This window comes from Nocardia sp. FBN12 (assembly GCF_054031145.1).
Map to the genome: position 1 here is coordinate 2622245 of NZ_CM132926.1, position 228303 is coordinate 2850547.

Annotated in this window: 217 protein-coding genes and 3 pseudogenes (1 of these 220 running past the window's edge); 99 read left to right on the forward strand and 121 right to left on the reverse strand. The window is 66.8% G+C overall.

Annotated elements, in window-relative coordinates:
* The 11 genes from ACWZHB_RS12735 to ACWZHB_RS12785 all read right to left on the reverse strand — a co-directional run.
* On the reverse strand, positions 1-348 hold the 5' portion of the coding sequence (locus tag ACWZHB_RS12735; RefSeq protein WP_427908139.1) for an MFS transporter. It extends 942 nt beyond the left edge of the window; the window shows 348 of its 1290 coding nt (coding positions 1-348); the start codon lies at positions 346-348; its stop codon lies off the left edge, out of view.
* Positions 349-516: 168 nt separating this feature from the next.
* The gene (locus tag ACWZHB_RS12740) at positions 517-1971 is read right to left on the reverse strand and encodes an AMP-binding protein (RefSeq protein ID WP_427908140.1); all 1455 of its coding nucleotides are present in this window, start codon (positions 1969-1971) and stop codon (positions 517-519) included.
* Between the two features lie 46 nt (positions 1972-2017).
* On the reverse strand, positions 2018-3421 hold the full coding sequence (locus ACWZHB_RS12745) for an alpha/beta hydrolase domain-containing protein (RefSeq protein ID WP_427908141.1): 1404 nt from the start codon (positions 3419-3421) through the stop codon (positions 2018-2020).
* Positions 3418-4239: an SDR family NAD(P)-dependent oxidoreductase gene (locus ACWZHB_RS12750; protein WP_427908142.1), complete on the reverse strand. Its 822-nt coding sequence runs from the start codon at positions 4237-4239 to the stop codon at positions 3418-3420. The genes ACWZHB_RS12745 and ACWZHB_RS12750 overlap by 4 nt, the downstream gene beginning before the upstream one ends.
* Before the next feature lie 45 nt (positions 4240-4284).
* Positions 4285-5115: an enoyl-CoA hydratase gene (locus ACWZHB_RS12755; RefSeq protein WP_427908143.1), complete on the reverse strand. Its 831-nt coding sequence runs from the start codon at positions 5113-5115 to the stop codon at positions 4285-4287.
* 2 nt (positions 5116-5117) lie between these two features.
* The gene (locus ACWZHB_RS12760) at positions 5118-5975 is read right to left on the reverse strand and encodes an SDR family oxidoreductase (protein WP_427908144.1); all 858 of its coding nucleotides are present in this window, start codon (positions 5973-5975) and stop codon (positions 5118-5120) included.
* A complete protein-coding gene (locus ACWZHB_RS12765; protein WP_427908145.1) occupies positions 5972-7780 on the reverse strand; it encodes an acetyl/propionyl/methylcrotonyl-CoA carboxylase subunit alpha in 1809 nt (602 codons plus the stop codon). The genes ACWZHB_RS12760 and ACWZHB_RS12765 overlap by 4 nt, the downstream gene beginning before the upstream one ends.
* An 8-nt stretch (positions 7781-7788) precedes the next feature.
* Positions 7789-9333 carry an acyl-CoA carboxylase subunit beta gene (locus tag ACWZHB_RS12770; protein ID WP_427908146.1) on the reverse strand — a complete coding sequence of 515 codons (1545 nt, stop codon included), beginning with the start codon at positions 9331-9333 and terminating at the stop codon, positions 7789-7791.
* A 12-nt stretch (positions 9334-9345) separates the two neighbouring features.
* The gene (locus ACWZHB_RS12775) at positions 9346-10884 is read right to left on the reverse strand and encodes an AMP-binding protein (protein WP_427908147.1); all 1539 of its coding nucleotides are present in this window, start codon (positions 10882-10884) and stop codon (positions 9346-9348) included.
* Positions 10877-11764: an SDR family NAD(P)-dependent oxidoreductase gene (locus ACWZHB_RS12780; protein WP_427908148.1), complete on the reverse strand. Its 888-nt coding sequence runs from the start codon at positions 11762-11764 to the stop codon at positions 10877-10879. Before ACWZHB_RS12780 ends, ACWZHB_RS12775 begins: the two co-directional genes overlap by 8 nt.
* Positions 11761-13374 carry a class I adenylate-forming enzyme family protein gene (locus ACWZHB_RS12785; protein WP_427908149.1) on the reverse strand — a complete coding sequence of 538 codons (1614 nt, stop codon included), beginning with the start codon at positions 13372-13374 and terminating at the stop codon, positions 11761-11763. The genes ACWZHB_RS12780 and ACWZHB_RS12785 overlap by 4 nt, the downstream gene beginning before the upstream one ends.
* Before the next feature lie 224 nt (positions 13375-13598).
* Here ACWZHB_RS12785 and ACWZHB_RS12790 point away from each other — a divergent pair, with 224 nt between their 5' ends.
* Positions 13599-14555 carry a LysR family transcriptional regulator gene (locus tag ACWZHB_RS12790; protein ID WP_427908150.1) on the forward strand — a complete coding sequence of 319 codons (957 nt, stop codon included), beginning with the start codon at positions 13599-13601 and terminating at the stop codon, positions 14553-14555.
* A 232-nt stretch (positions 14556-14787) separates the two neighbouring features.
* The gene (locus ACWZHB_RS12795; protein WP_427908151.1) at positions 14788-16368 is read left to right on the forward strand and encodes a carboxylesterase/lipase family protein; all 1581 of its coding nucleotides are present in this window, start codon (positions 14788-14790) and stop codon (positions 16366-16368) included.
* Between the two features lie 23 nt (positions 16369-16391).
* Here ACWZHB_RS12795 and ACWZHB_RS12800 read toward each other — a convergent pair whose 3' ends face one another.
* The 13 genes and pseudogenes from ACWZHB_RS12800 to ACWZHB_RS12860 form a co-directional block, all read right to left on the reverse strand.
* Entirely contained in the window at positions 16392-16973 is a 582-nt protein-coding gene (locus ACWZHB_RS12800) for a TetR family transcriptional regulator (RefSeq protein ID WP_427908152.1), read from the reverse strand.
* 17 nt (positions 16974-16990) lie between these two features.
* Positions 16991-18481 carry an amidohydrolase family protein gene (locus ACWZHB_RS12805; protein ID WP_427908153.1) on the reverse strand — a complete coding sequence of 497 codons (1491 nt, stop codon included), beginning with the start codon at positions 18479-18481 and terminating at the stop codon, positions 16991-16993.
* Positions 18478-19920, reverse strand: coding sequence for a serine hydrolase domain-containing protein (locus ACWZHB_RS12810; protein WP_427908154.1), 1443 nt, complete (start codon positions 19918-19920; stop codon positions 18478-18480). Before ACWZHB_RS12810 ends, ACWZHB_RS12805 begins: the two co-directional genes overlap by 4 nt.
* 75 nt (positions 19921-19995) lie before the next feature.
* Positions 19996-21612 carry a PucR family transcriptional regulator gene (locus tag ACWZHB_RS12815; RefSeq protein ID WP_427908155.1) on the reverse strand — a complete coding sequence of 539 codons (1617 nt, stop codon included), beginning with the start codon at positions 21610-21612 and terminating at the stop codon, positions 19996-19998.
* Between the two features lie 181 nt (positions 21613-21793).
* Positions 21794-22987, reverse strand: a complete 1194-nt coding sequence (locus tag ACWZHB_RS12820) for a lipid-transfer protein (protein ID WP_427908156.1) — start codon at positions 22985-22987, stop codon at positions 21794-21796.
* A 91-nt stretch (positions 22988-23078) separates the two neighbouring features.
* A complete protein-coding gene (locus ACWZHB_RS12825) occupies positions 23079-24149 on the reverse strand; it encodes a CaiB/BaiF CoA transferase family protein (RefSeq protein WP_427908157.1) in 1071 nt (356 codons plus the stop codon).
* 17 nt (positions 24150-24166) lie between these two features.
* On the reverse strand, positions 24167-25447 hold the full coding sequence (locus ACWZHB_RS12830; RefSeq protein ID WP_427908158.1) for an MFS transporter: 1281 nt from the start codon (positions 25445-25447) through the stop codon (positions 24167-24169).
* Between the two features lie 429 nt (positions 25448-25876).
* Positions 25877-27490 (reverse strand): AMP-binding protein, encoded by a 1614-nt coding sequence (locus tag ACWZHB_RS12835; protein ID WP_427908159.1) that lies wholly within the window; start codon positions 27488-27490, stop codon positions 25877-25879.
* A 196-nt stretch (positions 27491-27686) separates the two neighbouring features.
* Positions 27687-28835 carry an acyl-CoA dehydrogenase family protein gene (locus ACWZHB_RS12840; protein ID WP_427908160.1) on the reverse strand — a complete coding sequence of 383 codons (1149 nt, stop codon included), beginning with the start codon at positions 28833-28835 and terminating at the stop codon, positions 27687-27689.
* A 265-nt stretch (positions 28836-29100) separates the two neighbouring features.
* Positions 29101-30027 (reverse strand): enoyl-CoA hydratase-related protein, encoded by a 927-nt coding sequence (locus tag ACWZHB_RS12845; RefSeq protein ID WP_427908161.1) that lies wholly within the window; start codon positions 30025-30027, stop codon positions 29101-29103.
* Positions 30024-30905 carry an SDR family oxidoreductase gene (locus ACWZHB_RS12850; protein ID WP_427908162.1) on the reverse strand — a complete coding sequence of 294 codons (882 nt, stop codon included), beginning with the start codon at positions 30903-30905 and terminating at the stop codon, positions 30024-30026. The genes ACWZHB_RS12845 and ACWZHB_RS12850 overlap by 4 nt, the downstream gene beginning before the upstream one ends.
* A 13-nt stretch (positions 30906-30918) precedes the next feature.
* Positions 30919-31101 (reverse strand): annotated as a pseudogene (locus tag ACWZHB_RS12855) (biotin/lipoyl-containing protein); the annotation flags it as partial.
* A gap of 31 nt (positions 31102-31132) precedes the next feature.
* The gene (locus ACWZHB_RS12860) at positions 31133-32002 is read right to left on the reverse strand and encodes an enoyl-CoA hydratase (RefSeq protein ID WP_427908163.1); all 870 of its coding nucleotides are present in this window, start codon (positions 32000-32002) and stop codon (positions 31133-31135) included.
* Between the two features lie 215 nt (positions 32003-32217).
* Here ACWZHB_RS12860 and ACWZHB_RS12865 point away from each other — a divergent pair, with 215 nt between their 5' ends.
* From ACWZHB_RS12865 to ACWZHB_RS12880, 4 genes are all read left to right on the forward strand, one after another.
* Positions 32218-32859 (forward strand): TetR/AcrR family transcriptional regulator, encoded by a 642-nt coding sequence (locus ACWZHB_RS12865; RefSeq protein WP_427908164.1) that lies wholly within the window; start codon positions 32218-32220, stop codon positions 32857-32859.
* A gap of 1004 nt (positions 32860-33863) precedes the next feature.
* Complete coding sequence (locus tag ACWZHB_RS12870; protein ID WP_427908165.1) at positions 33864-35114, forward strand: NAD(P)/FAD-dependent oxidoreductase; 1251 nt, start codon at positions 33864-33866, stop codon at positions 35112-35114.
* 17 nt (positions 35115-35131) lie between these two features.
* Positions 35132-35521: a RidA family protein gene (locus ACWZHB_RS12875; RefSeq protein WP_427908166.1), complete on the forward strand. Its 390-nt coding sequence runs from the start codon at positions 35132-35134 to the stop codon at positions 35519-35521.
* A gap of 215 nt (positions 35522-35736) precedes the next feature.
* Positions 35737-36888, forward strand: a complete 1152-nt coding sequence (locus ACWZHB_RS12880; protein WP_427908099.1) for a thiolase family protein — start codon at positions 35737-35739, stop codon at positions 36886-36888.
* A gap of 1198 nt (positions 36889-38086) precedes the next feature.
* Here the strand turns inward: ACWZHB_RS12880 and ACWZHB_RS12885 are convergent.
* A complete protein-coding gene (locus tag ACWZHB_RS12885) occupies positions 38087-38320 on the reverse strand; it encodes a hypothetical protein (protein ID WP_157125090.1) in 234 nt (77 codons plus the stop codon).
* 154 nt (positions 38321-38474) lie between these two features.
* Here ACWZHB_RS12885 and ACWZHB_RS12890 point away from each other — a divergent pair, with 154 nt between their 5' ends.
* Complete coding sequence (locus ACWZHB_RS12890; protein ID WP_427908167.1) at positions 38475-38636, forward strand: hypothetical protein; 162 nt, start codon at positions 38475-38477, stop codon at positions 38634-38636.
* Between the two features lie 200 nt (positions 38637-38836).
* On the opposite strand, the gene ACWZHB_RS12895 is transcribed toward ACWZHB_RS12890, so the two are convergent.
* Positions 38837-39670: a hypothetical protein gene (locus tag ACWZHB_RS12895; RefSeq protein ID WP_427908168.1), complete on the reverse strand. Its 834-nt coding sequence runs from the start codon at positions 39668-39670 to the stop codon at positions 38837-38839.
* 161 nt (positions 39671-39831) lie between these two features.
* On the opposite strand from ACWZHB_RS12895, the gene ACWZHB_RS12900 reads away from it, so the two are divergent.
* From ACWZHB_RS12900 to ACWZHB_RS12910, 3 genes are all read left to right on the forward strand, one after another.
* A complete protein-coding gene (locus ACWZHB_RS12900; RefSeq protein WP_427908169.1) occupies positions 39832-40470 on the forward strand; it encodes a hypothetical protein in 639 nt (212 codons plus the stop codon).
* 223 nt (positions 40471-40693) lie between these two features.
* On the forward strand, positions 40694-41221 hold the full coding sequence (locus ACWZHB_RS12905) for a hypothetical protein (RefSeq protein WP_427908170.1): 528 nt from the start codon (positions 40694-40696) through the stop codon (positions 41219-41221).
* Positions 41222-41913: 692 nt separating this feature from the next.
* Entirely contained in the window at positions 41914-43266 is a 1353-nt protein-coding gene (locus tag ACWZHB_RS12910) for a DUF1254 domain-containing protein (protein ID WP_427908171.1), read from the forward strand.
* 475 nt (positions 43267-43741) lie between these two features.
* Here ACWZHB_RS12910 and ACWZHB_RS12915 read toward each other — a convergent pair whose 3' ends face one another.
* Positions 43742-44392 carry a TetR/AcrR family transcriptional regulator gene (locus tag ACWZHB_RS12915; RefSeq protein ID WP_427908172.1) on the reverse strand — a complete coding sequence of 217 codons (651 nt, stop codon included), beginning with the start codon at positions 44390-44392 and terminating at the stop codon, positions 43742-43744.
* Positions 44393-44501: 109 nt separating this feature from the next.
* Here ACWZHB_RS12915 and ACWZHB_RS12920 point away from each other — a divergent pair, with 109 nt between their 5' ends.
* Together ACWZHB_RS12920 and ACWZHB_RS12925 are read left to right on the forward strand one after the other, a co-directional pair.
* Complete coding sequence (locus ACWZHB_RS12920) at positions 44502-45929, forward strand: cytochrome P450 (protein ID WP_427908173.1); 1428 nt, start codon at positions 44502-44504, stop codon at positions 45927-45929.
* Positions 45926-46117 (forward strand): ferredoxin, encoded by a 192-nt coding sequence (locus tag ACWZHB_RS12925; protein ID WP_427908174.1) that lies wholly within the window; start codon positions 45926-45928, stop codon positions 46115-46117. The genes ACWZHB_RS12920 and ACWZHB_RS12925 overlap by 4 nt, the downstream gene beginning before the upstream one ends.
* A gap of 80 nt (positions 46118-46197) precedes the next feature.
* Here ACWZHB_RS12925 and ACWZHB_RS12930 read toward each other — a convergent pair whose 3' ends face one another.
* The 3 genes from ACWZHB_RS12930 to ACWZHB_RS12940 form a co-directional block, all read right to left on the reverse strand.
* The gene (locus ACWZHB_RS12930; protein ID WP_427908175.1) at positions 46198-46668 is read right to left on the reverse strand and encodes a DUF4383 domain-containing protein; all 471 of its coding nucleotides are present in this window, start codon (positions 46666-46668) and stop codon (positions 46198-46200) included.
* 272 nt (positions 46669-46940) lie between these two features.
* Positions 46941-48041 carry a methyltransferase gene (locus ACWZHB_RS12935; RefSeq protein ID WP_427908176.1) on the reverse strand — a complete coding sequence of 367 codons (1101 nt, stop codon included), beginning with the start codon at positions 48039-48041 and terminating at the stop codon, positions 46941-46943.
* Entirely contained in the window at positions 48038-48337 is a 300-nt protein-coding gene (locus ACWZHB_RS12940) for a hypothetical protein (RefSeq protein ID WP_427908177.1), read from the reverse strand. Before ACWZHB_RS12940 ends, ACWZHB_RS12935 begins: the two co-directional genes overlap by 4 nt.
* A gap of 44 nt (positions 48338-48381) precedes the next feature.
* On the opposite strand from ACWZHB_RS12940, the gene ACWZHB_RS12945 reads away from it, so the two are divergent.
* Positions 48382-49662, forward strand: coding sequence for a cytochrome P450 (locus tag ACWZHB_RS12945; RefSeq protein WP_427908178.1), 1281 nt, complete (start codon positions 48382-48384; stop codon positions 49660-49662).
* 141 nt (positions 49663-49803) lie between these two features.
* Here the strand turns inward: ACWZHB_RS12945 and ACWZHB_RS12950 are convergent, their stop codons facing one another.
* A complete protein-coding gene (locus ACWZHB_RS12950) occupies positions 49804-51027 on the reverse strand; it encodes a cytochrome P450 family protein (protein WP_427908179.1) in 1224 nt (407 codons plus the stop codon).
* Positions 51028-51256: 229 nt separating this feature from the next.
* On the opposite strand from ACWZHB_RS12950, the gene ACWZHB_RS12955 reads away from it, so the two are divergent.
* On the forward strand, positions 51257-52738 hold the full coding sequence (locus ACWZHB_RS12955; protein ID WP_427908180.1) for an SDR family oxidoreductase: 1482 nt from the start codon (positions 51257-51259) through the stop codon (positions 52736-52738).
* 36 nt (positions 52739-52774) lie between these two features.
* On the opposite strand, the gene ACWZHB_RS12960 is transcribed toward ACWZHB_RS12955, so the two are convergent.
* From ACWZHB_RS12960 to ACWZHB_RS12970, 3 genes are read right to left on the reverse strand one after another with little or no spacing between them, the layout of a single operon-like run.
* On the reverse strand, positions 52775-53737 hold the full coding sequence (locus tag ACWZHB_RS12960; RefSeq protein ID WP_427908181.1) for a phytoene/squalene synthase family protein: 963 nt from the start codon (positions 53735-53737) through the stop codon (positions 52775-52777).
* Positions 53734-55260 carry a phytoene desaturase family protein gene (crtI, locus tag ACWZHB_RS12965; protein WP_427908182.1) on the reverse strand — a complete coding sequence of 509 codons (1527 nt, stop codon included), beginning with the start codon at positions 55258-55260 and terminating at the stop codon, positions 53734-53736. Before crtI ends, ACWZHB_RS12960 begins: the two co-directional genes overlap by 4 nt.
* A gap of 40 nt (positions 55261-55300) precedes the next feature.
* Positions 55301-56428: a polyprenyl synthetase family protein gene (locus tag ACWZHB_RS12970; RefSeq protein ID WP_427908183.1), complete on the reverse strand. Its 1128-nt coding sequence runs from the start codon at positions 56426-56428 to the stop codon at positions 55301-55303.
* A 262-nt stretch (positions 56429-56690) separates the two neighbouring features.
* Here ACWZHB_RS12970 and lpqS point away from each other — a divergent pair, with 262 nt between their 5' ends.
* The 3 genes from lpqS (at position 56691) to ACWZHB_RS12985 (ending at position 59742) form a co-directional block, all read left to right on the forward strand.
* Positions 56691-57209, forward strand: a complete 519-nt coding sequence (gene lpqS / locus ACWZHB_RS12975) for a putative copper homeostasis (lipo)protein LpqS (protein WP_457204122.1) — start codon at positions 56691-56693, stop codon at positions 57207-57209.
* 101 nt (positions 57210-57310) lie between these two features.
* The gene (locus ACWZHB_RS12980; protein ID WP_427908185.1) at positions 57311-58426 is read left to right on the forward strand and encodes a PLP-dependent cysteine synthase family protein; all 1116 of its coding nucleotides are present in this window, start codon (positions 57311-57313) and stop codon (positions 58424-58426) included.
* Complete coding sequence (locus ACWZHB_RS12985) at positions 58420-59742, forward strand: MFS transporter (protein ID WP_427909150.1); 1323 nt, start codon at positions 58420-58422, stop codon at positions 59740-59742. The genes ACWZHB_RS12980 and ACWZHB_RS12985 overlap by 7 nt, the downstream gene beginning before the upstream one ends.
* 115 nt (positions 59743-59857) lie before the next feature.
* On the opposite strand, the gene ACWZHB_RS12990 is transcribed toward ACWZHB_RS12985, so the two are convergent.
* The 4 genes from ACWZHB_RS12990 to ACWZHB_RS13005 form a co-directional block, all read right to left on the reverse strand.
* Positions 59858-60073, reverse strand: a complete 216-nt coding sequence (locus ACWZHB_RS12990) for a heavy-metal-associated domain-containing protein (protein WP_427908186.1) — start codon at positions 60071-60073, stop codon at positions 59858-59860.
* Positions 60074-60087: 14 nt separating this feature from the next.
* Positions 60088-61161 (reverse strand): sulfite exporter TauE/SafE family protein, encoded by a 1074-nt coding sequence (locus ACWZHB_RS12995; RefSeq protein WP_427908187.1) that lies wholly within the window; start codon positions 61159-61161, stop codon positions 60088-60090.
* Between the two features lie 107 nt (positions 61162-61268).
* On the reverse strand, positions 61269-61730 hold the full coding sequence (locus ACWZHB_RS13000; RefSeq protein ID WP_427908188.1) for a hypothetical protein: 462 nt from the start codon (positions 61728-61730) through the stop codon (positions 61269-61271).
* 66 nt (positions 61731-61796) lie between these two features.
* Positions 61797-62744 (reverse strand): M56 family metallopeptidase, encoded by a 948-nt coding sequence (locus ACWZHB_RS13005; RefSeq protein ID WP_427908189.1) that lies wholly within the window; start codon positions 62742-62744, stop codon positions 61797-61799.
* Between the two features lie 395 nt (positions 62745-63139).
* Between ACWZHB_RS13005 and ACWZHB_RS13010 the strand changes: the two genes are divergently transcribed.
* The 4 genes from ACWZHB_RS13010 to ACWZHB_RS13025 all read left to right on the forward strand — a co-directional run bounded on the left by ACWZHB_RS13010 (position 63140) and on the right by ACWZHB_RS13025 (position 66278).
* Positions 63140-65287 (forward strand): MMPL family transporter, encoded by a 2148-nt coding sequence (locus ACWZHB_RS13010; protein ID WP_427909151.1) that lies wholly within the window; start codon positions 63140-63142, stop codon positions 65285-65287.
* Positions 65288-65372: 85 nt separating this feature from the next.
* On the forward strand, positions 65373-65642 hold the full coding sequence (locus ACWZHB_RS13015; RefSeq protein WP_427908190.1) for a metal-sensitive transcriptional regulator: 270 nt from the start codon (positions 65373-65375) through the stop codon (positions 65640-65642).
* A gap of 46 nt (positions 65643-65688) precedes the next feature.
* Entirely contained in the window at positions 65689-65844 is a 156-nt protein-coding gene (locus ACWZHB_RS13020; protein WP_427909152.1) for a YgaP-like transmembrane domain, read from the forward strand.
* Positions 65845-65870: 26 nt separating this feature from the next.
* Entirely contained in the window at positions 65871-66278 is a 408-nt protein-coding gene (locus ACWZHB_RS13025; RefSeq protein WP_427909153.1) for a DUF302 domain-containing protein, read from the forward strand.
* A gap of 51 nt (positions 66279-66329) precedes the next feature.
* On the opposite strand, the gene ACWZHB_RS13030 is transcribed toward ACWZHB_RS13025, so the two are convergent.
* From ACWZHB_RS13030 to ACWZHB_RS13040, 3 genes are all read right to left on the reverse strand, one after another.
* Positions 66330-66806 (reverse strand): hypothetical protein, encoded by a 477-nt coding sequence (locus ACWZHB_RS13030; RefSeq protein ID WP_427908191.1) that lies wholly within the window; start codon positions 66804-66806, stop codon positions 66330-66332.
* A gap of 23 nt (positions 66807-66829) precedes the next feature.
* Positions 66830-67204 (reverse strand): BlaI/MecI/CopY family transcriptional regulator, encoded by a 375-nt coding sequence (locus ACWZHB_RS13035; protein WP_427908192.1) that lies wholly within the window; start codon positions 67202-67204, stop codon positions 66830-66832.
* A 412-nt stretch (positions 67205-67616) separates the two neighbouring features.
* The gene (locus ACWZHB_RS13040) at positions 67617-68798 is read right to left on the reverse strand and encodes an NAD(P)/FAD-dependent oxidoreductase (RefSeq protein ID WP_427908193.1); all 1182 of its coding nucleotides are present in this window, start codon (positions 68796-68798) and stop codon (positions 67617-67619) included.
* Positions 68799-68928: 130 nt separating this feature from the next.
* On the opposite strand from ACWZHB_RS13040, the gene ACWZHB_RS13045 reads away from it, so the two are divergent.
* Complete coding sequence (locus ACWZHB_RS13045; RefSeq protein ID WP_427908194.1) at positions 68929-69150, forward strand: heavy-metal-associated domain-containing protein; 222 nt, start codon at positions 68929-68931, stop codon at positions 69148-69150.
* Positions 69151-69426: 276 nt separating this feature from the next.
* Entirely contained in the window at positions 69427-70776 is a 1350-nt protein-coding gene (gdhA, locus tag ACWZHB_RS13050; protein WP_427908195.1) for an NADP-specific glutamate dehydrogenase, read from the forward strand.
* A gap of 38 nt (positions 70777-70814) precedes the next feature.
* On the opposite strand, the gene ACWZHB_RS13055 is transcribed toward gdhA, so the two are convergent.
* Genes ACWZHB_RS13055 through ACWZHB_RS13070 form a run of 4 tightly spaced genes read right to left on the reverse strand, consistent with a single transcriptional unit; the run spans position 70815 to position 75469 of the window.
* Positions 70815-71888 carry a cupin domain-containing protein gene (locus ACWZHB_RS13055; RefSeq protein ID WP_427908196.1) on the reverse strand — a complete coding sequence of 358 codons (1074 nt, stop codon included), beginning with the start codon at positions 71886-71888 and terminating at the stop codon, positions 70815-70817.
* Between the two features lie 48 nt (positions 71889-71936).
* On the reverse strand, positions 71937-73310 hold the full coding sequence (locus ACWZHB_RS13060) for an MFS transporter (protein ID WP_427908197.1): 1374 nt from the start codon (positions 73308-73310) through the stop codon (positions 71937-71939).
* An 8-nt stretch (positions 73311-73318) separates the two neighbouring features.
* Complete coding sequence (locus ACWZHB_RS13065; RefSeq protein ID WP_427908198.1) at positions 73319-74203, reverse strand: fumarylacetoacetate hydrolase family protein; 885 nt, start codon at positions 74201-74203, stop codon at positions 73319-73321.
* A 39-nt stretch (positions 74204-74242) separates the two neighbouring features.
* A complete protein-coding gene (locus ACWZHB_RS13070; RefSeq protein WP_427908199.1) occupies positions 74243-75469 on the reverse strand; it encodes an FAD-dependent monooxygenase in 1227 nt (408 codons plus the stop codon).
* 48 nt (positions 75470-75517) lie between these two features.
* On the opposite strand from ACWZHB_RS13070, the gene ACWZHB_RS13075 reads away from it, so the two are divergent.
* Positions 75518-76315, forward strand: coding sequence for an IclR family transcriptional regulator (locus ACWZHB_RS13075; RefSeq protein ID WP_427908200.1), 798 nt, complete (start codon positions 75518-75520; stop codon positions 76313-76315).
* A gap of 270 nt (positions 76316-76585) precedes the next feature.
* Positions 76586-77380 carry an alpha/beta fold hydrolase gene (locus tag ACWZHB_RS13080; protein WP_427908201.1) on the forward strand — a complete coding sequence of 265 codons (795 nt, stop codon included), beginning with the start codon at positions 76586-76588 and terminating at the stop codon, positions 77378-77380.
* 50 nt (positions 77381-77430) lie between these two features.
* Here the strand turns inward: ACWZHB_RS13080 and ACWZHB_RS13085 are convergent, their stop codons facing one another.
* From ACWZHB_RS13085 to ACWZHB_RS13140, 12 genes are all read right to left on the reverse strand, one after another.
* Positions 77431-77790, reverse strand: a complete 360-nt coding sequence (locus ACWZHB_RS13085) for a nuclear transport factor 2 family protein (protein ID WP_427908202.1) — start codon at positions 77788-77790, stop codon at positions 77431-77433.
* Positions 77791-77933: 143 nt separating this feature from the next.
* Positions 77934-78269, reverse strand: coding sequence for an LppU/SCO3897 family protein (locus ACWZHB_RS13090; protein WP_427908203.1), 336 nt, complete (start codon positions 78267-78269; stop codon positions 77934-77936).
* A 235-nt stretch (positions 78270-78504) separates the two neighbouring features.
* Positions 78505-79398: an LLM class flavin-dependent oxidoreductase gene (locus ACWZHB_RS13095; protein WP_427908204.1), complete on the reverse strand. Its 894-nt coding sequence runs from the start codon at positions 79396-79398 to the stop codon at positions 78505-78507.
* The gene (locus ACWZHB_RS13100) at positions 79395-80162 is read right to left on the reverse strand and encodes an SDR family oxidoreductase (protein ID WP_427908205.1); all 768 of its coding nucleotides are present in this window, start codon (positions 80160-80162) and stop codon (positions 79395-79397) included. The genes ACWZHB_RS13095 and ACWZHB_RS13100 overlap by 4 nt, the downstream gene beginning before the upstream one ends.
* A complete protein-coding gene (locus ACWZHB_RS13105; RefSeq protein ID WP_427908206.1) occupies positions 80159-81046 on the reverse strand; it encodes a sulfurtransferase in 888 nt (295 codons plus the stop codon). Before ACWZHB_RS13105 ends, ACWZHB_RS13100 begins: the two co-directional genes overlap by 4 nt.
* A complete protein-coding gene (locus tag ACWZHB_RS13110; protein WP_427908207.1) occupies positions 81043-82215 on the reverse strand; it encodes an MFS transporter in 1173 nt (390 codons plus the stop codon). Before ACWZHB_RS13110 ends, ACWZHB_RS13105 begins: the two co-directional genes overlap by 4 nt.
* A 51-nt stretch (positions 82216-82266) precedes the next feature.
* Entirely contained in the window at positions 82267-82785 is a 519-nt protein-coding gene (locus tag ACWZHB_RS13115; protein ID WP_427908208.1) for a cupin domain-containing protein, read from the reverse strand.
* Between the two features lies 1 nt (position 82786).
* Positions 82787-84007 carry a styrene monooxygenase/indole monooxygenase family protein gene (locus ACWZHB_RS13120; protein ID WP_427908209.1) on the reverse strand — a complete coding sequence of 407 codons (1221 nt, stop codon included), beginning with the start codon at positions 84005-84007 and terminating at the stop codon, positions 82787-82789.
* Complete coding sequence (locus tag ACWZHB_RS13125; protein ID WP_427908210.1) at positions 84004-85146, reverse strand: LLM class flavin-dependent oxidoreductase; 1143 nt, start codon at positions 85144-85146, stop codon at positions 84004-84006. The genes ACWZHB_RS13120 and ACWZHB_RS13125 overlap by 4 nt, the downstream gene beginning before the upstream one ends.
* On the reverse strand, positions 85146-86387 hold the full coding sequence (locus ACWZHB_RS13130; protein WP_427908211.1) for a styrene monooxygenase/indole monooxygenase family protein: 1242 nt from the start codon (positions 86385-86387) through the stop codon (positions 85146-85148). The genes ACWZHB_RS13125 and ACWZHB_RS13130 overlap by 1 nt, the downstream gene beginning before the upstream one ends.
* Position 86388: 1 nt before the next feature.
* Positions 86389-87171, reverse strand: a complete 783-nt coding sequence (locus tag ACWZHB_RS13135) for a TauD/TfdA dioxygenase family protein (protein WP_427908212.1) — start codon at positions 87169-87171, stop codon at positions 86389-86391.
* Positions 87168-88157, reverse strand: a complete 990-nt coding sequence (locus ACWZHB_RS13140) for an L-tyrosine/L-tryptophan isonitrile synthase family protein (protein ID WP_427908213.1) — start codon at positions 88155-88157, stop codon at positions 87168-87170. The genes ACWZHB_RS13135 and ACWZHB_RS13140 overlap by 4 nt, the downstream gene beginning before the upstream one ends.
* Positions 88158-88371: 214 nt before the next feature.
* Between ACWZHB_RS13140 and ACWZHB_RS13145 the strand changes: the two genes are divergently transcribed.
* From ACWZHB_RS13145 to ACWZHB_RS13160, 4 genes are all read left to right on the forward strand, one after another.
* Positions 88372-89364 (forward strand): LysR family transcriptional regulator, encoded by a 993-nt coding sequence (locus tag ACWZHB_RS13145; RefSeq protein ID WP_427908214.1) that lies wholly within the window; start codon positions 88372-88374, stop codon positions 89362-89364.
* Positions 89365-89400: 36 nt separating this feature from the next.
* Positions 89401-90435: an HAD-IIA family hydrolase gene (locus tag ACWZHB_RS13150; RefSeq protein ID WP_427908215.1), complete on the forward strand. Its 1035-nt coding sequence runs from the start codon at positions 89401-89403 to the stop codon at positions 90433-90435.
* Between the two features lie 268 nt (positions 90436-90703).
* Entirely contained in the window at positions 90704-91711 is a 1008-nt protein-coding gene (locus ACWZHB_RS13155; RefSeq protein ID WP_427908216.1) for an AraC family transcriptional regulator, read from the forward strand.
* Positions 91712-91827: 116 nt separating this feature from the next.
* Entirely contained in the window at positions 91828-92868 is a 1041-nt protein-coding gene (locus ACWZHB_RS13160) for an MCE family protein (RefSeq protein ID WP_427908217.1), read from the forward strand.
* Positions 92869-92877: 9 nt separating this feature from the next.
* Here the strand turns inward: ACWZHB_RS13160 and ACWZHB_RS13165 are convergent, their stop codons facing one another.
* From ACWZHB_RS13165 to ACWZHB_RS13230, 14 genes are all read right to left on the reverse strand, one after another.
* Positions 92878-93561, reverse strand: coding sequence for a TetR/AcrR family transcriptional regulator (locus ACWZHB_RS13165; protein ID WP_427908218.1), 684 nt, complete (start codon positions 93559-93561; stop codon positions 92878-92880).
* Complete coding sequence (locus ACWZHB_RS13170) at positions 93558-94091, reverse strand: gamma carbonic anhydrase family protein (RefSeq protein WP_427908219.1); 534 nt, start codon at positions 94089-94091, stop codon at positions 93558-93560. The genes ACWZHB_RS13165 and ACWZHB_RS13170 overlap by 4 nt, the downstream gene beginning before the upstream one ends.
* A 20-nt stretch (positions 94092-94111) precedes the next feature.
* Positions 94112-95614 carry an aldehyde dehydrogenase family protein gene (locus tag ACWZHB_RS13175; RefSeq protein WP_427909154.1) on the reverse strand — a complete coding sequence of 501 codons (1503 nt, stop codon included), beginning with the start codon at positions 95612-95614 and terminating at the stop codon, positions 94112-94114.
* Between the two features lie 64 nt (positions 95615-95678).
* A complete protein-coding gene (locus ACWZHB_RS13180) occupies positions 95679-97445 on the reverse strand; it encodes an AMP-dependent synthetase/ligase (RefSeq protein WP_427908220.1) in 1767 nt (588 codons plus the stop codon).
* A 64-nt stretch (positions 97446-97509) separates the two neighbouring features.
* A complete protein-coding gene (locus ACWZHB_RS13185; protein ID WP_427908221.1) occupies positions 97510-98670 on the reverse strand; it encodes a CaiB/BaiF CoA transferase family protein in 1161 nt (386 codons plus the stop codon).
* 40 nt (positions 98671-98710) lie between these two features.
* The gene (locus ACWZHB_RS13190) at positions 98711-99562 is read right to left on the reverse strand and encodes an SDR family oxidoreductase (RefSeq protein WP_427908222.1); all 852 of its coding nucleotides are present in this window, start codon (positions 99560-99562) and stop codon (positions 98711-98713) included.
* 72 nt (positions 99563-99634) lie between these two features.
* Positions 99635-100405 (reverse strand): alpha/beta fold hydrolase, encoded by a 771-nt coding sequence (locus tag ACWZHB_RS13195; protein WP_427908223.1) that lies wholly within the window; start codon positions 100403-100405, stop codon positions 99635-99637.
* Between the two features lie 204 nt (positions 100406-100609).
* The gene (locus tag ACWZHB_RS13200) at positions 100610-101866 is read right to left on the reverse strand and encodes an acyl-CoA dehydrogenase family protein (RefSeq protein WP_427908224.1); all 1257 of its coding nucleotides are present in this window, start codon (positions 101864-101866) and stop codon (positions 100610-100612) included.
* Positions 101867-101883: 17 nt separating this feature from the next.
* Positions 101884-102765 carry an SDR family oxidoreductase gene (locus ACWZHB_RS13205; protein ID WP_427908225.1) on the reverse strand — a complete coding sequence of 294 codons (882 nt, stop codon included), beginning with the start codon at positions 102763-102765 and terminating at the stop codon, positions 101884-101886.
* A gap of 102 nt (positions 102766-102867) precedes the next feature.
* Positions 102868-103737 (reverse strand): MaoC/PaaZ C-terminal domain-containing protein, encoded by an 870-nt coding sequence (locus ACWZHB_RS13210; protein WP_427908226.1) that lies wholly within the window; start codon positions 103735-103737, stop codon positions 102868-102870.
* 28 nt (positions 103738-103765) lie between these two features.
* On the reverse strand, positions 103766-104206 hold the full coding sequence (locus ACWZHB_RS13215; RefSeq protein ID WP_427908227.1) for a type II toxin-antitoxin system Rv0910 family toxin: 441 nt from the start codon (positions 104204-104206) through the stop codon (positions 103766-103768).
* Between the two features lie 42 nt (positions 104207-104248).
* A complete protein-coding gene (locus tag ACWZHB_RS13220; protein ID WP_427908228.1) occupies positions 104249-105454 on the reverse strand; it encodes a lipid-transfer protein in 1206 nt (401 codons plus the stop codon).
* Between the two features lie 226 nt (positions 105455-105680).
* A complete protein-coding gene (locus ACWZHB_RS13225; RefSeq protein ID WP_427908229.1) occupies positions 105681-106325 on the reverse strand; it encodes a TetR/AcrR family transcriptional regulator in 645 nt (214 codons plus the stop codon).
* A gap of 77 nt (positions 106326-106402) precedes the next feature.
* A complete protein-coding gene (locus tag ACWZHB_RS13230; RefSeq protein ID WP_427908230.1) occupies positions 106403-107176 on the reverse strand; it encodes an AraC family transcriptional regulator in 774 nt (257 codons plus the stop codon).
* 53 nt (positions 107177-107229) lie between these two features.
* Between ACWZHB_RS13230 and ACWZHB_RS13235 the strand changes: the two genes are divergently transcribed.
* Positions 107230-107613, forward strand: coding sequence for a hypothetical protein (locus ACWZHB_RS13235; RefSeq protein ID WP_427908231.1), 384 nt, complete (start codon positions 107230-107232; stop codon positions 107611-107613).
* A 41-nt stretch (positions 107614-107654) separates the two neighbouring features.
* Positions 107655-108548, forward strand: a complete 894-nt coding sequence (locus ACWZHB_RS13240; protein WP_427908232.1) for an alpha/beta fold hydrolase — start codon at positions 107655-107657, stop codon at positions 108546-108548.
* Between the two features lie 42 nt (positions 108549-108590).
* Here the strand turns inward: ACWZHB_RS13240 and ACWZHB_RS13245 are convergent, their stop codons facing one another.
* Complete coding sequence (locus ACWZHB_RS13245; protein WP_427908233.1) at positions 108591-109385, reverse strand: CPBP family glutamic-type intramembrane protease; 795 nt, start codon at positions 109383-109385, stop codon at positions 108591-108593.
* Positions 109386-109616: 231 nt separating this feature from the next.
* Between ACWZHB_RS13245 and ACWZHB_RS13250 the strand changes: the two genes are divergently transcribed.
* The 4 genes and pseudogenes from ACWZHB_RS13250 (at position 109617) to ACWZHB_RS13265 (ending at position 113257) form a co-directional block, all read left to right on the forward strand.
* Positions 109617-110114 (forward strand): MarR family winged helix-turn-helix transcriptional regulator, encoded by a 498-nt coding sequence (locus ACWZHB_RS13250; RefSeq protein ID WP_427908234.1) that lies wholly within the window; start codon positions 109617-109619, stop codon positions 110112-110114.
* Between the two features lie 37 nt (positions 110115-110151).
* Positions 110152-111663: pseudogene (locus ACWZHB_RS13255) on the forward strand (MDR family MFS transporter); the annotation flags it as partial.
* A 48-nt stretch (positions 111664-111711) separates the two neighbouring features.
* Positions 111712-112683 (forward strand): MSCRAMM family protein, encoded by a 972-nt coding sequence (locus ACWZHB_RS13260; RefSeq protein WP_427909155.1) that lies wholly within the window; start codon positions 111712-111714, stop codon positions 112681-112683.
* 196 nt (positions 112684-112879) lie between these two features.
* Positions 112880-113257: a VOC family protein gene (locus tag ACWZHB_RS13265; protein ID WP_427908235.1), complete on the forward strand. Its 378-nt coding sequence runs from the start codon at positions 112880-112882 to the stop codon at positions 113255-113257.
* Positions 113258-113317: 60 nt separating this feature from the next.
* Here the strand turns inward: ACWZHB_RS13265 and ACWZHB_RS13270 are convergent.
* Positions 113318-113980: pseudogene (locus ACWZHB_RS13270) on the reverse strand (SDR family oxidoreductase).
* Positions 113981-114176: 196 nt separating this feature from the next.
* Here ACWZHB_RS13270 and ACWZHB_RS13275 point away from each other — a divergent pair.
* Positions 114177-114893 (forward strand): phosphodiesterase, encoded by a 717-nt coding sequence (locus ACWZHB_RS13275; protein WP_427908236.1) that lies wholly within the window; start codon positions 114177-114179, stop codon positions 114891-114893.
* 112 nt (positions 114894-115005) lie between these two features.
* Here ACWZHB_RS13275 and ACWZHB_RS13280 read toward each other — a convergent pair whose 3' ends face one another.
* The 3 genes from ACWZHB_RS13280 to ACWZHB_RS13290 form a co-directional block, all read right to left on the reverse strand.
* Positions 115006-115281, reverse strand: coding sequence for a GlsB/YeaQ/YmgE family stress response membrane protein (locus ACWZHB_RS13280; RefSeq protein WP_427908237.1), 276 nt, complete (start codon positions 115279-115281; stop codon positions 115006-115008).
* Between the two features lie 111 nt (positions 115282-115392).
* Entirely contained in the window at positions 115393-115605 is a 213-nt protein-coding gene (locus ACWZHB_RS13285; RefSeq protein WP_427908238.1) for a hypothetical protein, read from the reverse strand.
* A gap of 196 nt (positions 115606-115801) precedes the next feature.
* Positions 115802-116884: an NAD-dependent epimerase/dehydratase family protein gene (locus tag ACWZHB_RS13290; protein WP_427908239.1), complete on the reverse strand. Its 1083-nt coding sequence runs from the start codon at positions 116882-116884 to the stop codon at positions 115802-115804.
* A gap of 155 nt (positions 116885-117039) precedes the next feature.
* Here ACWZHB_RS13290 and ACWZHB_RS13295 point away from each other — a divergent pair, with 155 nt between their 5' ends.
* From ACWZHB_RS13295 to ACWZHB_RS13310, 4 genes are all read left to right on the forward strand, one after another.
* Complete coding sequence (locus tag ACWZHB_RS13295) at positions 117040-117468, forward strand: Fur family transcriptional regulator (protein ID WP_427909156.1); 429 nt, start codon at positions 117040-117042, stop codon at positions 117466-117468.
* A 22-nt stretch (positions 117469-117490) separates the two neighbouring features.
* A complete protein-coding gene (katG, locus tag ACWZHB_RS13300) occupies positions 117491-119722 on the forward strand; it encodes a catalase/peroxidase HPI (RefSeq protein ID WP_427908240.1) in 2232 nt (743 codons plus the stop codon).
* A gap of 135 nt (positions 119723-119857) precedes the next feature.
* Positions 119858-120454 (forward strand): hypothetical protein, encoded by a 597-nt coding sequence (locus ACWZHB_RS13305; RefSeq protein ID WP_427908241.1) that lies wholly within the window; start codon positions 119858-119860, stop codon positions 120452-120454.
* Positions 120455-120550: 96 nt separating this feature from the next.
* Entirely contained in the window at positions 120551-120862 is a 312-nt protein-coding gene (locus ACWZHB_RS13310) for a hypothetical protein (RefSeq protein ID WP_427908242.1), read from the forward strand.
* Here ACWZHB_RS13310 and ACWZHB_RS13315 read toward each other — a convergent pair.
* From ACWZHB_RS13315 to ACWZHB_RS13325, 3 genes are all read right to left on the reverse strand, one after another.
* Positions 120859-121512, reverse strand: coding sequence for a TetR/AcrR family transcriptional regulator (locus ACWZHB_RS13315; RefSeq protein WP_427908243.1), 654 nt, complete (start codon positions 121510-121512; stop codon positions 120859-120861). The two genes, ACWZHB_RS13310 and ACWZHB_RS13315, sit on opposite strands and share 4 nt — an antisense overlap.
* Positions 121506-123080 carry a bifunctional 3-(3-hydroxy-phenyl)propionate/3-hydroxycinnamic acid hydroxylase gene (locus tag ACWZHB_RS13320; RefSeq protein WP_427908244.1) on the reverse strand — a complete coding sequence of 525 codons (1575 nt, stop codon included), beginning with the start codon at positions 123078-123080 and terminating at the stop codon, positions 121506-121508. Before ACWZHB_RS13320 ends, ACWZHB_RS13315 begins: the two co-directional genes overlap by 7 nt.
* An 83-nt stretch (positions 123081-123163) precedes the next feature.
* On the reverse strand, positions 123164-124744 hold the full coding sequence (locus tag ACWZHB_RS13325; protein WP_427908245.1) for an MFS transporter: 1581 nt from the start codon (positions 124742-124744) through the stop codon (positions 123164-123166).
* 70 nt (positions 124745-124814) lie between these two features.
* On the opposite strand from ACWZHB_RS13325, the gene ACWZHB_RS13330 reads away from it, so the two are divergent.
* Positions 124815-125438 carry a TetR/AcrR family transcriptional regulator gene (locus ACWZHB_RS13330; RefSeq protein WP_427908246.1) on the forward strand — a complete coding sequence of 208 codons (624 nt, stop codon included), beginning with the start codon at positions 124815-124817 and terminating at the stop codon, positions 125436-125438.
* Here the strand turns inward: ACWZHB_RS13330 and ACWZHB_RS13335 are convergent.
* On the reverse strand, positions 125418-126254 hold the full coding sequence (locus tag ACWZHB_RS13335) for an LLM class F420-dependent oxidoreductase (RefSeq protein ID WP_427908247.1): 837 nt from the start codon (positions 126252-126254) through the stop codon (positions 125418-125420). The two genes, ACWZHB_RS13330 and ACWZHB_RS13335, sit on opposite strands and share 21 nt — an antisense overlap.
* A gap of 28 nt (positions 126255-126282) precedes the next feature.
* Positions 126283-126885: a TetR/AcrR family transcriptional regulator gene (locus ACWZHB_RS13340; protein ID WP_427908248.1), complete on the reverse strand. Its 603-nt coding sequence runs from the start codon at positions 126883-126885 to the stop codon at positions 126283-126285.
* 354 nt (positions 126886-127239) lie between these two features.
* Between ACWZHB_RS13340 and ACWZHB_RS13345 the strand changes: the two genes are divergently transcribed.
* Genes ACWZHB_RS13345 through ACWZHB_RS13385 form a run of 9 tightly spaced genes read left to right on the forward strand, consistent with a single transcriptional unit; the run spans position 127240 to position 135549 of the window.
* Positions 127240-128034 (forward strand): SDR family NAD(P)-dependent oxidoreductase, encoded by a 795-nt coding sequence (locus ACWZHB_RS13345; protein ID WP_427908249.1) that lies wholly within the window; start codon positions 127240-127242, stop codon positions 128032-128034.
* Entirely contained in the window at positions 128031-128618 is a 588-nt protein-coding gene (locus ACWZHB_RS13350; protein ID WP_427908250.1) for a carboxymuconolactone decarboxylase family protein, read from the forward strand. The genes ACWZHB_RS13345 and ACWZHB_RS13350 overlap by 4 nt, the downstream gene beginning before the upstream one ends.
* Positions 128615-129922: an aromatic ring-hydroxylating oxygenase subunit alpha gene (locus ACWZHB_RS13355; RefSeq protein WP_427908251.1), complete on the forward strand. Its 1308-nt coding sequence runs from the start codon at positions 128615-128617 to the stop codon at positions 129920-129922. The genes ACWZHB_RS13350 and ACWZHB_RS13355 overlap by 4 nt, the downstream gene beginning before the upstream one ends.
* A complete protein-coding gene (locus ACWZHB_RS13360) occupies positions 129919-130248 on the forward strand; it encodes a hypothetical protein (protein WP_427908252.1) in 330 nt (109 codons plus the stop codon). The genes ACWZHB_RS13355 and ACWZHB_RS13360 overlap by 4 nt, the downstream gene beginning before the upstream one ends.
* 18 nt (positions 130249-130266) lie before the next feature.
* Positions 130267-131109 carry a TauD/TfdA dioxygenase family protein gene (locus ACWZHB_RS13365; RefSeq protein WP_427909157.1) on the forward strand — a complete coding sequence of 281 codons (843 nt, stop codon included), beginning with the start codon at positions 130267-130269 and terminating at the stop codon, positions 131107-131109.
* Positions 131110-131119: 10 nt separating this feature from the next.
* Complete coding sequence (locus ACWZHB_RS13370) at positions 131120-132391, forward strand: aromatic ring-hydroxylating oxygenase subunit alpha (RefSeq protein WP_427908253.1); 1272 nt, start codon at positions 131120-131122, stop codon at positions 132389-132391.
* Positions 132388-132723 (forward strand): hypothetical protein, encoded by a 336-nt coding sequence (locus ACWZHB_RS13375; RefSeq protein WP_427908254.1) that lies wholly within the window; start codon positions 132388-132390, stop codon positions 132721-132723. The genes ACWZHB_RS13370 and ACWZHB_RS13375 overlap by 4 nt, the downstream gene beginning before the upstream one ends.
* Positions 132720-133964 carry a metal-dependent hydrolase family protein gene (locus ACWZHB_RS13380; RefSeq protein WP_427908255.1) on the forward strand — a complete coding sequence of 415 codons (1245 nt, stop codon included), beginning with the start codon at positions 132720-132722 and terminating at the stop codon, positions 133962-133964. The genes ACWZHB_RS13375 and ACWZHB_RS13380 overlap by 4 nt, the downstream gene beginning before the upstream one ends.
* Before the next feature lie 55 nt (positions 133965-134019).
* Positions 134020-135549 (forward strand): aldehyde dehydrogenase, encoded by a 1530-nt coding sequence (locus ACWZHB_RS13385; RefSeq protein ID WP_427908256.1) that lies wholly within the window; start codon positions 134020-134022, stop codon positions 135547-135549.
* Positions 135550-135566: 17 nt separating this feature from the next.
* Here ACWZHB_RS13385 and ACWZHB_RS13390 read toward each other — a convergent pair whose 3' ends face one another.
* Positions 135567-136169, reverse strand: a complete 603-nt coding sequence (locus ACWZHB_RS13390; protein WP_427908257.1) for a TetR/AcrR family transcriptional regulator — start codon at positions 136167-136169, stop codon at positions 135567-135569.
* 169 nt (positions 136170-136338) lie between these two features.
* Between ACWZHB_RS13390 and ACWZHB_RS13395 the strand changes: the two genes are divergently transcribed.
* From ACWZHB_RS13395 to ACWZHB_RS13460, 14 genes are all read left to right on the forward strand, one after another.
* Positions 136339-137520: a spirocyclase AveC family protein gene (locus tag ACWZHB_RS13395; protein ID WP_427908258.1), complete on the forward strand. Its 1182-nt coding sequence runs from the start codon at positions 136339-136341 to the stop codon at positions 137518-137520.
* Between the two features lies 1 nt (position 137521).
* Positions 137522-138337 carry a CbbQ/NirQ/NorQ/GpvN family protein gene (locus ACWZHB_RS13400; protein WP_427908259.1) on the forward strand — a complete coding sequence of 272 codons (816 nt, stop codon included), beginning with the start codon at positions 137522-137524 and terminating at the stop codon, positions 138335-138337.
* Positions 138334-140028: a nitric oxide reductase activation protein NorD gene (locus ACWZHB_RS13405; RefSeq protein ID WP_427908260.1), complete on the forward strand. Its 1695-nt coding sequence runs from the start codon at positions 138334-138336 to the stop codon at positions 140026-140028. The genes ACWZHB_RS13400 and ACWZHB_RS13405 overlap by 4 nt, the downstream gene beginning before the upstream one ends.
* A gap of 32 nt (positions 140029-140060) precedes the next feature.
* On the forward strand, positions 140061-140900 hold the full coding sequence (locus ACWZHB_RS13410) for an MlaE family ABC transporter permease (RefSeq protein ID WP_427908261.1): 840 nt from the start codon (positions 140061-140063) through the stop codon (positions 140898-140900).
* Positions 140900-141754, forward strand: coding sequence for an ABC transporter permease (locus ACWZHB_RS13415; RefSeq protein ID WP_427908262.1), 855 nt, complete (start codon positions 140900-140902; stop codon positions 141752-141754). Before ACWZHB_RS13410 ends, ACWZHB_RS13415 begins: the two co-directional genes overlap by 1 nt.
* A 4-nt stretch (positions 141755-141758) precedes the next feature.
* The gene (locus ACWZHB_RS13420; RefSeq protein WP_427908263.1) at positions 141759-142994 is read left to right on the forward strand and encodes an MCE family protein; all 1236 of its coding nucleotides are present in this window, start codon (positions 141759-141761) and stop codon (positions 142992-142994) included.
* Positions 142991-144028 carry an MCE family protein gene (locus tag ACWZHB_RS13425; RefSeq protein ID WP_427908264.1) on the forward strand — a complete coding sequence of 346 codons (1038 nt, stop codon included), beginning with the start codon at positions 142991-142993 and terminating at the stop codon, positions 144026-144028. The genes ACWZHB_RS13420 and ACWZHB_RS13425 overlap by 4 nt, the downstream gene beginning before the upstream one ends.
* Before the next feature lie 4 nt (positions 144029-144032).
* Positions 144033-145103, forward strand: coding sequence for an MCE family protein (locus tag ACWZHB_RS13430; RefSeq protein ID WP_427908265.1), 1071 nt, complete (start codon positions 144033-144035; stop codon positions 145101-145103).
* Positions 145100-146200, forward strand: a complete 1101-nt coding sequence (locus ACWZHB_RS13435; RefSeq protein ID WP_427908266.1) for an MlaD family protein — start codon at positions 145100-145102, stop codon at positions 146198-146200. Before ACWZHB_RS13430 ends, ACWZHB_RS13435 begins: the two co-directional genes overlap by 4 nt.
* On the forward strand, positions 146197-147297 hold the full coding sequence (locus tag ACWZHB_RS13440; protein WP_427908267.1) for an MlaD family protein: 1101 nt from the start codon (positions 146197-146199) through the stop codon (positions 147295-147297). The genes ACWZHB_RS13435 and ACWZHB_RS13440 overlap by 4 nt, the downstream gene beginning before the upstream one ends.
* Positions 147294-148565, forward strand: a complete 1272-nt coding sequence (locus ACWZHB_RS13445) for an MlaD family protein (RefSeq protein WP_427908268.1) — start codon at positions 147294-147296, stop codon at positions 148563-148565. The genes ACWZHB_RS13440 and ACWZHB_RS13445 overlap by 4 nt, the downstream gene beginning before the upstream one ends.
* Positions 148566-148761: 196 nt before the next feature.
* The gene (locus ACWZHB_RS13450) at positions 148762-150303 is read left to right on the forward strand and encodes an LVIVD repeat-containing protein (protein ID WP_427908269.1); all 1542 of its coding nucleotides are present in this window, start codon (positions 148762-148764) and stop codon (positions 150301-150303) included.
* Positions 150300-150932, forward strand: coding sequence for a DUF305 domain-containing protein (locus ACWZHB_RS13455; protein WP_427908270.1), 633 nt, complete (start codon positions 150300-150302; stop codon positions 150930-150932). The genes ACWZHB_RS13450 and ACWZHB_RS13455 overlap by 4 nt, the downstream gene beginning before the upstream one ends.
* A gap of 42 nt (positions 150933-150974) precedes the next feature.
* Positions 150975-152570 carry a GMC oxidoreductase gene (locus tag ACWZHB_RS13460; protein WP_427908271.1) on the forward strand — a complete coding sequence of 532 codons (1596 nt, stop codon included), beginning with the start codon at positions 150975-150977 and terminating at the stop codon, positions 152568-152570.
* Positions 152571-152586: 16 nt separating this feature from the next.
* On the opposite strand, the gene ACWZHB_RS13465 is transcribed toward ACWZHB_RS13460, so the two are convergent.
* Positions 152587-153426 carry an HpcH/HpaI aldolase/citrate lyase family protein gene (locus ACWZHB_RS13465; protein ID WP_427908272.1) on the reverse strand — a complete coding sequence of 280 codons (840 nt, stop codon included), beginning with the start codon at positions 153424-153426 and terminating at the stop codon, positions 152587-152589.
* A 129-nt stretch (positions 153427-153555) separates the two neighbouring features.
* On the opposite strand from ACWZHB_RS13465, the gene ACWZHB_RS13470 reads away from it, so the two are divergent.
* Entirely contained in the window at positions 153556-153867 is a 312-nt protein-coding gene (locus ACWZHB_RS13470; protein ID WP_427908273.1) for a hypothetical protein, read from the forward strand.
* A gap of 40 nt (positions 153868-153907) precedes the next feature.
* Here the strand turns inward: ACWZHB_RS13470 and ACWZHB_RS13475 are convergent, their stop codons facing one another.
* Together ACWZHB_RS13475 and ACWZHB_RS13480 are read right to left on the reverse strand one after the other, a co-directional pair.
* A complete protein-coding gene (locus ACWZHB_RS13475) occupies positions 153908-154300 on the reverse strand; it encodes a DUF427 domain-containing protein (RefSeq protein ID WP_427908274.1) in 393 nt (130 codons plus the stop codon).
* A gap of 13 nt (positions 154301-154313) precedes the next feature.
* Positions 154314-155195, reverse strand: a complete 882-nt coding sequence (locus ACWZHB_RS13480) for an acyl-CoA thioesterase (protein WP_427908275.1) — start codon at positions 155193-155195, stop codon at positions 154314-154316.
* 102 nt (positions 155196-155297) lie between these two features.
* Between ACWZHB_RS13480 and ACWZHB_RS13485 the strand changes: the two genes are divergently transcribed.
* Positions 155298-156104, forward strand: coding sequence for an acyl-CoA thioesterase (locus ACWZHB_RS13485; RefSeq protein ID WP_427908276.1), 807 nt, complete (start codon positions 155298-155300; stop codon positions 156102-156104).
* A 58-nt stretch (positions 156105-156162) separates the two neighbouring features.
* Here ACWZHB_RS13485 and ACWZHB_RS13490 read toward each other — a convergent pair whose 3' ends face one another.
* Positions 156163-156462: a hypothetical protein gene (locus ACWZHB_RS13490; RefSeq protein ID WP_427908277.1), complete on the reverse strand. Its 300-nt coding sequence runs from the start codon at positions 156460-156462 to the stop codon at positions 156163-156165.
* 23 nt (positions 156463-156485) lie between these two features.
* Positions 156486-158000 (reverse strand): class I adenylate-forming enzyme family protein, encoded by a 1515-nt coding sequence (locus tag ACWZHB_RS13495; protein ID WP_427908278.1) that lies wholly within the window; start codon positions 157998-158000, stop codon positions 156486-156488.
* Between the two features lie 140 nt (positions 158001-158140).
* On the opposite strand from ACWZHB_RS13495, the gene ACWZHB_RS13500 reads away from it, so the two are divergent.
* Positions 158141-159139: an enoyl-CoA hydratase/isomerase family protein gene (locus ACWZHB_RS13500; RefSeq protein ID WP_427908279.1), complete on the forward strand. Its 999-nt coding sequence runs from the start codon at positions 158141-158143 to the stop codon at positions 159137-159139.
* Positions 159136-160302, forward strand: a complete 1167-nt coding sequence (locus ACWZHB_RS13505; RefSeq protein ID WP_427908280.1) for a CoA transferase — start codon at positions 159136-159138, stop codon at positions 160300-160302. The genes ACWZHB_RS13500 and ACWZHB_RS13505 overlap by 4 nt, the downstream gene beginning before the upstream one ends.
* A 15-nt stretch (positions 160303-160317) precedes the next feature.
* Here ACWZHB_RS13505 and ACWZHB_RS13510 read toward each other — a convergent pair whose 3' ends face one another.
* Positions 160318-160911, reverse strand: a complete 594-nt coding sequence (locus ACWZHB_RS13510; RefSeq protein WP_427908281.1) for a DUF3558 family protein — start codon at positions 160909-160911, stop codon at positions 160318-160320.
* Between the two features lie 176 nt (positions 160912-161087).
* Here ACWZHB_RS13510 and ACWZHB_RS13515 point away from each other — a divergent pair, with 176 nt between their 5' ends.
* Together ACWZHB_RS13515 and ACWZHB_RS13520 are read left to right on the forward strand one after the other, a co-directional pair.
* A complete protein-coding gene (locus ACWZHB_RS13515) occupies positions 161088-161636 on the forward strand; it encodes a carboxymuconolactone decarboxylase family protein (protein WP_427908282.1) in 549 nt (182 codons plus the stop codon).
* A gap of 332 nt (positions 161637-161968) precedes the next feature.
* Positions 161969-162502, forward strand: a complete 534-nt coding sequence (locus ACWZHB_RS13520; protein WP_427908283.1) for an NUDIX hydrolase — start codon at positions 161969-161971, stop codon at positions 162500-162502.
* Here the strand turns inward: ACWZHB_RS13520 and ACWZHB_RS13525 are convergent.
* Positions 162489-163346 (reverse strand): hypothetical protein, encoded by an 858-nt coding sequence (locus ACWZHB_RS13525; RefSeq protein WP_427908284.1) that lies wholly within the window; start codon positions 163344-163346, stop codon positions 162489-162491. The genes ACWZHB_RS13520 and ACWZHB_RS13525 overlap by 14 nt on opposite strands.
* A gap of 744 nt (positions 163347-164090) precedes the next feature.
* Here ACWZHB_RS13525 and ACWZHB_RS13530 point away from each other — a divergent pair.
* The 4 genes from ACWZHB_RS13530 to ACWZHB_RS13545 all read left to right on the forward strand — a co-directional run bounded on the left by ACWZHB_RS13530 (position 164091) and on the right by ACWZHB_RS13545 (position 166985).
* Entirely contained in the window at positions 164091-164306 is a 216-nt protein-coding gene (locus tag ACWZHB_RS13530; protein WP_427908285.1) for a hypothetical protein, read from the forward strand.
* Between the two features lie 175 nt (positions 164307-164481).
* The gene (locus tag ACWZHB_RS13535) at positions 164482-164961 is read left to right on the forward strand and encodes a DNA-directed RNA polymerase subunit beta (protein WP_427908286.1); all 480 of its coding nucleotides are present in this window, start codon (positions 164482-164484) and stop codon (positions 164959-164961) included.
* A gap of 377 nt (positions 164962-165338) precedes the next feature.
* A complete protein-coding gene (locus ACWZHB_RS13540) occupies positions 165339-166421 on the forward strand; it encodes a radical SAM protein (RefSeq protein ID WP_427908287.1) in 1083 nt (360 codons plus the stop codon).
* Between the two features lie 33 nt (positions 166422-166454).
* The gene (locus ACWZHB_RS13545) at positions 166455-166985 is read left to right on the forward strand and encodes a class IV adenylate cyclase (protein ID WP_427908288.1); all 531 of its coding nucleotides are present in this window, start codon (positions 166455-166457) and stop codon (positions 166983-166985) included.
* Between the two features lie 265 nt (positions 166986-167250).
* On the opposite strand, the gene ACWZHB_RS13550 is transcribed toward ACWZHB_RS13545, so the two are convergent.
* From ACWZHB_RS13550 to ACWZHB_RS13615, 14 genes are all read right to left on the reverse strand, one after another.
* Entirely contained in the window at positions 167251-168426 is a 1176-nt protein-coding gene (locus tag ACWZHB_RS13550) for an acyl-CoA dehydrogenase family protein (RefSeq protein ID WP_427908289.1), read from the reverse strand.
* Positions 168410-169408 carry an acyl-CoA dehydrogenase family protein gene (locus ACWZHB_RS13555; RefSeq protein ID WP_427908290.1) on the reverse strand — a complete coding sequence of 333 codons (999 nt, stop codon included), beginning with the start codon at positions 169406-169408 and terminating at the stop codon, positions 168410-168412. The genes ACWZHB_RS13550 and ACWZHB_RS13555 overlap by 17 nt, the downstream gene beginning before the upstream one ends.
* A 13-nt stretch (positions 169409-169421) precedes the next feature.
* A complete protein-coding gene (locus ACWZHB_RS13560; protein ID WP_427908291.1) occupies positions 169422-170255 on the reverse strand; it encodes a mycofactocin-coupled SDR family oxidoreductase in 834 nt (277 codons plus the stop codon).
* A 27-nt stretch (positions 170256-170282) separates the two neighbouring features.
* Positions 170283-171560 (reverse strand): cytochrome P450, encoded by a 1278-nt coding sequence (locus ACWZHB_RS13565; RefSeq protein ID WP_427908292.1) that lies wholly within the window; start codon positions 171558-171560, stop codon positions 170283-170285.
* Between the two features lie 93 nt (positions 171561-171653).
* Positions 171654-172325 carry a hypothetical protein gene (locus ACWZHB_RS13570; protein WP_427908293.1) on the reverse strand — a complete coding sequence of 224 codons (672 nt, stop codon included), beginning with the start codon at positions 172323-172325 and terminating at the stop codon, positions 171654-171656.
* A 50-nt stretch (positions 172326-172375) separates the two neighbouring features.
* The gene (locus ACWZHB_RS13575; RefSeq protein ID WP_427908294.1) at positions 172376-173656 is read right to left on the reverse strand and encodes an MlaD family protein; all 1281 of its coding nucleotides are present in this window, start codon (positions 173654-173656) and stop codon (positions 172376-172378) included.
* On the reverse strand, positions 173653-174753 hold the full coding sequence (locus ACWZHB_RS13580; RefSeq protein WP_427908295.1) for an MlaD family protein: 1101 nt from the start codon (positions 174751-174753) through the stop codon (positions 173653-173655). Before ACWZHB_RS13580 ends, ACWZHB_RS13575 begins: the two co-directional genes overlap by 4 nt.
* Positions 174750-175853, reverse strand: coding sequence for an MCE family protein (locus ACWZHB_RS13585; RefSeq protein ID WP_427908296.1), 1104 nt, complete (start codon positions 175851-175853; stop codon positions 174750-174752). The genes ACWZHB_RS13580 and ACWZHB_RS13585 overlap by 4 nt, the downstream gene beginning before the upstream one ends.
* Positions 175850-176899, reverse strand: a complete 1050-nt coding sequence (locus ACWZHB_RS13590) for an MCE family protein (RefSeq protein WP_427908297.1) — start codon at positions 176897-176899, stop codon at positions 175850-175852. Before ACWZHB_RS13590 ends, ACWZHB_RS13585 begins: the two co-directional genes overlap by 4 nt.
* Positions 176900-176906: 7 nt before the next feature.
* On the reverse strand, positions 176907-177944 hold the full coding sequence (locus ACWZHB_RS13595) for an MlaD family protein (protein WP_427908298.1): 1038 nt from the start codon (positions 177942-177944) through the stop codon (positions 176907-176909).
* On the reverse strand, positions 177941-179215 hold the full coding sequence (locus tag ACWZHB_RS13600; RefSeq protein WP_427908299.1) for an MlaD family protein: 1275 nt from the start codon (positions 179213-179215) through the stop codon (positions 177941-177943). The genes ACWZHB_RS13595 and ACWZHB_RS13600 overlap by 4 nt, the downstream gene beginning before the upstream one ends.
* 4 nt (positions 179216-179219) lie before the next feature.
* Positions 179220-180074, reverse strand: coding sequence for an ABC transporter permease (locus ACWZHB_RS13605; RefSeq protein WP_427908300.1), 855 nt, complete (start codon positions 180072-180074; stop codon positions 179220-179222).
* Complete coding sequence (locus ACWZHB_RS13610; protein WP_427908301.1) at positions 180074-180967, reverse strand: MlaE family ABC transporter permease; 894 nt, start codon at positions 180965-180967, stop codon at positions 180074-180076. The genes ACWZHB_RS13605 and ACWZHB_RS13610 overlap by 1 nt, the downstream gene beginning before the upstream one ends.
* Positions 180968-181302: 335 nt before the next feature.
* Complete coding sequence (locus tag ACWZHB_RS13615) at positions 181303-181878, reverse strand: hypothetical protein (RefSeq protein ID WP_427908302.1); 576 nt, start codon at positions 181876-181878, stop codon at positions 181303-181305.
* A gap of 318 nt (positions 181879-182196) precedes the next feature.
* Between ACWZHB_RS13615 and ACWZHB_RS13620 the strand changes: the two genes are divergently transcribed.
* The 4 genes from ACWZHB_RS13620 to ACWZHB_RS13635 are packed head-to-tail and all read left to right on the forward strand — an operon-like array spanning position 182197 to position 187872.
* Positions 182197-183795 (forward strand): AMP-binding protein, encoded by a 1599-nt coding sequence (locus ACWZHB_RS13620; RefSeq protein WP_427908303.1) that lies wholly within the window; start codon positions 182197-182199, stop codon positions 183793-183795.
* Complete coding sequence (locus ACWZHB_RS13625; RefSeq protein WP_379218582.1) at positions 183792-184988, forward strand: amidohydrolase family protein; 1197 nt, start codon at positions 183792-183794, stop codon at positions 184986-184988. Before ACWZHB_RS13620 ends, ACWZHB_RS13625 begins: the two co-directional genes overlap by 4 nt.
* Complete coding sequence (locus tag ACWZHB_RS13630) at positions 184985-186412, forward strand: FadD3 family acyl-CoA ligase (protein ID WP_427908304.1); 1428 nt, start codon at positions 184985-184987, stop codon at positions 186410-186412. Before ACWZHB_RS13625 ends, ACWZHB_RS13630 begins: the two co-directional genes overlap by 4 nt.
* A complete protein-coding gene (locus ACWZHB_RS13635) occupies positions 186409-187872 on the forward strand; it encodes an amidohydrolase family protein (RefSeq protein ID WP_427908305.1) in 1464 nt (487 codons plus the stop codon). The genes ACWZHB_RS13630 and ACWZHB_RS13635 overlap by 4 nt, the downstream gene beginning before the upstream one ends.
* On the opposite strand, the gene ACWZHB_RS13640 is transcribed toward ACWZHB_RS13635, so the two are convergent.
* The gene (locus ACWZHB_RS13640; RefSeq protein WP_427908306.1) at positions 187820-188398 is read right to left on the reverse strand and encodes a GNAT family N-acetyltransferase; all 579 of its coding nucleotides are present in this window, start codon (positions 188396-188398) and stop codon (positions 187820-187822) included. The two genes, ACWZHB_RS13635 and ACWZHB_RS13640, sit on opposite strands and share 53 nt — an antisense overlap.
* A gap of 111 nt (positions 188399-188509) precedes the next feature.
* Here ACWZHB_RS13640 and ACWZHB_RS13645 point away from each other — a divergent pair, with 111 nt between their 5' ends.
* Positions 188510-189076 carry a TetR/AcrR family transcriptional regulator gene (locus ACWZHB_RS13645; RefSeq protein ID WP_427908307.1) on the forward strand — a complete coding sequence of 189 codons (567 nt, stop codon included), beginning with the start codon at positions 188510-188512 and terminating at the stop codon, positions 189074-189076.
* Here the strand turns inward: ACWZHB_RS13645 and ACWZHB_RS13650 are convergent.
* From ACWZHB_RS13650 to ACWZHB_RS13660, 3 genes are all read right to left on the reverse strand, one after another.
* On the reverse strand, positions 189069-189992 hold the full coding sequence (locus ACWZHB_RS13650; RefSeq protein ID WP_427908308.1) for a hypothetical protein: 924 nt from the start codon (positions 189990-189992) through the stop codon (positions 189069-189071). The genes ACWZHB_RS13645 and ACWZHB_RS13650 overlap by 8 nt on opposite strands.
* Positions 189993-190076: 84 nt before the next feature.
* A complete protein-coding gene (locus ACWZHB_RS13655) occupies positions 190077-190238 on the reverse strand; it encodes a hypothetical protein (protein WP_427908309.1) in 162 nt (53 codons plus the stop codon).
* Between the two features lie 559 nt (positions 190239-190797).
* On the reverse strand, positions 190798-191667 hold the full coding sequence (locus ACWZHB_RS13660) for a radical SAM protein (protein ID WP_427908310.1): 870 nt from the start codon (positions 191665-191667) through the stop codon (positions 190798-190800).
* Between the two features lie 215 nt (positions 191668-191882).
* On the opposite strand from ACWZHB_RS13660, the gene ACWZHB_RS13665 reads away from it, so the two are divergent.
* Complete coding sequence (locus ACWZHB_RS13665; RefSeq protein WP_427908311.1) at positions 191883-193139, forward strand: amidohydrolase family protein; 1257 nt, start codon at positions 191883-191885, stop codon at positions 193137-193139.
* A 6-nt stretch (positions 193140-193145) separates the two neighbouring features.
* Positions 193146-193448 (forward strand): DUF4286 family protein, encoded by a 303-nt coding sequence (locus tag ACWZHB_RS13670; protein ID WP_427908312.1) that lies wholly within the window; start codon positions 193146-193148, stop codon positions 193446-193448.
* Between the two features lie 49 nt (positions 193449-193497).
* Here the strand turns inward: ACWZHB_RS13670 and ACWZHB_RS13675 are convergent, their stop codons facing one another.
* The 4 genes from ACWZHB_RS13675 to ACWZHB_RS13690 are packed head-to-tail and all read right to left on the reverse strand — an operon-like array spanning position 193498 to position 198539.
* Positions 193498-194658, reverse strand: coding sequence for a thiolase C-terminal domain-containing protein (locus ACWZHB_RS13675; RefSeq protein ID WP_427908313.1), 1161 nt, complete (start codon positions 194656-194658; stop codon positions 193498-193500).
* Positions 194655-195848, reverse strand: a complete 1194-nt coding sequence (locus ACWZHB_RS13680; RefSeq protein WP_427908314.1) for a Zn-ribbon domain-containing OB-fold protein — start codon at positions 195846-195848, stop codon at positions 194655-194657. The genes ACWZHB_RS13675 and ACWZHB_RS13680 overlap by 4 nt, the downstream gene beginning before the upstream one ends.
* A 19-nt stretch (positions 195849-195867) precedes the next feature.
* Complete coding sequence (locus tag ACWZHB_RS13685; RefSeq protein ID WP_427908315.1) at positions 195868-197076, reverse strand: CaiB/BaiF CoA transferase family protein; 1209 nt, start codon at positions 197074-197076, stop codon at positions 195868-195870.
* Complete coding sequence (locus ACWZHB_RS13690; protein WP_427908316.1) at positions 197073-198539, reverse strand: aldehyde dehydrogenase family protein; 1467 nt, start codon at positions 198537-198539, stop codon at positions 197073-197075. Before ACWZHB_RS13690 ends, ACWZHB_RS13685 begins: the two co-directional genes overlap by 4 nt.
* A gap of 261 nt (positions 198540-198800) precedes the next feature.
* On the opposite strand from ACWZHB_RS13690, the gene ACWZHB_RS13695 reads away from it, so the two are divergent.
* Genes ACWZHB_RS13695 through ACWZHB_RS13735 form a run of 9 tightly spaced genes read left to right on the forward strand, consistent with a single transcriptional unit; the run spans position 198801 to position 206873 of the window.
* Positions 198801-199508, forward strand: a complete 708-nt coding sequence (locus tag ACWZHB_RS13695; RefSeq protein WP_427908317.1) for an SDR family NAD(P)-dependent oxidoreductase — start codon at positions 198801-198803, stop codon at positions 199506-199508.
* A 31-nt stretch (positions 199509-199539) separates the two neighbouring features.
* Positions 199540-200400, forward strand: coding sequence for a mycofactocin-coupled SDR family oxidoreductase (locus ACWZHB_RS13700; protein ID WP_427908318.1), 861 nt, complete (start codon positions 199540-199542; stop codon positions 200398-200400).
* Between the two features lie 11 nt (positions 200401-200411).
* Positions 200412-200606, forward strand: a complete 195-nt coding sequence (locus ACWZHB_RS13705) for a ferredoxin (RefSeq protein WP_427908319.1) — start codon at positions 200412-200414, stop codon at positions 200604-200606.
* Between the two features lie 11 nt (positions 200607-200617).
* A complete protein-coding gene (locus ACWZHB_RS13710) occupies positions 200618-201979 on the forward strand; it encodes a cytochrome P450 (RefSeq protein WP_427908320.1) in 1362 nt (453 codons plus the stop codon).
* Between the two features lie 36 nt (positions 201980-202015).
* Positions 202016-203713 carry a thiolase C-terminal domain-containing protein gene (locus ACWZHB_RS13715; protein WP_427908321.1) on the forward strand — a complete coding sequence of 566 codons (1698 nt, stop codon included), beginning with the start codon at positions 202016-202018 and terminating at the stop codon, positions 203711-203713.
* Between the two features lie 20 nt (positions 203714-203733).
* Entirely contained in the window at positions 203734-204690 is a 957-nt protein-coding gene (locus ACWZHB_RS13720) for an alpha/beta hydrolase (protein ID WP_427908322.1), read from the forward strand.
* A 5-nt stretch (positions 204691-204695) separates the two neighbouring features.
* A complete protein-coding gene (locus tag ACWZHB_RS13725; protein WP_427908323.1) occupies positions 204696-205205 on the forward strand; it encodes a DoxX family protein in 510 nt (169 codons plus the stop codon).
* 1 nt (position 205206) lies between these two features.
* Complete coding sequence (locus ACWZHB_RS13730) at positions 205207-206043, forward strand: NAD(P)-dependent oxidoreductase (protein WP_427908324.1); 837 nt, start codon at positions 205207-205209, stop codon at positions 206041-206043.
* A gap of 8 nt (positions 206044-206051) precedes the next feature.
* A complete protein-coding gene (locus ACWZHB_RS13735; RefSeq protein ID WP_427908325.1) occupies positions 206052-206873 on the forward strand; it encodes an NAD(P)-dependent oxidoreductase in 822 nt (273 codons plus the stop codon).
* Between the two features lie 234 nt (positions 206874-207107).
* On the opposite strand, the gene ACWZHB_RS13740 is transcribed toward ACWZHB_RS13735, so the two are convergent.
* Together ACWZHB_RS13740 and ACWZHB_RS13745 are read right to left on the reverse strand one after the other, a co-directional pair.
* Entirely contained in the window at positions 207108-207296 is a 189-nt protein-coding gene (locus tag ACWZHB_RS13740; RefSeq protein WP_410872847.1) for a ferredoxin, read from the reverse strand.
* Positions 207293-208588, reverse strand: a complete 1296-nt coding sequence (locus ACWZHB_RS13745; RefSeq protein WP_427908326.1) for a cytochrome P450 — start codon at positions 208586-208588, stop codon at positions 207293-207295. Before ACWZHB_RS13745 ends, ACWZHB_RS13740 begins: the two co-directional genes overlap by 4 nt.
* 142 nt (positions 208589-208730) lie before the next feature.
* Here ACWZHB_RS13745 and ACWZHB_RS13750 point away from each other — a divergent pair, with 142 nt between their 5' ends.
* The 3 genes from ACWZHB_RS13750 (at position 208731) to ACWZHB_RS13760 (ending at position 212089) form a co-directional block, all read left to right on the forward strand.
* Entirely contained in the window at positions 208731-209867 is a 1137-nt protein-coding gene (locus ACWZHB_RS13750; RefSeq protein WP_427908327.1) for an acyl-CoA dehydrogenase family protein, read from the forward strand.
* 32 nt (positions 209868-209899) lie between these two features.
* Positions 209900-211129, forward strand: a complete 1230-nt coding sequence (locus ACWZHB_RS13755) for an acyl-CoA dehydrogenase family protein (RefSeq protein WP_427909158.1) — start codon at positions 209900-209902, stop codon at positions 211127-211129.
* A gap of 642 nt (positions 211130-211771) precedes the next feature.
* Positions 211772-212089, forward strand: coding sequence for a hypothetical protein (locus ACWZHB_RS13760; RefSeq protein ID WP_427908328.1), 318 nt, complete (start codon positions 211772-211774; stop codon positions 212087-212089).
* A gap of 66 nt (positions 212090-212155) precedes the next feature.
* Here ACWZHB_RS13760 and ACWZHB_RS13765 read toward each other — a convergent pair whose 3' ends face one another.
* From ACWZHB_RS13765 to ACWZHB_RS13775, 3 genes are read right to left on the reverse strand one after another with little or no spacing between them, the layout of a single operon-like run.
* Entirely contained in the window at positions 212156-212923 is a 768-nt protein-coding gene (locus ACWZHB_RS13765; RefSeq protein WP_427908329.1) for an enoyl-CoA hydratase/isomerase family protein, read from the reverse strand.
* A complete protein-coding gene (locus ACWZHB_RS13770) occupies positions 212923-214194 on the reverse strand; it encodes an acetyl-CoA hydrolase/transferase family protein (RefSeq protein ID WP_427908330.1) in 1272 nt (423 codons plus the stop codon). Before ACWZHB_RS13770 ends, ACWZHB_RS13765 begins: the two co-directional genes overlap by 1 nt.
* Positions 214191-215408, reverse strand: a complete 1218-nt coding sequence (locus ACWZHB_RS13775) for a CaiB/BaiF CoA transferase family protein (RefSeq protein WP_427908331.1) — start codon at positions 215406-215408, stop codon at positions 214191-214193. The genes ACWZHB_RS13770 and ACWZHB_RS13775 overlap by 4 nt, the downstream gene beginning before the upstream one ends.
* Before the next feature lie 63 nt (positions 215409-215471).
* On the opposite strand from ACWZHB_RS13775, the gene ACWZHB_RS13780 reads away from it, so the two are divergent.
* From ACWZHB_RS13780 to ACWZHB_RS13800, 5 genes are all read left to right on the forward strand, one after another.
* Positions 215472-216992: a class I adenylate-forming enzyme family protein gene (locus ACWZHB_RS13780; protein ID WP_427908332.1), complete on the forward strand. Its 1521-nt coding sequence runs from the start codon at positions 215472-215474 to the stop codon at positions 216990-216992.
* The gene (locus ACWZHB_RS13785) at positions 216989-217759 is read left to right on the forward strand and encodes an SDR family NAD(P)-dependent oxidoreductase (protein WP_427908333.1); all 771 of its coding nucleotides are present in this window, start codon (positions 216989-216991) and stop codon (positions 217757-217759) included. Before ACWZHB_RS13780 ends, ACWZHB_RS13785 begins: the two co-directional genes overlap by 4 nt.
* A 95-nt stretch (positions 217760-217854) precedes the next feature.
* Positions 217855-218838, forward strand: coding sequence for an acrylyl-CoA reductase (NADPH) (acuI, locus tag ACWZHB_RS13790; RefSeq protein ID WP_427908334.1), 984 nt, complete (start codon positions 217855-217857; stop codon positions 218836-218838).
* Positions 218839-218851: 13 nt separating this feature from the next.
* A complete protein-coding gene (locus ACWZHB_RS13795; protein WP_427908335.1) occupies positions 218852-220045 on the forward strand; it encodes a MaoC family dehydratase in 1194 nt (397 codons plus the stop codon).
* On the forward strand, positions 220039-221730 hold the full coding sequence (locus ACWZHB_RS13800) for a class I adenylate-forming enzyme family protein (protein WP_427908336.1): 1692 nt from the start codon (positions 220039-220041) through the stop codon (positions 221728-221730). The genes ACWZHB_RS13795 and ACWZHB_RS13800 overlap by 7 nt, the downstream gene beginning before the upstream one ends.
* 153 nt (positions 221731-221883) lie before the next feature.
* On the opposite strand, the gene ACWZHB_RS13805 is transcribed toward ACWZHB_RS13800, so the two are convergent.
* The 5 genes from ACWZHB_RS13805 to ACWZHB_RS13825 all read right to left on the reverse strand — a co-directional run bounded on the left by ACWZHB_RS13805 (position 221884) and on the right by ACWZHB_RS13825 (position 227302).
* Complete coding sequence (locus ACWZHB_RS13805; RefSeq protein ID WP_427908337.1) at positions 221884-222933, reverse strand: acyl-CoA dehydrogenase family protein; 1050 nt, start codon at positions 222931-222933, stop codon at positions 221884-221886.
* On the reverse strand, positions 222930-224156 hold the full coding sequence (locus ACWZHB_RS13810) for an acyl-CoA dehydrogenase family protein (RefSeq protein WP_427908338.1): 1227 nt from the start codon (positions 224154-224156) through the stop codon (positions 222930-222932). The genes ACWZHB_RS13805 and ACWZHB_RS13810 overlap by 4 nt, the downstream gene beginning before the upstream one ends.
* The gene (locus ACWZHB_RS13815; protein WP_427908339.1) at positions 224153-224929 is read right to left on the reverse strand and encodes an enoyl-CoA hydratase/isomerase family protein; all 777 of its coding nucleotides are present in this window, start codon (positions 224927-224929) and stop codon (positions 224153-224155) included. The genes ACWZHB_RS13810 and ACWZHB_RS13815 overlap by 4 nt, the downstream gene beginning before the upstream one ends.
* Before the next feature lie 4 nt (positions 224930-224933).
* Complete coding sequence (locus ACWZHB_RS13820; RefSeq protein WP_427908340.1) at positions 224934-225872, reverse strand: acyl-CoA dehydrogenase family protein; 939 nt, start codon at positions 225870-225872, stop codon at positions 224934-224936.
* 260 nt (positions 225873-226132) lie between these two features.
* The gene (locus tag ACWZHB_RS13825) at positions 226133-227302 is read right to left on the reverse strand and encodes an acyl-CoA dehydrogenase family protein (RefSeq protein ID WP_427908341.1); all 1170 of its coding nucleotides are present in this window, start codon (positions 227300-227302) and stop codon (positions 226133-226135) included.
* A 76-nt stretch (positions 227303-227378) separates the two neighbouring features.
* On the opposite strand from ACWZHB_RS13825, the gene ACWZHB_RS13830 reads away from it, so the two are divergent.
* Positions 227379-228212: a FadR/GntR family transcriptional regulator gene (locus ACWZHB_RS13830; RefSeq protein ID WP_427908342.1), complete on the forward strand. Its 834-nt coding sequence runs from the start codon at positions 227379-227381 to the stop codon at positions 228210-228212.
* The last annotated feature ends 91 nt before the right edge of the window (positions 228213-228303 follow it).

Below are 228303 nucleotides of genomic sequence, written 5' to 3' on the forward strand. Positions count from 1 at the left end.
CAGGTAGAAGGTTGCGATGTTCGGTGCGAATGCCATACACACCATCGAGGCGGTGGCGAGCAGTCCGGAACAGACGACCACGATCTTGGTGCCGTGTGCGGCCATCAGCTTCCCCAAGGGGACCGACGAGAGGCCCATGGACACGGTGCTGATGCTGAACCAGACGAGGAACTGTGCGGCCGATACGTTGAAGTGCGCCGATCCGGGAACAACGAGGAACCCGAAGGCGAAGTTCAGGGAAACCGCGAGCATCAGTGAGAACGCGCCGATGGTTGACAGGGCACGACGTCGTCGATAACTCGGTGGTGGTCGATCGTCGACGAGATCATTGGTAATCGCGGTTGTCATACATTACTCCAGGAGGGGACCGAGTAGGACGAATGGGTATGGACAGGCCGAACCCGCGAGGTGTCGCGGGTAGCGACCGCTTCGCGACACCTCGCGCAGGATCAGCAAGTCCTCTGCGCCGAACTGGCGGAACCCATCTCGAGACACCCGCCCGGGACGCAGAGTTGGTTACGGTGCGGACCCGAGTCGGCCGGCTTCGGAGTCACGGATGGCGGTGCGTCTGACCTTCCCGGCGTCGTCACGAAGGCTCTCGCGCACGAGACGGTAGGAACGGGGTTGCTTGTATCGGACGAGCCGCTCGGCCACGTGCTGACGCAGCTCGTTTTCGGTCACCGGTCCGGTTATCTCGACGACAGCGTGCGCGATGTGGCCCAGATCGTGGTGAGGAATGCCGACGACCACGGCGGAAAGGACCTGCGGGTGCTCGAGGATCACGCCCTCGACCTCGGCAGGGAATATATTGGCACCGCCGGTGACGATCATGTCCGTGCGGCGGTCGCTGATGAAGAGATAGCCCTCCACATCGATCGAACCGAGGTCCCCGAAGGTGGTCCAATCGCCGACGGTCTTCGCCGTGGCACCGATGTAGCGGAACATCTTCGCGCCGTGCGGTGGCCGCATGTAGATCTCACCCACCTCACCGTGCGGTACCGGCTCCCCGGAGGCGTCGAGGACGCATATCTCTCCGAAGGCCGGCTTTCCGACCGAGCCGGGGTGCTCGAGCCATTCGGTGCCGCCGATGACCGTGGCAGCGACGTACTCGGTGCCGCCGTACATCTCCCATAGGCGATCGGGCCCCACGAGATCGATCCACGCCCGTTTGAGCCAGGAGGGGCACTGAGATGCCATGTGCCACACCGAACGTACTGAGCTCAGATCGGGCTCGTAGCCGCTCTCCTCGATGAAGCGCACGATCCGCTGCATCATCGTCGGAACGAGACTGACCACCTCCACGCGATGCGCTGCGATCGCCCCGAGTGTGGCCTTGGCGTCGAAGCGCTCCAGCATGATCACGTGGTTGCCCATCTGGAGCGCGACCATTGTCAGATGGAACGGCGTGTTGTGGTAGAGCGGTCCGGGTACGAGGACGACGCCCCCGTCGCGCAGGTGTGTCACCTTGCCCGTCTCCGGGTCGAGCGCCGAGTCCGGCCCGGCGACGATCAGTTTCGGCCGCCCCGTGCTACCGCCGGACGTCATTGCCTTCCACGCCGGTGCGACACGATCCGGGTGCGGCGCGTCCAGCAGCACGGGATCCGGATCGAAGCCCGCCGGTACGGAAACCGCTCCGGGGATCTCCTCCGCCACGCCGACGACGAGCGACGGGTTCGCGAGCTCGATGATGGCGGTGCGCTCGCGTGCCGGGAGCAGCGGAGACACCGGCTGCGGTATCGCACCGAGCTTCCATACAGCGAAGGCTGCGGTGACGAACTCGATCCCGTTCGGGAGGCCCGATGTGACGAGGTCGCCTGGGCGTACACCGAGTTTCGAGTACGCCCGGGCGAGCCGGTTCGCCCGCCGCTCGAGCTCGGCGTAGGTGATCGTCACTCCGGCGCAGGTAATTGCGTGCGCGTCCGGGTGTTTCGTGGCGCGCGCCGTCAGCTGGGTTCCGAGGGAAGCGAACATGGGACATCCTGGAAATAAAGGGATAATGAAGGCCGTTCCAGCCAGGTCAGGCCGGACGCGTCTCGGTGCTGGTCCAGCGTCGGTAATCGCTTCGTGCCTCCGCCACCAGAGCGGGCACATCACGCTCGAGCAGCACGCCCGTGGCGCACGCGTCACGAGCCGCCACCTCGAACCGCGCCAGATACGCTGCCTCGTCGCCGTACATCAGGGTGATGGCTGCCGGAGTGAAGGGGGTACTCGATCCGATGAGCCAGCTCAACAGGTCCGCTCCCAGCGGGACGGCATCATGGCGGGCCAGCGGCACCTGGATCTGCGGGAGCTGGATGCCACCTCTGGCCACGCCGAGGCGGTCACGCGAAACGGCGGATTCCACGAATTCGATCCGTGGCTGCACGGGCGGAGGCGGACCACCGTTCACCCAGGTCACCATGTGCCGGTACGCAGCTTCCAAGACGGGTAGGAACGGCACTCGGTTCATGCCGCGGCCGAGCAGCATGCGGTTGGGCGTGCCGAATTCCTTCTCACTGCGTTTCATGGCCCCGAGGACGTACTGCTCGGAGACATGAGTCGCCCCGGCCACCTCCCAGGTTCGGAACAGGTCGGTATCCGGCTGCCGAGCCGGCTGGTACACGGTGGCCTCGAGTTCGGTGTTGACGATCATCACCGGCACGTCCAGGTCGTCCCGCAACACGTTGGTGGCAGCGTGGTCCTCCGGCCCCGGAACCGTGTCCGGGTCGGTGAGGCTCAGGGTCGTGTCCCCGACGGTGAGCGACGGCCCGAAGCCGAAGTACAGCTCCAAGACGAATCCGTCATACGCACGCACCAACGGGTGTACAGCGTTGATGTAGGTTGCGACCCGGCCGGCGGATTGTGACTGCCCGTGCGCGATCAGTTTCCTGACCGGCAACCCTCCCATCGGATCCACGGACCGATCTCGAGCGGGACGAAGAGCACGGGCCGCCTGGGTGAAGATATCGAAGGAGTAGTCGTCCCCCGGGTGGAACAGCGACCCGTACCGCTCGGAATCCCGGTCGACGAGTCCACGATCATCTCCTGGTATTCCGTGAACACCCGTCCGTTGCACCGTGACTCCGACAGCAGCACTTCCGCTCTCCAGCATCTCGACGGTCAGTCCGGTCATGTTGTCGATGCCACCGGAGACGTTGTTCCAGCAGACGAAAGCCGTGCCGTTGAACCGCTGCGGGTCGGCCGGCCGGTAGACGACGATCCTGGTCTTGAACGCGGCACTCTCGACCGGCTCGGCGAGCCAGTGGCCGTCCCACCCGAACTCGGCGCCCGCGCCCGGCGTGTACCGCACGGCTTCTCCCTCGAGGAAGAATTCCTCTTCGACATAGCCGTATGAAGCCAGGTCGACCAGCGGAGGGTAGAAGACTCGCCCCGTCCCCCCGGTGACCGGGCCACTGACGACTGTCGTCTCGACACCATTCATGACTGCAACATCCTTTCGCTTTCGGTTGCCGGTACCGGGAGATCGGCGAGGTAGCCGGCACTCAACCCACCATCGACGGGGAGGACCGCTCCGGTGACGTTCGAGGCGTAATCCGACAGCAGGTACGTGATGGCGCGAGCCTGGTCCACCGGACGCGTGAGGCGTCCGAGCGGTGTCCGCGGCAGATAAAGCTTCTCCGGCACGATGCCCGTCGCGGCGGTAGCCGACCGCAGCATCGGCGTGTCGACCGGGCCGGGGCAGACCACGTTCACCCGGATTCCGCGCGGCCCCCAGTCGTATGCGAGCGATTTGGCCAGCCCGACAACCGCATGTTTGCTCGCGGCATAATTCGCGCGACCGTCCTGACCGCCGAGCGAATCGGTCGACCCGATCAGTACCATCGCGCCCTCGCCACGCGGCAGCATGCGTCGCGCCGCGAGCCTGGTCGTCAGGAACGTTCCGGTGACATTCACCGAGAGGACGGCTTCCCAATCCTGCACGGGCATCGACTCCGCGGGGGCCGGCTTGGCCAGACCCGCGCAGGTCACCACGCCGTAGACCGGCCCGAGCGATGATTCGGCACCGTCGATCGCCGCATCGACCGATTCTTCGTCACAGACGTCGGCGACGAACGCGCACGCGGTGCCGCCGGCGGCCTCGATCGCCGCGACCGCCGCCTTGCCGGAGTCCTGCCGCGACTCGACAATCGCGACCGCCGCGCCGTGCCGGGCCAGCTCGAGCGCTGCGGCGTGACCGATGCCGCCGCCGCCGCCGGTCACCAAGATGACGCGGCCTTTCAGACCGAAATCAACAGCCATGATCTTTACCTTGCTTCGGATGAGAACGGGTGGACAGATTCGGACCTATGGCCGCGCGAATCTCGGGTCGATGAGGTCGCCGAAGCGCACGCGATTGTGGGTGTGCGCTAGCTGATGCAGCGCGAACGACGTCTGCAGAGCCTGGGGTCGGCCCTGGGCATCCTGTGCGGCGTTGATCGATTCCTTGGTGAGCTTGAGGGCGAACAACGGCATCCGGGCGATCCGCTCCGCGAGCTCCAGCGCGGTATCCTCGAGTTCGGCACGGGGGACCACACGGTTGATCATGCCGAGGCGGAACGCGTCAGCTGCGGTGACCACGTCGGAGGTGAAGAGCATTTCCTTGGCCCGGCGGACACCCAGCTCCCACGGGTGGTGGAAGAACTCGACGCCGTTCACGCCCATAGCGACGGTGTTGTCGATGAATTGTGTGTCGTCGGCGGCGATGATGAGGTCGCACGGCCAAGCCAGCATCAGGCCGCCCGCGATGACCTTGCCGTGGACCGCGGCGATGGTGGGCTTGGGGATGTTGCGCCATCGCTCGGAGAACCCGAGGTATATCTCCTTCTCGCGGGCCATATGCCCTTCGGCACCCGCGCAGCCGAACCCGCACCAGGTGCCGACCGTCTCGTGCGCCGCCATCGCCGCTGGGTAGTCCTGCTCGCGCAGGTCGTGCCCGGAGGAGAAGTGCGGCCCCTCGGCGGCGAGCACGATCACCGAGACGTCGTCGTCTTGCGCGGCGCGGTCGAAGGCTGCGTTCAGGTCGTACAGGAGTTCGGTGTCCTGTGCATTGCGGGTTTCGGGCTTCGCGAGCGTGATCTGTGCGACGCGGGGCCGGACGATGTCGTACCGGATGACGTCAGAGATGCTGTCCGACATGGTCACTGGTTCTCCTCTTGCGGGGCGAGCGACGCCGGCATCGCTGCGAGCAATGCGTCGGCGCGGTCGCGGATGGGCCCTGCCGAGACGTTCTCGGTAAGGATGTATGGACGGTCTCCGATGATTGCCGCGGTCACCATTTCGCCCACCTCCGACGGGGGAATTCCCTGCTCGTTCAGCGATTCGTGCGCGGTGTCGAGGATCGAAGCGATCCTGCGGGAGTGCGCGGGGGCGTTCTCGGGTCGCCGTCGGCGGGTGTTGTCGACGATGCCGGTCGCTACCGGCCCCGGACACAGCACGCTCACACCGATGCCGTGGTGCGCCAACTCCAGGCGGAGCGAGTCGCTGAGCCCGACGACCGCGAACTTCGATGCGTGGTAGAGGAATCCGGACCTGTACAGCAGTCCGGGCCCACCGACGTACAGGCCGGCGACCGACGAGGTGTTCACGATATGGCCCGTGTGCTTGCGCTGGATCATCCGCGGCACGAACGCCTGGATACCGTTGTAGACACCGCCCGCGTTGACGCCCATCACGTAGTCCCACATGGTGTGATCCATCTGCGAGGGCGATATCGAGTCGAGCACTCCGGCGTTGTTCACCACTATGGTCACGGAGCCGAGCGCGGCTTCGGCGGCGTCGGCGACCTCGGCGTAGGCGCCACGGTCGCGAACGTCGAGCCGGTACGCCCGCACCTCGGTGATCTGTGCCAGCTCGTCCGCCGCCCGGTCGAGTGCGTCCCGGTCGACGTCGGCGATCGCGACGGCGACGTTGCGCTCGGCCAATGCGCGGGCGATGCCGAAGCCGATGCCGCGGGCACCGCCGGTGATGAAGGCGGTACGGCCCGATAGCGTGATCACTGAACACTCTCGTGTGGCTCGATATGCTCGGGTGCGTGGGCATCCACCACCAGCAGGGGTTCGCCGTGGTTGACGGTGTCGCCGACACTCGCGTGGACCTCGGTGATCCGTCCGGTGATCGGCGACGGGACCGGGACGAGCATCTTCATCGCCTCGAGGACGACGAGCTGGTCGCCCTCTTCCACCAGCGCGCCGACCTTCGCATGCACCGTTGTCACCGAACCGGTGGTCGGGCTGGTGACGACGCGACGGGATACGCTGTCCGCCTCGTCGTCCGCCGAGATCCCAGCGAGCCATGGGTTGGCGCCGGCGAGGGCGACGCGCGCTTCCTCCACGTCGACAGCGGCCGTGGAGCCGGGGGCGAACGGCACCCGGACGGCACGCCCGTCGATGGTGACGGTGTGTGTGTCCACGAGCCCGACCGACGTCGGGGGCCGCACCGCGGCGACTGCCGGGGTGCGGGGAGTGAGGTCGAGGTCGCCGCGCTCCAGATGCTCGGTCAGCCACCGTGTCGTGACCGGCGCGCTCGCGAAGTCCGGGTGGGCGACGATCGCGCGGGCGAGCCGGACCGTGGTGTCGACCCCGGCAATCTGCACGGAGTCCAGCGCTGCGACCGTGCGCTGCAGACATGCCGCCCGATCCGGTCCCCAGACGATGAGCTTGCCGAGGAGTGAGTCGTACCCGCCGGTCACCGTGTCGGTCGCGCGGTAGCCGGCGTCGAAGCGGACGCCGGGTGCGTGCGGCACCGAGAACGCGTCCAGTTGTCCGAGGGACGGAAGGAATCCGTGCTCGACGTCCTCGGCATTGATTCGCACCTCGAGGGCGTGACCGCGTGGTTCGCCCTCGGCCACCGATAAAGGCTCACCGGCGGCGATGCGCAGCTGCTCGCGGACGATATCGACACCGAAGACTTCTTCGGTCACCGGATGCTCGACCTGGATACGCGCGTTGATCTCCATGAAGTAGTAGCGGTCGCAGGTGACGAGGAACTCGACGGTGCCCGCGCCGGTGTATCCGATCGAGCGCAGCAAGGTGCGCGACGACATGTGCAGCCCGTCGCGGACGGCGTCGGCCAGTCCGGGAGCCGGGGCCTCCTCGAGGAGTTTCTGGTTGCGGCGCTGCACGGAGCAGTCGCGGTCGCCGAGAATCGCGATCCCGCCGTGGGTGTCGGCGAGCACCTGGACCTCGACGTGCCGCGTCGTATCGAGATACTGCTCGCAGAAGACCGCGTCGGACCCGAAGGCGAGCACAGCCTCCTCGCGGCATTCCCCGAGTGCGGCGGCGGCGTGCTCGGCGTCGGCGACCAGGCGCTGACCTCGCCCGCCGCCGCCGTTCGCGGCCTTGAGCAGGAGGGGCCAGCCGTGGGCCGCGCCGAACCGGACGATCTCGTCCTCGTCCTCGATGTAGCCCTCGCTCGCGGCGACCACCGGGACGCCGCAGGCGGTCGCGGCGCTGCGGGCCCGGACCTTGTCGCCCGCCAGCGCGATCGCTTCCGGCGACGGTCCGACGAAGGTCATCCCGGCCTCGGTCACCAGACGCGCGAACTCCGCGTCCTCGGCGAGGTAGCCGTACCCGGGATGAACGGCGTCGCAGCCGGTCTCCCGGGCCAGGCGAACGAGTTCGCCTGCATCGAGGTAGGTCCGTGGTCCGGCGCTCAGCTCGACGGTATCGTCGCACAGCGTGAGGTGGTACGGCGCCTCGCCGGCCGCGTGCAGGCCGACGCTCTCGATGGAGGCGTCCCGGCAGGCCCGGGCGATGCGCACCGCGATCTCGCCACGGTTGGCGATCAGCACTCGCTTCAGCATGGCGTCTCCTAGATGGGTGAGATGGATCGGAACCGGGCAACCCGGCCGTTCGTGCGACGGTCCGAGATCGCCAGGGTGTGCATGATGCGAGCGCGGGTCTCCGACGGTTCGATCACGTCGTCCAGGCCGAATCCCTCTGCCCCACGCAACGCGCCCACGCGGTCGCGGACCTCGGCGATGAGCTGCGCGCGCCGGGCCTGCGGGTCTTCGGCCGCGGCGTAGTCGCGTCGGTACGCCACGTCGATGGCGCCCTCGATCGACATCGCACAGATCTCCGCGGTCGGCCACGCCACCGCGAGGTCCGCATCGAAGCTACGACCACCGCACATCGCGACATACCCGCCGCCATAACCCTTGCGCATGATGACGCTGATCCGCGGGACGGTCGCGACGCCCAGCTCATAGAGGAGCCGGCCGCTGCGGCGCGGTAGCTGGCTGGTCGTCGATCCGGTGCCCACCAGGAAACCGGGGACATCGACGAGGAACACCAGCGGCAGGCCGAACGCGTCGCACCAGGCCACGAAATGTGCAGCCTTCTCACAGGCGGGGCTGTCCATCGCACCGCTCAGGTGGAGGGGCTGGTTGGCGATGATGCCGACCGGACGACCGTCGACGCGAGCCAGGGCCGTGACGATATTGGGTGCGAACGCCGGCTTGATCTCGAACACCGACTCCGCGTCGGCGACACCGCGGACGGCCGTCCTCATGTCGTATGCCTCGGACATATTGAGCGGAACGAGCGTGTCGAGCGTCCCCGAGGCGGGGTCGGGGCGGATATCCGACCGGATTCGCGGAGGTGCCTGCTCGCAGTTGGTCGGCAGGTATCCGAGCACAGCGCGCAGCGAGTCGAGCGCCTCACGCTCCGATGCCGCAACGTAGTCGACGACACCGAGTGAGCCCTGGAGGTCGGCGCCACCGAGCGTCTCCTTGTCGATCTTCTCGCCGGTCGCCGCCTCGACGAGGGCCGGGCCCCCCATTCCCATGGACGAGGTCCCGCGGACCGCGACCACATAGTCGGACAGCGCCGCGAAGTTCGTCGGCCCCCCGAAGCTCGGCCCGAGGATCGCCGTCACCATCGGGACGTATCCCGAGAGGTCGGCGAAACCCTGGAAGAACCCGTGGCCGCCCCAGGCGTAGTCGCGGCTGTCGAGCCCTTCACTGATCCGGTGTCCCCCGCCTTCCATCAGCAGGACGAGCGGAATGCCGTACCGCAGGGACGTCTGTATCGCGTGCTGCACTTTCAGCCCTCCGACTGCCGCCTGGCTGCCGCCGGAGACCATGTAGTCGAAGCTCACGACCGACACGGGCCGGCCGTCGACGATACCGGTGCCGGTCACGACACCATCCGCGAGCGACGTCGCATCCGGTCCCGTTTCCTCCACCGGTAGGCCGAAACCGCCGTATTCGGCGAAGGTGCCCGCGTCCAGGAGATAGTCGATCCGCTCGCGCGCGGTTGCCTTGCCGAGGTCGTGCTGCCGGTCTACCGACGCCGTGCGCGCCGCGTCGCTGATAATGAGTCGGCGCGTCTGTAGCGCGCCCGGGTGATCTGCCATCGTCGTATCCCTTCAGCCCGCCGACGCCTCGGCCTCGGCCGAGGCGGGCCAGTAGCGTTCGCGCAGGCGCCGTTTGAATATTTTCCCGGTCTCCTCGCGTGGGAGATCGTCGTCGAGCACGACGAGCGACGGGACCTTGTACTTCGCGAGGTTGGCGCGCACATGGCCGGTGATATCGGACGCGGTCAGTGGCGATCCCGGCCGCAGCTCGACATGAGCGGCAAGGTGCTCCCCCAGGTCTTCGTTCGGAACGCCGATAACGGCGACATCGACGACGTCGTCGAGGCCGAGGATGACGTTCTCGATCTCCTTGGGGTAGATGTTGACTCCGCCGGAGATCACCATGTCGGTCGCCCGATCGGTGAGGTAGAGATAGCCGTCGGCGTCCTCGTACCCGATATCGCCGAGCGTGATGTAGCCGTCCACCTCCACCGAACGGCGCTTCTGTGCGTCGCGGTGGTAGGTGAAGTCGGGCCACGGCGCCATCGACTTGAGGTAGATCCGACCCGGCTCGCCGATCTCCGCCGGCGTTCCGTCGTCGCGAAGGATGCGGAAATCACCGTCCTCGAAGCGACGGCCCACAGAGCCGGGGTGGCGCAGCCACTCCTCGCTCGAGCAGGCGACCACCGGTCCCGTCTCGGTGCCACCGTAGAAGTCGTGGAAGACCGGGCCGAGCCACTCGATCGCGGCTTTCTTCAATTCCGCGGGGAACGGCGCGGCACTGTGCGGGACCGACTTCAGTGTGGATACGTCGTAGGACTCCCGAATCGCCGGATCCAGGCTCATCAGTCGCCGGATCATGGTCGGGACGACCTGGGCGTGGTGGATCGGCTCGTCGGCGACCGACCGGAGGAACTCGACCGCGTCGAACTTGGGCATCACCACGATGTTCATGCCCAGGGCGGCGGCGAATGTCGCCTGATAGAGCGGCGAGGCGTGGTAGAGCGGAGCCGTCACCAGCGTCGTCCACGACGGGTCGTCCATCCGGTACGCCTTGCCCATGTTCCGGGCCAGCCCCTCGGGATCCTCGACTCGGTTACGCACGACCCCTTTGGAGAACCCGGTCGTGCCCGAGGTGTAGATGAGGCCGAGCGAGGGGGTGATCACCGTGTCCGGCACCGGTTCCGTCGCTTCGATCAGCGTCTCGAGGACCTCGTACCTGCCGGTAGGTCCGGGCTTGTCCACGCCGTACGCACGAGCGACGAACTCGGGGACCTCGACTTCGACAATCGTCGACGACTCCGGCTTGTGGACCTCGACCGCGTCGAGGAGATCGCTGTGGACGAGGATGACCTTGCTCTCGCTGTCGCGCAGGATGTGTTCGAGGTCGGCACCGGTCCAGTGCCAGTTGACGGGGACCGGAATAGCGCCGATCGACGTGGCCGCCAGAGCGGCCTCGACGTACGTGAGTTCATTGCGCATGACGATCGCGTACCGGTCACCGGTCCGCAATCCGCGCTCGCGCAGGACGGCGGCGATCCGCAGCGACCGTTCCTTGGCCTGTGCGGCCGTGCGGAACTGATCGCCGGATCGCAGGTACTGCTCAGCCATGATGTGGCCCTTCCTCATGCTGTTTGCGCGGTTTTTCCGCTGATTCGGGGGCGGGCATTGCCGCGTCGGTGGCGCCACTGTCGGTGATCGACAGGGCGATCGCCGACGAGTACGACGAGGCGCCGGCATCGACCGGCAGGACCGTTCCGGTGACCCAGCGCGATGCCGGGCTCGCCAGCCACACCACGGCCTCGGCAACGTCCCAGCCGGTGCCCTCGGTCCCCAGCAGGTTGAGCGACGCGCGAGTCTCCCGGAATGCGGCGCCGGCACCGGACTTCGTCGCCACCATCGGGGTGTGGACCAGACCGGGGGCAACGGCATTGACGCGGACGCCCTGTCTCCCGTGGTGCGCGGCCATCGCCCGGGTCAGACTCAGCACGGCACCTTTGGTCGTCGCGTAGGCGATCCCGGCGTGGCCGCCGCGGATACCGGCGAGCGACGACATATTGATGACCGAGCCGCCGGCGCCCGCGGCCATCACGGGCACGACATGCCGGGAAACGAGGAGCATCGAGGTCAGGTTGACGTCGATGCACCGGTTCCAGGCATCGAGATCGACGTCGACAACGGTGCCCGCCGGGCCTGCGACACCCACGTTGTTGAACAGGACATCGATGCGGCCCCAGCGGTCGACGACGTCGGCGACGGCAGCCGCAACGCCCGCGTCTTCGGTGACGTCGCAGCGGTAGGCCGCCGCGGTGCCTCCGCGTTCGGTGATCATCTCCTCGGTGCGTACCACCGAGTCGCCGACGTCGACCAGGGCGACCTTCGCCCCCGCTGCCGCGAGTCGGATGGCCGCCGCACGACCGTTGCCGATGCCGTCGCCGGCTGCTCCGGCACCAGTGACGATCGCGACCATCCCTTCGCACGTCGTGTTCACAGGTGTACTCCTCGGGCTGTCGGGTGAAGGTCGGTCGAGGTGTCCGGGCCGGCCGCTCGATCCGCGTCGGGAGGTGCCGCCGCGGAAGCGATCTGGAAGCGACGGATCTTGCCGACACTTGTCCGGGGAAGCGCGTCGACCAACACCCAGTCGTGGGGTCGAGCGGACGGCGCGAGGTTCTCCGCGGCCCACGCGGCGAGCTGCGCCGGCTGCGGTGGATCGCTCGGGTCGCGGGCGACGATGTAGGCGACCGGGACGACATCGCGTACGGGATCCGGCCGGGCCACGACCGCGGCCTCGAGTACACCGGGCGCCTGGGCGACCGTCGCCTCGACTGCGGTCAGGCTGACGTTCTCGCCGGCTACCTTGACGACATCGTCGGCACGACCGATGAAACGCACTACTCCCTCGGTGTCGGTCGCGACCACATCACCGGTCGAGAACCAGGTGTCGCCGTCAGCGGTGTGCAAGGCGCCAGCAGTCGCCTCCGGATCGTCGAGGTATTCGAGGAACAAATCGATACCCGGTGTACCGCACACGGAGAGCATCCCGGGCTCGTCGATGTCAGCCGGTCGATCGGTGCCGGGGCTCTCGACGCGGATACGTCGCCCCAGCGGGCGGCCTATGACATCGGCGCGTGGCGTATCGCTCGTGTCCGCGCATACCACCGCGACCGATTCGGTCAGGCCGTAGAGCTGGCGGGGCCGGGTCCCCACCAGCTCGGCGAACCGCTCGTAATGTTCGGCACCGAGATTCTGCGCGAACCACACGTGTTCGAGCGTCAACGGCTCGATATCACCGGGACAGCGGGCAAGAATCATTCGAATCGGGGCGGCGAACAGGCTCGCGTGGGTGACCTCGAGTTCGCGCGCCTGAGCTACCCAGCCCGAGGCGCTGAACGTGGCCGCGAGTGCGACGCTCGCGCCGATCGCGATCGCCGGCGCGAAACAGTAGTACTGGGCGTTGGCATGGAACAGCGGGAGCGTGACGAACCAGCGGTGGTGCGGCCGGAGATCGACGGCCTGCGCCATTGTGGCGGCCACGTGCGCGTAGTTTCCCTGCGTGAGCACAACGCCCTTGGGCTCGGACGTGGTGCCCGAAGTGAACATCACCGAGAGCCGGTCCGACGGGGTGGCGTCTGCCCCAGGCGCTGCACCGTCCCCGCGCACAAGGCAGGCACCGGAGTCGAGGTCGGAGGCGTCCTCAGCCAGCACGAACAACAGCGGGACCGCGTCGCCTGCACCCGCACGGTAGATATCGGCGCGCGGCACGCCGCAGACCCCGACCACCGGGCGCACACGATCGACCTGGCGGGCGACGTCGCGCGCTGACGAAGCCGGGTCGACCGGCACCAGGCACGCGCGCAGCCGGGCGGCCGCGAGCCAGAGCGCGACGAACGCCGGGCAGTTACGTAGCACTACGTGCACCGATGTGCCCGGACGGACTCCCGCGTCCGTGAGAGACCTCGCCACCTTGCCGACGATCGCGTCGAACTCGCGATACGACCACTGCGTCACCCCGCTCGTCTCGGAGCAAAAGACAAGAAACGGACGCTCACCGTGCTCGTGCACCGTGGTCGCCCATGTCCGGGCGAAGACCTCGCATGACACTGTTTCCCTCCATTGGGTCAGGACATGCAGATCCGCGAGTGCACACGAAGGTGCGAAAAGTAAGAGGCCTGCAAGCCGGCGAAACGATTCCGTCGAGTGCGGATTGCCGATCCACCAACCGAATGGTGTGATCCGCGCTACTCCCGACGAGATCGAGTTTCTATGCCCACAAGAGTGCAGTCAATGGACGAATCGCCACTGTGGCTGTGCGTTAATGTGCACTCATGACTCCAGCGCAACCCAGTGCCGACCACTTGCTGATGTTCCTCGAGGTGGCCAGGGAAGGCAGGTACACCCGGGCGGCAGAGAAACTCGGGTTGAGCCACGTAACGATCTCGCGACGCATTGCCGCCCTCGAACGCACCGTCGGCGGCAAGCTGCTGCTGCGGGTGCCGGGCGGATGGGAGATGACCCCGCTCGGCACACGTGTGCTCGCCGCTGCCGAACGGCTCGACGACGTGATGAAAAGCCTGGCGCGCGAGACGCTGTCCGCGCCGGGAATCGAGGACGTGGTCCGGATCTCGAACCCGACCGTCTTCGGCGTGTACGTCGCGGCGCCCGCCGCGGCCAGGGTTCACAAGCGCCACCCGGGCGTCCGCGTCGAGATCCTGTCGGCGCTCAAGCGGCCGGCGCAACACCGGTCCGGTGTCGACCTCGAAGTCGTTCTCGGCCGGCCCGAAACCATCCAGGCCGAGGCATATCGGATGACCGGCTACACGGTCGGGCTCTACGCCTCCCGCGACTACCTCCGACGGCACGGAACGCCGACAACGCTCGAAGACCTCGTCGAACACCGCCTGGTCTACTACGTTTCCTCGTTGCTTCAGGTCGAGGGCGTCGATGTCGGCCGTCGATACCTCCCCACGGTCCGCGAGTCCGTCACGTCCACCGATCCGATCGCCCACCTCGCCGCGACACGAGAAGGCGCCGGAATCGGACCTCTCGCCAACTTTGTGGTCGCCGACTACGACGACCTCGTGCGGATTCTGCCCGACGAGTTCGCCCTTCCGATGGAGTACTGGCTCGTCGCCCATCCCGATGCCCTGCGCCGGCCGGCGGTCGCGGCGCTCGTGAGCGAAATGGCACGAATCGCGGCTCCCCTCGAACACGCTGGGTCGACGGCCGCAGCCGGGTCAGAGCAAGAAGTCGAATCCTCCGGGCGGGCAACAACCTTCATGTGAGCCGACGGCACGCAACCGGGGCTCGGAACGATTCGCCATTCCTAGCTGCTGTCAGCTGTGCCCGTAGCGGGCGAATACCCGAACAGTCCAGTTCGGTCAATGTCCGAGAAAATACTGTCGGTCTGCAGGATTGTGCATGCCTGTTCGACGTTTCGGACCTTGCGGTTTGCCGTACCGTCGGGCGACGATCTCGCCGTTGAGCGAGGCAGATCACACGCAGGAGCAGAGCCGCATGAGCGCAGTTATCGAGACCACGTACGGCAGAGTCGAGGGCAGCCGAGAACACGGGACGTACGCCTTCAAAGGCCTGCCGTTCGCGGCACCGCCCATCGGCGCGCGACGCTGGATGCCGCCCGTCCCGCCCGAGCGCTGGGACGGCGTGCGACCGGCCACGGCGTTCAGCCCGGCGTGCCCGCAGGAGTCGCTCACCGTCTCTGCCGCCGACCTCTTCGCCGTCGAGGGCCCACGAGACGAGGACTGCCTGTACCTCAATGTCTGGTCACCGAGCACCGATGACGCCCGCCGACCGGTCATGGTGTGGATCCACGGCGGCGGATACAACATGGGTTCGGCATCCCAGCCTATCTTCGACGGCGGGCAACTCGCCCGGCGCGGCGATGTCGTCGTCGTCACGATCAACTACCGGCTAGGCCCGCTCGGTTTCATGAAGCTCGATGAGGTGACCGACGGCGCGATCCCGGCGACGGGCAATGAAGGTCTCCTCGACATAGTGGCCGCACTGGAGTGGGTCCGAGACAACATCGCCGCCTTTGGTGGCGACCAGGACAACGTCACCGTCTTCGGCGAATCGGCCGGCGGATGGGCCGTCGGCGCCCTGCTCTCCATGCCCCGAGCCGCGGGACTTTTCCACAAAGCCATCGCCCAGAGCGGCGTCGGGCATCCCGGCCTCGACCTCGACCACGCGAACCATCTGGCGCGGCTGTTCGCCGACCGGATCGGGCTAAAGGCCAGCAACGCCGCAGAGCTCAGGGCAGCCCCGCCGGAGAAGATCCTCGCGGCCGCACCCAGCCTGTTCAAGAGCTTCTTCGAACCCGACCCGTCGAACTCCGATCGCTACCTCCGGCACGTCATCGACGGCGATATCCTCCCGATGCCGATCGTCGACGCCGTCGACGCCGGAGCGGCCGCGAGTATCCCGCTCATCGTGGGCACCACCCGTGATGAAGTCGCCAAGATATTCGTGGTGTCCGCGTTCACCGAGGGAGAGCCACCGTTCGAGAAGGTCAGGCGGCTCGTGCACCGAGACATCGACGTTCGACAGCTGGCATCCATCTACGGGCGGGCCCGTCGCGACCGCTTCGGCCGCGACAGCGAGGTTGATATCGCCGCAGCCATCGCGACAGATACCGTGCGCATCCCCTCGCTGCGACTACTGGATGCCCAACGCCGCCACCAACCGAACTCCTACGGCTACCTCTTCAACTGGACCTCCCCCGGCGGCGACGCCGCCTACGGCTCGCCGCATGGCATCGACATCGGTTTCGTATTCGGCACCTACGATCTCGCCGAGGACTACGCCGCGGAGTGGGGGCAGGGGCCGGCGGCAGCCGCGCTCTCACACGCCGTAATGGACGCGTGGGCTGCCTTCGCACGCACGGGCAACCCGTCGACCCCGAACCTCGGTGAGTGGCCTCGGTACGGAGACGCCCGCCGCACGATGATGATCGGAGAACGGACATACGTGGCCGACGCCCCCTACGAGGACGAGCGCCGCGCGTGGGAGGCATACAGCAACACCGATCTCGCCAAGCCGTTGTTCCGAATTCCGGGCCGGGAAACCGCAACTGCCTGACGCACGGATACAAGCCGGCGTTCTCAGCGAACCGCAGCGCACTCCTTCGCAGTCGCGTGGAGTTCAGTGGTGATGGCGCGCAGGCCGTCTGTGAGGAGGGTGCAGACGTGGTGGAATGCAGTGTCGACGCCCGCGACCTGCCAGGAAGCAGCATGCGCAGGGTGGTGGAAGCCCAGCGTGGCATCGAAGACGGCCTGCGCCGATGTGGCCGGGTCCTCGACGCCGAAGTCACCGGATGAGATGGCGGCGGTGACGATGGAACGTATCTGTCCGACGAGGACAGCGACATGCTCGGCGACCACACTGTTGTGCTCGGCTGCCAGAACCGCGTAGGTGGCGGTGAGCGCGGAGGCGTCGCGCGCCTTGGCGCGTTTCGCGGCGAACAGCTCGGCCAGCCAGGCCCGAAGTCGTTCGGGCGGAGCGAGAGCCGTATCGCCAGCCAGGCCCGAAGCCCTTCGTAGGCGCGGTCGATCCAGCGGCGGGCGGACCGCCTCACGGAGTGCGGCTTTGGAAGGAAAGTACCGATAAACGGCAGCGTGGCTCACCCCGAGAGCGCGAGCCACGTCCACCACCGTGGCCTTGGCCGGTCTGTGGCGGCGCAGCACGAATCGCGTACGTTTCTTTACTGCCCGCCTCGAATCGGCTTTCCCGCGCGGGATTCGGTGTCGAGTTCACCGTCTCTCACCACGAACTGTCCGCCGACCAGCAGGTGCCGGACACCGGTCGAGGGTGCGACGAAGTTGTAGCCACCCTGCTCGGAGAAAGTCTGCGGGTCGAAGACGATCAGGTCTGCATCCGCACCCGGTTGGACGCGCGCCTTCCGGCGCATCGCGGGAACCGCCTCCTCGATGATCCGCGCCGGCACCAAGGTGCACCGCCTGACCGCCTCGGGCAGCGAGAGCACGCCGAGTTCGCGGACCAGCCAGCCGAATGTCCGCGCGTAGCATCCGCTGCTGCGCGGATGAGTCAGGGCGTGGGGCGGCACCGGCCAGTCGTGCAACACCATCGCGCCGCCCGGACTGACGACCGGCGAGGCGTCCGACGCGATGGCGGAGTCCGTGAACAGCAACGACCTCAACAGCATCTTCCGGTCGGCTTCCTGCGCCTCATCAGCCCAGTGGACGAATGCGAGGCCGGCGGGATCGTTGGATCGCAGCTCGGTCAGCCGCTCCGTGTCAGCGACGAACTCCCCTGTCGGCAGGTAGCGCAGCCGGTTCGGCGAGATGCCCATCCGCGGCAGCTTCTCCGGTGCCACGAAGTCGGCACTGATTGCGGTCATTCCGGAGCCGTAGGGATATGCCTCGGTGGTGACGCTAAGGCCGTTCGTCTGGGCGGTGGCGAACGCATCGGCGATCTCGTCGATCATCCGGTTGGATGTGCTGTTGAGATGGCACAGATGCATGTGCGCCCCGGTACCCGCCGCGGCCGCGAGGACCTCCAGCACCGCTTCCAGGGAGCTGTGCGGTTCCAGCGCGGAGGTGTAGCGGGCGTGAGTGAACGTCGGCACGCCCAGTTTGGCGGCGCGCCGCGCGAGTCGGAAGTACTCGGTGATCCCAGTTTCGGGGGCGTAACCGACGGGGACGCCGATGCCGATCCCGCCGGCGTGCACCTCAGCTTCCACATGATCGAGCAGACGACCCACGTCCCGGTCGCTCGCCGGCGCGCTCCATTTGGAACCTCCCCAGTTCGCCGTGACCATCAACATCGGATCATCGGGTGGCGCGCCGTCGAACAGCATCATCCGAGACAGCAGCCAGGACGCCGAATACCCGAAGTTCACCGGCCGCCCCTCCAGCTCGGCGGCGGCGATGGCTGCGTTCACCGATGCGGCTCCCGTTTCCAGCTCCAGCGCGGTGGTCACCCCGTCGAGCGCCTGCAGGAGCAGGCCGGTCCGGGACTGCGCGTGACTGTGCAGGTCGATGAAGCCCGGGGCGAGCACCAGCCCCCTGACGTCGACAGTCCGCCGACCGATCAGGGGAGCCTCGGACACATCGGTGATGCGGTCGCCGGTGACTGCGACATTGCGGATGCCGTCCAGACCGGTCTCCGGGTCGATCACCCGGGCCCCGGCGAAGACGACGTCGCACGGCGAAGTGCCGCTCTCGGTGCTCACGCTACGCGCCGTGCCGCGAAGACGCCGCCCACGAAGTGGGTGGCCTTTTGGCCGTCGCCGACGATGAAGGCGGCATCCCACAGCGGATCCCCGCCGAGCACGTCATCGGCGAGAATGAACCGGTGATCGTCCAGCGGGTACAGTTCCGTCGTGACCGGCTCCGAGGCCACCCCGAGCGAACCTTCCGGATCTTTGGCCATCAGGCTCACGAACAGTGCTCCGTCCTTGGCGGTCACGCCATACCTGCGGTCAGCGGTCTCGTAGGTGCCGACGTAGGGCTCGGTGTCAATCGCGCTGCCGGGACGCTTGGCCGGACGAGTCGGTCGCTGGACGCCGAGCAGCTCCGCGAACACGTAGTCGAAGACCCGGTCAGCGAAGTGGGCGCCGCGAATGGCGACGTTGACGGTCACCGCGACGGCGGTGTGCAACTCAGGGACCCAGAGCAGAGTCGACGAGCCGCATGGGCTGAAGCCGAAATGGCCGAAGATTTGCTTGCCGCCCCAGTTCTTGGTGTACGGGCCGACGCACCAACCGTCCGCCATCCCCTGGGTGGGCAGGTCCACTTGGCGGGTCTGCATCTCGGCGACGGAGTGCTCCGAGAGCACCCTCGTGCCGTCGGCCGCGAGGCCGCCGCGCAGGAACAGCTGCCCGAACCGGACGAGATCTCCGGCGCTGCATGCCAGGATCGAACCGGCCGGACCGTGTCCGCGACCGACAGTCCACTGCTTGACGTGGTCGAACCCGCCCTCGGTGGGGGTATGGCCGACAGCAATCGGATGGTAGATCTGCTCCTCGGGCAGACTTGCCGAGTGCTGCAGCCCGGCGGGCGCGAGCAGCCGGTCCCGGAGCGCCGCATCCCAGGTCGTGCCAGTCAGCGTTTCCACCAGGAGCCCCGAGATATCAGCGGAGGCGTTGTTGTATCCGAAGATCTCACCGGGTTGGGCGATCACTGGGATATGCGCCAGCAGCTGCACGAGCGCGCGGACGGCGTCATCGCCCCGACCGGTGTCGATGTAGGGCCCGTTGTCGATTCCGCTGGTCATCGACATGAGGTGCCGAGGCGTCACGGTCGCGGTCGCATCCTCGTCGCCGAGCCGGAATCCCGGCAGGAACTGGGCCACTGGCTTGTCGATATCCAGCATGCCGGCATCGGCCAGCTGCATGACCAGCGCGGCCGTGAAGACCTTCGTAGTCGACCCGATCTGAAACAACGTGTCCGCGGTGACCGCGCGGCCAGTGGTGACGTTCTCGATGCCCACCGGACATTCGACGAATTCGCCGTCGATGGCCAGCGCGACCTGGGCGCCGACGATGCCCAGCTCAGCAGCGGTCGTTTCCGCCACTGACGTGAGTGCTGTTGTGTCGATGGTCATCGACAGTCTCCCTTGACTAGCTCCATAAGATGATTTGAGCGAGAGTAGGCGGATTGTGTGCCCCATCACATCGTGAGCACGAACGAAATCAGGTTGCCTGGTTCGTTGATCTCACCGAGTGCACCCCGACGTTCGCCCGTACTACGACGGCCGCGTTCGGAGTCGGCGGAGCCGCAGGTCGATCAACGCCTCGACGCGGGCGTCGGGATCGGCGAGCTCCAATCCGCTGATCTCGCACAGCCGTTTGAGCCGATAGCGGAAGGTGTTCGGGTGGATCCGCACCGCAGCGGAAGCTTTCGCGATGTCACCGAATGCCTCGAGGTAGGCGGCGAGCGTATTGGTGAAGTCCGCGCGATGTTCGGCGTCGTACGCCAGCAGGAGGGCGACCGGGCACGAGTCGTCACGTTCGTCCTGGTCGAGGATGTCGGCCAGGCGCACAAGCATCAGATCCAAGCGTACGGACCCGACCGTGGCACAGCGTTCGGTTCGCGTCGATTCGCGCAGGACCCTGAGCACGGCGTCGGCGTCGGCGCGAGATCTCACGATCCGGTCGGCCATCTCCACGACGCGTCCGACCCCTGCTCTCAGCGTGACCGGTGATCCCATGCGCTTCACGAAATCCTCCGCTACCCGCAACGCCGCCTGCTCGCTCGATGCCGGGAACAAGGCGTAAACGGCATCCCCGAGGGTTGTCACCGCAGCAGATCGGCACAGTGCGCTCAGGTAGACATCGAGCGCACCGGCGACTCGGCGGATTTCCGTGGTCCGCTTCACGGCGTCGTTCTCATCAGCGCTGTCGGCGAGCTCGACAGCCAAGACGGACACCGGTTCCTTCGCCAGGCCGAGCTGCCTGGCTGTCTCGTGCGCGTCACCGGATCCGCGGAGCAACCGGGCAAGAAGTTCCGCGCGTAACCGGGCATCGACGGACGCACCTGCGCGTTCTCGCAGCAAGTGCAGCGCAACGATCTTGGCGGCGTCGACCAATGCCTGCCTGCGGTGTTCGAGCAGGGGTTCGGATACCACCGCCCAGACGAAACCCAGCACCTCATCGCCAGCGCGTATGGAGATCGCCGTACGCGGCTTGATGTCGTCACAGAGCGACGGGACATACACCGGGTCCGTGCTCCAATACAACTCCCGGAAGATTCCGAGCTCAGTCAGCTGGCGCTCGTATCGACCGGGGACCTGACGGCCCAGCACGGTCTGGACCCTGCCTTCGTCGGTGTCCGCCTGCCCGCCGGAGAACGCGAGTACTCGGGATGAACGGTCTTCGATCGTGATCGGTGCGTCCACCAACGAACTGATGGCGTTGGCCAATTGGAACAAATCCCCGCTCGGGTACCCTGCGATCTCCTGGCCGGGCTCACCGAACTCGGGCGGATCGAGCATGGCGCGCAACAATATGATCAGCTGCGCCCACGATGCGGCCCTGCTGACCTCGAGCACACAAACGTTGCGGCTCACCGCATCCCTGCGAATAGCGTCGTCGAGCGGAACCGGTGACTTCAACAGCAAGGCTGTACCGCCACATCGCTCGAGTTCGATGAGCAGCGCCTTGACCGTCGCGGCCTCCGTGACGCCGACGCCCAGTAGGATTCCCTCCGGAGAGACGTCGACGCCGTCCGCGGGGTCGTAGATCGACACCGAACCCGCCCGTAGATCCGCAGTGGACGGCCCGGCAACCGCGGTTACCAGCGTGCTCCCGAGGTCGTCCACGATCCGGCCCAGGCTCGGCAGCGGCCCACTGATCACGATCATCACCCTCTCCTCGGTAGTCTAATCGGCGAACACGCAGGTCCAATGCTCGGCCGCCGTCCAGATCGATGAACACCCGGTCGGTCCCACCGGTAGCCTTGGCGAACACCCGCAGTGGGCGGCGGGTGACCAGCAGCGAACCACCGGCAGGCGATATCTCTACGAGGTCCGGATTCGGCCCAGGTCAGACCCCGACCTTCTGGTACATCGTCACGACGCAGGCGCCACCGAGCCCGAGATTGTGCTGCAGGGCCGCATCGATCCGGCCTTCGACCTGGCGTCCCTCGGCCTGGCCCCGCAGCTGCCAGACCAGCTCGGCGCACTGCGCCAGCCCCGTCGCGCCCAGCGGGTGTCCTTTGGATATCAGCCCGCCGGAGGGGTTGGTCACCACTCGGCCGCCGTAGGTGTTCTCGCCGTCGAGGATGAACTTGTCCGCAGTACCCACTGGGGTCAGCCCGAGCGCCTCGTAGGTGAGCAGCTCGTTGGTTGTGAAGCAGTCATGCAGCTCGACGACACGCACGTCCTCGGGGCCGATCCCGCTCGTCTCGTAGACTCGGGCGGCCGCCTCTTTCGACATGTCATAGCCGACGAGCCGAGTCATGTCTTCGCCGAAGGTGCTCGCGTAGTCCGTCGTCATGGCCTGAGCGGCGATGACGACGTCGTCCCGCAGGCCGTGGCGTCTGGCGTACCGCGGGGACACGACCACTGCTGCCGCGGCCCCACACGTGGGGGGGCAGCACTGGAACAGGGTCAGCGGACCGTAGATGTGCCTCGAGGCCATGACCTGCTCGACCGAGAGCGGGTCGCGGAACACCGCGTAGGGGTTGTTGGCGGCGTGCCGCCGGGACTTGACCGTGATGTGGGCGAGCACCGACGGATCCATACCGGTTTCCTCGATGTACTGCTGGCCGGCCGCGCCGAAGAACGTCGCGGCATTCGGCACACCTTCATCGGGGATACCCCGGACCTGGTCGCGGACCTGGTCGAACCTCTCCAGAGCACCGGGTCGGTCCGTGAACTGGTGTTGGATGGCCCCGGGGATCATCTGCTCGAACCCGAGCGCCAACACCACGTCGGCCGCGCCCGATTCAACGGCCTGGCGAGCCAGGAACAGCGCCGAGGAGCCGGTCGAGCAGTTGTTGTTGACATTGATCACGGGAATGCCGGTCTGACCCAGGTGGTAGAGCGCCTTTTGCCCGGACGTGGAGTCGCCGTACACATATCCGACATAGGCCTGTTGCACGGCGTCGTACCCGACCCCCGCATCCGTCAGTGCTCGACGGGCGGCCTCGGCTCCCATCAAGTCGTAGTTCTCGCTCCGGCCAGGCTTGCTGAACGGGATCATGCCGACCCCTGCCACCACGGCGTTGTCAGTCATTGTCTTCTCCTTTGTGACCACTTCGGTGGATGCTGTCGGGACTACTCGTTTTCGGGGACACGGATCGGCCGGACTGGAGCAGCGGCTGGGCTCAGACCGGGAGCCAGGCCGCGTCCGCGACCTGGACAGCGGCGGTGGGTTCACTCCAAGTGGTGCGGGAGAACCGCGGTGCAGGCCTCGGCTGGTCGATGCCGTTGATTCGCGTGTGCACCTCTCGGCCGCGCATATGTGGGTGCACGAGGGCCTCGGAATAGGTCAGTACCGGTGTCACACAGGCATCACTGCCGTCGAAGATCTTCGCCCACTCCGACATGGTCCGGGATCTGAACGCCGTGGCGAACGCCTCGCGCAGCTCCTCCGCACGGGCCTCATCGTGCTGGTCGGGCAGGGCGGTGGCGTCGAGCCCGAGCAACCGCACGGCCTCTGCGAAGAACTGGGGTTCGACGCAGCCAACGGCCACGCTGCGCCCATCGCCGCATTCGTAGGTGTCGTAGTACGGTTTCGAGCCGTCGAGAAGGTTGTGCCCGCGATGCTCCGACCACTGACCGGCACCACGCAGCGACCACATCGGCTGCGATAGGACGCTGGCTCCGTCACACATGGCGGCGTCGACGACTTGACCCCGGCCCGAGGTCTGTCGCTCGAACAGGGCGGCCAGGACACCAGTGATCAGGAACATCGAGCCGCCGCCGTAGTCGCCCACCAAGTTCAGGGGCGGCACCGGGCGCTCGCCCGGTCTGCCGATGTTCTCCAGGATGCCGGTCAGCGAGATGTAGTTGATATCGTGGCCGGCGGATGCCGCCAGCGCACCATCCTGTCCCCAACCGGTCATCCGGCCGTACACCAGACGGGGGTTGCGGGCTAGGCATTCCTGTGGCCCTAGTCCCAGGCGCTCGGTGACGCCCGGGCGAAAGCCCTCTACAAGCACATCCGCATCGGCGATGAGGTCAAGGATCCGCGCGACCCCGGAGGGGTCCTTCAGGTCAGCGGTGATGATGCGGCGGTTGCGCAGCGTGTGGTCGCCCGCGCCGCCGACTGTGCCGTGCCGCTCGACACGGATCACGTCCGCTCCCAAGTCGGCCAGGATCATGCAGGCGAGCGGCCCAGGGCCGATGCTTGCGAGCTCGAGGACCCGAAGGCCTGCCAGGGGGCCGTATCGCATGCTTGTCTCCTGCGTGATCACAGCACTGGGCTCCGGTCGGCAGGACCGAGCACCGGGGGTATCCGGTCGTCGTCGGCCTTGCGACGGTCGCGCAATGCCAGCGTGATCGCCGCCGCGCACGCCAAGGCCACCGGGACCGCAGCGAGCACGATGATGGTGCTGGCTCCCATTCCCTGGGCGATGAGCGCCCCCGCGACGGCAGGACCGACGATCGTGCCGATCCGGCCGATTGCCACGGCCATACCCACGCCTGTAGTGCGCGTGCCGACGGGATAGAGCGCTACCGCCATGGTGAGCACGCCCATTTGGCTGGCCATGGTTCCGGCGCCTGCACAGCCCAGCAGCAGCAGGACACCCCAAGACCCGAACGAAGTCAGGCCGAAGAGGCCCATGGCGACGACTCCGAGGGCGGTCGTCACTGCCATAACAGCGGAGATCCCCACCCGTGCGGTCAACGGAATCGCCAGCAGAATTCCCAATACGCCGCCGAAACTGATAACCGACAATCCGATCGGCGCTTCATTAGCGCTGAATCCATAGTCCAGCAGCAGCGTCGGCACCCACGCAGAAAGCGTATAGGCGCCGATGAACGCCAGGAACGCGAACACCCACAGCAGACCGGTGTTCACACGAAGTCCGGGGTCGAAGAGCCGGGCCACACCGGCCGCCTTTTTGGCCTCGGCCTTTGTGCCGACAGTGGGAGGTTCCTCCAAGACTACGGCCATTGCGACGAGGAGAGGAATAGCAGCAATGCCCCCTGCCCAGAAGATGCCGCCGCTGCCGAACAGGTCCAGCAGCGGACCGCCGACAAAGCCCCCGACGATCAGCCCGACAGGCAAACCGAGCGTGACACCCACCGAGACACGTTGCCGGTAACGTTCCGGCACCATGTCACTACTGACCGACACCGCTACCGGCAGCAACATACCGATCGAGACTCCAGCCGCCAGGCGGACCACCGAGAACAGCGCAATCGACTCGAGCGGCAGGACGACGGCGCTGAGGACCGTCAGGATCGAGCAGGCGGCCACACTGCCGATCAACAGTCGTTTTCGTCCGAGTGCGACTCCCATCCAGCCGGCCGTCACATACCCCACAACGACGCCCAGGTTGCTCAGCGCCAACGGAAAGGTGAAATCGCCCACCGGAACACCCCAGTCGCGCGCCATCGCCGGCACTGACGCTGCAAGCGCTGCGGTATCGAAGCCATCACACAACACCGCCAAGAACACGACGGCGAGAATTCCCCACTTGATCCCGGTTGAACCGTCGGTAACTCTTTGTTCTCCATTACTCATGACTGTCCTAGCTGTCCTATCGAATATGTCGTGTCATCACGGCGGGTCAAGCTCCTCCGCACGAATTCTCTCGATGCAGGAATCGAGGAAAAACCTGGAGATTGTGTGCAGTTATGGCCGCCTCGGCGAGCACGAAATCGCTGTTCAGGTTCTTCACCAGCTGCCTCGTCTGCCGACCGAAACCCTCGGCCGAGCTCGCCACCGAGGATGTTGTCGCGGGGCACGCGGGCACAGTCGAAGAACAGCTCCAGAGGTGTCGGCGCCGCGCTGACCGACCTCGCCAGGATCCGTCCGCGCATGAAACCCGTTCTCGGCCAACACGATCACCAGATCCGCGCTATGCCCCGTTGGAGATGAACGTCTCGGACGCGGCGGGCGAGGAGAGCAGCGATCCTGTCAAGGTCTCCGCCTAGCGAGGCCTACCACTATCTACTGGACAGCAGTCGTCGAGTCAGCAGCGGCAGCGGCGATCCATCGCCTTTCTGCGTCGAGGAGTGATTCGTGACCGGCGACAACCGCGGCACGCAACTCGACCTTGTGGATCTTGTTGAGCGTCGCGTGTGGCAAAGCGCCGACGACGTAGACCTCGCGTGGAACCTTGAAGTCGGCCAGCCTGTTTCGGCAGGCGTCCATGACCCGATCGGCCAGGCCCGAGTCTGGATTCTCGACACAGACGAAGGCCACTGGTACCTCGTCGAGCTTCTCGTCAGGCCTGCCGACGACCGCGGCCTCGCCGAGCCCTAGGACATCGAGGATGACTCGCTCGATCTCGGAGGCTGCGACGTTCTCGCCGCCGACTCGCAGCATGTCCTTGGCCCGGTCCATGAAGGAGAAGGTGCCGTCGGCATTGAGCCTGACCAGATCTCCGGTCGCGAACCAGCCCTCGTCGTCGAAACTGTCGCTCGTGGCTTCGGGGTTATTCCAGTACTCGGCGAATATCGACAGCCCACGAACACCTCGGATGAACAGGGCACCGGTCTGACCCGCGCCGATGGGCGTTCCGTCCCCGTCCACGACCTTGATGTCGTACTCGGGGGCAACCCGACCGATACTGCTCGGCGCATCGTCGTGCCCGGCGGAGACGGTGCCGTGACTGACAGTCTCGGTCATCCCCCACCAGCCTATCGACTCGACCCCGAACCTTTCCTTGAAGACAGGGCCGGTGGGTCCCGCCATGACACGCAGGGAGTGTTCATCGGGGGGCTGGCTCGCCAGGACTGCGCGCGTGGACAGTGGCATCAGGGACAGCCAGGTGCACCCATGTTGCACCGCGATGTCCCAGAACCGGGAGGTGGACCACTTGGGGGCGAGGACGAACCGGGCGCCGACCCACAGGCTCGGCAGGACCGAGTAGCCCAAGGCATTGACGTGGAACAACGGCATATAGGCCAGGTGGACGTCGTCCGATCGAAGTCCCTCGTGGACGGCGTTGGTCCGGGCGGCCCACAATCCATTCGCATGCGTCCAGAGCACGCCTTTGGGCCGGGCGGTCGTGCCAGAGGTGTACTGGATGCTCAGCGCGGCTGCAGGGTCCGCGGACGGTAGGCGCACCGCCTCGAGGTCAGCGGATCCGCCGAAAATGGGCGCGTGCGGCGAGCCCGGGTCGATGACGGTAACCCAGGAGAGGCTGGTTCCGGCCGCAGTGACGAGCTGCTCGAACGACGGCTGCGTGATCGCGCCCACTGCACCGCTGTCTGCGATGTAGTACGCCAGCTCGTCTTGCGACGACCGCGCGTTCGTGGTGACCGCAACGGCATGCAGCGCGGCGCAACCGAACCAGGCCAGAAGGAACTGTGGGCAGTTCTCCAGGTGGATCAGGACGCGGTCTCCTGAGTGAACTCCAGCCTGCACGAGTCCTGCCGCGACCCTCAGGGACTCGTCATGGAACTCCGCATAGGTCCACGAGTCCGGCTCGCCGTCGAAGGGATGCCAGGTGAGGAAGGTGCGATCGGGATGCGCGGTGGCTCGATCGGAGAGCAGGCGCCACATATCGAAGCCCAGAAACGGATGGAACGACGGCAGACAGATTTCTTTCGAACCCATGCTCACGCCTCCGTCCATGTGGCGTCCAGCGGGACCACCGCCGAACGAACCAAGGCACGGAACGGAAAATTGCCACGCGGGCCGAAAACTTCGAGCGAGACTTCATGTGATCTCTGCAAAGGGTGCCTCCTAGATAGGCGCTTCAACTAGCTGAACTCGGTACGAGTTCTTGTGTTATTCACTTAATTTGTCGCGATCACAACGACCGAGCGATGATCTCTCGCATGATCTCGTTTGCGCCGCCGGCGATTCGGGTGACACGGGAATCGGTGTACAGCTGCGCGATCGGATACTCCCGCATGTAGCCGTAGCCGCCGAACAGCTGGAGTATCCGGTCGATGACGCGCCCTTGGGTGTCGGTGCTCCAGTACTTCGCCATCGCCGCGCGGCTGTCATCGAGCTCACCGCGCTGGAGTCGAACGATGCAGTCGTCGACGAACGTGCGGTTGACGGTCGCCTGGGTGGCGCAATCGGCGAGTTCGAATCGGACGTGTTGCAGTGCGCGCAGCGGTGCACCGAACGCGTGGCGTTGTTTCGTGTAGTCGATTCCGAGAGCCACAGCACGTTCGGTCTGAACGGTCGCTTCGACCGCCATGAGCAGCCGCTCCTGGCGCAGGTTGGCCATCAGGTGCGCGAACCCCTGGTTCTCTCGGCCGAGCAGCTGATCGGCCGGAACGCGGACCTCGTCGAAGAACAGCTCTGCGGTGTCCTGCCCCTTCAGACCGATCTTGTCGAGGACACGGCCGCGCCGGAACCCGGGCGAGTCGGCATCGACCAGCAGCAGCGATATTCCCTTCGATCCGGCGGACGGATCGGTCTTCGCGGCGACAATGACCAAGCCGCAGGTTCCGCCGTTGGTGATGAAAGTCTTCGACCCGGAAAGGACGAACTCGTCGCCGTCGCGAACAGCCCGCGCCTGCATGGCGGCCACGTCCGATCCGGCACCGGGCTCCGACATCGCCAGCGAACCGATGGTGGTGCCTGCGGCTAAACGGGGCAGCCACTGACGCTTCTGCTGCTCGGTGCCCAACGAGAGCAGATAATGGGCCACGATCCCGCTGTGCACGATGTTGCCGAAGCACTGCGCCCCGGCACGGCCGATCTCCTCCAGCACGACGATGTCGTGAGCGATCGATCCGCCTCCCCCGCCGTACTCCTGGGGGATGGAGGCGCACAACAGGCCCAGCTCACCGGCTCGCGCCCAGAACTCCAGGTCGACATGCCCCTGCCCGGCCCACTTCTCCAGCTGTGGGACGGCTTCTCGGCGCAAGAACTCCGCAGCGACCTCGCGCAGCAGTTCGCCTTCGTCGTCCGACCAAGCCGGCCGGGTGGCTACGCCGCTCATGACGCCTCAGTCCCAGCAACGGCACTGTTCCTGGCCCCGGTGCGAATCCGATCGAGGACCTCGGCACGTATCGCCGAGCGACGGACCGTGTCGGCGTCCTCACGCAGCGGCTCGTCGCGGTCCGCCGAACACCTCGGCCCAGTCACTCGCCTCCGCGTCGCAGGTCCGAGACTGAGCGACCGGCCGGCCACCTCCCGGACGAAGGTCCGCTCCGGCTCGTACTGGGCGCACAGGGGCACAGTTTCGTTGAGGGAAAGCATTTCGGTCACGTGGCATCCATCTCTCTACGGTGCGGCCCCGCCCGAAGCGCGGGGTCGTGGACGGCGCAGTCGTCGGGCCAATGCAGCGGCGGTAGCTCGTCGAGGGTCTGCGGGAAGTGTGGGACTCGCTTCTGCAAGAAGGAGTCGATGCCCTCGGCGGCGTCGGGGCTGCGGCCGCGTTCGAACGTGGCGCGGGAGTCGGCCTCATGGACCTGGCGGGGGTGGTCGGCGACGAGGCCCTTCCAGAGCAGCTCGCGGGAGATCGCCAGGGAGACCGGCGCGCTGTTGCGGGTAATCTCTCCAGCCAGGTCGATCGCGGCCGTGACGACGTCGGCGGCCGGGTGGATGGCGTTGACCAAGCCGGCGTCGCGCGCCTCGGCGGCGCCGACGAGCCGGCCGGTCAGCGTCCACTCCAGGGCTCGACCGGGCCCGACCAGGCGGGGCAGGAACCATCCCGAGGCTCCCTCGGGGACCATGCCGCGGCGGGCGAAGGCGAACCCGAACGTCGCGGTGTCGGCAGCGAGGCGGATGTCCATGGCGCAGGCCAGGCTCGCCCCGAATCCGACGGCGGCACCGTTGATGGCCCCGATCACGGGTTTGGTGCACTCGAACAGGCGCAGGGTGGCCTGGCCCGCGAAGTCCCGGAAGTCCTCCGCGGTGGCGTCGGGCAGGTCGTCGGCGAAGGTTCGAACACCGGCCGAGAGGTCGGCACCGGCGCAGAAGCTCTGGCCGGCTCCGGTGATGACGATCGCGCCGAGTTCCGCGTCGGCTTCGGCCCGGTCGATGGCGGCGATCAGCGCATGCACCATTGCGCGGTCCACGGCGTTGCGCCGCTCCGGGCGGTCGAGCGTCACGACCGCGACGCCGTCGATGCCCTCGAGAGCGATGCCGGTGCTGCTCGCGGCCCCGAAACCAGGGCGGCCGGTGGTCATCGGCGCGTTCCGCCCGTGCCGAACATATCGGCCGATCCCTCGACGAGCGGATCGGACGGAACGGCCGCGAGCAGGGACTCGGTGCGTTCGCGGATCTGTTGGCCCATCTCAGGGGCGGTCAAGATGTAGGGGCGGTCGTGGACGATCGCGTCCACGACCAGATCGCCGACGACGCCGGGGGCGACGCCCCGCTCGCGGAGCGAGTCGTGGGCCGCGTCGAGTATGGACGCGATCTTCGTCGAGTGCTGCGGTGCCTCCGTGGGGTGCGCCCGTTGCGCGTTCTTCACGATGTCGGTGGCCACCGGACCGGGGCAGAGCACACTCACACCGATGCCGTGGTGCGCGAGCTCGACCCGCAGCGATTCGCTCAGCCCGACAACGGCGTACTTCGAGGCGTGGTAAAGGAAGCCGGACATGTACAGCGGCGAGCTGCCGACGAACAGGCCTGCCGCCGAGGCGGTGTTGACGACATGACCGCCGGTGCGGCGTCGGATCATCCGGGGCACGAACGCCTGAATGCCGTTGTATACCCCGCCCGCGTTGATTCCCATGACGTGGTCCCACATGGTGTGGTCCATCCGCGAGGGTGAGACCGAGTCGATGATCCCAGCGTTGTTGACCAGGATCGACACCGGACCGAGCGACTCCTCGACGGCGTCGGCCACGGTCGCGTAGGCGGCCCGGTCACGAACGTCGAGCACGAACGGGCGAGCGCTCGTCATCGTCGACAACTCGTCGGCGGCCTGGCACACCGCGGTCTCGTCGATGTCGGCCACCGCCACAGACACCCCACGGCGGGCCAAAGATGCCGCGACCGCCCGTCCGATGCCGTGCGCACCTCCGGTGATAAATGCGGTGCGGCCTTCGAGTGAATCCACGTTGTCCTCCTGATCAGATGTCTGCCGCGTCGGGCGCCGGCGGGGCCTCGACGTTGATGGCGAGCACGGAGTCGGTGAACCGGAGGGCGGACCCTTCGGTCACCTTCAGCTCCCGGACCTGTCCGGCCGCCGGTGCGGGAGTCGGTACCAGCATCTTCATCGCCTCGAAGACGAGGAACTGCTCGGCCTTCTCGACGTACGCCCCGACGCTGGAGCCGCCTCCGTTGTCACGGCGACGGCATCCGCTTCGCCAGGTCCCGGATAACCGCTGCGCCGTCCGGGTCGAGCAAGCTCCCGTCGTGGATCAGTCGCGCATGGGAGTGACCGATCTGGTGGAGCGCGAACGCTGACTGCAGCGCGTTCCACTGGCCCTGGGCGTCCAGGCTGTTGTTCACGGCCTGCTTGGCGAGCTTCAACCCCATCGTGGGGCGCTGGGCGATCTCCTCGGCGATGCCGCGTGTGAAACTTTCCAGGTCGTCGCGCGGCACGACGTGATTCACCATGCCGACGTCAGCGGCCTCCTGGGCGGTGATGTAGCTGCTCCGGAACAGCATCTCCTTTGCCTTGCGGGCCCCGAGTTCCCATGCGTGGACGAAGAACTCGTGTCCGTTGACCCCGAAGGCGACAGTCGGGTCGGAGAATGACGCGTCCTCGCTGGCCACGATCAGGTCGAACGGCCAGACCAGCATCAGGCCGCCTGCGATGACGCGGCCCTGGACCTGGACGATTGTCGGCTTCGGGAGGTTGCGCCACCGCCAGCACAGACCGAGATAGGCGTCTTCCTCAGTCGCCATGTGACCGTGCGCGCCGGGTTGCTCGAATCCTCCCGTCGCCGTGACGGTATCGAAATCCGTGATCGACGCGCAGCTCGCGAGATCGTGCCCGGACGAGAAGTCCGGCCCGTCGGCGGCCACGATGACGACCTTGACGGCGTCGTCCAGCATGGCCGCCTTGAGCGCGGAATCGAGCTCGTAGAGCATTTGGAAATCCTGCGCGTTGCGCTTTTCCTCACGCGCCAGCGTCACCCGCGCCACCCCAGTAGCGGCCATCTCGTACCGGATACGCTCATAATCGGGTTTCGTCTTTCGACTCGACATCGGCCCTCCGACCTGTGGTTGCCATCTTCTAGAACGGTAAGCTTTGCCTCAGTTTCTTACCCGAATAACGGTAAGATTCACCGCCTTTGATTACCGTTGTAGCGATAAGATATACCTTTGTTGCGTACCACTGTCAAGCGTCCCCGGGCCCGACCGGGACGACGCACGGACCCGAGGACCTGGCGCACGGGCAGCAGCCACCACAGGAGAACGACATGACGAAAGCGGCACCGACCGGAGCATTGACGCAGCTGCCTCCCAGCCCACCCCCACGGCTGGGACCACCCGCCGAGGCGCTGACCACCCGTTCCCGGACGTTGCTCGACGATCTCGAGAAGTTGATCGTCACCGAGGGCTTCGCGGCCTTCACTCTCGCCGACCTGGCGCGACAGTTGAGGTGTTCGCTGCGCGCGTTTTACGCGATCGCCCCCACCCGGTACGACTTGCTGCTGGTCGTCGTCGACCGGCGCATGCGACGGCTGGGGAGGCGCGTGCGCGAGGAGCTGGCCGACCATGACGACCCGCTGGCCCGCCTGCACCTCGTACTGACGTTGGAGGCGACCGCGATGCAGGCCACCAGCGCACAGTTCCGGCACGACGCACGGGCCCTGCCGGAGATGATCGAACTCATTCTCGCGCACAGGCGCTACGGCGCGTCCATGATCCACCAGATCCTGGTCGAGGGGATGCGTCAGGGACGTTTCCGGCAGGTCGACCCGGGTTTGGTCGTGGAGTTCATCGACGCCGCCGTCTCCCGGCTCGAACAGCCCCGGTTCGCCGACGGCGCCGATCACCGGTGGAGCGAGTACGTGGAGGAGCTCAGCCGGTTCGTCGAGGCCGGAGTCCTCGGCAGATGACGCGAGCGCTGCCGGAGATCGCTTGTCGTAGCGACCTGGCCGGCACGCCTGTGCGAGGCGACATACGATCAGGTCGGGCCCGAGTGCATATCTGCGCGCATCGGCCGCGCCGCCGCGCTCGAGCTGGCCGAAGCGGGCGCGGCAGTCAAGACTGCGCCCACCGACGAATCGACCAATGAGCGATTACAAGGCGTGCTGGACGCTCCGGGCCAGCACGGGCGGCCGGGGTGCGCTGGAAATCACCCGCGCCACACGGCCGTTCGAGCGGCGCTGCTGATCGAGAACCGGACCTTGGGCGCCGGGTGGCTCAACGTAGAACTTGCACCCGCGCTGAGTACGAGATGACTGCGCTCGCACGCCGCCTTCCGTTCCTATGCCGAGTACTGCGTGGGCACCACGCATATCGCATCTCGATCATCGTAAACGACTTGCACGAGCCGTCCTCCCACAAGTGCACGCTTACGGTCGTGGCCATTGAGGTTACCCGAACCCAACGCTATCTGGATGCGATGACAGTTTTGTACTGCAGGACGAAGTCTTGCTTGAGAATTCTCGCTCACCGACAAACAACGAAGGTCATGTCGCGCCTAGAGTTCACGGCCATGGGCGAGCGGTGGAACGGACCAGCGCGATGGCACCTGAACGGATGTGGTGGTGGGTGTGGGCATGGTGGGACTGTCGTGCGCCTTGTCATGCAGGAGTATGGCGTCGAGGTGGAAGTGCGCGGACGAGAATCGGCCGGCACGGAGCGTCGTTGGGTAACGCGGATTCATCGCGCCCTCGTCGTCGGAGCCATCGATCCTGCGCTACGGCCCGAGCGCGGTGCTCGCTCGGCGATCACGCGGGTTCGGATATTCGCCAGAGATTCGTCTTTCCTGACAAACACCTGACCTATTCCGCATTTAGCTCCGGTTTCAGGACGATGAGCGGTGCATTAGATCCAGCCAGCGCCGAAAGGTCCTTCGGTCGGCTCTGGTTAGAACTCAGATGAGGAGAACCTTCACATGTCCACTACTGTCTCGCCGCGTACCGCGGTCGTGGTCGGAGCCGGGGTAGCCGGCCTATCGACCGCGTGGTTCTTGCTGCAGGAGGGTGTGAAGGTCACGGTCGTGGACCGTCGTCACGTCGCCGCCGGCGCCTCGTGGGGGAATGCTGGGTGGCTCTCTCCGGCCCTTGCGGTGCCGCTGCCCGAGCCGTCGGCATTGCACGTCGGCCTGAAAGCCTTCTCCTCGACCTCTCCTGTCCGAGTGCCTCTTTCCGCCGATCCAGCTCTCGCACGGTTTCTCGGACGTTTTATCAGGAACTGCACTCACCGCCGATGGCAGGTAGCCCTGCAGGCGTTGACGGTCCTCAATCAGCAGGCTCTGGAAGTGTATGACCTGATGGCGCACGGCGGGGTGGCCAATACGACATGGCAGGACGATCCGTTCCTCATCGCATTCGCCGGTGAAAGCCAGCGTGAGTCGATGCTCTCCGAGATCGACCACATCCGCAGCGGCGGAATGACAGTCGATTTCGACCTGCTGGATGGTGAGGCAACACGTACTCGGGAGCCGGCGCTGAGCGGGCGTGTCGGCGCGGGAATTCTTCTTCGCGGGCAGCGTTCGATCGATCCCCCGCGCTTCCTGGCATCGCTACACAAGGCTGTGGTGGAGGCAGGCGGGAGGGTGATCGAAGGCCAGGCCGTGACCGGCATCGACGACACCAGTGACGGCGTGCGGGTCGACTTCGCCGACGGCACCACCGAGACCGCCGACGTCGCGGTCCTTGCTGCCGGTGGTTGGATCTCCCCGCTGGCCCGCAAATTCGGTGTCCGGACTCCGGTGCAGGCCGGGCGCGGGTACAGCTTCAGCATGCCCACCGAGGGGTTGCCCTCCGCCCCGACCTACCTGCCGGGTCAGAAGGTAGTGCTCACGCCACTCGACGGCCGAGTGAGGGTCTCCGGGATCATGGAGTTCGCAGCACCGGATCGGCCGTTGAATCGCCGGAGTATTGACGCGCTCGTCGCCGCGGCCACTCCGATGCTCGACGAGGTCGACTGGTCGCGCCGCAGCGACGAGTGGGTTGGTTCCCGGCCGTGCACAGTGGACGGGTTGCCGCTGGTAGGACGAACCGAATCCGAGCGTGTGTTCGTCTGCGGCGGACACGGGATGTGGGGGATCGCGCACGGGCCTCTGACCGGCAAGCTGCTGACCCAGCAGATCGTTTCGGGCCGTGCGCCAGCCGAGCTCGCGGCACTGAGTCCGCTTCGTTGAAGATGGGAAACTAGGCAATGACGACCAATCACTACACGACAATCGATACGCCGACCGCTCCGCAGATGGCATCGTTTTCCCAGGCCACGATGGTGGCAGGAATGATCTACACCTCTGGTCAGGTAGGCATGAACGTCGCGACCTCCGAGCGGGATGAGACGTTTCGGGACGAGGTCAATCGCGCGATCGACAACCTCGAAGCCGTACTGAGCGCGGGCGGCTCCGCGCTGTCCGCGGTAGTCAAAACCACCTGCTACCTCTCCAGCATGGACCTGTACGCCGAGTTCGACGCCCTCTACCGGGAGCGTTTCGCCCCGCCGCTGCCAAGTCGCAGCACGGTGCAATCCGGGCTCGCGCGTAACTTCCGGATCGAGATCGAGGCGATCGCCCGCGTGATCGAGGCATAGCCGCTGATCTCACCTACACGGGGCCCCGTCACGGGGTGGAGACGGCGAGGGCACCCACTAGCATCCGCCGCCACACCGGGCCGCTACTACGCGCCCGTCGGCGGCTCGCCCGAAGTGACAACAGTGGTCGACATACAAGTCCAGTCACCTCCGCTCGTCGGCCGCAGCCACCGCGAATAGCGCAATCGTTCCCAGCACCCGAGGAGACTCTTCCCATGACCGGCAGCACTACACGCGTAGCTATCGTCAGCGGCGCCCGCACCCCGATCGGCCGTGCAGGCAAAGCATACGCAAATATCCACCCCGCGGATCTGCTCGGCGCCTCGCTCAACGCCGCCGCCCTCAGATCAGGACTCGACGACCCCGGACGCATCGACCAAGCCCTGGTGGGCTGCGTCTACCAAGCCGGCGACCAATCGATGAACATCGGCCGCAACGGCTGGCTGGCAGCCGGACTGCCCTACACCGTGCCCGCCAGCACCATCGACACACAATGCGGATCCTCCCAACAGGCAGCCAACCTGGGCGCGGCTCTGATCATGGCGGGACAAGCCGACCTCGTCATGGCCGCCGGAGTCGAATCACTGGGCCGGGTAAAACCCGATCTGAGCAGCCACGGCGGTCACCCATACCCGCAATCGCTTCTCACACGATACAAAATGCCACACCAGAGCACCGCCGGTGAAGCTGTGGCCAAACACTACGGCGTGACCCGTGCGCAGTCCGACGCAGTCGGGCTACGCAGCCACCTACGAGCGGATCAAGCATGGAACACCGGGCGCCTCAAACCCCAATCGGTCGAAATCGAGATCGACGGCACCTCGTTGCTCGAACGCGACGAAGGAATCCGCGCCGACTCCACCGACGAGAAGATGGCCGCGCTCACACCCGCCTTCGACAAGAACGGGATCATCACCGCCGGGTCGGCCAGCCAGTTCTCCGACGGGTCCGCAGCGCTACTGCTGGCCTCCGAGCGAGCTGTCGAGCAGTACGGACTCGAACCGATCGCCTGGATTCGTCGAGTGGTCTCGGTCGGCGTGGACCCTGACCTGATGCTGGAAGGACCGATCGTGGCCACCCATCGCCTGCTCGATACGCACCGGATCTCGATCGACGACATCGACCTCGTCGAAGTACACGAAGCCTTCGCCGCGGTGGTCTGCGCGTGGCAGAGCGTCTACAACGTCGACATCGAGCGACTCAACGTCAACGGCGGCGCCATCGGAATGGGCCACCCGTTCGGCGCCTCGGGTATCCGGCAACTGGTGGACCTGGCCCACCAACTACGCACGACCCGAGGCACCGCGCTGTCGGTCATGTGCTGCGCGGGAGGAATCGGAACGGGCACACTGCTCGAATCCGCCTGACCAGCCACCCAAACAAGGCACCACCGACCCAACCAAAACGCTGATCGTGTGGACCGGCTTCTCTTGCCGTTCACCACCGCCGGGGTGATTGTGGCCGAGGCGTTTTCGCGATGCCGTTCCGGTCGAGGATCCGCTCGGCGTACGCGCTGAGCGTGGTGCCGAACCGGTCGCGCAGCCCGTGCTCTCCCGTCCAGCCCGCCGGCCGCCAACGGTTTGTACCGGAGCTCGCCCTCCTGGCCGCCGGTAAGGAGTACATATCGGGCGCCATGTCGACCGCCGACACTCGTACACATTCGAACTACCGATGCGCTTCCTGGCCCGGTCTGTCCCAGCACAACGACGGAAGCTCTTTGCTCATCTCGAGTTCGGGGGACGGCCGACACGGAGACGAGCCGCTGCGTCAACCTCTGACGCAACAGGCTCGATACTCAGCGCTTCCGCAGGTCTACCACTGTGGATAGCGAATGTATCCCCCTCCGGACACGCAAAGAGGGCCCCGATCATCTGATCGGGGCCCTCTTCGTCTGCAAGATGTACCGGCGAGAGGCCACGCAGATCTCGATTTTGCGAGACACCCAACCAGCTGGCCGTCGACAAGGACCGGATCGCCCGGGGCCGCAGCCAGCGAGTCCCCGCTTCTCGTTGCCGGTGCACTGCCCGCAACCGCACAGATCTTCGTCGCCACCCCGCGCGAGGCATCGCCGACCTCATACCAGCGGGTTCGGACTGATGTCGATCAGCAGCGTTGCGGTACAGCACATTGGTGGACAACAGCCCTGACCCGGACGGAAGTGTTGGCCTATCAGACTGACAGGATTTGAACCTGCGACCACTGGCAAGGGCGACCGATAGTCGCCGTCCGGGCACCGTTGGCGATCAGCTTCTCGTTCTTGGCTACGCGAGCGCGACCGACCAGGTCGCCGAGCACCGGATCAGCGCGGTGTGCCCTCGAGCCGCGCGCCTCGACCGGCTCCAGCCGGCGAACATCGCCGTCGACCGGCTCGTCCCGGTCACGACAGACTGCGCGCCGAACGACCGAACGACTTCACGCTGCCCGCCCGGGGAATATGGACGCAACGTCTACACGCAAGCGCAGCCCCCTTGCTGTAGTCGGCGACGATCGCACGCTCATGGAGCCATGAGCGTGCGTTCAGTGGAGCGGGCCCGCGGATCGTCCGACGGGCCCGCCTGGTCGATGTCAGACGCAGTGTGCGGGCGGGGCCGGGCTCCAGCTGCCGATGCAGCCCGCAGCGATGTACGCGAGTAGATCGATTACGGCCGAGCCGGTCTGTAGGACGACCGGTTCGGCTGCGGCGGTGTGGCTGATGGTGGGCTGCGTCGGTGTTTCGGGCACGGCGATGGCGAGTCCGGTGGAGGCGGCGCCGAACGCGGCGACCGCGATGGCAAGGGCAGCAAAGCGTTTCACGAGCATACGAGCGATCCTAGTGTGAAACACGGGTATTTAGACATGGATCGAAACCCCCTGATTTCGGGGGCTGATGCACGGATAGGTGATATCTCGACCTGCCCAACCAGTTACTGCAGCCGTCCCCTCCGCGTTCCCTGCGCAGAGCTTCCGTCACTCTATGGCCACGATCCTCGACGACGTCGGCCTGTCTGCCCGTATCACCGCCGACGTCGTTCGCCAGGCCGACGTATCCACGGCTCAGACGTACTACCTGGAGCGAGGTCGTCTACACAAGGTCGCCGCCGATATCGTCGACAACACGCTGACCGGTCAGAATTGATGTCCCTCCGGTCTAAGCAGGAACCGGTGGAGAGTAGTTATCGGATGCCGAGCGTCCGACGGCATCAATGGGTGGCCTGGCGAGCCCCAGCGTGTAGCGCACAGCATGAGCGCCCACGTCTAGCGGCCGGAAGACGCTCGGCGCGTGCGCCTTCACGTGTCGGCTCGGGGCGCGCCGATCGCGCACTACCGGACGCTCGCCTACTTGGGGAGGAAGATCGCGGCGCTTGCGATGAGCGGGCTGAGAACGGGAAGGGCGGTGCTCAGCTCGGCGTAAGCGGTGCGATCGACTCCCATGAGTTGCTCGAGTTTCGACCGTTGCTCGAGTCGCTCGACCAACTCCGTGGTCGTCGTGGGCGCAGCGGACACGAAGATCGCCGCCGACAGTCGCTCGCCACGTCCGCGGAGCGCGGCGGCGGCGGGCACGTAGAAGGCCCCGACCAGTATCGACCCGCCTGCCCCGAACACCACAACCAGCTCCTTGGCCGGGTTCTTTGTCATGAGGACACTCGCTCCGAGCGCCAGTGTGGACAGCGCGACAAGGGATCCGAGCGCGGTCGTCAGACGTTGGAGTAAACGTCGAAGTGACACCAGCGCGACTACGGCTTGCTCGCGTTGTTCGAAAGTTCCTTGCGGCAGTGGCAGATTCGCGGTGTGTCGAATACCGAACATGGTTGCCCCGGCGAGTCCCCCGCCGAGGCAGGCGATGGCGACGAGGAGGTCACCGCGCCATCCGCTGCCGGGGCGCGCAGCGCTCAACTCGCCCACCGAGAGCACCAGCAGGACACCGATACCGAGCAGCGCCGTCGGGACTGCTGTGTTGCGTAACGGTATCTGCTGCCCATGCGACACCGAGCGCCATGCATCCAACCCGTAGCCGCCCACCAAACCGGCTGCCGAACAGAGGCTTACGGCCAGCGAAGCCCACACGGGCCAGATCGCATCAGATCGATAGCGTGAGGAGAGCGCAATGCCGAGCCCGGCAACTCCCAGCAGCACCGCGAACAGACAGTTGCGCCAGTAAGAACTCGACACGCCACTCCTGGTTCGTCACCGGCACTCTCGATCGGCCGAACCTATTCGATCACGTACCGCTCGAGTGTGAGCGTCGATGCACGAAACCGACGTTTGGTTCAGGAGCTGGACTGTGCCGCGTTGAAGAGGCAACCTTGAAGTGAGCCCCGAACTATGTTCTGGTGCAGCGAGTTCCCTGCGAGGTCGAGTACCGCGCGGGCGACAGAACGGCAGGTCCCTGGATGTTCAACGACCGTCGTCGCACCTACCCTGGCGGGTCTTCCACGTGGACTTCCTGGCGCAAGCGGTTGGAATCGTTCGCGCACTTCGTCGGGTGGGCGCTGGCCGTCGGTGCCGGGATCACCCTTGTTGTGCTCGCGGTCCCGAAGTTTGGCGATTCCTACAACCTGAACGAAGAGTTCAGCCACGCCAAGAACTGCGGTGACGACCTGGACTGCGGTGACGACCTGGACAGCTTCGAACCCCTCGAAGTGCTGGTCGTCGGGCGAGACATCGAACGTACGACCAGTACGAACAGCGATTCCACCACCTCCACCACCACGACCCACTACATGCTCACCTGGCAGCGGCCCGACGGATCCCGACGCACCCACGAGGTCTCTGCCGAGCTGTTCCGAAACTCCCAGGAGGGACAAGCGGCGACACTGAGGATGTGGCACGGTCACGTCATCGCTATCACCGCGGGCACCGAGACATATTGGTTCCCGAGCCCAGGCGCCGAAGGCATCGCATTCTGGCTGGTTACCGGAGCCGTCGGCCTGGCACTGGTGGCATGGGGATCGGTACGGATGGTGGGCTGATCGCCCCAGCCGGATCCCTGCCCGCAGACCTGCGCCGCCCCACGCGCGCAACCGGATCGCATCGGCGGTGCGTCTGCGAACAGAACCTCGTTCGGCAAACAAGATCCCAATTCCACTGGTGCGGTTATGGTCTGGGTGCCGTCGCCGCGAAAGGACGCCCATGGACACCACCGAACGTACAACACCCGAACAACACTCCTGGGTACGTCGAAATCGGTGGCTGATGATCGCGAGCGCAGTCGGCGCGGTCATCGGGTTGACGCTGGCCGGCGGCGGCCTCCAGCACCTCAAACCGCTGTTCGGTATCGAGAGTGACTCGGTGCGATTGTCCGAACCTGCTGTTCTGCAGGGACTCCCGCGTCTCACCGATCCCGAAGTTCAGCGCGAGGCCGCGACCGCCAAGAGCACCTACGGGACGGACGTCGACTCGGTAGTCGCCGTCTATGGCGCCTCGAGCGAACAGCCCGAACTCATGGTCCATGTGGTGGCGGCGTCCTTGAAGAACCCCGAGATCAACCTCGACCGGCTACTGACGGACACGCTCGGCACAACGCCTCGAGACGTGTCGAAGGTCGACGCGGGCCCGTTGGGCGGGATCGCCCAGTGCGCTACCGCCGAGACCGCTCAGGGCTCGACGGCCCTGTGTTCGTGGGTTGCCGACAATAGTTTCGGCAAGATCGTGTGGGTGGGCGCCTCGCTGGCTGACATCACACGCGAATTCGTGCACATTCGGGGGCAGCTCGAGAGCTGATGTCGGCTCAGGTATCACGCCGGGCGAACCGGCTCTTATCGCCCACTTTGACGGTTGCCTCCCATGAGGACAGTGTCTGGGTTCGATACCGCGGAACGGATGTCCTGGCCTGCGGAACCGTGGGCGGAGTCCATCACGCCGAGTATCTCGAGGGCGCAGATCTACTGACAGCGGGATCGTGTCGGCGCGGCAGCCACCCCGGTCCGGGCGAGGCACCGTGAAGAAATTGAGGTCCTGCCCGCACGGAAAGGGCCACACCCGTTGCGTCGGGGCCGTGCCTACCCGACCGTTCGCGCGCATCAACCGCTCGACGGTGCAGCGGCAACTCCGCTGCCATCTCCTCCGAGACTGGTTCTGGAGCAGCGGGACTCGCTGTTGCAGCTTGTGTTTTGCGGACCTGGTTTCCGGGACAGTTTCGGGTTCACGCCGATCCGTTCGGCGACGGTCTTGATCGCGGCCCATTCTGCTGGGAGTCGACGATTGAGCGCACGGCCTTCTCGCGGATCTCTCGTCGGGGTAGAAATTCGGCATAGAACTCACCTTCCCTAGCAAGAAGGTGCGCATGTTGGCTGCTGGGATCACCCGCAACGGGTGAGGTGGTGACGCGGCGCCGGGATCACAGTGAACCTGGGACCCAGGCCGAGCACAGAAGTCGGCCTGGAGCCGACGATTCCTACGTGCAGGAGGCATTGATGGTTGAGCCGGTTGATCAGGAGTTGATCCGGGATGCGTTCCTCTATGTGCAACCGCTGGTCGAGACCCGACGTCAGCATGGGATCCACAACGCCAGATTCGGCCCGGACAACGCGCTGACCGCCTTCCGGCGCCTCCTCGACGACACGGTGCGCACCGTCCCCAGCCCCAACAGCGACACCCTCTACACCGTCTTCGGTTACACCCTCGCCGACGGCCCACTGGTAGTGGTGTTCCCGGAGGTCGAACGCGACCGTTACTACGTGCTGCCGTTCTACGACGCTTTCACCAACGTCTACGCCTCCTACGGAACTCGAACCGGCAGGTTCGAGCCCGGACCGCATCTGCTCGTCGGCCCAGGCTATGACGGCGAGGCACCGGACGGGATGCCGGTGATCCAGTCGCCGACCGAGCGGGGTGCCATGCTGGGCCGGTTCCTGGTCTATGGTCCGGACGACCTGCCCACCATCCACGCCATCCAGGACTCCATGTCGGTCACCACCCTGACCGACTGGAAGGCAGGCAAACGGGGAATCACCTACACCGAGACCGGCGATCAGCCGTGGCCGGAACGAGGATCAGCAGTGCCTGACGTCAAAAACGACCCTGCCGAGTTCTGGAGAGCCGTCGACGAGATGATGCCCGGCACCCCGGTCCCCGACCGCGACCGCGACCATTTCGACCGGTTCATCCCGCTCGGCCTCACCCGTGACGGGTTCACCGAGCCGACGGACCCGGCCGTGCGCGACGCGCTCTACCAGGCCACTCTCGACGGTTGGCAGTTCCTCACCGATATGGGTGCCGACCAGTCCAAGGCGGAAGCACTCGGCGTGCACTTCCTGCACAAGAACGGCTGGGACTGGTCCGCAGTCGGCGGCGACCCGGACAATACCGGCGTCCGCGACTACGGCACCGACTACATTCTGCGCGCCTGGGTCAATCTGCTGTACTACGGGATGCTCCCGCCCGAGGAAGCGCTGTACCCGACCTCGTTCTACGACGAGCAGCGGGTGCGGATGGATGGGGCCGCCCACAGCTATTCCCTCACGATCGACACTTCGGACCTGCCCAACCACTCCAACGGATTCTGGTCGGTCACAATGTATGACCTCGACGGCTACCTGGTTCCCAACAAGCAGGATCGGTTCAAGCTGAGCAGCCACAGCGAGCTCACGCCCGACCAGGACGGGAACATCACCATCACCGTCAGCCACGACGAACCAGCTGACAAGAAGGTCAACTGGCTGCCCGCCCCGGCCACCCAGTTCTATCTGATGTTCCGCGCCTACCTGCCGGTGGCCGCCGTTGTCGACGGCACCTACCCCTTCCCGATCATCCGGCGCTCGGCGTGAAAACTGCCTTGCCGAGCGGACTTCCGCTGACGATGGCTGGCTCCATTGCATCCGTAAAACGTGGGATCCTCAGGCCCTCTGGTGCGGATCGGTGATTGTCATAGGAGACCGGTGGCGCTGCCCGAGCGCCTGGCAACGGTGACTTCTTCCGCGCAGGGTCCGAAATGAAGCACACGCATCCTTGCACCGCAACCAAGATCACGACGTCATCATTCGCCGATACGAACATCTCCCGATCCATACCGACGCTGAGTTCCACCGATCAGCGACGTCACAGATCACCGAAAAGGCACGTGTCAGGCTTCCCCCCACCGCATGCGTCAAACCCACCACGAATGACGTCTGCGGGTCAGTTGATGGGAAACACCCCTCGGTGCAGGGCGTTGAGCAGTCCGCCCAAGGGAGCTGACTAAGTTTCTGATCTCGTCCTGCTCACCGGCGAGTTTCCAGCTGCCTGCTGATCCAGTGCGCGCATTCAATGCGCCAATCGGGCGGCCATCGTGGTCAGGTTGTCGGCAAAGGTCAGCACGAATTCGACGCACAGGTTGATCAGTTCGTCGCGGCTGATGTCCATGCCGCCGTCGAGCCAGGCCAAGACCAATTCGGCGGCGCCGCCGGTGATCATCAGCGAAACCGCACGGACCAGGGTTTCGCTGCCGGCGGGCGGGTCGAACAGCGCGCGTTCCTGTTCGGCGACGACGTCGGCGATAGTGCGCATGGCGGCGGCGCGGCGGCGCATCAGGATTTCGCTGCCGTGCGCCTCGGCGAAAGCGATTCGGGCGCGGCGGGGGTCGTCGACGACGGAATTGAGGATGGCGGTGACGGCTGCCCGCGTTTTGGCTGCGATGTCGTCTGGCGCGGCGGCGAGTGCGTCCAATGAGCTGCGGATCGCGGTTTCGATGATCTCGTCGTGTACGGCGGCGGCGAGTGCGTCGAGGTCGTCGAAGCTCTCGTAGAAGAACCGCGGACCGACCTTGGCCTGTTCGCAGACTCCGCGCACGGTGGTCGCGGCCCAGCCCTGGGTGCCGATGATGTCGAGGGCAGCGTCCATCAGCCGCTGGCGGCGTTCGTCGCGTCGCTGTTCGGCCGAGGTGCCGCGATAGATGCCGGTCGCTGCCCGTGTCACAACCCTCAGTATGCCGCACCAAAAACAGGAATCAATCGTTTACGGAAACGACTGATTCCTGTATGTTCCAAGTCACACCACATCGCCACGGTGCGAGAGGACAACGAACATGATGTCGACCCTGGGCCGGCGGGCCAAATCCGCCGTATCCGCTATTGCCGAGCGATATCCTTCGCAGACCCGCGCGCTGGCAGACCCGCTGCCCGGCAGCGGATTACGTCCGATCATGGGCGATTACGGTGTCCCGCTCATCGGGCACGCAATACCCGCGATGAGCGACAGCCTCGATTTCGCCCGCCGCCGTTTCGACAAGTATGGGCCGGTGCACTGGGCCGGACTTGTCGGGCGACGCGTTGTCATGGTCGCCGGACCGGAGGCCACCGAAGAGGTACTCGCCGACCGCGACAAGGTGTATTCCGCGCAGCGCGGCTACACCTTCTTCATCGGCCCGTTCTTCCACGGCGGCATCCTGCTGCGCGACTTCGAGGAACACCGCTACCACCGTCGGATTCTGCAGCAGGCCTTCACCCGGCCGCGGTTGGTCGGCTATCTCGATATCACCAGCCCGGCCATCGAGCGCGGTATGCGCGATTGGACACCGAATCGCGATTTCCAGCTCTATCCGGCGGCCAAACGCCTGCTGCTCGGTTTGTCGTCGGAAGTGTTCATGGGGGCGAATCTCGGGTCGGAGGCCGCCGGGCTGGAGCGGGCGTTCATCGATGCGGTGCGTGGCGGCCAGGCGCTGGTGCGCACGAATCTGCCCGGCGGTCTGTGGGCACGCGGACTGCGCGGGCGCGCGGTGCTGGAAGATCACTGTCGTCGCGAGCTGCCTGCCAAACGCGCGGGAAATGGCGATGATCTGTTCAGCGTGTTGTGCCGCACCGCATCCGAGGAGGGCCATACGTTCACCGACCAGGATATCGTCGACCATCTGATCTTCGTCCTGCTCGGCGCGCACGACACCAGCACGATCGCGGTGTCGATGATGGGGTATCAGCTCGGATTGCATCCCGAATGGCAGGACCGGCTGCGCGCCGAATCGCAGGCGTTGGGCAAGGAGTCACTCGACTATGCCGACCTGGACCGGCTGCCGACCCTGGATCTGGTCTTCAAAGAGATTCTGCGGATGTACTCCCCTGTCGGGCAGCAGATCCGCGAAACCGTGCGGGATACCGCGATTCAGGGTCAGTTCGTCCCCGCTGACACCTTGGTGATCGTCGGCTCGTACTCGGCCATGCGTCAGGCCCGCTGGTGGAACGACCCCGACGTGTTCGATCCCGAACGGTTCACGAACGAACGGCACGAGGACAAGGCGCACCGCTATACCTGGGCCCCTTTCGGTGGTGGCGCACACAAATGCATCGGACTCTATTTCGGCGGTATGACAGTCAAGGCGATCATGCACCGCATGCTGTTGCACTACCGCTGGACGGTGCCCGCCGACTACACGCCGCCGATGGGATGGGCGACCGGTCCTGTCCCCCTCGATGGCCTACCCATCCGACTCGAACGCCTCGGCGCCTCGGTGTCGGCATGAAGATCGCCGCCGACCGCACCCGTTGCGAGGGCCACGGCATGTGCGAAGCATTGCTGCCCGACATATTTCGGGTCGGCGACGAAGGCAACGTGACGGTGCTGACGGACCAGGTTGCCGAAGCCGAACTCGACGACGTGCGGCTGGCGGTCGACAGCTGCCCGGTGGAGGCTCTGCGCCTGGTCGACTGAAGCTCTTCGACAGCCGGGCAATATCCGCTCGATTGCCCTGTTTGAACCACGGGGCTATTCCTCGCCGGCGTGGAGGTCGGTCATCGTCGCCGCCCTTGCCCTGCGTTCGGGCGCGTGGTCGCTACGACGCGAGGCAGGGCGATACCGAGGGCGATCATGCCGAGACCAAGGCCGAGGTGTAGCCAGTCATCAGCGGTGTTGAGCGGCACGAAGTTGGCGGCGGTGTCCTTGTCGACCAGCAGTCCGTACACCCACAGGACCAGATAGATCAGGCCGCCGCCGAGCAGATAGGTCCGCGCAAGTCCCGCGGTGGCCGCGGCGAGAACGCCCAGGACACCGAATGCCAGGTGAACGATATTGTGCAGCACCGAGACCGTGAAGATCCCGAACAACTGAGCATGGGAATGATGGCCCGCCCATTCGAGGCTGGCGTAGTCAGTGGTGACGCCCGGGACGAATCCGAGGACGCCCACCAGCAGGAAGGTCGCACCGACGACCAGCGCGGCGAGCTGGACCGGCGAGCGCGCGGTGCTGCGCACGGGAGTGGACATGGCGTTGTCCTTTCGTTTTGGTGGGCGAACGCCGACGACGATGCGATGATGCGGCGTGGCGAGCCCGGTTCCTGGATATCGACCGCATGCCCGGTGAATGCCGGGGCAAACGGGTGCGTCTGCCTGCACGGTCGCGGCCTCGGAATCGCCCGCGCGGCCTCGCCCACAACGCCTGGTTCGCGGCGATTCGCGGCTTCGCCACGACGTCGACTGGGTCGACGGCGCACCACAGAAATGGGGAGACGGTCCGCCGGCGATCGAGTCGGGCGCGATCAGCGCGGGCGGGCGTCCAGCACACAGTCCGGCGCGGCGGTGGGCACCGTCCGCAGCAGCGTGAAACCGCCGCGGGCGAGCAGCTCGCGGAACTGTGCCTCGGTGCGTTCGTGGCCGCCGTCGGTGTTGACCAGCATCTCGAGGTCGATGAATTTGCCCGCGTGCGGACGCTGATGATCGGGCAGCACCAGTTCGATCACCAGCAGCCGGGCGGAGGGGTCCATCGCGGCGTGGATCGTGCGCAGGATCTGCTCGGCTTTGGCGTCGGACCAGTCGTGCAGGATGTGCTTGAGCAGGTAGGCGTCACCACCTGACGGGACTTCGTCGAAGAACGACCCGTCCCGCGCCGCGCACCGCCCCGCCAGCCCGTGCGCCGCGAGTTCGCTGTCCAGGTTCGCGACCACGTCGGGCAGGTCGAACACGATGCCCTCGGCATCCGGGTAGCGGTCGAGGATCTCCACCAGCAGGCTGCCGCGCCCGCCCCCGACATCCACCAAGGTGTCGAACTGGCCGAAATCGTAAGCTGCCAGCAGCGGTTCGATCGACAGCGTGCTGATACTGGTCATCGCCCGGTCGAACAGGTCGCCGGTCTCGCGGTGCGTCGCGGCGTACTCGAAGAAGCTCGCACCGTCGAGAGCCGGGCCGACGGCTTCGCCGGTGCGTACCGCGTCGGTGAGGTGGGTCCAATGGTTGCGGTGATACGGCGAACCGAAGAACAGGGACGTATCGCGCAGTGTCACCGCGCTGTCGGAGCGCAGCGACTCGCCCATCCTGGTGAGTCCGTAGGAACCGTCGCGGTGCTGGGCGAACACCCCGAAACTCACCAGCAGGCGCATCAGCCTGCGCACGCCGTCCTCGTCGGCGCCCACCGCCGCGGCCAGCTCGGCCGCCCCGCGCCGCCCACGGGCCAATTCGTCGGCGATACCCAGTTCGGCCGCGGCACTGATCGCCTGCGAGAGGAATCCGGCGATCTGTAGTTCCAGTAGCGCGATATGGCCGGGAACTAGTCGGCGATGCAGCGCCGAGAGCGCGTCGCGCACTCGCTCGATGGCTCGCAGAACCGGTGCGGGTGGTGGCTTCTTCGGTGCTGTGGACGTCATGACGACTCCATCGTCGGCCGGTTGACCTGCATGTACGCGACGAAGCTTACGGGAATCGCGCGTCGGGATACCGGAACCGGGGTCAGGTCGGGGGTCGCCAGGGCGAACGGCAGGACCGCGTCGGCTCCGCTGGTGCGTAGGGCGTGCGCCGCGATCGCCATGGTCCAGCCGGCACCGGACAGCCTTTCCGTGCTGAAATCATCTGCGGAGACCAGCAATTCACACAGACCGTTCTGCCGCACTGCCCACGAGGCAGCGAACTCGTGGATTTCCGCATCGGCACCAGGCCCGAGCAATCGCGGTTACCGTGGAGTGCGGTGTCGAGGAGAGGACCGTCGCCATGTACCCGCCCGGCCCCCGACTACCCGCGATCGCGCAGACGATGCGGTATGTCCAAGCGCGAGAGCGCTTCATGACCGCCACCGCTCGCCGTTACGGCGAAACCTTCACCTTGCGCATGGTGCCGCCGTACGCCCGGCATCTGGTCGTGTTCACCCGCCCCGAACACGTCCGCGAGATCTTCGCCGCCTCCCCCACCGACCTGCACGCCGGCGAGAGCAACGGCATCCTGCGTCCGCTGCTCGGCGATCATTCGGTGCTCATCACCGACGAGGCCGAGCACGCTCGCGCCCGCCGCCTGCTGATGCCCGCCTTCACCGGGCCCGCGCTGACCGGTTATCGCACGATGATCGAGCAGATCGCCGCCACCCATGTGGAGACCTGGCGGGCTGGATCGACGGTCCGCAGCCTGGACGCGATGACCGGGATCACCCTCGATGTCATCGGCGAGGTGGTGCTCGGTGTCGCCGATCAGCGCCGCCGCGACCTCCTCGGTCCACCCATGCGCCGCATCACCGACATCGCCCCGCTCACCCTGCTCGGTTCCCGCTACCCAGCCCTGCAAAACCGTGGACCCTGGAAACGGTTCCACCACGACCGCGCCAGTCTGGACGCCCACCTCTACGCCGAGATCGAGCAGCGCCACACCGGCAGCGACGCCACGGGCGCAGATGTGCTGTCGCGACTGATGGCAGCGGGCAGCGGCAACGACACCCCGCTCACCCCGGACGAACTCCGCGATCAGTTGGTCACCCTGCTCGCCGCCGGGCACGAGACGACCTCGGCCGCGCTGTCATGGGCGCTACGCGAACTGGCCGCCGACCCCGCCCAGCAGGACCTCGCCCGCCGAGCCGCGCTAGACGGCGACACCGTTTACCTCGAAGCTGTGATGAAGGAAGCACTGCGCTACCACTGGGTCATCGGCGGGGTGGTGCGAAAGCTCACCCGCGACATGATGATCGGCGGCCACGACCTGCCCGCTGAAACCGTCGTCGCGACCTCGATCCTGCTCGCACACAAGCGGCCCGAAGCCTTCCCCGACGCGGTGTTCCGGCCCGGCCGCTTCCTCGACGGCAGCGTGGCGCCGAATACCTGGCTGCCGTTCGGCGGTGGGGTGCGCCGGTGCATCGGCGCGGGTTTCGCGCTGATGGAAGGCGCGGCGGTGCTCCAGGAGATCCTGCGCCGCCACGTTTTGTCCCTGCCCGCGGCCGCGACGACGCGGGGCCGGGTCCGCAATATCACGCACGTTCCGTCCGACGGGGCACCGATTCTGGTCAACTGAACAGGCGGTGGAGGCGCTGCCTGACCGGACGCCGGATGGAGTTTTCAGACGCCCTCTTCACGAATCCGTGCTGAGATCCATTGATCTCGACCAGTTCAACGGGTGCGGTGAAGTGGTCGAGATCGACGGCGGCGGATCGAGCTAGTCGGCGTGCAGATACACCGGAACAGTCGCGTGCCCGTTGGAGATGAAACTCGGCACCGGCGCCAGCTCACCCTGACTCGTCGCCAGGCTCATCCGTGGGAACCGGTCGAACAGTGCGGGCAGCGCAACGGCCGCTTCCAGTCGCGCCAGCGATGCGCCGATGCAGTGGTGCGCACCGTAGCCGAAAGCGAGGTGCTGCTCGCGGGTGGCACGGGTGGGGTCGAACTCGGCAGTGTCGGCGCCGTGCACTTTCGGGTCACGGCTGGCACCTGCGTAGGAAGCCAGGATGGCCTCGCCCTTGCCGATTCGATACCCCCCGGCGATGTCGATATCCTCGACCGCGTACCGGAGGGGCAGGTGTGCCACCGGCGCCTGGAAGCGCAGCGTCTCCTCGACCACGTCTGCCCACGACACGTGGCCCTCGGTCACCGCGGCGCGCTGCTCGGGATGGGTGAGCAGCGCGACGATCGCCTGGTCGAGCAGATTGACCGTGGTCTCGTGACCGGCGTTGATGACCAGCATCAAGGTGTCGACGAGCTCCTTCTCCGACGGCGCGGAGTCGTCCTCGTCGCGGGTGGCGATCAGCACGCTGGTGACGTCGTCACCAGGATGCTCACGACGATAGGCGACGACCTCGCCGACCAGTCCGTACATTTCGAGGTAGTTGGCCTGCGCCTGCTCGGCGGTGAACGAGCCATCGAAGAAGCCGTCCACGCACTTGTGCAGCGCAGACCCCAGCCCGTCGGGCACACCGACCAATTCGGTGATGACCCGGATCGGAACCGGGTAGGCGAAGCCTTCGCGCAGATCGGCCGGCTCACCGGCGGGGGTGGCCGCCAGCGCGTCGAGCAGGTTCTCGGTGATCTCGGCGATCCGCGGACGCAGCGCGGTACTGCGGCGGTGACTGAAAGCCGGGGAGATCAGCCGGCGCAGCCTACGGTGATCGGCGCCGTAGGCGGTGAACATGTTGTCCACCGCCACCCATGGCAGCAGCGGCCACGCCTCGGTGATCTCGCCGTTGATGAACGACATCCAGTGCTGCCTGGGGTCTTTCGATACCCGTGGGTCGGCGAGCAGGCTCCGGAGCACGGCCTGATCGGTGACCGACCAGGCGGGCACGCCACCGGGCAGCTCGACCAGCGCCACCGGGCCACGCTGCTGAATGCGTGCCGACTCACCTTGGATGTCGGCACCGGTCGTATCCAGCACGATCGGTTCCATGAAAATCTCCTCCATACCAGGGTCCGCAGCCCGTGATCGACAGTGCCGCAGTCGGTTTCGACCGCGTGTGGGGAACATACCCCGCGGCCGCACCGCCTAGCGGACGAACAGGGGCGCGGACGGCGGAAAGCTGACCGGCAGCGTCGTCATCGCATGGTGGAATGGACCAGGACCTACTACGCGATTCTCACCGATCTCGACATCCACGACAGAGAAGAGAGTGATGAGCATGCGGTGCGTGGTTTTCGGAGCGACCGGCTACATCGGCGGACGTTTGGTGCCGGAACTGATCCAGGCCGGTCATCAGGTCCGAGTCGTGGCCAGGACGCCGGAGAAATTGGCGGAGGTCCCCTGGCGGGATCGCGTCGAGATCGTCCGTGGCGATGTCACCGACGACGACCAGGTACGCGCGGCCGTCGCCGACCGAGAGGTCGTCTACTACCTGGTTCACTCGCTGACCCGTGGCGACTTCTCCGATACCGACCGGCAGGCGGCCGAAATCGTCGCGACCGCCGCGGACTCAGCTCACGTTCGACGCATCGTCTACCTCGGCGGCATCGTCCCGGAACACGCCACGCTCTCGCGCCACCTCGCCTCCCGCGCCGAGGTCGGCGCGGTATTCCGGGAATCCGGCGTCCCCACCGCGGAACTGCGCGCCGCGGTGATCATCGGATCCGGGTCTGCCAGCTTCGAAATGCTGCGTTACCTGTCCGAACGCCTGCCCGCGATGATCACCCCCCGATGGGTGCACAACCGGGTCCAGCCCATCGCCGTCCGAGACGTCCTCTATTACCTGGTGCACGCCGCAGCCCTGCCCGCCGACGTCAATCGCTCGTTCGACATCGGCGGCCCCGATGTCGTCACCTACTTGACGATGATGCGCAAGTACGCCGTCGTCGCCGGGCTGACGCGTCGAGTGGTGCTACCGGTACCGGTTCTCACGCCGTGGCTGTCGGCGCAATGGGTCAACCTGGTGACTCCGGTACCTCGCGCGCTGGCCGTGCCGCTCATCGAATCCCTCGTCCACGAGGTCGTGTGCGGCGAGCACGACATCGCGGCCTACATCCCCGATCCCGCCGACGGTCTCACCCGTTACGAACGCGCTGTGGAGTTGGCGCTGCATCGAATTCGCAACGCCGAGGTACCAACTCGCTGGTCCGACGCCAGCACCTTCGGCGCGCCGTCGGATCCGTTGCCCACCGACCCGGACTGGTCGGGCGGCTCCCTCTACGAGGACCTCCGTGAGCACCACACCAGCGCCGACCCCGAGACCCTCTGGGCGGTGATCGAAGCGATCGGCGGCGAGAACGGCTGGTACTCGTTTCCGCTCGCCTGGTCACTGCGCGGCTGGATCGACCGAGTCTCCGGCGGTGTCGGTCTGGGCCGGGGCCGCAAGAACCCGCGCCGCCTGCATCTGGGCGAAGCCTTGGACTGGTGGCGCGTCGAACACATCGACCGGCCCCATCTGCTGCGGCTTCGCGCCGAAATGCAGGTCCCGGGATTGGCATGGCTCGAACTGAGCGTCGAACCCGACCCGCGCGGGGGCTCGAACTACCGGCAGCGGGCCATCTTCCAGCCGCACGGGCTCGCCGGGCATCTCTATTGGAAGGCGATCACCCCGTTTCACAACGCTGTGTTCGGCGGGATGGTCCGCAATATCACCGGAACCGCCGAACGGGCACCCGCCGACGACGCGGCTTCGCCGGGTTGAGGATTCGCCCGCTACCGCTGACGTCCAGCGTTCACATCAGTCGCGAGCCGGGGCCAGTGCGCGTACGCGGCCGCCTCGCCGCGCCCACAACGCGCGAGCCAATGCCGAACCGGCAACACGGGTGCGGCGCACATTGCTCACGGTGGCTCGCGCGGTGAACACCGCGAACTCGGTCTCCTCGATTCGGTCGAGAATCTCCGAGTACAACACGGCTGCCGTGGCGACACAGGGTCGCGAAACCGGATGGAGCAGCGTGATTCCCGCGTCGGCGTATCGGTACCAGTCTCGGGCAACGGCGTGTTGTGCCGCCAGCGCCGATCGCACCCTGGTGTCGGTGCGCCGGTGATCGCGACACCAGTGCAGCAGGTCGCGGTCCACACCGAACGCTGCCAGCTCGTCGGCGGGCAGGTACACCCGGCCGCGGTCGAGGTCCTCGGCGATGTCTCGCAGGAAGTTGGTGAGCTGAAAGGCCTTTCCCAGCGCCGCCGCGTAGGGAGCGGCCTCGGCTCGAGCGCCGACGGTGCCGAGCACGGGCAGTACCTGCAGGCCGATCACCGCTGCCGAACCGTGCACGTAGCGATCCAGCGCGGCTCGGTCGGGGTAGTCGGTCACCGTCAGGTCCATGCGCATCGACTCGAGGAATTCGTCGAACAGGACGTGGTCGATCCGGTATCTGGCGACCGTATCGGCAAGCGCGGCGAAGATCGGGTCGTCATCGCGGTTACCGGAGAGACTGTCGTGCAGATCCTCGGCCACCGCGTCCAGTCGGTCCGCCCGACTGCCGGTGGCGTCATCGATCGGGGGTTCGTCGACGATGTCGTCGGCCCACCGGGCGAAGCCGTAGAGAGCGTGGATCGCCGGGCGTTGGGCGGGCGCGAGCAGTCGGGTGGCGAGAAAGAACGTGCGCCCGTGACGCGCGTTGAGCTCACGGCATCGGAGATAGGCCGCGCGCAGCTGCGTGGCGCGGATACCGGCGGCGTCGAGTTCGGTGCGCATCATCGTCGATCACCCCTGCCTGCGGTCGCGGCCGAGGACCGCGTTGTGGACACCGTGCCGGTGATCCGATCGGCGGCGAGACGACCTGACAGCAGAGCCGTCGGCACACCGACGCCGGGCACGGTGCCGCAGCCTGCCAGTACCGCGTTGGACACGCCACGCGGCAGGTTCGCCGGCCTGAATGGGCCGGTTTGGGCGAAGGTGTGCGCGAGCGAGAACGGCGTACCGGCGAGCAGTCCTCGGCGTTCCCAATCGGCGGGGCTGTCCAGATGCACGACCCGGGAATCGCTGACGAAGCCCGGGACCAACCGATCCTCGACGACGGCGGCGAGCTCCTCGCCGTAGGTGGTAGCACGGCGATCCCAGTTCAGGTCCTTGCTGCGGTACAGGTTGGGAACCGGTGCGAGGACGCTGAACAGATCGCGGCCGGGTGGGGCGAGCGCGGGATCGGTCGCGGTCGGGCGGGTCACCAGCAACGACGGGTCGGTCATCAACTGCCCCGCACCGATCAGTTCGTCGAAGGTCTGTTTCCACGCGGCGCCGAATACCAGGTTGTGATGTGCGGTCGGCACCGCCGCCGGAACACCGACATGCAGGACAACGGCGGAAGGTGCCGGGCGCCAGCTGATCGGGCGGCGCGGGCAGCGATCGAGCAACTCGTAGGCGGTGGGCAGTTCGGTCGCCAGAACCAGGGCATCACAAGGTATTCGACGCCCGCGTTCGGTGAACACCGCGGTGACCCGGTCACCCTGCCGTTCCAGGTCATAGACGGTCTCGTCGTAACAAAACGTCACCCCGGCGTCGACGGCCGCGGCAGCCAGGGCATCGGGCAGTGCGCGCATCCCACCGCGCGGAAAGTAGACCCCGCCCACGGTGTCCATGTAGGAGATCACCGCGTACAGCGCCAGCGCTCGTTGCGGTGACACCCCCGCGTAGAGGGACTGGAAGGTGAAGACCCGGCGCAGCCGTTCGTCGGTGAGGAACGATCCGATCGCCTTGTCGAGGCGCCGGAATCCACCGAGGGCGATCAACCGCGCGAACGCCGGTGTCAGCAGCGAGAGTGGAGAATCCACATTGGCGGCGATGAATCGGTCGAATTCGACGCGGTACAGCTCGCTCAACCACGCCCGAAGTCGGCGATACCCCTCGACATCCCTCGGTCCGGCGAAGGCCAGGACCGATTCCTCCATCACCGCGGGGTCACTGTAGACATCCAGCGCGCTGCCGTCGGCGAAGTGCGCGCGGTAGGCGGGGATCACCGGCAGCAGGTCCAACCGGGATTCGAGGGTCTCGCCGACCGCGGCGAGGGTGTCGGCGACGATGTCGGGCATGGTGAGCACCGACGGCCCGGTGTCGAGCCGATAGCCGTCGACATCGCGCCGCCCGGCCCGACCACCGGCGACCGTCTCGCGCTCCACCACCGTGACGGCGCGACCGCGCCCGGCCAGGTGCAACGCAGCGGCCAACCCTGCCAGACCGGCCCCGACGACGACCACCTCATCGGTTCTTCCCGATACCGTTCGCATAGCTTCCTCTCGATCGGACAGGTCAGTGATGACAGCAGGGTCAATGCGTGCGGTGGGTACACAACAGCGCCATGCGATGCAGCGCGTCGGCCACCGATGGTTCGAGCTGGGCTACATCGAGCAGCCGACGTGCGTGTTCGACGCGGTCGTCGATCATCTGCTCGGCGCGCTCGCCGGCGCCGCTGTCGGTGATCACTGCCTGGGCGAGCGCCACGCCTTGCTCATCGATGAACGCTTGTCGCCAAAGGTCGCGTAGCCGGGCTCGGTCCGACGGCACGGCGAGCTGATCGGCCAGCGCGATCACGGTGGTCGCCTTGCGTTCCCGGACGTCGTCGCCGGTGGGTTTGCCGGTCGCCGAGGGGTCGCCGAAGATGCCGAGCAGGTCGTCACGCAGCTGGAACGCTTCCCCGATCGCTTCGCCGTATTCACCGAGAACGCCCATCACCGTCTCGTCGCAGCCGGCCATCGCGGCACCGAGTTCGAGCGGGCGACGCACCGTGTAGTTGCCGGACTTACGGCGCGCGATGTCCAGCACCGCGCCCACCGTCGGAGCGCGGTTCGCGTCGTTGGTCAGATCCGCGAGCTGCCCTACCGCCAGTTCGCTGCGCATCGCGTCGTAGTGCGGCCACGCTCGATCCAACGCGGCGGCGGTGACACCACTCTCGCGCAACATCCGCTCGGCCCACACCAGATACAGGTCGGCGAGCAGGATCGCCGCGGACTCACCGAATCGAGCCGACGACCCGGACAACCCCTGTCTGCGGTGCCAGTCGGCGAGTCGCCGATGGACGGCCGGGCCACCCCGCCGGACCGTGGACTCGTCCATCACGTCGTCTTGTACGAGCGCGAACGCGTGCAGCAGTTCCGCGCTTGCCGCGGCGCGCAGCGCGGATTCGGATTCCCCGGCGCCACCACACAACCAGCCCAGATAGCCGAACACCGACCGTACGCACTTGCCGCCCGAGGCGAAGTCGATCATCAGCTGACCGGGTAGCGAGAACCCCGCCGTGGCCAGTTCCGCCGCGCAGCGCGCCCGGACGAAATCGTCGACATGGTCGCGTACCGAGCATTGCGTGCGCGCCAGCCAATCCGCGAACTGTGCGGAACCGTGACCCCTGACAGCTTGTTCATCGGGCCGGACCGCGATCGCTGCTCGTTCCGCATCCACCGTTCGATTGTGACACCGTTCGAGCCAAAATGCATCGTTTATGCATCGTTTTACGGGCGGCGACGCGAATTCGTCAGCCCGTATCTCGTGTCGCGTGCTGCACTGCACGACCGACACGCGGTGCGTGCGCCTGCTCACACAACTCAAACTATTTACGTACACAGATAGTAGATTGATCGTCGAGGTTGCCAACGGGTCCCACCACCGGATGGTCGGGAACCTGAAAAGTGTTCCCCAACAATGCGATCGGTCGGGAGGTGTGATGTTGCGCGATGGTCGGACGCCGCGGCGGTGCGGCCAGGCTGCCTCACATGGTCCCGGCAAGAGGGCATCGCGATTGCCGTCACGCGGTCCTTTTCATCGGCACGCGAGACAACTCTTCGCTCGATGGCGCCGCGGTGGCTGGCCGGCTGCGCTGCTGATAGCAGCGCTACTCGCGGTCCCCGCCGTGGACTGCTCAGTGCTTCGCGAACACCCCCACTCCGGCGATCACCATGCGATCGAAGCCGCCGACTCATCGATTGCGGTACTGGCCGATTTCTTCCTGTCGACCGTCACGGCCGCACACTGCGACGCCGACGGTGTCCATTGCGTCGCGAAGGCAATCCCACCAGGCGTCTCGCTGACGCCGGCGGCTTTGCTGCTCGCCGTGGTCTCCGCGGTGACGCTGATATCCCCGACGCAACCCGCCGGTGGAGTCGGCGTTCGCGGACCGCCGGGCAGGCGGCCCAGCACGCGTGGTCGCAGCATTCTTTCTCTGCACTGCATCGCCCGACGGTGATCGGTCAGCGCCAGGTCGAGTTCTTCTCGGCCGGGGACCGCTGCCCGAACCATCACGGTGCCCGCGTGACGCGGCGCCGATGCAGGAAGAGAGACACCCCCATGAGCAAGGTCATGCTCGCCAAGCCGATCCAGCACGAGACCGGATTGCTCGGAGTGCCCGGCGCGACACATCAGCCGCGCGGACTGGTCGGCAACACCCCGGTGCTGTGGATCCGTCAACCCTTGGCACCGGCCGGACACGGCTTCTGGGCCAAGCTCGAAGGTTTCAATCCAGGCGGAATGAAGGATCGGCCCGCGCTCCACATGGTGCGCTGCGCGGAAGAACGTGGCGACCTGACACCTGGTGCGCGGATCGTGGAGTCGTCCAGCGGCACCCTCGGGCTCGGCCTCGCGCTCGCGGGCATGGTGCACCAGCATCCTGTCACCGTCGTGACCGACCCCGGCCTCGAGCCGATCGTCGCGCAGATGCTGGCCGCCTACGGCGCCGAGGTGGACATGGTCACCGAGCCCCACCCGACCGGCGGCTGGCAACAAGCCCGCCGCGATCGCGTGGCGGAACTGCTGGCGCAAGAGTCCGACGCGTGGTGCCCCGACCAGTACAGCAACCCCGACAACGTCGCCGGCTACGAATCATTGGCGCTCGAGCTGATCGAGCAGATCGGCACCGTCGACGTCCTGGTGTGTGCGGTCGGTACCGGCGGCCACTCCGCCGGAGTCGCGCGAGTGCTGCGCCGATTCAACCCGGCGATGAAGCTCATCGGCGTCGACACCATCTCCTCGACGATCTTCGGCCAACCCTCCGGACCGCGGTTGATGCGCGGACTGGGGTCGAGTATCTTTCCCGCCAACGTCGATTACGCGGCCTTCGACGAAGTGCACTGGGTAGCACCCGCGGAATCGGTGTGGGCCTGCCGCACGCTGGCCGCGACCCACCACGCCACCGGCGGGTGGAGCGTCGGAGCCGTCGCTTTGGTCGCGGGCTGGACCGCGCGCGTCCACGAGGCGACCACCCGCATCGCCGCGGTATTCCCCGACGGGCCACACCGCTACTTCGACACCGTCTACAACGACGACTTCTGCAACGAACACGGGTTGCTCGACGCCGCGCCACCGGTCGAACCCGACGTCATCACCCATCCCACCGAGCGGGTGGTGCAGCGCTGGACTCGCTGCGTGACAGTGTGGAAGCCGTCGGCCGAGGAGCTCGCATCGTGACGGTGTTCACCAAGTTCGCCGGCTTCGATCGGCCCGCACAACTGCTGATGATCAATCAGTTCGGCATCAACCTTGGCTTCTACATGTTGATGCCATATCTGGCCGGATATCTGGCCGGGCCGATGGGCCTGGCCGCCTGGGCGGTCGGACTGGTGTTGGGTGTACGGAACTTCTCCCAGCAGGGCATGTTCCTGATCGGTGGGACGCTGGCCGATCGCCTCGGCTACAAGCCGCTCATCGTCGCGGGCTGTCTGCTGCGCACCGGCGGCTTCGCCTTGCTGGTGGTAGCGGACTCGCTACCGGGTGTCTTGATCGCTTCGGCGGCAACCGGTTTCGCCGGGGCGTTGTTCAATCCCGCGGTGCGCGCGTATCTGTCCGCCGACGCCGGTGAACGTCGGGTCGAGGCGTTCGCCGTGTTCAACATGTTCTACCAGGCGGGAATTCTCGCGGGCCCGCTCGTGGGCCTGGCGTTGATGACCGTCGACTTCCGGGTCACCGCAGGTGTCGCCGCGACCGTGTTCGCGGCGTTGACCATTGCCCAGCTGTTCGCGCTACCCGCCCGGCGCGGCGAGACCTCGGCGGTGAAGACCTCGATTCTCGATGACTGGCGCACCGTGATGTCCAACCGCCGGTTCCTGGCGTTCTCGGTGGCCATGATCGGCTCCTACGTCCTGTCGTTCCAGGTCTATCTGGCATTGCCCCTGCAGGCGGAGTTCATCGCGGGCGCGCAGTCTCAGACCCTGGTCTCGGCGTTGTTCGTCGTCTCCGGCGTGGTCGCGGTCGCCGGCCAGCTACGCATCACGGCCTGGCTGCGGGCGAGGTGGGGGCCGGGCCGAAGCCTGGTCGCCGGAATGACCATCCTCGCGGCATCGTTCGTACCCCTGATCGTCGTGTCGGGCCCGAATCGATTCGGGACGATCGCCGCCATCGCTGCCCTGCTGACCACGACGACACTGCTGGCGATCGGCACGGCAGCGGTCTTCCCCTTCGAAATGGACACCGTCGTCACCATGTCCGGCGACAGGCTCGTCGCCACCCACTACGGGTTCTACAACACCGTCGTCGGTGTCGGCATCCTCATCGGCAACCTCGCCACCGGCGCCATCGTCGGCGCCGCCCGCAATGCCGGAATCGACTGGGCGATCTGGGCCGGGTTGACCGCGATCGGCGCTGTCGCGGCGTATGCGTTGCTACGCCTGGACAGATCCGATACCTCGCCCGCCGTCTCGGCGCAGCGAAATGGGCGCCACCGACTCCCAGCAGGCCGTCACCGGCTCGGAGAGCGGACTCCCCCGGCTCGCACGATCGGCCGTTGATCGCGGCGATGCCACCCCACGGCGCGGAAGCCGAAACACCGCAGGCGTGCCACGCGCCCTCCGAGGCGCCGGGTCCTCATGAACCCGGCGCCGCTTACGAGTTACCGAGAGCGAACTACTCGACGATCGCCGCGGTGTAGCCGAGTTCTGTGATGGCGGTGACGATGTCACCCGGGCTGTTGAGTGCGGGATCGAGTTCGACAGTCGCGCGGCCCTTTTTCCTCGACGTCTGGGTGGTGCGGACACCAGGCAGGTCCTCGAGCGCGTCGTCGATGAGCAGGGCGCAACTGCCACAGTGCATGCCGTGGATCTCGAACGTGTGTGTTGCCATGGGATTCGGGCCTTTCAGGAGATGGTGACGATGCCGGAGTACATGCCCATGCTGCAGCTGTAGTCCAGGCGGCCGGGCTGCAGAACGCCCAGATCGATGCGGGTTTCGCCGGTGGACGGCAGTGTCTTCTGGATGCCGAGGTCGGGGATGATCAACGACCTGATGCAACCCTCGGTATCCCTGGTCGTGATCACCAGAGTGGTCGGGACGCCGGACTTCACCGCGGCGTTCGCAGGGCTGAACGCGCGAGTGCTGGCGGCGATCGTCACTGTCTGGGTTCCATTGGCGATCACCGCGGCACCGGCATCGGCGGGGGCCGGTTCGACGCCGACCGTCTCGGCCAACCGACTCGCGGCCAACGGAGAACCAGCCAGCTCCAGACCACTGTTGAGCGTGTAGAGGCCCATGCCCAAGACCACCGCACCGGTGGCGAAGGCCAGTCGTCCGCGCCACGCGGTGGCCGCCACGCGGGCGGCATAGCCGAGGACGGCGAACAGCGGGCTGGTACCGACAACGAATACCGCCATCGTCGCCGCACCCCACCACGGCGATCCGGAAGCCAGCGCAAGGGCCTCCACCGACAGCGTGACGCCACACGGGATGAGGATCGTCAGCACACCGAGTGCAGCCGGTGCGACAGCGGACTGCGAGCGGGTTCGGGTGCGAACCAACCGCATCCAGGAGGCAGGCGGTTCGATGACGATGCCACGGAATCCGGGGACCCCCAACTGCGCCAGACCGAAGACAATGATCAGAAGCCCGGCGCCGATCTGCAGCCAGGTGCGAGTCCCGACCGATAGTTCGAAGGCGCCGCCGAGTGCACCCAGCACGGCTCCGAGCACGGTGTGCGAGAGCAGCTTTCCGGCGAGGAACCCGCCGACCGGAGCGAGGTCGTCGCCGACACGGCTGGACCAACTACGCGCAGTGGGTACCTCGGCAGTCGACACCGCGGAGGCTGACGACGAAGTGGAGGCGGCGGCTGCCGCGCGCTGGCGGGTGATCAATCCGGTGAGCAGACCGCCTTGCACGGCAGCGCAGGAGACACCACCGGCGAACAGGCCGGTGATCAGGACTGGAAGAAGGTTCACGACAAGAACTCCTGTGAGCAAAGGAAGCGAGACCGAGGTGGACCGACGCGATGACGTCGGTCGACGGATGCCCGATGCCACCGGCCGGCCCATCGGGCAGGTGCTCGCTATCTACGCAGGACACAGAGTTCGTACTGGCTCGGCTTCCGCGAAAAGGCTGTGCGCCGCGGCAGTGTCCTCGGTGGGTGCCCAACAGGCAGGGGCGAAACCGTGGCATCGAGTCGCGCGGTCACCAGGACCGCCAGCAGAGCAAGGAATACCGCCAGGCATGCCATCATCACACCGGCGGGCATCGGTGAAAGTCTTTCGGGCGGTTGATCGATCGTCTGCTCGTGCCGGCCCTCGACATCGGTGCCCGTCGACCGCGGCGTGTCCATCGCCTCGGACGAATACACGAATATCGGCTGCCCGATGCCCATTTCACAGTGGTCGGTCGACATCACCACCGAACCGGCCGACATCGCGGCATGACATGGACTGCCTTCGAGCACGGCGATCCCGACCAGCGCCGCGAGCACCGCGACGAGTCGCGCGACGCCGGTGCGGCGCGGGACGGGGGCGGTACTCACATCGCAGATAGTACTATTTGACTACGTAGAACACATCGAGATCCCCGGGCTCCGCGACCGAGACCACTACGCAGGGGTGCACATCCCGAGCCCGACCACAGCGGCCAGAGTCGCGATCATCGGACCGGCGAGAACCGTGCCGATGGTCAGCGCGGAGACAACACCGACCATCGAGCGGCCGACCGGCTCGGGTGCCGTCAGTCGAGCCAGACGATCGACGAGCCCGACCTCGGTGGCACCGAGCGGGCCTTCGGCGTTCGATCCCGCGAGGGTGAGCAATGCCTCGCGAACCGTGTGTCGCCCATGCGAGGCGGTGGCCACATCGTCGGCAACCATTTCGACAAGGCGGGCGACCTGCGCGGAACCGACGGTGAACAGATCGATCCGCGGGAACACCCCGGCCAGAGCTCGGGTCACCGCGAGGAGAAGGTAGTGCTTGCCCGCGAGATGGGCGCGCTCATGCGCCAACACGGCCGCGAGGTGCTCGTCATCGAGGGCGGTGACGATCCCCTGGGTCAAAACAATCGTGTGCGGGTTCCCCGCGACCGAATACGCGGCGGGCTCCGGGTGATCGATGACCACGGCATCGTGACCCACATGCGGTCGCCCGATCATTCTCGCAGCGCGCGCGTGCCCGTGGGTCACCGAACGTGCCCGCACCAGAGCACGACCCAGCCCACCGACCGACACGACACCAGCGGTGATGCCGCAGGCCACCAGGATCAGCAGGCCGATCTGGACGAAAGTTCCGTACTCGCCGATCGCCGCGTCGTGGAGCTGATCGAAGCATCGACTCAGGCTCAGATGTTGCTCGGCGAGCAGGTCACGGACGACATCACCGATGACGAAGAGGATCGAACCCGCCCACGCCAGCACCACCGACCCGATCGCACTGAGCCACGCGATCAAGCTCAGACGCGGGCCGACGCCGGTACGGGTCACACGAGTCAAAACCCTTGGGGCGAGGATCATCACAACCGAGCTGTAGACCAGCAGGCAGATCGCGACACTCATCGTCGGCCGCGCCCCGACGCCACCGGCAGGGTCGGCACCGACTGAACTGCTGACACGGAGGACTCCTAGCGGATCGAGATCCGCGCTCGGCGACGGATCAGGCGGGCGACACCATAGTATCGACCGCTCGTCGGCGACATCGAGCGCCGAACCGCTCGCCCGTTCCGCACCCATAACCAGCGTTGTCGCAGGTACGACATCGAATCGGCGAGCGCCTCAGCGGACCGCCTCGGCACAGCGCTCGATCCTCGGTGCCCCTCGCAGGGTGCCCATCACGCTGGACTTCTTCGTCTCGAGCGACAGCGCGTTGCACCGGCCAATACCCCCTGGGGTATGGTCGGCTCGACAGGAAAAATACCCCAGGGGGTATATCAACGAAAGGTGAGACGGTGAACATGAAGCTTGCTGTCACCGAATCCGATCACCACGGCGTCGGGCATTCGGGTGCGCTGAGCCGGTGGGGTGCGCTCATGGCCGGGCACACCCGGGCGGTCATCGGGGTATGGCTGCTGGTGCTGATCGCGCTCGGGGCCGCCGCGCCGAGCGTGTTCACCTCACTGGCCGGTGCGGGGTGGCAGGCCGACGGCTCGGAATCGGTGCGGGTGCGCGAACTGGCCCAGCAGCACTTCGGCGGCAATTCCTCTGCGGCGGTACAGGTGGTGATCCATTCCGACACCGCCACCCTCGATGCCCCCGCGATGGCGTGTGTGGTCGGTGAGGTCGGCGCGGTGTTCGCGGGCGACGACCGGTTCGGCGCGGCGATCTCCCCGCAGCCGGGGTTCACGATCAGCCCGGACCGGCACACCGGCATCGTGATCGCGGGCGCGAACGCCTCCACCGATGACATGGTCAAAGCCGTCGACGAGCACAAGGACGCGTTGACCGCGCTGTCCGGCGACGGGATCGAGGTGTACCCGACCGGGGCCTCGGCGTTGTGGAGCGACTTCAACAAGGCCAACCACGACGCGATGATCAAAGCCGAGATGCTTTCCTGGCCCGTCACTTTGGCGATCATGGTGCTGGCGTTCGGGTCGCTGGTAGCGGCCGGGCTGCCACTGCTGCTGACCCTCGCGGGCCTGGTCGCCTCGGCCGGGGGGCTGGTGTTGCTGAACCAGATCACCCCGATCTCGGTGTGGGCGATGAACTTCGCCATGATGTTCGCCCTCGCCCTCGGAATCGACTACGCGCTGTTCCTGGTAGCCCGCTTCCGCGACGCCCTGACCCGCACCGGCGATTCCCGCGCCGCGGTCGCCGAAACGATGGACACCGCGGGCAAGGCGGTGCTGCTGTCGGGATCGACAGTGCTGGTGAGCTTGTCGGCGGTGCTGATCGTGCCCGCGCCCGCAGTGCGCACCATGGCGGTCGGGATCATGCTGGCGGTGGTGTTCGTCCTCGCCGCGACCCTGACCTTGCTGCCTGCCACGCTCGGCGCACTCGCCGGCTTGGTCAACGCGGCGGCGTTGCCGTTCGCTCGCCGCCAGCAGCACCGCTCCCCGGTGTTCGCGCGCTGGGGCCAGATCCTGCACAAGTACCCGTGGCCGTTCGCCGCCGTGGCGCTGGCCGTCCTGATCGGGCTGGCGGCGCCGGTGTTCGGGCTGAAGACCGCGATGCCCTCGATCGCGGTCGTGCCCACCGACGCGCCGGTGCGCCAAGGCTATGAACTGATCCAGCGGCAGATGGGCCCCGGAGCCCCCGGCATGCTCTCGATCATCACCCCCAGCGCGGACGCCCAGGCCACCGCGAACACCACGCGCGCCAGCGACGGCATCGTCATGCTCACCCCGCCCCGCCCCGCCGCCGACGGCAGCGATCTGGTGATGATGCAGGCCGTGCCCGCGGTTGATCCGTCTTCCCCGGACATGGCCGAGATCCTGGACCGGCTGCGCGCGGATCTGCCCGAGAACGCTGTGGTCGGTGGCGCGGCGGCGGAGAACCTCGACCTGCAACAAACCCTGGACGACTACCTGCCGATCGTGGTCTCGATCATCCTGGTCCTGGGATTCGTACTGCTGCTGATCGCCTTGCAGGCTCCGCTCATCGCGGCCATGGGCACGCTGGTGAGCCTGCTCTCGACCGCGGCCGCGTTCGGCGTGGCCAAGCTGATCTTCCAGGACGGACACGGCGCCGGGCTGCTCGGTTTCACCCCACAAGGGTTCCTCGATGGCTGGGGGCCGGTGTTCTTCTTCGCGATGATCTTCGCCATCGCCATGGACTACACGGTGTTTCTGCTGGCCACCGCCAAGGAACACTACGAACGCACCGGCGATCCACACGCCGCGCACCTGGACGGGCTGGCGCATTCGGGACGGGTCATCTTCGCCGCCGCGGCGGTGATGGTGGCAGTGTTCTTCACCTTCGCCCTGGCCGACCCGCTGCCACCCAAGGAGATGGGCATCATCCTGGGTGTCGCGGTACTGCTCGACGCGCTCTTGGTCCGACTTGCCCTGCTGCCGGTCATCCTGCGGCTGACCGGGCACGCGGCCTGGTGGAGCCCGGCATGGTTGCGCCGGGTCCTGCCCGCCATCAGCTTCGCCCACGACTGACCTCCCGGCGACACCACCTTCTCGGATCTTCGCCTCAATACCCCTCGGGGTATATTGGAGCCAGGATCCGAGAAGGGAAATATCAATGGTCGGCAACGACGAAGCTATCGCGCAGGTACTCAACAGACTGCGCCGCGCGCAAGGCCAACTCACCGGGGTGATCGCCATGATCGAGGACGGCCGCGACTGCAAGGACGTCGTCACCCAGCTCGCGGCGGTCTCCAAAGCCCTCGACCGCGCCGGTTTCAAGATAGTCGCCACCGGCCTGCGCGAATGCCTCACCGAAACCCCCGAGGGCGACCGCGAACCACTGAGCATCGACGAACTGGAAAAACTCTTCCTCGCCCTGGCTTGACCCCGGCGCGCTGCCGGGGGCCGGGACCCCGGTCCTGCTCAGCGCGCTGCTGAGTGTGACCCTCTCCCCGTGGTGGCTGATATCGACCGCCCTGGTCGGGGCGAACCTGCTGCTCTACAGCGTGGTGGGCTGGTGCCCGGCCACCTTGGCGATGCGTCGCCTCGGTCTCACCGACACCACCTGCCCTGCCCCCACGGCATGACCCCCACTCTCGGATCGGAGCACATGATGAACCTGGCCCTCTCGACCACTCTGCACACCGACTTCGACGACGCGATCGAACGCACCCGTACCGCGTTGGCCGAGCAAGGATTCGGCATCCTCACCGATATCGACATGCAGGCGACGCTGAAAGCCAAATTCGGCCACGACATGGAGGACTACCGCATCCTCGGTGCCTGCAACCCACCCCTGGCCCACCGCGCGGTCGACATCGACCGCCAGATCGGGCTGCTGCTGCCCTGCAACGTGGTGGTCCGCCGCGACCCCACCGATCCCGGCACCATCATTGTCGATGCCATGAACCCCCAACTCATGGTCCAGGTCACCGACCAGCCAGCCCTCGGCCCGGTCGCCGACGAGGCGGCCACCCGCCTGCGCGCCGCACTGGCCACACTCGACTCGACCAGGAGCTGACGACCGCGCACCCGTTTTCGGTGAAGGATCAGCGGACCCGAACCCGGGCGGTTACCGAGCGGCAGACTCAGCCTCGACACCCTGAGCGGGCGCCGTCGTCGATACGGCACACGCACGCTCGCCGACGAGGCGGCGACGCAGAGCCCAGGACAGCAGCAGCAATGACCCCACCGCGATGATCGGCTGCAGCGGTGCCCAGATACTGAGCGCGCCACCGACTCCCAGGAGTGTCACGATCAGTTTGTTGCATACCGGGCACCCCATCGCGAAGGCCGACGCGAGTGTGGCCAGCAGCCCGGCCGACCGCGTCGTCGACGGTATCCGACTTCGGACGTAGGTCGCCGCAACGAGACCGCTGAGTACTGCGGTGAGAATCCAGATCGGGTAATTCCACCAAAGGACCGGGGTCATCCGCGCATAGAACGGCGTCGATATCACGCCGGTAGGGATTCCCACAACAGCCGCGACGACCGCTCCCGCGCCGAACGCCACCAGCCAACGCTGTATCGGCCACTGCGAGATCGTCATTGCTCCCTCTCCTCGTGCCACCCTCAGCCCTTTTTCCGCCGGGAAGTCAAGCCTCGCAACACAGTACGTAGCGCGTTCGACTCGTCTTCGGTGATCTGTTCGATGAAGTGGGCCAGCACCAAATCCGATCTGCCGCCGTCGCCAAGGGCGTCGCGCATCAGCTTCGCGCTGTACTGTTCACGAGTCAGAACGGCCCAATAGCTGTAAGCCTTGCCGAGCCGCTCCCGCTCGAGCCACCCTTTGCGGTGCAGGTTGTCCATCGTCGTCATGACTGTCGTGTACGCGATCTCCCGATCGCGCAGCAAGTCGTCGTACACCTGCCGGACGGTGATGGTGTCGTCGGCCGACCAGACGCGATCCATCACAACCGCTTCCAGATCGCCGAAGCGATGTCCCATCGTCGTTCTCCCTGTTTCCGCTCGCCCGCGCAGCAGCGTCGTCCGGCCCAGCAACTGGCGCCGACCGGCAGCCTGCGAGATGCAAATACTATATCTCTACGTATTCGGGTCGTCATCTGGAACGCACGGTCGCGTACTCGGCACCGGGCTGCACAACCACTGTCGCCGGCCATTCGGCCTGCCGCTTCCGAGCCCGCACGGAAAGGGCCTCGATACCGCCATCGTGAACAGGGCACGAGATGACGCGTCGTCGAGCACAGGCCGGTTCACACCGCTCGAGCGGACCGGCCTGCACAGCTGCCGACCGCTGACTCACCCGAACCTTCCGACAAATCTACTAAATCGTTTAGTATTCAGCTGGTTGGTCGGCGCCTTTGTCACTGCATCGTGGACGGTCGATGAAATCACGACGTCAAGCGGCGAGCTCCTCCGTCGACGCGCAGGCGGCGATGGCGCGCTTGAGGCGGATGAGGTCCTTCGGCGCGTTCACCGCTACCGCTCCGACGAGGACACCTTTGGCCGCGAACGCGACAACGAGGCGATCCTCGGCAGGTTCGTCGATCAACACCCGTTCTTCGTCCGCGAGCGACGGCATGCCCGCAACTTGGATGCGAGCGCCGTGGACGTGCGTCGCGAAGGATGGGACGCCGGAATACACCTGAGCTCCCACAGGGCCGCTCAACAGGTTGCGGGCCGCGAGGGCACCCTGCTCGTTGGCGTTGGCCCAGTGCTCGACGCGGACCAGCGCGCCGCCGTAGAGCGGATGCGACCACCGGGCGACATCGCCGGCCGCGACAATGGACGGCTGCCCTTCGGCGAACAGCGAACTGGTGCAGACCACGCCGTTATCGAGTTTCAGCCCACTGTCGCGCAGCCAGTCGGTATTCGGTTCGACACCGGTGCCCGCGACGACGACCTCGGTGGCAATTCTGCGCCCGTCGCTCAACAGCACCGCGGTGGCACGGGTTTCACCATCGAAGCCGAGTGCCCGGACTCCGGACACGAGTTCGACACCGTGCCGCTGGTGGTGTCGAGCGAGCCACTGCGCGCCGTGTGTCCCCAACGTCGCGGCCATGGGATGCGAACCGGCATCGACCAGCGTGACCGAGATACCCTGCCGCCGAACGGTGGATGCCACTTCGCTGCCGATGAAACCGCCACCGATCACGGTGACATGACCTGGGCCCGCGGCCAACTCGGTACGCAAGGCGAGCGCGTCATCGACTGTCCGAAGGCTGTGCACGCCCGCGGGTTGCGCGGCGAAGCGGCGCGGGCTCGCACCCGTCGCCACGATCAACCCGTCGAAGGCGATTTCCGAGCCGTCGTCGAGTACTACCTGGCGTTCGTCAGCACGGAGCGTGACGGCACGCCGGTTGCGGAGCCAGTCATCGTCGAGTTGCTCCGCACCGGGCAGGGCGATGTCGTCGTCGCCGTCCAAGACGCTCTTCGACAGCGGCGGTCGGTTGTACGGCGCGCGGTTCTCCGCGCCGATCAGGGTGATATCGCCGGCGAAGTCCGCAGTACGTAGCGCTTGTACTGCCCGCAGTCCCGCTAGCGAAGCTCCGACGACGACGATCCGATTCAGCTTTGTCATGACGCCACCATATACCCATTGGGGGTAGTGGTAGCTAGCCATACTCTTACCCCCTAGGGGTAGACAGCCAGCTTCGGGCGTCGTATCGTCTGCTCTCGGAAAGCCACTGAATCACAAGGAGAAGACGGACATGAGCGCCAACAACAGCACCAGTACCTACGTCGTTTCGGGCATGTCGTGTGGCAGCTGCGTCGGCAAGGTCAAGTCCGAGATCGGCAAGCTCTCCGGCATCGACGGTGTCGATATCGAACTCGCCACCGGTCGGATGACCGTGACCGGCACAGGCTCGATCGACGATGCGCAGATACAGGACACCGTCGAAAACCTCGGCTACGAGCTCGTCCAGAACTGACTGCACCCGCCACCGTGTCATCACTCGATGACACGGTGGCCACGCCGGCCGCCACGCACCATCGAGTGATCGCGCGGGATCTACGCGGGTTCGGTGCCAGCAGCCGGGCACCGAACGGGGCCGAGCGAACGTGTGGTGCGGGCCTCACTGCCGGTACGGCTAACGTGTGAGGTTGGGCCGGGGATGCCCGGTTCACCGACATCCCCGCAATGACGTCCGTGCCGAATCGAATGCGGTCCGGCGGCGGAGGTAACGACGACAACAAGGAGTCCACAGGTGGCGGTCCTGGACGCGAAGCTGAGCGACATCTACGACGAAGTGTTGCGCCGCAACCCCGGGGAAACCGAGTTCCACCAGGCCGTGCGCGAGGTACTCGACAGCCTCGCCCCCGTCGTCGCCAAGCACCCGCACTACGCCGACGCGGCGGTGATCCGCCGGTTGTGCGAGCCCGAACGTCAGATCATCTTCCGGGTGCCGTGGGTCGACGATTCCGGTGCCGTGCAGATCAATCGCGGCTTCCGGGTGGAGTTCAATTCCGCGCTCGGCCCCTACAAGGGCGGACTGCGTTTCCATCCTTCGGTGTACCTGGGGATCGTGAAATTCCTGGGATTCGAACAGATCTTCAAGAACGCGTTGACCGGCCTGCCCATCGGCGGCGGTAAGGGCGGTTCGGATTTCGACCCGAAGGGCCGCTCCGAGGCCGAGGTGATGCGGTTCTGTCAGGCGTTCATGACCGAGCTTTACCGCCATCTCGGCGAACACACCGACGTCCCGGCTGGTGACACCGGAGTGGGTGGCCGCGAGATCGGCTATCTGTTCGGCCAGTACAAGCGCATCACCAATCGCTACGAATCCGGTGTGCTCACCGGCAAGGGCCTGACCTGGGGTGGTTCGCAGGTGCGCACGGAGGCGACCGGTTACGGCGCGGTCTTCTTCATCAACGAGATCCTCGGCGCGGCGGGCCGCTCCCTGGAAGGCCAGCGGGTGGTGGTGTCGGGCTCGGGCAACGTCGCCATCTACGCGATCGAGAAGATCCACGAGCTCGGCGGCACCGTGGTCGCGTGCTCGGATTCGAGCGGTTACGTCGTCGACGAGCACGGCATCGATCTCGACGTGCTCAAGGAGATCAAGCAGGTCCGGCGAGGCCGGATCGCCGATTACGCCGAGACCCGGTCGGGCACCGCGCGATTCGTGTCGGGCCATTCGCTGTGGGAGGTGCCCTGCGATATCGCACTGCCGTGCGCGACCCAGAACGAACTCGACGGCGTCGCCGCGGGCAAACTCATCGCCAACGGCTGCCGCATCGTCGCCGAGGGCGCCAACATGCCGTGCACGCCCGAAGCCGTGCGGTTGTTCGGCGAGGCGGGGGTGACCTTCGCGCCCGGCAAGGCGGCCAACGCGGGCGGCGTGGCGACCAGCGCGCTGGAGATGCAACAGAACGCGTCGCGCGACTCGTGGAGCTTCGAGCACACCGAGGATCGGCTCGCCGAGATCATGCGCGGCATCCACGACCGTTGCCTGGCCACCGCCGACGAATACGGCGTACCGGGCAACTACGTGGCGGGCGCCAACATCGGCGGCTTCATCCAGGTCGCCGACGCGATGCTGGCCCTCGGCGTCATCTGAGCTCATTTCTGTTCTGCCGCAGCACAACCGAACCGCTTTCAGCGCCTCGTCGGGTCGTGGTATCCCAGCTTCTCGACAACAGGAGCATCGGAGAACCGGAACAGGTCGAGCTCGGACTCCGCTTCCAGTGACCACGACACCCAGGACGGCACGACGAACAGATCACCGGTGGTCAATGCCCGGAGCTGGTCTCCGAGCCGGACGTGACCCGTGCCGTCGAAAACTTGCCAGATGGACGAGCCGACCTCGCGCCGAGCCGCGGTGGTCGTGCCCGCCCGCAAGCGGTGGAATTCGCAGCGGATAGTCGGCAGCACATCGCCGCCGGTGGTCGGGTTCGTGTACTTGATCGCCGCGTGCCCCGGCTCGACGGTCGCCGGATGTCCTTCCTGTTCCAGCAGCAGTTGCTCTCGGAGAGCCCGGTCGGTGTACTCCCAGCGGTACGCGGCGATCGGCGTAGATTCGCGCGAAGCACTCGCCGAGAGCGGAGTAAGACCAGGATGACTCCACAACCGCTCCGATCGCGATACCGGCGGGGTCGATGCGTCGGTGACCACTTCGGACCCGAACTCGAAGAAGCCCAGGTCGAGGTCGTGCGCGAGGGGCACGTCGAGTCCGTCGATCCACGCCATCGGCTGATCGGTCTCGTTGTGGTGTCCGTGAAAGCACCAGCCGGGGGTCATCAGCAGATCGCCGCGGCGCATCGCCACCGGGTCACCGTCGACGACGGTCCACACACCTTCGCCTTCGATCACGAAGCGAAACGCGTTCTGGGCGTGGCGATGTTCCGGTGCGACCTCGCGCGGGCCGAGCCACTGGATCGCGCACCACAGGGTCGGCGTGGCGTACGGGGTGGGGGCGAGGCCGGGGTTCGCCAGGCCGATCGCCCGGCGTTCACCGCCGCGGCCGACGGGGACGAGCTCGCCGGAGCGGCGTGCGATGTCAAGCAGCTCCGACCACTGCCACAGGTGCGCGACCGCGGCGGGTGCAGGGCTTTCCGGCATGAGGTTGCCGGTTTGGGTCCACAGCGGGGCGGTGGAGTTGCGGGCGAAGTCGGCGTAGAGACGGTCGAGTTCCGGGGTGGATTCGGGGTCGGTGATGTTGTTGCTGGTCATGGTGATTCCCTCGGAGAGCGGGGCGGCACGGCGACCGCCGGGCGGAGTTCAGTGCGCGAGTGACGGCGCGGCATCGGCCGCCCCTGGCCTGGTACGGCTGTCGGTGAGAACAGCGCGCCGGGAACGCAGCGCGAAGATCGCCAGCGCGCCCGCGACCAGAGGGAGGCAGAACAGGAAGTAGAGGTTCTTCGGCGCCCAGCCGAGGTCGATGAGGCTACCCGCGATGATGGGCGAGAAAATCGCGCCGACTCGTCCCATGCCGATGACCAGCCCGACCGCGGTCGCCCGCGCCGAGGAGTCGTAGTACATCGGGGCGATCGAGAACATGCCGGCCATCACCGCACTGGTGGTCATGCCCAGCACCACGGCCGCGACCAGGGCGGTGTTCAGCGAACCCATCGACAGCGCGTAGAGCGCGAAGGCCGCCGCGGCGACACCGAACAGCGCGGTGAGCGCGGGACGCACACCGAAGCGCATGGCCAGCGGTCCGAACACCAGGGCCCCGACGATTCCGCCCGCGCTGAAACACACACCGGCCTGCACACCGTCGGCGGCGCTGAACCCGCTGCTGGTGACCAGTTTCGGCGTCCAGGAGTTGGCGAAGTAGAACCCGGCCATCAACACGAAGAAGCTGAACCCGAGCAGCAGGGTGGTGAGCAGGTTCGGACCGGTGGTGATGTCGCGCCAGTGCCCGGTGATGTCGTTCTTGCGCGTCGCCGCCGACGGCAGCTCGGTCAGGACCGGTTGGCGCAGCCTGGCCAGGATGGCGTTGGTGCGTTCCAGCGCGTTGCGGGGACGCCGGTTGATCAGGAACTCGACCGATTCCGGCAGGATCGCCGCGGCGAGTAGCGAGACGCACAGTGTCGTCACCGCGCCGAAGGCGAAGACCGCACGCCAATCGAACTGCGCGAGAAGGACACCGGCGATGATGCCGCCTAGGGTGCCGCCGATCGGTTGACCGGCGGTGTAGACACTGATCGCGGTCGAGCGGTGCCGGGCCGAGGAGTACTCGGCCACCATGACATTCAGGCACGCCTGCAAGGTGCCGACGGCGATGCCGGTGACGATCCGCACCGCGAGCAGCATGGTGAACCCCGTGGCCATCGCCGAGAGCCCCATACCGACCGCGACGATCAGCGCGGCGACAACGATGGTGCGGCGCCGGCCGACGATATCGGCCACCTGGGCGACGATGATCGATCCGGCGGCCATACCGAAAAGCGCCGAACTGAGCAGGATGCCGAGCTGCGACCCGCTCAGCGACCATTCGTCGGAGATGTGTGAGGCGCTGAACGCCAGCGCGAGCACATCGAACCCGTCGAGCATGTTCAGCAGGACGCAGACCGTCACCACCGCGTATTGCAGTGGTTGCATGGGCGCGGATTCGATGCGGGCTTTGATGTCGTGTGCTGCGATTCCCATTGCGTAGCTCACTTACCCGCGAGCCGGGCGTCGAGCTGCGCGCCCGGACGATCGGCGTAGGCGATGGCGGCCTCGGCGGTGACGCCGACCTCGAGCACACCGATCCGGTCGATCTCGAGCCGGATCGTGGTGCCGTCGTCCAGCGCCCCGACCCCGGCGGGCGTTCCGGTGGCGATCACGTCACCGGGGTGCAGGGTCATCACCGAGCTCGCGTAGGAGACCAGTTCGGCGACCGAGAAGATCAGCTCGCCGGTGTTGGTCCGCTGGCGCAGCTCGCCGCCCACCCAGCAGCTCAGCGGCAAGGTGTCGGGGTCGCCGACCTCGTCGGCGGTGACGATCCACGGTCCCAGCGGGGTGAAGGTGTCGAACGACTTGCGGGTCGAGCGGTCCTCGGTGGAGCGGACGCTGATGTCGAGCAGGCAGGTGTAGCCGACGACGTAGTCGAGCGCTTCCGCCACGCTCACGTGCCGGGCGGTGCGACCGATCACGATGGCCAGTTCACCTTCCTGGTCGGTGCGCTTGTCGAGGTAGGGCAGCTCGACGGTCTCCCCCGGCCCGATCACCGAGGTGTTGGCCTTGAGGAACACGCCGTACTCGGCGATCGTCTTCTGCTCGTGCATCTCGAGCTTGTGATCGAGGTAGTTCACGGGCGCGGCGACGATCTTGCCCGGCCGCGACAGCGGCGCGCGCAGTGCGACGGAGCCGAGGGCGTGCCGTGGGCACTGGGAGAGATCCAGTGCGTGAAGGTCGGCGACGACGCCGCCGCGTTCCAGCCACGGCAACCACGGGCCGCCGTAGGGGCCCGCCGAGGTCGGGAGCAGGTCGCTGACGTCGTAGACGTCGGTGTCGGTGGCAATCGCGGCACGGTCGCCGTCGAGAACTGCGAGACGCATGGTCGGAATCGTCTTTCGGTGGAAGGAATCGGGACAGGATCAGGCGACGGCGAGGCGCGCCTGGCGCAGCAGATCGAAGACCGGGCCCCGGTAGAGCCAGTCGGCGTGGCCGTAGAGGTCCTCGGCGCTGAGCGTGGCGAGCAGCTCGTTGCGCACCACACGATGGACACCACCCGCGTGGCAGATGTCGCCGAACATGCGCGCTTTGGTCTGCACCTCGGCGGTGCGCGGAATGCGGGCGTCACTGAATCGGCGCAGCACCGCGGGCCAATCGGTGGCCTCGGCATCACCTCGCACCAGGAACTCGAGGGTCTTGGCGTCCTCGAGTGCCTGGCAGCAGCCCTGAGCCAGGTATTGCAGCATGGGGTGTGCCGCGTCGCCGGTCAGCACGAGCCTGCCCTCGCCCCAGGAGTAGGCGGGCTTCCGGTCGTAGAGCGGCCACCGGCGCTGCTTGCCGATGTGGGTGATCGCGGCGCGCACCAGGGGGTGGCAGCCGGCGAATGCGGCTGCGAGTTCGTCGGTGCCACCGAATTCCTCCTCGCCGCGCACGAAGGAGGGTGACTCGAACACGGCGACCTGATTGAGCACTTCGCCGGCGCGCAGCCGGTACTGGACGAGGTGGCTGCCGGGGCCGACCCAGACGACGACATCGTCGAGTTCGCGGTCCTGCGTCGACACGTCGGCGATCGGGACCGTTCCCCGGTAGGCGACGTAGCCGGACGCGACGAGGTCATCGCCGACGATCTTCTGGCGCAGCACGGAATTGAGGCCGTCGGCGGCGATGGTGGCTTCTGCGGCGAAGCTGCGATCGCCCTCGGCGACGACGAGGGTGCCGTCGCCGGTGTCCTCGACCCGTTCCACCCGGACGCCGGTGCGCAGGTCGGCCCCGGCTTTGCGGCATGCCTCGAGCAGGATCGCGTGCAGGTCCGTGCGGTGGATGACCACGTAGGGCCCGCCGAAACGAGTGCGGAATTCGCCCGTCAGCGGCAGGCGACCGATTTCCTCGGCGGTCATCGCGTCCCGCATGACGATATTGTTCGGGAGCACACCGACCTCGCTCACCCGTTCGAGCAGGCCCCATGAATCCAGGATGCGGGTGGCGTTCGGGCCGAGCTGCAGGCCCGCGCCGATCTCCCCGAACTCGCGGGCTTGTTCCAGTACAACGACCTTTTTCCCGGCTTTGATCAGCCCGAGAGCGGTAGCCAGACCGCCGATGCCGCCGCCGACCACTACGGTGCGCGCGTAATCTGAGTCACAATTCTGCATGGAGGGAAGCTATGTCCATCCGCTTCTCGTAGGGAATACAATTCCGCTATGCGCAACACGCCCCTGCCTGAGCGCCCGCCGAGTGCGGTCGGCTCCCTCGACCGCGGGTTGCGGTTGCTGCAACTGCTGCGCGACTACGGCAGCCTGCGCGTGATGGACGCCGCCACCCACCTCGACATCTCACGGTCGAGCGCACACCGGTTACTGCAGACGCTGACCTACCGCGGTTTCGCCGTGCAGAACGACAACCACGTCTACCTGCCCGGCCCCTCACTGGACGCGGCACCGGCCAGGCTGGCGTGGACCAAGGCGTTTCGCGCGCTGTGTCAGCCGCATCTGGAAGTGCTGTCACGGCGCAGCGGCGAGTCGGCGAACCTGATGATCCGGGTGCGCGACAGCGTGCGGTTCCTCGGCACCGTGCGCGCCCAATCGGTGTACGCGACCAACGACCGCGACGGCGTGGTGATGCCCGCGCACCAGGCTTCCGGCGGCAAGGCGCTGCTGGCCGCCCTGCCCGCCGACGAGGTCGAACGGCTGTACAGCTTCTCCCGCGCGGGCGGCGATCCACTGCTCGATGAGGACGAATACCATTCTCTGACAGCAGATTTGGAGACGACCCGGCGCCGCGGCTTCGCGATCAACTACGAGGGCACCGAACGCGGGGTGGCCGCGGTCGGTGCGGCGATCACCGACCGGGACGGTCAGGCCATCGGCGCGGTGTCGCTGTCGTGCCACGCCGAGCGCTTCGCGCAGTTGGTCGACAGGACGCTGGTCCCGCTCGTACTCGACGCCCGAACCCAGATCGAGAAGGACTTGGCCATCATCGATCTGGGTGCCGGGAGATAAAGCGAGCTTTCAGCCTTGGGGCACGATCACTGCACGGCCTTGTACCTTTCCCCGGCGCAGATGCTCGTAGGCGGTGGGAGCCGCGTCGATCGGGACCGCCGGCGAACGTTCCCGTCAGCGAGGGAGCTGCTGGAGCTCGAATGTGGACGGCGGATACGGTTCCCACAACGCGAGCGATTCACATTCCGGATATTCGCCCACGGTGGCACTCCCATGCAGCCGCTGTCGGCTGACACTCGCGCAGCCGTTTCACCGACCCGAAGGATGACAATGCCCGTCGGCAACACCCCACTCCTACTCCTGCACGGCGTTACGATGTCCGAGCGCGCCTGGACCGAGGTGGTGCCACTACTGGCCCCACATCACGAGATCATCAACCCCACCGCGCTCGGCCACCACGGCGGACCACCCGCGGTACTGCGCCCGGCGCGATGTGCGCATCTCGTGGATAACGTCGAACGCGACCTCGACGCCAGGGGCCTCGACCGAGTCCACATCGCAGGCAACTCCCTCGGCGGCTGGATGGCCATCGAACTGGCACGTCGCGGCCGTGCGGTCACCGTCTGCGCCTTGTCCCCCGCCGGGTTCTGGGACTCGGGCAGTACGACTCATTCCGATTCGACCGCCAAGATCGCGCACGGACTGACACTCGCGAAGCTGGCGCGACCACTGGCACCACTGGCGCTGCGCTCATCGCTGATCCGACGGATCGTACTGCGCGACATCGCGATTCGAGGTGATCGCGCTACCGACGCAGCCGCCCTCGACATCACCCGCGACCTACTCGAATGCACGGTGACCGCGGACCTGCTGAGCACCGACGAACAGATCGCCCCACTCGACCCGGTGCCGTGCCCGATCACCCTGGCCTGGTCCGAACACGATCGGATTCTGCCGGCCACGATCTACGGCCCCGTCGCCCGCCAACGAATACCGGCCGCTTACTACCGGACCCTGCCGGGTGTCGGTCACGTCCCGATGGTCGACGACCCACACCTGGTCGCCGCAACGATCTTGGAGACCACCGGCGCGATCACCGGTCAGGGTATCGATTCAACGAGGTGAGTCGGCCGGTCGATCACCAGCGCCATTGTTGCGTGATTTGGTAAGGACCATCAATCCGTCGTGCTGGCGTGCGCCGCGATAATCCGCCAGCCATGCAGATCATCGTGCAACCAGGAACGCGTGTACCGCATCCTGGCTCCGAAGGGCTCGCCGTTGACGGTCCCCTCGACGGTCCCGAGAAACCAGGTCACCCCGGCACGTCCGTCGGTGAGTACGCTCAGTTCTTCCTCGACCATGGCCGTCATCACCTGCGTCCGGGTGCGGTGAAGCTCCAGGTCATCCGCTTTGGTGTAGACGTCAGCGCCGAAGGTGAAGATCAACCGGTCATCCAGCAGACGATCCAGCGCCTGCACATCCCCAGCAAGCTGGGCGGCCTGCAACCGCCGCTCAGCGTCGCGCAAGTTCTCCATGCGCCTCACTCTGCCAGCCGATGTCGCACTCACGCCACGATGTTCGCGTTCGGCTGAGCCTGCCAGGTGATGCCGGCCGAGGCGCGAAGGATGGTTGTGGACACATATTTCGTGGAACGCGACAACCCGACCCGTGGACTGTCCTAGCGCGGCACCAAGCAGAACGTCTTACCGTCGACCTCGAAGTAGTAGGAGAATTTGCCACCGGTTGCGATGCCGCCCATGGCAGGGCACTCGGTACCTCTGCTTCCAGCCAGAATCGACGTAACCGTCGAATTGGCAGCAGAGTCCGCGCAATCCACCCGCGTAGGGCGCATCGGTATCTGGTTGCGGCCAGGCATTTCCCTGAAGCAGTCCCCGACCTTGGTCGCACCGAGGGCAGGCTCCTTGTCGTCGGAGTTGCTTCCACAACCGGAAACGACCACGAGGGCAAGCGCTAACGCCCCATATGAACGCTGAAACTGCGTCTTGCGATACATCGCGACGTCCTCGGCCCCTGGTCCACTGTTCTGCCACCACAGTGAACCGCGAAAGGTCCGAAGCCACATCAGTTTTGACGAATATCGGCGGTCAGCTCGGCGATCTGCCGACGCAGTGTCGCAACCTGCTCCGCGGCCCGTGGCAGACCCGAGGTGGCAACGGTCCGGTCAGTACAACTGCCCGAGACACGGGTTCGCAGGCCGAAATTCACCCTGCCGAGGACTCCTGCCGCCGTCAGCCACGAGTTCGGCGTTCGGGCAGCACCTCCCGCGCGATGCGTTCGAACTCGTCGAGCTGTGAACGGACCGGCCAGTCCAGGACGAAGTCCGTCACCCCCACCGCACCGAAACGGTCGAAGATCTCCTCGTAGCTGTGCCGACCCCAGCGCGGATCCCACGGCCCGAAAATCGTGTACGACCTGCGGATCGTTGCTGGATCCCGACCGGCGGCTTCGGCGAGGTGGTCGATTCTGCGGGTCTGCTCCGCCGTAGCCCGCAAAGCCTGGATGTCGGAGGCGCCGGGCGGGCCATGGGTGTTCCAGACGTCCGCGGTCGCCGCCGCCACCCGGAGCACCGTGGGTGATTGACCTCCCACGGTGAGCGGCAACCTGGGTGACTGCCACGAACCAGGGGCTGTGGGAACGTCTTTCACCCAGAGGTCGTCTCCGGTGTAGCTGAACGTCTCCTCGCGGGCTTCCAGCAGGCCGTCGACTATCGCCACATAGTCGGTGAATCGCCGCATCCGCTCCCTCGGCGGCCAAGGCTGCTCGCCCACACTGTGGTGGTCCCACGCGAACAGCCCAGCGCCGACGCCCAGTTCGAATCGGCCGTGGGAGGCGTGGTCGATCGTGATGGCTTGGCGGGCCAGTAGCGACGGTGGGCGCAGGATCTGGTTCGCGACGAGCATGCCGAGGCGGATACGCCCGGTGCTCACCGCCGCGGCGGCCAGCACCGACCAGCTGTCGAACCACCGCCCGCGTCGATCCCGCAGATCGCCGCTGTGGTCCGGCAGGAAGACCTGATCGAATCCCAGTTCCTCGAGCCAGCGGATCCTGTCGAGCAGAACGGGAAAGGTCTCGTCCGGATACAGCATCACGCCGAATCGGGACTCGTGCTGGGACACTGTCACTGGGCGGTCCACCCACCGTCCATCACCAGCACCGAGCCGGTGAAGAATCCCGCCTCGTCCGTCGCGAGGTAGGCGACCGACGAGGCCGCTTCCTCGGCGGTGGCGATTCGGCCCAGTGGATGTAGCGACCGGAACAACGCGGCAGTGTCCTCATCCGCTCCGACCGACGACCGGTACATCGGCGTATCCACCGACGCGAACGCCACCGCGTTGATCCGGATGTTCTGCGTGGCGTATTCGAGAGCCGCGGCCTTCGTCAGCCCGATCACGCCGTGCTTGCCGGCAACATATGCGCTGATACCCGCGCCGAATCCCACGACGCCCAGCTGTGAGGCGTTGTTGATGATGACGCCGCCACCCCGCCGCTGCATGGCGATGATCTCGTGACGCATCGACAGGAAGGTACTGGTCAGCACGGTGTTGACGTCGGCAGTCCAGGTGCTGGGGTTCTGTTCGGCGACAAGTCCCATCGAGCCGAGTGACCCCGCGTTGTTGAACGCGATGTCGAGCCCGCCGAACTGGTCTACCGCAGTGGCGACGGCGTTTTCGACATCGCTGTCCACTGTGACATCGGTAGCGACGCCGACGGCCTTGCCACCGACCTCGGCGATCTCGGCGGAAACTCGGTCCAGCTGGTCGATTCGCCGAGCCGCCAGCACGACACTGGCTCCGCGCGCCGCGAGGATCTTCGCCGCGGCCTCACCGATACCTGAATTGGCTCCGGTCACCAGAGCGACCTTGCCGTTGAGATTGCCTACGGTCACCGCTTCCCTTTCTGTATCGGGCGTTCGACCGGAACGCCGAGCAGCGATCCATACTCGGCCCACGATCCGTCGTAGTTCTTGATGTCGTCGTGGCCGAGTAATTCCCGGAGCACGAACCAGGTGTGGGCTGATCGAGCACCGACCCAGCAGTAGGTGATCACGCCGGGCTCGACGTCGAGCCCGGCGAACTGCGCGGCCAGTTCGCCGTCGGATTTGAACGTGTCGTCAGGATTCACGACCGCGTCCCACGGCAGGTTGATCGCTCCCGGAATGTGCCCCGCCCGTTGGGCGACCTCGTGCGGACTGTTACCTGGCGCGAAGGCGGGTCCGGCGAAAGCGGGCGCGAACAGCAAGCCGCTGTACTCGTCCGGGGTTCGGACGTCGACGATGCTCGCCGCACCGATCGCGGCGAGCACGTCGTCGCGTCCGGCACGCACCGACGGGTCCGGCGTCGGCACGTGATAGACCGCTGGGTGCGGTACGGGGGTGTCGGTGGACAGCGGACGCTTCTCCAGCTCCCACTTCCGGCGACCGCCATCGAGGAGTTTCACCGATCGGTGTCCGTAGTGCGTGAGATACCAATAGGCCAGTGCCGCCAGCAGATTGGAAGCCACGGAATAGAGGACGACGGTGTCGTCGTTGCTGACCCCTTTCGCGGACAGCAGTTCAGCGAATTTGCGCGGTCCGATCAGGCCGAGCGTCAGATCGTCCTGGAACTCCGACCAACCGATCCACGCCGCGCCCGGTACGTGGCCGCGCAGATAGTCCGCCTGTTCGTTGCCGGTTTCGATGAACACCACGCCGGGTATTCCGAGATTCTCCTCGGCCCAGGTGCCGCTCACCAGCGCGGTCGCGCGTCCCCCGGCGTTCGATGATTCGCTCATGCCACAGCCACTTTCGAGTCGTCGGCGCCGGTGGCCACGCGATCGCGATACCACGCCACCCCACTCAGGGCGATTCCCGCGACGGTGACGGTCGCCGCGACCAGATACACCGATCGCAGGCCACTGCTGTCGATGACCCGTCCGCCCAGCCAGCCCGCGAAGGCCGCCGCGAGTTGGTAGGCCGACGCGTTAACCGCCATGGCCAGTGTCGGCGCCGCCGCCGCGGTGCTCAGCACCCGCGCCTGCATTCCGGGGATCACCGAGAAGCCCAGTGCGCCGAGCACGAACACCATCACCGCGATGAGCACGACGGTGGCGCTGACCAGCCACATAACAGCGAGTGCTGCGGCCAACAGAGTCAGCAACCCGATCTGCGATGGCATCAGGGCCCGGTCCGACAGACGACCGCCGATGAGATTGCCTACGGTCGCGCCGACACCGTAGACCAGCAGCCAGCCGGCAACCGAGCCACTGGTGAAGCCGCTCACGTCGGTCAGCAGCGGCGAGAAGTAGGTGAACACCATCAGCACTCCCGCATTGGCGATCGCGGTGATCGCGATCGCCAATTGCACATCACGACTGCGGAATACCCGCATCTCGGCCACCGCGGACCCGCCAGCATTCGCCACCGCGGGGACCAGCCGGATCACCAGCAGTAATCCGAGCGCGCACACCGCGGCGACCGCCGCGAAGGTGGCACGCCATCCGTACTGGGAACCGATGAACGTGCCGAGTGGCGCGCCCAGGATCATCGCCACGTTCATGCCGAAGACCAGCTTCGACACTGTCGAGGCCTGCTTACCTTCCGGTGCTGTCGACACCGCGGTGACGATCGCGTTGGCGAAGAAGGTCGATGTCACCAGCGCGGTGACGACCCGGGCCGCGAACAGGGCCTCGTACGCGGGCGCGAGCGCCGATGCGATATTGCCGAGGACTGCGACCGCGAGCAGCGTCACCATCAGGGGCTTGCGGGGAAACCTTGTGGTCAGGGCGGTCAGCGTCGGCCCACCGATGATCATTCCGATGGCGTATGCCGTGACAAGGAGTCCCGCGGCCGGGATGGACACACCGAGATCGGTGGCGACATCGGGCAGGATCCCCGCGATGACGAACTCGCCGGTGGTGATGCCGAAGACGCACAATACAAGTGATGCGAGACTCAACCGCATGGTTCTCTTCTCTGTCCGAGCGGGAATTGGTCGATGTGCGAGGACCCGGCGCTATGGCATCGGCGCAGGACCTGCGTAGCTGTACCCGTAGGTGGTACCGAGCGAAATGATGTGGTCGAGATCGGGACCGACTTCCTCGGTCGGTGTCCGGGTCGCCTGCGCCGGCGGCATCTCGGCCGCGAGGAACAGGTCGAACTGGGGCTTGTTGCCCAGGTCCGGCGTCGAGTGAATGGTGAGGAAGCTGACCTCGTCCGAGATCGCGACGAATCCGTGCGGGACCATCCGCGGGATGACCACCGTCGTCCCGGCCTCGGCGAGCTGCTCCTGGCCGTCACAGACCATGCGGAGCACCCCGTCGAGTACAAGGAACACCTCGTCCTCGATGTGGTGATAGTGCAACGGGGTGTTGTATCCGCGCTTGCCGGTGTGCTGCACCACTGTGAAGGAGTCCCGGGTGGTCTTGCCCGGGACGCGGATACGCGCGAGTCCATCGAGCAGGAAAACCGCGGTCTGCTCGGCCTCCGGGATCAGCATCCCTTTGTCATCGATCTCGATATCCAGGTCGGTCATGTCACTCCTCGAGGAATTCGGCGAGGAACGACTCGGTTCCCCCTGGGCCGGCCAAGGTCTGCCACATCGCGACCGGGTCGTTGAAGTTGTTGATGAACGCTTCGGCGATCCGTTTGTCCTCGGCGGCCTTCGCGAACAACGCTGTGGTGTGCGCCGGTGCGGGCCCGAGAAACGCGGCACTCCACTCGACAACGTTGCGGGCATGCGCCCAGAGCTGCTCCGAGGCGGCCCGGCAGAACGTCTCGTCATACGGGCCCGCCTGCGCCACGAGCAGGTCGGCGAGCGCGAATGCTGTGTGCGAACCGAGATTCGCGCCCTGCGCGGTCAGTGGGTCGTTGGTGATCCACGCGTCGCCGATCGCGATGGCACACTTGCCGTTCGGCAGGGATGCCCAGCCGTGGCGGACCATCGGCGTAACGCTGCCCTGCGCCAGCTCGCCGGGTCCGATGAGCGCGAAATCCCGGGCATCGACACGTTCTCGCAGTCCGGGCGCGAATTCGCTGAGCAGAGCGAGGACGTCACGGTAGAAACGCACGGGTTCGACCGCGGGATCGACCCGGGAGATCGGCTCGAGCGGCCCGCCGGGAACAGCTTCGAACGCCAGCACATCAGCCCTGCCCTGTGGTGTCAGAAACGGGATACGGAAGATCTCCCCGATACCGGGAAGCAGGCACAGGTCAAGCGATTGTGGTGTGTCCTCGCTGATTCCGCGGTACAGACCGCTGCAGAGGATCCGCTGGGGAGCATCGAACACCGAGCGCGACGCGTCACGTGGGAACAACTCCCGCATCGAGCGATCGCCATTGGCCACCACCACCAGGTCGTGTCGCTCGGCCACTTCGGTGATCGGTCGCGCTCCGACGACGACCTTTCCGCCACGCTCGGCGAAGATGGCGCACAGGTGTGGCAGGTAGAGCCGGAAGTCCACGACGCTCGACGGTGGGCGCAGCTCCCCGTGAAATGCCAGCGTGCGATCACCTGCGCCGACTATGACATCCCAGCGGCGCACCTGGGCGTCCGTGATGTCCCAGTCGAAGACTCCGAGCTGCCGCTCTCGTTGCTGGGTGGGGCCGAATCGGGCGGGGAAGTTGCGCGGTCGCCCGGTTGCGAGCTGGTCGAGCTCCTGTGCGGAGTAGACCACGACCTCGATTCCGAGCTGCTGGAGCCGCAGGGCGAGCTGCAGCCCCGAAATGCCTGTTCCGACAATGCCGATGGTGGTCATACGGTGATCTCTCCGATCTGCGCGGGAGCACGCAGTTCACGTGCCAACCAGGCCACCGACTCGAGCGTGAACGCCGCTGCCTCGGGCGAAGCCATGGCTGAAACCGGGATCAGCATCGGGTATTCGAGACCCGCCTCGACCAGGTCGCCGATTCGGTCGAGCACAGTCTGTCTGCTCCCGACGAGCACCTGATCTGCCACGACCTGGTCTGGGATCACGGCCATTGCCTCCTGTACGTCCTTGCGCGTCAGGGCGTGCGGCAACAGGTCCTTGAGCCCCCGGTAGTCAGCGCCGAAGGGATGCTCGGCACCGTGCGCGGCCCACGCCTCGGCTCCGGCGTGTAGCGCGAGAAACCGGATGGGGGTGCAGTCCAGCAGCGCATGGGCCTGCTCATCGGTTTCAGCGACCACGATCGGCACCCCGCCGGAGGCGACAATCGCCATCGGATCCCGGCCCGCGATCTCGGCCGCCTGCCGAACGACCCGCAATCGCCGCGCGTACTCGTCCGGCACCATGAGTTCCGCCGGCAGCCACCCATCCGCGTATCTACCGGTCAAGGCGAGCATCCGGCTACGACTGCCGCCAACCCACAACCGTGGTTCCCGGCCTTCCGGCGCTCGCAGACCCATCAATGCCTGATCCAGACTGAAGTGCTTGCCTCGGAAATCGTGCGGTCCCGTCCCGCCCAACAGCATTCGAAGGATCTGCAGTGCCTCCTCCACTCGGTCGACTCTGCGATCGTGCGGTAGCCCGTAGGGTTGAAGGTTCTCCAATGCGCCCGCCCCGATGCCGAGCACCGGCGGCCGCTCGGTGAACTGCGCCAGCGTCAATGCTGTCTGCGCCAGAATCGCCGGGTGCCGTCGGTTCGGGTCGGTGACGCCGACGACAAGCTGGACCGGCCCCGCGTGTGGTGCGAAGTTGCCTAGCACCGTGGCGAAGTCGAGGCATCGGTCCGGTGTCGCCGCCTCCGCCGCCAGGTAGGTGAAGTCTGTATCCCATGCCTGGCTGGGGAAGGCATTGATCAAGTGGTCGAAAACCAGGAAGGCATCGAGGCCGTGCGTGCGAGCCAGGTCCAGCAAGCCACGCCCGCCGTCGACGGATCCGACGGCGTCCCACACCAATCCGACGTTCACTGTCACTACGCACTCCTCGTCGACTGGGCGGATTCGATGAACGCCGCGGTGCGCTCGGGCCTGCTGATGCTGTGCCACATCGCTGGTGGATCATCCAGATTCGCGATGAACGCGTCCGCGACCCGCTGGTCACCGGACGCGGCCGCGAGAAGTGACATGACCTGTGGTGCGGGAGCACCGAGAAACATGTTCGTCCAGTCGACGACTGGTTGCGCCGTCGCCCACAACTGTTCGGACAGCGTCATGCAGAACTGCGCGTCGTAGCCACCCCGGTGCGATTCCAGTGCTCGCGCGACCTGAAAAGCTTGCGCCGAACCGAGATTGGCGCCCTGCGCGGTGAGCGGGTCATTGACGATCCACGCGTCTCCGATCGCCAGGGCATGTCTGCCGTCGCCCATCTCGGCCCACCCACGGCGGACCGTTGGCACCAACGAGCCGTGCATGGCGTCGTTCGGCCTGGCCAGACCGAACTCCTTGTCGTCTACGCGCTCACGTAGTGACGGCGCATAGGTGGTGACGAGGTCGAGCACTCCTTTGGCGAACAGCTCGGGATCGTCGCGGTGCTCCGGTCCGATCACGGTCTGGAACGCCCCACCGGGCACGGCCTCGATCAACACAGCTGTTACTCGGCCGTCGAAGGAATGAAAGGTCGGCGCGTGGATCTCACCGACTCCCGGGACCATGTTCATGGTCATTCCAGGCGGTTCCGGCGGCGCGATGCCGTGAAACAGTCCGCCCGCGAGAACTCGCGGCGCTGTCCGAAAGGGAGAACGCGCGGGATCACGGGGAAACACGTCCCGCAGCTCACCGCGCCCCGCCGCGACGATCAGCAGGTCGTGGTGCGCGGCAAGGTCCGCGAGGTCCCGGCTGTCCGCCGGACGACGCTGCACGACAGTCCCGCCGCGCCCGATCACCGCTTCGAGCAGGCCGGCCAGATATATCCGGAAGTCGACCGAGCTGGCTGGTCGCGGCAACGCGCCCCGAAGGGCGAGCGATTCCTCCCCTTCGATTCGCATGTGCATCCATGGGTTGTCGAATTCGCTCGACAGCCATTCGGTGATGCCGAGCGAATTCTCACGTTCCCTGGTGGATCCGAATCGGGTAACAAAGTTCAGCGGCGGACCGCTTCGGATCTCATCCGGATCCTGGCGCGAATACAGGGTCGATTCGATTCCGAGTTGTTGCAGCCTGAGCGTGAGATGCAGACCTGATATGCCCGCCCCGACAATTCCGATAGACGTACCCATATCAAATCACTTCGACACGTTGCAGGTGCCGATTCGTCGGCCCGCTGAACGCGTTTCGTCCGTGCACGAGCGAGAAGTTGTCGGCGATGAGGATGTCGCCTTTGTACCAGGTGTGGTCGTAGCAGTATTCACGACGGTGCAGACGCTCGGACAGCTCCTTCACGAAGAGATCCTGCGCGTCCTTCTCGATACCGTTCACGGTGACGGAGACCGGGTTCCGATACACGTTCGGATCGAGCGGTTCAGCGAAACGAAGCACCGGAAGTCCAGTCGCCGGGTGCCTCGAGACAAGCTGCTCGGTGACCTCACCCCCATAATGGGCCAGTTTTTCCGTCGAGTACGTGAGGCTGATCCTCGACCATAGTTCTCGAGTCGCATCGTCGACGTCGCGATACACGGCCGTGGTGTCGCAGAATACCGTTTCACCACCGGCGTCCGGAGTCGCATCAAGGCACTGGAAGAAGAACCACCGTGGGTCGGATTCCACGAAGGCTCCGTCCCAATGGAACGGCACATCACCGCTCGCGAAGAGATAGTTCTTCGGGTCGTCCTGAACCACCAGGTCAACGACTTCGCCGACCTCCCATTCGAGCACTTCGCCCCATCGCCGACAATAGTCGGCGAATTCCTGCGTTCCGAGCGACGAGAAGCCGCGCAATACCAGCACACGGGACTCGACAGTCCATCGAGCCAAGGTCTCGACCGGAATATCAGATATCGCCGCATCACCGGATGCCTCCAGCACACGACCGAACGGTCGCAGAGGGTTGTGTGAGACCGTCATGCCGAAAGTTCCTCCTTTGAATCCGCGGTGATCTTCGGCGCGACGAAATGGCTCGGGCGGTTGTGTCGCGAAACCATCGTTGCCCCGAGTTCCTCTGCCTTCCAACGCTTTACGAGTCGGCGATGCACTCCATCATCGAGCACGACGCCATGCCACGGGGTGAGCCAGCTATCGCTGGTTCCCACCAGATGCAGCCCGAACTTCTCCGAATGCGGCGGCTGCGGATGAATCGATAATCGGACCGCATCGGGGAAGTGTTCCGACACCACACGGCTCCACGCATTGCTGCGCCGAATGGTCTGATACGCACTTGCTTTCGATTGGTTGCGAATCTTCGTTTTCGACACGTCACCATCACGCGCGCCCATGGCATCCTCGAACATGAACCGGTGAATGCCATCGAAGAGCGCACGCGTAGCGGCGTCCGTCCGAATATTGTTCTTCAATTCTTCGAGCGAATCCGAGTAGTCGGACTCGAGCACGTCTCGCAGCTTCGGATAGTCTCGTTCGCCGAAAGCATCATCCAATCCGAACATATCAAGGGACATCCAGCCGGCGGTGGCGATCAGCTTCTCTATATCATCGCGGTATTCGGCCACCAGAACGTCGGATACACCGACCACGTCACCGAATACATGCCCGTCCGAACAAATAGTGATACGGGCGCCGGGTGAATAGAAGTGTTCTACGTAGTCGCACAGCGACTGCAAGAATCCGAGCGCGATACTTTCCCCGAGGTCAGGCGACGGGCCGAGCACCTTGCTTCGATTCGGCGACTTCGCCGGAAAAGCTGGTATCACGAAGTGAATGGACTCGTTGCGACGGACGAAGTAATCGATCTTCGCTGTGCGCTTCTCATAGGCTTCGCCGATGCGATCCAACGTTGTTGGCACCCCCTCGCCCGACTGATGGACACGCTGATATCGGTGTAAGAATTCCAGAACTTTGCGGGAAATGCCGGTCTCCACAGACATGGCAACAGCCACTCTCCAAACTCAAAATCCACCCCCAGTACACCGGGAGATACCCACTGATTCTCGGTCCCCGTTGACCCGACTCGAACCGCTTGCGGCACAGCCTGCGATCGATCCGGCGGTCGGTCGGCATCTCACGATGTCCGGCCTTCCGTATCAACAGCCTGCCAGGCGGGCACACCGACCAGCAATGGCGCAACGATTAGAATCGGTGTAATTTGATAATGTGTCGATTATTGATCAATCCGAGCTCCGCCTGGCCAGCATCGACGATCCGACCGCTCATCAGCTGCGACTGCTGCTGACCCTCGCCGAGGAACTCCACTTCGGTCGCGCCGCACGTCGGCAGTACCTGACCCAACCGGCCCTCAGCCAGCAGATCCGCTCCCTCGAGGAACGCCTCGGCGTCGCGCTGTTCCATCGTTCCAGCCGCCGGGTCGAACTGACCGCCGCGGGGCGCGCGGTGCTGCCCGCGGCCCGGAGCGTGGTAGACGCCGCCGATGAGCTGCGCAATGTCGCACGGCGCATGGCGTCTGGATCCGAACGTCTTCGACTCGGGGTGTGCGAGAGCTTCACCGCGTTGGATTCCACCCGCCGCATCATCGCGGCGCTCACCGAACTCCACCCCGATCTCGGTCCGGACATTCGGGTACTTGATCGATTCAGCGATCAACTCCTGGCCTTGCAATCGGGCGAGATCGACGCGGCCTTCGCCCATTTTCCGGTGCCGAACGACATGTACTGCCAACCACTCGCTGTCGAACCACGTCTGGCGTGTATCGCAAGCTCCGATCCACTGACCGAGCGCTCGTCGCTGAGCCTGACCGATCTCGCCGACCATCGGGTGATCAGCCTGGTATCACCGACATTCCGAGCAGGCCACGACTTCTGGTCGGTGAATCCACGCCCGGACGGCTCCCAGGTCCGCTATGCCGCGCACGCGGGCACGAGCTTCGAGTCGCTGCTGTCCACCGTCTCGCTCGGTGGCACGGTCGCCTTCGTTCCAGCAGTCGCCGCCGCGCTCTACCCCCGGCCCGACCTGCGCTACCTCACCGTCGTAGACCTCACCGATTGCACATTCGGCATCGCCTGGCACCCGGGAAACCCGGTTCCGGCGAAGTTGGCCGTCCTGAAAGAGGTCGTCAACGACTATCGGCAGGGTAACGGCGCTCGACCGGACGCACCCGAGCAGCCGAAGATGGCCGTGGAAGCCACGTAACATATTGAGGGACAAGGCTTTTGAATGGGGGGATTCATGTCACAGGAGCAGCAGCCGGCCTGGGCGAGGCTGCCGCTGGCACAGCGCTTCGCGAGCGCGCTGATCGATCTCGACGGAGTCGTCTATCGCGGCACGGTGCCCGTGGACGGCGCCGTGGACGCCCTGGCCGCGGCACGCTCGGCCGGGCTCAGAACGTTGTTCCTGACCAACAACGCCTCCCGCACCCCGACCGAGGTCGCCGCGCTGGTCACCGAACTCGGCCTGCCCACGGCCGAGCGAGAGGTCGTGACGTCCGCCCACGCCGCGGCGGCGTTGGCAGCTCGGCGGATTCCCGGGGCACGAGCACTGATGGTGGGCGGCGTAGCTATGAAGACGGCGCTGTGGGAACACGGCCTGACGCCGGTCCACAAAGCCGACGACAACCCCGATCTCGTCGTTCAGGGCTTCGCACCCGACGTCGATTGGCGCCAACTGGCCGAGGCGGCGTACGCGGTCGGGCGAGGCGTTCCGTGGATCGTCACCAACAGCGATATCGCGGTTCCCCGTGAAGGCGGAATCGCGCCCGGCAACGGCGCGTTGGCCGAAGCGGTCCGGTTGGCCACCGGGGCAACTCCTGATTTCGCGGGCAAGCCCTACGAGCCGATCTACCAGGAAGCCTTGTCGCGCACCAGCGGTCCCCACCTGGTGATCGGCGACTCTCTGGATACCGACATCGCCGGCGGTAATCGAATGGGGCTGCCCAGCCTGCTCGTCCTGACGGGAATCACGTCATTAGGTGACCTGCTGGTCGCTCCACCCCCGCAACGCCCGACCTACCTCGGCCTGGACCTGCAGGAGCTATTCCACACCAGAGAACCCGTCGCCCACGACGGGTCTCGATGGATCTGCGCCGGGTGGACGGTATCGGCATCGAATCACGACCTGACTCTGCGACCACCAGGCAGTACCATGCCGACCCGAACGCAGCTCCTGGACGCCGCACGCACACTCTGCCATGCCGCCTGGGCCCGACCGGACCTGGAGACGAGCCAGGCGCTGGCCACTTGGCATTACTGGTCCCGCCTCCATTGAATGCAGGCCTGCCATACGCCATGGGGAGGCATGGCGCGATAGCAGGCGGGCCATATAAACATACATTCCGTCGTGTATCTTATGACCCTTGATACGCAAGGTGGCTGCTGTGGAGTAGACCGGCTCGACGGACTGCGATGCGGACTCCGGTCGAGATCGGCGCCCGCACCTACACGAATTCGACCAGCAGCTGACCTGCCGATACAGCGCACTCCGAGTCCGAACCACGCCTGGGTGACAAGAAGTACTGACTGGAGACCCGAGACCGATGCCAGACGAGCGCACTTCTTCCGCCTTCGCACGCGCCGCTACGTCGCTCGCTGACCGCAAAGGTTGGGAGATTCGTCGCTCCGAACCAGCACCCGAGACGCACTGCGAGCGAGAGGATCCCGCCCTACACGCGGCCGGGCTCATCCGCGAGTTGTGGCGGGTCAGCGAGGACGAGGTCTTCGGGCTCGGACCGCACGCCGTGCCGCGTGGCGCCTTTCGGCTGCTGTGCCTGGGTACGCGGTCGGCGCCCGATCTCGGATCGGCACTCGAGCGATTCGCCGACCACGCGGCACTTTTCGCCGGATTGCCACGATTCGCGCTGACCGTCGCGGCCGATGAGGCTCGCTGGTCTGCCGACATCGAGCACCTCGACGACCGCGAGCATCTCGTTGCCGATGCCACGCTCGTCTTCACCTACCGAATACTGTGCTGGCTCACCGGAACCACGCTCCCTCTGCGGCACGTGGAATTCTGCTATCCCGAGCCTGCTCATGTCGACGAATACACCCAAATCTTCGCTGCGCCTCTTGCTTTCGACTGCGCTCAGACGGCACTCACCTTCGATTCGAGTGTGCTCACGGCACCGATCGCGAAGTGCGAATCCGCCCTGCTCGACCTGCTCCACCGAGCCCCGGTCGATTTACTTGTGCCAGACCACCCCAGCACACCCATCGCCGACCGGGTCCGCCAGATTATCGCAACCGACCTGAGCAGAAAAGGTCCGAGCGCCGACGAAATAGCGGGCATTCTGCGGATGAGCGAACCGACCCTTCGTCGCAAATTGCGGGCTGAGCAGACGACGATCTCCGATATTCGGGACGATATGCTGCACGCCGCGGCGATAGCAGGTCTGGTCCACGGCGACGAGACTGTAGCGGAATTGTCGAGCCGCCTGGGATTTTCCGAGCCCAGCGCGTTCAACCGCGCCTTCCGTCGCTGGACCGGCTGCTCACCGCGCTCATATCCAGCCGAATCGGCCACGATATCCGGATACTCGAAAAGTTGATCGCTGAGGTCACCCATAACGATCGGTGACGTCATGGCGCAGCCCCTCCGCCACCTCTACCGTTCTGCGTTGTCGGCGCTCCGCGTCCGGCTTCTTCGAATGGCAGGGAGTACTGGATGGGCATCCGTAAACCGCTGATCGGTTTCGGAGTCTTCGCAATTGTGTCGATTCTTGTCACCATCACTGTCTGGAATACGCTGTCGCGCACTGTAGCCGGCGATACGGACACCTACTCCGGGCTGTTCAGCGATGTCTTGGGCTTGCACGAGGGTGACGATGTCCGTATCGCCGGCGTCCGCGTCGGCAAAGTCGTGAAGATCGAACTGGAACATCGCCCCGAGGCGAAGAAATATGATGCCAAGGTGACGTTCGTCCTGCAGCGCACGCAAACGCTGCACGCGAATACCAAAGCCATGGTGCGATACCAGAATCTGATCGGCCAGCGGTATATGGCGCTGGCACCCGGCACTGACGGCGACACCACTCCCCTGCGCCCCGGAGCGACTATCCCGATCAGTCACACCGAACCTTCGTTCGATATTTCAGCACTGTTGAACGGATTTCAGCCACTGTTCGAAGTGCTGTCCCCCGAGAAGGTCAACAGCCTGTCGCATTCCCTGGTTCAGGCATTACAAGGCGACGGCGTGTCACTGAGCGCCTTCATCATTCAGGCCGCGACGCTGGCGAGCGATTTCCAACGGCGCGATGCCATCCTGTCCGACGTGATAACCAACCTGTCCGGTGTCATGTCCAGTTTGGCCAAGCGCGGAGATGAGCTGGAAACGCTCGTCACGCAAACCCGGACGCTGATCGGCGGCCTGTCCGCCCAAGGCCAGTCCCTGCAAACCGCCACGACGCAGATAGCCGATTCAACGGCAAATCTGGTATCCATGATGGCGCAGATCCAGCCACAGCTGGCGGCCACACAATCCTCGACCACTGAGGCTCTCGCACTACTACTCAGCAATGGGGCCAAACTGGATCAGGCGGCAACCGACCTGCCCAGTCTGCTGGCCGGATTAGGCAGGATAAGCTCAGAAGGCACGCACGCCAACGGCTACCTGTGCGGTCTGGATATATCGCTCTACGGTGTGCTGTTCCCCCGCGGTGTGTTCAGTCAGATCGGCGGCAGTTCCCTCTCCGAGGTCTGCCGATAGCACTCCGGATCACACTGTGGCGGAGCCGATGTCGCGTCCCGAGGTGGGCAATCCGTCCCAGCACAGCGCGACGACGGCCTCCACCGCCTCGTTCTTGGAGATCGGCCGGCCGGCGTCGAGCCAGTGACGGGCAGTGAGGTGGGCGGCACCGACCAGACTCCACGCGTGGGCGTCGGCCTGCAATTCCTCGACCCCGCTCGCGCGCAACTCGGCGCTCACCAGGATTGCGCATTCACGCATCGCGTTGCGCACCCGCCATTGCACGCACGGTTCGCTGGGCACTGAGGATTCGAAGACAAGGATGTATCCGCCCGCGTCGTCCTCGACGAAGTCGAAATAGACCAGGACCGCACGGCGAACCTTGTCCCGAGACTCGCCACCCGCAGTGGTGGCTGCGCGCAGTCCGGCTACCATCCGGTCCAGATAGTGCTGCAACACAGCAAGATACAGGTCGAGCTTGCTGGTGAAATCCCCGTAGAGCACCGGCTTGCTCATCCCCGCCACCATGCAGATCTCGTCCATCGTCGCACCGTGGTAGCCGTGCGCGACGAACACTTCCTGCGCTGCGGCCAGCGCAGCCTGCCGACGGCGGACCCGTGCCGCGGGCCCTCGCGGATTGTCAGGCGAGGAAGTGTCCGAGCCGGGTATGCCCAGCGGAGCGCAACGCGGCGCCCAGTGTTCTGGCCCGCTCATGCTCCGTCGACCGGCGTGAGACCGGTTCGATGGCGGCGGGCGAGATCCTGGTAGGCGACCGGATTCGCGTTGACCCAGAACTCGGCGGTCGTGCCCGCGATCGGACCCTTCACCTTCGCGGGGCTGCCGGTGACGAGCACCTCCTCGGGGATCACCGTCCCCGCGGTCACCAGCGATCCCGCTGCCACCAAGGATCGCGCACCGACAACGGCGGCGTCGAGCACGATGGCGCCGTTGGCGATCAGTGCCTGGGCGCCGATCGTGGCGCCGTGGATCACGCACAAGTGCGCGATCGTGGCGCCCGCGCCGATCTCACACACCGCGGCCGGGGTGCTGTGCAGCACCGAACCGTCCTGCACATTCGCGCCGGCGCGCACGATCACCGGACCGAAGTCGCCACGCAATACCGCGCCGTACCAGACCGAAGCGCCGGATTCCACCGTCACGTCGCCGACGAGCGTCGCGGTCGGCGCGATGAACGCATCCTCGGCCACGACCGGGGTCTTGCCCTCGAACGAATACAGCGGCACGCAAATTCCTTTCTCAGTGTTCAGTGTCTACCGATTCGGGCACGCAGGCCACGGGCACGCAACGCGCGCATCATCCCCAGAGCCAGGCCTGCTTTACGGCGTGAATAGGGAAACCACAGCAGTTCCGACGGCGACTTCGCCACCGGCAACCGGTCGACCGTGACGGCTCGGGTACGGCAGTATTTGCGGATCCCGTACGCTCCCCCGAAACGAGCTCCGACACCGGACTGCTTCCAACCACCCATCGGCACAGCGAGATTGAACAGATTCACGTGCGCGTCGTTGATGTTCACCGTTCCGGCTTCCAGGCGACTCGCCACCCGCTCGCCACGGGCACGATCACCGGTCCACACCGTCGCCGACAAACCGTAGGCAGAGTCGTTGGCCAGCCGCACGGCTTCGTCCTCGTCGGCGACGCGAACGATCGGCAGCGTAGGCCCGAAGGTCTCCTCCGCGAGGCAACTCATACTGTGGTCGGTGTCGACGAGCACGGTGGGTTCGAAGAAGTTTCCCTGACCGGTCGCTGCGCCACCCACGACGACGCGGGCGCCGGCGGCGACCGCTTCATCGGTGTGCCGTCGCACGATTTCGACCTGTGCGGAATCGACCAAAGGTCCGATGTCGTACCGGAACTCACGATCATCGACGCCCATCCGAAGCTCGGCGACTATCGCGACGAGCCGCTGCACGAACTCGTCGTAGACCGCATCGACCACGTACACCCGCTCGATGGAGGTGCACATCTGTCCGGCGTTGAGCATGCCGCCGAACGCGATTCCCCGTGCGGCCCGGTCGAGATCGGCATCGGCGAGTACCAGGGCCGGGTCCTTGCCGCCCAATTCCAAGCTGTAGGGAATCATGCGGTCAACGCAGGCGTGCCCCACCGCCTTTCCGGTACGGGTGGAGCCGGTGAACTGCACGAAGTCGACGGCGTCGACCACCGCGGCACCGGTCGCGCCGCGCCCGGTGATCACCTCCAGCACCGGTGGCGCCCCGATCTCGGCCCAGCCGCGCGCAAGTTCCATCGCGCTCAACGGAGTCGCCTCCGAGGGCTTGATCACCACCGCTGCCCCGGCGAGCAGGGCGGGCACCGCATCGATGCCGGGCAACGCCAACGGATAGTTCCACGGCGTGATCACGCCGACCACGGGATAGGGGTGGTAGGTGACGGCGAGTTTCTTCGACATGTTCGCCGGAGAATGCGGGCGTGGATGCTCAGCAGCAAGGAATCGTGCGGCGTTCTCGGCGTAGTAGCCGATCACCTCGGCCACGAACATCGGTTCGATCTCCGCGTCGACGCGCGGCTTGGCAGTCTCGGCCTGCATGAGGTCGGCGATGTCGGCCGAATTGGCAAAGATCCAATCCTGCAGTCGCAGAAGCCATTCGACGCGTTCGGCGGGTGCGAGGGCAGCCCACGCCGGCTGTTCGGACCGCAGCCGCGCGACCGCCGCTTCGACCTGCGACGGATCAGTGTCGGCGACCGCGCCGACGATCCGGCCATCAGCGGGGTTGTGGACTTCGATCACGGTCGAGCTCCTCGGAGATGATGTTGGGCGGTAGCCCGGGTGCGGGTACACATCGACATGGTCAGCGGTACATGGCTTCGATCTCGGCGGCGTACTTCTGCGTGATGATCTTGCGTTTGAGTGACATCTTCGGGGTGAGTTCGTCACCGCCGGGTTCCCAGATCATCGGCAGCACAGTGTGTTTCTTGATCCGCTCCACCCGCGACAGGCGCTCGTTCGCGGCCGCGATGCCCGCCTCGATCGCCGCGACCACGTCGGGGTGAGTCGCCAGCGCCGCGGGTGTCGAGTCGGGCAGTGCATGGCGCTGCGCGTAGGCCGCGCAGGCGTCCGGGTCCAGGGTCAGCAGCGCCGTCACGTACTTGCGGTTGTCGCCGACAGCGATCACCGCGGCGACCAGCGGGCAGGAAACCCGCACCGCCCCTTCGATATTCGATGGCGACATGTTCTTGCCCGCCGCGTTGATGATGAGTTCCTTCTTGCGGTCGAGAATACGGACGTAGCCGTCGGCGTCGATGGAGCCGACGTCGCCGGTGTGCATCCAGCCCTCGGCATCGATCGCGGCGGCGGTCTGCTCCGGATCATCGCGGTAGCCGCGCATCACCAGGGGGCCCCGCACCAGCAGCTCCCCGTCGTCGGCGACGGCGACTTCGGTACCAGGTAGCGCTTGTCCGACCGTACTGAGCCGAATGGCGTCGGGCCGGTTGACGGTGGCTACCGCGGAGGTCTCGGTCATTCCCCAGGCTTCGCACACCGGAATACCGAGACCGATGATGAAGGTCATCGCCTCGGGCGCGATGGGGGACGCACCGGTGAGGGCACCGCGTACCCGGTCAAGCCCCATCCGTCGCCGCAGCGTGCTCAGCACCAGCCGTTCGGCTACTCGGTGCTGTATCCGTAGGCCGACGGGGACAGTTCGGCCGTCGGAGTCGCGGCGGGCCATCTCCTGGCCCACCCCCAACGCCCACGACACCAACGATCGTTTGACCGGATGTTCCTGGGCGACCAGCGTTTCCACTCCGGCCTTGATCTTGTACCAGATCGCGGGCACGGCGAGAAACAGCGTCGGCCGCAACTGCGGCATGGTGGCAACCAGTTGTTTGGGGTCGGCGACCGTGGTGACCTGAACGCCTTCGAGGAGATTGTTGTAATGGCAGAACGCCCGGTTCGCCAGGTGAGCGTCCGGCAGATACGAGATCACGGTGTCCTCGGGCCGCACGTCGAAAAGCGTCTTGACTGCCTGGAATTCGGCCAGCATGTTCGCGTGGGTGAGTTCCACCCCTTTGGGCGGGCCGGTGGTGCCGGATGTGTAGACGATGGTGAGCAGTGAGTCCGGGCCGACGGCGCGCCAGGTGGCGTCGAAATCGAAACCGGGCGATGCCAGGCCCGCCAAGTCGTCGAGGGTGAGAGTCCCTTCGGCCGGGCCGTCGACGCAGACGATGTGTTCGATGCGCCCGGCGACATCGGCGGCTCGAACAGTCTCGAGGAACTGCGACTCGGTGACGACGATCCGGCTGCCCGCGTTGGCCAGCAGGTGGGCGATCTGCTCGGCGGTGAAAGTGTTGTAGATCGAGAACGGTGTCGCCCCGGTGTGCAGGACCGCGGTATCGGCGAGATGGAATGCCGGGACATTGGTGAGCATGATGGCGACGGTGTCGCCTGCGGCGAGGCCGAGCGCCGACAGCCCGGTGGCGAGCTCACGGACCCGGTCGGCGTATTGCCCCCAGGTAATGGACACCGCGCCGTCGGGTCCGCGCAAGGCGATTCGGTCCGACATGCGTGCGGCGGTCGCCTGAAAGGCGGCGCACAGACTCTTCGGCTGCTCGGTCACAGCAAGTTCTCCATTCGTAGTGCGCCACCGGCGGCGATCGTTGCGGAACTCATTGCTGCCGTGCTTATTTCAGGCCGGTGCCAGTGCCGAAGTAGTTACCTGCCTCGACCCCCCAGGCAGCGAGAATGTCGGCAGGATCCGTGCCACGATGGTTCAGCGGCCGCGGCGTCGCGGTGGGCGTACGGTCGAACCGGGGCGCGGGTGCGGGCTGGCGCACGCCGCCGACGTCGATGAACGCCGACCGCGCGATATTGTGCGGATGGTCGTGGGCTTCCCATGGCGAAAGCACCGGGGAGACACAGGCATCGACGTCGGCGAAGATCTCGGCCCATTCGTCGCGGGTCTTCGTCCGGAATACGGCGGCCAGCCGCTCGCGCCAGGCCGGCCAGGTGGTCGGGTCGATCTGGAAACCCAGATCCTCGTCGTCGATCTCGAGTATCGCGGTCAGCTGGAAGAAGAACTCCGGCTCTACCGCACCGACCGCCATATGTTTGCCGTCCGAGGTCTCGTAGGTGTCGTAGTAGGCGGCACCACCATCGAGCATGTTGTCGCCGCGCTCGCGTTCCCACAGTCCGTCGGCCCGCAGACCGTGCAGGAAGGTCGACAGCAGGCTCGACCCGTCGACCATGGCCGCGTCGACCACCTGGCCGCGCCCCGAGCGCTCCCGCTCGTAGAGCGCCGACAGCACCCCGAAGGCCAACAGCATGCCGCCACCGGCGAAGTCGCCCATGATGTTGACCGGCGGCACCGGCCGCTCGCCGCGCCTGCCGATCAAGTCGAGCACCCCGGACAGACCGATGTAGTTGATGTCGTGCCCAGCGCGCGCCGCGAGCGGACCGTCTTGGCCCCACCCGGTCATTCGCCCGTAGATCAGTCGCGGGTTGAGCTGTAGCAGTTGCTCCGGGCCGATGCCCAGCCGTTCGGCGACACCCGGTCGATACCCCTCGAGAAACACATCCGCACCGGCCGCCAGCTCACGGATCAAGCCCGCACCTGCCTCGCTTTTGAGGTCGACCGTGATGCTTTCCTTACCGCGATCGAGCGGCCCCGGGGGCGGCGCGTAGCCGCTGGCTCGATCGATGCGCAGCACCTGCGCACCGAGATCGGCGAGCATCATCGCGCCGAACGGGACGGGAGCCAAGCCCGCCATCTCCAGTACCCGCAGGCCTTCGAGCGGTCCAGCGGAACCGCCTGCCACCTCTGAGGTTTCAACCGGCAAGATCATCAGACAGCACACCTCTGTTGGTAATTCATGCAGCGCGGACTCAGCTGTCCAGGCCGCGCGCGCGGGATTCGTAGGCACGGCGGGCGTCGACGTCGACGCCGTCGAGCATGACGTGCGTCATTCCCAGTCGACGCTGGAAGAATTCGGTCACCGGGCCGGGCAGAACCCGCCCCGCACCGACCAATAGACCGGCGAGTCGGGTGACCGCGACGCGCGGACGCGGATCGCAGATGAGCTCGGCGATGGCCTCGGCGATATCCTCGGGTTCCGCGTTCGGCACCAGTTTGGGGCCATGCGTGCCCGAGACCAGTTCGGTGTTGGTGAAAGACGGCAGCACCGCCGAGAATTCCAGCCCGGTGTCACGGTGCTCGATGCGCAGCGCATCGGTCAGCGACAGCGCCGCGGCCTTACTCGCGCAGTAGGTGACCAATCCCGGTGTCGGCGTCTCGGCGGCGAGGGAGGCGATGTTGATGATATGGCCGGTACCACGGACCAGCATGCGCTGCGCGGCCAGTTTGCTGCCCAGCGCCACACCGTAGATATTGATGTCGAGAATGCGTCGCGTCACCTGTTCGGATTCCTCGACGAATCGGCCGGCCGGCATGACGCCCGCGTTGTTGATCAGCACGTCCAGCGGCCCGAGCCGGCGTTCGACCTCGTCGAGGAAGGACGCGAACGACGCCGGGTCGGTGACATCGAGCCGCCCGAACACCTCGAGCCCGAGGTCGGATCCGGCCTTGTCGACCTGTGACTTGTCGATGTCGCCGATGGCGACCAGCGCACCGCGGTCGCGCAGCAGCCGCGCGGTCGCGTATCCGATCCCGCGCGCGCCGCCGGTGACCACCACGACCTTGCCAGAAATGTTTCCCGCCGAACTCATTTCGTCTCCCATTCGGTTCTTGCTGACTTGCCGATCGAATCCGGCCTGTCGATCACGGGTTGTTGCTCTGCGCAACAGCGGTATTCATGCGGTCCGGCGGGTGCCGGGATCGCAGTCGAGGATCATGCGCGCGACAGCGTTGGGCACGTCCAGTTGTGGACAGTGACCTACTCCGGGCAGGATCCGGACCATGGCCGACGGGAACCGACGCTGAGCGCGATGGGCGGCCGACGGCGGTATCAATTTGTCCCTGCTGCCGTGCACCAACAGGGTGGGCGGCAATTCTCCGTCCGGGTAGCCGGCATCGAACTCGCGCAGCAATGCCCGGCCGCTCGCGATCAAGCGGCCGATCGGCCTGGTCTGTGCGAAGAACTCGAGGAAGTGCGCGACGTCTTCGGCCGAATTCGGTCGGTCGCGCCCGTAGAGGAAGCGGTTGCCGACAGCCACCGCCGCACGGCTGCGGAACATGGCGGCGGGCACGCGGATTGCGGCGAGCAGCGGCTCGGGGGGCCCGAACCGGCCGACCGTGAACGTAGCCAGCGGGCGGTATCCGAAACCGGGAACATCGCACGGGACGGCCGCCAGCACGGGCAATTCCGGGTTCAGCGCCGCACGCAGCGTGAGTCCGGCACCCAGCGAGTTTCCACCCAGCACAACGCCTTCGGCGCCTGCCTGCGCTCGCACCAACGCGGCGACAAACGCATCAAGACGCGGCAGGACCAATTCGCCGGTCCGGCGTACATGCAACGGCGGGAGATCCACCGCCACCGCTCGACGTCCCACCTCAGCGAGACGTTCGAGCACTCCCCTCCACGTGTCGGCACGGTCGTAGGTCCCGTGCAGCAGCACGATCACCGGCCCGTCACCTGCGACAGCGAGCTGTCGTGTTCGTACACCGCCGTAGGTTTCGACCGATTCCGCTATTACATTCTGCCTGCTGCTGCCTGGCGCCATTGCCCTGCTCTCTGACTCGGTGACCGGGGCGACCCGGTGACTGACTGCGAATACCGCGTCCTCCGGCACCGCCTCGATGGCGGAGGACGCGGCTACTTCCACTCGCTAGGCGAGCAATCCCTTGGCGATGTGGGTCACCTGGATCTCGTTGGACCCGGCGTAGATCATCAGCGACTTGGCGTCACGCGCCAGCTGCTCGACCCGGTACTCGGTCATGTAGCCGTTGCCGCCGAACAACTGCACGGCGTCCATCGCGACCTCGGTGGCCGCTTCCGAGCAGTACATCTTCATGGCCGAAGCCTCGGCCAGCGACAGCTTGCCGCCGCGCTCGAGGGAGTTGAACACCATGTTCTGCACGTTGATGCGAGCAACTTCCATCTTGGCCAGCTTGAGCTGAACCAGCTGGAAACGGCCGATCTCCTGGCCCCACAGCTTGCGGCTCTTGGCGTAGTCGACCGAGAGGCGGTGGCACTCGTTGATGATGCCCAGCGCCATGAAGCCCACGCCGATGCGCTCGGTGGTGAAGCTGGAACGGGCGCTCTCGCGACCGTCGCCGCCCTTGTGCTCCTCGGTCTCACCGAGCAGCCGGTCCTTGGGCAGACGCACGTTGTCGAAGAACAGCTCACCGGTGGGCGAGGAGTTCAGACCCATCTTGTGGAAGCGCTTGCCCTGGGTGAGGCCTTCCATGCCCTTGTCGAGCACGAAGGTGAGCACCTTGCGGTCACGCTTGTCGACACCGGCGTCGCCCTCGTCGAGCTTCGCGTAAACCACCATCACGTCGGCGTCGGGGCCGTTGGTGATGAACGTCTTCTGGCCGTTGAGGATGTAGTCCTCGCCGTCGCGACGGACGTAGGTCTTCATGCCGCCGAAGGCATCCGAGCCGGAATCCGGTTCGGTGATGGCCCACGCCGCGACCTTGCGCATGGTGACGACGTCGAGCAGCCAGCGCTCCTTCTGCGCCAGGGTGCCGCGCGACATGATCGTGGTGGCACCGAGGCCCAGGCTCACGCCCATCGCGGTGACCAGACCCATGCAGACGCCGGACAGCTCGCTGACCAGCACAGCACCCATGGAAGCCTGACCGCCGAAGGGATCGCCACCGCCTGACTTCTTCTTCGGCTTCTCCGGCTGCGGCTCACCCGCGGCGATGGAGTCGGCTTTGGCCCGCTGCTTGGTCAGCATCTTGCCGACCATCTCCTCGGCCATCGCGTCGATGCCGAACTCGCTGAACATCTTCCGGATCACCGGGTAGGGGGACATTTCCCCGCTCTCGAGCGAATCCACGTTCGGGCGGACTTCCTTGTCGATGAACTCGCGCAGTGCGTCACGAATCATGACATCGGTCTCGGACCATTCGAACATCGTTGTTCTCCTACGATTCAGGGCAGACGCGACGCGATGTCGTCGATCTGCCAGGGGCCGTCGGCTTCGATCGTCTTCACGTCGTGCCAGCCGGCGAGTTCGGAAATCGCGCCACCCTGAACGGCGTACACCTTGCCGGTGATCGCGCATTTCTCGGAGGCGAGGTAGGCCACCAGCGGGGAGATGTTGGCGGGGCTGAACGCGTCGAAGCCACCCTCGGCCTCGGCATCCTCGGCCTCGGCGGCCATCATCTCGCCCATGCCGGGGGTGGCCAGGGTGAGGCGGGTACGCGCGATCGGGGCGATCGCGTTGACGCGCACGCCGTAGCGGCCCAGCTCTTCCGCGGCGACCTGGGTCAGCGCGGCGATGCCCGCCTTGGCCGCGCCGTAGTTGCCCTGACCAGCGTTGGGCACGGTGACACCGGAGGCCGACGCGGTGTTGACCACCGCGGCGTTGGGCTGGTTGCCCGCCTTGCTCTGTTCCTTCCAGTACGCGGCCGCATGGTGCATGACCGCCGCGTGTCCCTTCAGGTGCACGGCGACGACGGAATCCCACTGGGACTCCTCCATGCCGGCGATGAACGCGTCACGCAGGATGCCCGCGTTGTTGACGACCACGTCGAGGCCGCCGAGCTCCGAGATCGCCTGCGCGATCAGGTTCTGCGCGCCCGACCAGGTCGCGATGTTGTCGGTGTTGGCGACAGCCTTGCCACCGGCGGCGATGATCTCGTTCGCCACTTCCTGCGCGGGGCCTGCGTCGGCGCCGTCGCCGGAGTTGCTGCCGCCGAGGTCGTTGACCACTACCGCCGCGCCTTCCTTGGCGAACAGCAGAGCGTGCTCACGCCCGATGCCGCGGCCCGCGCCGGTGACGACGGCGACCTTTCCTTCGAATGCACCCATGTGCGTCTGCTCCTGTTGGTATACCCCTCGGTCCGGATGGCCGAAGCGACCCGGACCGAGGGCGACTTCTGCTGAATGATGTTCCAGCGCAACGGCTTGCGACTACTGACTGTCGGCGATCTCCGCGCGACCGTCCTTGAGGACCACGTCGTCGCCGACGCGGGTCTCGAACTGGTAGCTGGTGACACCGTTGTCGGTGCCGAGCTGCCAGATCGTCGTCTCGATGTCCTGGCCGGGCAGAACCGGCTTGGAGAATCGGACCGCGAGCCGCTTCAACCGGCTGGTGTCGCCGTCGGCGAGCTCGGTCAGCAAGCCCCAGGACGCGAACGCCATGGTGCACAGACCGTGCGCGATGATGCCGGGCAGGCCGGCGTCCTTGGCGACCTCTTCGTCCAGGTGCAGCGGCACCGGGTCGCCGGAGGCCGGGGCGTAGCGGAAGGTCTGGTCGTCGTCGACGTGCTGGACAACCTTGGCGACCGGAGCCTGCGCTCGCACGTCCTCGTCGAACTTGTGGCCGGGGCCCAGTTCACCGACCGTGCGGCCGTTGCTGGCATCGGCACCCCGGAAGAACATGGTGACGTACTGGTGGTTGACCAGTTCGCCGTCCTCGCCACGGCATTCGACGTACACGACCGCGCGGGTGCCGTTCGAAAGGCCCTCGTAGCCGACCATCTTCGCGTGCGAGACCAGCGTCTCGCCCGGCTCGATCAGGCGGTGGAAGTGGAAGTCCTGCTCACCGTGCAGACCACGGCCGAAGATCTCCAACGGCACCACCTCGACGGCCGGGTCGATCATCGAGTCGAAGACCGGCACGATGGCGAACACGGGCGAACCGTGGTCACCGGCGAGGTGCGCCGGGATGGGATCGTTGGTGGCCGCGGCGTATTCGGCGATCCGTTCGCGGGTTACCGCGAAGCTGTCGTCATCGCTCCAGACGTTCAGACCTTCGTCGTTGAATTCCAGTTCGGCCATGAGGGCTTCTCCTTCGGGCTTCGCTGAATCAGACAGTCGCGGCAATCGTGTCGAGCGCCTCGAGCGACTTGTCGAGCTGCTTGCGGCCGTCCTTCTCCACGGCCTTGCCCAGCGCACCCTTGATGAGGGCGCCCTCGAAGTCACCCTCGACGAGAACGGTGGAGCCGCCCTCGGGGTTGGCGTTGATGTTGAAGGTGAAGTTGGTCTTCACGCCGGCCATACCCGTGCCGTTGAGGACCATCTTGTTCGGGGCATCGAGGGAGGCGACGGTCCACTCCAGCTTGTTCGCCATGCCGAGCATGGTGATCTTGGCGGTCAGCTTGGCGCCCTCGGCCAGGGTGGCGGCCGGCTCATCGATCCAGCGCTCGTGAATGGAGAACCACTTGTCCCAGGTGCTGGTGTCGGAAACGACGGCCCACAGCGCCTCGGGGGTGGCGTTGACGTTCTTGGTGGCTTCGATGTGTCCCATGGTTGAACTCCTCGTCGAGTGTTGTGAAAGGGAAAGGAAGAATCAGCGATCGGCGCGCTGGTATGCGGTGACCACCGCGGCGCCACCGAGGCCGATGTTGTGCTGCAGCGCGGCGGTGACGTTGTCGACCTGACGCTTGTCGGCGGTGCCGCGCAGCTGCCAGGTGAGCTCGGAGCACTGCGCGAGGCCGGTGGCGCCCAGCGGGTGGCCCTTGGAGATCAGACCGCCGGAGGGGTTGACAACCCATTTACCCCCGTAGGTGGTCTGGTTGTCGTCGATCAGCTTGCCTGCTTCGCCCTCGGGGCACAGACCGAGCGCCTCGTAGGTGAGCAGCTCGTTGGCCGAGAAGCAGTCGTGCAGCTCGATGACCTGGAAGTCCTCGGCGCCGAGACCGGCCTGCTCGTAGACCTGACGCGCGGCCTGGGCACTCATGTCGTAACCGACCAGGTTCTTGGCCGAACCGTCGAAGGTGGACGCGAAGTCGGTGGTCATCGACTGGCCGACGATCTCGACCGCCTGAGCGGCCAGGTTGTGCTTGTCCACGAAGGCCTCGCTGGCCAGGATGGCCGCGCCGGAACCGTCGGAGGTGGGCGAGCACTGCAGCTTGGTGAGCGGGTCGTAGATCATCCGCGCATTGCTGATGTCCTCGAGCGAGTAGGCGTCCTGGAACTGCGAGTACGGGTTGTTGACCGAGTGCAGGTGGTTCTTGTAACCGATTTTGGCGAAGTGTTCGGCGGTGGTGCCGTACTGCTTCATGTGCTCACGACCGGCCGCACCGAACATCCAGGGCGCGACGGGGAACAGCACCTCGGAGATCTCGGCGAGTGCGAGGATGTGGCGACCCATCGGCTGCTCACGGTCGTCCCAGATGGAGCCGAGCGAGCCCGGCTGCATCTTCTCGAAGCCCAGCGCCAGCGTGCAGTCCGCCAGTCCGCCACGGATCGCCTGCGCCGCGAGGTACAGCGCGGTGGAGCCGGTGGAACAGTTGTTGTTGACGTTGACGGCCGGGATGCCGGTCATGCCGAGCTCGTAGATCGCGCGCTGTCCGGCGGTGGACTCACCGAAGACGTAGCCCACGTATGCCTGCTGCACTTCGCGGTAGTCGATACCGGCGTCGGCGAGAGCCTTGGTCCCCGATTCGCGGGCCATGTCCGGGTAGTCCCAGTCGCTGCCGTCGTCGTTCTTGCGGCGGCCCGGCTTCTCGAACTTCGTCATGCCGACACCGACGACGTAGACCTTGTTCGTCATCGAACTCCTCACATCAGGCCGCACGCCTGCCTTTGCCTGCGGCATGTTCCGATCCGTATCGATCGAACTTTGCAAAACATACAGCGCTGCACGCATGTAAACAACCCCGAACACGGCCGTCTTCAGATCCGATGACAAATCTCCTGGTCAGTATGGGTATTGAAGATACATTCCAGTGTGTATGTAACAGCGACAAGCGTCATTGGCGACGTCGTGGATGTCGGCGTCAGTCGGCCGCGGGCCGTCCCGACAACGCTGCCTCGGCGGCATCGTGCAGGTGGCGGCAAGCGCGCAGCCACCGTCGGTGCGCACGGTCGGGATCGTCGTCGACGAACGCGGAGAGAAGGATGCCACGCAGCGCGTCCATCGCCGTGTACAGGAAGGCCTCGGCGTCCTTGCGATCCACTTCATCCGGGGTGTAGCGACTCAAGCCCATCAGCACCGCGTTGTTGACGAACGGCTCGACCTTCTTCAGTTCCGTCGCCAACGCCGGATCGGTCCGGCTGGCAACCCACAGCTCCACCGAGGCGATGAACAGCGGACCCTGATGCAATTCCCACAGAAAGTCCAGCACGCCCGCGACAGAATCGGACGAGACCTGGATCCGCCCCAGCTCCTGCATGGCAGCCTCGATGCGCCGTTGCGCGAGACGGCTGATCGCCGCGGTCATCAACTCGGCCTTGGAACCGAAGTGATGAACCTGCGCGCCACGGGTCACCCCGGCGCGCTGGGCGATCCGCGGGGTGGTGGCACCGGCGTAGCCGAATTCGACCAGGCAATCGATCGTGGCGTCCTGCAGCCGGGTACGCATTTCCTGGCTGCGCTGCTCCTGGGTGCGGCGAGGAGCCCCGGACATTGTCGATCCCGTCATAGATCCAGCATAGGGAACCTCATCGGTCGGACCTCGGGCAACGTCAGCCCCGCCGAGTCACTTCCAGCAGGTCTACGTCAGTCCAGGACGGTGATTCGCGCGCCGGCGCGGAGCAGCTCACTGGCGGTGAGCCCGCACATGGTGTGGAAAGTGTCGCTGAAGTGCGAAGGGCTGGCGAATCCGGCGTCGACCGCCGCGGTGGTGAAGTCGGCACCTTTGGCGACTGCACGGCCGACGGCGAGCATGCGCGCCCAGACACGATAGCGACGGAAGGTGGTGCCGGCATGCTCGGAGAACAGGTGTAGTAGCCGAGATTTCGACAGATGTACTTCGGCGGCGAGTTCGCCCGCGGTGATCGATCGAGTCGGGTGAGCGCGCACGATCGCGGTCGCAGCGGCAATCCTGGGATCGAGTGGGATCTGCCGGGGACCGCAGGCAACGTCCATCACCTCGGCCGGGTCCATGTCCGTTCGGTCGGCGAGGCGGATCAAAGCGGCTTCGCGGTGGTGGTCGACGCCGAACTCGTTCGCGCGATCGGTCATTTGGTCCCAGCATGCCGGTACGCGCGGCGACCCGGGGTCGATGTAGCAGAACAGCATTCGGGTCTCCTGCGCGACTACCTGGTGGAGCGTGCGTGGGGGAATCAACGCGCTGCGAACGGTGCGCCGACCGAACGAATCGGCGTGCAGGGTGAACGGGGCATCGACGCCGACTGCGAGGCAGTGCACCGACCCGGAATGGCGGTCAAGCCGCAGCGAAGGCCCGCGGTAGACGGCGTGGCCGATCCACAACCACACCTCCGCGCTCGCTGCTGCCGGGTAGCACGTTTCTGGAAGCGGTCGCTGACCCATGCCCGCCATGCTTGCACGACAGCAACCGGGATGAACGAGGAAAGCAGGTCACCGTGCTGGGAGATACGATCGCGGCAACGCTACTGATCGGCGTCGGCGTCGTCCACGTGCTTCCGGGCGTCGTCGCGCTTTCCCCGCGCCGCGCATCGACGGTGTACGGCACTACTGTCGACGACCCCGATCTGATCCTGCTGCTGCGGCATCGCGCGATTGTGCTTGCGCTGATCGGCGTGGGATTGATCATCGGGGCCTTCACACCCTCCGTCAGACCAGTGGTCGTCGGTGCCGCGCTGATCAGTCTGGTCAGCTTCATCGGCTTGACCGTGCTCGCCGGGCCGGGTGGCCTGAACGCCGAGACCCGCCGGGTCGCCTGGATCGATGTCGGCGCAGTCGGATTGCTGGTCATCGCCTCGTGCCTGCTGATTGCCGCCCACTGAATTCACCGGGCGCTGCCCGCAACCTTCGAAAGGACACCGTGATGAGTGTTGTCACCGAACTCGGGGAGTCTCGCCTCGTACACCTGCCCCAGGGCAGTATCCGTATCTACGAACGCGGACAAGGTGAGCCGGTACTGTTCATTCACGGTTTGTTCGCCAATGCGGCGGCATGGCGGAAAGTCGTTCCACGACTGGCCGATTCGTATCGGTGTATCACCGTCGACTTGCCTTTCGGAGCGCATCGGATTCCGATGGCTCCCGATGCGGATCTGACTCCGCTCGGCATCGCCGGCACGATTGCCGATCTGATCGAGACCGCCGACCTCGGTGCTGTGACTCTGGTCGGTAACGACGGTGGCGGCATGCTCTCTCAGCTCGTTGTGGCCCACCGGCCCGAACGCATCGCACGGCTGGTTCTGACACCGTGCGACGCCTACGAGAACTTCCCGCCGCCGCTGTTCGACTATGTGTGCTGGATGGCCCGCGTGCCGGGCGCCGGACCACTCACGGGTCGGCTCCTGCGTCTCCCCGCGGTTCGGCAAACGTACGCGCGCTCGCGGTTCGGATTCGGTGGCCTGTCCATCAACCCGATCTGCGGCGAGTTGATAGACCACTACCTGTACGGAATGACACACGATCGTGGGGTCCGACGCGACACTGTCGAATTCCTTCGCGCGGTGGACAGCAGATACACAATCGATGCTGCCACTCGTTTCAGCTCGACCAGGCTTCCGGTTCTCATCGCCTGGGCTGAAGAGGACCGGTTCTTCCCGTTCGAGCACGCGAAACGACTCGCCGAGGACTTTCCGAACGCCCGCCTCGAATCGATCGCGAACTCGCTGACCTGGGTCGCCGAAGACCAACCCGCTCGCATAGCGGCACTGATCGACCAGTTCATCAGCGCGACACCCCTGCACGCCGACCAGCCCCGTTAGGCGGAGAGAAACCTCCCACGGAGGTCTCCCCCGCTCCGCGGGTCAGGGCGCCGTCACCAGAGCGGGCTCGACACTGCGCCCTTTCACCAGCAGCACAATCGCCAGCACCGGGTAGAGGAGGATCGGCAGCACCGTGCCGAGATAGAAGGTCTGATCGATCAGGATCGACGTGCCGGTGAGCAGGGCGAAGTCGAACAGACCGTGCAGCACCGAGTTGACGGCGTTGCCCCGCGCCACCCGCCGGGTCAGGTAGAAGAAGTAGCCGGCCAGGCTCACCATGATCGCCTGCCCGATCGCGTTCGCGCCGTGGGTGATGCCGTTGGTCAGATGCACCGCGCCGAACACGATGCTCGACCACAGGGCGACCTTGCCCTCGGTCAGCCCGTGATCACGCAGCACCACGACACCGATCCCGCGGAACATGCCCTCCTCGCCCCAGCCGACGAACTGGGTCGCGATCAGCAGCACCAGGATGTACAGCAGACCTTTGTCAGCCAGCGCGCTGTAATTGATGCCGAAGACGATCGCGACGAGGAACACGATCGGCACGACCCACACCCACGGCCGGGTCGGGCGATCGTCGTGCAGGACCGGCCGCATCCAGCCGAGGTAGGCGATGACACCGTAGGTGAACGCCAGGGCGACACCGAGCGGGATGATCATGCCGTAGAACACCGCACGCGTGGACAGGAAGTCGTCCTCGCCGGTCAGCGCGGTCATCAGCAGACCACCGAGCTGAATGATCGCGAGGTAGACGATCACGACCAGCGCGAACACCGGATACGACAGGCGGCGGCCGGTCGGTGTGACCGATAGCGCAGTTTCGGGTGTGCTCATACGGGTAAAAATATCCGCTCGAAGAGTTGGACGCTTGATTCGGGGGCGAGTCGCTCCACGACGACAGTGAACGTTGTCAGCCTGGTCGATCCGGCCGCCCGAACCCTCGAGCTCCATGGCCGGTATCCGTCTTGTCGGTCTCCGGCAGCCGCTGCCCAGTTAGTTGCTTACTGCAAGTAATCTAATGTATAGTTGCATTCTGCAAGTAAATATTCTCGTCTGGGAGTAGTCATGGCAGTGTCACCCGATACGGCTCAGAGCCTGATCAGAGAGCTCTATCTCATGGGCCGGACGATCCGCGCTGCCCTCTCCCACCCGGACGAAGGGGACCTGCTTCCAGGCGGTATCGGCGTGCTGGGCTCGCTCGAGGCGCGAGGGCCGTGCCGGCAGGTGGATCTGGCTGTGGACTTGTGCATCAGCCCATCGACGCTGAGCAGGCATGTCGCCGAGCTGGTGCGCTCGGGCAACATCGTCCGCCACGCCGATCCCAGCGATGGCCGGGCCACCCTCATCCAGATCACCGGCGAAGGACGCGATCTGCTGCGACGCGTCCGAATATCGCGGGCACACGGATTGCAGACCGCTCTCGCTCAGTGGAGCGAGGAGGAAGCCGAACAGGCCACTTCGGTCGTTCTGAAGCTCAGGAATTCCCTGGCCACAGTCGCGCCCCACACCGCGGTGGGCGCGCGCAAGCCGGGTTCGACAGAAAGTCAGGAAGTGGATGTCTAATTCAGTCGAGGCGGGTACGCGGCGTGCCCCGGACGTGATGACCCATCGTCAAGTCCTCGAGGCCATGACCGGGCTGCTGGCGGCGCTGTTCACAGCACTGCTCAGCACCACGATCGTGGCGACCGCGCTGCCCACGATCATCGGCGACCTGGAGGGGTCGCAGACCGCATACGCCTGGGTTATCACCACAGCACTGCTGGCCAACGCCGCGTCCACCCCGATCTGGGGCAAGTTCGCCGATCTGTTCAACAAGAAGCTGCTGGTCCAGTCAGCCATCGTCATCTTCGTCATCGGTTCGGTGATCGCGGGCATCGCCGGTAACGTGCCGATGCTGTTGGCGGCACGAGTCATCCAGGGCATCGGCATGGGCGGATTGACCGCGCTCGTCGTCGCGATCATCGGTTCCATCGTCTCGCCGCGCGAACGCGGACGCTATTCCGGCTACATGGGTGCGGTGATGGCGGTGTCGATGTCGGGTGGACCCATCCTCGGCGGCGTCATCGTCGACAGTCCCCTCGGCTGGCGCTGGTGCTTCTTCGTCTGTGTGCCCCTGGCCGTGATCGCCCTGGTGCTGCTGCAGCGGACCCTGCGGCTGCCGACCGAACGCAAGGACGGGGTGTCGATCGACTGGCTCGGTGCCGCCCTCATGACGGCCGGTGTGTCGGTGCTGCTGATCTGGGTGTCGTTCGCGGGAAAGGCGGACTACTACGCGTGGTTCTCCCGCGAATCGGCTCTCTATGTCGGCGTGGGCGTAGTGCTGCTGCTCGCGACCCTGCTGGTCGAATCCCGAGCCAAGTCGCCGATCATCCCGCTCTCGATCGTCACCGAACGCACCACCGGTCTGGCGATCCTCGCCTCGATCGCGGTCGGAATCGGCATGTTCGGCGCGACCACCTTCCTCGGCCAGTACTTCCAGACCGCACGCGGATACTCACCGACGGTGGCCGGTGTGCTGACCATCCCGATGGTCATGGGCATGCTCGTCGCGTCGACCGGTTCGGGACAGCTGATCACCCGGTTCGGGAAATGGAAGGCGTTCGTCGTCACCGGCGGTGCGCTGCTGGTGGTCGGGTTCGGGCTGCTCTCGACGATCGATCACGCCACCCACCTGTGGCTGGTCGGCACCTACATCGCCATTGTCGGGCTCGGTGTCGGCATGATGATGCAGAACCTGGTGCTGGCCGTGCAGAACACCGTGAGCGTGCACAATATCGGCGCGGCATCGAGCAGCGTCGCGTTCTTCCGGACGTTCGGTGGCGCGATCGGTGTCTCGGTGCTGGGGTCGGTGCTGGCTACCCGGGTGAGCGAGCTGTCGACAGAAGGTTTCGCGAAGATCGGTGTGACCACGAGTTCCTCCGGCGGCAGCAATCTGAACCTCCACGGCCTGCCCGCACCGATAGCGACGATCGTGCGCGCCTCCTACGGCGATGCGACCGGTCGGATCTTCCTCATCGCCACGGGAGCGGCGGTCGTGGCCCTCCTCGCGACCGCGTGGCTTCCGAACCGTCCGCTGCGCAGCACGATCGATATCGATCCGGCCCTCGACCCGACCACGAAAGAGTCTGCGTCGCAGGACGATCCGACCGACGGGGAAAGAATGGCGCTGGATGCCGAACTGGCGGTACTCACGGAGTCGAGATGGGAAAAGGACCCGGTCTGGGAAGGCGCCGAGCGAGTGCTGTCCGAGTCGGAGCTGGTGCCGGCTGCTTCGGCCGGACGGCATGCGCCGGTAGCTCAGAACGGTCATCGGGCGTACCGGGTCGAGGCGTCGTCGACCGGCGAGTTGTCCGGGTCTGACATCGGCGGTGGAGCGGTGGCCGGTCACGTCCGCCGCGAGGATGGTCATCCGTTGCCGGGTGCGGTGTTGACAGTGATCGATCAGGGTGGCCGTCAGGTCGCGCGCGCAAGCAGTGCCGCTGACGGTGGTTATTCGATCAGTGCGCCGGAGTCGGATGGTCACGTGCTGATCGTGTCGGCGATGGGGCACCAGCCGACCGCGGTCAATGTGCCGGTCGGCCAGCGGAACCAGCGGATGGATCTGACCTTGGTGGGATCCGGCGAGTTGTCGGGTGTCGTCCGTACTGCCGGCCACGGGTCGCCGTTGTCGAGTGCGACCGTCACCGTGACCGATATGCGTGGTGAGGTGGTCGGGGCCGCGGTCACGGGCGGCGACGGCGCCTACCTGTGCCACGGCGTGGTGCCGGGCGTCTACACCTTGGTCGCGGCCGCGGAGCACATGCGTCCCAGCGCGATCACGTTGACAGTGCCCGATAGTGGCGTGGTGCGTCATGACATCGAGTTGACCGCGATGGCGGTGCTCGCCGGATCGGCGCGGGCCGACGGCGGGCGGGCGGTGCCGGACGTGCTGGTCACTGTGCTCGATGGCGCCGGTGAGGTGACCGCGTCGGCGCGCACCGACGAGAACGGCCGCTACGTCGTGACCGATCTTGCCGAAGGGCAATACACCGTGGTTGCTCGTGGTTATCCGCCGGTGAGCGCGCAGGTCACCGTGACCGGTGGCGAGGCCGCCTACGATCTGCGGCTCGGTCACGAGCTCGGAGAACGTTGACGAGTGGGTTGACCGACAGGCAGCAGATTCCGCTGTTCATAGTGCCGCGGGGCCCCGGGTTGAACGCCGGTCCGGCGACCCTCCCGCGGGCCGGGGTCAGTCGCTCGCGGCGCGCGATCTCTACGCTGGAACCGGCAGCAGGACGTTGCTCGCCGCTGCCGCGTTTAGCCCGTCGTGCGACGGCAACTCGGGGGACATGATCGGAAACCTTCGTTCGGTGGTAATCGACTGCAAGCATCCGGCTGGACTGGCGCGCTTCTACCGGGACCTACTCGGCGGCACCGTCGAGGACTCGGATGAGACATGGGCGGTCCTGACCGATCCGCACGGGCGGCGTCTCGCATTCCAGCTCGCACCCGAACATGAGCCGCCGCAATTCCCGGACCCACGAGGATCGCAACAGTTCCACCTCGACATCGAGGTCGGCGACATCGAGTCGGCGCAGCGAGATGTGCTGGGTCTGGGCGCTACCCGGGTGACCGATGCTGTCGGTGAAGACCGCTTCCGGGTGTTCCGTGACCCGGCAGGTCATCCGTTCTGCCTCGTGTGGGGAATTACGGCAGGCGATACCTGAGCGAACCGAAATATCGCGGCGAGCAACAGACCCGATCACGGCAGCGGCTCGCCGCCCAGCTCAGAGGATGGGCCTGCCACCGGTCACCGCGAGCCTGGCGCCGGAGATGTAGCTACCGTCGTCGGCCGCCAGCAGAACATAGGCAGATGCGAGTTCGGCGGGCTGCCCCGCCCGGCCGAGCGGTGTGTCGTCGCCGAATTTCGCGACCTTCTCCGGTGGCATGGTGGCGGGAATCAGCGGCGTCCAGATCGGGCCGGGCGCCACGCTGTTCACCCTGATGCCCTTGTCGCCCAGCAGCTGCGCCAAACTGGCCGAAAGATTCGAAATCGCCGCCTTGGTCGCGGCATACGGCGCCAACGTCGGGTTGGGCATATCGGAGTTCACCGACGAACTGCCGATGATCGAGGATCCCGGCCGCATATGCGGCACCGCTGACTGGACGAGATGGAAGTAAGCGCCCACATTCAACGCGAATGTGTAAGCGAATTCCTCATCGGTGATTTCAGCCAGATCCGTGTGCGTCATCTGATATGCCGCGTTGCTCACCCTCACGGGCGAAGGCGATCGCCACCGCTCTGCCGATCCCGCTGTCGGCACCGGTGATCACGGTGGCCTTGCCCGTCAGCTTTCCCGAGCCGCGATAGGTCTTCTCCCCACAATCGGGACAGGCGACATCCGCGCCTGAAGGCCGGGCACTTCTTGCTGCTGTTCGGGAAAGCCCATGATCGAATCCCTTCGCTCGCAGAGATTGCTGTCTCCCAGTGACTACCGCGATCCCCGCGCGACAAACAGCAATCGAGGCGACTTCCCATCGGCAACAGCGATTGGCCGCCGTCGCCAGGGGTAGGCGCACCGTATGGAGCTCTGATGCCAGTGCACCGCCACCACCCCCAACAACCGTGACAGGAGACCAGCGCCGATGATCGACATGCACGATGTCGCCGAACTGCCGAACCGCGTTGTCCGCACCACCTTCCAGGCCGGGGCGCGGTTACGGCACGCACGGGTGTTCCACCCACGCGGTGTCCGTCTCGCGGGCCGATTCCGCGCCACCAGCGCCTACGAGCCCTGGTTCGGTTCCGGCGACCGAGCGGTCATCGCCCGGCAGTCGAAAGGCCTCGGCAGTCCCGGCGGTGTACCCGACGTACTCGGTTTGGCGTTCCGGGTACTCGATGGTGACGAGCATCCCTGGGATTTCGCGCTGGCAACCACCGGACGCAGCGCGCTGGGCCGGTTCGTCATCACCCCCGCCCGCGCCTGGGCCACCGCCCGTTTCGGCACGCTCCTGCCCTACCGATTCGGCGACGCACCACCGGTCTGGCTGTTCGCCGAACCGCTCGACACCGGCGACCTGCCGACGACAGCGTCATTGCGAGCCCTCGACGATCACCTCGACGACCACGTGATCCGGTTCTCGATCACCGCCGATGGGCTCGGCCACCCACCCGAGACCGTCGGCGAACTCGACTTACGGCGAGCCGAACCAGGCGAACATCGCACCGACTTCTTCGATCCGATCCTCAACCATCCGGCCGATGTCGCGTTGATACCCCCGGTGGTGAATCGGCTGCGCGAAAACGCCTATACCGGAAGCCGCCGCGGCCGCACCGGCGACGGCGCCCAGCCCGCGACCTGATCGGAGTGCTACCCGCGGAAGCCGAGCTCACGTCCGGAGAAGGACCCGAATTCACCCGGATCAACGGCCCGAAGCTCAGCGGCTTCGGGCCGTTCCCGTTGCGGTCAAGCGGTTATCGCGATGCTCCCCGGCGGCCGGTGACCAGATTGACGAGGAACAACAGAATCACCGCGCCGGCGATACAGGTGAAGAAGCTGAACCACAGTCCGCCGCCTTCGACATCGACCCCGAACAATTTGAGCAGGAATCCCCCGAGCAGGCCGCCGACGACACCGACGACGACGTTCAGCAGGATTCCCTGCTGGGCGTCGGTCTTCATGATCTTGCTGGCGATCCATCCGGCGAGGCCGCCGATGATGATCCAGCCGAGAATACCGAGACCGAGCATGGTCTTCTCCCATCATCCGAATACCCTGGCGAGCACCGGGTGCGCCCGTCCCATCGCGACATACCCTCGTCTCGCCCAGCCAATCAGCCCGACCGTGCGGGCCGTCGGTCGCTATTCGGTGTTCCGCAATGCTTCGGCTACCGCCTCGAGCCGCCGCTGGGCCTGGCGGGACAATCCGGACGCGCACGCGCACAGCCTGCGCAGACCTGGGTCCTCGAGGTCGGCGACAAGTTCGTTGTCGTGCGACACCGTCGCCGCGACGGCCTCGCTATCGCCGTAATCAGGCGTTCTGTCGAGCTGCTGAGCTGGACCAGAAATCGGCATAAGCGGTCTCCTCGTGTCCCTTCACGGCGCAGCCACCGACGCGGCGGAAGTTCTCATGGTGGTGCACACGGAATTCCCTTCTCCGACAACATCAAACAGCTTCAGATCGATTATCAATCGCAAACTTCAAGCTAATTCCGGGGCTCGCCGCTGCCCCGAGGAGCCAGCTACCGGGGCTGACGCGGCATCGTGCGGATCAGCGGTGGGCGTGACGGGTGAGCTGGTCGACCGGGTCGTGACCGCCGACACCCGAGGCGAATTCTCGGTAGCGCAAGGTTCCGCCCGCATCGCGGGCCAAGGGCGGGGTGTCGCTGCCCGCGCCGTCGCCGAAACCGTTCAGGACCTCCGTGAGCGCTTCCTCGGCGTCGACGCGCGGCGCCCACCCGAGTTCCGTCCGAGCGCGCGTGGTGTCGAGCAGCGGCAGGTGCATCATCGCGTCGAAGAGCTCCGGCGGGGCGGGCAGCAGTCGCAGCCGCCAGCCCACTGCGAGCGCGGCTTCGACAGCACCCGGCGGCACCGGCACCGTGCGCGTACGCAGGATCCGGGTGATCGCCGCGCGATCGATCACCGGCTCGGCGGCGAGGTTGAACGCACCGCGCGCGTTCCCTGTCACAGCCGCCGCGTAGGCCCGGCCGACGTCGCTGCTGTGCACGGCTTGAAACCGCAGTCCCCACGGAAACGGCAACAACGGGAGCGCACCGGGGCGGATCAGCCGGTTCGGCAGCAGCGGGCCGGCGAACAGGCGGCGTTGCTCGCTCGCGGAGGTGTATTGGAATGTGAACGCCGGTCGCATCCGAACCAGGCGGCAGTCCGGGTTGTCACGCTCGAAGATGTCGAGAAGCCTCTCCACATAAGCCTTTTCGGCCATGTAGGCCGCGGCGGGCCAGCCTTCGGTCGGCCAGCTCTCGGTGACGGGATGATCGTCCTCGCGAGGTGAATAGGCACCCACCGACGACGCGTAGACCAGCGCGGGGACGCCCGCTTGCGCGACCGCCTGCATCACCCGGGCGGTGCCGTCGACATTGGTCCGCCACGTTTCGCGCGGTTGATGGGTCGGCTGGAACACCCAGGCGAGATGCACGACCGCGTCCGCGCCGCGAAACAACGACACCAGGTCGGCGTCCCGCACGTCGGCCCCCAGCCAGTCGACCCCGCCGAGGCCACGCTCGGGCTTCCGTCGTGCCATCCCGACGATCGAGGTCACCGCCGGTACCTTGGTCAACGCGTCGACCACCGCCGTGCCGACGTTGCCTGTCGCCCCCACCACGATCACTCGCATCGCACACCTCCTCTACTCGGTCGCACTGTCGCCATACCCCCGCCTCGACAGTCGACACCGATCGCCGCGAAGACACGGCGACCCAGCAAATACTTGACTGATTCCAGAAAACGCGGAAAACTGCGAACGTGCCCACGGACGCGGAGTTCCAGCAGATGCTGCGGGGCGTTTCTGTGCGGGTGACAGCACCGCGTGTGGCGGTGCTGAGCGCCGTGCACGCCCACCCGCACTCCGACACGGATTCGATCATCCGTGCCGTTCGGTCCCGGTTGTCGGCGGTCTCGCATCAGGCCGTCTACGACACTTTGCGCACGCTCACCACAGCCGGCCTGCTTCGATGCATCCAACCGCGCGGCCTGCTGGCCCGTTACGAGGCGCGAGTCGGTGACAATCACCATCACCTGATCTGCCGCACGTGTGGCGCGATCGCCGATGTCGACTGCGCGATCGGCGAAGCGCCCTGTCTGACCGCCTCCGACGACCTCGGCTTCGTGATCGATGAGGCCGAAGTCGTCTACTGGGGCCTGTGCCCCGAGTGCGCGAATTCCGCGCACAGCGAAGCCAACTCCGCTCGCAGCCGGTAACACCCGTCCAGGAAGGAATATCGTGACCTCCGATAGCCGCCCACCCACTCCTGACACCGAAACTCTCAGCAACAGCGAGAGCGAGAACCCCGCGATCCCCTCACCCACCGCGCAGACCGACCACCGCCCCCGCTCCAACAAGGACTGGTGGCCCGAACAGATTGACGTTTCGGTTCTGCACGCACACTCGTCCAAGGCCAACCCACTGGGCGAGAACTTCGACTACGCGGCAGCCTTCGCCGAGCTCGACGTCGACGCGCTCAAAGCCGATGTCGCCGCGGTACTGACCGACTCGCAGGACTGGTGGCCCGCCGATTACGGCAATTACGGTGGCCTGTTCATCCGGATGAGCTGGCACTCGGCCGGTACCTATCGCATCGCCGACGGTCGCGGCGGCGGCGGTCAGGGCGCGCAACGTTTCGCCCCGCTCAACAGCTGGCCCGACAACGCCAATCTCGACAAGGCTCGCCGGCTGCTGTGGCCGGTCAAGCAGAAGTACGGCGACGCCATCTCCTGGGCCGACCTGCTGGTGTTCACCGGCAACGTCGCCCTCGAGTCCATGGGTTTCCAGACGTTCGGCTTCGGCTTCGGCCGACCCGATATCTGGGAGCCCGAGGAAGTGTTCTGGGGTCCGGAGGACACCTGGCTCGGCGACGAACGCTACAGCGGCGACCGTGAGCTGTCAGGCCCGCTGGGCGCGGTCCAGATGGGCCTGATCTATGTGAACCCGGAAGGGCCGAACGGCAGGCCCGATCCGGTGGCCGCGGCACACGACATCCGCGAGACCTTCGCGCGCATGGCGATGAACGACGAGGAGACCGCCGCCCTGATCGTCGGCGGTCACAGCTTCGGCAAGACCCACGGTGCCGGCGATCCGAGCCTGGTCGGCCCCGAGCCCGAGGCCGCGCCGCTCGAGCAGCAGGGTCTCGGCTGGAAGAGCTCGCACGGCACGGGCAAGGGCAAAGACGCCATCACCAGCGGTCTGGAGGTCGTGTGGACGGCCACCCCGACCCAGTGGAGCAACGGCTTCTTGCAGAACCTCTACGGCTTCGACTGGGAACTCACCAAGAGCCCCGCCGGTGCCTGGCAGTGGAAGCCGAAAGATGGTGCGGGCGAAGGACTTATCCCTGACCCGTTCGGTGGTCCCGGGCGCACCCCGACCATGCTGACCACCGACCTGGCACTGCGTGAAGACCCGGTGTACGGCGAGATCACCCGGCGCTGGCTCGAGCACCCCGAGGAGTTGTCCGAGGCGTTCGCGAAGGCCTGGTACAAACTGCTGCACCGCGATATGGGCCCGCTCAGCCGCTACCTCGGCCCGTGGGTGCCCGAGGCGCAGCTGTGGCAGGACCCGGTTCCCGCCGTCGACCACGCCCTGATCGACGAACACGACATCGCCGCGTTGAAGAACACGGTGCTCGCGTCCGGTCTGTCGGTCTCGCAACTGGTCAAGACCGCATGGGCCTCGGCCGCGAGTTTCCGCAGCACCGACAAGCGCGGCGGCGCGAACGGCGCCCGGATCCGGCTCGAACCCCAGCGCGACTGGGACGTCAACGAACCCACCGAGCTGGCGAAGGTCTTGCCGGTCCTCGAGCAGATCCAGCGCGATTTCAACGCCGCTGCCACCGGCGACAAGGCGCTGTCACTGGCCGACCTGATCATCCTGGCCGGCTCGGCGGCGATCGAGAAGGCGGCCGGCGACGCCGGTCATCAGATCACCGTGCCGTTCTCGCCGGGGCGCACCGACGCCTCGCAGGAGAACACCGATGTCGACACCTTCGATGTGCTCGAGCCGCGGGCCGACGGGTTCCGCAACTACGTGCGTCCCGGCGAGAAGGCTCCGCTCGAACGCCTGCTCCTGGACCGCGCGTACATGCTCGACGTGACCGCGCCGCAGCTGACGGTGCTGATCGGCGGTCTGCGTGCGCTCGGCGCCAATTACGGCAGCAGCACGCACGGTGTCTTCACCGACCGGCCGGGCGTGCTGTCAAACGACTTCTTCGTGAATCTGCTCGATCAGGGCACGGAGTGGAAGGCGTCGGAGTCGGCGGAGAACGTCTACGACGGTGTCGACCGGCGAACCGGCGAGAAGCGCTGGACGGCCACCGCCAACGATCTGCTCTTCGGCTCGCATTCGGTGCTTCGCGCGGTGGCCGAGGTGTACGCGCAGCACACAGCGGGAGCGAAGTTCGTGAACGATTTCGTCGACGCCTGGGTCAAGGTGGTCGACAACGATCGGTTCGACCTGCGCTGACCTCCTCTCGCGAGCCCCGGTCGACCCGCCAGGCCGGCCGGGGCTCGTCGCGTTTCCCCCGGCCTCGGTACCCATCCAGGTGTCTGCGCACAGCGAACTCCGTCGGCCCTTGTGGCCCGATCATTGGGAGGATCTGTGAACAGCGAAGTCGACGAGATAGCCATCGCGAGCACCGTCAAAGCCGGCGACCGGGAGATCCTGGTAGAGATCGCCGATCCGAGGCAGGACAACGCGACACAAGGCTGGCAATGCACCTACCGCGTCGTCGGCTCGCGTGCGCACCGAGCCCACGGCCCAGACCGATTGGGCGCGATCTACGCGGCGTTGATCGAGATCCCCGATGCCGCGGCCCGGGCAGGCGCGCAAGTCCGGGCGACCGACTCGAACGATCCACGTGAACCGGTCTTCCCGCGCCGACGTACCGACGACTCCCCCCTGTCGGCGGCGAGGGCCCGCGAGTTCGGCCCGCCGCTGGGGGCCAAGGCTGTGCAGACTCCGTCGGGTCCCGTGGTCATCATGCTCGGCCTGCCCCGCCAAGACCCCGACCGGCCGCACACCTACCTGTGCCCCTTCCGCATCGATGATCGCACCGAGGCCTTCGGCCAGGGAATCGATGAGGTGCGCGCGGTGATCTCGGCGGTCCGCGGGGTGGGATCCATTCTGGGGATCGCGCTGGACTGGCCGTTGCCGAGCACGAACCGACCGGGTGTTCGCGCCTACCTCGGTCGGTGAAATTCGGTTTCACCGAGCAGTCATTGGATAACCGAGGGAGAAGGTCGGTGCTGGCTACCGACACCGAACGAAGGACATACCGGAAGGAACCATTCCATGTTGATGCTCACTCCCACTGCTATCGAGGTCGTTCGCAGCATCACCTCCGGGGGCGGGATACCCGACGAGGCCGGACTGCGCATCTTCTCCGGAGAAGGGGCCGAGACTTTGCAGATCGCGGTCGCCGCAGGACCGGCTGACGACGACAAAGTCCTGGCCGCCGAGGGGTCACGGGTCTTCCTGGATCAGCAAGCCGCCGCCTTCCTCGACGACAAGGTGCTCGACGCAGGCATCGATACCAATGGCCAGAGCACCTTCGTTGTCGCCACTCAGGGCGACGTCGCCCCGGGAACTGACCCCGCGCCCTAGGTCTTCCTGACCCGTAAGCCGTCGATCAGGATCGTCGAGACCAACTCGGCGTGCTGGTCGACGGACTCGGGATCCAGTGGAGACGCCGGATCGAAATGCAGCGCCAGCGGCACCTGACTGTAGGGCGCGGTACCGCCGTGGGTGATCAAGAAGTGCAGCGCCCGCTGCGGCATCGGACGAATGATGTTCTCGGCCATCAGGTATTCGGCCAGCTGCCACAGCCTGCCTTCCGTCGGCCGCACGTAGGTCTCGAAGATGTAGGTGAGCCGCGGGGTGTCCTGACGGCCCTCGAAGTTCATCAGCGCGGTCAATTCCGGGTACCGCGCGGAAACCTTCAGAAACTCCCGCACCGCCAATCGGAGCTGTTCCACGGGGTCGGTGACGGCCGGGTCGAGAATTCCGTCCAGACGCCGGACCACCCGGCCGAAGCCGAAGTCGACAGCGGCCCGCCACAGGTTCTCCTTGCTGCCGAAACGCTGATAGATCAGGTTGTGGCTCGCCCCGAGTTCCTTGTTCAGCGTCCGCAGCGAAACCCCGTCGTAGCCGTGGGTGGCGAACGCGTTCAGTGCCACCTGGAGAATCGTCTCCAACGGCATCGAATCCTCGGCCTTCGGCCGTCCCGGCGGGCGATTCGGCTTGGTGGTCACCATGTCTCGAGTATGCCCGCACCGATGGCCCGGATCAGCGCGGTAGCCAGTGCGTCTGGATCATTACCCGCGTCGAAGATGTAGCGGTCCGGGCGCACGAGAACAGCTTCGACCCGGTGGCGCCGGAACCACTCGGTCAATTCACCGTCGGCGCAGGCGATCTCGTCGCCGAGGACCATGACCCGGCCGTCGAATCGGCGCACGAACTCCGCGTTCACGGCTGCGTGCGGGTGCAGTGACAGCAGGGTGAACTCATTCCCGATCGCCCGGTCCAGTACCGTCGCGACACCGTTGACGGTCACCCGTGGATTCACCATCAGCGTGCCGGACAATGCGTGGGTGCCACCGATCAGACCCGCCCGATAGGGCTGTTTGCGAAGATCGGCGTTCGCGCGTGCCCGCACCAAGGTCTTGCTGTGTCGCAGGGCGAACAAGACCACCGCGCGGCCGACCCGCGCGAAAACGCCCGTGCCGGTAACCAGCCGCCCCACCCGGACCGCTCCCTCGATCACCTCGGCACAGTTGTCCCAGCGTTCCTGCTCGTAGGTGTCGAGCAGCGCGTCCGGCGCGCGGCCCGCGAGCACCGCATCCAGTTTGAACGCCAGGTTCATCGCGTCACGCAAGCCCATGTTCAGGCCCTGTCCGGCGAAGGGCGGCGTCTGGTGGGCCGCGTCCCCGGCCAGCAGCAGCCGATCCGATCGCCATCGCCGCGGCATGCCCGCGTACCACTGATACGGCGCCACCCGGATGATCCGCACTTTAGCCGGGTCCATGTATCCGGCGATGTGCTCGCGCGCTCGCTCGCTCCAATCGGTCTCGCCCTCGGCCGGATCCACCTGGAAGTCGAATCGCAGATGCCGGTGACAGCCTTTGACGAACACCGCGGCCCGGCCGGGTCGGCACATGAATTCCGATCCCTCGCGCAGGGATTCGAAGAACTCCTGATCGTGTACGACGGCGTCGACAACCACCCACGACTGGGAGAACCCGAAGTCCGTGCGTGCCACGCCCATCGATCGGCGCACGACGCTCGACCCACCGTCGCAGCCGACCACATAGTCGGCCCGATAGCGTCGTCCCTGCCCCGACTCGGCGTCGACTGCGTACACCTCGGCGCCATCAGCGACGTTCGCTACGCCGACGACGTCGAATCCGAAGAAGGCCGAGACCCCGACGCCGTGGTCGAACTGCGCGCGCAGCAACCGTTCGAAGGTCGGCTGATGGAACATCCACCCCACCGACAGCCCGGATTCCAGCGGCCGCAGATCGGCCAGCATGCGATGGCGGCCGTCGACGAAGCGGTGGCTGTCGAACAGGATCAGATCGGCGGCCCGCATCTGTTCCAGTACACCGAGATCGCCGAAGATTCGTTCGCTCTCGTCGTCGATCAACATCGCCCGTGGCGCCGCGAACACCTCCTTCTCGCGATCGAAGACCGCAACCCGATAACCCTGCGCCCGAAGACGATTGGCAAGGGTCGCGCCCGTGGGCCCACAGCCGACGACGATGACATCGAAATGGTCGTCGTGTTCCTCGAACGACGCCGGATCGACGCAGACATCGAAACCCATGAGCTGTTCCCCTCCGTTGGCAAGAACATTAAAGTGTCACTTGTCACTTTTACGATCGCCCACTGCCCAACGGCTGTCAAGGGTCAACTCATCGAGGACCCGCTGTTCGCTCCGGTCTCGACGACGACCTCCCGGTGTGAACCGCCAGGTTTCGTGGTGGCGCGGCGTCGGCCCGGTGTCCATACCGCGAGGAGTACGGCCACACCGATGGTCAGAAAGCCCAGAACTGTCGCGGACTGGTGCATGCCGTGAATGAACGCGGACTTCGCGAAATCGGCGAGCGGTTGCGCCGACGGACCCGCGCGCTCCGCCACCTGAAGTGCCGCCGCGAGTGAGTCACCGACCGGTTCGCGCGCGCCCTCGGGGAGATCGGGGAGCACGGGGGCGATGCGCTGACCGTATCCCGCCGCGAGCACACTGCCCGCGATCGCGATACCGATCGCCGCCCCGACTTCGCGGGCGGCGTCGTTGACCGCCGCCGCGACGCCGTGCTTCTCCACCGGCGTGCCGTCGACGATCGCGGCGGTGGCCGGCGCGGTGCACAGCCCGATCCCCGCGCTCATCAGCAGTAAGGGACCGAGTAGATCCAGGTAGGACGAATGAATGTCGACTTGCGCGATCATGAGCAGTCCGCCTCCGATCGCCAGCAATCCCGCGAAGGTGGGGATTCGCAGTCCGATCCGTTCCGCCAGCCGGGGCGCGAACGCGGAGATCACCACCATCGGAATGCCCATCGGGGCGAGCGCCAGCGCCGAGAGCAGTGGCCGGTAGCCCATGATGAGCTGAAGATGCTGCACGATCAGCATGAACAGGCCGAAGGTCACCAGGAACTGCAGCGTCACTATCGCCGTGCCACTTCCGAAACCTCGGTCGGCGAACAGCCGGATATCGATCAGCGGATGCGTGACCCGTTTCTCGATGACGACGAAAGCGAGGGCAAGGGTCAGCCCGATCACGGTCGCGGCGATCACCATCGGATCGAGCCAGCCACGGGCGGGCACCTCGATCGCCGCGACCACGATCGCGCCGATGGCAAGGGCGCTGGTGACCGCGCCGAGCGGGTCCATCGCGGGCCTGGACGCATCCACCGATTCGGCCACGGTGAACGCCGCCACCGAGAGCACCGCGCCCGCCACGGCCATGCCGACGAAAATCGAAACCCAGGACCAGCTTTCGATCAGGATCCCCGATCCGAGGATGCCGAGGATCGCGCCGACGCCCGCGACTCCGGCCCACAGTCCGATCGCACTGGCTCGTCGTTCCGCCGGGAATCCAGCGGTCAGCAACGACAGCGTGGACGGCATCACCAGCGCCGCGCCGACCCCGGTGAGGGCCCGCGCGGCGATCAGCCAGGTCGGGGTGTCGAGTATCAGCGGTGCGGCCGAAGCGAGCGAGAAGATCAACAGGCCCACGATGAGGACCACCCGCCTGCCGTACCGGTCGCCCAGTGCACCCGCCGGCAGGACGAGACAGGCCAGCGCCAGGGTGTATCCGTCGACGATCCAGGTGAGTTCGGCTTGACTGGCACCCGTTGCCGCCGCGATCTCGGGTAGCGCCGTGTAGAGCGCCGCCATCGAGGCGGTGACGAGAATGACCGCCAGACAAGACAGGGTGAGCAGCCAGCGCTGGGCCGCGGACAGTCGCGCCCGTCCGGTGGGATCCATCGGGTCTCCGATACTATTAGTATTGCTACGCTACAACTTGTAGCACAACTACGCGACAGGAGATAGGCCGATGGGATGGCCCGCCGGAAATGACGACGTCGAGGTCGACCCGCGCAGGGCCCGCTCACGTGCCCGCCTGCTCGATGCCGCCGCCGCTCTGTTGCAGGCCGGCGGCTTGGAGGCGGTGACCATAGAGGGCGTCACCAAGTTGTCGAAGGTCGCCAGAACCACCCTGTACCGGCACTTCGACAACGCGATGCAATTGCGGGCCGCCACCATCGAACGTTTGCTGCCGCCGGTGCTGGAGACTCCGCCGCACGGCCCACTGCGAGACCGCCTGATCACTTTGCTGGAGCGTCAGGCCGAGGCGATCCGAGATGCGCCACTGCAGGTGTCGACCTTGGCGTGGCTGGCGACCGGCTCGGAGCGCGACACCGACAACCCGGCCATCACCTCACTCAGACAGCGCATCATCGACCAGTATCGGGTGCCGTTCGACCAGGTACTCGATACGCCGCAGGCTCATCAGCAACTGGGCGAATTCGATACCTTCTTCGTTCTGTCGCAATTGGTCGGTCCGCTCGTTTTCGCCAAGCTCATCGGCTTGCCCGCGTCGACTCCGCCCGATTGCGCCCGCCTCGTCGACGACTTACTCGCCGCACGTGCCCGGACGTCAGCCGGCGATGGGCAGTAGCGCGGCCAGCGCGCGTAGCGCCGCGAGATAGTCCTCGTTCAACGGCTGGATCGCGACGTGGTCGGCGCCCGCGTCCAGGTGCGCTACCAATCCGGCGGCGACGTCGACGGGTGTGCCGTTGACGGCCAGGATGTCGATCAGCCGATCGCTGCCCGGCTTGGCGATGTCGTCCTCGGAGAAACCCATGCGACGCAGATTGCCCAGGTAATTCACCAGCCCCAGATACATCGAAACCGTGCCCCTGGCGAGCTCGCGCGCCCGTGCCGCGTCGTCGTCGACGACTACCTTCTGTTCCGCGACGAGGAGTGCGTCCGCGCCCAGGGTTTCACGGGCGATGCTGGTGTGCTCCGGCGGGGCGAGGTAGGGCAGCGCGCCCGCGGTCCGGTCGCGGGCGAGCTTCAGCACGCGTGGCCCGAGCGCGGCCAATGCCCTGCGCTCCTTCGGCACACCCGCGGCGTCGAGTTCGTCCAGGTAGGCCACGAGCGCGTCGTACGGCTTGACCGCCCCCGCACCGTTGGACTCCCGGTGGCCCACCCCGATGCCGAGCAGGAAACGGCCAGGAAACCGCTGGTCGATGCGGTGAAAGGACTCGGCGACGGCCTCGGCCGGTGCCGTCCAGATATTCACGATGCTGGTACCGACGGTCAGCGACTCGGTCGCCTCCAGCAACGACTCGACCACCGGCAGATCCGCCGGCGGCGAACCGCCCAGCCACAACGCGCCGAATCCCAGCTCTTCGAGCTCGCGGGCCGCCGCGGGGGTGAACCCCGTGAAATAACGCCACACACCGAATTTTCCGAGTTCATCAATGGCCATGCCGGAGGCAACCTCGGTCTCGCCGCGACTATTCCGAGGCCGAGACGTCCCGCTCGCCTTCGACTTCACGCAGGAAGGACTCGATGAGGTCGATGACGTCGGCGTGGCCGGTGTCGACGTCGAAGGCTTCTTCCATGCGCAGGAAGCGGGACACGCTCGACATGAGGAGCACGAGGGCGCCGGGGGTGTAGCCGGCGGCGTTGTCGCCGTATTCGGCGAACACCGCGGTCACGGCATCGAGTTGGAGCGCGCGGAATCGCCGGGAGGATTCCGAGATCTCGGCGCGAATCGCTTTCCGATGGTTTGCCAGCGCGACGAATTCCATCGTCAAGGCGGTGTGCGACTGGTCGTGGATGGCTTCCCACAGCGCCCACAGCGGCTGGGCGGATTTCAGCGCCAGCAGTTGACGTTCGTAGCTGCGGTCGGCTCCTCGCCGGAACAGTTCGACGAACAGGTTGTCCATGTTGCCGAAGTAGTAGTAGACCAGCGCGGGGTTGGCCTCGGCGCGAGTGGCGAGACGCCGGGAGCTCACGGCCGCGTAGCCCTCTTCCAACATGATGTGCTGGGCCGCGTCGAGTAGCGCGGATCGGGTGCTGGAGTCCTCGGTGCCTGCGTTGCGCTCGGGCTTCACTCGGAGACCTTTCTGTTGCGCGGCAGGCGCGAGGCCTACCGCGTGGGTCGGCTGTTGGACGCCCGGCGGTGCTGCGGTTCAACAGTTTACGGCGACGTGGGGCCGTTCATCGGCGGCGAGGCCGGTTCGCGGATCGACTCTTGACAGTCGTGACCGTCGTCACGTATATCTTAATCACTCGCTCAATTTGAGCAGTCGATTAAGGCCTCCGAGCAGGCCATGAACGGTCATCCAGGGCCGGCATACGGCATGCCAACGGCAGCCCACCCCTCCCCCGAATCGCGCGCCCGCACCGCGCTGACGACAGTCGGCTCGCTCCCAGCGGCGGGGATCGACGAGTAGAGGAACACCGACATGAACGACACAGCTACCGCGAAACACGGACCGGCACATGGCCGGTCGACACCGCACAGGGTGGCGATCGTCACCGGCGGAGCGTCCGGCATGGGGCTGTCGATCTGCACAGCGCTCGCCGAGGCCGGTCATCGGGTGGCGGTCCTGGATATCGACGGCACCGCCGCGCAACGAGCAGCCGAACAGTTGCAAGCAGCCGGGGCGACGGCGATGGCCTGCGCGGTCGATGTCACCGATCGAGACGCAGTTCGCGAAGCCGTGCGCAAGGTTCGCGTCGAGTTCGGAGCGATCGAAATCCTGGTCACCAGTGCGGGATTGGTCGATTTCGCGCCGTTCACCGACATCACGACCCAGGCCTGGAATCGGGTGGTCGCGGTGAATCTGGACGGGGTCTTCCACTGCGCGCAGGCGGTGGTGCCGGACATGCTCGCCGCCGGATGGGGCCGGATCGTGACGATCTCGTCGTCGAGTGCGCAACGCGGGTCGCCGGGGATGGTGCACTACACCGCGTCCAAAGGCGCGGTCCTGGCGATGACGAAAGCGCTGGCGCGAGAATACGCCGCCGCCGGAATCACGGTCAATACGATTCCGCCCTCGGGCATCGACACACCCATGTCGCGCCGGTCGCAGGCGGCCGGGCACCTGCCCGACAGCGCCGTCATGGCCAAGGCGATTCCCGTCGGACATCTGGGCACCGGTGCGGATATCGCCGCCGCGTGCGCGTTCCTGTGCTCGGAGCAGGCGGGCTACATCACCGGACAGGTGCTCGGCGTGAACGGCGGATCGGTGATATGACCGAATCCGTCGGTCCCCGCCTGGCACCGTTGCCGGTCCACGAGTGGGACGAACCGACCCGGGCGATGCTGCGCGGGCATGTGAAAACCGCCGATCGGTACCTGTCCGGCGCACCCGACGCACCAGCCATGCCGGGCATCCTCGGCGTGCTCGCCCACCACACCGAACTGGCGGGCGCGTGGCTGGCCTACAACGGTCTGCTGCTCGACCGCCCACTGCTCGACCCGCGCTGTCGCGAACTGGTGATCCTGCGGGTGGCCTGGCGCAGCGGGTCGGATTACGAATGGGCACAACATGTTCGGATGGCCAAGGCCCTCGGCGTCACCGACGAGCAGGTCGAATCGGTGCGGCGTGGGCCGCAGGCCCCGGTGTGGACGCGCGTGCAGCGATCGCTGATGGACATGACCGACCAGCTGCTGGATCAGCATCGTGTCGACGACAGCACGTGGGCCCAGCTGGAACGCCATTTCGACAAGCGGCAGCTGCTCGAGCTGCTCTTCGTCGCCGGCTCCTATCTGTGCCTGGCGATGGTACTCAACAGTGTTGCCCTGCAACCGGACCCGGAATCGGAGGAACGACCGTGAGCGAACCAGAGAGCGCACCGGCCACCCCACACCAATGGCCGCGGCCTGCCGAGGGCAGTTGGACCCAGCACTATCCCGAGCTGGGAACCTCGATGATGTCGTTCGAGGATTCGGTCTCACCGGAATTCTTCGAACTGGAGCGCGAGGCCATCTTCAAACGCGCGTGGCTCAATGTGGGGCGGATCGAGCAAGTCCCACGCACCGGCAGCTATTTCACCAAGGAACTCGACGTCGCGCGCAGCTCGATCATCGTTGTGCGCGATCGCGACGGTGCCGTCAACGCGTTCCACAATGTGTGCCGCCACCGCGGCAACAAACTGGTGTGGAACGAATTTCCGAAGGAAGAGACCTCGGGAATATGTCGTCAGTTCACCTGCAAGTACCACGGCTGGCGCTACGGAATCGACGGTTCCCTTGCGTTCGTGCAGCAGGAAGGTGAGTTCTTCGATCTCGACAAGAAGGACCTGGGTCTCGCACCGGTGCACTGCGAGGTGTGGGCCGGATTCATCTTCGTCAACCTCGATGCGGTGCCGAGGCAGACACTGCGGGAATTCCTCGGCCCCATGATCACCGATCTGGACTGCTACCCGTTCGACAAGATGACCGAGTGGTACGAATTCAAGGCCGACAATCAGAGCAACTGGAAGCTGTTCGCCGACGCGTTCCAGGAGTACTACCACGTCCCGGCCCTCCACACGCAACAGGTGCCGAGTGCGGTGCGCACGCCGGGCAAGGGCTTCGAATGCGCGCACTTCCAGATCGACGGCCCGCATCGACTGGTGTCCACCGGCGGTGCGCGACGCTGGACGCTGCCCCCGGAGTTCATGTATCCGATCGAACGGCTCACCCGCAGCGGGCTGGTGGGGCCGTGGGAATCACCGGATATCGGCGAGGTCCCGAAAGGGCTCAATCCCGGCCGAGTCGAACCATGGGGCATCGACAACTTCCAGATCTTCCCCAATATCGAGATTCTCATCTACCGCGGCTGGTATCTGCTGTACCGGTATTGGCCGACTTCGCACAACACCCACCGGTTCGAGGGCATGCTGTGCTTCCAGCCGGCGCGCACGGTCCGCGAACGGGTCGAGCACGAAGTGGCCTCGGTGGTGTTCAAGGAATTCGCGCTCCAGGACGCGGGCATGCTCACCGGCACGCAAACCGCACTCGAATCGGCGTACCGGACCGCCGGTCTGACGCATTTCCCGGTCAACGATCAGGAAATACTGGTGCGCCATTTCCACAAGGCCGTTGCCGACTGGGTCGATGAGTACCGGCTCGATCTCGCCGGGACCGGTGCACGATGACCATGCTGCCGCCTGCCTTCGCAGATCTCGAGCGTTTCGCCGAAACCTGGTGCCTGTCCAGCGAATCCGAACGCTACGCCCGTCGCCTGAGCAGTTCCATGCAGGAGTTGCTCACCTTCTACAACGCGTGCTTTCCCCGGGTCGAGGACGCACTCGCCTACTGCGACAAATTTCCGCTCGAAGAACTTCCCGACGACGCGATACACCTACTGCACCTGGTGTATTCGCTGGTGATGGTCGCGATGGCAGTCGAGATCTTCCAGCAGCCCAAGCCCGTCGACAGCGCCGATGCCGAGCTCGAACGCGTCGCACAGCCCTGGCCGTAATACGCAAAGGAAACACCCATCATGACGATGACGATCGACAAGATCGGCGACACTGTCGGAGCCCAGGTGATCGGCGCGACACGCGAGCAGTTACTCGCCGATGACACTGTGGCCGAAACCGTGATGGCCGCGCTCGAAGCCAACGGGGTACTGGTTTTCCGCGACCTGCGATTGGACCCGGAAACCCAGGTAGCGTTCTGCCGCACACTCGGACAGGTCGACACCTCACCGGGCCATCATCCGACCGAGGGGATCTACCGGGTCAGCCTCGACACCGCCAAGAACTCCTCGGCGAGCTACCTGCGCGCCACCTTCGACTGGCATATCGACGGCTGCACACCGGAGGACGACGCCTACCCGCAGATGGCCACCGTGCTCACCGCCAAGGCTGTTGCCGCCAGCGGCGGTGAGACCGAATTCGCCAGCACCTACAAAGCTTTCGACGACCTCAGTGCCGCGGAACAGCAATATCTCGCGCCGTTGCGGGTGGTGCATTCACTCGAGGCATCGCAGCGCGGGGTCACCCCCGATCCGACACCGGAGCAGCTCGCGGTGTGGCGACGGCGGCCGAGCAAGGAACATCCGCTGATCTGGACGCACAAATCCGGGCGTCGATCGCTGGTGCTCGGAGCGTCGACCGACCACGTTGTCGGGATTCCCGCGGCGGAAAGCCGGGAGCTACTCGATGATCTGCTGCGCCGCTGCACCGCACCCGACCGCGTCTACCGACACACCTGGGCGGTCGGCGACACGGTGATCTGGGACAACCGTGGCGTCATCCATCGTGCCGCGCCGTATCCGGCGGGTTCGCCGCGAGAGATGTTGCGCACCACCGTGCTCGGTGAAGAACCGATCGAATAGGAGAACACCCATGCCTCGTTGGCCCAAGCCGGCCGAGGGTAGCTGGACACAGCATTACCCCGAACTCGGCACCGCACCGATGTCCTACGAAGACTCGATCTCCCCGGAGTTCTTCGCCCTCGAACGCGACGCCATCTTCAAACGCGCCTGGCTCAATGTCGGTCGCATCGAACAACTGCCGCGCACCGGCAGCTACTTCACCAAGGAGATCAACGCCGCGCACACCTCGCTCATCGTGGTCCGCGACCGCGACGGCAGCGTGAACGCCTTCCACAACATCTGCAGGCACCGCGGAAACAAGCTGGTGTGGAACGAATTCCCGCGCGAGGAAACAGCGGGGACGTGTCGCCAGTTCACCTGCAAATACCACGGCTGGCGCTACGGACTCGACGGCTCACTGGCCTTCGTACAGCAGGAGAGCGAGTTCTTCGACCTCGACAAGCAGACCCTGGGGCTGGCGCGCGTGCACTGCGAAGTCTGGTCGGGATTCATCTTCGTCAACCTGGCCGCCGAACCACGTCAGACACTGCGAGAGTTCCTCGGCCCGATGGTGACCGGGCTGGAGGGGTACCCGTTCGACAAGCTCACCGAGCGCTATTCCTACCGGGCCGAAGTCGGTGCCAACTGGAAGCTCTACCTGGACGCGTTCCAGGAGTTCTATCACGCGCCGATCCTGCACGGGAAGCAGACTCCGGACAACTTCTCCGTCGCCGCCCAGCAGGCCGGCTTCGAGGCGCCGCACTACCAGCTCGACGGGCCGCACCGGCTTGTGAGCACCTCCGGCGTTGTCACCTGGGAACTCGATCCCACCATGCGCAAACCGATGGAAGACATCACCCGCAGTGGATTGTTCGGTCCGTGGGACGTGCCCGATCTGGGGCCGATGCCGGCCGGGCTCAATCCGGCGGGTTGTGACCCGTGGGGGCTCGATTCGTTCCAGCTGTGGCCGAATTTCAGCATTCTGATCTGGTCCGGCGGCTGGTATCTGACCTATCAGTACTGGCCGACCTCGCACAACACCCACATCTTCGAGGGCAATCTGTACTTCACGCCCGCGCGCTCCCCCCGCGATCGCGTCGCGCACGAAATGGCCGCGGTCACCTTCAAAGAGTATGGGCTGCAGGATTCTTCGACGCTCGAGGCGACGCAGATGATGCTCGAATCCCGGGCGGTCACCACATTCCAGCTCAACGATCAGGAGATCCTGCTGCGGCACCTGCACAAGGTCGCCGCGGATTGGGTCGGCGATTATCAGCGCGAGCGCACGGAGGCCAAGCGATGAGCGCACTTCTGCTCCCTGTCGAGTTCGCCGATCTCGAGCCGTTCGCCGCGGTGTGGTGTCTGCCCACCGAAACCGAACGCTACGACCGGCGCCTCGGTTCGACGATGACCGAGATGCAGCGGTTCTACGACGCGATAGCACCGCGCGCCGAGGACGCGCTCGCCTATTGCGACAAGTTCACGATCGACGACCTTCCCGACGACGCGAAAAACCTGATGTATCTGCTGTATTCGATGATTCAGGTTTCCTTTCCGGTCGAGGTGTGGAGCCAGCCACGCATCCCCGACACCGGATCGGCATCGCTGACCTGTGTGATCGAGCCGAGCATATGACCGGGCAGGTCGTCGTGCTGCGCGCTGCGGCCTGGGTCGATGTCGATACCGGGCGGCGGCACACACCGGCGGTGATCGTCGTGGAAGGTAACCGGATCGCCGCGGTCGATCCGGTCGAGGTGCCCGCGGGCGCGCCGGTGATCGAGCTGGGTTCGCTCACGCTGCTGCCCGGGTTGATGGATATGGAGGTCAACCTGCTCATCGGCGGGCCCGACAATCCCTCAGGGCTGCCCAACCCGATGCACGGTGTGCAGGACGACCCGGTGTACCGGACATTGCGGGCCTCGGTCAATGCCCGGACGACCCTGCTCGCCGGTTTCACCACCGTCCGCAATCTCGGCCTGATGGTGAAGACCGGTGGCTATCTCCTCGACGTGGATCTGCACCGCGCGATCGAACAGGGGTGGCTCGACGGTCCGCGCATCGTCGCGGCCGGCCACGCGATCACGCCCACCGGCGGCCACCTCGACCCGACCATGTTCCAGCGTCTGGCCCCGCACATCATGCCGATCACGGTCGAGGAAGGCCGTGCCAACGGAGTGCCACAGGTCCGCGAATGTGTGCGGTACCAGATCAAATACGGCGCCGAAGTCATCAAGGTCTCGGCGTCGGGCGGGGTGATGTCACACGGCACCGTCGCCGGTGCGCAGCAGTACTCCGATGAGGAATTGGCCGCGATCGTCGACGAGGCCCATCGCGCCGGTGTGCCCGTCGCCGCGCACGCCCATGGCGACGCCGGAATTCGCGCCTGCATCCGCGCCGGCGTCGACTGCATCGAACACGGCTCGCTGGCCGAGGGCGACACCATCGCGCTGATGGTCGAACGTGGCACCTTCCTGGTGCCGACCAGCTACCTCTCCGAGGGCTTGGACCTGTCCAAAGCCGCACCGGCACTGCAGAGGAAGGCCGCCGAGGTCTTCCCCAGAGCGCGCGAAACGCTGCGCAAGGCGATCGCGGCCGGGGTCAAGATCGCCTGTGGCACCGACGCGCCCGCTGTCCCGCACGGGCACAACGCGAAAGAACTGTGGGCGCTGGTCGACCGCGGGATGACGCCCGCGCAGGCGTTGCGGGCGGCCACTGTCACCAGCGCCGACCTGATCGGCGTCGATGATCGCGGGCGTCTGCTACCCGGGTTGCTGGCCGACATCATCGCCGTGCCGGGTGACCCCACCGTCGACATCACCACCATCGAGGACGTGCGGTTCGTGATGAAAGACGGTCGCGTCCACAAGCAACCGTGATCAGCGAAACCCGTTCGCCCGCAGACCGAATGCGCGCATCAGATCCGAGGTAGCAATGTCGCCACGTCACCAGCTCTATATCGGCGGGCAATGGGTCGACCCCGCCACCAGCCAGACGATCGAGGTGATCTCACCGCACACCGAACAGCTCGTCGCGCGGGTCGCCGACCCGGCACCCGCCGATGTCGATCGCGCGGTCGCGGCCGCGCGCAGCGCGTTCGACACGGGGCCTTGGCGGCGCACGGATCCGCAGGCGCGGGTGGCGATTGTCCGTGAGCTGGCCGAGTGCTACCGCGCACGTGAAGACGAACTCGCGCACCTGATCACCACCGAGATGGGTGCGCCGATCACCTTCGCGCGCTCGGCGCACGTCACGCTGCCCGGCGTCATGATGCGCGCTTTCGCCGACACCGCCGCCGACTACCGCTGGCAGGAGACCAGAACCGGATTCCTCGGGGGTGACGTCGTCGTCGGTCACCATCCCGTCGGCGTCGTGGCCGCGATCATTCCCTGGAACATGCCGATGTTCCTGATTGTGGCGAAGCTGATTCCGGCGCTGCTGGCCGGCTGCACGGTGGTGCTCAAGCCGTCACCGGAGACACCGCTGGACGCGCATCACATGGCAGAGCTGCTCGACCAGGTCGGGTTGCCGCCCGGAGTGGTCAGCATTCTGCCGGGTGGGCGCGAGGTCGGCAGGCAGCTGGTCGCACACCCGGGCGTGGACAAGGTCTCGTTCACCGGGTCCACCGTGGCGGGCAGACAGGTGGCCGAAGTCTGCGGTGGCGCGCTGCGCCGGGTCAGCCTCGAACTCGGCGGCAAATCCGCCGCGGTCGTTCTCGACGACGCCGACCCCGACGCCGTCGCCACCGGCATGATGGTCGCGGGGCTGATGAACGGCGGGCAGGCGTGCGTCGCCCAGACCCGGGTGCTGGTCCCCCAGCGCCGTCGACACGAATTCGTCGATGCGCTGGCGAGTTCGATCGAACGCCTCACTGTCGGAGACCCTTTCGACACCGCGACGCGCATCGGCCCGATGGTCTCGCGCCGTCAGCAGCAGCGGGTACGCGAATACATCGACCTGGGACAGCGCGAAGGAGCCCGGCTGCTCGTCGGCGGCACCGACCTGCCCGCAGACATCGATCGCGGCTGGTATGTCCGGCCCACCCTGTTCGCCGACGTGGACAACTCCATGCGAATCGCGCAGGAAGAGATCTTCGGTCCCGTTCTCAGCGTGATCGCCTACGCCGACGACGACCACGCCGTCCACCTCGCCAACGACAGCGAGTACGGGCTCTCGGGCTCGGTGTGGTCACCCGACATCGAGCGCGCCACGGCGATCGCCCGCCGCGTGCGCGCGGGCACCGTCGGTATCAACGAGCCCTACAGCATGGATCCCGTCGCGCCGTTCGGCGGAGTCAAGAACAGCGGCATCGGCCGCGAGTTCGGCGCCGAGGGCCTCGCGGGCTACCTCGACACCGTGTCGTTCTCGATTCGCCGGCCAGTGGCGGATTCCGCAGTGGCGCAAGGCGATACCGTCGGCGCTGACCACGCCGCGGGACCACCGACGGAAATCCGCAGCTCATGAACAGCCGACGCGCGCGATCAGGGCAGCTTGATCGCCGACATGTACATCTCGAGGATCGGTCCGTAGAGGTCGACGCCGTCGAGCTCGGTGCCGAGCACGACCGACGGCGTCGTGTGGATGAGCACCCTCGCCATCGTCATCGGTGGAATCAGCGAGGTCGCTCCGAGGCGGTCGAGATTCTCGATGATGAACCGTCCCAACGCTTCTACCGCCTCTTCCCGCCGGGCAGCGACTCGTTGTCTGACCTCGGGGTTGCGCAGCAGGTACAGCGTGAACTCCATGCCGAGCGCGGCGTGCTCGGTACCGCGGTCGGCGCCGAGCCGTCGCCACAGCTCGCCGACCCGGTCCAGCTCTTCGGTGCCCATCCTCGATGCCGCTGCCAGCACCTCGGCGAACATGTCGAAGTAGCGCTGCAGGTATCGATCGTTCACCTCGAGGAAGAGCTCTTCCTTGGTGGCGAAATGCTTGTAGATCGCGCCCTTGGTGTAGCCGGCGGCGTGCGCGATGTCATCGAGTGTCGCCGCCGCGAAGCCTTTTTCGGCAAATACCTCTTCGGCAGCATCCAGGAGCAACCCCCTGGTGCGCTCGAGTCTCCGCTCTCGGGTCCAACGCTCAGCCATGTCAGCGATTATGGCACGAATCTAAGAAACCCTCGGGAATCTCAGATCCCCAGTGGTATATTTCTGTTCGTACAGATACCTCAGGAGCGTGACCGATGACTCCCTCATCGAATTCCACGGCCATCGCCGATTCCCTTCGGACCACCACAATTCATCGAGGAGGTGCGCTGTGAGCGGACCATCGGAACCGAAAAAGGGAACCACCATCACCGAGCCACTCGGCAATGTGGCCACCCTCGGCGCACAAGTTCGATCCACCAGCAAAGCCGTCAAGATCTGGGCCACTCTCGGTGGCTTGATTCTCGCCTTCCAGATATATGTGTGGCTCCGCTGGATCACCGGCCCCAATTTCGAGCGCGTGCCCACCGGACCGAGCGATCCGCCAACCTTCATGAAGGTGATTCTCACCGTCTGGACCGCGGTGATTCTGCTCGGCCTGCCGGTCGGCCTGTATTTCTTCATCATCCGGCCATGGATGCGCGAGCGGCGAATAACGCTCGACGGCATGCTGTTCGTGGCCTGCGGCCTGATGTTCTTCCAGGACCCACTGCTGAACTACTTCAATACGTGGAGTACCTACAACACCTGGATGTTCAACAGGGGCTCGTGGGTGCAGGACGTACCGGGCTGGCAATCCTATGGTGAACCGGGCGCCATGATGGCCGAACCGATCCTGATGAACGCACCGGGCTATTCGTACGGCGTGCTGCTGTGCACGATCCTCGGCTGCTGGGTGATGCGAAAGACCAAGCAGCGGTTCCCCAATATCAGCACTATGGGTCTGATCGGCGTGCTGCTCGTCTGGACATTCTTCTTCGATCTCGTCATCGAAGGTCTGTTCCTGATGCCGATGGGTCTTTTCACCTACCCCGGCGCACTCCAGGCATGGTCGATCAACGCAGGCACCTATTACCAGTGGCCGCTGTACGAAGGACTCATGTGGGGCGGTGTTCAGGCCGGTCTCTGCTCGCTGCGCTATTTCACCGACGACCGCGGCCGGACCATCGTCGAACGTGGCTTGGATCAGATCCAGGGCGGATTCATCAGGCAACAGTTCACGCGTTTCCTGGCGATCTTCGCGGCGGTCAGCACCTTCTTCTTCGTGGGCTACAACCTGCCCGCGCAGTTCTTCGCACTTCACACCGATCCCTGGCCCGAGGATATCCAGAAGCGCTCGTATTTCAATATGGGCATCTGTGGCGAAGGGACCGACCGGCTCTGCCCACATCCTGATCTACCGGTTCCCTTCAGGAACAGCGGCTATATAGATCCGAATGGCCGTCTCATCTTGCCAGAGGGCGCGGAACTGCCGAAGATCATTCCCTTCGCCGACACCGACAAAGGAAACTGACATGAACAGTCGATCCAGCGCTGTACTCGACGTTCCGCCTGCACCGTTCTATCGGGCGGTCGGTGACGAAGTGGAAGTCTTTCGCGCCGCCGCCGTCGGCGGCCTGCCGCTTCTGCTCAAGGGTCCTACCGGCTGTGGCAAGACCCGCTTCGTGGAAACCATGGCCGCCGAGCTCGGCCGGGAACTGATCACCGTCGCCGGCCACGAGGACATGACCTCGGCCGATCTGGTGGGCCGTTTCCTACTCAAGGGCGGCGAAACGGTCTGGGTGGACGGTCCGTTGACGCGGGCCGTCCGGGCGGGCGCCATCTTCTATCTGGACGAGGTCGTGGAGGCACGCCAGGACACCACCGTGGTGATCCATCCGCTCGCCGATCACCGCCGCGAACTTCCGGTCGACCGGCTCGGGGTGACATTGCCCGCGGCACCCGGGTTCCAGCTGGTGATCTCCTACAACCCCGGCTACCAGAGCGTTCTGAAGAACCTGAAGGAGTCGACTCGGCAGCGGTTCGTCGCCATCGAACTCGGCTTTCCGCCGCCCGAGATCGAGCGCGAGGTGGTAGCCCACGAAGCCGGGGTCGACGCCGAGACGGCACGGACGCTGGTCCGGGTCGGCAGTGCTATCCGCAACCTGGACAACTCGCCGCTGCGCGAGGTGTCCTCCACCCGGATGCTGATCCTCGCCGGTGGTCTCGTCGCCGGCGGGCTGAACCTGCGCACCGCCGTGCAATCGGCGGTGGTGCAGGCGCTGTCCGATGACGCGGATATCGTTGCCGCTCTCGGCGAACTCGTCGACGCCGTGCTGCCGCAGCCATGACCGCCGACGATCCGAACGGGCCGGAAAGGTTCCGGTTCCTCGCCACCCATATCGCAGGCAGGTCTGTGGGTATCGCAGAGCTGCCCGCGGGCGGGGCCCCGTATACGAACGGCCAGGTCGTCTTCGTCTCGGGAGGCGGTTCCGGCACCGAGCAGCGCCGCGAAGTGCTCCTGCAGAGCGCGCTGCTCGGCGCCGGGAGCCTGGATCCGGCATTGGTGCGGTCACTGCGGGGGCGTCCCTCGGCAGCGCGCCGCTACTTGGCTCTCGAAGGCCACCGTGTCCTCAGCGAACTCGCCGAACGTCTCCCGGTCGCAGCCGGGCTCGGGCTCGACGCTGAACCGAGAACCGCGACCGCTGCGGATTCACTCGCGGCGGCCAAGGGAAAAGGGAAGATCGACGAGCCACCGGAGTGGTTCGGCACCATCAAACCCGCCCAGTTGGTGGCGTCGGATCCCGGCCCCGGCGGGCGGGCGACCGACCGGGAGCTGCGGCTGGAATTCGATCTCAGCGAGATACCGGAGGCCGACGAGGAGCTCGAGGACAGCGTCGAGAAATCCGAGGAGAGCAAGATTCTCAAACTCTTCGAGAATCCGCTCTTCAGCGGCAAATCGGTGATGGAATTCCTCCGCAGAACAGCGGGCAGTTCACGCTCGGACGGGGACGGGCCCGCCGGCGCCGAATCCCCGGTCAGTGCGGTGCGGCGGGCGCGCATGGTCGGACCGCAGGCCCGGCCGCTGCCCACCCGGATCAAGTTCACCGACGCGGACAAGCCGGGCGCTGCCGCCGGAATCGGCGGCGCTCTGTATCCGGAGTGGGACGTTTTCAACGAGCGGTACAAGCCGGATTGGTGCCGAGTCGTCGACTTTCCGCTGACGGTTCCCACCGATATCTCGGCCGCGCGTGTTCCGCGCGACGATGTGCTCCGGCGGCGGCTGGCTCGGGTTGGGCTGGGCCCCAAGGTGTTACGCGGGCGCGCCGACGGTGACGAGCTCGATATCGAGGCGCTCATCGATCTGTTCGTCGATCTGCGTTCGGGCTTCTCACGGCCGGAGAACGTGTACCTCGAACACCGCAGGCTCGAACGCAATCTCGGCGTGCTGATCCTGCTCGATGCCTCCGGATCGGCCACCGATGCCGATCTGAAGGGCCTGTCCGTGCACGAACATCAGCGCCGCGCGGCCGCCACGCTGGCCGTCACGCTCGAAGAGCTCGGTGATCGTGTGGCGGTGTACGCGTTCCGGTCCGAGGGGCGCCACGCGGTGCACCTGCCCGCGATCAAAACCTTCGATCAGCGGTTCGGTGCCCTCGGACGCGCCAGACTCAACCAGCTGCAGCCCTCGAACTACACCCGCTTGGGGGCCGGCATCCGCGGTGCGGGCGAGATCCTCAAAAACGAAGCGGGAACACAGAATCGGCTGTTGGTCGTGCTGTCGGACGGTTGTCCCTACGACGGTGGCTACGAAGGCCGCTACGCCGAAGCCGATGCCGCCAAGGCGCTCGAGGAGTTGCGTGCAGAGGGCGTGGCCTGCCTGTGTCTGTCCATCGGCGCCACCACGCCCGCCGACGCCCTCGAACGTGTCTTCGGCTCCGCCAGTCACGCGGGCGCGGCGACCCTGAGCGAACTGAGCCCGCACATGGATGAACTGTTTCTGTCCTCGCTTCGGGAACTCGCCGCGCCCGCACCGCGGTAGCGAGACATCGGACCGGAAGAGGAAGGCTCGCAGTGGAACCCAGCACATCCGCGGTCACCGAGATCAAGGACTGGTCGAAGCAATACCACCGGCGCCACCCCATCGCCTCGCTACAGACCGTCGGACGTCAGGTCACGCTCGGGCGCGACGCGTTTCGCTACCTCGTCACCGATATCGCGGCGCGGCGCTTTCCCTTCGACGAATTCGTCGGGCAGGCGGTGTTCATGGTGAAGACCTCCCTGCTTCCGACGGTGGCGGTGGCGCTACCGATCAGTGCCACGCTGTCCATCCAGTTCGGTTTGTTGGCCGGGCAGGTCGGGGCCACGTCGCTGGCCGGGGCGGCGAGTGGGCTGGCGGTGATCCGCCAGTCGGCACCGCTGGTCACCGCCATCCTGCTCGCGGCAGCGGTCGGTTCGGCGCTGTGCGCCGACCTGGGCTCCCGCAAGATCCGCGAGGAGATCGACGCGATGGAAGTCATGGGTGTGTCGGTACTGCGCAAGCTCGTGGTGCCGCGGTTGGCCGCGGGGATTCTCATCGCGATGGCGCTCACCAGTGTCAGTTGCTTTGTCGGATTCCTCGCCGGCTATCTGTTCAATGTCTATGTCCAGGACGGCACTCCGGGCAGCTACATGGCGACGTTCTCCTCGTTCGCGACCGCGGGCGACCTGTATCTGGCGATGGTCAAGGCGGCGGTGTTCGGGGTGATCGTCGTCGTGATCGCGTGCGAGAAGGGCCTGAACACCCGGGGTGGGCCGGGCGGTGTCGCGAATTCGGTCAATGCCGCCGTGGTGGCCTCCATCGTCGTGCTGATGGTGGTCAATCTCGGCTTCACCCAGGTCTACACCATGCTGTTCCCGAGGACGACGCTGTAATGGCCGCCACCTATCTCCCACCGGGTGTTCGGACCGTGCTGACCGTGGCGGCCGTGCCGTGGCGCGGCATCATCAGGTTCGGGCACATGTTCACGTTCTTCGTGCGCGCGGTGGTGTCGATTCCGGTGGCGCTGCGGCAGTACAGCCGTGAATCCCTGCGGATCCTGTCCGATGTGACCTGGGGCAACGGCTCGCTGATCGTCGGTGGCGGAACGGCGGGTGTGATGATCATCCTCGGTGCCGCCGCGGGGGGCATCGTCGGTATCGAGGGCTTCAACGCCTTGAAGCTGCTCGGCATGGAGCCCGCGACCGGGATGATCGCCGCGACCGCCGCCACCCGTGAACTGGCCCCGATCATGGCCTCGATCGCCTTCGCGGCGCAGGCGGGGTGCCGGTTCACCGCGCAGCTGGGCGCGATGCGGATCGCCGAGGAGATCGACGCGCTCGACGCCATCGCGATCCGCCCTGTCCCCTTCCTCGTCTCGACGCGGCTGATCGCGGCGATCGTGGCGGTGATTCCGTTGTATCTGGCCGCGCTGGCCGCGGACTACCTCGCGGTCGAGTTGTTCGTCGGGTTGGTCGGCGGGCAATCGTTCGGCACCTACGCGCACTATTTCGACCTGGTTCTGGGTGGTACCGACATCGTGTTCTCGCTACTGAAGGCGATCGTGTTCGTCACCATCACCACGACGATCCAGTGCTACTACGGCTACTACGCACGCGGTGGACCGCAGGGCGTCGGTGTCGCGGCCGGTCGCGCGATGCGCGCGAGTATCACCGTCATGATCTCGGTGAATCTATTGATGACGCTGGCGCTGTGGGGTTTCGACGCCGGCTCCAGGATCAGCGGGTAGTGCGATGGCGATAGTGTTCGAATCCGATGACCGGCGCCTGTCGAACGCGAAGTTGTTCGTGCGGGGTGTGGCCGCGCTCGCTGTGGTCGCCGCCGCGGTCACGGCGATGGTCGCCCGATCCGAAGGCGCGTTCGCGCAGACCGTCGAGGTCACCGCGATGCTGGTCGACGTCGGCGACGGCCTCCCGAAACGTTCCGACGTCAAATACCGCGGCGTGCTGGTCGGCAGTGTGGCCGAAGTGGTTCCGGCCTCCGGCGGCGCAGCCAACAAGGTACGCATCGATCTGGTTCCCGAACACGCGGCGGGAATCCCGGCCACCGTGACCGCACGTGTGGTCCCGAGCAACGTGTTCGCGGTGCCCTCGATCCAGCTCATCGACAACGGTCCAGGACCGGTGCTGTCGGCAGGCGCGTCGATTCCCGAGGATCACAGCCGTGCCAGTGTGCAGCTGCAGACCTCGCTGACGGCGTTGAGCCGGATCGCCGCCGCGGTCGCCCGGCCCGGCACCGACCCCACCGTCGGGATCCTCGAGACCGTCGAGCGAGCCACCAGAGGCCGAGGCGACGACGCACTGGCAGCCGCGTCCCAACTCGAGCGAATCGTGCGCGCCTACAACGCCGAAGCGGCGTCCGGCGCCGGTCTCCCCCTCATCACCGGGCTGTCCGAAGGCGTCAAAGGCTTACAGCAGTCCGCCCCCGACTTGCTTGCCGCGCTACACGAAGCGGTAGGGCCGATGCGCAGCGTCGCCCAACAGCGAGAGCGGTTGGCGCAGTTGCTGACCGGTGCCGTCGCCACCTCCGAAACGGTCGGTACGGCGATGACGAATCGGACCGAGACACTGATCGATCTCAATGCCCGACTGGGCCCGGTCCTGCAGGTGCTCGCCGCGGGCAGCGACAACTTCGTGCAGATGACGACCTCGCAGACCCGGATCGCGCGCGTGTTCGCCGACGACTTCTGGCAGGTCGACACGCAGAGCGGCACCGCCAAGGTCATCGTCGAACTCACCCCGCACAAGCAGTACACCCGCACCGACTGCCCCCGCTACGGCGAACTCGCCGGGGCGAGCTGCCACAACGGCCCGGCGGCAGGCGCACCCGTCATCGGCGACGCCGACCAAGTGGTCACCCAACTCGAGCCCGAACAAGCCATCGCCGAACGCCTCGGCCTGCCGGTGGAATCGGTCGGCCTCGCCGAACTGTTCGGCCTGGTCGCACCGACGACGGGAGGACCACGATGAAACGCCGACGCGAACTCGCCGGCCTGACCGCGTTCCTGCTCGTCGCCGCGCTCTTGCTGTGGATGGTCCGGGTGACCCTGCAACGCGATGTCGCCGGTGACACACATGCCTATTCCGCGGTGTTCAGCGATGTCTCGGGACTGCGGGTCGGCGACGACGTCCGGGTAGCGGGGGTACAGGTGGGCCGGGTCGACACCATCGCCATCCACGGACCGCACGCGAAAGTCACCTTCCGGCTACGCCAGGATCAACCGGTCTACGGCAACACCCGCGCCGCCGTCATCTACCAGAATCTGATCGGCCAGCGCTACCTCGGGCTCAGCATGGCCGACTTCGGCGCCCCGGCCCGGCTGGCTCCGGGCGCGGTGATCCCGCTCGAACACACTGAGCCCTCCTTCGATCTTTCCGGGCTGCTCAACGGTTTTCAGCCCTTGTTCAGTACCCTCGACCCGGAAGATGTGGACAATCTGACCTCCGCGTTGATCCGGGCGCTGCAGGGCGACGACGGCGCGGTAGCCGCGCTGATCACCGAAACCGCCACGCTGGCACAGACTTTCGCCGGCCCGGATCAGATTCTCGGTGCGCTCATCGACAATCTCACGGTGGTCATGACCACACTGGCCGGGCAGAGTGCCGGGATACAGACAACGATCGCGCAGACGCGCAAGATCTTCGACGGGCTCGAGGGCAAGCGCGAGGCACTGATGGATCAGACCGGCCGGATCGCCACCGTGCTCGCCGATGCCGCGACTGTGGTCAACGGTGCGAGCCCGTCGCTGAACGAGTTCCTGCGTCGAGAACCCGGCTTCGCGAGCCATTTCGTCGACGGCAGGCAACGTTTCGCCTATCTCGGTTTCAATCTTCCGCTACTGCTGCAGTCGATGGTCCGGGCGACCGACGCCGGCGCCTTCGTCAACGCGTATGTCTGTGACATCGCGTTCAGCATCGTGCCGGGGATCGATCCGGTGATCTCGCAGATCCTGGCAGCCGCCTCCCCGACCGGCCGTCCCCAGAACTCCCCGATCTGTAGGTAGGACCATGATGAAGACACTGCGCGCCCTCGTCCGGCGCCTGCCGCGGCCCGGCACGGCGGGCGCCGGGGTCTCCGATACGGACCAGTCGCTGCGTATCGGACTCATCGCCGTCCTCACGATGGTCCTGTTGCTGGTCGCGATGGTCACGGTCAATTCGCTGCAGCTCGGGTCGCGGACCTGGCGCGCGGAATTCGCGCAGGCCGCGGGGATCGGCGCGGGCGACTCGGTGACCTGGGCCGGCATCCCGGTGGGGACGGTCACCAGCACCGAGCTGGTCGGTGACCGCGTGGAGGTGACCATGAAGATCGACGACGAGGTCAGCTTGGGCGCCGACACCGCGGCCGCGATCAAGTTGACCACCCTGCTGGGCTCACGCTATGTGGAACTGCGCTCGACCGGCGCCGGCACGCTGCCCGGCAATCGAATTCCGTTGTCGCACACCACGGTCCCGTACGATCTGGAGACCGCGCTGCAGGATGCCACCACCACCTTCGATCAACTCGACGCCGACCAGATCGCCGAGTCGATGACGGCGCTCTCGCACGGACTCGACGGTGTTCCCGCCCTGATCCCCGGCATCCTGCGCGACGTGCGATCCCTGTCCACCGTCATCGCCACCCGCCGCCAGCAGATCGGCGACCTGCTCACCACGACCGGCCAGGTCAGCACCGTCATCCGTACTCAGCAGGCCGAGATCGGCGCGGTCATCGGCCAGGGCAGCACCGTGCTGGGGCATATCGTCGCCCGGCAGGAAGCGCTGCACCGACTACTCGACGCGGTCACCACCCTGGTCCGGCGGCTCGAACCGATCGTGGTCGGCGAGGCGACCGAGATCGAACAACTGCTGACCGACCTGCGCGAGATGACCGCGATGCTCACCAGCCACGACGACCTACTCCGCAACATCCTGCAAATCCTGCCGGTGCCGTGGCGAATGTTCGCCAATGCCACGGGCACCGGCGCGGAACTGAACGCCAACGCCCCCGACGGAGCGTTCATCGACTCCTGGATGTGCGCGTTGAGTGCCACCGCGGTCGCCGCGGGCCGAGCCCCCTACCTCCAGGACTGCCGATGAGCGTCACCCTGTCCACCCTCAAACTGGCCGTCGTCAGCCTGACCGCCGCCTGTCTGGCCGGATGCTCGTCCGGCGCCGACACATCCACCACCATCACCGCCCGCTTCGCCAACGCCAACGGCCTCTACGAGGGCAACGCGGTCTCGGTTCTCGGGATGCGGGTGGGCCGGATCGTGCGCATCCAAGCCCACGGCGCCGCCGTCGAAATCCAGATGCGTATCAACGGCGGCATTCGGCTGCCCGCCGATGTTCAAGCGGTCACGATCTCGGACTCGATCCTCACCGACCGCCACATCGAACTCACCCCGGTCTATCGAGGTGGGCCGACCTTGGCCACGGGTGCCATGCTGGACACGGCACACACGAAATCGCCGGTCGAGTTCGACGCCCTGTTGTCGATGGCGCAGCAGCTGTCCGGCTCGCTCGGCGGTGACGGCAACGGCTCGGGGCCGGTCGCGGATCTGATGAACCTGGGGTCGGCGGCGACCAGCGGCAACGGCGAGAACGTGCGCGCCGCGCTCAGCGAGCTCTCCCGCGCGCTGCAACTGGGTGCGGATCACGGTGCGGTCACCCGCGACGCGATCACCACCGTCGTCACCAACCTCGACGCGCTGACGGCCGCGGCCGCGCGCAACGACGTGACGCTGCGTGAATTCGGCGGTGCCGTAGCACAACTCAGCGATTTCCTGGCCGAGCAGCAACTGGGCACCGGCGCGACCGGGGCCGCGATGAACAGGATCATCGTGGCGGTGACCGACCTGGTCCGACGCCACCAGGGCACGATCGCCGGTTTGGCGACCGACGCCGACACCCTGACCGGTTCGCTGGCCGCCTACGACTACAACCTCGCCGCATTCCTCGACGTGTTTCCCATGGTTGTCGACAACGCCTACCACTCCGTCGACCAGAACGTCGGCGCACTCCGTGCCACTGTCGATATCAACCGGCTGCTACTCGACGGCCAAATGGTCAAGGAAGTCTGCAACCTGCTGCAACTGCGGAATCTCGGCTGCGCCACCGGGACCATGCGCGACATGGGCCCGGATTTCGGTATCACCGCCATCCTGGCGGGCATCGCGGAAAAGAACGGCCGATGACACGCCAGGGCAAGGCGAGCCGGTTCGTCGCCACCGCCGCCGCGCTCGCCTTGTCGGCCACCGGATGCGCCGTGGGGCTGGACCGGCTGCCGCTGCCCGCACCAGGGCTCGGTGGTGACACCTACACCCTCACCGCGACATTCGCCAACGCCCTCAACCTCCCGACCAAGGCCAAGGTCAAGTTCAACGGCGCCGACATCGGCCAGGTCGAATCCATGTCCGCGCGCGACTACACCGCGGTAGTCACCCTGCGGATCACCTCGACCGTGCGCCTGCCGCTCGGCACGTCGGCAGAGCTGCGGTCGGCGACCCCGATGGGCGATGTCTTCGTCGCGATGAAACCCCCTCGGATCATCGAACCCGGAACCGCCGCCCTCGACGACGGCAGCGACATCGCGCTGGAATCGACCTCGGCCGCTTCGACGATCGAGGAAATGCTCACTCGCGCATCACTTCTGGTCAGCGGCGGCACCATCGAATATCTCACCACAGTGATCTCCGCACTCAGCGAGCATGTCGGTGGCCGCGGTGAGCGACTCGCCGGACTACTCACCGAGACCCGGACCCTGCTCGGTTCGCTGTCAGCCCGGTCGGGACAGATCAACGAACTCCTGCACTCCGCCGCCGATCTCAGCGCGACCGTCGCCGCCCAGCAGGGCACCCTGGCCGACACCGCCGCCGCGGCCGGACCGGCGATGCAGGTGCTGGCCGAGAACACCGGTTCGATCGTCACGCTGGTGGAGCGCATCGACACCATCGCCGCCCAACTCGCCCGGTTCCCCAGCATCCAGGGCACCAACACCACGAGTATGGCCGCCAACATCAACCGGCTCGCCGCCGGTCTCAACGCCGCGGCCACCAATCCCGAGGCCGATCTCGGCGAGGTCAATACCATGCTCGGCATTGTCATCAAGATGATCAGCGGACCCAACGGGCACGTCAAAGCCGACATCACGGGGATCGCGCTCCCCGATCCCGCCTTCCCCAGCACATCCGGTAGCCGAGCTCCCGACCTCACCGACTGGGCGGCCTTCGTCGGGTCGTTACAGCACATGCTCGCCCGACTGGGCAACCGTCTGGAAGGCGCGCCACGATGACCGAGACAACGCAGCGCAGCGTGTGGGAGGGGCCTGCCACCCTGCTCGTCGGCGGCATCCGCCGCGCCCACCACTATCGGGTGGTGGTCTCCCTGTTGGGCCTGTTCGCCATTCTCGGTGGCGCCTGTGGACATCTGATCTTCAACACTCTCGACCTGGATCCGCTGAGCCGGCCATACCAGGTCCGTGTCGAACTGGACCGATCCGGCGGGCTACTGCCTGGACAGGAAGTCACCCTGCGCGGGGTCCGCGTAGGACGCGTCGATTCCGTCGCGGTCGCCGGCGAGGCCGTGGTCGTCGTCGCCGCCATCGACGAGCATGTCCGAATCCCCACCTCCGGCCAGGTCCGTGCCGCGGCCCTGTCCGCGGCCGGCGAACAGTACCTGGATTTCGTCCCGGCCGGTGACGACGGCCCCTATCTGACCGACGGCGCACTGATCACCGCCGATCGCACGTCCACGCCGGTGCCGATGTCGGACATGCTCGAAAGCCTCAGTGGCACCATGTCTCAGATCGATCCGGCGCGCCTCGCGGCGATCTCCGCGGAACTGGGTGCCGGCCAGGCGGGCCCCGACAAGCTGGCGTCGATCATCGATGGTGGGACGTTCCTCATCTCGACCCTGGACACGACACTGCCGCACACGGTGAACCTGCTCCGCAACAGCAGAGTCGTCCTGACGACCCTGCACGACGGTCAGGACGCGCTGCGCTCCACCGCGGCGAACCTGTCCGCCACGCTCGGCGGCGTGTCCTCGATGACCGGCGGATTCGAGCAGCTCGTCGCGCAGACACCACCGCTGCTCGCCACCCTCGACACCATCCTCGCCGAGAACTCACCGACGATGGTCCAACTGCTGGGCAACCTTGTCACCGTCTCCCAGGTCGCCTACTCCCGAATCCCCGCCCTCAACGAATTCTTCTTCCCCCAGCAACGCGCCGGATCGGCTCTGGATGCGGTGACCTCGGCGTTTCATGACGGCGGCGTGTGGGCGCTGGCCAGCATCTACCCCCGCTACGCCTGCGACTACAACGTGCCGCGGCATGCTGGTTCCGTCCCCGACTACGCCGATCCGTACGTCAACGCGGACTGCACCGACCCCGACCCGACACTGATGCCGCGCGGTGCCCGCAACGCTCCCCGACCCACCGACGACCCCGTGCGACCTCCGCCGGTCGGCGACCCCCACCAGACCGCCGACCCCGCGCCGACCGGACCGCTGACCATCCCGACTCCCTACGGCGGCCCCTACGCCCCGGTCCCCCGGTGAGCCATCTCCGCCGCACCTCACCCCACCCGTACCGAATACCGCGAATCAGTTCCCCCACTGCCACCTAGGTGGTAGCGTCGCGCCATCAGTAACACGGTTACTCATGGATGCGGCGTACGTTGGCCGTGTCTGAATGCTGCAGCCGCCCAACAGCTTCCAGGAAAGGCAGCCCCGCTCACGGGGCCGAAACCCAGCCATGACTTCCTTGTTCACCCGGACGGCGCGACGCTGCGCCGCCGTCGCGGCGGTAACGCTGCTGATGCCGCTCGGTGCGGCGTCCATCCAGCCCGCCGCCGGTGCGCCGACGGGGCAGGCGGTGGGTCCGGCCGACTGTCTACCCGGCTCCCTCCCGGAAACCGGACTGCAGGGCGATGTGCCCGCCGCCGACCGTGACAGCGGCCGCACCCGTGACGGATTTCGCTGCAATATGCGCCTGCTCGGCAGTTCGGCAGGTCGTGGTGGCGGCATCACCTCGGTGACCTATGACCATTGCGCCTACATCGGCACCTTCTTTCCCGGCAACCTGCTCGGGCCCGACATCGGTGTGCGCGTGCTCGATGTCGCCGATCCGACCGCCCCGGTGCAGACCGCGACCCTGACCGAACCGGCCATGATCGCGGGGACTTGGGAGAGCCTGAAGGTCAACGCGGCGCGAAAACTACTGGTGGGCGCGGGCGTTCCCGCACTGACCGGTGCCGGGCTGTTGTCGGTGTACGACATCTCCGACTGCGCGCACCCGCGCCTGCTCAATCCGGGTCCCGGCACCGACCTGGCACTGCCGGTACCGATCACCGCCCATGAGGGCGGCTTCTCCCCCGACGGGCGAACCTACTGGGCATCGGGAACAGCGCCCGGGCTGCTCAGCGCCGTCGATCTCACCGATCCGGCAAACCCACGCGTGATCTGGCAGGGTCTGGCCGGGTTGTCGATGCACGGATTCGGCCTCTCCCCCGACGGCAACCGGATGTATCTGGCCAACAACATCGGCGGGATGAAGATCCTCGACGTGAGCGCGGTGCAGCGGCGTGATCCCGAACCACGCGTGCAGGAGCTGGCCGATATGCCATGGACCGACGGCTGGGCCACTCAGCATGCCGTACCCGTGACCTACCGAGGTGCGCCCTACGTCTTCGCCGTCGATGAGGCGGGGTCGGGTGGCGTCAAGCTCATCGACGTCTCCGACGATCACCGACCCCGGCTGGCGCAGTCGATCAAACTCGCGATCAACCTGCCGGAGAACCAGGACAGCATGATCGCCTCGGCCTCGGGCGGCTCGCTGTTCGCCTACGACGCGCATTACTGCGCCGCCGACCGGCCGACCGACCCCACCGCGCTGGCCTGCAGCTGGACCTCGTCGGGTATCCGCGTGTTCGACGTGCGCGACCCCGCGACCATTCGCGAGATCGCCTACTTCAACCCGCCCGCGCGCACCGCTGAGAAGGCCGAGCTGTGGAACTCACCGCACGCGCTCGCCTCGATCATCGGGCCACCGCTGCTCGCGGCACCGACCGTGGCCCAGTCGATGTTGCAGGGGCAGTTCGATCCGCAACAGGCACTCAGTTCGCGCACCGGCACACTGACTTTCGGTGATCTGTCCACAGACTGGTGCTTCTCGCCGCCCGAATGGCGTGGCAACCAGCTCTGGACCACCTGCGCGGACAACGGTTTTCTGGCCCTCGAGCTCGCACCTTCGGTCTACACCCCGCCCTCCGATCAGGCATCGACGACCGGATCATGAACCGGCACACCCTGTTCCGTGTCGCGACGATGGCGGGACTAGCCGTCTTACTGCTGGCGATGGGTATGGCGCTGCGGCCGGTGCTGATCTCGGGTGAACCCGCGCGCGAGCCACTGCTGACCGCTACCGAGATCGGCTTCGTGCAGGACATGGTGGCCCACCACAGCCAGGCATTGATGCTGGTGCAACGGCTCGACCCCGGTGTGGAGCCGTCGGTGGCGAGGTTGGCAGGCCAGATAGCCGACACCCAACGCACCGAACTGGGAATGCTGCTCGGGTGGTTGCGGCTGGCGAACGCACCGGTCACCGCCCCGCATCCGATGGCCTGGATGGCGCAGTCCGAGGCGCACCGGCACAACACCACGGCCCTCGAATCGCGCAACCCGGTGATGCCTGGCATGGCGACCACCGCCGAACTCGACCAACTCGCCGCCGCCCGCGGCGGGCAGGCCGAGGTGCTGTTCCTGCAGCTCATGCGCCGCCACCACTACGGCGGCGTCGAGATGGCCGCCGCCGCCGATGCACTGCTCACCGGCGGTGAGGTCGAGCGCGCAGCGCGCGGCATGGTGACCGAGCAGGGCCGCGAGGCCGGACTGCTCGACCTCCTGCTCTCTCGACATGGCGTCTGAACCTCCGCTCCTCCTATCCCCCGAACCATGAAAGTTGCTGACATGTCCGAGTTCACCCGCCGCTCACTGCTGACCGGCGCCGCGGCTGCCGGGCTCGCCCTCGCCGCGACTCGCACCGCCTCGGCCCACACCGGCATCGCGGTCCGCACCGGCGGCGTACCACTCACCAGGCACGAGCGCCGGGTCGTCGTGATCGGCTCCGGCTTCGGCGGCGGCGTCACCGCGCTGCGGCTGGCGCAGGCAGGCGTCGACGTGCTGATGCTCGAACGCGGCAAGCGCTGGGCGACCGGCCCCAACTCCGAAACCTTCCCGCGCGCCTCGCAGCCAGACAAACGCCTGCTCTGGCACCGCTCCAACCCGGTGTTGTTCGGCCGCCCACTGATATTCGAGCCGTACACCGGCCTGGTGGAAGCGGTGGCCGGTGCCGGGATGACCGCGCTGTGCGCCGCGGGCCTCGGCGGCGGCTCGCTGGTCTACCAGGGCATGTCGCTGCAGCCCACCCGCGAGGTGTTCGAGACGCATCTGCCGTCCGAGCTCGACTGGGGGCTGATGGACCGGGTTCACTACCCCCGGGTCGCGCGCATGCTCGGCCTCGCCACCGCGCCCGACGAGCTGGTCGATCACGAGAACTACCTGGCGGCAAGGGTTTTCGCCGACCGTGTCCGCGCCGCGGGCATGCCGTTGTCAAAGATCCCGATGCCGATCGACTGGAACTACGCGCTGGCCGAACTGCGCGGGGAGATGAAGCCGTCCTACACCAACGGTGACGGTGCCATGGGTGTGAACAACGGCGGCAAGAACTCCGTCGACGTCACCTATATCGCGGCGGCCGAGGCCACCGGCCGGGTCGACGTGCAGACCCTGCACGAGGTCACCGATATCGAACGAGCGCCCGACGGCCGCTGGGTGGTGCGCGTCGACCGACTCGACACCGCGGGCACCGTGCTCGAGAACAAGATCATCACCACCCCCACGCTGGTGCTCGCGGCGGGCAGTCTCAACACCACCCAGCTGCTCGTGCGGGCCGGTGCGAAGGGCCATATCCCCGACCTGCCCGACGGACTCGGCGGCGGGTGGGGCACCAACGCGGACCGAATCTATGTGTGGCGCAACCCATCCGCCGGGTTCGGCAGCGCCCAGGGCGGACCCGTTGTGTACGGCAGCAAGAACTGGGACGACCCGAAGGCGGCGTTCACCGTGATCCAAGCCTCGATTCCCCCGCTGGCCGTCGACCCCGGCAGCACCATGCTGGTCGGTTACGGCGTGAGCAGCGGGCGCGGCGAGTTCGTCTACGAGTCGGGCACCGACAGCGCGACCCTGCGCTGGCCCAGCGATGGCGACCGCGCGATCCAGGACGGGCACATCGACCCGGCGGTGCGCCGCATCGCCGGACCCGACAGCATGCTGCTCGACACCAACGCGGTGTTCCCGTCCACCTGGCATCCGCTCGGCGGCGCGAATATGGGCACGGTCTGCGATCTGGACGGGCGGGTGCTCGGTCAGCGCGGCCTCTATGTCCTCGACGGTGCCCTCATGCCCGGCAACACCGCCGCGTGCAATCCGTCGATGACGATCGCCGCCGTCGCCGAACGCGCGCTCGACAATCTCGTCCACACCGATGTGGGGACGGTGATCTGACAGCAGGCACCCTCGGCTATCGCTGACCCGTGCGGACGCCGTCCGCACGGGCGACGATCCGGCGAGCCTGGCTCAGAATCGGCGCGTCCACCATCGCACCGTCGACGGCGAAGACGCCCCGCGAGTGCTCCGCCGCGCCGAGAACGCGTCGCGCCCAATCGAGTTCGGCGAGGCCGGGACGGTAGGCCTCGGCGATGACCGCGACCTGCGTGGGATGCAGGGCCACCTTGATATCGAATCCGGACGCGACGGCGTCGGCTGATTCGGCGGCCAATCCGTCCAGATCGGGGATATCGAGATAGACCCCGTCCACCGCCAGCTTGCCGTGAGCTTTCGCCGCGAGCAGTGTTGCCGAGCGCAGGTGCTTGGCGACATCGCGATAGGTGCCGTTCGCGTGCCGGGACGAGCTGCCGCCCAGTGCTGCGACAAGATCTTCGGCACCCCACATCAGGGCGCTCACCGCGGACGAGCGAGCGATGTCGTCGAGCTGCCGAACGCCGGCCGGGGTCTCGACCAGCGCGACGATGTCATAGCCGCCCAGCGACGGCGGAATGTCGCCGGTTTCGGTTTTGGGGAGCATGAGTTGGCGGAAGGGTGTGCGCTCGACGACGTCGAGGTCGGGCTGGAAATGCGCCGAACCGAGCGGGTTGATCCGGATGATCGTTCGCGCGGGATCCAGGCGGCATTGCCGGATCGCCTCGCGCGCAGCGGCTTTCGCCTCCTCGCCGACACCGTCTTCCAGGTCCAGGATCACCGTGTCCGCGCACGCCGCCGCCTTGGCGAACCGCTCGGGCCGGTCCGCCGGACAGAACAGCCACACCGGGCCGCCCTGCGCACTACGTCCCTCGATTGTCATAGCGCAAACGATAACGTCATTCTCGCTTGTAATTCAACATATTTCGGCACATTGAGTCGGTGAAGATCTGCCATGAGCGGATATGATGGAAATGCCATTCTCGCAACTCGCCAAGAAAATGGGAAGCTTATGACCTCGCATCACGCCACCGCCGCAGCACGCAAGGGGGCGCCCCGGACCGCCGATGTCCGGTGGCGGCGGCCGGATGCGGTCGATCCGTTGCCGCGCCCGAACGGGCCTGCCTTCCAGGAGAAGCCGCAGTCTCAGGCGGTACACCAGGTACTGGACTTCTTCGAGAAGTGCCCGGACTGCGGCTATCCCGCGGAGGCCACCGAGACGCGGCGAATCTTCACCGACGGGCGCACGGACACGACATTGCAGCCGACCTGCGGGCTGCCGTGCGGATGGCGGGGAGCCCCGCGCGAGAACCGCGGCCGATGAGCCGGTCGGCACCGGGACGACCCCGCCCGATGCCGAGCGCTCAGCGGCCGCTGACGGCGGGCGTGGCGGCACCGACGCGCAGCGTCACCCGATCCTGGTAGAACGCCAGGTGCCCGCGCAGCCGCGCGACCTGTGGGGCCGGGTCCTCGTAGCTCCACGCCAGTGGCTCGTCGCCGTCGCCGTCGAAGCGCCAGTAGGTGGCTTCGCCTTTGAACGGGCAGATCGTGCTGTATCCCGTAGCCCTGCGCAACGAGACGCCGAAGTCCTCTCTCGGCAGATAGAAGACGAGTCCGTGGTCCTGCTCGTCGACCAGTAGCGCCCGCACCGATTCCGCGACCAGTAGCTCGCCCACGTGGACGGTGATGCGGTTGCGGCGGGCGTGGATGTCTATCCGATAGTCGGGGCGGGTCACGAATCCTGGGTACTCGGTCATCGAAATCCTCCTGTCACAGCCTCGCGCGCACAGGTACCGCGGCCTCGTCGGCCCGTGGCCTGCGGATCATGGCCTCCTGCGTGAACGAGGCGAGCAAGCGCCCACTCTCGGTGTGCACCAGTCCGCGAACACACGACATTCCGGCGCCGATCTGGATGCTCTCATGGGTGTACAGCAGCCAGCCCGCCCATTCGACCGGCTCGTGGAACCGCACCGAGACGGTCATGACCGCGGTGGACAGGCTGTGATGCGCCTGCGCGGTGCCGATCCCGGGATGCGCCCGCAAGCTGGCAGACACCGACAGATGCCCGGTGAAGTGCGCCAACAGCGCCTTGCCCAGATCGTCGCGTTCGGGGACCGGGTCGTAGTGCAGCCACGCGTGCAGTTCCGGCGGACCGACTTCGTCGGGGTCGTTCACATCGGCCACCCCGACGATGCGCAGATCCCGGCCGATCATGGGCATGTTCGCGGGCAGCGCGGCCGTTGGGCCCGGCACCTCGGGACGCGGTACATGGTGGCGCACAACGTCTTCGGTCGGCGCGTCGGCCAGCACCGACACGGTGGCGCATCGCCGGCCCGCCTGCTCCACCGCGACCACGGTGCTCGCCATGGAACGGCCACAGTGCGTCACGTCCACGGTGAACCGCACCGGCGCCGCGGCGTCGACCGCCCGGCTGAACACCGCGTGCCCGGAACGAACAACCTTGTCCGGCAACGCCTTCGCGGTAGCGACCAGCGCCTGCGCCAACAGTTGCGTACCGTCGACCACCTCTCGCGCGCCGCCGTCGCTGACGCCGACGTAGCTGCTCGGGCCGTCGGGTTCGACGTCGAAGATTCGCAACATCGCCGATACCGATGACATCGCCGACTCCTGCCGATCCGGTGTGATCGTCATCTGACCTCCGTCGCCCCAGCCCCTCTCGCCGCGACAACAGGTGCCGCACCCAGTGCGAGAGGCTCATTCTCTTCCTATGAGAATCTATATTACACTCACATCATGCCCGACATGTGGAACGACCTGCTCGCGTGCCTGGAATTGAAGCCGGCCGCGAGCACAGACACCATCGCCTACGAGGCCGTGAACCAGACCCTGCCCTACCACCGGATCTTCGGCGGTCAGATCCTGGGGCAGCTGGTCGTGGCCGCCCGGCTCGCCGTCCCCGAGAAGAGCGTGAAGTCGCTACACACGGTCTTCACGCGGGAGGGACGGTCGGACACCCCGATCCGGTACGAGGCGAACATCCAGCACGAAGGCCGTTCCTTCGCCACCGCCACCCTGCTCGCGTACCAGGCAGATCAGGTGATCGCGACGGCCGTGGCCTCGCTGCACACCCCCGAGGACGGCCCGCGGCGCCAGAGCCTGCCCGCGGTCGGCGAACCACCCGGCGCGGAGCACGAGGTGGTATTTCCCTTGCTGCCGTGGGAGGCTCGCTCCAGCGACGACCTCGACAGCACCGCGGCCGGACCGCCCACCTACACGATGTGGATGCGTACCCCTCCTGTCGCACCCGAACTGGGTGCCCCCTTGACCGCCTACGCCACCGACTTGACGCTGATCGGCACCGCGTTGCGGCCCGAGGACGGGATCAGCCATACCGGCAACGGCACCCGGTTCCTGTCCGCGGTCACCTCCCACACACTGTGGTTCCACCAGCCGGTCCGCAGCGATGCCTGGCAGGTGCTGCGCCAGCACAGCCCGATCCTGGCCCAGGGCCGTGCCTTCGGGCGCGGCGACGTGCTCACCGAGGACGGCGAGCTGGTGGCGTCCTACGCCCAGGAGGCAATGTTCCGGCTGCGCCCGTGAAGCACAGCAGAAGGGCCGTCGGCGCCATCGCGCCGGCGGCCCAGTCGCTTTCGCGGGGTCAGTCGCTCGCCGGAAGGGGGGCAGCACCTTTCAATGCCAGCGGCTCGGCGCCTACGCTGAGCGTGCCCGCACCCGCCTTCGTCACGAGAATCTCGGCACCGGACGCGTCGACATAGCGCTTGCCCAGCACATTCCCGTCGGCGAATTTCGCGTCGGGCGCACCGCCCGCCCGCGCACCATCGAGCGGAACCATCGGCACTCCGCCCGCCCGCAGATCGTCGAGACTGCTGCCCGCTTTCACCACGATGACTTCGGTGTCACACACCTGACTGCGCAGTCGCGCACCGTTGTTGACCATTGGCACTGTTCTCCTTCTTGTGGCTATCTACCCGCGCCGGGCACCGGTTGCGAGCTGTACTCCGTGACCAAGTCACGCCGCAGGATCTTCCCGGTCGGCGTCGCGGGCAAGGTGTTCCGGAAGACGACCCGGTCCGGGGTTCGCGAACCGCGCAGGCTGGCGCGGGCGAATCCGCGCAGTTCCTCCGGGTCCGGGTCTCCCTCGGGCACCACCACCGCGACGATGATCTGACCCCACTGCGGATCATCGATCCCGATGACGACGACCTCGCGCACCTGGGGGTGCTCTACCAGCACGTCCTCGATCTCGGCGGGTGCGATGTTCTCCCCGCCACGGATGATGGTGTCGTCGGAACGCCCACCGATATAGAGGAATCCGTCGGCGTCGAGTTCGGCCACATCCTTGGTCGCGAACCAGCCGAACGCGTCGAGAACCGATCCGATCCCGGTGTAGCGACCCGACACCTGCGGCCCGCGCACGTACAGCTCACCCGTGACACCCACCGGTAGCACGGTGCCGTTCGCGTCACGGATCTGCAGCTCGATACCGGGAACCGGGGTGCCGACCGAACCCAGCTTGCGCGCCACCGCCGGATCGCCGGAAGTCACGGCGGCGCGGTGCTCGTCCGGCCCGAGAACAGCGATGGTGGAACTGGTTTCGGTCAGGCCGTAGGCGTTGACGAAACCGACCTCGGGCAGCAGGCGCAGCGCTGTCCGCAACAGCGGCAGAGCAACCTTGGAGCCACCGTAGGCGAGGGTCTGCAGCGACGGTAGCGTCGCGCCGGTGCGTTGCAGCTCGGCGACGACGCGGGCGAGCATCGTCGGCACGACGGTTGCCGTGGTGACCGCCTCACGATCGACCACGGCGATCCATTCGGCGGCGTCGAAAGCGCGCAGGTACACCACTTTTCGTCCGGCGTACAGGTGCGACATCGCCGCACCGATACCGGCGATGTGATAGGGCGGTACGCACACCAGCGCGGCGTCGCGCGGTGCGGCGGAATCGAATTCGATCGTGCCGGTGATGTAGCTGACCAGGTTGTTGTGCGTGAGTTCGACTGCTTTCGGCGTCGAGGTGGTGCCGGAGGTGAACAGCACGACCGCGACCTGTTCCGGGTCCACCGCCACCGAGACCGGCTCGGCCACCGCCGCCTGTTCCAGAAACTGCGCCGAACGCACAACGGCCACACCGGAACCCGGCACTTCGCGCGCGACGATCTCGTGGAACTCGTCATCGCAGACGATCAGCGGGGTGTCGAGTCGCGCGATGAGCGCGCCGAGAGCATCGGCACCGAGTCGGTAGTTCAACGGCGTGAAGGGCACCGACGCTTGCGCTGCGGCGAAAAGCAACAGCGGCAACAGATGCCCGCCGGTCCCGACATAGACGAGGCTGCGTGCGCCGGATCCCGCCAGCACGCCCGCCCCGCCCTGTGCCAGCGCCTGCAGCTCGGCCACGGTCCACTGCACCTGTCCGCAGACCACCGCCCGCCGATCCGGGTTGCTCGACGCCGCCATGTCCAGCAGCAGCGAAATGCTCATGTCGCGCCCTCTCCACCCACACCGCTCGACGGCACGCTGAGGGGCCGTCGAGGCAGCCGGTGCCGTGATATTGCATTCTCCGGAGAAGAGAATAGCATATTCACTGACAGTGACCGCGAGCTGAAGAGGCGGGCAAACCCGTGATCCGTGTCGTCGACGCGCTAGCCGAGCCAGACTTCGATGCCGCGGCGACGCCCGCGGGAGTTGTCGTCGCGGTGGCCGACGATCCGGCGGCCGCGGCGGGCACCTATTGGCTCGAACACGCCACCCTGACTTTGACCACGATGGCAACGGTCGACCCACGGGTGGTGACCGTGCCATCGGTCTCCGACGCGCTCGACCGTCTCGACCGTCAGTGCACCGCCAGCCCGCTGGCCGCGACCATCTGCGACGACGTGCTGCGCGCCGGGCACACAGCGGGTTTCGACCAGGGTCTGCTCATCGAATCGCTGGCGTACTCCACGCTGCAGGGCGGGCCGGAATTCGCCGCCTGGCTCCGTGGGCGCGGAACGAAAAGCCGCACACCCGAGTCCGGCGATCCACTCGTGATCCGCCGCGAGGGGCAGACGCTGCACATCGGCTTCGATCGGCCGCACCGGCACAACGCTTTCGACGATCGCACGCGCGCCGCGCTGCTCGACGCGCTGGCCGTTGCCCGCTGGGACGATTCGATCCGCGCGGTCGAACTCACCGGCAACGGACCCAGCTTCTGCAGCGGTGGCGATCTCGCCGAATTCGGGACCTTCACCGATGTGGCGAGCGCCCATCTGGCTCGCACCCGCTACAGCCCAGCCCGCGCGCTGCACGCACTCGCGCAGCGTCTCGGGCCGCATTTGCGGGCCCACATCCACGGCCGCACCACCGGCAGCGGGCTCGAGATGGCCGCCTTCTGCGGCACCGTGACCGCCCATCCCGACACGGTTGTCGGACTGCCCGAACTTCAGCTCGGGTTGATCCCCGGTGCGGGCGGAACAGTGAGCGTGCCACGCCGAATCGGTCGCTGGCGCACCGCGTACATGGCGCTCAGCGGGAGCGTGGTCGATGCAGCCACCGCGTTGGACTGGGGGCTGGTGGACGAGATCATCGGATCCGGCGGTGCCACAACACCGACGACGGCGCGCTCCACCGCAGCGCCGTGACAGCCACCGATTGGGCCGCTTGCGGTGCCCTGTGGCTGACCGGTGACCCCGATGCAGCACCGGATCAGAGTCGATCCGGAATTCTCGCCCATGCCCGCACCGTCGCCGACGGGTTCACCGCGCGCACCGGGGTCCCGATCGATGTGGGTGTCGAACTGACCGGGCGAGCCGCACTGCTCGGGCTGTCGCGCCGGGGGCGGATTTCCGCGGGCGGGGCAACCCGGCTGATCGCGACCAGGGACGGGTGGTGTGCGCTCACCCTGGCTCGGGATGTCGACCGGGAGGCGATTCCAGCCCTGCTGGAGACCGCCACGGTTTCGGAGCCTTGGACGGCGGTTACCCGTTGGGCCGCAGACCTTTCCGCGTCGGAAGTCACCGCGCGCGCTCGCTTGCTCGGGCTGCCCGTGGCGGCGCTCGGTGAGCAGACACCCGCCCGGCCTGTCGTTCGGCGGATCGGGCCCGCCGGACCACCGCGGAGCCCATCCGGCTGCCTGGTAGTGGACCTGTCGTCGATGTGGGCGGGGCCGCTGTGCGGCAGACTGTTGATGGAGGCCGGCGCCACCGTCGTCAAGGTCGAAAGCCCGTCCCGCCCGGACGGCACCCGCCGCACTCCGCGATTCTTCGACTGGATGAACGCTGGAAAGCTGTGCTATTCCGTCGATTTCGATGCGCCCGAGGCACTGCGCAGCCTGCTCGCTCGCGCCGACGTGGTCCTGGAGTCCTCGCGCCCGACGGCATTGACCCGGCGCGGACTCGGCCCCGACCTCCCCGGCCGACCCGGCCGAGTGTGGGCGCGAATCACCGCCCATGGCAGCGGAATCGGTGCGAACTGGACCGGATTCGGCGATGACGCCGCGGTCGCCGGCGGGCTGGTCGGCATCGCCCAGGGCGGGCCCTACTTCTGCGCGGACGCGATCGCCGATCCCCTCACCGGGCTGGAGGCAGCCCGGTCGGTCGCCGAGGCGCTGGCCCGCGGCGGCGGCGAGCTGATCGAGGTGTCGTTGAGTGCGGTCGCGGCCGAATATGCCGCGCTACCAACGACTCCCGCACTCCCCCGGGGCGTCGCCATCCGGCCGGCATCGCCCCGGATCACCGGGCGGGGGTCGGCGCCGGGTGCGGACCGGGACGCAGTCCACGCACTCGCCTCGGTGCCGGCTCAGTGAACCGAGAACGGGAACTCAGCGGAGGCGCTCGGCGATGACCGCGGCGATCTCGACGGCGCCCGCGCAGTAATCCCAGTCCGGGTGGGGATCTACGACAGCGAACTCGAACGCGAACAGCCCGCCCGAGGCCACCGACACCCAGATCCGGCAATTGCGGCGGCCGCTTTCGCTGTGGTCATCGATGAGGAACGCGGGTCGGTCCGCGATAGTGAGCGTCCGGAAGCGGTCCTCAGTGCGATGGAGGTCCTCATGCGCCCGGAATTCCTGCCGATAGACAGGGGCGAAGTACATCTTGACCTGGCGAGGGTTCGCCGCGGCGGTGAGCCATCTGCAGTAGTGGGGATTGCCCGACCTGTCCGGCTCCCCAGGGCCGGCGAAACCGAAACGGGCGAGGTCGTCGAGCCCGAGCACCGTGCACGGGTGATTCAACAACTGGGCCAGCGTCCACGGCGGGGATACCGGCGGTGGCGTATCCGGCCCCAGAACTGTCGGCGGGGACGTGAGGGCCGCCGACCCCGAGGTGTCACATCCGGTCATCACGGCCGCGATGACCGATCCGACCGCCACGACCACGATCGTGCGCCGCCAACCCCTGGCTCGGTTATGCATAACCATTCCTCCCGCACACGATCACAGCACAACCGACGCGGATGCGCACCTGGCGAGGCCCGAAGTTTCGGCGCGAATGATGCTCTCTTACCAAGAGATGTGTATTCTCACTGCCGAAGAGCATATCCGTTCAAGTGGTGCATGGTTGATCGCCATGCACCGGGCAGGAGGCCATCATGGGCCTTTCCCCGCTTCCCGAGGACCAGTGGGATGACGAGGTCGACAAGGCACTGGCACGAATGCTGCCCGCGGAGCGGCGCAATCCGGCCCAGGCAGGCAACGCACTGTCGGTGCTGGTCCGCCACCCGGCACTGACTCGCGCATTCCTCGGCTTCAACGTGCACCTGCAATTCAGTTCCACCCTCGAGCCCAGGTTGCGCGAACTGGCCATCTTGCGCGTGGCACACCGCCGCGACTGCGCCTACGAATGGCAGCACCACGCCGCGATGGGCCGCGCTGCCGGACTCACCGACACCGATATCGAAGCGGCACGCCGAAACGGCACCGCCGCCGACGAATTCGATCGCCTGGTGCTGGACGCGGTGGACGAACTCGACGAGAAGTCCGCGTTGTCGGACGAGACATGGACGGCCCTCGGCGCCCGACTCGATGACCGCCAGCGCATGGACTTCGTCTTCACCGTCGGCTGCTATGCCACCTTGGCCATGGCGTTCAACACCTTCGGTATCGCCCCGGATGAAACAGCCGGCTACCCGCAACATTGAGCGAGGGGTGCGGGAACGAAAGCATCGAACGCGGCAGTGCCCGGGATGCCGACCTCGCGGCGCCGGCGAGCACCGCCAAGCGCGAAGCCGACGAGCACAACCAAGAGTGCGTCCACTGCCTGGCGAGGGCCGTAGGTACGACGCCCGGCAACGCTTGTCCACCCCTCGATTTCCAGCAAAGTTTGATGCCGGGCGATCGGGTCTCACTCGATCCGCTGGGCCGATGCGGCTACGACCTCCTGTCAGATCGGTCATCGAGATCGGTTCGATCTGACGGAGCCTCCGAACTCGGCGGTTCCGTTCTGCCATCGAATTCCACTACCGTCGAGGGTATGAGCGATACCCAGTGGACAATCCTTGGTGAGCAGGTACTCGACGAGAACCGCCACATCCGGTTGTCGACTGCTGATATCCGTCTGCCGGATGGGGTGGAGTTCACCCAGTACGTCGCCAGGATGCCACGGTGCGCGATGACCCTGGTGCTCAATGACTCCCGCGAGGTGCTGCTGATGTACCGGCACCGGTGGATCATCGACCAGTGGGTATGGGAGCTGCCTGGCGGGTATGTCGACCACGCCGAAGACGTGGCATCGGCAGCGGCCCGAGAGGTCGAGGAAGAGACCGGATGGCGTCCGCGCACCATGCAGCACCTGGTGACCTACCAACCCGCGATCGGCACTCTCGACCATCCGCAGGAGGTGTATCTCGCTCGTGGTGCTGACCTCACGGACACACGGCCGGACATCAATGAAGCCGAGGCGATTCGGTGGGTGCCGCTCGATGAGGCTGTGCAGATGATCGGCCGTGGCGAAATCATCGGAGCGGCAACGGTAGTCGGTGTGTACCGGGCGCTCACACTGCCTTAGCTGCGACCACCCGTTGACGGAAGTCCGCGACTTCTGGCATTTCCTCGTAGGCGGCGAGGCGTGTCCGCACATCGCGCAGGTAGGCGTGGGTTCGGCGGGACTCCATTCCACCGGACAATTCGAGCGCCTGTGCACCGACTCGGACCGCTTCGCGCGGGTCTTCCACCGCGAGGCTCGACGCGAGTAAGCACAAGTTGAACACACGCCCGCGCTGGTATCCGTCGCTCATGTCCAGCGACACTCGCGCCAGTCTCGTCGCACGATCGTGCTCGCCGAGGTCCTGGAAGCATTGACCGGCTTTGGCCGACATGTACGCCGAGTCGAGGTAGGTCAGCCAGTCGGGGCGGTTCGCCTCGCCCCGATCGAATGCGCGCTCGGCCTCGTTGAGCGATGCACCGCAGGACCGCTCGTCGGACCGTGCTGCATGCCCGTGCGCTTCAACCAGATGGCAACCGGCTTCCAATGTCGGAAGGCCCGCCGAGCGCGCCGCGATTCGCGCCGCCCGAGCGAGATCGATTGCGTCACCGGGGCGGCCGACGTAGGTTGCCTGATGACTCATCGCGGCAAGAATCTCCGCGTTCAGCGCAGCATCGCCTGCTGCGCGTGCCATCCGCAGCGACTGGATCAAATACCTTTGCGCGAGGCCATGTTCTTCGAGGTCGTAGGCGGCCCAGCCCGCGAGCTTCGTCAGCTCGGCCGCTGCAGCGAATAGCCGCCGTCCGATCTGTTCGGTGTAGCTGCCACGCAGAAGCGGAGTCACCGAGGTGTGCAGGTAATGCACGACCGTGGAGCGCACCTTGCCACCACCGACCTGATTGTCGAGATCACCGAACGCCGTGGTCATCGTGCGCACAGCGTCGATATCAGCGACCCCGACGCGACGCAGCCCGTTTGATGAGACCGGGTGTTCATGACCCGGCATGGTCAGCCACCGCATGCTCGCGGCCGGGTAGACCGCGACGGCGTAGGCCGTGCCCTCCAGGAACCGGCGACGCTCCACATCACTCCTCCACAACGCGGTCGCCGAGGCGGTCGCCTCCGCGAGGCTCAATGAGAATTCCAATCCCAAGTCGGGCGACTCCGCACCCGACATACCGCAATCGGCGGGCGCCACGCGACGACCACACAATTCGGTGAGGACCTCCGCAATCAGATGTGATCCCGGCTGCGTCGGTTGCTCACCGGTCAGCCATCGACCGACCGACGTGTGGTCGTAGCGGAGTTCGACGCCGATTGATCTGCCACGCTCGACAATTCGGCGCGCAAATCCTTTTCGGCTTGCTCGGGTCTCTGCGAGTAGTTCGGCAAGCTGATGATTTGGCTGCTTGGGGTGTCGGCCCATATTCGCAGTGTGGCACGGCTACCGCGACAGTGACGACCATCAGCCGATTCCGCACACCCCCCGCGCACACACCTACCCGTTGCGCGCGCCTTACATGCTGCCACCTAACGAGGTGTGCTGGAAAAGCCCAACGACATCATCGCGCCCCTCCACCAATGGGCCCAGACGATGACGACCGACGACCCGGTTCGCGAAGCGACCGCCGAGCGCCCCAGGTCGCCGAGCCGACGAACAGAGGTGACCCTGATGACCAGCACCCTCGAAACCAATGTTCTCGCCCTCCTCGAACGGGGCGGGATGCTGACCGCCGACACGATCACCTACAACCTCAACAGCTCGAGGTGGCGTGTGTCGCGTGTCCTGCACGCGTTGCACCGCAACGGCGATGCCTTTCAGAATCGGCGGGCGCAGTGGCAGATTTCGGCCGGCCAGCGTCGCCCGCGACGGCAGTCGACTCGATGAACCATCTCACCCCGCCGACCCCTACGCCCCGTCCGCCACTGGCCGACCTGGTGACCACGCTGGAAACGATGCGCGAAGCCGGATGGGTCAGGTCCGCGCCCGGTCCGACACCGCTTGACGCGACAAACCCGACCCAGCCACACGTCCCGCCCGCTGAAATCCCGGGAAATGAGCGATGACGCAAACCGGCCCACCCGCCAACACATTCGCCGAAACACCGCGCTCACGGTGTGAGTTCTACCGGCGCGTGTGTTCCCTGCCCACCGTCATCGACCCGGCTACCGGGCGGATCACGATGCGGGCAGGGCTGGTCGGTGCGGTGATGATGCCGACCGATCTGGCGCACCGGGTCAAAACCAGCCTCGATGTTCGTGGGGTCGCGCCGTTGCCGATCATCGGCCACCCCCGCGCAGCCATGTGGACCTTTTTGGTCAGGGCCGATATCCGGCCGATCGGTGATCCCGAACAGGTCGCCCGATTATGGGAAGCGCGGGTGGTGGTCATCCGTGAGGGCGATATAGCTTTGCCGTCCCCGGCCCCGGACCCTTTGATGGTCCGTACGTGGGTATCTCCGGCTATCAGCGTGTTCCGGCCCTCCGGAGCGGTCGTCATCGAATGCGCCCTGGGGTGCATACACCGGCGGCGTAGGCGATGAACCACGGCGGTCACTCACCCTGCCCCGACGAACCCGATATCCATCTCACGATCCAGTTCTCCAGTGTGCGAGTGGATTTCGTCGCGTGCCTGACGGCAGCGCTGGTTTTCGTCTGCGAGGTGGCCGCCCGCCGACCCGGCACCGTCGCCGTGGATTCCAGACACTGCACGGGGTTTCCCCGCCTGCCATGCGAACGCCTGTATCTACTGCCCTGACCCGACTACCAACCGAATGCCCGCGCGCGCCCGGTGAGACCACACCTCACCGGCCCCAATCCGCGCCGCACGGGCGGCCCCGGAATCGTTCCCCCGGCGATATCCCGGGGCCACACCAACCTTCGATCCACCCACTCACAACTGAACGAAGGGAGCACGGTGATGTCCCGTGCTGCGATCCCCGTCCATGTCGACAAAGACACCACCTTGCGCATCAAGATTATTGACGCATGCGGCCTGACTTGCACGTTCTGCCACAACGAAGGCACTCCGGTAGCCGTTGACAACCGACACCGTTTGCCTGGCGAGTTCCTCGCGGCCGGACCGAGCGGGCGGATGTCGATTTATGTCCAGACCAACGGCGCGGCCTTTCTCCCGGCCCCGGTTCCTGACAACGATGAACTCGCCTATGCGCTTACTGCACTCGGTGATGCGCTGGAGCTGACCGAAGTGCACCTGACCGGCGGCGAACCGACCTTGCATCCGGGCGTCGCCACGCTGACGAAGATCGCCGTGGATGCCGGGTTTCGAGTCGGCATGACCTCCAACGGAGAACGCGGTGAGCGCGTGATCGGTGATTGTGCCGCTGCCGGGCTGGACCGGGTGAATTTCTCGATTTTCGGGACCACCGCATCCGAACTCGCCGACGTGCAGCACGCCCGGTACCGCAATCCTGTTCTGGCCCAACGCAGAATCGACGCACTCGAACGTTCGATCGTGGCGTGCGAGACCCATGGAGTCAAAGCCAGCGCCAACATCGTCGTCCCCGACCACACACACGCCCCACGAGTGCACCGGCTGCTCGATGAGTTCTCCCCGAACCTGACCGTGCGGTTGCTGATGTCACTCGACCACGGCGATAGCTCGATCACCGCGATCGAACATATCCTCGCCGTGCGGGGCGCTGTTGCCGAAGCCCACTACGTCACGGCCGGAGGTTCCAACTCGCGCACCGCTTACCGCCTGCCCGATGGACGGCGCATCCTCTTCAAGCACATCCGCCCCGTCCGATTGCCGAATACCTGCACTGGATGCCGGTTCAACAACGGCACCGATTGCGAGGAAGGGTTCTACGGCGTGCGGCTCTACTACGACCGCACCGGCACTTTTCAAGTCGGAGTGTGCATCCAACGTATGGACCTGTGCTTGCCGCTAGCCGAATTCCTGAGTAGCCCCTTACGCACCGAAATCCTCGGACTTCGCGAGGCCGAGTACACCCGGCTCACGACCCACCGAGTCGGATAACCTCACCCCAAAGGCAACCCTGAAGGAGTCCCCGTGCCCATCGAGCACGAAGCGAAGATCCTCGACATCGACCCCGACACCATCGAGCGTCACATCCTGGACAAAGGCGGTCACAAGCTCGGCGAGCGATTCATGCGCCGCTACGTCTACGACGTCACTTCCGGTGTCGATGGCAAGTGGATCAGGTTGCGCGACGACGGGAAACGAATCACGCTCGCGGTCAAAGAGATCACCAGCGACGCCATCGACGGCACGCACGAGGTGGAGGTGCGTGTCGATGACTTCGCCGCTACCAACGCCCTGCTCGACATGATGGGATTCTCTGCGAAGTCGTACCAGGAAACCAAGCGAACCAGCTACACCCTCGACGGCGCAGAACTCGAACTCGACACCTGGCCCGGTATCCCGCCGTATCTCGAGATCGAGGCCGCAACCAAGGCCGACGTCGTTCGTGTCGCCGAACTGCTCGGCTATACCGAAGCTGACCTCACCGGCGAGAACACCATCAAAATCTACGCACGCCACGGAATCGACCTCAACACGATACGAGAACTGCGCTTCTGAAAGACGGCCCCCGAATCCGCTGCGGAGCACACGAACAGCACAACGCGAAAGGCGCCGGTTGCTCATCAAAGTGTGAGTGTCCGGGGCCATCGTTGTGCATCGACCGAGAAATTGACGCAGGAGCGGGGCGGACCGATTACATGCGAGCTACAGCCGCACCCCTTGAGAACGGCGAGCCTCCCCCTGGTACCTGACCGCCTCGTCCCGGTGTGAGCCGCACCGACGGCACGTGTGTGAAACTCGCGCGGACTAACCCTGCTCGTTGTCAGGATCGCGGCAGGCCGAGGACCCGTTGGGCGATGATGTTGCGCTGGATCTCCGAGGTGCCGCCCGCGATGGTGCCGGCGAAACTGCGTAGGTATCGCTCGAACCAGCTGCTCGTGAAGCACTCCAGGTTCAGTGGGTTCGGTGGCGCGCTCACCGCGGGATGGGTCAAGCCGTCCGGACCGATGTTGTCCAGTGCCCGTTCGGCGGCCGACTGCACCGCCTCGGAGCCGAGCACTTTGAGCACGGACAGGGTCGCCACGTCCTGTTCGCCCCGTGATTCCCTGCCGAGGGCGGCGGAGCCGAGTAGGCGGAGCGCGAAACTGTCCATGACCAAGCGGGCGTAGCCGTCGTTGTCGAGCGCGGTGCGCGGGTGGAAGTCGACGAGCATGTCTTCTAGGCGGTTGGCGAAACTCAGCCAGAGCAGCGTGCGTTCGTGGCCGAGCGAACCGTTGGCGACCGACCAGCCCTCGTTCTCCGGCCCCACCCGATTGGTCACCGGCACCCGGACGCCTTCGAAGTAGACCTCGTTGAAATCGAGGTCATCGGCCGCGCACGCCGACGCGAACGGCCGCACGGTCACGCCCGGGGTGTCGGTCGGGATCAACAGGACGCTGATCCCCTTGTGCTTGGGCGCGTTCGGATCGGTGCGCACGAACGTGAGCAGGACGTCGGCGTCATGGGCACCGGAGGTCCAGACCTTCTGACCGTCCACGACATAGTGGTCACCGTCGCGGACCGCCCGCGTGCGCAGCCCCGCGAGATCGGACCCCGCTCCCGGTTCGCTCATCCCCAGCGCCGCGGTGATCTCGGCGCGCAGGATCGGCACGGCCCAGTCCCGCTGCTGTTCCCCCGTGCCGAACGACAGGAGCGAGGCGGCGATGATCCCGACACCCTGCGGATTGAAACTGTGGTAGATCCGCCGCTTGGACAGCTCTTCGAGATAGACGTATTGCTGCAGGACCGAGGCGTTGCGGCCACCGAACTCCGGTGTGTTGGTCGGCAGCAGCCAACCGCTGTCGAAGAGCAGTCGTTGCCAGCGCCGAGCCCATTCCGGGACGTGCGCACTGGATTCGGACCGCTGGGTCGCCTCCGCCTCGCTCGGCAGGTGCTCGGTCAGGAACCCGACGAACTCGGCGCGGAATTCCTCGACATCCGGATCAAAGGTGAGTTGCACGGTATTCCTCCGCCACGATGGCCCGATGCTCGGCCGCGCCGCCGAGCAGCAGTTCGCCGGCCTTGGCGCGTTTGAGCGCGAATTGTAGGTCGTTCTCCCAGGTGAAACCCATGGCCCCGAACAGCTGGACGCCGTGCTTGAAAACCAGCGACTGACATTCTCCCGCAGCGGCTTTGGCCATGGACGCGGCCAGCCGGCGCCGCGGGTCGTCGGCGGCCAGGCACAGTGCGGCGAAGAAGCCGAGCGCGCGCGCCCGTTCGATCGCGACGTGCATGTCGGCCGCCTTGTGCTGCACCGCCTGGAACGACCCGATCGGCACGCCGAACTGGTCGCGGCCGCGCACGTGCTCGAGCACCAGGTCCAGGATCCGACGGCAGGCGCCGACGGTGGTCAGTGCCATGCCGGTGAGCGCGCACTGGTGGGCGCGCGCCACGTCGGCGTCGACCCGATCCGAGGCGGCCACCGCCACGTCGTCGAATGTCACGTCGGCCACGTGCAGCACGGGGTCGAAAACCGGTATGCGGCGGGCACTTACGGCGCCCGTATCGACAACGAACACGCCGGCGTCGGTGACCACCGCCAGTCGCGCGGCCCGGTCGCCGTCGAGCACGTGCCGCGCGGTGCCGTGCAGGCGCCAGCCCGCGCCGTCGTGCGCGGCGGAGACCCCGCTGTACACCGCCGCGCCCGGGCGGTCCACCCGGCCCGCTGCCGCGACCAGCGGGGCGAACTGCGACATCGTCGCCAGAAACGGGGTGGGATCGGTTGCCCTGCCCAGTTCCTCGAATACGATGCCCAGTTCGACGGCCGCGGCCGGATCGGCGAGTTCGGTCCAGCCGAGGCCGACATAGGTCTGCCACAGCGCGGCGGGATCGACGCCCTTGTCGACGACATCCCGGATCAGCGGTGGTGCGCACTCCTTGGCCGTGACGTCACGGACGATCTCGCGCAACAGCCGCTGATCGGAGTCGAACTCGAACAGCATCCAGGCCTCCGCGCTACTTCAGCATGCTGCCGGCGTCGACCGGCAGCGATACGCCGGTGACGAACCGGGCCTCGTCGGAAACCAGGTAGAGCACGGCATTGCTGACATCCACCGCATCCACCCACGGTGTGGGCAGGGTGTGGAACATCCGGCAGATCGGCTCGAGGTCGGCCGGGCCCGGGTTCTCCAGGTCCGGGCGGAACAGTTTGTAGGTGCCCTCGTTGAGCAACATGGAGGTGCTCACGTGCGTGGGATGCACCGCGTTCACCCGGATGGACTGGTGTCCGTGTTCCACCGCGAACGTGCGCATCAATCCGACCACCGCGTGCTTGGCCGCGACGTAGTGCCCGACGTTCGGGTAGGCCTTGAGGCCACCGACCGAGCCGGTCAACACGACGGCACCGCCACCGGCCGCGATCAGATGCGGCACACCGGCTTTCACGGTCTTCCAGACGCCGCCGAGATTGACGGCGATCATGTCGTCCCAGAGCGTCTCGTCGAGGTCGGCCAGCGGACCGCCCTCGTTGCCGATGCCGGCGTTCGCGACGATGATGTCGAGCTTGCCCAGCTGCTCCACACCACTGTCCACGGCCTGCTTCAGCGCGTCGTAGTCGCGCACGTCGACCTCGGCGGTCACCACCCGCCTGCCCTCGGCCTTCACCAGTTCCGCGGTCTCGGCCAGATCCTCGGGGGTGGACATCGGAAAGGGCACATTGTCGAGTTGCTTGCAGACATCGATGGCGATGATGTCGGCGCCTTCCTGGGCCAGCCGCACCGCGTGGCTGCGACCCTGGCCGCGCGCCGCGCCGGTGATGAAGGCGACTTTGCCGTCGACCCGTCCGGTCATGGTGAACCTCTTCTCGTTCAAGGGAATTCAGGGATTGGGAGTGAAGGTGATGTGCAGATCGCTGAGTCCGCGCAGGATGAATGTCGGCTCGTAGCGGTAGGTCCGGTCATCAGGCGCACCGTGGTGGGCTTCGTCGATGCCGATGTCGAGCATCCGGTCGAGAATGCGCTCGATCGACACCCGGCCCTCGACGCGCGCCAGCGGACCACCGGGGCAGGAGTGCACGCCGCGCCCGAATGCCATGTGCTCACGGAAGTTGGCGCGGTCGAGGCGGAATTCGTGCGGATTCTCGAATCGGCGCGGATCCCGGTTCGCCGCACCGGGGCAGAACATCACGGTCGAGCCGACCGGGATGTCCACGTCACCGACGGTGGTGGCGCGTGTGGCCAGCCGGAATCCGGACTTCACCGGCGAGTCCATCCGCAGTGTCTCTTCGATGAAGGTCGGGATCAGGCTCCGGTCATCGCGCAGCGCCTGTTGCACTGCGGGATTGTCGGCCAGTACCCGCATCGCGGCGCTGAGCAGTTTGGCGGTGGTCTCCTGCCCGGCGGCGAAAAGGAAGGTGGCCGAACGCACTACGTCGATCACCTCGGGGGTGGAACCGTCCGGGTATTTCGCCAGCGCGAGCGAGGTCAGCACGTCGTCGCGCGGATTGTCGCGGCGTTCGGAGATGTAGCCGACGAACTTGTCGTCGAGCCATGCGAGGGGATTCGTGGCGAGGGATTCACTGTCGAGCGCGCCGACTCGCTGGCCGGGCTGGGCCGCACCGAGCACGATCCTGAACTGTTCGTGGTCCTCCTCCGGCACGCCGAGCATGTCGGCCACCACCAGCAGCGAGAACGGTTTGGCGTACTCGGACAGGAATTCCGACTTGCCCGTCGCGAGGAACTCGTCGAGCTGGCGGTCGGCCAGCCGCCACATGAAGTCCTCGTTCTCCTTCAGCCGCGCCGGCGTGAGCAACCGGTTCAGCACCGACCGCGCGTAGGTGTGTCGCGGCGGGTCCATGGTCACCATGTGCTCGAACATCGGTAGTTGCGCACGGTGCTGCTCGATGAGATCGGTGATGTCGTCACCCTCGATCGCGAAGGGCAACGGCGGGAACGGGCCGCCGACGGCGACAGCGGAGGAGAACAGGTTCGCGTCGCGCAGCACCTCCACCGACTCGTCGTAGCCGGTGACCGCGTAGACGCCGTAGTGCGTTTCCTTCTTGACGGGGCACTGCGCACGCAGGTGATCGAAATAGGGATGCGGATCCGGCACCAGGTCTGGATCGGCGAAATAGTCGACGGTGTCGAAATCGGTCATTCGGATCCTCCTCGGAAACTGCATTGTCTATCTGTGAGAATAACATTCTCGCAAGGTAATAACAGGGTCGGGGCAAAATGAATGCGCGTCAATTCAGGGCAGATAGACCCGGCTCGCCAGCCAGCGTCCGTCGACGAGTTGCATCGTCATCAACACACGGCTGCGATCGACCCGCGGATCGGTGGAGGCGGCGTTGGTGACCGTCTGGTCGATGAACAGCAGCACCTCGACCTCGGTATCGGTCGCCGACTTCACCGCCGCGTCCAGGACCGCGCCTTTGCCGGTTGCCTTGTTCTCTTGCAGCAACTGGCGCAACTGACCACTCGAGCGGGTGTACATGTCCCGGAACTCGCCGGTCGACCCGTCCAGCACCGCGGTGAAGTCGCGATCCAGATTGCTGGAATCGACGCTGGTCAGGGTCACCGCGTACGTGCGGGCTGCCTGCAGTGCCGCCTCGGCCGCGCTGTCCACCGCCCGCTCCTCGCGCAGCTGCCAGCCGAGTACACCGGCGCCGATGAGCGCCGCGACAGCCACGAGGGCGAGCGCGGGAACGGCCGCGCGACGCGCGAAACCAGCCAGCCGTCTACCGCGGTCTTTTCGTTCGCTCGACGCCGAGTCGCCGGACTCCGCGGCAGCGGTGGCCGATTCAGCGGCAGTGGCGTCACCGGACTGCTTCGGCGACCGCGAATCATCCTTCTCGGCAGTCTCTTTCACCTCGTCGTCGTCGGTCGGCAGGTCGGCTACGGCAATGTCGGTATCGCTCATGGTGTCGTTCCTCGCGGTAGGGATCGAGCTCGGTCGGCGGTCTGGTCCGGTCATCGGTGTGGAGCGGGGGGCGGATCGGGCAACGGCGGGCCCGCGAAGGTCAGGGGCAGCGACAGCGGTCCCACCGGTGTCTGGAACGTTTGCCGGACCGCGGGCTCGCCGGGTGGCGGCGGGCCGGGGATCGCGGCACCAGGCGGGCGCGGCGCGTTGGCGGCGCCACGGATCAGGACCGACGGGTCGGTGTTCGGGCAGTACGTATACCGGTACGGCTCGGGAAAATCGGGCAGCGACGGCGACCGGCGTGGCAGGTCGTAGTCGCAGGAATAGCGGGGATACAGGTTCACCAACCCCCAGACACCACCGTCGTGGAAGGCGACCGCGATCGCGTCGAGGGTGGATCCGCCTCGCTCGGTCGGGAAGAAGAATTCCTGGAAAGCAGGCACTCGCGCGCCGGTGACATCGGCGACCACCCCGAGGTTGTCGAGCAGCTTCGCGCCACCGTCGGCGTTGCGGGCGAGCACCGCGTCCAGCGCGCGCAGCGTTCCCGGCGACGCTTCGAGCAAGGCCGCGTAACCACCGGATTTCGCACTCATCCCGGCCATCACCTGATTCATATCGGTGGCGAACGCACCGAGGCCGGGGGCGAAGTCGCGCACGGTCCCGAGCACCTGTCTGCTGTCGCGCAGCAGGCTCACCGTCTGCGGCAGCACCTCGTCGAGCGTGGAGATCAGGAAGATGCCGCCGTCGATGATGTCGGCCAGCTTCTCCGGCCCCTGCGGACCGACCCCGAACCCGTCGACGACCGCCGCCAGCTGAGCCGGCTCCACTTGGGCCAGTGTGGAATCCAGCTGACTGAGGGTCTGCCACAGCGGAGTCGGCGTGCTGGTGCGTTCCACCCCGATCTCGGCGCCGTCGCTCAGGTAGGGACCGTCGTCGCCGGTGGGCCGGAAGTCCAGGTACTGCTCCCCCGCCAGTGACAGGCTCGCCACCCGGACCTCGCCGTCGGCCGGTACCGCGGTGCCGGAGTCGATCACCGCCACCGCGACCAGCCCGGATCCGGTGAGTTCCACCGACTCCACGGTGCCGACCGGCACCCCACGCAGGGCGACGGTCCGGCCGGTCAGCAGCCCGCCCGAATCGGCGAGATGGACGCGAACCCGGTAGGTCGACGCGGCCGGATTCACCCCCAGCGCACCGAATGTCAGATAGCCGATGCCGATCACCAGCGTGAGCACCAGCGACACCGCCGAGGCCGCTGCCCGCCGTGCGCGGACCGCGCCCACCGCGTCGACCACCAAGCGGGCAAGGGCTTCACCCACACCACCCGTCATCGGCCCGCTCCGGTGATCCGGCCCTGCAGTCGAAGCAAGGTGTAGGTGAGCGTGCCGACGAAGTTCGTCCAGTCCCTGGCGTCCGGCAGCCTGCTCTCCGGATCGCCGGGGTGGTTCACATCGGGCAGCACACCCAGTGCCAGATCCTGGAAATCCGCGTCCGTGCTGGCCGCCGTGCTTGTGGTCACCGCGATCACCGGTCCGAGCATCGAATTCATCGCCGCCACACTGGCTTCGGGGTGGGTCGCCGCGGCGTTGAGCTGCTCGGCGATCCGGTTGATATCGGCGATCATGCCGGTGGTCTCGGTGCCGTCGAGACCGGGGAACCGCGCGAGCTGCTCGGAGATCCGGCCGACCTCACCGACCAGCGACAGCGCCTGGTCGGAGTTGGCGCGCAAGGTGTTCAGCGCGGGTCCGGCGGTGGCGAGGACCTCGTCGATGGTGCCGGATTGTTCGTGCACTGTGCGCGCGAGCTGATCGACTTCCGCCAACGTCGCGCGGATGTCGGCCGACCGTGCGGCGAGCGCCTGCACCACCCGGGTCGACTGCGCGATCAGGTCCGCCATCCGATCGCCGCGGTCCCCGACCGCATGGCCGAGCCCGTTGACAATCGTCGTGAGATTACGCAGGGCACCACCATTGACCAGCAGCGATGCCGTGGTGAGCAGTTCCTCGACAGTTGCCGCGGCGGAGGTGTGCTCCCGGGCGATGCGGTCGCCGTCGGCCAGCGCAGGCGTGGCGGGCGTCGCTTCGGCGGGCGCGGTCAGCGAGACGAAGATATCGCCGAGCGGGGTGGCCGAGCGTAGTTCGGCGGTGGACCCCAACGGCAGGCGAACCTCGCGCCGGATGCTCAATGTCACGACGGCGGTGTAGTCGCGCACCACCATCTCGGTCACCTCGCCGACGTCGGCGCCTGCCAACCGCACTTTTGCTTTGGCGGGCAAGTTCAGCGCGTTCGCGAATTCGGCGTGCACCGTGTAGCTTTCGCCGCTGCCGCCGGGCGCGGGCAGTGGCAGGTCGCCGAGCCCGACCGCGCAGCCGGTCCCGCCGACCAGCGCCGCGAGCGCGAGCGCTCCGGCACGACACCAGGCGCTCATCGCGGCAACCTCGACATCGCCTCTAGCATGTCGGTGATCCCGAAGTCGGGCCCGAAATCCTGCAATGTCCCTGTCGCGCAGCCGAGTTGGCGCAGCCCGAGGATATTGCAGAATTCCTTGACCAGCTGGCCGTCGAAGAAGACCTTGTCCAGCAGGGCGTGCACGCGGACACCGCGATAGTCGAAGTCGACAGCGTTGTAGGCGTTGTTCAGCAGCAGCGGTGTCACGTCGATGAACTCGGCGAGCTCGCTGCGATAGTCGGCCATCGCCTTTGTCACGGTGGCGCCGTTGGACAACGTGGCCGACAGCGTGCCCGCGTTGGCGGTGAGCAGCGCGTCGGTCTGGCGCATGATCTCGACGATCTGGGCGCCCGTACCGCCGGTGCCGATGCCCAGATCGGCCACCACGTCACCGAGTTGCCTTGTGGCGGTGCCGAATTCGCCGACGACGCGGTCGTTCTCGGCGGCGGCGCGCAGCAGTTCGGCGAGTTGGTGCACCAGTTGGGTGATCGTCTCGCGGGTGGCGTCTCCGCCGTCCTCGCCGAGTTTCAGCGCCACGGCGAGCTGATCGAGGGTCTCGCGCAGTGGCGCACCGCTGCCGGTGGCGATCGCCGACGACGCGGTGAGCAACCGCGCGACCGGGCCGTCACCGGGCCGCTCACCTTCGAGTTCGCCCGCCATTCGATCGGCGGCGCCGAGCAACCGGTCGAATTCCACCGGCGTGCGGGTGCGGTCAAGGCCGAGGCGCGCACCGTCCGGCAGCGTGGGCCCACCTCGGTAGACGGGTGTGAGTTCCACATGGCGGTCGGTGAGTACCGATGTCGACAGGGTGACTGCCCTGACATCGGCGGGGATCGCGACATCACGATCGACGGCCAGGGTGACCTCCACCTGGGAGCCGCGCGGCTCGACGGCGGTGACCTCCCCCACCGGCATGCCGAGCACCGCAACGGCATTGCCCACATACAGGCCGGCGGCATTGTCGAACATCGCGGTGACGGCGGCTCTGCGTTCGCCCCGGATCGGGCTGTCCGCGGATCCGGCGGCGACGCCGATCCCCAACACCACAGCGGCGGCCAGCAGTACGCGTCCGGCTCTCATCGACAGTCCTCGAAGTAGGGGGGCAGGTTCGCCGTCTCCGCGCGCCCGCCCAGCGCGCACATCCACGAATCGATCAGCGGCCCGGCCGGCGCGGTGAAGTCGACTTCGTTGGCGGTGCCGGAGGCATTGGCGAAGTTGCGCACCGGAATCGGCAGGATCTCGAGCGTGCTGCGCAGGAGCTCGTCGTTGCGCGCGAGGCTGCCGAGCAAGCCCTCCAGACCGGTCAGCAGGGCGTCGACGGCGGGGCGGTCGTGCACCACCAGGGTGCGCACCTGATCGGCGAGATCGCGGGTGGCGCTCATCAAGCGCACCACCGCGTCGCGGCGCGCCACGATCTCGTTGAGCAGGTCGGTGCCCTGGGCCATCACGGCCGCGAGGTCGGCTTGCTGGCCGTGGATCACCGAGGTGAGCGTCGCGGTACTGGTCAGCAGTGCGCTGGTCTCCCCGCGCCGCTCACCGATGACGGCGGCCAGCGCGCGCAGGTTCGCCAGCATGGCGGGCAGCACCGAGGGCATGCCCTCCAGCTGTCCGGCCAGGGTGGTCAGCGAGTCACCGATCTGGGCGGTGTCGATCCGGTCGAAGGTAACGGTGGCGTTGTCCAGCGCGGTCTGCAGGTCGTAGGGAACTTCGGTGTGCGCCAAGGGAATCCGCCGGTCCGGTAGCGCACCCTCGCCCGCGGGCCGAAGCTCGACGTATCGGGCGCCGAGCAAGGTGGTCAGCTTGATCGCCGCACCGGTCTCGGCGCCGAGCGGCACCGCCGCGTCGATGTTCAGCGAGACCAGCACTCGATCGCCGACCAATCGCGACGCGCCCACCGTGCCGACCCCGACCCCCGCGATCGTCACCGAGTCCCCGTTGCTGATCCCGGCCGCCTGGGCGAACTCGGCTTCGTAACGCACCGTCCCGACACCGACCGCGCTCACTCCGACGGCGCCGACGGTGGCCGCGAGCAGGAGCACGACCGCGATCAGCCCGAGCAGGCCGCGCGAATGCTCCTCGATCGGCCGCTGCGCCAACCGGATCCACTGTCGTACAGGTAGTTTCATCGTCGCCTCACCGGCAGATCGGGGAATACTCGGGTTGCCCGCTCGGCGTGGCGAGGCCGACAACGGTCGGCACCAGCGCCTTCAGCGACGGCAACAGGGTGATGTTGAAGTTGCACAGATAGGTGCTCAGGTACGCACCCTCTTGACTGACCCTGGCCAGCCCCTTCATCAGCGCGGGCAGGTTGAAACCGAGGTAGGCGAAGTTCTCCTTGTTCTCCTCGAAATGCCGGGTGAAGCCGGGCTCGCGGTAGAGCATGGCGTCGAGTTCGGGCCGCACATCGTTGAGCAATCCGGCCATCCGGCCGGTGACCAGCGCCGTCGAGTCCAGCGTGCCCAGTAGTTCGTCGCGGTGCGCGGCCAGCCCGCCGATGATCACCCGCGACTGGGTGATGAGCCCGCTCACCTCGCCGCTGTGGCGCGCCAGATCGCCGACCACCTGGTTCAGATTCCCGATCACCGCACCGAGCACCTGGTCGGGCCCGGCGAGCGACTGTGCCAGTTCCGATATCTGTTCGATCAGCAGGACCAGGGAGGTCTGATCACCTTGCAGCGCCTTGATCAGCGCGCCGGTGACGTTGTCCACCTGGGCGGGGTCCAGACCACCGAACAGCGGCTCGAAACCGTTGAGCAGTGCGGAGATATCGAAGGAGGGTTCGGTGTGTTCCACCGGGATCTCGGCACCCGCCGCCAGTGGCGTGCGCGCACCGAAGTCGGCGAGCGCGAGACCGAGATAGCGCTGCCCGATGACATTCTGATAGGTGATCGAGGCTTTGGTATCGCCGTAGAGCACTTGATCGTCCTGCACCCGGAACCGCACCCTGGCCTGGATACCGGCCAGTTCGATGCCGTCCACCCGGCCGACCCTGACCCCGGCCATTCGCACGTCGTCGCCGACCCGCAACCCGCTGACATCGCTGAAAATCGCTGAGTACCGGTGTGTTTGGCCGTTGATGTCACGGTCGAGCGTCACGTAGGTGACCCAGATCAGCGCCATCGCGACCGTGACGAACAGACAGACCCCGATCAGCGGGCGGCGGTAGCTCATCGGGTGCCTCCCATGGGAAAGGGGCCGTCGGCCAGCAACGGCACGAGCACGGATTCGGCACCGTTCTGGTTTCCGCGCAGCGCTCGCTCGATCAGTGCGGTGATCTCGGGCGGCAAAGCGGCCACCCCCGGGTCGGCGGGATGCGATCGCGGGTCCATGACGGGCGGCAACTCCTCGATCGGCACCGACGTGGGGGCTGTCGCGCAGCTCGGGCCCGCCAGCTCTCCGTAGCGCGGGCAGTCAGCGCGGGTGTAGGGCGTGTGTGGTGTCATCCGGAACTGGAACTTGCCGCGCCCACGGGGGCTGTCGGCATTCCAGAATTCCTGGTACCACAGGTCGGACAGTTTGCGGATACTCACCACGATCTGGCTGAAAGCCGGTGAGCCCGCCGCGAATACATCGAGGACCGGGCCCATGTTGTTCGTGATGTCGACGGCCTGGTCGGTTCGGCGGTCCAGCGTGGCGCCGACCGTGCCGACCGTGCTGCCACCGGCGGTGAGCAGTCCCGCCAGCTGGCCGTTCTGTTCGGCAAAGGTACGCATCGGGAGCACGGAGTGATGCAGTGCGTCGAGCAGTTCGGGGGCCGCGGCGGTCAAGCCGCGGACCGATTCCGCGAGCATCGTCAGGGTCGGTGGGCCGCCGTCGTCGGCGAGCAACGCGTCGAATTCCTCGGTGATGCGCTCGAGCCGGGCACCCGCACCGACCAGATCGGTTCCGCGCCGGTCGGTCGCCTCGGCGACCGCGGCGAGCACACCCACCGTGCCCGCCGACCCGATCCGCGCGGTGGCGGCGATGATCTCGCGCAGTTTCGTCAGTGCGGTCTGTAGCTGCACCGTGGACAGGCTGGTGTCCTGCCGGATCTCGGCGTTCGCCGTGAGCGGCAGGCCCGGACCGTTGTCGACCAGCTGCACCGACGAGACCGCGAACACATTGCTGGGCACGACCCTGGCCGTGACGGTGCGTGGGATGCGTTCGGCGACAACAGGATCGAGCAGCAAGCGGACCCGGTTGGCCGAGCCCGCGCCGGCCGGGGACACCCCGTCGACGATGCCGACCAGCATCCCGCGGAACTTCACGTCGGAGCGGGCGGGCAGTCCGTCGCCGAGTTGTTCCAGAACGGCTGTCACCTCGACCTTTTCGTCGAATCGCCCGGTCGACCTCATCAACAGCGCGGTGACCCCCAGCGTCACCACCACGATCACCACGACACCGCGAAGGAGCAACGCCCAGCCGGCGGGACCGCGGCCGTCCTTCTCGAAGAGCACAGACATGAGCTCAGCCCCCCAGCCTGGCACTGGCACCGATGCCCCAGAGCGCGATCGTGAGCAGCAGATTCACGATGATCATCAGCGAGATCGCGGCGCGCATCGCCCGTCCGGCGGCGACGCCGACGCCCTGGGGACCACCCGCGGCGTAGTAGCCGTAATAGCACTGCACGGTCGAGGTGATGATCACGAAGAGCACAGCCTTGCCCAGCGAGTACGCGATGTCCGGCCCGTTGAGTACCAGCTGGAAATAGTGCTGGTAGGTGCCGGCGGAGAGCCCGCCCGACAGCCCGACGACCGCTTCCACCGCCAGGTAGTTGGCGGCCAGGCAGACGAGATAGAGCGGGACCATCGCCACGATCGAGGCCAGCAATCTGGTGCTCACGAGGTAGGGCACCGAGCGGATGGCCATCGACTCCATGGCGTCGATCTCCTCGGCGATGCCCATCGCTCCCAGCTGGGCGGTGAATCGGCAGCCCGCCTGGGCCGCGAAGGCCAGCGAGGCCATGATCGGCGCCAGTTCCCTGGTCGAGGCGGTCGAGGCGATCAGGCCGATGGTCGGTTCCATCCCGAGCAGGTGCAGGGCGTTGTAACCCTCCAAACCGACAATGGCCCCACCGGCCGCGCCGAGCACGATGATCACTCCCGCAGTACCCCCGCCGACAACGATCGAGCCGTTGCCCCAGGTGATGTCGGACAGGATGCGCAGGAATTCGCCACGGTAGTGCCGCAGCATCACCGGGATCGAGAACAGCGCGCGGAACAGGAACGAGAACATGTGCCCGACGCGCATGATCGACACACCGGCATGCCGCGAGACCCGCAGGACGGTGCGCGTGCCGCGCGGGCGGTACGGGCTCGCCATCACAGCCCCTGCCGGGGGAACAGGATCATCGCCAGCTGCGTGAAAACGACGTTCACGAGCATCAGCAGCAGGATCGAGGAGACCACCGTCGAGTTGACGGAATTCGCGACGCCGGCGGGCCCACCCTCGGTGTGCAGGCCCTTCTCGCAGGCAACGACGGCGACGATCATGCCGTAGATCACGGCTTTGACCAGGGTCAACCACAGATCGCTGACGGTGGCGAACGAGGCGAACGTGGTGACGAAACTACCTGGCGCTCCGTTCTGCGCGAACACGTTGAACAGGTAGCCGGCCAGAAATCCCACGAAGCACACCACACCGGTGAGCGAGACACCGACCAGCACGGCCGCCGCCACCCGCGGCACCACGAGGCGCCGCACGATCGAGACGCCCATGACTTCCATCGCGTCCAGCTCGTCACGGATCTTGCGCGAGCCCAGGTCGGCGCAGATCGCCGAGCCCACCGCCGAAGCCATCAGCAGCGCGGCCACCATGGGCGCGCCCTGGCGAATCACCGCCAGCCCACTGGCGGCGCCTGCCAGCGAGGTCGCGCCGACCTGACCGGCCAGCAGACCGAACTGGATGGACAGGGTGACTCCGATCGGGAGTGAGACGAAGATGGTCGGCAGTACGGCCGCCGAGGACATGAACGCCGACTGCCTGACGAACTCCCCGAACGCGAAACGTCGTGTGACGATGTCGGTGACGAGGTATTGGATTGCGCGGACACCGAGGATGAACTGCCCACCCACCGTCTCCAGTGCGGCGACCGGGTGACGCTTCAGGTAGCCGTGCCACCACGCCACGATCGCCCGGGTCGCGGGCTTTGCCTGCGGAGTCCGGACTTCGCCGTCCGGGGTTTCCCCGGCCGCAACTTCGCGGTGGATCGTCATCGCTGGTCTTTCGGGTCGGCTGGGCCGCGACACAGCGCGGCGAGAAGGAGCGGACATTCGCTGCACCACTACCCGGAAACGTGCTTCTCCATTGTGACCATCATTACTCGCACCCGTCAAGAGTGATGACGAACTAACAGGAGAATGTCATTCTCATGGCGTAGTCGACAACGGTCACCCAGCAAGGACCGAACCCACCCAGCGAATGCGCGCCAACCGCGGTACAACCGCACGTTGACGCGCTTCTCGGCACCACTGAGCCAACTCCGCCGGAACCAGTCGACAGCGGTGATCACACGTCGAGTCCGCCGGGGACTCGACCGCAGGAACTCTCGCTACGCGAGCGGCACGAGGTCGCGCATCCGCTCCCGGAACGAGGGCGGGAACAGGGCGCCGGACCGGAAGGACTCGATCGGCGACCTCGCCTCGCCGGGGAATCCGGCGGCGGCCAGCGCGCACGACTTGAACGCCTGCGCGGCCACACTCACGCGGTGGCAGGACGCGCCCACCCGCGCTTCCAGTTCTTCGGGAAGGCTGTCACCCCAGACGGCGACCTCGGTCAAACCGTTGTCCAGGCAGTCGAGCACACCGGCGCGCACCTCGCTTTCGGCGAGGTAACTCTGCACGGATACCGCGACAGCGGTGGGCCACAGATCATGGTTCGCCTCCGCCAGCGCCGGTCGCAGTTCCAGCACGGTGGCGCCGAGAATCTGCAGCGCGCCGACGTTGTCGAGGTCGGACACGAGAACGGTGACCTCCCACCCCGCCGCGGCCCGATCGAACAGCCAGCCACCCGCGTGCCGAACGACGTCGGCGGCGTCAGGGCCGACGACCGCCAAACGGTGACGTAGCGGATGCCGGTGCGCGTGCGCGCGCCAACGAGTCGCGGAATCGACGGATCGTGTAGCCATATCTTCCATCCCGTTATCGCGTACGAAAAGCCGTAACGGTCGCCTCGGGGGTGACCTGGCAGCGCCCGCCTGTTGTGACGCAGCACTACCGGTCTCGCGGAACGCAACTGCTGCCCACAGTAATTCGATTCTCCTCGGCGCGATGGACATTCTCCGATTACGCCCAAATGTGATCCACCTCACAAATAATGCCACGCGGATCGCCTACTTGCCGCCACGCTTTCGGACCTTGTTCGCCGTACGGAAATATGCTTCTCTGTTTGAGAGAACGCTGGAATCATCCAGCTGGCCCGACCTGCCGGAGATGGAGTTCGACCGATGCGCACGATTCCGCCAGACCTGGTCCGTCACTACCGGGAACAGGGCTGGTGGACCACCGAGACCCTCGGCGATCTACTGACCAGCGGGCTCCGCGCCGCACCCGACGCCGCCTTCCGGGTGCATTCCGCGGCACGGCCGTGGTCGGGCACCTTCGCCGATGTCGAACGGACCGCCCGACGGCTCGCGGCGGGCTTGCACCGCCGTGGCGTCGAGCCCGGCGATGTCGTCGCGTTCCAGCTGCCGAATTGGATGGAAGCCGCGGCGACCTTCTGGGCGTCGGCGTTCCTCGGCGCCACCGTCGTGCCCGTGGTCCACTTCTACGGCAGGCGAGAGCTGACCCATATTCTCGAGACCGTCCGGCCCAAGGTCTTCGTCACCGCCGACCGGTTCGGCAGCCTGGAATTCCCGGTCGAGGTCGCTCGCGATGTCCCCATCGTCGGCGTCGTCGGCCGTGACTTCGACGAGTTGCTCGACGACGAACCGCTGCCCGGCACGCTGCCGGTGGAGCCGGATCGCGCGGCGCTGATCGCGTTCACCTCCGGCACGACGCGAGCCCCGAAAGGGGTCGTGCACAGCCATCACACCCTCGGGCACGAAACACGACAGCTGGCCGGGATCTATCCCGGCGATCGCGGAGACCAGATCACCGCCGCCCCGGTCGGTCATTTCATCGGCATGATCAACGCCTTCCTGATCCCGGTGCTCGACGGACAACCGATCAACCTGGTCGACGTGTGGGATCCGGCGAACATCCTGCGCCTGATGACCGCCGAAGGTCTCGCCGTCGGCGGCGGCGTTCCGTACTACGTCACCAGCCTGCTCGACCATCCCGACTGGACCGAAGCGCACCTGCCGTACCTGCGCTACGCCGGGCTCGGCGGTGCCTCCGTTCCCGCCGCCCTCACCACCCGCCTGGCCGGCGCCGGGATCACCGTCTACCGCTCCTACGGCAGTACCGAGCACCCGTCGATCACCGGTTCACGCCATACAGCACCGGCGGACAAGCGGCTGTTCACCGATGGCGCGGCACTGCCCGGCGTGCAGATCCGGCTGGCCGAGGACGGCGAGATCCTGAGCCGAGGCCCGGATCTGTGTCTCGGCTACACCGACCCCGAGCTCACCGCCGCGGCCTTCGATGCCGACGGCTGGTACCACACCGGCGATATCGGCGTCCTCGACGACGACGGCTATCTGACGATCACCGATCGCAAATCGGACATGATCATCCGCGGCGGCGAGAACATCAGCGCGCTCGAGGTCGAGGAGATCCTCCTGACAGTGCCGGGAGTGGCCGAGGCGGTCGCGGTCGCGGTGCCCGACCAGCGACTCGGCGAGCGGACCGCCGCGGTCCTGCGCCTGCTCCCCGGACATCCGACACCCACGCTCGACGACCTGCGTACGCATTTCGCCGCGGCGGGCATGGCCAAGCAGAAGTGGCCCGAACAGGTGCACGCCGTCGCCGATTTCCCGCGTACAGCCAGCGGCAAGATCCAGAAGTTCGTGGTGCGCGCCGACCTCGCCGCACGCGCCGGCGGCGTTGCGATTACCCCTGAAAGAGAATACGATTCTCACAAGGTGACAAGGAGGATTTCATGACGAAGATCGAGCTGCCGTACCAGCTTTTCGATGCCGACAACCATCTCTACGAGACCAAGGAAGCGCTCACCAGGCATCTGCCCAAGGAGTACGCGGGAGCCATCCAGTACGTGGAGATCAACGGCCGCACCAAGATCGCGGTGCTCGGCCAGATCAGCGAGTACATCCCCAACCCCACCTTCGATGTGGTGGCCCGCCCCGGAGCCATGGAGGACTACTTCAAGAACGGCAATCCCGAGGGCAAGAGCAAGCGCGAGATCTTCGGCAAGTCGATGAAGGCCATCGACGCGTTCCGCGATCCGGTGGCACGCCTGCAGGTGATGGACGACCTCCAGCTGCAACGCGCGCTGATGTTCCCGACCTTGGCCAGCCTGGTCGAGGAACGGCTGCGCCACCATCCCGAGCTGATCCACGCGGTGGTCAAGTCGCTGAACCGGTGGATGCTCGAGGAATGGGGCCAGGACGGCAACTTCGTCCACTCCGATCGGATCTTCACCATCCCGGTGATCACCCTGCCGATCGTCGAGAAGGCGATCGAGGAATTGAACTGGGCCGTGGTCGAACACGGTGCCAAGGCGATCCTGGTTCGCCCGGCTCCGGTACCCGGCTTCAAGGGGATGCGCTCGTTCGCGCTGCCCGAGTTCGATCCGTTCTGGAAGCGGGTCGTCGAACTCGACGTGCTGGTCACCATGCACTCCTCCGACAGCGGCTACTCGCGCTTCGATGCCGAGTGGGACGGCAACCAACTGGAGATGCTGCCGTTCAAGACCAACACCTTCGCCATGACGAACCAGTGGCGGCCGGTCACCGACGCAGTCGCGTCCTGGGTGTGCCACGGCGCGCTCAACCGGTTCCCTGACCTGAAGATCGCGGTGATCGAGAACGGCTCCGCGTGGCTGGAGCCGCTGCTGCAGCAGCTGACCGACGTCTACAAGAAGGCGCCGGAGGGGTTCGGTTTCCGCAATCCGATCGAGGCCATCAAGCAGAGCCTCTACGTGAGCCCGTTCTGGGAAGAGGATCTGCAACGACTCTCCGACGTCATCGGCGTCGATCACGTGCTGTTCGGATCCGACTGGCCGCACCCGGAGGGTCTGGCCGAGCCCGCGCGCTACATCCACGAGATCAAGGACATGCCGCTGGCGAACCAGGCCAAGATCATGGGCGGCAACCTGGCGCGGCTGCTGAAGGTATGAACTGGGAATCCATCCCGCAGATGGTCCTGAGCGCGGCGGATCGCTTCGGCGATGCCGAAGCGGTCGTCGACGGCGACCTGCGGTTGAGCTTCATCGAACTCGCGGCCCGGATTCGCCGGGCCGCGGGGGCGTTCGCCGAGGCGGGCATCGGCAAGGGTGATCGGGTGGCGCTGTGGGCACCCAACTCCGCGGAGTGGATCATCGCGGCGTTCGGCCTGCTCACCGCGGGCGGCGTGCTGATTCCGGTGAACACCCGGTTCAAGGCCGAGGAAGCCCGCGACATCATCGCCCGCAGTGGTGCCAAGGCGGTGGTGGTGGAGCAGGGCTTCCTCGGCACCGACTACACCGGCGTCACCGACGTACCGATGATCGACCTGAAGTCCGGTTTCCTCGACAGTGGGCAGCCGCTCGAACGCCCGGTCGCGGGCACCGATATCGCCGACATCGTCTTCACCTCGGGGACCACCGGCCGCCCCAAGGGCGTGATGATGAACCACCGGCAGACGCTGCGGTTGTACTCGGAGTGGTGCGACCTGGCGGATCTGCGGGAGGGCGACCGGTATCTGATCGTCAATCCCTTCTTTCACATCTTCGGGTACAAGGCGGGGCTGGTGGCCTCGCTCATCCGGGGCGCGACCATCCTGCCGGTGGCGGTCTTCGATGCGGACGTGGTCATGGACATCGTGGAACGCGAGCGCGTGACGATGCTGCCGGGGCCGCCCACGCTGTACCACTCACTGCTGGAGGCGAAAGGCACCCGGGACCTGTCCTCGCTGCGGGCGGCGGTCACCGGTTCCGCCGACATCCCGGTGGAACTGATCCGCCGGATCACCGAAGAGCTTCCGTTCCAGTCGATCATGACCGGCTACGGCCTCTCGGAAGCGGGCACGGTCACCGCCTCGCGGCCCGGCGACAGTTTCGAACAGATCGCGACCACCGTGGGTCAGCCGTGCGCGGGGGTCGAGGTCGGCATCGCCGACGACGGCGAGGTGCTGGTCCGCGGTTACTCGGTGATGCTGGGCTATCTGGACGACCCCGACGCGACAGCCGCCGCGATCGGTGCCGACGGGTGGCTGCGCACCGGCGATCTCGGCGAGCTGGACCCCGAGGGCAGGTTACGCATCGTCGGACGCAAGAAAGACATGTTCATCGTCGGCGGATTCAACGCGTACCCGGCGGAGATCGAGGGCTTCCTGCTCGAACATCCCGCGGTGACCCAAGCCGCGGTCGTCGGCGTGCCGGACGAGCGACTCGGCCAGGTCGGCCGGGCATACGTGGTGGTCAAGGCCGAAGTCACCGAGGCTGAGCTCATCGAGTGGAGTCGCGATCGGATGGCGGGATTCAAGGTGCCCCGGTCGGTGCGTTTTCTGGATACCTTGCCGCTCAACGCGACCGGCAAGGTGATGAAAGACCAGCTGCGGTGAGCCATCCCGGGCCACGGCGAGGGCTGATCCGTGGCGCCACCGTGTTCGGCCGGTCGTGCACTGATGTGCGCTGGTCGAACGGGCGCATTACCGCCTGTGGTACCGGATTACGCGCCGAGCGGGGTGAACCGGTGCTCGAGGCAGGCGGCGGTTGGCTGCTACCAGGTCTGCACGATCATCACATTCACCTGCGCGCGCTCGCGGCCAGGGCCGGGTCGGTTCCGTTGGGGCCGCCGCAGATTCGTGGCCGGGAGGGATTCGCGGCGGCGGTGCACCGGGCTTGCGCGCGGCTGCCGCGCGACGGCTGGCTGCGCGGTGTCGGATACCACGAGAGCGTGGCCGGACCGCTCGATCGCGATGTCCTGGACCGGGTGGCGCCGGATCACCCAGTGCGCGTGCAGCATCGCTCGGGGGCGCTGTGGGTGCTGAACTCGGTGGCCTGCCGGGCGGCCGGAGTGGACTCGTGCTCGTTGCCCGGCATCGAACGCGATGCCGCGGGCCGTGCCACCGGACGACTGTGGCGGATGGACAGCTGGCTCGGTGCCAGGGTGGGCGGCGGACGCGTCGACCTGAGCGCGGTCGGGGCGGCGGCGGCAGCGGCGGGCGTCACCGGATTCACCGACGCCACACCGGATCTCACGGTCGAGGCGATCGACAGTGTGGCCGCCGACCGTGCAGCCGGTGCACTTTTGCAGCGCGTGCACTGCATGGCGCCACCGCGGACACCGGACCGGACCGGCCTCGGATTCACCCTCGGTCCCACCAAGATCCTGCTGGACGACACCGACCTACCCACACTGCCCGACTTCATCGCACGCATCCGGGCAGCGCATGCCGTCGGCAGGCCGGTGGCCGTGCATTGTGTCACTCCGGTGCAATTGGTGCTCACCATGGCCGCTGTCGACGAGGCCGGCGTACTGCCCGGCGACCGCATCGAACACGGTGCCATGATCCCCGCCGACACCCTGCCATGGCTGCGCCGCACGGCGATCACCGTCGTCACCCAGCCACACTTCCCCGTGGAACGGGCCGCGCAGTACGCCGCCGAGGTCGACCCCGCCGACCGCGCCGACCTGTGGCGACTCGGCTCGCTGATCGCCGCCGGGGTCGGCGTCGCCGCCGGAACCGACGCACCGTTCGGCGACGCCGACCCGTGGGCGGTGATCCGTGCCGCGACGGAACGCGCGGAGCCGGAGCGCATTTCGCTGACCGCGGCAATCGGTCTCTTCCTCGGCGAACCGACGGACCCGGCCCGCCCGCGCCGGATCACCGTGGGCGCTCCTGCCGACCTCGCTTTGCTGCGCCTTCCACCACAGGACATCACCACGCCACACCGCGACCTCGTCGGTGCCACGGTGATCGACGGACATGTCGTCTTCACCGCGCGGGGCGCTCGTCCGGGGGGCGCTAGGGCTTGCGACGATGCATTCGCCACACTGACAGGTCACCGTCGAGCGTGAGGTGTTCGACCACCGTGAACCCGAACCGCTGATACAGCGGAAGGTTTCGTTCGGTCGAGGTATCGAGCCAACAGGCGTGCCCGGCTCGGTCCAATTCGGTCAGACCATGTTTCATCAGCGCCGTGCCGAGTCCGGTTCCCCTGGAGTGCGGTGTGGTGCCGATGGTCGCCAGCACCCATGCGCCGTCGGGCACCGGCAGCGTCGACATCCGTTCTTCGGCCGCCATCAGACGATCGAGTCGGTCGCCGTGCAATCCCGCGATTCTGGCCGACACCTGCGCGGTCGGCGCTGGGGTGTCGGGAGGAAGGAAGGCGATCACACCGTTGCCGGTGGTGTCGATATAGGCGCTCCCGTGCGGCAGCGCCATGTGCTCGAGGTAGATGCGCTGCAGCGATGAGATGCGTTCCAGGCGAGCGTCTTCCGCGACACACCAATTCGTCCAGGGGTAGTCGGCGAAGGCCTCGCCGAGTATCTGCGCGGCGCGGTCGAGGTCTGCGGTGGACAAGGTGCGAATCGAAGTGGGCATACTCAATTTGTACCTATGTACAAATTTGAGGTCCAGTCAATTTCCGGCCACGTACGATCGCACGTCGACGCTGGGTGTCCGAGGCCGAGCGAACGTGTAACGGAGAGATCGATGGCTTACCTGGCCCGCGCCACGCGCCGTGACTCGATTGTCGAGGCAGCCGCCACGCTGGTGGCACGAGAGGGTCTGAGCGCGGTGACGGCGCGCGCCGTCGCGAGCGAGCTCGGCGGCTCACAAGGACAGATACACCATCATTTCTCCTCGACCGACGATCTTGCCGCCGATGCGTGGCGGCGCTACGCGGCCCGCGAGGTCGAGGCCTACCAGCGCGCGGTTGTCGACCTCGACCCCGGGGCCGCGCTGACACTGTTCTTCGCCGACCTGATCGGCGAGAGCGGCGACGAGGAGCACGCGCTGGCCCGTTGGGCCGAGGCCGGTGCGCACGCCCAGATCCGCGGCCCGGTCGCGACCAGCTATATCGAAACCCTCACACAATTGACCGACGTCCTCACAGCTGTCCTGTCCGGCGCGCACTCCGACGCGGCGCAGGCGCGAGCGGCCGCCGCTCGCCTCCTGATGGTCGGCGTCGGACTCGCCGGAATCACCCGGATCACCGACAACCCGCCACTGCCGATAGGGACGGTCATGCTCGCCGCGATTCGAGCCGAAATCAATTGACGGAAGCCTCGGGGCGCCTTGAGTCATCACGCAGCGGTGTCGGTGCCGTTGCGAGCTGATGCAGCCTTTCCATGGCGGTCAGAATCGCTAGAGCCTTCGTGGTGGGCAACCCAGTGATGATATCGCCGGCCACCCGCGGGGTAAGGCCGGCCAGCAGCGCCGCGGCTACATCTGCGTTCATCTCGGCGACGATGGTTGCGGCTGGACTATCGTCGTTGCGCTCGTCGGCTAGGCGAACGACGTTGTCATGTCGACGACCTCGGGTGAGGTCGGGACGCTGCTGATCGAACTTGGCGCGGTTCCACGCATCACCCCACTCGCTCACCGAAGTCCAGGTGCCGTCGTCGGTTTCGTTCAGCCGGTACGCCTGGTCTGCCTCATCCAGCATCGCGTTCACCAGGCGAAGAGTGACATCGAGACCGGGGAACCGTTTCCCGGTGAAGATGTCCGACAAGGTGGTCGTCGAGTAGCACCGGGCCATCCGGCCGGAAAGAGTGCGCAATCCAGGATTTCCGGTCGCGGCCTTCATCCGCCTGAGTTCGTAACGCAGATCATCGAACGTGTGGATCTCCTCCGGTCGAGGGCGCCACTGGTCGCGAGCAGCCGTGGCGTCTGGTCGCACAAGGCGCAATTGGCCGAGACGGTTCTGCTGTCCCCCGGGCGACGTGGTCGGCAACACGATCGCGGCCTCGCCCGAGTTGCGGCAAATGCTGAGGATCGTCGCCTGCGTTTGTTCCCAGCGTTGTCGCCAATCCTGGATTTCGGCGTCCTCTGCACCACACCCGATCAGAAAAGCCCGGGTGGTCTGCCAGGTGGGGAACTTCTTGCCGGCGGCGGCCGCTGCGAGTGTCGTGTGCGAGTAGGTCGCGATGTAGCCGATCTTTCGGAACGTCCGCTGGGGGGTGACCCTGTCCATTCGGTCCCGCAGGTTCTGCGCGAACTGGCCGACAGGTCCGTGGTCCTCGATCGGATTACGGCTTCTTCCCATCGTTGCGCCGCCTCACGCTCCCGCCGCGATGGCCTCCGATAGCGGCCAGGCAAGGGCGGACGTGGTTGTCAGCCAGCGCATCACGCCGACCGCGGCCGTACTCAGTGTGATCGGCACAGCCAGCGCGATCCAGGGATCCACTCCGTGCAGGACGAGTGCACCTGTCGCTGCCATGAACAGGAGGAATACCCAAACGTAGCGGGCGAACCACCACGACGGCAGACAGCTCGTGCGTGGTGTGGGGTGAGGTTTCAGCGATCCCATGGTCGGGCCTGCTCTTCCATTATCGAACCGGGTCGCGGGGCCTGGGGTAGCCGCCCGAGTGTGCTCCGCGCGTGACGTTCCTATCCTGCACCGAACTACGCGCATCCTCTGTTCGGAATTGTTCGCAATCCGGCCGGTGCTGTTCCCCCAATGTCCGTTGTCCGCAGAACAACTCGAACTCCACGATGTCGGCCCAGGTCAGATCGGCCCGGTCCCCATACGTCCTGATGCGTTCGTTCGCTGCCCCGGCACCAGGAGACTCCCAAGAAGGGCACAAGGACACCGAAAGACAAGGGAGACATCATTGCGGATGTCGGATACACCTCCGCATCGAACCGGGCGTGACATTCCGGCCTCGGGTTCCTGTAGCCGCAGGAACCCAATTCGTTCAGGTCGCCGTAGGAATGCGGGGCTCCCCGTTGAACAGGATCCGCGTCGTCCCGTGCCGCTGCGCGTGTCCGCGCTGCGCTCAGGCGGGGCGCGCGGCCGCTGGTGCCGCCGGGCAGCCGGTGACGCGCGCGTAGTCGAGTGACGGGGAATCCCGCCAGATCCCGATGAATCCGCCCTCGTCGCGCACGGTGCCGACCGGCTGTCCCCGGCGAGCCATCGGACAGGCGTACACCGCGCCGGACGCATCGATCAGGCAGCTCTCGGCTCCCCCGGCGCAGTACTCGGCGAGGTCACCGGTCGGGTGGGTGCCGAGCAGTACTTCGTCACGGTGCTTGTCCAGCCAATCCGCCAGTGCGCGGCGCTGACTCGCGTCGGGCGCGACTTCGGGCGGTCGATCACCGGTGAGGCGCAAGCGGGCGCCGAACACGCCGGTAACCGCCAGCAGCGCATCCAGCCGGTCGGCACTGTGTCTGGTGAGCGGTACCGAAACCTCGAATTCGTAGTCACCGGTGGAGGCGAGCAATTCCATGGCTCGAAGACTCGCGCGGAACGCACCGCGGCCACGAACGGCATCGTCGTCTGTCTCGGTAGGCGCGGCCAGCCGGACCCTGGCCGTCAGCCGGTGGTCGCCCGCGAGCCTGCGGGCCACCGCCGGGGTCATCCTGGTGCCGTCGGTGTCGAAGGCGAGCGCGATCCCCCGCCCGCGCACGTGGTCGGCGATGTCCCAGAAGTCGGCGCGCGCGGTGGGCTCTGCCCCGCCGATCTCCACACCGCACACCCCGAACCGCGCGAGGTCGTCGATCACCGCACGACACTCGTCGGTTCCGAGCCGAGGGCTCCGAGGCCGGATGCGGTCGTCGGGTCGTGCGGCGTCGAGCTCCCAGAAGACAGACATCGGCGGGGAGACGGCGATCGAGTCCGTCCCGGACAGACACAGCTGAGCGTCCACGCGACCTCCTGGTGAGAATCTAATTCTTACCGAAGGATAGGTCATCCAACCCGCACTGAACAGCATTTAGATCGAACAAGCGATCGGATACACCATGGAATGCGGCGAGAACCTTCGCTATGATTACCCTTCAGTGAGAATATGATTCTCGTCGAGATTGCCGCGCAGGGAGATCGCGCGGCCGCCGCGCAGCACATGACAGACCGAGGAGTCCAGTGAAGACCGACGACCTGATACTCGTGAGCATCGACGACCACGTAGTCGAGCCACTCGACATGTTCGACCAGCACGTCCCCCGCAAGTGGGCCGACTACGCGCCCAAGGTGGTCGCCGACGAGAAGGGCGTCGACCACTGGATCTACCGCGACCGACCGACCGGTGTCGCCGGACTCAACGCCGTGGTCACCTGGCCCGCGGAGGAGTGGGGCCGCGACCCGGCCGGCTACGCGGAGATGCGCCCGGCGGTCTACGACGTGCACGAGCGCATCCGCGACATGGACGTCAACGGCGTGCTCGCGTCCATGTGCTTTCCCACCTTCACCGGCTTCAGCGCGGGGCATCTGAGCCGCGGCGGCCAGGACGAGATCACCGTCGCCATGATCGCGGCGTACAACAACTGGCACATCGAGGACTGGGCAGGCGCCTACCCCGGCCGGTTCATCCCGATCGGCATCCTGCCCATGTGGGATCCGCGGCTGGCGGTGGCCGAGATCGAGCGGCTGGCCGCCCGTGGCTGCCATTCGGTGACCATGCCGGAACTGCCCCACATCGACGGCCTGCCCAGCTATCACGACATCGACTACTGGGCGCCGGTGTTCCAGGCGCTGCAGGACAACGAGATGGTGATGAATCTGCACATCGGGCAGGGCTTCGGCGTGCTGCGGCTCGCGCCGGACGCGCCGATCGACAACCTCATGGTGCTGGCGCCGAGCATCTCGCTGATCGCGGCGCAGGACCTGTTGTGGGGACCCGCATTCCGGCGCTTCCCCGGATTGAAGGTCGCCTTGTCCGAGGGCGGTGTCGGCTGGATTCCGTTCTTCCTCGACCGCTCGGACCGGCACTACACCAACCAGCGCTGGCTGCGCCGCGACTTCGGCGGCAAGTTGCCGAGCGAGGTCTTCCGGGAGCACGTTCTCGCGTGCTATGTGACCGACCGGACCTCGCTGAAACTGCGCCACGACATCGGCATCGACAACATCGCCTGGGAATGCGACTACCCGCATTCGGACTCGATCTGGCCGAACGCGCCCGAGTTCGTGCTCGAGGAGCTGGAGTCCGCGGGTGCGTCCGATGCCGATATTCACAAGATCACGTGGGAGAACGCCTGCAGGCACTTCGGCTGGGATCCCTTCCAGCAGATCCCGCGTGCGCAGGCGACGGTCGGCGCGCTCCGCGCCACCGCCACCGACGTAGATATCTCCACCCGATCCAGGGCCGACTACGCGGCCGCCTACACCCGACAGGAAGTCTGATCGACGATGACAGCTCGCCTCATGGTTTTCGCCACCCCGCACGACGGGATGGACGAGGAATACAACCGCTGGTACACCGATGTGCACATCCCGGAGGTCCTGACCATCCCCGGGGTGGTGTCCTGCGAACGGCACCGGCTGGACCGCGGCGGACCGGACGAGGAGCGGTACCTGGCCGTGTTCGACCTCGACGGTGATCCGGCAACCATCCTCGCCGAGCTTCGGGCGCGATCGATGGACGGCCGCATGACGATGTCGACGGCGTCGGACCCCGCGCGGACCAGAGTCACTGTGTGGAGCCCCCTCTGACGCACGACACAGAGCCCGGTACCTGATCAGGTACCGGGCTCTCGCGCGCTCAGCGGCCGGGGCCCTCGAGGATGGTGATCGCGGAGACAGCGGTGGGCCCACCCAGGTTGTGCGCCAACCCGATTCGCGCGCCGTCGACCTGATTCACCGCGGTGCCGCGCAACTGCTCGAACAGCTCGACACATTGGGCGATGCCGGTGGCGCCCGGCGGGTGCCCCTTGGTCTTGAGGCCACCACTGGGATTGACCGGCAGCGCACCCCCGACCGCGGTCGCTCCGGTCTCGAGGAGCTTGTAGCCCTCGAATCGCTCGGCGAACCCGAGATCCTCGTAACTCATCAGCTCGATGCCGGTGAAGTAGTCGTGCACCTCGGCCACGTCGACGTCGCCGGGGCCGAGACCTGCCATCGCGAAGGCGCGCCGTGCCGCGCGCAATGTCGCCGGAAAAGTGGTCAGATCGGGCCGATGCTGGAGCATGACCGAGTCGAGTCCCAGCCCGACGCCGCGCACCCACACCGGAGCGTCGGTGTAGCGGTCGACCACGTCCTCGGCGGCGAGCACCAACGCGGCGGCGCCGTCGCTCTGAGGCGCGCAGTCGTAGACCCGGAACGGGTCTGCCACGATCGGGGCTTGCAGCGCTTGCTCCATGGTGATCTCGAAAGGCAACCGCACCTTGGGATTTCGCGCACCGTGCCGATGATTCTTCACCGCCACCATCGCCAAGTGCTCCGGCGTGGCGTGCGACTCGTGCAGGTAGCGGCCCACATGCAGGGCGTAGCCTGCGGGCGCGAACAGGCCGAGCTCGTAGTCCCAGGCGCGATGCCTGGTCATCGACTCCCATTCGCGCAGCATGTCCTTCTGGGCGGTCTCGCGCAGTTTGTCCGCACCGATCACCAACGCCACGTCCACCGCACCGGAAGCGATGGCGTACAGGGCGTTACGTACCGCGTCGTTGCCGGTGGCGCAGGAATTCTCGATGTGGGTGACCGGTAGTTCGGCGAGACCGAGCGATTCCGCGAGTATCCCGGACCCGAACCCGTCGGTGGTCCGGAGCGCACCGAACCACGCGGCGTCGATCTCGGCCACCCGGAGTCCCTTGTCGACCGAGGCGGCGCAGTCGGCGAAGGCCATCGGCAGCAGGTCACCGATCCCCAAGGCGAAGTGTTCGGCGAAGGGGGTCATCCCCGCGCCGACGACAGCGACTCTTCTCATGGCAATTCCCTTTCCTGCCGCGCGAGAACGGTCTCGGGTTCGAACGCGTATCCGTAGTCCGGGACGCCCGAGCGGGTCGCCATCCGGCGCAACACCATTCGGCCGCGCACGCCGATTCCCGCAGTCCCGGCGTCACCTCCGGTCACCTTCGCCAGCGCGCGTACCCCGACATCGTCGAGTTCGACGATGACCAGCGAGTACGGGCTCTCGAGGCCCGCCACCGGCATGCGCACGGTGGTCTCGGCGTAGACGGTTCCGGTGCGCGGCAACGGCACCAGGGTGTAGTCGGTGGCGAGTGTCCCGTCCTCGCCCAGCCGATAGCGCGGGGGGAAGTCCAGCGTGGCGCTGCCGTCGAACCGACCCGCTTCCCAGCGCACCTTGGCCTCGAAGGCCCGCTCGTAGGCGGCCAGCGAGATCGGCCGATCGGTCGCTGGTTCGACGACGCCGTCGAGCGGCGGGCGCGCCGACGGCTCGTTGCGCCGCAACGACACCGGTCCCGGCACGACAGCGACACCGGACAGGCCCGCCTGTTCCACCCCGACCAGCAGCCCGGCGGCACCCGATTCGGCCATGGCGGCCAGCGCGAACAGCGCCGAGGACGCCCCCGTCGTCGGCAGCCGTGGCGGTGCCTGGCACAACGCGGCCGCCTGCTTGTGATCCACGCCCGCGACCGCGACCGGGGTGTCCAGCCAAGCCGCCGACAACGAGGCGACCACGCCGCGCTCGCGCAGCAATCGGGGATCTCCGTAGTCATTGACCCCGTTGGCATTTCGCGTGCGCACCGGCAGGCTGCGCGCCACCCTCGCGGTGGTGCGGATCTGCGCGCCACCGTGGTCGGAGATCCAGGCGGCCGCGGCGCCCGCGGGCTCGACATCCACGCCGATCACCAGGGTGCGTGGCCGGGCCGAACTCAGCGCGTCCAACGTGGCGGGGGCGCCGCCGAGGCGCTCGATCACTTCGAGCTCGGGATCCAGGCCGAGGCCGGCGAGCAGGACCGCGGTGTTGCTGCTTTCCACCAGTGGCAGATCGCGACTGACCACCACCACCCGCTCCACCGTCTCGCCCTCGGCGAGCGCGGAACGACCGGCCGCCACCGCGAGGGTGACCGCATCCTCGTCGCCACCCACGATCCGGCGGTGCCGGTCTCCCCAGCACGGCAGATATGTCCCTATCGATGCGACATGCGGCATGTCCGCTCCTTCCGGACGCTCAGGTGACCGCGCCCGCGGTCTTGAGCGTGATGATGCGATCCCAGTCGAGTCCGAGTTCGAGCAGGATCTCTTCGGTCTGTGCGGCGAACTCCGGTCCCGGCCGCACCTGCGGCGGCGCGACATCGAACTGCACCGGGCTGGCGACCAGCTCGAGCTCGCCCGCGGGCAGCACATAGTCGTTCGCTCTGATCTGCGCGTCGGCGAGCAGCTGCAGCGAGTCCTGCACCGGCGCCCATGGACCGGCCAGTGTCGCGAATCGCCGCGTCCACTCGGCCAGGGTGCGCCCGCCGATCACCTCGCGCAGGATCGCCACCGCCGCCGCGGTGTGCTCGGCGATCGAGGCCGCGTCGCGAAAACGCGGATCATCGGCGAGTTCCGGGCGGTCGATATGCCGACACACATCGCCCCAGAACTTGGCCGGCTGGAGCATCACGAACGACAGGTACCGGTCGTCGGAGGTGGCGTAGAGGCCCGACAGCGGGTTCGCCGGCGCGCCGTGTACGCCGGGTCGGGGCGCCACCATCGGCTGCTGCTGATGTGCCGACAGCGCGATGGTGTGGCCGAGTGCCCACAGCCCGCTGCCGAGCAGTGACACGTCGACGACCGAGGTTTCCCCGGTACGCTCCCGTTTCAGCAGCGCCGCGGCGATACCGCCCGCCAGATTGGTGCCGGAGATGGTGTCGCCGAACGCCGGACCGGGCGGGGGGATCAGCCCTTCCACACCGGGCGGGGTGATGCTCGCGGCGATCCCTGCCCGGCACCAGAAGGCGGTCATGTCGTACCCACCGCGCCCGGATTCGGCGCCGCGTGGTCCGAGCGCGCTGCCGCGGGCGTAGACGATGCCGGGATTCACCGCGCGGATGTCGTCGAGGTCGATCCCGAACTTGGCCCGAGCGGACGGCAGAAAACTGGTGAGGAAGACGTCCGCGTCGCGGGCCAGCGACTGGACCACCGCGCGTCCCTCCGGCACCGACATGTCGATGCCGATACTGCGCTTGCCCCGATTCGCGTGCTCCACATTCGGATTCGGTTCGCCCTCGACGGTGAAGTTGCCGACCCGGCGCAACCCGCGCTGCGGATCTCCCCCGCTCGCGTGCTCCACCTTCACCACGTCGGCACCCCAGTCCGACAGCACCGCTCCGGCCGAGGGCACGAAACCGTACATCGCGACCTCGAGCACCTTGATGCCCGCCAGCGGCCCGCTCACGCGACGACTTCCGCGAGGGTTTTGCGCTCGAGGAACTCCTCGAACCCGTCCTTGCCCATCTCCCGGCCGATCCCGGATTGTTTGTACCCGCCGAACGGAGCATCCGGGTGAAAGTAGTTGCCGCCGTTGATGCTGAACGTCCCGGTGCGCACCCGGCGCGCCACGGCCTTGGCCCGGTCGGCGTCGGCGCTGAACACCGCACCGGACAAACCGTAGATCGAGTTGTTGGCGATGCGGACCGCGTCGTCGTCATCGGTATAGGGGATGAGCGCCAGGACCGGACCGAACACCTCTTCCTGCGCGATCTCGCTGTCGGGGTCGACATTCGCGAGCAGCGTGGGGGCGTAGAAGAAGCCGGGGTCGAGCTTGTGTCCACCCGTCACCAGCGTGGCGCCCGCGGCGACCGCGCGCTGCACCATGGCGTCGACCTTGTCGCGCTGCTTGTCGCTGATGAGCGGTCCCATATAGGTTTTCGGGTCGTTCGGGTCACCGTGGCGAACATGGGCGAGATTCGCCGCGACCAGCTCGGCGACCTGATCGTGCGCCTGCGCGGGAACCAGCAGCCGGGTGGTGAGCGCGCAACCCTGGCCCGCGTGGGTGACCACGCTGAACGCCGCGAACATCGCCGCCGTGGCGTAGTCCGCGTCGTCGAGCAGGATCATCGCCGACTTGCCGCCGAGTTCGAGGAACACCTTCTTGAGGGTGGCGCTCGCGGCGGCCATGATCTCGCGGCCCACCGGCGTCGACCCGGTGAACGTGACCACGTCCACGTCGGGATGGGTGGTCATCCGCTTGCCCACCTCGATATCGGAGGACGCCAGCACGTTCACCACGCCGGCCGGGATCTCGGTGTGCTCGGCGATGATCTCGCCCAGCGCCAGCGTGGACAGCGGGGTGTCGGGCGCGCCCTTGAGCACCACGGTGCAGCCTGCCGCCAGTGCGGGCGCCAGCTTGGCCAGCGCGAGCTGGTGCGGATAGTTGTAGGCCGCGATCGCGGCGACCACACCGGCCGCTTCCTTCTCGACCCACCGGTGGTGCTGCTGACCCCGGATCTCGACATTGCCGAGGTCCTCGGTCCAGGCGTAGTCGTCGAGCAGGTCGGCGTAGAAGCGCACGATCTCGAACGGTGTCTCGAGCTGATTGCCTTGGGTGAGCGCCCGAGTGGCCCCCACCTCAGCGATCGTCAGCGCACGCAGGTCCTCGACGTTGTCGCGCAGTGCGCGATAGAGCTGGTTGAGGCAGCGTCGACGGAACCGAGGGTTGGTCGCCCAGTTGGTGTCGTCGAACGCGCGGCGCGCGGCGGCGACGGCCTCGTCCACGTCGGCGACGCCGGCTTCCGGCGCGTACCCGTACACCTCGCCGGTAGCCGGATCGAGCGAAGCGAGCGTCCGCCCGGTTTCCCGAAGCCGCCCGTCGACAAGCAAACGACGTGTCACCGTCCCCGCCACTTCCTGCGTTGACATCCCGCCTCCTCGCTGGGGACCGACTCCCCATGGAAATCCAATTCTCTTGCGGTGAGAATGGTACTGCCGCGTGGCGGATCGCGGCAAGAATCCGCCGATATGACCCAATTGGGCACATTTTCCGAACGTGCCACCACCGGCCGAATCCCAATTCGACTCTTGCGAACCACGACGTCGCGAGAGTACGGTTCTCGCATTCGGAAGGGAGATTCTTGTGTTCCGCATTACACCGGCAGCGAGGGCCGGAACGGAGGGTCGCGCGTGAAGACGGCGGTAGTCACCGGAGGTGCTTCCGGCATCGGGCGCGGGATCGCCGAACGCCTACGCGACGGCGGATTCCATGTCGCGACCCTGGATCTCGCCCCGCCCACCGACGACGACTTCGCCTATCGCGCCGACGTCACCGACCCGATCCAGATCGCGGCGGCACTCGATGCGGTCCGGGCGACACTCGGCCCGATCACGATCCTGGTGAACTCGGCCGGGCTCGATGGCTTCCAGCGGTTCAAGAAGATGTCGTTCGAGCAATGGCAGCGGGTCATCGAGGTGAACCTGCACGGCGTCTTCCACACGATTCAGGCCGTGCTACCCGACATGCTCGACGCGGGCTGGGGCCGCATCGTCAACATCTCCTCGTCGAGCACGCATTCGGGCCAGCCGTTCATGGCGCACTATGTCGCGGCCAAGTCGGCGGTCAACGGCCTCACCAAAGCGCTTGCGCTGGAACTCGGCCCATCGGGGATCACCGTGAACGCGGTGCCCCCCGGTTTCATCGACACCCCGATGCTGCGCAAGAACGAACAGGCGGGCCGGCTCGGCGGGACGGTCGAGGACCACATCCAGCGCACACCCGTGCGCCGGATCGGCACACCGGCCGATATCGCCGCCATGTGCGCCTTCCTGATCTCCGACGAAGCCGCCTACATCACCGGACAGATCTTCGGGGTCAACGGCGGTCGCAACACATGAGCACCAAGCATTTCGACCGAGAGGAAATCCCGTGGGACGCGTAGAGGGCAAGGTCGCCTTCGTCACCGGAGCGGCACGCGGCCAAGGCCGCAGTCACGCCGTCCGGCTGGCCGAAGAGGGCGCCGACATCATCGCTGTGGACATCTGCCGCGATGTCGAGACCATCGGCTACGCGCTGTCGCGGCCCGAGGACCTCGACGAGACGGCGCGGCTGGTCGAGAAGACCGGGCGCCGCATCATCGCCGAGCAGGCCGACGTCCGCGACGTGGCCCAGCTACGAGCGGTCCTCGACCGGGGCGTGGCCGAATTCGGCGGCCTCGACATCGTCATCGCCCAGGCGGGCATCGCCGGGATGAAGGGCACGCCGCAGTGGCAGGCGTGGTCGGACGTGATCGACACCAACCTGATCGGTGTCATCAACAGCATCCAGGTGTCACTGCCGCATCTGAAGGCGGGCGCCTCGATCATCGCCACCGGTTCGGTCGCGGCCCTGATGGACATCGCCAAGGTGGATCAACCCGGCCGCGATCCCGGCGGCGTGGCCTACGTGGTGGCCAAGCGCGGCCTGTCCGAGTATGTGCACCATCTGGCCCTGCACATCGCGCCACAGCAGATCCGCGCCAACGTGATCCACCCGACCAACTGCGACACCCCGATGCTGCAGAGCGAACCGATGTACCGATCGTTTCGACCCGACCTCGAGCATCCGACCCGCGCCGACGCCGAGCCTGCCTTCGGTGTCCAACAGGCGATGCCCATCCCCTTCGTCGATGCCGGTGACATCAGCGCGGCAGTGCTTTTCCTGGCGTCGGACGAGTCGCGCTTCATCACCGGAACGCAGCTGCGCGTCGACGCCGGCGGCTATCTGAAGTGGCACGAATACCACATCTGAGAGGAATCACTGTGAAGGTCCACGTCGATCAGCAGCGCTGCCAGGGGCACACATTGTGCGCCATGATCGCACCGCAGTCGTTCGAACTCAGTGACATCGACGGCCACTCCTCGCCGCTGCGCGAGGCCGTGCCGTCGGATCAACAGGAACAGGTGCGCGAGGCCGTGCACTCGTGCCCCGAGCGCGCGATCACCCTGGCGGAATAGAGGTACATGACATGACCGTCGACGATCTCGGCCACGACGCCGAACGCAAACAGCCCAGATTCCACTTCGACCGCTACGCACCGCGATACCGCGAAGAGTTCTCCGAGATCACCGAGTCGATGCAGCGCGAGTGCCCGATCGCCTGGACCGACACCTACGACGGCCACTGGGTCGCCGCGGGCAACCGTGAGGTCTTCGAACTCGCCCGCTGCCCACACGTGTCCAACGACCACGACACCCAGGGCGTCCGCAAGGGCTACCGCGGCATCTCGATCCCGCCCGCGCCGCGCGCCAGGGGTATCCGCGGCGGCATTCTCGAGATGGACGAACCCGAGCACCGGGAGTTACGTTCGGTGCTCAACCCCTACCTCTCCCCCGCCGCGGTCAAGCGCTGGGTGCCGTTCGTGGACGAGGTCGTGCGGGCCGCGATCGACGAGCACATCGAGAGCGGGCGGATCGATTTCGTCGACGACCTGGCCAATGTCGTGCCCGCCGTGCTCACCCTCGGCATGCTCGGGGTCCCGCTGGCGAAGTGGACCATCTACAACGAGCCGGTGCACGCGGCGGTGTACACCCCACCGGACTCCCCGGACTATCCGCGGGTGGCCGAAATGCACCGGACGCTGGGCATCGACCTGCTCACCAATATGGCCGAGATCCGGACCACCCCACGTCCCGGCCTGATCCACGCGGTGCTCGGTGCCACGCTCAACGGTGAGCCCCTGCCGGACATGGAGATCCTGGGCATGCTCAGCCTGCTCATCGGTGGCGGGTTCGACACCACCACCGCGCTCACCGCCCATGCGCTGGAATGGCTGTCGGAGAATCCGGCCGAGCGCGAGATGCTCAGCCGCGAACGCGATGTGCTGCTCGACCCGGCGACCGAGGAGTTCCTGCGCTACTACACGCCCGCGCCGGGCGACGCGCGCACCGTCGCGGCCGACTGCGAGGTGGCGGGCGCTTCCTTCCGGGAAGGCGAACGACTGTGGCTGTCGTGGGCGATGGCCAACCGCGACCCCGCCGTGTTCGAGGACCCCGAAAAGGTCGTACTCGATCGGAAAGGCAACCGGCACTACAGTTTCGGGCTCGGTATCCACCGCTGCATCGGCTCCAACGTGGCGCGCGTGGTGTTCAAGCGCATGCTCGTCGCCGTACTCGATCGGATGCCCGACTACCAGGCTGTCGCGGCGGAGACCGTCCACTACGACACCATCGCGGTGATCCAGGGCATGCGGCATCTGCCTGCCACCTTCACACCCGGTCAGCGGCTCGGGCCCGGCCTGGACGAGACGCTGGCGAAGCTGCAGAAGGTCGTCGACGAACAGCGGCTCGCCGAGCCGGTGACGATCAATCGCGCCAGCGCGCAAATCTGACCACACCGCTCGCTCAGCAGAAACAAGGAGGCGCCCGTGGCGGCGGACAGCACCGGAGGGCGCGAGAAAGACACGGCCGCACCCGCGTCCGGGCGGCCCCTACCCCTGCTCGGCTTGGACACCGAGTTCTTCTGGACCGCAGGCGCCGACGGCGTCCTGCGGATCCAGGAGTGCCTCGGCTGCGCCGCGCTACTGCATCCCCCGCAGCCACGGTGCCGCTACTGTCGCGGCCACGAGCTCGGCGTCCGCGCCGTGTCCGGCCTCGCGACGCTCATCGGCTTCACCGTGAACCACCGATTCGCTGTCCCCGGCCTCGATCCGCCGTACGTGGTGGCCACCGTCGCGCTGACCGAGGACCCGCGAGTCCGGTTGACCACCAACATCATCGAGGCCGAACCGTCCATCTTGGAGCTCGGGATGCGGGTCGAGGTGGTCTTCCACCCGGACGGCGACGTGTGGCTACCCCTGTTCCGGCCGGTCGCCGAGCAGCCGGCGGTGGCCGAGCTGCCCTGCGACGAGATCGCGCCCGACACCTTCGCGCGGCGCGTGCGGCCGATGCTGCGCGGCACCAAGTTCGAGGACGAGGTCGCGCTCACCGGCATCGGAATGTCGCAGATCGGCCGCAGGCTCATGGTGCCCGCCCTGTCACTGACCGTGGCGGCCTGCGAGCGCGCGGTGGCCGACGCCGGACTCACCTTCGACGACATCGACGGCCTGTCGTCCTACCCCGGCGGCGGCAATCTCGGCGGTTTCGCCGAGGGCGGCGTGATGGCACTCGAGGCCGCCCTCGGTATCCGGCCGACCTGGCACAACGGCGGCATCGAAACGTTCGGCCCCGGCGGCGCCGTGATCGCCGCCATGACCGCGGTGGCCGCCGGGCTGGCCCGGCACGTCCTGTGCTTCCGCACGGTGTGGGAGTCCACCTTCAGCGAGCTGATGAAAGCGGGCCGCATCGGCGCCACCGGTGGCCGGACCACCAGTTGGCTGACACCGTTCGGCGCCACCTCGGCAGCGCACACGCTGGCGCAGAAGGCGCAGCGGCACTTTCACGAGTACGGCACCACCAGGGAGACGCTCGGCTGGATCGCGCTGAACCAGCGCGCCAATGCCGCCCTCGACCCCAGCGCGGTCTATCGCGACCCGATGACCATGGACGACTATCTGAACGCGCGCCCCGTCACCACTCCGTTCGGGCTCTACGACTGCGACGTGCCGTGTGACGGTGCGGTCGCCGTCATCGTGTCCGCCACCGACACAGTCGCCGACCTGCCGAGCACACCGGTGTTCGTCGAAGCGGTCGGCACCCAGATCCTCGAGCGCGTCGAATGGGACCAGAGCACACTCACCCATGAACCGCAGGTCCTCGGCCCGGCCGCGCATCTGTGGAGCCGCACCGATCTTCGTCCCCGCGATGTGGATGTGGCCGAACTCTACGACGGTTTCACCTTCAACTGCCTGTCCTGGATCGAGGCGCTCGGATTCTGCGGAATCGGTGAGGCCAAGGACTTTCTCGACGGCGGCAAGAACATCGCCCGCGACGGGCTGATCCCGGTGAACACCCACGGCGGACAGCTCTCCCACGGCCGCACCCACGGAATGGGACTGATCCACGAGGCGGTGGCGCAGTTGCGCGGGGAGGCCGGGCCGCGACAGGTGGCCGGTGCCAGGGTCGCGGTGGTTTCCAGCGGCGGGCTCACCCCCGGCGGCGCGATGCTGCTGCGCACCGAATCGTGACGGCCAGAAAGCGAGACATCGTGACGCTCATCCACTCCGAACTCCGTGACCTCGGTGACGATGCCCGGGAGTCCGTTGTCACCGAGGTCGGTGGTGTGCCGATCTCCGGGCTGCTGGCCGAGGCACCGTCGCCGCGTGCGGTGCTGCTCGCGCTGCACGGCGGCTCGACCACCTCGGCGTACTTCGACTGCCCCGGCTATCCGGAACTGTCGCTGGTCCGGCTGGCGCACCGGCTCGGCTACACGGTGCTCGCACCGGACCGACCCGGATACGGCAGCTCGGCATCGTACGCCCATCGGCTCGCCGCGCCGGACGTTCGCGCGGACGTGATGTTCGAGGCGATCAGCGCGTTCCTGCGCGACCGCCCGCGTGGCGCAGGTGTTTTCCTCACGGCCCACTCGGCCGGATCCGAACTCGCGATGCGGATGGCAGGCGATCCGCGGTTCGCCGACCTACTCGGCGTGGAACTGGCCGGTACCGGGTGCCGCTACCACCCGGACGGCGCGGGCATCCTGCGCACCGTCGGCCCCGACAGCCCACGACCACCCGGCGTCGGTGACCTCATCTGGAATCCGGCGCGGCTCTATCCGTCGGGTACCCACCGTGGCGCGTCGATCGCGGTGCCTGCCCCGCCGTTCGAGACCGAGGCCGTCGTCGATTGGGGTTCGAAGGTCTTTCCCGAGCTGGCGGCCGGAATTCGGGTGCCGGTACGATTCACCGCGGGCGATCACGAGCGGGTCTGGTGCAACGACGCCGCGGCGCTGGCGGAGGTGGGGGCGATGTTCACGGCCGCACCTCGCGTCGTGCTCAACAGCCAGCCCAATACCGCACACAACATCAGCGTCGGCCATACCGCCGTCGCCTATCACCTGGGCATGCTCGCCTTCGCCGAGGAGTGCATAGTCGCCGCGGAACACGGTGAATTCACCGGTCCCACACCACAATTCGACGGCGGCCCCGTGTCGCCGAGGAAGTGATTGCCATGGACGCGACCGATGTCGCACTCTTGCTGTTGCGAGTAGTTCTCGGCGGCACCATGATCGCGCACGGAGTCAACCATTGGCTCGGTGGCGGCGGGATAGCCGGCACCGCCGGCTGGTTCACCGGACTCGGCCTGCGCAACGGGCTGTTGCAGGCGTGGCTCAGTGTGATCACCGAGATCGGCGCCGGCGCACTGCTGGTCCTCGGCCTGTGCACGCCGCTGGGTGCGGGCGCGGTGGTGGGCGTGATGCTCGTCGCGGGGCTGCTCGCGCACCGCACCCACGGATTCTTCGTGTTCAAGGAGGGCTACGAGTACGTCCTCGTGCTCGCGGTCGCGTCGGTCGCGCTCGGCATCCTCGGCCCCGGCCGGATCTCGCTCGACCACGCCCTCGATATCGCGGTCACCGGATGGTGGGGCGGCGTGGTCGCCCTCGGCCTGGGGATCGCCTCGACAATCGCCCTGCTCGCGGCGTTCTATCGCCCGGCGACCACCGGACAGGAGGCGCACTGAAATGCGCGTCGGATTCATCGGATTGGGCAGTCAGGGCGGGCCGATGGCGCGCCGCATCATCGATGCCGGGTTCACGACCACGCTATGGGCGCGTAGGGCTGCCACGCTCGAGCCCTACGCCGACACCGCGGCAGGTACCGCACAGTCTCCGGCCGAGCTGGCCGCGGTCAGTGACCTGGTGTGCGTCTGTGTCGTCGGCGATGCCGATGTCCGTGAGGTCGTCACCGGAGACAAGGGGGTGCTCGCCGCGATGGCAGCCGGAACGACGCTTGTCATCCACTCGACCGTGCACCCGACGACCTGCCGGGAGATCGCGGAACTCGCTGCACCCCTTGGTATCTCAGTTCTAGATGCACCGGTGAGCGGTGGTGGTCCCGCGGCTGCCGAGGGCAGGCTGCTGGTGATGGTCGGCGGTGCCGTCGAAGCGGTCGAGGCCGCGCGGCCGGTTTTCGCGACGTACGCCGATCCGATCGTGCACCTCGGCGAGGTCGGCGCCGGACAGTTCGCCAAACTGCTGAACAATCTGCTGTTCACCGCGAATCTGGCTACCGCACAAGGGACTTTGCGTCTCGGGGCCGAACTCGGTGTCGACCCCGGTCGGCTCGGGGAAGTCATCACGCACGGCACCGCCAGCAGTTTCGCGCTGGGCCGGGTCGTCGCCGCGGGCGGCACCCTCGACGCGCTAGCCACCCGAGCCGGCGACCTGCTGCGCAAGGATGTCGGCTTGATCGCCGAATTGGCCGATGCCGCGGGCGCCACGCCGGGAATCGAACTGGGTGCCGCCGATGCCGCGCTGGCCGTGATGAACCGCGAGCGCGCGGCGATACCGAGCAGGTAGGAGCCGGCATGCGGGTGGGATTCGTAGGCGCAGGGCGGATGGGCCGCCCGATGGTCGCGCAGTTGGTCGCGGCCGGGCATACAGTGCGCGTGCTGGCCCGCACCGATCGGGCGCACGCGGAGTTAGCGGCGCTCGGCGCTACCCCCGTGAACTCGGCGATCGAGGTGGCACGGGGCACCGAGGTGGTGCTCGTCTGCGTGTTCACCGACGATCAGGTTCGCGAATTATGCTTGGGAGGAACGCTTCTCGGTGAACTTCCGCGCGGCGCGCTGATCGTCCTGCACACCACCGGCAGCCCCGAGACGGCTGATGCCGTCGCCGCTAGGGCGCGCGACCGGGGTATCGGCGTGGTCGATGGCCCGGTCAGTGGCGGCCCGCACGATATCGCCGCGGGCACACTGACTGTGTTCCTCGGCGGCACCGAATCCGATGTCATCACAGCCAAGGCCGTGGTGGGTGCGTATGCCAACCCGATGCTGCACGTCGGAGCACTCGGGGCCGGTCAGCGCGTCAAACTGGTGAACAACATCTTGTTCGCGGCACAGATCGGCTTGGTCGCCGAGGCAGTGCGCCTCGGCGCACAGCTCGGGCTGCCCGAGCCTGCCCTGCTCGCCGCGCTCCCTCATGCCAGCAGCGGCGGGCGGGCGATCTCGAGTGTCGCGGCCCGCGGATCGGTCGATGAATTCCGTTCCACCGTAGGGGAATTCCTGCGCAAGGACATTGCGGTAGCCCACGATCTCGCTGCGGCGCTCGGTGCCGATCTCGGCTTGCTCGGCCCCGCGGTGCGAGCAGGCCTCGCCCCGATCGCACCCGAAGCTCCCACGGCATAGTCTCCTCGGCCACTCAGGCTGAGGACGGATCCGGCTCATCAACCGCTCAGCGCCATAGTCGGATCGGCCCATCAACCGTTCGGCTGGTCAACCGCTCGGTCGATCAACCGCCCAGCCCCGCAATCGGATCGGCCCCATCAACTGCTCGGCCGATCGACCACTCAGCCCACAAACGAATCGGCCGGGTGGATCACGCTGCGGTACAGCATGATCCACCCGGCCGGTGGTTGTCGCTCACTCGACGACGATCGCACTCTCCGGGCAGGCGGAGACGGCGTCGGCCACCGCGTCCTCCAGGTGTTCGGGCACCGCGCCCGCGACAGCTTCGGCGTATCCGCTGTCGGTCAGGGTGAAGACTTCCGGGCACAGCCCCAGGCAGGCACCGTGGCCACGGCAGCGATCCGCGTCGACAGTCACCTTCATCGGGCGTCCTCGGCCACGTCCACTTCCAGATGCAGCGACGTGAGCCCCCGGAGTATGTAGGTGGGCAGATACTGATATTCGCGCGCGTCCGCCGGTCCGTGCACGCTCTCGTCGATCCGCAGGTCGGTGGTGCGGTCCAGCAGTCGCTCGATGGCGATCCTGGCCTCCGCGCGAGCCAGCGGCGCGCCGGGGCAGGTGTGCACCCCACGCCCGAACGCGATGTGCTGGCGGGCATTCGACCGTGCCGGATCGAAGGTCGACGGGTCATCGAAGCGGCGCGGGTCACGGTTGGCGGCTCCGTTGACGACCATGAGCACCGTCCCCACCGGCACGTCGGTGCCACCGACCGTCGTGGTCGTCTTCGCGAGCCGGAAGTCGCCCTTGATCGGGCTCTCCATCCGCAACGCCTCCTCGATGAAATTGTGAATGCGGCTCTTGTCCTCGCGCAGGTGCGCCTGGATGTCGGGCCGTTCGGCGATCAGTTTCATTGCCGCACTCAGCAATCGGACCGTGGTCTCCTGGCCGGCCGAGAAGACGTTGGCGGCCACCCGCACGACATCGAGGACCTCGGGCTGAGAACCATCAGGGAAGGTCGCGGTGGCCAGGCTGGTGAGTACGTCGTTGCGCGGGTTACGCCGGCGATCCTCGATATAGGACGAGAACCTGGTGTACAGGAACTCGATCGGGTTGTGGGACATGCCCTCGCCCTCGGTACTGCCGACACTGGCGCCTTCCCGGTGCGGGTCGCGCTGCAGCGCGTGCAGGAACTCCTCCTGGTCGTCGGCGGGCACACCGAGCAGATCCGCGATGACGTACAGCGTGAAGGGACCGGCGAACTCCCGCATGTAATCACCACCATTGGCCAGATAGTGGTCGAGCATGCGGTCGGCCATCGACCACATCGCCTCCTCGTTCTCCTTCAATCGCTTCGGGGTGATCAGCCGCATGAGCAGCGCACGGTGCTCGGAGTGCATCGGCGGATCCATCGTCGGCAGCTGATCGCTCATCGGGAGGCTGTCGCGATGTTGTTCGATCAGCGCGGCGACATCGCTGTTCTCGTCCAGCGGGACAGGGAATCCGGGAAACGGACCCGTGACGGCGTTGCAGGAGGAGAACCGTTCGACGTCGTTGTAGACCTCGAGCGCCTCGTCGTAGCCGGTCACCATCATCACCTCGTGATGGGGTTCCCGCATCACCGGGCACTGTTCCCGCAGCGAATCGAAATAGGGGTAGGGATCTGCGACCAATTCCTGTCCGAGGAAGAAGTCCAGATCCTGGAAGTTGTTCACCACGCGACGGTCCCTTCGAGATTCCGGTCGACGCCATCCGAAGGCTGTCAGTGCCGGTTGACTTCCGTGATTGAGAATAAGCCTCTCACATGTGAGTATGAGATTTCCACAATGGCAGCTTCGCGTCAACCGAAGGACCGACCACATGCCCCACGATCCCACCGCGGACCAGCGGTTTTTCCAGACGACCACCCGAGATTTCCTCGCCGGCACGGTGCCGATCGCCACCGTGCGCGCGCTCGCCGAGTCCGGTACCGGTTTCGACCGGGACTGGTGGCGCCACGGCGCCGAGCTGGGCTGGACCGCCATGCTGGTGCCGGAGAGCCTCGGCGGCGGCTCGGTCTCGGGCCATCCGATGACCGAACTCGCCCTGGTGGCAACCGAACTCGGCCGCGGTGCGGCGCCAGGACCGTTCGTCACCACCACCGCGGTACTCGCCGGACTCGCCACGGTCGGTGACCGCCTCGCCGAGACGGTGGGTGCCATCGTGACCGGCGAAACCGTTGCCACCTGGGCGGTTTACGAGCCGGGCATGGGTTTCGCCCCGCTCACCGGCACCGTGTACGGCACCCGTGCGGTGGCGACCGGTGACGGCTTTCGGCTGACCGGCGTCAAGGACCGGGTGGAGGCGGCCGATCAGGCGGACCTGTTGCTGGTCACGGCTACCGGCGACGACGGCCCGCTGCAACTGCTGGTGCCCGCCGACGCTCCGGGTGTCACCGTCAGCCCCAGCTGGACTGTCGATCTCACCCGCCGGACCGGGCGCGTCACCTTCGACGACGTCATCCTCGGCGCCGAGGCGGTGACCCACACCGGAACCGAGGCCGTCACCGCCCTGCGCGCGCAGGCCGGAGCCGCCGCGCTGCTCACCGCCGCGGAATCGGCCGGTGCCGCCGACCGGGCGCTCGACAGCACGCTGACCTGGCTGTTCGAGCGCTACACCTTCGGCAGGCCGTTGGCCTCGTACCAGGCGCTCAAGCACCGGATGGCCGACAACAAGACCTGGCTGGAGGCCTGCCGCGCCACCGCGTTCGCCGGCGCGGCGGCCTGGGACGCCGGTGCGCCGGAAACCGCGGAGTACATCAGCATCGCGAAATCCTATGTCGGCGCCAAAGCGCCCGTGATCGCCCAGGATTGCGTGCAGTTGCACGGCGGTATCGGCGTCACCTGGGAACACGATCTGCACCTGTACCTGCGCCGGATCACCCTCGGCCGCGCGCTGTACGGCACGCCGGAGGAACACCGCCGCCACATCACCGATCTGCTCGACACCGCGGCATGACCGCATCGTCCACCGAGGAAGGCACCGCAGCTATGACCACCGACATCGAGCCCGTCGCGGAATTCCGCACCAGAGCACGGAATTGGCTGCGGGCGAACATGCCCCCGGCACCGTCGGTGGCCCCGCCGTCCGACACCGAGGCGGCATGGGATCGTGCTCGCCAATTGCAGCGGTTGCTCCACGACGGCGGTTTCGCCGGCATCTGTTTCCCCACCGAGTACGGCGGGCTGGGGCTCACCGCCGACCACCAGGACGCGTTCACCGACGAGTCCATCCCCTACGAGATGCCGCTGCTGCTGAATGTGCCGACCCTGGCCATCTGCGCCGCCAGTCTGCTCGATCTCGGCACCGAGGAACAGAAGCGCACGCATCTGCCCGCGGTGTTGCGCGGTGAGCAGATCCTGGTGCAGTTCCTCTCCGAGCCACGCGGCGGTTCGGATCTGGCCGGTCTCACCTCCCGCGCCGACCGCGACGGTGATCGCTGGATCCTCAACGGCTCCAAGATCTGGAGCTCGGGCGCCTACGCTGCCGACTACGCCCTGTGCCTGGCCCGCACCGAATGGTCGGTGCCGAAACATCAAGGCCTGACACTGTTCCTGGTCCCGGTGCACGCCGAGGGCGTCACGGTGCGGCGGATCAAGCAGGTCACCGGATCGACGGAGTTCTGCCAGGAGTTCTTCGACGATGTCGAGCTCCCGGCGGACGCGGTGGTCGGCGAGGTCGACGCGGGCTGGGCAGCCGCCTCGCGCCTGCTCTTCCACGAACGGGCCGCACTCGGCGGCACCTCGCCCTACACCAGTGGCGCGCGACCGCACCTCGGCGGCGAGGCGGACCAGTTGCTGCGCCTGGCGACAGCGACCGGTCAACAGGACAATTCGCGGGTGCGCGAGGACATCGGCGAGGCACGGGCGATGAATGTCGTACGCGACCAACTCATCTCGCACGTGACCCAGGCGATCACAACGGGCGCGCTACCCCCCGCGGCGGGCGCCATCCCCCGGCTCTTCTCCGCCGAGAACGCCTGGCTGCAAACCGATACGGCGGTGCGCATCGCCGGGCCGATGGCGGCCACGCACACCCAGGGAGACAGCGCCGACACCGAAACCGTCGGACTCGACTATCTGTTCCGCGCGGCGTGGAGCCTGGCCGGTGGGAGCACCGAGATGGCGCGCAACGTGATCAGCGAACGCGTGCTCGGCATGCCGAGGGAGTCGGCCGCCGATCGCGACGTGCCCTTCAACGAGGTTCCGCACGGACGGTGAGTTGTCAAGAATTCGCCCGACGTGCATCGATGCTGCCCGAAGCGGTTGTGTAGCGCCTTGGACTCACTCCGGTGAGCGGCGGGTGTCCCCGCGTCGTCGGCGGTCGGTGAGATCTACGGGTTCCGTTCGTGGACCGACGACGATGGCGGGTGACACCTGACGAGGGCCGGGCCCTACCGCGCCGGCGACGAGCTTCTGCAACGTCGCCGCGCACGGTCCGCGAGATGACCCGCTCGCCTTTCCTGGCTACCCCTGGTGCGGTTGACTGTCCAGCACGTCGGACTCGAATGCCCCTGTGCCCCAGCCACTGCCACCTCAGCCGCCGGTAGCCGCCGCAAACCCCCGGGCCCGGCACGGCCTGTTGGCGGCTGCAATCATGACCAACGAGACCGGCAGCCTGTATTGCTTGGTGATGCCCAGCCGCTACGCCATAGTCCAGGAAGAACAACGCTGGGCTCCCGATACAGCCGCCATGGTGCTTGCGGCACCATGGCGATCCCGACCGGGCAGGACCTCACCGGCGATAGCCTCGGTCTCGGCGCGAGACCGCACCGGCATCTGGCGCACTGTGACCGAATGCCGAGTCGGCAAGAACGCCAAGGCCTACGATCCTTCCGGCTCGAAATCTGAACGGAGAATCACATGGATAGTCCCGCCGTCGGCATTCTCATGGGCGCAATGATGGTCGGCATCGTGTTCGGGTGCGCCAGCCTGGCTATCGCCGAGCGGAAGCGCCGTAGTCCTGGCGGATTCTTCCTGGTGGGGTTCCTGTTGGGCCCGCTCGGCATCCTGGCAGCGGTGCTGGCAGCGCCCGGTGAACCGGCCCCGCCACCCGGCATGCGCGCTGTGATGTGTCCTCGGTGCAACGCGCGCCAAAACATCGCAAGGGACCAGGCCGACTTCGAGTGCTGGCAGTGCAAGCTGGTCAGCCAGACCCAGGCCGCGTACCGGGGGCGGTAGCCGCTTGCCGAAGTACATTCGCACGGCCGAGCCGGCAGCTGTGATACGTCGGCGAAGACGCACTCCTCACCTACCGGTCCAGTGGGGTGCGCGCTTGTCGGCGAACGCGCGGGGACCTTCCTGCGCGTCCGAGCTGTGGTAGCAGTGCGTCGAAGCGTGCCGTGCCGCCTGGAGGGCAGCCGATCGGCCCATTTCGGTGGCGAGCATGACCGTCTCCCTGGCGGCGCCCACCGACAGCGGGGCACCGGCCGCGACCTCCCGCGCCAGGTCGAGCGCGGCGGACAGCAGGTCCGCGGGCTCGGCGAGGCGGTTCACCAGGCCGATCTCGTAGGCCCGGCGCGCGTCGATCGGCTTGCCGGTCAACAGGATCTCCATCATGATCCGCTGCGGGATCATGTGGATCAGCGGCGCGGCCCACGGCGAACTGCGCCCCACCTTCACCTCGGTGATCGCGAAGGAAGCGGTGGTCGAGGCGACACACAGATCGCACGCCTGGGCGATCATCCAGCCCCCGGCGAAGGCGACGCCGTTCACGGCGGCGATCGTCGGTTTGCTCAGTGCCACAGTGTCATACGGCACCGGGAACATGTCCCGGGGCGGAACCGCCATCGCGGTCTCCACCATCTCCTTCAGATCGCCGCCCGCGCAGAACGCCGGACCGGCGCCGGTGAGCACGGCGACCCGCAGCGCCGGATCGTCCTCGAACCGCGCCCAAGCCTCGAACAGTCCGGCCCGCACATCGCGGGCGAGACAGTTGCGAGTATCGGGGCGGTTCAAGGTGATCACCGCGATCCCGTCCGGGCGGGCCTCGAACAACACAGCATCGTCGGACATCAGAAACCTCTCCGCTGGATCTCGCGCGCCGCACGGTCCAGGTCGTCGCGAAAATCGGGGTGTGCGATCGCGATCAGCGCGCGCGCACGTTCGGCAAGGGTCCGGCCCACCAGTTCGGCGGCACCGAATTCGGTGACGATCACGTCCACCTCGGTGCGTGCGGTGGTCACCGGGCCGGACAAGGTGGCGGCGATCCGGCTGACGGTCCCGCCCCTGGCCGTGGATTGCAGAGCGATCACCGACCGCCCGCCCGGCGATCGCACACCCGCGCGCACGAAATCGACCTGTCCGCCGGTACCACCGAAATAGGCCGTCCCGCTCTGTTCGGCGTTGACCTGTCCGGTGAGGTCCACCTCCACCGCCGAGTTGACGGTGACCAGCCCACTGAGCCGGGCGAGGACGGCGGGGTCGTGGGTGTAGGCGGTGCCGCACATGCGGATGTGTGGATTGCCGTCGGCGAAACGGTAGAGCCGCTGGGTGCCGATCAGGGCACCGGTGATCGACACTCCGCGGTCGATCTCCTTGCGCGCGTTGGTGATCACCCCCGACTGCACCAGGTCGACCACACTGTCGCCGATCATCCCGGAGTGCACGCCGAGATCGGTGCGGTCGCGCAGCAGACGCAGTACGGCGTCGGGCACCGCGCCGATGCCGACCTGCAGTACCGCGCCGTCCTCGATGAACCCGGCAACGTGCCGGGCGATCGCGTCGTCCGCGGGCCCGATGGTCGCGGGCGCGACACAGACCGGGTCACGCGAAACCCGGACCGCGTAATCGATCTCGTCGGCGTGGATGCGCTCGCCCATCGTGCGCGGCACCCGGTCGTTCACCTCGGCCACGACCACCCGGGCCGCCCGCACCGCGGCACGCACGTGATCGCTGATCACGCCGAGGCTGTGTGTCCCGTCCGCGGCGGCGGGCGCGACCTGGACGAAGGCGATGTCGCAGCCGAGCTCACCCGCCTCGAGCATCGGCCCGATCCGGCTGACGTGGCACGGCACCACACCGAGCCGGTGCGCCGCCGACAGTGCCCGCAGCGCGCCGATGGCACCCATGCTCACCGGCTCGAACACCGCCGCGGCCGCCGGTGTGAGAAGACCGGAGAAGCTGGTCGCGATGAACAGTGACAGATCCGGGATCTCGCCGCCTTGCGCGATGAGCAGCTCGATCAGGGAGGTCGGCTCGCCGCACGCCTGCCCCGCGACGATCCGGTCGCCGGGACGCAGGATCGCCCGAAGATCGAGGTCGGCGGCGGACAACACAGCCGTCATCGTGCCCACCCACCACGGACAACCGGCTGAGTGGGCACCTCGCCGGTATTCCTCGACAACGCCTCTCCGGTGACCACCGAGCGGACTCGGTCGAGGACCTCGTCGGTATCGGCGCCGAGTCGGGGCGCCGGGCCTGCGACTCGGCCCGGGGTTCGCGAGAACCAGGCGGGCGGGCCGGGAAAGCGAACCGGTCCGTGGGGGGTGTCGACGGTCTGGAAGAAGCCGACCGCGGCGAGGTGGTCGTTGTCGAACAGCTCGTCGAGGGAGCGCACCGGCGCGGCCGGAATGTCGAGGGCACGTAGCAATGTCAGCCATTCGGCGGTGGTCCGCTGGGCGAAGATCTCGCTCAGCCCCGCGTAGACGGTGTCGATTCGCGCCGCGCGCTGGGCCAGCGTGGCGAACTCCGGCCCCGCCCAAGGCGGGCGCACCGCGTCGACGAACGCCGTCCAGTGCTTGTCGTTGTAGACCAGTGCCGCCAGGTACCCGTCGGCGGTGCGGTAGGGCCTGCGGTCGGGAGTGACCGCCCGTGGATAGATCGCGGGGCCGAGCGGTGGATCGAACATGGCACCGTTGGCGTGCTCGACGAGCATGAACGCCGCCATGGTCTCGAACATGGCGACCTCGACTTCCTGGCCCTCGCCGGTGCGCTCGCGATGCAGCAGTGCCATCGTGGTGGCGTACACGGCGGTGAGTCCGGCGACTTTGTCGGCGATGATGCTGCCCACGTAACCCGGTGTGCCGGTGAGCATTTCCTGCGCGTAGGGCAGTCCGCACTCGGCCTGGACGGTGTCGTCGTAGGCGGGACGATCGGAGTCGGGCCCGCCGCGGCCGTAGCCGTAGCAGTTGGTGTAGACGATGTTCGGGTTCACCCGCGCTACGTCCTGGTAGCCGAAACCGAGACGCTCGATCGCCGCCGCCCGCATCGAATGAACGAACACATCGGCGCCGGCGATCAGCTCACGCAGCGCGGCTGCGTCCCGCTCGGTGCGCAGGTCGAGCACGACACTGCGCTTACCCCGGTTGACGTTGACGAACACCCCGCTCATGCCCGGCTCGGGACCCACCGAGATATAGCGGGTGTCGTCACCGCGCGGCGGTTCGACCTTGATCACGTCGGCGCCCATGTCGGCCATGATCTGCGTGCAGTAGGGGCCCATCACCATCGCCGTCAGGTCGATGACCCGCATCCCTGACAGCGGACCTGTGTGTTCCATCGTGTCCTCTTCGCCCATCACGTCCGATCGGACTAACTAGTGAATCCTTGCAAGGATAGTGCTATGAAAGAAGGCGTGGACAGCAACATCGGCAAAATCCGTGCTCCGCGCCCCATCGCAACGGTGCTCGACACAGCCCTGCGCAGCCGCCCCGGCGCCACCGCGTTGATCGCCGCGGCGGGCGCGTGGAGCTACGCGGAACTCGACGAGCAGGCGGCGCGGGCGGCGGGCGCGCTGTGGTCGCTCGGCGTCCGTCCCGGCGACCGGGTCGCGGCCTGCCTGCCCAACGACCTCGGCATCGTCGCCGCGTTCCACGGCGCGCAGCGCATCGGCGCGATCTGGGCGGGTATCGGCGAGGCGAACGCCCCGGCCGAACAGCAGTACCTGCACGATCTCTGCGATCCCACCGTGGTGCTGGCCGGACCCCAGTGGCGCGCCGAGTCACCGCGGGCCGTGCATCCGGACCGCTGGGCAGACGAACTCACCCGCGCCGAACCCGCGCCCGACCTCACCCACGACATCGACGCCGCCGCGGGCATCGCGTTCACCAGCGGCACCTCCGGGCGACCGAAGGCGGTGGTGCACAGCCAGCGCAACCTGATGCTGCCCGGCGCGGTCGTCCTCGCGACCCGCGGTTGGGGCCCTGATCTACGCCGGGGCGACAGCTTTCCGCTCACCATCCTCAACATGATGGTGTTGTCCACCCTCACCACGGCCCAGGCAGGTGGTTGCGCGGTGATCATGGACCGTCGCGACGTGGCCGGAGTGGCCGAATGGATCGCCGAACATCAGGTGACGGTGTGGAACGGCGCCCCGGCCCAGCTCTACGATCTCGCGCGCCGACCGGACGCGAATCTCCGGTCCTTGCAAGAGATCTGGAGCGGCGGCAGTGACACCCCGGACGCGGTCCGCACCACCTTCGCCGACACCCACGGGCTCGTACCCCGAACGACCTACGGCCTCACCGAGGCACCGACGGTGGTCGCCATCGACCCACCCGGCACCGCCTGGACACCGGGGAGCAGCGGCCTGGTGCTCCCCCACCTCGACGTAGCCGCCTACGACGACGAGGGCGACCGTTTACCGCCGGGCGCACTGGGCGAGCTCTGCCTGACCACCGCGCGGGAAGGCCCGTGGGCGGGACTCTGGCGACCGCCGCTCGGCCACTGGTCCGACGGCGAGATTCACCCGCTTCCGTTGGGCCCCTTGGCTACCGGCGACATCGGCACCGTCGACCCCGCCGGACAGCTCGCCGTGCTGGACCGGAAGAAGATGGTGATCATCCGCGGTGGTGCGAATGTCTACCCACTCGAAGTGGAGCGGGTGCTGGCGATCCACCCGGACGTCACCAAGGTGGCGGTATGCCCCGTGCCGGACGAACGACTCGGACAAAAGGTCGCCGCACTCGTCGAAACAAGCTGTACCACTATCGATTTCGACGAACTCGCGGCACTGTGCCGACGCGAGCTCGCCGGTTACAAGGTGCCCGAGATCTGGACCAGAGTGGATGCGCTGCCGGTGAACGCCATGGGCAAGATCGAGCGCACCGGGCTCACCGCACTCGCGCAGCGGGCGCAGCGATGAGCGCCGACACCGCACTGCGGTTGTTCGACCTGACCGGCCGGGTCGCGGTGGTGACCGGCGCGTCGTCGGGACTCGGCGCCGCGGTGGCCGAGGCGCTCGCCGGGCTCGGCGCTCGTGTCGCGGTCCTCGCCCGCCGAACCGACCGGCTGACCGAACTCGCCACCCGCGTCGACGGACTCGCGGTGGTCTGCGATCTGGCCGATCCCGAGCAGATCGCCACCGTGGCACCGACCGTCGCCGAACGGCTCGGCCCGCCGACGATCCTGGTGAACGCGGCGGGCAACAGATTCACCACCGAGCGCGCCGAGGACGAACCACTCGACGCCGTCCAGCACACCCTCGCCCTCAACCTGGTGGCTCCGTTCCTGCTGGCCCAGGCGCTGTTCCCGCATATGCGCGACGCCGGGGGCGGTTCGGTGGTCAACGTTTCCTCGATCAGCGGCCGGGTCGGCATTCCGGGTATCCCCCAGGCTTCGTACGCGGCGAGCAAAGCCGGATTGTCCGGGCTCACCACCGAACTCGCGGTGCAGTGGGCCCGGCACTCGATCCGGGTGAACACCGTCGCGCCCGGCTTCTTCCGCAGCGAGATCACCGACAGTCTCTACGACAGCCCCCGCGGCGCCGAGTACCTGCGCCGCAACACCCCGCTGCCCAGCGAAGGCACGGCACAGGACCTGGTCGGCGCCATCACCTGGCTCGCCGGCGACGCCGCTCGCTATGTGACCGGCCAAACCATCGTGGTCGACGGCGGCTGGACGGCTCGCTGACACCCGCGGCGGGTTGACACCGACCCCACCCGATGAAAGCATGATTATACCTATCGGAGAATCACATTCTCCTCATAGCGGAAGGCCCCTCCCTGATGTTCTCGGCAATACTCCTCGAGAAGAGCGGTACGGAATCGAAGGTCTCGTTGACCAGCGTGTCCGACAACGAGCTCCCGGACGGTGATGTCACCGTCGACGTCGCGTACTCCACCCTCAATTACAAAGACGCGCTCGCCATCACCGGAAAATCGCCGGTGGTCCGTTCGTTTCCCATGGTGCCCGGAATCGACCTGGCGGGCGTGGTCGCCGAGAGCAGCCACCCCAGCTGGTCCCCCGGCGACACCGTGGTGCTCAACGGCTGGGGCGTCGGCGAAACCCATTGGGGTGGTCTCGCGCAACGCGCCCGGCTGCGCGGCGATTGGCTGATCCCGCTGCCGGACGCGTTCACCACACGCCAGGCGATGGCGATCGGCACCGCCGGCTACACCGCGAGTCTGTGTGTGGAAGCGCTGGTGCGCCACGGCGTGACTCCCGGCGACGGCGAGATCCTGGTGACCGGCGCGACCGGCGGGGTCGGCAGCGTCGCCATCGCCCTGCTCACCGCGCTCGGCTACACCGTGGTCGCGGCGACCGGCAAGCCGGCCGAGGCAGGCTATCTGAAGGATCTGGGCGCGAGCACCATCGTCGACCGAGCCGAACTCGCCGAGCGCGCAAAACCACTGCAGAAAGAGCGCTGGGCGGGTGTCGTCGAGGCCGCGGGCAGCCACACGCTGGTCAACGCGATCGCGCAGACCCGCTACGGCGGCGCTGTCGCGGCGTGCGGTCTCGCCCATGGCATGGATCTGCCGGGCACCGTCGCCCCGTTCATCCTGCGCGGGGTCACCCTCTACGGCATCGACAGCGTGCAGGCGCCCACCGCACGCCGCATGCAGGCGTGGGCGCGGCTGGCCCGCGACCTGGATCCGGCCGCACTCGAATCCATCGCCACCGAAGTGCCGCTGGGCGAGGCGATCACCGCCGCGAACCAATTCTTCGACGGCACTGTGCGTGGCCGTCTCGTCGTCGACGTCAACCGCTGAACTGGAGAATCCTGTGGCCACGAAGAAGCGCACCGCGGATATCGAACTCGACCTCACCGACGTGGACCACCGCGTCGGCAAGCCGGTCGGTGGCGGGCAACTGTGGGATCCGTGTAGTACCTCCGACATTCGCCGCTGGGTGATGGCGATGGACTACCCGAACCCGCTGCACTGGGATCACGAGTTCGCGGGCAACTCCCGCTACGGCGGGCTCGTCGCGCCCCAATCCATCGCGGTCGCACTGGATTACGGGCACGGCGCGCAGCCGGCGTGTGTCGGGCGCATCCCGGGCAGCCACCTGATCTTCGGTGGCGAGGAGTGGTGGTTCTACGGCGCGCCGGTGCGCCCCGGCGACACCTTGTTCCAGGAGCGGCGTTTCCACGACTACTCGGTGGCCGACACCAAATTCGCCGGACCCACCATGTTCTCCCGCGGCGACACGACCCACCGCAATCAGCACGGCGTGCTCGTCGCCAGGGAGCGATCGACCGCCATCCGATACCTCGCCGCGGAGGCCACCAAGCGTGGCATGTACGACAACCAGCTCGGTGCGGTGAAGCGGTGGACCCAGGACGAGCTCGTCGATGTCGACCGCCTGCGCCACGAGTGGATCCTGTCCAATCGCGACGGGACCTCACCGCGTTTCGACGAAGTGAAGGTGGGCGATGTACTCCCCCGCCGGGTGATCGGTCCGCACAGCATCGCCAGTTTCACCACCGAGTACCGGGCATTCCTGTTCAACATCTGGGGCACCTTCGGCTGGACGGCGCCCGCGGGGATCGACGACCCGTGGATCAATCAGGATCCCGGCTGGACCGACGGATTCGGGTTCGACGAGGAAGGCGCGCGGATCGACCCGCGCAAGCGCGACGGCCTCTACGTCGGGCCGTCTCGTGGCCATATCGACGCCGACAAGGCCGGTGAGGTCGGGATGGCCAGGGCCTATGGCTACGGCGCGACGATGGGTGCCTGGTGCACCGACTATCTCGCGTATTGGGCGGGCAACGACGGTCTGGTCCGGCACACCAAAGCCGACTTCCGCGGTCCGGCGTTCGAAGGTGACGTCACCTACTTCGACGCCGAGATCATCGGCAAGGAACCCGATTCGGCATGGGGCGTACCCCTGGTTCAGGTGCGGCTGAAGCTTACCAACCAGGACAACGCCACGCTGGTGACCTGCACCGCCGAGATCGAGCTGCCATGCTGAATTCGCCCGCCGCCGCGGCGATCGCGGTCGGCCCGCCGCTGTCGGACGAACCCGGACTCGGGGCCCTCACCCTGCCCGGTTTCCTGCGCGAGGTGACCGAGCGCTACGGCGACCGGGAGGCGCTGCGCGCGCACGACGGCACCGGTGTGACCAGCTGGACCTACCTCGAGCTGTGGAACCGCGCGGTCGAGGTGGCGCGCGCCCTTCGTGCCTGCGGCGTCGGCAAGGACACCCGCGTCGGCGTGCTGATGACGAACCGGCCGGAGTGGCTGGCCGCGGTCTTCGGTACCTCCCTGGCAGGTGGGGTGGCCGTCGCACTGAGTACCTTCTCCACCTCCGCCGAACTCGACCATTTGTTGCGGGTATCCGATGTCTCGGTATTGCTGTTCGAACGACAGGTCGCGCGAACCGATTTCGTGTCGGTGCTCACCGAACTGGAACCGGCACTGGCTGATTCGCCGTTTGCAGGGGTCCGGTCCACGACCTACCCGTTCCTGCGGCACCTCGCCGTGGTCGGTGAGCCGGCACCCGGCACCGCGATCGAGACGTGGGCCGACTTCCTGGCTCGGGGCACGGCGGAACCGGCCGAGCTGATCGCGGCCATCGCGCAGTCGGTCCAGCCCAGCGACACCGCGGTGATCTTCTTCTCCTCCGGCACCACCAGCAAACCCAAGGGCATCCGCAGCGCCCATCGCGGTGTCGCGGTGCAGATGTGGCGATTCGGGCGAATGTTCGCCTTCGACACGCACGACACCGTGCGCTGCTGGGCGGCCAACGGCTTCTTCTGGTCGGGCAATTTCGGGCAGGCACTCGGCGCGACCCTGGCGGTGGGCGGAACTCTGGTGTTGCAGCGTCTGTTCGACGCCGCCGAGGCGGTCGCCCTGTTCGAATCGGAACAGGTCACCTTCCCGGTGGCCTGGCCACATCAGTGGGCCCAGCTCGCCGCCGCGCCGAACTGGCCGGACGCGGATCTGAGCAGCCTGACGTTCGTGGATCGCGGCACTCCGGCCGGTACGCACCCCACGGTGCAGACCGACTGGACCGAATGCGGGCACGCCTACGGCAACACCGAGACGTTCACGATCTCCACCTGTTATCCCGCGTGCACACCCGAACACGTGCATGCGGGCAGTAGCGGAATTCCGCTGCCGGGGGTCCGGGTGAAGATCGCCGACCCGCTCACCGGGGCGGTCCTCGAGCGCGGTGACAGCGGTGAGATCTGTATCAAAGGACCCACGCTCATGCTCGGGTACCTCGGCACGCCGCTGGACGAAACCCTCGACACCGAAGGCTATTTCCACACCGGCGACGGCGGCTATCTCGACGACGAGGACCGGCTGTACTGGACGGGCAGACTCACCGACATCATCAAGACCGGTGGGGCCAATGTCTCTCCGCTCGAAGTGGACGAACAACTAGCGCGCTGTCCCGGGGTGAAGATCGGGCGCACCGTCGGTGTTCCGCACGACACGCTGGGTGAGGTGGTCGTGGCCTGTGTCGTGCCACAACCGGACACCGCCCTCGACGCCGAGATGCTGCGGGGATTCCTGCGTGAACGTCTCGCCAGCTACAAGGTGCCCCGTCATGTCCTACTCTTCGCCGAGGACGACTTCTCGCTCACCGGTAGCGCCAAGATCAAGTCAGCCGACCTGCGGGAGCTCGCCGCCGCACGGCTGGCGCAGTAGCCCGGCACAGTCACCGAGCAGCACCCGCGGCGCCGACGATGTCGCCGCGGTACCGCCCAGTGATTGTGCGCGCGAGGGGTTCCTACGCCGACAACGGAGTCGGGGTCGGAGCCTCTCGCGCTTCGGCATCACCGCCCGACGCATCCAGCGGGACTACACGTAGCGGGCAGCCAGTGTCTTCCGGTGTGCCGCCGGTGTGCCGAAGAGTGCACGATTCAGGGTCGCGCGCTTGAGGTGGACGTGCACGCCGCTGTCCCAGGTGTAGCCGTATCCGCCGTGCAATTGCATCGCCGCCCCGGCCACCCGCACCGCCGCACCGGTGGTGTACGCCTTCGCCATCGCCGCGCCGACAGCCGCGTCCGCCGCGCCGTCGACGATCGCGCGGGCGGCAGCGTCCACCAGGTGCCGCGCGAGGGTCGCCTGGACCAGCATGTCCGCGCAGGCGTGTTTGACCGCTTGAAACGAGCCGACCGGCCGGCCGAATTGTTCACGCACACGCACATATTCGACCGTCGCCGCCAGCATGGCATCGGCCGAGCCGAGGGAGTCGCACGCGATCGCCACGGCGGCTCGCGCGCGTAAATCCGCCGGTGTTCCTCGGAAACCCCACACGGCCCGCACCGCGGCTCGGTCGGCGATCACTGTCGCCGCCGATCGGGTGGCATCGACGAGCGGTACCGGAGTGATCGTCAGGCCGGGAGTACCGGGCGCCACGGCGACGAGCCGCCAGTTCCCCGCGTTCTCCCGCACGGGAACGAGCAGCAGGTCGGCCGCGGTCGCATCGAGCACGAACTCCGCCGAGCCGCTCAACCGAGGTTCGCCCGACGCGGATTCGAGTACGAACGCCGGATCGGCGTCACTGCTCGCGTCGAGTACCAGCACGGGGAGCGCGAGCCCGGCGATCGTCTGGCGTAATACGTTGTCGCGCAGAGTATCCGCTGTCACATCGACCAGCGCGGGCACCGACAGCGCCAGCACCGTGGGCAGCGCGGTAGCGGCCGCGGCGCGCCCCACTTCATCGAGCAGCACCGCCACTTCGGCGAACGTAGCTCCCGCGCCGTCGAATTCGACCGGCGCGGCCAAGCCGGGCCACCCGGCGCGAGTGACGGTAGCCCACGGCACCGGGTCGGTTCCCACCTTTTTCAGCACTTCCCTTGCGAGAGTGCGTAATTCGTCGTGAAACTCGGTGAATTCGTCGTTCATCGTTGCCCCGCTGCTGGTTCCCGAGGCAGCCCGAGGCCGCGCTCGGCGATGATGGTCCGCTGGATCTCGCTGGTACCGCCGGGAATGGTCCATTCCCAGGAACCGACGAAGTCCAGCACCCAGGCGCCGGACTCCCAGCCGCCGGACATCGGCTTGCGCACCACCGTGTGCGCGCCGACCCCGCCCAGTTCGGCGCCGAAATCGGTCATGCGTTGCAGCAGTTCGCTGTAGAACAGTTTGACGATGGAGGCGTCGGCCGGGCCGACCGTGTTCGTTTCGTGCCGATGCACCAGGTCGCGGCACATCGCGCGCAGTCCGGTGAGCTCGATCTCCAGCTCGGCGAGACGATCGGCGACCACCGGATCATCCAGCGCCCGCCCGCCGTGCCCGATCCGCGCGGCATCCGCGACCAGCCAGCGGAAGCCGGCGTTGCCGAGTCGTTCGGCCAGTTCGAGCATGGTCAGCCCGCGCTCGGCGCCGAGGGTGCGCTGGGCCACCTGCCACCCGCCGTTCTCCGCACCGATCATCGCGCTGGCCGGGACCCGCACCCGGTCCAGGAAGATCTCGCAGAAATGCGATTCACCGGTGGCCTGCCGAATCGGCCGCACCTCGATGCCGGGGCTGCGCATATCGACCAGGAAGTACGAAATCCCTTGGCGGGCAGGAGCGGAAGGGTCGGAGCGCGCGAGCAGCAAGCACCAGTGCGCGTACTGCGCGCCGCTGGCCCACACCTTCTGCCCGGTGATCACCCAGTCGTCACCGTCGCGGCGGGCCGTGGTGCGCAACGCGGCCAGGTCCGAGCCCGCGTCGGGCTCGGAGAAGCCCTGCACCCAGATCTCGCCGTCGAGAATGGCGGGCAGATGCCGCGCCCGCTGTTCGGCCGTGCCTGCCGCCAGCAGCGTCGCGGCCGCGTGATGGATGGCGACGAACGCGAGCACCAGGCGCGGCGCGTCGTGCGCGGCCAGTTCCTGGTACAGCACGATCTGGTGTGACACCGGCATGCCACCGCCGTATTCGGCGGGCCAGTGCGGCACCGCGAACCCCGCCGCACGCAAGCGCTGGAACCAATCCTGTTGGAACCGAGCGAATTCCGCGTCGGAGGCACCGGTCTGCGTCTGGCGCCACTGCGCGGGAATGTGCTGCGCGCACCACCGGCGGACGTGCTCGCCGAACTCCTCGAGATCCTCGGGCCACGCGTGGGGTTGCGTTCCGGTGCGCGTCATCGTGCGTGCCGCCGCAGCCCGCGCAGGCGCTCGCGGTGTTCGTCGGTCTGCATCGACACCACCTCGGCGGCGAATCCGGCTTGCAGCGGACCGGCCAGTGCCTGCGTGAGGTACATGTTCACCACCCGTTTGGTGCCGCGTATCGCCTCGACCGGCTGAGCTGCCAGTCGGCGCGCGAGCGCGTGCGCCTCGTCCAGCAGGGCGTCCGGGGGCGTCGTCCGGCTGGCCAGGCCCACCGAAACCGCGGTGGCGGCGTCGATCCGGTCACCGGTGTAGAGGAATTCGCGGGTGCGCAGAATCGGGGTGAGCAACGGCCAGAAGGCGGCGCCACCGTCGCCGGCCACCAGCCCGACCGCGACATGCGGATCGGCCAGATACGCCGACTCCGACATCAGCACCACATCGCAGAGCACCGCGATGCTCGCGCCGAGCCCGACCGCCGCGCCGTTCACCGCGGCGATGACGGGCAGCGGGAAGCGCAGCAGCTCCTCGATGATCTCCGCGCCTTCGCGGATGCTCTCGTCCCTGGCCGCCGGATCGTCGAGGAAGGAGGTGATCCACGCGAGGTCGCCGCCTGCGCTGAAGGCCCGGCCCGCCCCGGTCAGGATGACCACCCTGGCCTCGGTGTCGGCGGCCAGCAGGCGCCAGACCTGGGCGAGCCCGCGATGGAGGTCGGCATTCACCGCGTTGAGTTCGTCAGGGCGGTCGATCAATACCGTGCGCACGGGGCCGTCCGCGGTCACGGTGAGTCCGGGTGGCAGTGTGTCGGTCACCGGTTCACGCTCCCTGCGGGTCGGAGAACGGCCCGGCCAGCCCGCGGGTGCCGACCCGGCGGGTGAGCAGGTCCTCGGTGCCGGTGATTCCCAACGGCAATCGGCGCAGCGGCAGGCTGTGCCGCGACAGCCACGACAGCGGGGATTCGTCACAGAAACCGAGCGCGCCGTGCACCTGATGCGCGACACGGAAGACGATCTCGGCGGCTTCCAGCGCGGCGAGTCGCAGCGCGAGCGCGTCGGCCACGGCATCGGGCTGCCCGGTCTGGATGCTCCACAGCGCGTAGCGCGCGAGCATCTCCACTCCCTTGCGCTCCACTTCGGCGTCGGTCAGCTGGAACTGCACGGACTGGAATTCCGCCAGCCGCCTGCCGAACTGCTCGCGCACCAGCACGTGGTCACCGGCCAAGGCGAGCGCCCGGTCCAGCATGCCGAGCAACGTCCAACACGGCAGTGCCACAGCCAGAGCCAGGTCGTCGATACCGTCGGCGTCCATCGGCCGCACCGCGATCGGGGTGACGAACGCCGTCTCGCGTGCCGTCCCCCTTGCGGGCAACGCGGTGACCGCACCACGCCGCCCATCAGGATCGATCGCCATGATCCGCAGCGTGAGGCCACCGATCGCAGCAGCGGGTTGCGGCCCCGCCACTACGAAGACAGCGTCGGCGCCGTCCGGCCGGGCGAGCCGCTCCGCCACCGGATAAGGGGTGGCCCAATAGCCCGCACTGCGGCACAACGCCGCGGCCGCCTCCAGCTCCACCGGATCGCGCCGCGGCGCCAGCTCCCACGCACCGAGTCGCGACAGCACCGGGTCGACCAGTGCGCTCCGCTCCGCTGGTTCGGTCTCCGCGGCGCGAACGAGCTCGTCACCACCCGCGGCGCCCAACGCACGCAGCGTCTGCGCACCGAATTCTCTTGCCTCATCAGCTAATTCGAGGTTCATCGGACCCTCTCCCCGCGGCGGCTGTGCCGCCACCATCACACGCGAACCCCGGTCTCCCTCTTGCGGCACCATTGCCATACCCATGCGAGAACCCCACTCTCCATCCAGCGGCGGTGCCGCCACACCCACGCGACGACCCCGCTCTCCCCGCAGCGGCGGAACGGCCGCACCCACGCGAGGGCTCTGCTCTTCCTCCGACGGCAGTGCGGTCGCGCCCACACGAGCACTCGACCCTTCCCTCGGCGGCGGTACGGCCGGACTCACGCCGGAACCCCAGCTCGTCGGGTGCTGAACAGCAATGCGCGCGCCAGCAGGATCTGCTGCATCTCGATACTGCCCGAGGCCACGGTCGCCGCGTTGGCGTACCGCCAGTGATCGTCGACCGCCCGGCGGAACTGTCGCCGCGCGCCCTGTTCGTCGGGCAGATGCGTGGCGAGTTCGGACAGTAGAGCCGCGCTCTCCTGATCCAGGCGGGTGACCGCGATGCGGTAAGCGGCGGCGTCACCGGGTGCGACGGAGCCCGTGCTCTGGGTAGCCAGCACCTGGTAGGCCAGCAGCCGGGCCCGGCGCGCCCGCATGAGCATGCGTGCCCACCGGCCGCGCAGCGCTGCCGGCATGTCGTTCCAGCGCGCACCGATCACCGTCGGTGCCAGGTGCAACAGCCGTTCGCAGCGGGCGTAGCGCGCGATGCCGACCCGTTCGAAGGCAAGCACCTCCTGCACCACCGCCCAGCCCTCGTCCACCCGGCCGAGCACATCGGCTGCCACGGCGGGCACGTCGTCGAAGAACACCTCGTTGAGGTGGTGCGGGCCGAGCATGGAACGAATCGGGCGCACCTCGATGCCCGGCGCCGACATCGGCAGCAGAAACACCGTGAGCCCCTGCTGTTTACGGTCTCCGTCGGAGGTGCGGGCCAGCAGGAAACACCACTGCGCCATGGTGGCGTAGGAGGTCCAGATCTTCTGGCCACTGATGCGCCAGCCGTCGCCGACGCGGCGTGCCGAGGTGCGCAGCGAAGCCAGGTCCGAGCCCGCGTCCGGCTCGGAAAACCCTTGGCACCAGATCACTTCACCGCCCGAGATCGGCGGCAGATGCTCGCGCTGCTGTTCGGCGGTGCCGTGCCGCATGATGGCCGGGCCCACCCAGTTGACGCCCATGTACTGGGCCCCGCGTGGTTCGTGATGGGCCCACATCTCCTCGCGGACCACGGTCTGTTCCCACACCGAACTGCCACGCCCGCCGTAGCGCTGCGGCCATGCCGCGCAGAGCAACCCGCGATCGGCGAGCACACCGCAGAACCGCTGGGCGGTCGCGAGGTCGGCGGGCTCGTCGGTGAACGCGCCGAGGAAGCCGTCGGGAACCTGTGCGGCGATCAACTCGCGGAGCTCACCGCGGAGACCGGCGGCCGCATCACCCATGGTGAAGTCCATGCCACGCACGGTATCCAATCCTCATAAGGATAGCAATATTTGTGGGGTCACCGACGCCCCGACTAGACTGCCCGCCATGGCGGATGCGAACGACTCGGGGAGCAGGGCGGGCCGCACGACAGGGACACGCCGCACCAGGGTCCCGCAACGCCGCATCGCCGAAACGGTCGCCGACGAACTGCGTACCCGCATTCTCACCGGGGACGCCGACTACCGGCTGCCGACACAGGACCAGCTGGTCCAGGATTTCGGCGTCAGCTACCCGTCGATCCGTGAGGCACTGCGCATTCTCGAGACCGAGGGCCTGGTCACCGTCCGCCGCGGCAATGTCGGCGGTGCCGAAGTGCACCGGCCCGACGAGACCTCGGCGGCCTACCATCTCGGCCTCGCCCTGCAGGGCGCCCGGGTGACGCTCGGCGATCTGGCCGCCGGACTGCGGATGCTCGAACCCTTGTGCGCGGCCGCGTGCGCCGGTCGCGCCGACCGCGCCACCACGGTGGTACCCGCCCTGCTCGCGAACGTCGAGAAGTCGGCACAGCTGCTCGGTAACGGCGTCGAATTCACCCACACCGCCCGCGAATTCCACGATCTGATCGTGGCCCACACGCCCAATCTCACGGTGCGCAACATGGTCAGCGCACTGGTCACGCTGTGGTCCTCGCAGGAGGAGGCCTGGGCGCTCGAACTCACCCAGCAGGGCGAGTACCCCTCGCACGACGAGGCGGACGCGGCCGTGCGCACCCATCGGCGCATCGCGGGCGAGATCGAGGCCGGCCGTGCCGCCGAGGCCGAGCGGCTCTACCGCAGCCATCTCGCGGCCACCCAGAGCCTGGTGCTAGAGCGGTTCGACTCCGACATGATCACCGCGTCCAAGCAGGGCGCGCGGCCACGGTCGAACACTCGACCCTGAGCCACCCCTCACCCACATCAGGCGATTCGCCGATATTCGCACGCCCTCTTCCGGCCGTCCGATAATCTGATTCTCACGATTTCGCATACGT

Excerpts from the sequence above, each read along its gene's own strand:
- ACWZHB_RS12740 (WP_427908140.1), bottom strand. The coding sequence starts at position 1,971 with ATGTTCGCTTCCCTCGGAACCCAGCTGACGGCGCGCGCCACGAAACAC.
- ACWZHB_RS12745 (WP_427908141.1), bottom strand. The coding sequence starts at position 3,421 with ATGAATGGTGTCGAGACGACAGTCGTCAGTGGCCCGGTCACCGGGGGG.
- ACWZHB_RS12750 (WP_427908142.1), bottom strand. The coding sequence starts at position 4,239 with ATGGCTGTTGATTTCGGTCTGAAAGGCCGCGTCATCTTGGTGACCGGC.
- ACWZHB_RS12755 (WP_427908143.1), bottom strand. The coding sequence starts at position 5,115 with ATGTCGGACAGCATCTCTGACGTCATCCGGTACGACATCGTCCGGCCC.
- ACWZHB_RS12765 (WP_427908145.1), bottom strand. The coding sequence starts at position 7,780 with ATGCTGAAGCGAGTGCTGATCGCCAACCGTGGCGAGATCGCGGTGCGC.
- ACWZHB_RS12770 (WP_427908146.1), bottom strand. The coding sequence starts at position 9,333 with ATGGCAGATCACCCGGGCGCGCTACAGACGCGCCGACTCATTATCAGC.
- ACWZHB_RS12775 (WP_427908147.1), bottom strand. The coding sequence starts at position 10,884 with ATGGCTGAGCAGTACCTGCGATCCGGCGATCAGTTCCGCACGGCCGCA.
- ACWZHB_RS12790 (WP_427908150.1), top strand. The coding sequence starts at position 13,599 with ATGACTCCAGCGCAACCCAGTGCCGACCACTTGCTGATGTTCCTCGAG.
- ACWZHB_RS12795 (WP_427908151.1), top strand. The coding sequence starts at position 14,788 with ATGAGCGCAGTTATCGAGACCACGTACGGCAGAGTCGAGGGCAGCCGA.
- ACWZHB_RS12810 (WP_427908154.1), bottom strand. The coding sequence starts at position 19,920 with ATGGGGCACACAATCCGCCTACTCTCGCTCAAATCATCTTATGGAGCT.
- ACWZHB_RS12815 (WP_427908155.1), bottom strand. The coding sequence starts at position 21,612 with ATGATCGTGATCAGTGGGCCGCTGCCGAGCCTGGGCCGGATCGTGGAC.
- ACWZHB_RS12820 (WP_427908156.1), bottom strand. The coding sequence starts at position 22,987 with ATGACTGACAACGCCGTGGTGGCAGGGGTCGGCATGATCCCGTTCAGC.
- ACWZHB_RS12825 (WP_427908157.1), bottom strand. The coding sequence starts at position 24,149 with ATGCGATACGGCCCCCTGGCAGGCCTTCGGGTCCTCGAGCTCGCAAGC.
- ACWZHB_RS12830 (WP_427908158.1), bottom strand. The coding sequence starts at position 25,447 with ATGAGTAATGGAGAACAAAGAGTTACCGACGGTTCAACCGGGATCAAG.
- ACWZHB_RS12835 (WP_427908159.1), bottom strand. The coding sequence starts at position 27,490 with ATGGGTTCGAAAGAAATCTGTCTGCCGTCGTTCCATCCGTTTCTGGGC.
- ACWZHB_RS12840 (WP_427908160.1), bottom strand. The coding sequence starts at position 28,835 with ATGAGCGGCGTAGCCACCCGGCCGGCTTGGTCGGACGACGAAGGCGAA.
- ACWZHB_RS12845 (WP_427908161.1), bottom strand. The coding sequence starts at position 30,027 with ATGACCACCGGCCGCCCTGGTTTCGGGGCCGCGAGCAGCACCGGCATC.
- ACWZHB_RS12860 (WP_427908163.1), bottom strand. The coding sequence starts at position 32,002 with ATGTCGAGTCGAAAGACGAAACCCGATTATGAGCGTATCCGGTACGAG.
- ACWZHB_RS12865 (WP_427908164.1), top strand. The coding sequence starts at position 32,218 with ATGACGAAAGCGGCACCGACCGGAGCATTGACGCAGCTGCCTCCCAGC.
- ACWZHB_RS12870 (WP_427908165.1), top strand. The coding sequence starts at position 33,864 with ATGTCCACTACTGTCTCGCCGCGTACCGCGGTCGTGGTCGGAGCCGGG.
- ACWZHB_RS12875 (WP_427908166.1), top strand. The coding sequence starts at position 35,132 with ATGACGACCAATCACTACACGACAATCGATACGCCGACCGCTCCGCAG.
- ACWZHB_RS12880 (WP_427908099.1), top strand. The coding sequence starts at position 35,737 with ATGACCGGCAGCACTACACGCGTAGCTATCGTCAGCGGCGCCCGCACC.
- ACWZHB_RS12885 (WP_157125090.1), bottom strand. The coding sequence starts at position 38,320 with ATGCTCGTGAAACGCTTTGCTGCCCTTGCCATCGCGGTCGCCGCGTTC.
- ACWZHB_RS12890 (WP_427908167.1), top strand. The coding sequence starts at position 38,475 with ATGGCCACGATCCTCGACGACGTCGGCCTGTCTGCCCGTATCACCGCC.
- ACWZHB_RS12905 (WP_427908170.1), top strand. The coding sequence starts at position 40,694 with ATGATCGCGAGCGCAGTCGGCGCGGTCATCGGGTTGACGCTGGCCGGC.
- ACWZHB_RS12910 (WP_427908171.1), top strand. The coding sequence starts at position 41,914 with ATGGTTGAGCCGGTTGATCAGGAGTTGATCCGGGATGCGTTCCTCTAT.
- ACWZHB_RS12920 (WP_427908173.1), top strand. The coding sequence starts at position 44,502 with ATGATGTCGACCCTGGGCCGGCGGGCCAAATCCGCCGTATCCGCTATT.
- ACWZHB_RS12925 (WP_427908174.1), top strand. The coding sequence starts at position 45,926 with ATGAAGATCGCCGCCGACCGCACCCGTTGCGAGGGCCACGGCATGTGC.
- ACWZHB_RS12930 (WP_427908175.1), bottom strand. The coding sequence starts at position 46,668 with ATGTCCACTCCCGTGCGCAGCACCGCGCGCTCGCCGGTCCAGCTCGCC.
- ACWZHB_RS12935 (WP_427908176.1), bottom strand. The coding sequence starts at position 48,041 with ATGACGTCCACAGCACCGAAGAAGCCACCACCCGCACCGGTTCTGCGA.
- ACWZHB_RS12945 (WP_427908178.1), top strand. The coding sequence starts at position 48,382 with ATGTACCCGCCCGGCCCCCGACTACCCGCGATCGCGCAGACGATGCGG.
- ACWZHB_RS12950 (WP_427908179.1), bottom strand. The coding sequence starts at position 51,027 with ATGGAACCGATCGTGCTGGATACGACCGGTGCCGACATCCAAGGTGAG.
- ACWZHB_RS12955 (WP_427908180.1), top strand. The coding sequence starts at position 51,257 with ATGCGGTGCGTGGTTTTCGGAGCGACCGGCTACATCGGCGGACGTTTG.
- ACWZHB_RS12960 (WP_427908181.1), bottom strand. The coding sequence starts at position 53,737 with ATGATGCGCACCGAACTCGACGCCGCCGGTATCCGCGCCACGCAGCTG.
- crtI (WP_427908182.1), bottom strand. The coding sequence starts at position 55,260 with ATGCGAACGGTATCGGGAAGAACCGATGAGGTGGTCGTCGTCGGGGCC.
- lpqS (WP_457204122.1), top strand. The coding sequence starts at position 56,691 with ATGTTGCGCGATGGTCGGACGCCGCGGCGGTGCGGCCAGGCTGCCTCA.
- ACWZHB_RS12980 (WP_427908185.1), top strand. The coding sequence starts at position 57,311 with ATGAGCAAGGTCATGCTCGCCAAGCCGATCCAGCACGAGACCGGATTG.
- ACWZHB_RS12990 (WP_427908186.1), bottom strand. The coding sequence starts at position 60,073 with ATGGCAACACACACGTTCGAGATCCACGGCATGCACTGTGGCAGTTGC.
- ACWZHB_RS13005 (WP_427908189.1), bottom strand. The coding sequence starts at position 62,744 with ATGAGTGTCGCGATCTGCCTGCTGGTCTACAGCTCGGTTGTGATGATC.
- ACWZHB_RS13010 (WP_427909151.1), top strand. The coding sequence starts at position 63,140 with ATGAAGCTTGCTGTCACCGAATCCGATCACCACGGCGTCGGGCATTCG.
- ACWZHB_RS13015 (WP_427908190.1), top strand. The coding sequence starts at position 65,373 with ATGGTCGGCAACGACGAAGCTATCGCGCAGGTACTCAACAGACTGCGC.
- ACWZHB_RS13025 (WP_427909153.1), top strand. The coding sequence starts at position 65,871 with ATGAACCTGGCCCTCTCGACCACTCTGCACACCGACTTCGACGACGCG.
- ACWZHB_RS13030 (WP_427908191.1), bottom strand. The coding sequence starts at position 66,806 with ATGACGATCTCGCAGTGGCCGATACAGCGTTGGCTGGTGGCGTTCGGC.
- ACWZHB_RS13035 (WP_427908192.1), bottom strand. The coding sequence starts at position 67,204 with ATGGGACATCGCTTCGGCGATCTGGAAGCGGTTGTGATGGATCGCGTC.
- ACWZHB_RS13040 (WP_427908193.1), bottom strand. The coding sequence starts at position 68,798 with ATGACAAAGCTGAATCGGATCGTCGTCGTCGGAGCTTCGCTAGCGGGA.
- ACWZHB_RS13045 (WP_427908194.1), top strand. The coding sequence starts at position 68,929 with ATGAGCGCCAACAACAGCACCAGTACCTACGTCGTTTCGGGCATGTCG.
- ACWZHB_RS13055 (WP_427908196.1), bottom strand. The coding sequence starts at position 71,888 with ATGACCAGCAACAACATCACCGACCCCGAATCCACCCCGGAACTCGAC.
- ACWZHB_RS13060 (WP_427908197.1), bottom strand. The coding sequence starts at position 73,310 with ATGGGAATCGCAGCACACGACATCAAAGCCCGCATCGAATCCGCGCCC.
- ACWZHB_RS13065 (WP_427908198.1), bottom strand. The coding sequence starts at position 74,203 with ATGCGTCTCGCAGTTCTCGACGGCGACCGTGCCGCGATTGCCACCGAC.
- ACWZHB_RS13070 (WP_427908199.1), bottom strand. The coding sequence starts at position 75,469 with ATGCAGAATTGTGACTCAGATTACGCGCGCACCGTAGTGGTCGGCGGC.
- ACWZHB_RS13075 (WP_427908200.1), top strand. The coding sequence starts at position 75,518 with ATGCGCAACACGCCCCTGCCTGAGCGCCCGCCGAGTGCGGTCGGCTCC.
- ACWZHB_RS13080 (WP_427908201.1), top strand. The coding sequence starts at position 76,586 with ATGCCCGTCGGCAACACCCCACTCCTACTCCTGCACGGCGTTACGATG.
- ACWZHB_RS13085 (WP_427908202.1), bottom strand. The coding sequence starts at position 77,790 with ATGGAGAACTTGCGCGACGCTGAGCGGCGGTTGCAGGCCGCCCAGCTT.
- ACWZHB_RS13090 (WP_427908203.1), bottom strand. The coding sequence starts at position 78,269 with ATGTATCGCAAGACGCAGTTTCAGCGTTCATATGGGGCGTTAGCGCTT.
- ACWZHB_RS13105 (WP_427908206.1), bottom strand. The coding sequence starts at position 81,046 with ATGAGCGAATCATCGAACGCCGGGGGACGCGCGACCGCGCTGGTGAGC.
- ACWZHB_RS13110 (WP_427908207.1), bottom strand. The coding sequence starts at position 82,215 with ATGCGGTTGAGTCTCGCATCACTTGTATTGTGCGTCTTCGGCATCACC.
- ACWZHB_RS13115 (WP_427908208.1), bottom strand. The coding sequence starts at position 82,785 with ATGACCGACCTGGATATCGAGATCGATGACAAAGGGATGCTGATCCCG.
- ACWZHB_RS13120 (WP_427908209.1), bottom strand. The coding sequence starts at position 84,007 with ATGACCACCATCGGCATTGTCGGAACAGGCATTTCGGGGCTGCAGCTC.
- ACWZHB_RS13130 (WP_427908211.1), bottom strand. The coding sequence starts at position 86,387 with ATGGGTACGTCTATCGGAATTGTCGGGGCGGGCATATCAGGTCTGCAT.
- ACWZHB_RS13135 (WP_427908212.1), bottom strand. The coding sequence starts at position 87,171 with ATGACGGTCTCACACAACCCTCTGCGACCGTTCGGTCGTGTGCTGGAG.
- ACWZHB_RS13150 (WP_427908215.1), top strand. The coding sequence starts at position 89,401 with ATGTCACAGGAGCAGCAGCCGGCCTGGGCGAGGCTGCCGCTGGCACAG.
- ACWZHB_RS13155 (WP_427908216.1), top strand. The coding sequence starts at position 90,704 with ATGCCAGACGAGCGCACTTCTTCCGCCTTCGCACGCGCCGCTACGTCG.
- ACWZHB_RS13160 (WP_427908217.1), top strand. The coding sequence starts at position 91,828 with ATGGGCATCCGTAAACCGCTGATCGGTTTCGGAGTCTTCGCAATTGTG.
- ACWZHB_RS13165 (WP_427908218.1), bottom strand. The coding sequence starts at position 93,561 with ATGAGCGGGCCAGAACACTGGGCGCCGCGTTGCGCTCCGCTGGGCATA.
- ACWZHB_RS13185 (WP_427908221.1), bottom strand. The coding sequence starts at position 98,670 with ATGATCTTGCCGGTTGAAACCTCAGAGGTGGCAGGCGGTTCCGCTGGA.
- ACWZHB_RS13190 (WP_427908222.1), bottom strand. The coding sequence starts at position 99,562 with ATGGGAGACGAAATGAGTTCGGCGGGAAACATTTCTGGCAAGGTCGTG.
- ACWZHB_RS13200 (WP_427908224.1), bottom strand. The coding sequence starts at position 101,866 with ATGTTCGAATGGTCCGAGACCGATGTCATGATTCGTGACGCACTGCGC.
- ACWZHB_RS13205 (WP_427908225.1), bottom strand. The coding sequence starts at position 102,765 with ATGGGTGCATTCGAAGGAAAGGTCGCCGTCGTCACCGGCGCGGGCCGC.
- ACWZHB_RS13210 (WP_427908226.1), bottom strand. The coding sequence starts at position 103,737 with ATGGCCGAACTGGAATTCAACGACGAAGGTCTGAACGTCTGGAGCGAT.
- ACWZHB_RS13215 (WP_427908227.1), bottom strand. The coding sequence starts at position 104,206 with ATGGGACACATCGAAGCCACCAAGAACGTCAACGCCACCCCCGAGGCG.
- ACWZHB_RS13220 (WP_427908228.1), bottom strand. The coding sequence starts at position 105,454 with ATGACGAACAAGGTCTACGTCGTCGGTGTCGGCATGACGAAGTTCGAG.
- ACWZHB_RS13225 (WP_427908229.1), bottom strand. The coding sequence starts at position 106,325 with ATGACGGGATCGACAATGTCCGGGGCTCCTCGCCGCACCCAGGAGCAG.
- ACWZHB_RS13230 (WP_427908230.1), bottom strand. The coding sequence starts at position 107,176 with ATGGGTCAGCGACCGCTTCCAGAAACGTGCTACCCGGCAGCAGCGAGC.
- ACWZHB_RS13240 (WP_427908232.1), top strand. The coding sequence starts at position 107,655 with ATGAGTGTTGTCACCGAACTCGGGGAGTCTCGCCTCGTACACCTGCCC.
- ACWZHB_RS13245 (WP_427908233.1), bottom strand. The coding sequence starts at position 109,385 with ATGAGCACACCCGAAACTGCGCTATCGGTCACACCGACCGGCCGCCGC.
- ACWZHB_RS13250 (WP_427908234.1), top strand. The coding sequence starts at position 109,617 with ATGGCAGTGTCACCCGATACGGCTCAGAGCCTGATCAGAGAGCTCTAT.
- ACWZHB_RS13260 (WP_427909155.1), top strand. The coding sequence starts at position 111,712 with ATGGCGCTGGATGCCGAACTGGCGGTACTCACGGAGTCGAGATGGGAA.
- ACWZHB_RS13265 (WP_427908235.1), top strand. The coding sequence starts at position 112,880 with ATGATCGGAAACCTTCGTTCGGTGGTAATCGACTGCAAGCATCCGGCT.
- ACWZHB_RS13275 (WP_427908236.1), top strand. The coding sequence starts at position 114,177 with ATGATCGACATGCACGATGTCGCCGAACTGCCGAACCGCGTTGTCCGC.
- ACWZHB_RS13280 (WP_427908237.1), bottom strand. The coding sequence starts at position 115,281 with ATGCTCGGTCTCGGTATTCTCGGCTGGATCATCATCGGCGGCCTCGCC.
- ACWZHB_RS13285 (WP_427908238.1), bottom strand. The coding sequence starts at position 115,605 with ATGCCGATTTCTGGTCCAGCTCAGCAGCTCGACAGAACGCCTGATTAC.
- ACWZHB_RS13290 (WP_427908239.1), bottom strand. The coding sequence starts at position 116,884 with ATGCGAGTGATCGTGGTGGGGGCGACAGGCAACGTCGGCACGGCGGTG.
- ACWZHB_RS13295 (WP_427909156.1), top strand. The coding sequence starts at position 117,040 with ATGCTGCGGGGCGTTTCTGTGCGGGTGACAGCACCGCGTGTGGCGGTG.
- ACWZHB_RS13310 (WP_427908242.1), top strand. The coding sequence starts at position 120,551 with ATGTTGATGCTCACTCCCACTGCTATCGAGGTCGTTCGCAGCATCACC.
- ACWZHB_RS13315 (WP_427908243.1), bottom strand. The coding sequence starts at position 121,512 with ATGGTGACCACCAAGCCGAATCGCCCGCCGGGACGGCCGAAGGCCGAG.
- ACWZHB_RS13320 (WP_427908244.1), bottom strand. The coding sequence starts at position 123,080 with ATGGGTTTCGATGTCTGCGTCGATCCGGCGTCGTTCGAGGAACACGAC.
- ACWZHB_RS13325 (WP_427908245.1), bottom strand. The coding sequence starts at position 124,744 with ATGGATCCCACCGGACGGGCGCGACTGTCCGCGGCCCAGCGCTGGCTG.
- ACWZHB_RS13330 (WP_427908246.1), top strand. The coding sequence starts at position 124,815 with ATGGGATGGCCCGCCGGAAATGACGACGTCGAGGTCGACCCGCGCAGG.
- ACWZHB_RS13335 (WP_427908247.1), bottom strand. The coding sequence starts at position 126,254 with ATGGCCATTGATGAACTCGGAAAATTCGGTGTGTGGCGTTATTTCACG.
- ACWZHB_RS13345 (WP_427908249.1), top strand. The coding sequence starts at position 127,240 with ATGAACGACACAGCTACCGCGAAACACGGACCGGCACATGGCCGGTCG.
- ACWZHB_RS13350 (WP_427908250.1), top strand. The coding sequence starts at position 128,031 with ATGACCGAATCCGTCGGTCCCCGCCTGGCACCGTTGCCGGTCCACGAG.
- ACWZHB_RS13360 (WP_427908252.1), top strand. The coding sequence starts at position 129,919 with ATGACCATGCTGCCGCCTGCCTTCGCAGATCTCGAGCGTTTCGCCGAA.
- ACWZHB_RS13370 (WP_427908253.1), top strand. The coding sequence starts at position 131,120 with ATGCCTCGTTGGCCCAAGCCGGCCGAGGGTAGCTGGACACAGCATTAC.
- ACWZHB_RS13375 (WP_427908254.1), top strand. The coding sequence starts at position 132,388 with ATGAGCGCACTTCTGCTCCCTGTCGAGTTCGCCGATCTCGAGCCGTTC.
- ACWZHB_RS13380 (WP_427908255.1), top strand. The coding sequence starts at position 132,720 with ATGACCGGGCAGGTCGTCGTGCTGCGCGCTGCGGCCTGGGTCGATGTC.
- ACWZHB_RS13385 (WP_427908256.1), top strand. The coding sequence starts at position 134,020 with ATGTCGCCACGTCACCAGCTCTATATCGGCGGGCAATGGGTCGACCCC.
- ACWZHB_RS13390 (WP_427908257.1), bottom strand. The coding sequence starts at position 136,169 with ATGGCTGAGCGTTGGACCCGAGAGCGGAGACTCGAGCGCACCAGGGGG.
- ACWZHB_RS13400 (WP_427908259.1), top strand. The coding sequence starts at position 137,522 with ATGAACAGTCGATCCAGCGCTGTACTCGACGTTCCGCCTGCACCGTTC.
- ACWZHB_RS13405 (WP_427908260.1), top strand. The coding sequence starts at position 138,334 with ATGACCGCCGACGATCCGAACGGGCCGGAAAGGTTCCGGTTCCTCGCC.
- ACWZHB_RS13415 (WP_427908262.1), top strand. The coding sequence starts at position 140,900 with ATGGCCGCCACCTATCTCCCACCGGGTGTTCGGACCGTGCTGACCGTG.
- ACWZHB_RS13420 (WP_427908263.1), top strand. The coding sequence starts at position 141,759 with ATGGCGATAGTGTTCGAATCCGATGACCGGCGCCTGTCGAACGCGAAG.
- ACWZHB_RS13425 (WP_427908264.1), top strand. The coding sequence starts at position 142,991 with ATGAAACGCCGACGCGAACTCGCCGGCCTGACCGCGTTCCTGCTCGTC.
- ACWZHB_RS13430 (WP_427908265.1), top strand. The coding sequence starts at position 144,033 with ATGATGAAGACACTGCGCGCCCTCGTCCGGCGCCTGCCGCGGCCCGGC.
- ACWZHB_RS13435 (WP_427908266.1), top strand. The coding sequence starts at position 145,100 with ATGAGCGTCACCCTGTCCACCCTCAAACTGGCCGTCGTCAGCCTGACC.
- ACWZHB_RS13440 (WP_427908267.1), top strand. The coding sequence starts at position 146,197 with ATGACACGCCAGGGCAAGGCGAGCCGGTTCGTCGCCACCGCCGCCGCG.
- ACWZHB_RS13445 (WP_427908268.1), top strand. The coding sequence starts at position 147,294 with ATGACCGAGACAACGCAGCGCAGCGTGTGGGAGGGGCCTGCCACCCTG.
- ACWZHB_RS13450 (WP_427908269.1), top strand. The coding sequence starts at position 148,762 with ATGACTTCCTTGTTCACCCGGACGGCGCGACGCTGCGCCGCCGTCGCG.
- ACWZHB_RS13455 (WP_427908270.1), top strand. The coding sequence starts at position 150,300 with ATGAACCGGCACACCCTGTTCCGTGTCGCGACGATGGCGGGACTAGCC.
- ACWZHB_RS13460 (WP_427908271.1), top strand. The coding sequence starts at position 150,975 with ATGTCCGAGTTCACCCGCCGCTCACTGCTGACCGGCGCCGCGGCTGCC.
- ACWZHB_RS13465 (WP_427908272.1), bottom strand. The coding sequence starts at position 153,426 with ATGACAATCGAGGGACGTAGTGCGCAGGGCGGCCCGGTGTGGCTGTTC.
- ACWZHB_RS13470 (WP_427908273.1), top strand. The coding sequence starts at position 153,556 with ATGACCTCGCATCACGCCACCGCCGCAGCACGCAAGGGGGCGCCCCGG.
- ACWZHB_RS13475 (WP_427908274.1), bottom strand. The coding sequence starts at position 154,300 with ATGACCGAGTACCCAGGATTCGTGACCCGCCCCGACTATCGGATAGAC.
- ACWZHB_RS13480 (WP_427908275.1), bottom strand. The coding sequence starts at position 155,195 with ATGACGATCACACCGGATCGGCAGGAGTCGGCGATGTCATCGGTATCG.
- ACWZHB_RS13485 (WP_427908276.1), top strand. The coding sequence starts at position 155,298 with ATGCCCGACATGTGGAACGACCTGCTCGCGTGCCTGGAATTGAAGCCG.
- ACWZHB_RS13490 (WP_427908277.1), bottom strand. The coding sequence starts at position 156,462 with ATGGTCAACAACGGTGCGCGACTGCGCAGTCAGGTGTGTGACACCGAA.
- ACWZHB_RS13495 (WP_427908278.1), bottom strand. The coding sequence starts at position 158,000 with ATGAGCATTTCGCTGCTGCTGGACATGGCGGCGTCGAGCAACCCGGAT.
- ACWZHB_RS13510 (WP_427908281.1), bottom strand. The coding sequence starts at position 160,911 with ATGCATAACCGAGCCAGGGGTTGGCGGCGCACGATCGTGGTCGTGGCG.
- ACWZHB_RS13515 (WP_427908282.1), top strand. The coding sequence starts at position 161,088 with ATGGGCCTTTCCCCGCTTCCCGAGGACCAGTGGGATGACGAGGTCGAC.
- ACWZHB_RS13520 (WP_427908283.1), top strand. The coding sequence starts at position 161,969 with ATGAGCGATACCCAGTGGACAATCCTTGGTGAGCAGGTACTCGACGAG.
- ACWZHB_RS13525 (WP_427908284.1), bottom strand. The coding sequence starts at position 163,346 with ATGACCACGGCGTTCGGTGATCTCGACAATCAGGTCGGTGGTGGCAAG.
- ACWZHB_RS13530 (WP_427908285.1), top strand. The coding sequence starts at position 164,091 with ATGACCAGCACCCTCGAAACCAATGTTCTCGCCCTCCTCGAACGGGGC.
- ACWZHB_RS13535 (WP_427908286.1), top strand. The coding sequence starts at position 164,482 with ATGACGCAAACCGGCCCACCCGCCAACACATTCGCCGAAACACCGCGC.
- ACWZHB_RS13540 (WP_427908287.1), top strand. The coding sequence starts at position 165,339 with ATGTCCCGTGCTGCGATCCCCGTCCATGTCGACAAAGACACCACCTTG.
- ACWZHB_RS13555 (WP_427908290.1), bottom strand. The coding sequence starts at position 169,408 with ATGCTGTTCGAGTTCGACTCCGATCAGCGGCTGTTGCGCGAGATCGTC.
- ACWZHB_RS13560 (WP_427908291.1), bottom strand. The coding sequence starts at position 170,255 with ATGACCGGACGGGTCGACGGCAAAGTCGCCTTCATCACCGGCGCGGCG.
- ACWZHB_RS13565 (WP_427908292.1), bottom strand. The coding sequence starts at position 171,560 with ATGACCGATTTCGACACCGTCGACTATTTCGCCGATCCAGACCTGGTG.
- ACWZHB_RS13570 (WP_427908293.1), bottom strand. The coding sequence starts at position 172,325 with ATGAGCGATACCGACATTGCCGTAGCCGACCTGCCGACCGACGACGAC.
- ACWZHB_RS13575 (WP_427908294.1), bottom strand. The coding sequence starts at position 173,656 with ATGACGGGTGGTGTGGGTGAAGCCCTTGCCCGCTTGGTGGTCGACGCG.
- ACWZHB_RS13580 (WP_427908295.1), bottom strand. The coding sequence starts at position 174,753 with ATGAGCGCCTGGTGTCGTGCCGGAGCGCTCGCGCTCGCGGCGCTGGTC.
- ACWZHB_RS13585 (WP_427908296.1), bottom strand. The coding sequence starts at position 175,853 with ATGAGAGCCGGACGCGTACTGCTGGCCGCCGCTGTGGTGTTGGGGATC.
- ACWZHB_RS13590 (WP_427908297.1), bottom strand. The coding sequence starts at position 176,899 with ATGAAACTACCTGTACGACAGTGGATCCGGTTGGCGCAGCGGCCGATC.
- ACWZHB_RS13595 (WP_427908298.1), bottom strand. The coding sequence starts at position 177,944 with ATGAGCTACCGCCGCCCGCTGATCGGGGTCTGTCTGTTCGTCACGGTC.
- ACWZHB_RS13600 (WP_427908299.1), bottom strand. The coding sequence starts at position 179,215 with ATGTCTGTGCTCTTCGAGAAGGACGGCCGCGGTCCCGCCGGCTGGGCG.
- ACWZHB_RS13605 (WP_427908300.1), bottom strand. The coding sequence starts at position 180,074 with ATGGCGAGCCCGTACCGCCCGCGCGGCACGCGCACCGTCCTGCGGGTC.
- ACWZHB_RS13610 (WP_427908301.1), bottom strand. The coding sequence starts at position 180,967 with ATGACGATCCACCGCGAAGTTGCGGCCGGGGAAACCCCGGACGGCGAA.
- ACWZHB_RS13615 (WP_427908302.1), bottom strand. The coding sequence starts at position 181,878 with ATGGCTACACGATCCGTCGATTCCGCGACTCGTTGGCGCGCGCACGCG.
- ACWZHB_RS13620 (WP_427908303.1), top strand. The coding sequence starts at position 182,197 with ATGCGCACGATTCCGCCAGACCTGGTCCGTCACTACCGGGAACAGGGC.
- ACWZHB_RS13625 (WP_379218582.1), top strand. The coding sequence starts at position 183,792 with ATGACGAAGATCGAGCTGCCGTACCAGCTTTTCGATGCCGACAACCAT.
- ACWZHB_RS13630 (WP_427908304.1), top strand. The coding sequence starts at position 184,985 with ATGAACTGGGAATCCATCCCGCAGATGGTCCTGAGCGCGGCGGATCGC.
- ACWZHB_RS13640 (WP_427908306.1), bottom strand. The coding sequence starts at position 188,398 with ATGCCCACTTCGATTCGCACCTTGTCCACCGCAGACCTCGACCGCGCC.
- ACWZHB_RS13645 (WP_427908307.1), top strand. The coding sequence starts at position 188,510 with ATGGCTTACCTGGCCCGCGCCACGCGCCGTGACTCGATTGTCGAGGCA.
- ACWZHB_RS13650 (WP_427908308.1), bottom strand. The coding sequence starts at position 189,992 with ATGGACAGGGTCACCCCCCAGCGGACGTTCCGAAAGATCGGCTACATC.
- ACWZHB_RS13655 (WP_427908309.1), bottom strand. The coding sequence starts at position 190,238 with ATGGCAGCGACAGGTGCACTCGTCCTGCACGGAGTGGATCCCTGGATC.
- ACWZHB_RS13670 (WP_427908312.1), top strand. The coding sequence starts at position 193,146 with ATGACAGCTCGCCTCATGGTTTTCGCCACCCCGCACGACGGGATGGAC.
- ACWZHB_RS13675 (WP_427908313.1), bottom strand. The coding sequence starts at position 194,658 with ATGAGAAGAGTCGCTGTCGTCGGCGCGGGGATGACCCCCTTCGCCGAA.
- ACWZHB_RS13680 (WP_427908314.1), bottom strand. The coding sequence starts at position 195,848 with ATGCCGCATGTCGCATCGATAGGGACATATCTGCCGTGCTGGGGAGAC.
- ACWZHB_RS13690 (WP_427908316.1), bottom strand. The coding sequence starts at position 198,539 with ATGTCAACGCAGGAAGTGGCGGGGACGGTGACACGTCGTTTGCTTGTC.
- ACWZHB_RS13710 (WP_427908320.1), top strand. The coding sequence starts at position 200,618 with ATGACCGTCGACGATCTCGGCCACGACGCCGAACGCAAACAGCCCAGA.
- ACWZHB_RS13725 (WP_427908323.1), top strand. The coding sequence starts at position 204,696 with ATGGACGCGACCGATGTCGCACTCTTGCTGTTGCGAGTAGTTCTCGGC.
- ACWZHB_RS13730 (WP_427908324.1), top strand. The coding sequence starts at position 205,207 with ATGCGCGTCGGATTCATCGGATTGGGCAGTCAGGGCGGGCCGATGGCG.
- ACWZHB_RS13735 (WP_427908325.1), top strand. The coding sequence starts at position 206,052 with ATGCGGGTGGGATTCGTAGGCGCAGGGCGGATGGGCCGCCCGATGGTC.
- ACWZHB_RS13740 (WP_410872847.1), bottom strand. The coding sequence starts at position 207,296 with ATGAAGGTGACTGTCGACGCGGATCGCTGCCGTGGCCACGGTGCCTGC.
- ACWZHB_RS13750 (WP_427908327.1), top strand. The coding sequence starts at position 208,731 with ATGCCCCACGATCCCACCGCGGACCAGCGGTTTTTCCAGACGACCACC.
- ACWZHB_RS13755 (WP_427909158.1), top strand. The coding sequence starts at position 209,900 with ATGACCACCGACATCGAGCCCGTCGCGGAATTCCGCACCAGAGCACGG.
- ACWZHB_RS13760 (WP_427908328.1), top strand. The coding sequence starts at position 211,772 with ATGGATAGTCCCGCCGTCGGCATTCTCATGGGCGCAATGATGGTCGGC.
- ACWZHB_RS13765 (WP_427908329.1), bottom strand. The coding sequence starts at position 212,923 with ATGTCCGACGATGCTGTGTTGTTCGAGGCCCGCCCGGACGGGATCGCG.
- ACWZHB_RS13770 (WP_427908330.1), bottom strand. The coding sequence starts at position 214,194 with ATGACGGCTGTGTTGTCCGCCGCCGACCTCGATCTTCGGGCGATCCTG.
- ACWZHB_RS13775 (WP_427908331.1), bottom strand. The coding sequence starts at position 215,408 with ATGGAACACACAGGTCCGCTGTCAGGGATGCGGGTCATCGACCTGACG.
- ACWZHB_RS13780 (WP_427908332.1), top strand. The coding sequence starts at position 215,472 with ATGAAAGAAGGCGTGGACAGCAACATCGGCAAAATCCGTGCTCCGCGC.
- ACWZHB_RS13785 (WP_427908333.1), top strand. The coding sequence starts at position 216,989 with ATGAGCGCCGACACCGCACTGCGGTTGTTCGACCTGACCGGCCGGGTC.
- acuI (WP_427908334.1), top strand. The coding sequence starts at position 217,855 with ATGTTCTCGGCAATACTCCTCGAGAAGAGCGGTACGGAATCGAAGGTC.
- ACWZHB_RS13800 (WP_427908336.1), top strand. The coding sequence starts at position 220,039 with ATGCTGAATTCGCCCGCCGCCGCGGCGATCGCGGTCGGCCCGCCGCTG.
- ACWZHB_RS13805 (WP_427908337.1), bottom strand. The coding sequence starts at position 222,933 with ATGAACGACGAATTCACCGAGTTTCACGACGAATTACGCACTCTCGCA.
- ACWZHB_RS13810 (WP_427908338.1), bottom strand. The coding sequence starts at position 224,156 with ATGACGCGCACCGGAACGCAACCCCACGCGTGGCCCGAGGATCTCGAG.
- ACWZHB_RS13820 (WP_427908340.1), bottom strand. The coding sequence starts at position 225,872 with ATGAACCTCGAATTAGCTGATGAGGCAAGAGAATTCGGTGCGCAGACG.
- ACWZHB_RS13825 (WP_427908341.1), bottom strand. The coding sequence starts at position 227,302 with ATGGACTTCACCATGGGTGATGCGGCCGCCGGTCTCCGCGGTGAGCTC.
- ACWZHB_RS13830 (WP_427908342.1), top strand. The coding sequence starts at position 227,379 with ATGGCGGATGCGAACGACTCGGGGAGCAGGGCGGGCCGCACGACAGGG.